At 64.1% G+C, this 226780-nt stretch carries 216 protein-coding genes, 1 tRNA gene and 1 riboswitch (1 of these 218 cut by a window edge); of the genes, 100 read left to right on the top strand and 117 right to left on the bottom strand.

The window, feature by feature from the left end:
• The first annotated feature begins 84 nt into the window (after window positions 1-84).
• Both EN852_RS05900 and EN852_RS05895 read left to right on the top strand, forming a co-directional pair.
• Complete coding sequence (locus EN852_RS05900) at window positions 85-1377, top strand: O-antigen ligase family protein (RefSeq protein WP_127875391.1); 1293 nt, start codon at window positions 85-87, stop codon at window positions 1375-1377.
• Window positions 1374-2303, top strand: a complete 930-nt coding sequence (locus EN852_RS05895) for an NAD-dependent epimerase/dehydratase family protein (protein ID WP_127875392.1) — start codon at window positions 1374-1376, stop codon at window positions 2301-2303. Before EN852_RS05900 ends, EN852_RS05895 begins: the two co-directional genes overlap by 4 nt.
• A 71-nt stretch (window positions 2304-2374) precedes the next feature.
• Here EN852_RS05895 and EN852_RS05890 read toward each other — a convergent pair whose 3' ends face one another.
• From EN852_RS05890 to EN852_RS05825, 14 genes are all read right to left on the bottom strand, one after another.
• Window positions 2375-2911, bottom strand: a complete 537-nt coding sequence (locus EN852_RS05890; protein ID WP_281407773.1) for a sugar transferase — start codon at window positions 2909-2911, stop codon at window positions 2375-2377.
• Between the two features lie 3 nt (window positions 2912-2914).
• Window positions 2915-3826: a glycosyltransferase family 2 protein gene (locus tag EN852_RS05885; RefSeq protein WP_281407776.1), complete on the bottom strand. Its 912-nt coding sequence runs from the start codon at window positions 3824-3826 to the stop codon at window positions 2915-2917.
• Window positions 3827-3913: 87 nt separating this feature from the next.
• The gene (locus EN852_RS05880; RefSeq protein ID WP_189401761.1) at window positions 3914-5941 is read right to left on the bottom strand and encodes a nucleoside-diphosphate sugar epimerase/dehydratase; all 2028 of its coding nucleotides are present in this window, start codon (window positions 5939-5941) and stop codon (window positions 3914-3916) included.
• A gap of 337 nt (window positions 5942-6278) precedes the next feature.
• Window positions 6279-7370 carry a class I SAM-dependent methyltransferase gene (locus EN852_RS05875; protein WP_127867125.1) on the bottom strand — a complete coding sequence of 364 codons (1092 nt, stop codon included), beginning with the start codon at window positions 7368-7370 and terminating at the stop codon, window positions 6279-6281.
• A 16-nt stretch (window positions 7371-7386) separates the two neighbouring features.
• Window positions 7387-8391, bottom strand: coding sequence for an acyltransferase (locus EN852_RS05870; RefSeq protein ID WP_127875394.1), 1005 nt, complete (start codon window positions 8389-8391; stop codon window positions 7387-7389).
• Window positions 8392-8585: 194 nt separating this feature from the next.
• Window positions 8586-9125, bottom strand: a complete 540-nt coding sequence (locus EN852_RS05865; RefSeq protein WP_127878550.1) for a hypothetical protein — start codon at window positions 9123-9125, stop codon at window positions 8586-8588.
• Window positions 9126-9338: 213 nt separating this feature from the next.
• Entirely contained in the window at window positions 9339-10793 is a 1455-nt protein-coding gene (locus EN852_RS05860; RefSeq protein WP_127875395.1) for a hypothetical protein, read from the bottom strand.
• Complete coding sequence (locus tag EN852_RS05855) at window positions 10793-11374, bottom strand: ABC transporter ATP-binding protein (RefSeq protein WP_210238222.1); 582 nt, start codon at window positions 11372-11374, stop codon at window positions 10793-10795. The genes EN852_RS05860 and EN852_RS05855 overlap by 1 nt, the downstream gene beginning before the upstream one ends.
• A 175-nt stretch (window positions 11375-11549) precedes the next feature.
• Complete coding sequence (locus tag EN852_RS05850; protein WP_210238221.1) at window positions 11550-12302, bottom strand: ABC transporter permease; 753 nt, start codon at window positions 12300-12302, stop codon at window positions 11550-11552.
• Window positions 12303-12312: 10 nt separating this feature from the next.
• Entirely contained in the window at window positions 12313-13236 is a 924-nt protein-coding gene (rfbD, locus tag EN852_RS05845) for a dTDP-4-dehydrorhamnose reductase (RefSeq protein WP_127875397.1), read from the bottom strand.
• Window positions 13233-14366 carry a dTDP-glucose 4,6-dehydratase gene (rfbB, locus tag EN852_RS05840; RefSeq protein WP_127875398.1) on the bottom strand — a complete coding sequence of 378 codons (1134 nt, stop codon included), beginning with the start codon at window positions 14364-14366 and terminating at the stop codon, window positions 13233-13235. Before rfbB ends, rfbD begins: the two co-directional genes overlap by 4 nt.
• Entirely contained in the window at window positions 14363-14935 is a 573-nt protein-coding gene (gene rfbC / locus EN852_RS05835) for a dTDP-4-dehydrorhamnose 3,5-epimerase (protein ID WP_127875399.1), read from the bottom strand. Before rfbC ends, rfbB begins: the two co-directional genes overlap by 4 nt.
• A complete protein-coding gene (gene rfbA, locus EN852_RS05830; RefSeq protein ID WP_127875400.1) occupies window positions 14928-15818 on the bottom strand; it encodes a glucose-1-phosphate thymidylyltransferase RfbA in 891 nt (296 codons plus the stop codon). The genes rfbC and rfbA overlap by 8 nt, the downstream gene beginning before the upstream one ends.
• 221 nt (window positions 15819-16039) lie before the next feature.
• The gene (locus tag EN852_RS05825) at window positions 16040-16630 is read right to left on the bottom strand and encodes a biotin transporter BioY (RefSeq protein ID WP_127875401.1); all 591 of its coding nucleotides are present in this window, start codon (window positions 16628-16630) and stop codon (window positions 16040-16042) included.
• A 217-nt stretch (window positions 16631-16847) separates the two neighbouring features.
• Between EN852_RS05825 and EN852_RS05820 the strand changes: the two genes are divergently transcribed.
• Window positions 16848-17756, top strand: coding sequence for an MBL fold metallo-hydrolase (locus tag EN852_RS05820; protein ID WP_127875402.1), 909 nt, complete (start codon window positions 16848-16850; stop codon window positions 17754-17756).
• Here the strand turns inward: EN852_RS05820 and EN852_RS05815 are convergent, their stop codons facing one another.
• Both EN852_RS05815 and EN852_RS05810 read right to left on the bottom strand, forming a co-directional pair.
• Window positions 17757-18542 carry a DUF1499 domain-containing protein gene (locus EN852_RS05815; RefSeq protein WP_127875403.1) on the bottom strand — a complete coding sequence of 262 codons (786 nt, stop codon included), beginning with the start codon at window positions 18540-18542 and terminating at the stop codon, window positions 17757-17759.
• Between the two features lie 81 nt (window positions 18543-18623).
• Window positions 18624-20252 (bottom strand): fatty-acid--CoA ligase, encoded by a 1629-nt coding sequence (locus EN852_RS05810; RefSeq protein ID WP_127875404.1) that lies wholly within the window; start codon window positions 20250-20252, stop codon window positions 18624-18626.
• A gap of 190 nt (window positions 20253-20442) precedes the next feature.
• On the opposite strand from EN852_RS05810, the gene EN852_RS05805 reads away from it, so the two are divergent.
• Together EN852_RS05805 and EN852_RS05800 are read left to right on the top strand one after the other, a co-directional pair.
• Window positions 20443-20799: a hypothetical protein gene (locus tag EN852_RS05805; protein ID WP_095816282.1), complete on the top strand. Its 357-nt coding sequence runs from the start codon at window positions 20443-20445 to the stop codon at window positions 20797-20799.
• Window positions 20800-20903: 104 nt separating this feature from the next.
• Window positions 20904-21293, top strand: a complete 390-nt coding sequence (locus tag EN852_RS05800; RefSeq protein ID WP_127875405.1) for a DUF427 domain-containing protein — start codon at window positions 20904-20906, stop codon at window positions 21291-21293.
• Between the two features lie 30 nt (window positions 21294-21323).
• Here the strand turns inward: EN852_RS05800 and EN852_RS05795 are convergent, their stop codons facing one another.
• The 4 genes from EN852_RS05795 to ppdK form a co-directional block, all read right to left on the bottom strand.
• The gene (locus tag EN852_RS05795; RefSeq protein WP_127875406.1) at window positions 21324-22067 is read right to left on the bottom strand and encodes a polysaccharide deacetylase family protein; all 744 of its coding nucleotides are present in this window, start codon (window positions 22065-22067) and stop codon (window positions 21324-21326) included.
• A 136-nt stretch (window positions 22068-22203) separates the two neighbouring features.
• Complete coding sequence (locus tag EN852_RS05790; protein ID WP_246694180.1) at window positions 22204-23022, bottom strand: glycosyltransferase family 9 protein; 819 nt, start codon at window positions 23020-23022, stop codon at window positions 22204-22206.
• Window positions 23023-23521: 499 nt separating this feature from the next.
• On the bottom strand, window positions 23522-24625 hold the full coding sequence (locus EN852_RS05785; RefSeq protein ID WP_127875408.1) for a glycosyltransferase family 9 protein: 1104 nt from the start codon (window positions 24623-24625) through the stop codon (window positions 23522-23524).
• Between the two features lie 139 nt (window positions 24626-24764).
• Entirely contained in the window at window positions 24765-27449 is a 2685-nt protein-coding gene (gene ppdK / locus EN852_RS05780) for a pyruvate, phosphate dikinase (protein ID WP_127875409.1), read from the bottom strand.
• Between the two features lie 216 nt (window positions 27450-27665).
• On the opposite strand from ppdK, the gene EN852_RS05775 reads away from it, so the two are divergent.
• From EN852_RS05775 to EN852_RS05755, 5 genes are all read left to right on the top strand, one after another.
• On the top strand, window positions 27666-28010 hold the full coding sequence (locus EN852_RS05775) for a VOC family protein (protein WP_112125853.1): 345 nt from the start codon (window positions 27666-27668) through the stop codon (window positions 28008-28010).
• 96 nt (window positions 28011-28106) lie between these two features.
• On the top strand, window positions 28107-29531 hold the full coding sequence (locus EN852_RS05770; RefSeq protein ID WP_127875410.1) for a phosphomannomutase: 1425 nt from the start codon (window positions 28107-28109) through the stop codon (window positions 29529-29531).
• A gap of 97 nt (window positions 29532-29628) precedes the next feature.
• Complete coding sequence (gmd, locus tag EN852_RS05765; RefSeq protein ID WP_127875411.1) at window positions 29629-30612, top strand: GDP-mannose 4,6-dehydratase; 984 nt, start codon at window positions 29629-29631, stop codon at window positions 30610-30612.
• Window positions 30613-30689: 77 nt separating this feature from the next.
• Window positions 30690-31664: a GDP-mannose 4,6-dehydratase gene (locus EN852_RS05760; protein WP_127875412.1), complete on the top strand. Its 975-nt coding sequence runs from the start codon at window positions 30690-30692 to the stop codon at window positions 31662-31664.
• A gap of 227 nt (window positions 31665-31891) precedes the next feature.
• Window positions 31892-31966, top strand: a tRNA-Gln gene (locus EN852_RS05755).
• Window positions 31967-32226: 260 nt separating this feature from the next.
• Here EN852_RS05755 and EN852_RS05750 read toward each other — a convergent pair.
• The gene (locus EN852_RS05750) at window positions 32227-32943 is read right to left on the bottom strand and encodes a pentapeptide repeat-containing protein (protein ID WP_127867106.1); all 717 of its coding nucleotides are present in this window, start codon (window positions 32941-32943) and stop codon (window positions 32227-32229) included.
• 252 nt (window positions 32944-33195) lie between these two features.
• Between EN852_RS05750 and EN852_RS05745 the strand changes: the two genes are divergently transcribed.
• Window positions 33196-34908 carry an HAD family hydrolase gene (locus EN852_RS05745; RefSeq protein WP_127875413.1) on the top strand — a complete coding sequence of 571 codons (1713 nt, stop codon included), beginning with the start codon at window positions 33196-33198 and terminating at the stop codon, window positions 34906-34908.
• Between the two features lie 30 nt (window positions 34909-34938).
• Here EN852_RS05745 and smc read toward each other — a convergent pair whose 3' ends face one another.
• The 3 genes from smc to EN852_RS05730 all read right to left on the bottom strand — a co-directional run bounded on the left by smc (window position 34939) and on the right by EN852_RS05730 (window position 39874).
• Window positions 34939-38400, bottom strand: coding sequence for a chromosome segregation protein SMC (gene smc, locus EN852_RS05740; RefSeq protein ID WP_127875414.1), 3462 nt, complete (start codon window positions 38398-38400; stop codon window positions 34939-34941).
• A gap of 63 nt (window positions 38401-38463) precedes the next feature.
• A complete protein-coding gene (locus tag EN852_RS05735) occupies window positions 38464-39210 on the bottom strand; it encodes a DsbA family protein (protein WP_127875415.1) in 747 nt (248 codons plus the stop codon).
• Between the two features lie 154 nt (window positions 39211-39364).
• Entirely contained in the window at window positions 39365-39874 is a 510-nt protein-coding gene (locus tag EN852_RS05730) for a DUF721 domain-containing protein (protein WP_127875416.1), read from the bottom strand.
• A 32-nt stretch (window positions 39875-39906) separates the two neighbouring features.
• Here EN852_RS05730 and mutY point away from each other — a divergent pair, with 32 nt between their 5' ends.
• The gene (mutY, locus tag EN852_RS05725) at window positions 39907-41097 is read left to right on the top strand and encodes an A/G-specific adenine glycosylase (RefSeq protein ID WP_127875417.1); all 1191 of its coding nucleotides are present in this window, start codon (window positions 39907-39909) and stop codon (window positions 41095-41097) included.
• The gene (locus EN852_RS05720; RefSeq protein WP_127867099.1) at window positions 41094-41705 is read left to right on the top strand and encodes an HAD family phosphatase; all 612 of its coding nucleotides are present in this window, start codon (window positions 41094-41096) and stop codon (window positions 41703-41705) included. Before mutY ends, EN852_RS05720 begins: the two co-directional genes overlap by 4 nt.
• Before the next feature lie 54 nt (window positions 41706-41759).
• Here EN852_RS05720 and EN852_RS05715 read toward each other — a convergent pair whose 3' ends face one another.
• Window positions 41760-42893, bottom strand: coding sequence for a site-specific DNA-methyltransferase (locus EN852_RS05715; RefSeq protein ID WP_127875418.1), 1134 nt, complete (start codon window positions 42891-42893; stop codon window positions 41760-41762).
• A gap of 171 nt (window positions 42894-43064) precedes the next feature.
• Here EN852_RS05715 and EN852_RS05710 point away from each other — a divergent pair, with 171 nt between their 5' ends.
• Window positions 43065-43754, top strand: a complete 690-nt coding sequence (locus EN852_RS05710; protein WP_127875419.1) for an HAD family phosphatase — start codon at window positions 43065-43067, stop codon at window positions 43752-43754.
• A 15-nt stretch (window positions 43755-43769) separates the two neighbouring features.
• Here EN852_RS05710 and EN852_RS05705 read toward each other — a convergent pair whose 3' ends face one another.
• Complete coding sequence (locus EN852_RS05705; RefSeq protein WP_127875647.1) at window positions 43770-44231, bottom strand: cupin domain-containing protein; 462 nt, start codon at window positions 44229-44231, stop codon at window positions 43770-43772.
• 109 nt (window positions 44232-44340) lie between these two features.
• On the opposite strand from EN852_RS05705, the gene EN852_RS05700 reads away from it, so the two are divergent.
• A complete protein-coding gene (locus tag EN852_RS05700; RefSeq protein WP_127875420.1) occupies window positions 44341-45900 on the top strand; it encodes a winged helix-turn-helix domain-containing tetratricopeptide repeat protein in 1560 nt (519 codons plus the stop codon).
• 33 nt (window positions 45901-45933) lie between these two features.
• On the opposite strand, the gene EN852_RS05695 is transcribed toward EN852_RS05700, so the two are convergent.
• On the bottom strand, window positions 45934-46680 hold the full coding sequence (locus tag EN852_RS05695; protein ID WP_127875421.1) for a hypothetical protein: 747 nt from the start codon (window positions 46678-46680) through the stop codon (window positions 45934-45936).
• A 128-nt stretch (window positions 46681-46808) separates the two neighbouring features.
• Between EN852_RS05695 and thrC the strand changes: the two genes are divergently transcribed.
• From thrC to EN852_RS05675, 4 genes are all read left to right on the top strand, one after another.
• A complete protein-coding gene (thrC, locus tag EN852_RS05690; RefSeq protein ID WP_127875422.1) occupies window positions 46809-48206 on the top strand; it encodes a threonine synthase in 1398 nt (465 codons plus the stop codon).
• Between the two features lie 14 nt (window positions 48207-48220).
• Window positions 48221-49513, top strand: coding sequence for a pitrilysin family protein (locus EN852_RS05685; RefSeq protein WP_127875423.1), 1293 nt, complete (start codon window positions 48221-48223; stop codon window positions 49511-49513).
• A gap of 13 nt (window positions 49514-49526) precedes the next feature.
• Window positions 49527-50123 (top strand): GNAT family protein, encoded by a 597-nt coding sequence (locus EN852_RS05680; protein WP_127875424.1) that lies wholly within the window; start codon window positions 49527-49529, stop codon window positions 50121-50123.
• A gap of 74 nt (window positions 50124-50197) precedes the next feature.
• Entirely contained in the window at window positions 50198-53014 is a 2817-nt protein-coding gene (locus EN852_RS05675; protein WP_246694192.1) for an EAL domain-containing protein, read from the top strand.
• Window positions 53015-53258: 244 nt separating this feature from the next.
• On the opposite strand, the gene EN852_RS05670 is transcribed toward EN852_RS05675, so the two are convergent.
• Window positions 53259-53867 carry a YqgE/AlgH family protein gene (locus tag EN852_RS05670; protein WP_042641785.1) on the bottom strand — a complete coding sequence of 203 codons (609 nt, stop codon included), beginning with the start codon at window positions 53865-53867 and terminating at the stop codon, window positions 53259-53261.
• 126 nt (window positions 53868-53993) lie between these two features.
• Here EN852_RS05670 and EN852_RS05665 point away from each other — a divergent pair, with 126 nt between their 5' ends.
• From EN852_RS05665 to EN852_RS05655, 3 genes are all read left to right on the top strand, one after another.
• Window positions 53994-54800, top strand: a complete 807-nt coding sequence (locus EN852_RS05665; RefSeq protein ID WP_127875426.1) for a protein-disulfide reductase DsbD domain-containing protein — start codon at window positions 53994-53996, stop codon at window positions 54798-54800.
• Window positions 54801-54885: 85 nt separating this feature from the next.
• Entirely contained in the window at window positions 54886-55368 is a 483-nt protein-coding gene (locus EN852_RS05660; protein WP_127875427.1) for a peroxiredoxin, read from the top strand.
• Complete coding sequence (locus EN852_RS05655; RefSeq protein WP_127875428.1) at window positions 55368-55844, top strand: DUF2938 domain-containing protein; 477 nt, start codon at window positions 55368-55370, stop codon at window positions 55842-55844. The genes EN852_RS05660 and EN852_RS05655 overlap by 1 nt, the downstream gene beginning before the upstream one ends.
• Window positions 55845-56048: 204 nt before the next feature.
• Here EN852_RS05655 and rnhA read toward each other — a convergent pair whose 3' ends face one another.
• The 11 genes from rnhA to coxB form a co-directional block, all read right to left on the bottom strand.
• Window positions 56049-56579 carry a ribonuclease HI gene (rnhA, locus tag EN852_RS05650; protein ID WP_127875429.1) on the bottom strand — a complete coding sequence of 177 codons (531 nt, stop codon included), beginning with the start codon at window positions 56577-56579 and terminating at the stop codon, window positions 56049-56051.
• A complete protein-coding gene (locus tag EN852_RS05645; protein WP_127875430.1) occupies window positions 56576-57538 on the bottom strand; it encodes a homoserine kinase in 963 nt (320 codons plus the stop codon). Before EN852_RS05645 ends, rnhA begins: the two co-directional genes overlap by 4 nt.
• A gap of 6 nt (window positions 57539-57544) precedes the next feature.
• On the bottom strand, window positions 57545-58549 hold the full coding sequence (ispH, locus tag EN852_RS05640; protein WP_042641772.1) for a 4-hydroxy-3-methylbut-2-enyl diphosphate reductase: 1005 nt from the start codon (window positions 58547-58549) through the stop codon (window positions 57545-57547).
• Between the two features lie 134 nt (window positions 58550-58683).
• Window positions 58684-59439: an SURF1 family protein gene (locus tag EN852_RS05635; RefSeq protein WP_189545734.1), complete on the bottom strand. Its 756-nt coding sequence runs from the start codon at window positions 59437-59439 to the stop codon at window positions 58684-58686.
• Window positions 59436-59822, bottom strand: coding sequence for a DUF983 domain-containing protein (locus EN852_RS05630; RefSeq protein ID WP_112125877.1), 387 nt, complete (start codon window positions 59820-59822; stop codon window positions 59436-59438). Before EN852_RS05630 ends, EN852_RS05635 begins: the two co-directional genes overlap by 4 nt.
• 117 nt (window positions 59823-59939) lie before the next feature.
• A complete protein-coding gene (locus EN852_RS05625) occupies window positions 59940-60821 on the bottom strand; it encodes a cytochrome c oxidase subunit 3 (protein ID WP_127867085.1) in 882 nt (293 codons plus the stop codon).
• A 1-nt stretch (window position 60822) separates the two neighbouring features.
• Entirely contained in the window at window positions 60823-61452 is a 630-nt protein-coding gene (locus EN852_RS05620; RefSeq protein ID WP_127875431.1) for a cytochrome c oxidase assembly protein, read from the bottom strand.
• Window positions 61452-61643, bottom strand: coding sequence for a hypothetical protein (locus tag EN852_RS05615; RefSeq protein ID WP_112125881.1), 192 nt, complete (start codon window positions 61641-61643; stop codon window positions 61452-61454). The genes EN852_RS05620 and EN852_RS05615 overlap by 1 nt, the downstream gene beginning before the upstream one ends.
• Window positions 61640-62584, bottom strand: a complete 945-nt coding sequence (locus tag EN852_RS05610) for a heme o synthase (protein ID WP_127875432.1) — start codon at window positions 62582-62584, stop codon at window positions 61640-61642. The genes EN852_RS05615 and EN852_RS05610 overlap by 4 nt, the downstream gene beginning before the upstream one ends.
• A gap of 78 nt (window positions 62585-62662) precedes the next feature.
• On the bottom strand, window positions 62663-64312 hold the full coding sequence (gene ctaD, locus EN852_RS05605) for a cytochrome c oxidase subunit I (RefSeq protein ID WP_127867082.1): 1650 nt from the start codon (window positions 64310-64312) through the stop codon (window positions 62663-62665).
• Window positions 64313-64350: 38 nt separating this feature from the next.
• Complete coding sequence (coxB, locus tag EN852_RS05600) at window positions 64351-65235, bottom strand: cytochrome c oxidase subunit II (RefSeq protein ID WP_127875433.1); 885 nt, start codon at window positions 65233-65235, stop codon at window positions 64351-64353.
• A gap of 327 nt (window positions 65236-65562) precedes the next feature.
• On the opposite strand from coxB, the gene EN852_RS05595 reads away from it, so the two are divergent.
• The 5 genes from EN852_RS05595 to EN852_RS05575 all read left to right on the top strand — a co-directional run bounded on the left by EN852_RS05595 (window position 65563) and on the right by EN852_RS05575 (window position 69738).
• The gene (locus EN852_RS05595; protein WP_095816318.1) at window positions 65563-66102 is read left to right on the top strand and encodes an invasion associated locus B family protein; all 540 of its coding nucleotides are present in this window, start codon (window positions 65563-65565) and stop codon (window positions 66100-66102) included.
• Window positions 66103-66173: 71 nt separating this feature from the next.
• Window positions 66174-66641, top strand: a complete 468-nt coding sequence (locus EN852_RS05590; protein ID WP_189545733.1) for a YbjN domain-containing protein — start codon at window positions 66174-66176, stop codon at window positions 66639-66641.
• A 100-nt stretch (window positions 66642-66741) separates the two neighbouring features.
• The gene (tldD, locus tag EN852_RS05585) at window positions 66742-68154 is read left to right on the top strand and encodes a metalloprotease TldD (protein WP_127875435.1); all 1413 of its coding nucleotides are present in this window, start codon (window positions 66742-66744) and stop codon (window positions 68152-68154) included.
• A gap of 66 nt (window positions 68155-68220) precedes the next feature.
• Complete coding sequence (locus EN852_RS05580; RefSeq protein WP_127875436.1) at window positions 68221-68922, top strand: NAD-dependent deacylase; 702 nt, start codon at window positions 68221-68223, stop codon at window positions 68920-68922.
• A 132-nt stretch (window positions 68923-69054) separates the two neighbouring features.
• On the top strand, window positions 69055-69738 hold the full coding sequence (locus tag EN852_RS05575; protein WP_348643422.1) for a transglutaminase-like cysteine peptidase: 684 nt from the start codon (window positions 69055-69057) through the stop codon (window positions 69736-69738).
• A gap of 231 nt (window positions 69739-69969) precedes the next feature.
• On the opposite strand, the gene EN852_RS05570 is transcribed toward EN852_RS05575, so the two are convergent.
• The 3 genes from EN852_RS05570 to EN852_RS05560 all read right to left on the bottom strand — a co-directional run bounded on the left by EN852_RS05570 (window position 69970) and on the right by EN852_RS05560 (window position 74457).
• The gene (locus EN852_RS05570; RefSeq protein ID WP_127875438.1) at window positions 69970-72291 is read right to left on the bottom strand and encodes a caspase domain-containing protein; all 2322 of its coding nucleotides are present in this window, start codon (window positions 72289-72291) and stop codon (window positions 69970-69972) included.
• Between the two features lie 160 nt (window positions 72292-72451).
• Window positions 72452-73693 carry a class I SAM-dependent RNA methyltransferase gene (locus tag EN852_RS05565; RefSeq protein ID WP_127875439.1) on the bottom strand — a complete coding sequence of 414 codons (1242 nt, stop codon included), beginning with the start codon at window positions 73691-73693 and terminating at the stop codon, window positions 72452-72454.
• Complete coding sequence (locus tag EN852_RS05560; protein WP_127875440.1) at window positions 73693-74457, bottom strand: TlyA family RNA methyltransferase; 765 nt, start codon at window positions 74455-74457, stop codon at window positions 73693-73695. Before EN852_RS05560 ends, EN852_RS05565 begins: the two co-directional genes overlap by 1 nt.
• Before the next feature lie 100 nt (window positions 74458-74557).
• Between EN852_RS05560 and EN852_RS05555 the strand changes: the two genes are divergently transcribed.
• Window positions 74558-74959 (top strand): GFA family protein, encoded by a 402-nt coding sequence (locus EN852_RS05555; protein ID WP_127875441.1) that lies wholly within the window; start codon window positions 74558-74560, stop codon window positions 74957-74959.
• Here the strand turns inward: EN852_RS05555 and EN852_RS05550 are convergent.
• From EN852_RS05550 to EN852_RS05525, 6 genes are all read right to left on the bottom strand, one after another.
• Window positions 74956-75246 carry a hypothetical protein gene (locus tag EN852_RS05550; RefSeq protein WP_127875442.1) on the bottom strand — a complete coding sequence of 97 codons (291 nt, stop codon included), beginning with the start codon at window positions 75244-75246 and terminating at the stop codon, window positions 74956-74958. The two genes, EN852_RS05555 and EN852_RS05550, sit on opposite strands and share 4 nt — an antisense overlap.
• A 150-nt stretch (window positions 75247-75396) precedes the next feature.
• Window positions 75397-77304 carry a 1-deoxy-D-xylulose-5-phosphate synthase gene (gene dxs, locus EN852_RS05545; protein WP_127875443.1) on the bottom strand — a complete coding sequence of 636 codons (1908 nt, stop codon included), beginning with the start codon at window positions 77302-77304 and terminating at the stop codon, window positions 75397-75399.
• Window positions 77305-77429: 125 nt separating this feature from the next.
• Window positions 77430-78350: a pirin family protein gene (locus tag EN852_RS05540; RefSeq protein WP_127875444.1), complete on the bottom strand. Its 921-nt coding sequence runs from the start codon at window positions 78348-78350 to the stop codon at window positions 77430-77432.
• Between the two features lie 9 nt (window positions 78351-78359).
• Window positions 78360-78626 (bottom strand): DUF2277 domain-containing protein, encoded by a 267-nt coding sequence (locus EN852_RS05535; protein ID WP_112125897.1) that lies wholly within the window; start codon window positions 78624-78626, stop codon window positions 78360-78362.
• Window positions 78627-78665: 39 nt separating this feature from the next.
• Window positions 78666-78917 carry an exodeoxyribonuclease VII small subunit gene (locus tag EN852_RS05530; protein WP_027164646.1) on the bottom strand — a complete coding sequence of 84 codons (252 nt, stop codon included), beginning with the start codon at window positions 78915-78917 and terminating at the stop codon, window positions 78666-78668.
• Window positions 78918-78920: 3 nt separating this feature from the next.
• Complete coding sequence (locus EN852_RS05525) at window positions 78921-79847, bottom strand: histone deacetylase family protein (protein ID WP_127875445.1); 927 nt, start codon at window positions 79845-79847, stop codon at window positions 78921-78923.
• Window positions 79848-79962: 115 nt separating this feature from the next.
• Window positions 79963-80140, top strand: a riboswitch (cobalamin riboswitch).
• Window positions 80141-80182: 42 nt separating this feature from the next.
• Here EN852_RS05525 and bluB point away from each other — a divergent pair.
• Window positions 80183-80914, top strand: coding sequence for a 5,6-dimethylbenzimidazole synthase (gene bluB, locus EN852_RS05520; RefSeq protein WP_127875446.1), 732 nt, complete (start codon window positions 80183-80185; stop codon window positions 80912-80914).
• Here the strand turns inward: bluB and EN852_RS05515 are convergent, their stop codons facing one another.
• Both EN852_RS05515 and EN852_RS05510 read right to left on the bottom strand, forming a co-directional pair.
• Window positions 80915-81898 carry a hypothetical protein gene (locus tag EN852_RS05515; protein WP_127875447.1) on the bottom strand — a complete coding sequence of 328 codons (984 nt, stop codon included), beginning with the start codon at window positions 81896-81898 and terminating at the stop codon, window positions 80915-80917.
• A gap of 130 nt (window positions 81899-82028) precedes the next feature.
• Window positions 82029-82622, bottom strand: a complete 594-nt coding sequence (locus EN852_RS05510) for a TetR/AcrR family transcriptional regulator (protein ID WP_127875448.1) — start codon at window positions 82620-82622, stop codon at window positions 82029-82031.
• Window positions 82623-82741: 119 nt separating this feature from the next.
• Here EN852_RS05510 and EN852_RS05505 point away from each other — a divergent pair, with 119 nt between their 5' ends.
• On the top strand, window positions 82742-83959 hold the full coding sequence (locus tag EN852_RS05505) for an MFS transporter (protein ID WP_127875449.1): 1218 nt from the start codon (window positions 82742-82744) through the stop codon (window positions 83957-83959).
• Between the two features lie 61 nt (window positions 83960-84020).
• Here the strand turns inward: EN852_RS05505 and ribB are convergent, their stop codons facing one another.
• Window positions 84021-85121, bottom strand: coding sequence for a 3,4-dihydroxy-2-butanone-4-phosphate synthase (ribB, locus tag EN852_RS05500; protein ID WP_127867065.1), 1101 nt, complete (start codon window positions 85119-85121; stop codon window positions 84021-84023).
• Window positions 85122-85227: 106 nt separating this feature from the next.
• On the bottom strand, window positions 85228-86337 hold the full coding sequence (aroC, locus tag EN852_RS05495; RefSeq protein WP_127875450.1) for a chorismate synthase: 1110 nt from the start codon (window positions 86335-86337) through the stop codon (window positions 85228-85230).
• A 204-nt stretch (window positions 86338-86541) separates the two neighbouring features.
• Here aroC and EN852_RS05490 point away from each other — a divergent pair, with 204 nt between their 5' ends.
• Window positions 86542-86805: a DUF1344 domain-containing protein gene (locus tag EN852_RS05490; protein WP_127875451.1), complete on the top strand. Its 264-nt coding sequence runs from the start codon at window positions 86542-86544 to the stop codon at window positions 86803-86805.
• A gap of 386 nt (window positions 86806-87191) precedes the next feature.
• Here the strand turns inward: EN852_RS05490 and EN852_RS05485 are convergent, their stop codons facing one another.
• The 4 genes from EN852_RS05485 to EN852_RS05470 form a co-directional block, all read right to left on the bottom strand.
• Window positions 87192-87779, bottom strand: coding sequence for a histidine phosphatase family protein (locus EN852_RS05485; protein WP_127875452.1), 588 nt, complete (start codon window positions 87777-87779; stop codon window positions 87192-87194).
• A 52-nt stretch (window positions 87780-87831) separates the two neighbouring features.
• Window positions 87832-88650, bottom strand: a complete 819-nt coding sequence (fabI, locus tag EN852_RS05480) for an enoyl-ACP reductase FabI (RefSeq protein ID WP_127875453.1) — start codon at window positions 88648-88650, stop codon at window positions 87832-87834.
• Between the two features lie 108 nt (window positions 88651-88758).
• Window positions 88759-89685, bottom strand: a complete 927-nt coding sequence (locus EN852_RS05475; protein ID WP_127875454.1) for a J domain-containing protein — start codon at window positions 89683-89685, stop codon at window positions 88759-88761.
• A 111-nt stretch (window positions 89686-89796) separates the two neighbouring features.
• On the bottom strand, window positions 89797-90261 hold the full coding sequence (locus EN852_RS05470; protein WP_127875455.1) for an RT0821/Lpp0805 family surface protein: 465 nt from the start codon (window positions 90259-90261) through the stop codon (window positions 89797-89799).
• Between the two features lie 40 nt (window positions 90262-90301).
• On the opposite strand from EN852_RS05470, the gene pdxH reads away from it, so the two are divergent.
• Window positions 90302-90919, top strand: a complete 618-nt coding sequence (gene pdxH, locus EN852_RS05465; RefSeq protein ID WP_127875456.1) for a pyridoxamine 5'-phosphate oxidase — start codon at window positions 90302-90304, stop codon at window positions 90917-90919.
• Window positions 90920-90940: 21 nt separating this feature from the next.
• On the opposite strand, the gene EN852_RS05460 is transcribed toward pdxH, so the two are convergent.
• The 8 genes from EN852_RS05460 to EN852_RS05425 all read right to left on the bottom strand — a co-directional run bounded on the left by EN852_RS05460 (window position 90941) and on the right by EN852_RS05425 (window position 100600).
• Window positions 90941-91693 (bottom strand): crotonase/enoyl-CoA hydratase family protein, encoded by a 753-nt coding sequence (locus tag EN852_RS05460; RefSeq protein ID WP_127875457.1) that lies wholly within the window; start codon window positions 91691-91693, stop codon window positions 90941-90943.
• 25 nt (window positions 91694-91718) lie between these two features.
• Entirely contained in the window at window positions 91719-93488 is a 1770-nt protein-coding gene (locus EN852_RS05455; RefSeq protein WP_127875458.1) for an acyl-CoA dehydrogenase family protein, read from the bottom strand.
• 206 nt (window positions 93489-93694) lie between these two features.
• Complete coding sequence (locus tag EN852_RS05450) at window positions 93695-95302, bottom strand: FGGY-family carbohydrate kinase (RefSeq protein ID WP_127875459.1); 1608 nt, start codon at window positions 95300-95302, stop codon at window positions 93695-93697.
• A gap of 145 nt (window positions 95303-95447) precedes the next feature.
• Complete coding sequence (locus EN852_RS05445; protein WP_127875460.1) at window positions 95448-96176, bottom strand: SDR family oxidoreductase; 729 nt, start codon at window positions 96174-96176, stop codon at window positions 95448-95450.
• A gap of 24 nt (window positions 96177-96200) precedes the next feature.
• Window positions 96201-97451: a sugar ABC transporter permease gene (locus EN852_RS05440; RefSeq protein ID WP_127875461.1), complete on the bottom strand. Its 1251-nt coding sequence runs from the start codon at window positions 97449-97451 to the stop codon at window positions 96201-96203.
• On the bottom strand, window positions 97448-98278 hold the full coding sequence (locus EN852_RS05435) for an ATP-binding cassette domain-containing protein (RefSeq protein ID WP_127867053.1): 831 nt from the start codon (window positions 98276-98278) through the stop codon (window positions 97448-97450). Before EN852_RS05435 ends, EN852_RS05440 begins: the two co-directional genes overlap by 4 nt.
• 67 nt (window positions 98279-98345) lie before the next feature.
• Entirely contained in the window at window positions 98346-99428 is a 1083-nt protein-coding gene (locus EN852_RS05430; protein WP_127875462.1) for a sugar ABC transporter substrate-binding protein, read from the bottom strand.
• 287 nt (window positions 99429-99715) lie between these two features.
• The gene (locus EN852_RS05425) at window positions 99716-100600 is read right to left on the bottom strand and encodes an AraC family transcriptional regulator (protein ID WP_127875649.1); all 885 of its coding nucleotides are present in this window, start codon (window positions 100598-100600) and stop codon (window positions 99716-99718) included.
• A gap of 251 nt (window positions 100601-100851) precedes the next feature.
• Here EN852_RS05425 and EN852_RS05420 point away from each other — a divergent pair, with 251 nt between their 5' ends.
• Window positions 100852-102012 carry a glycoside hydrolase family 25 protein gene (locus EN852_RS05420; protein WP_127875463.1) on the top strand — a complete coding sequence of 387 codons (1161 nt, stop codon included), beginning with the start codon at window positions 100852-100854 and terminating at the stop codon, window positions 102010-102012.
• A gap of 24 nt (window positions 102013-102036) precedes the next feature.
• Here the strand turns inward: EN852_RS05420 and EN852_RS05415 are convergent, their stop codons facing one another.
• A complete protein-coding gene (locus EN852_RS05415; protein ID WP_127875650.1) occupies window positions 102037-102879 on the bottom strand; it encodes an AraC family transcriptional regulator in 843 nt (280 codons plus the stop codon).
• Window positions 102880-103127: 248 nt separating this feature from the next.
• On the opposite strand from EN852_RS05415, the gene EN852_RS05410 reads away from it, so the two are divergent.
• From EN852_RS05410 to EN852_RS05380, 7 genes are all read left to right on the top strand, one after another.
• On the top strand, window positions 103128-104594 hold the full coding sequence (locus EN852_RS05410) for an alpha-glucosidase/alpha-galactosidase (RefSeq protein ID WP_127875464.1): 1467 nt from the start codon (window positions 103128-103130) through the stop codon (window positions 104592-104594).
• A gap of 95 nt (window positions 104595-104689) precedes the next feature.
• Window positions 104690-106774 (top strand): ABC transporter substrate-binding protein, encoded by a 2085-nt coding sequence (locus EN852_RS05405; protein ID WP_127875465.1) that lies wholly within the window; start codon window positions 104690-104692, stop codon window positions 106772-106774.
• Window positions 106775-106887: 113 nt separating this feature from the next.
• Window positions 106888-107895: an ABC transporter permease gene (locus EN852_RS05400; protein ID WP_127875466.1), complete on the top strand. Its 1008-nt coding sequence runs from the start codon at window positions 106888-106890 to the stop codon at window positions 107893-107895.
• Window positions 107896-109032, top strand: coding sequence for an ABC transporter permease (locus EN852_RS05395; protein WP_127875467.1), 1137 nt, complete (start codon window positions 107896-107898; stop codon window positions 109030-109032).
• A 10-nt stretch (window positions 109033-109042) separates the two neighbouring features.
• A complete protein-coding gene (locus tag EN852_RS05390) occupies window positions 109043-110713 on the top strand; it encodes an ABC transporter ATP-binding protein (RefSeq protein WP_127875468.1) in 1671 nt (556 codons plus the stop codon).
• 20 nt (window positions 110714-110733) lie between these two features.
• Window positions 110734-112104, top strand: coding sequence for an alpha-glucosidase/alpha-galactosidase (locus EN852_RS05385; RefSeq protein WP_127875469.1), 1371 nt, complete (start codon window positions 110734-110736; stop codon window positions 112102-112104).
• 65 nt (window positions 112105-112169) lie between these two features.
• Window positions 112170-112610, top strand: coding sequence for a hypothetical protein (locus tag EN852_RS05380; RefSeq protein ID WP_127867044.1), 441 nt, complete (start codon window positions 112170-112172; stop codon window positions 112608-112610).
• A gap of 64 nt (window positions 112611-112674) precedes the next feature.
• Here EN852_RS05380 and purD read toward each other — a convergent pair whose 3' ends face one another.
• Together purD and EN852_RS05370 are read right to left on the bottom strand one after the other, a co-directional pair.
• On the bottom strand, window positions 112675-113955 hold the full coding sequence (purD, locus tag EN852_RS05375; protein ID WP_127867043.1) for a phosphoribosylamine--glycine ligase: 1281 nt from the start codon (window positions 113953-113955) through the stop codon (window positions 112675-112677).
• Between the two features lie 417 nt (window positions 113956-114372).
• On the bottom strand, window positions 114373-115167 hold the full coding sequence (locus tag EN852_RS05370) for a phytanoyl-CoA dioxygenase family protein (RefSeq protein ID WP_127875470.1): 795 nt from the start codon (window positions 115165-115167) through the stop codon (window positions 114373-114375).
• A 91-nt stretch (window positions 115168-115258) separates the two neighbouring features.
• Between EN852_RS05370 and EN852_RS05365 the strand changes: the two genes are divergently transcribed.
• Together EN852_RS05365 and ubiA are read left to right on the top strand one after the other, a co-directional pair.
• The gene (locus tag EN852_RS05365; protein ID WP_127875471.1) at window positions 115259-116170 is read left to right on the top strand and encodes a LysR family transcriptional regulator; all 912 of its coding nucleotides are present in this window, start codon (window positions 115259-115261) and stop codon (window positions 116168-116170) included.
• Between the two features lie 51 nt (window positions 116171-116221).
• Window positions 116222-117205 carry a 4-hydroxybenzoate octaprenyltransferase gene (ubiA, locus tag EN852_RS05360; protein WP_127875651.1) on the top strand — a complete coding sequence of 328 codons (984 nt, stop codon included), beginning with the start codon at window positions 116222-116224 and terminating at the stop codon, window positions 117203-117205.
• Between the two features lie 219 nt (window positions 117206-117424).
• Here the strand turns inward: ubiA and EN852_RS05355 are convergent, their stop codons facing one another.
• The 3 genes from EN852_RS05355 to EN852_RS05345 all read right to left on the bottom strand — a co-directional run bounded on the left by EN852_RS05355 (window position 117425) and on the right by EN852_RS05345 (window position 120593).
• Window positions 117425-117991, bottom strand: coding sequence for a DUF6101 family protein (locus EN852_RS05355; protein ID WP_112125927.1), 567 nt, complete (start codon window positions 117989-117991; stop codon window positions 117425-117427).
• A gap of 186 nt (window positions 117992-118177) precedes the next feature.
• Complete coding sequence (locus tag EN852_RS05350; protein WP_127875472.1) at window positions 118178-119611, bottom strand: FAD-binding oxidoreductase; 1434 nt, start codon at window positions 119609-119611, stop codon at window positions 118178-118180.
• A gap of 19 nt (window positions 119612-119630) precedes the next feature.
• Entirely contained in the window at window positions 119631-120593 is a 963-nt protein-coding gene (locus tag EN852_RS05345) for an L-threonylcarbamoyladenylate synthase (protein WP_127875473.1), read from the bottom strand.
• A 173-nt stretch (window positions 120594-120766) separates the two neighbouring features.
• Here EN852_RS05345 and EN852_RS05340 point away from each other — a divergent pair, with 173 nt between their 5' ends.
• Window positions 120767-121297: a hypothetical protein gene (locus tag EN852_RS05340; protein ID WP_127875474.1), complete on the top strand. Its 531-nt coding sequence runs from the start codon at window positions 120767-120769 to the stop codon at window positions 121295-121297.
• Window positions 121298-121397: 100 nt separating this feature from the next.
• Entirely contained in the window at window positions 121398-121787 is a 390-nt protein-coding gene (locus EN852_RS05335) for a hypothetical protein (protein WP_127875475.1), read from the top strand.
• A gap of 97 nt (window positions 121788-121884) precedes the next feature.
• On the opposite strand, the gene EN852_RS40760 is transcribed toward EN852_RS05335, so the two are convergent.
• A complete protein-coding gene (locus tag EN852_RS40760; protein WP_189545728.1) occupies window positions 121885-122238 on the bottom strand; it encodes an ATPase in 354 nt (117 codons plus the stop codon).
• Window positions 122239-122402: 164 nt separating this feature from the next.
• Window positions 122403-124697 carry a glycine--tRNA ligase subunit beta gene (gene glyS, locus EN852_RS05325; protein ID WP_127875476.1) on the bottom strand — a complete coding sequence of 765 codons (2295 nt, stop codon included), beginning with the start codon at window positions 124695-124697 and terminating at the stop codon, window positions 122403-122405.
• 250 nt (window positions 124698-124947) lie between these two features.
• Here glyS and EN852_RS40755 point away from each other — a divergent pair, with 250 nt between their 5' ends.
• Complete coding sequence (locus EN852_RS40755) at window positions 124948-125124, top strand: hypothetical protein (RefSeq protein WP_189545726.1); 177 nt, start codon at window positions 124948-124950, stop codon at window positions 125122-125124.
• Here the strand turns inward: EN852_RS40755 and EN852_RS05320 are convergent.
• Window positions 125121-126044, bottom strand: coding sequence for a glycine--tRNA ligase subunit alpha (locus tag EN852_RS05320; protein ID WP_189545745.1), 924 nt, complete (start codon window positions 126042-126044; stop codon window positions 125121-125123). The genes EN852_RS40755 and EN852_RS05320 overlap by 4 nt on opposite strands.
• Window positions 126045-126236: 192 nt before the next feature.
• On the opposite strand from EN852_RS05320, the gene EN852_RS05315 reads away from it, so the two are divergent.
• Window positions 126237-126698, top strand: a complete 462-nt coding sequence (locus EN852_RS05315) for a GNAT family N-acetyltransferase (protein ID WP_127875478.1) — start codon at window positions 126237-126239, stop codon at window positions 126696-126698.
• 51 nt (window positions 126699-126749) lie between these two features.
• Here the strand turns inward: EN852_RS05315 and EN852_RS05310 are convergent, their stop codons facing one another.
• The 5 genes from EN852_RS05310 to EN852_RS05290 form a co-directional block, all read right to left on the bottom strand.
• Window positions 126750-128525: a tetratricopeptide repeat protein gene (locus EN852_RS05310; protein ID WP_127875479.1), complete on the bottom strand. Its 1776-nt coding sequence runs from the start codon at window positions 128523-128525 to the stop codon at window positions 126750-126752.
• Between the two features lie 194 nt (window positions 128526-128719).
• A complete protein-coding gene (locus tag EN852_RS05305) occupies window positions 128720-129136 on the bottom strand; it encodes a DUF1284 domain-containing protein (protein WP_127867033.1) in 417 nt (138 codons plus the stop codon).
• A gap of 26 nt (window positions 129137-129162) precedes the next feature.
• Complete coding sequence (locus tag EN852_RS05300; RefSeq protein WP_127875480.1) at window positions 129163-129753, bottom strand: biotin transporter BioY; 591 nt, start codon at window positions 129751-129753, stop codon at window positions 129163-129165.
• Between the two features lie 358 nt (window positions 129754-130111).
• Window positions 130112-130777 carry a GntR family transcriptional regulator gene (locus tag EN852_RS05295; protein ID WP_127229569.1) on the bottom strand — a complete coding sequence of 222 codons (666 nt, stop codon included), beginning with the start codon at window positions 130775-130777 and terminating at the stop codon, window positions 130112-130114.
• 106 nt (window positions 130778-130883) lie between these two features.
• A complete protein-coding gene (locus EN852_RS05290; protein ID WP_095816371.1) occupies window positions 130884-131897 on the bottom strand; it encodes a polyprenyl synthetase family protein in 1014 nt (337 codons plus the stop codon).
• Between the two features lie 178 nt (window positions 131898-132075).
• Here EN852_RS05290 and EN852_RS05285 point away from each other — a divergent pair, with 178 nt between their 5' ends.
• The 7 genes from EN852_RS05285 (at window position 132076) to EN852_RS05255 (ending at window position 136388) form a co-directional block, all read left to right on the top strand.
• The gene (locus EN852_RS05285) at window positions 132076-132300 is read left to right on the top strand and encodes a DUF2007 domain-containing protein (protein WP_127875481.1); all 225 of its coding nucleotides are present in this window, start codon (window positions 132076-132078) and stop codon (window positions 132298-132300) included.
• Window positions 132300-133091, top strand: coding sequence for a methyltransferase (locus EN852_RS05280; RefSeq protein WP_127875482.1), 792 nt, complete (start codon window positions 132300-132302; stop codon window positions 133089-133091). Before EN852_RS05285 ends, EN852_RS05280 begins: the two co-directional genes overlap by 1 nt.
• Before the next feature lie 138 nt (window positions 133092-133229).
• Window positions 133230-134087 carry a S49 family peptidase gene (locus EN852_RS05275; protein WP_127867029.1) on the top strand — a complete coding sequence of 286 codons (858 nt, stop codon included), beginning with the start codon at window positions 133230-133232 and terminating at the stop codon, window positions 134085-134087.
• Between the two features lie 84 nt (window positions 134088-134171).
• Window positions 134172-134357 (top strand): hypothetical protein, encoded by a 186-nt coding sequence (locus tag EN852_RS05270; RefSeq protein ID WP_095816374.1) that lies wholly within the window; start codon window positions 134172-134174, stop codon window positions 134355-134357.
• A 25-nt stretch (window positions 134358-134382) separates the two neighbouring features.
• Window positions 134383-135294: a 4-(cytidine 5'-diphospho)-2-C-methyl-D-erythritol kinase gene (locus EN852_RS05265; protein WP_127875483.1), complete on the top strand. Its 912-nt coding sequence runs from the start codon at window positions 134383-134385 to the stop codon at window positions 135292-135294.
• Window positions 135281-135838 carry a molybdenum cofactor biosynthesis protein B gene (gene moaB, locus EN852_RS05260; RefSeq protein WP_127875484.1) on the top strand — a complete coding sequence of 186 codons (558 nt, stop codon included), beginning with the start codon at window positions 135281-135283 and terminating at the stop codon, window positions 135836-135838. The genes EN852_RS05265 and moaB overlap by 14 nt, the downstream gene beginning before the upstream one ends.
• Window positions 135839-135962: 124 nt before the next feature.
• Window positions 135963-136388, top strand: coding sequence for an aldehyde-activating protein (locus EN852_RS05255; protein ID WP_127875485.1), 426 nt, complete (start codon window positions 135963-135965; stop codon window positions 136386-136388).
• A gap of 42 nt (window positions 136389-136430) precedes the next feature.
• Here EN852_RS05255 and EN852_RS05250 read toward each other — a convergent pair whose 3' ends face one another.
• Entirely contained in the window at window positions 136431-136934 is a 504-nt protein-coding gene (locus EN852_RS05250) for a glycosyltransferase (protein WP_127875486.1), read from the bottom strand.
• A gap of 149 nt (window positions 136935-137083) precedes the next feature.
• On the opposite strand from EN852_RS05250, the gene EN852_RS05245 reads away from it, so the two are divergent.
• Both EN852_RS05245 and EN852_RS05240 read left to right on the top strand, forming a co-directional pair.
• Window positions 137084-138238: a PA0069 family radical SAM protein gene (locus EN852_RS05245; RefSeq protein ID WP_127875487.1), complete on the top strand. Its 1155-nt coding sequence runs from the start codon at window positions 137084-137086 to the stop codon at window positions 138236-138238.
• A gap of 195 nt (window positions 138239-138433) precedes the next feature.
• Complete coding sequence (locus EN852_RS05240) at window positions 138434-139132, top strand: ribonuclease HII (protein ID WP_127875488.1); 699 nt, start codon at window positions 138434-138436, stop codon at window positions 139130-139132.
• A 40-nt stretch (window positions 139133-139172) separates the two neighbouring features.
• Here EN852_RS05240 and EN852_RS05235 read toward each other — a convergent pair whose 3' ends face one another.
• Both EN852_RS05235 and EN852_RS05230 read right to left on the bottom strand, forming a co-directional pair.
• Window positions 139173-140309 (bottom strand): alpha-hydroxy acid oxidase, encoded by a 1137-nt coding sequence (locus EN852_RS05235; RefSeq protein ID WP_127875489.1) that lies wholly within the window; start codon window positions 140307-140309, stop codon window positions 139173-139175.
• An 18-nt stretch (window positions 140310-140327) separates the two neighbouring features.
• Window positions 140328-141788, bottom strand: coding sequence for an amidase (locus EN852_RS05230; protein ID WP_127875490.1), 1461 nt, complete (start codon window positions 141786-141788; stop codon window positions 140328-140330).
• Window positions 141789-141928: 140 nt separating this feature from the next.
• Between EN852_RS05230 and EN852_RS05225 the strand changes: the two genes are divergently transcribed.
• On the top strand, window positions 141929-142627 hold the full coding sequence (locus tag EN852_RS05225) for a GntR family transcriptional regulator (protein ID WP_127875491.1): 699 nt from the start codon (window positions 141929-141931) through the stop codon (window positions 142625-142627).
• A gap of 248 nt (window positions 142628-142875) precedes the next feature.
• On the opposite strand, the gene EN852_RS05220 is transcribed toward EN852_RS05225, so the two are convergent.
• From EN852_RS05220 to EN852_RS05190, 7 genes are all read right to left on the bottom strand, one after another.
• Window positions 142876-143367, bottom strand: a complete 492-nt coding sequence (locus EN852_RS05220; protein WP_127875492.1) for a F0F1 ATP synthase subunit B — start codon at window positions 143365-143367, stop codon at window positions 142876-142878.
• A gap of 10 nt (window positions 143368-143377) precedes the next feature.
• Complete coding sequence (locus EN852_RS05215) at window positions 143378-143959, bottom strand: F0F1 ATP synthase subunit B (protein ID WP_127875493.1); 582 nt, start codon at window positions 143957-143959, stop codon at window positions 143378-143380.
• Window positions 143960-144016: 57 nt separating this feature from the next.
• Window positions 144017-144244 carry a F0F1 ATP synthase subunit C gene (locus tag EN852_RS05210; RefSeq protein ID WP_095816382.1) on the bottom strand — a complete coding sequence of 76 codons (228 nt, stop codon included), beginning with the start codon at window positions 144242-144244 and terminating at the stop codon, window positions 144017-144019.
• Window positions 144245-144323: 79 nt separating this feature from the next.
• Window positions 144324-145085 (bottom strand): F0F1 ATP synthase subunit A, encoded by a 762-nt coding sequence (locus tag EN852_RS05205; RefSeq protein ID WP_127875494.1) that lies wholly within the window; start codon window positions 145083-145085, stop codon window positions 144324-144326.
• 65 nt (window positions 145086-145150) lie between these two features.
• Window positions 145151-145543, bottom strand: a complete 393-nt coding sequence (locus tag EN852_RS05200) for an AtpZ/AtpI family protein (protein WP_042641414.1) — start codon at window positions 145541-145543, stop codon at window positions 145151-145153.
• Between the two features lie 289 nt (window positions 145544-145832).
• Entirely contained in the window at window positions 145833-147014 is a 1182-nt protein-coding gene (locus tag EN852_RS05195) for a cell wall hydrolase (protein ID WP_127875495.1), read from the bottom strand.
• Between the two features lie 152 nt (window positions 147015-147166).
• Window positions 147167-148444 carry an MFS transporter gene (locus EN852_RS05190; RefSeq protein ID WP_127875496.1) on the bottom strand — a complete coding sequence of 426 codons (1278 nt, stop codon included), beginning with the start codon at window positions 148442-148444 and terminating at the stop codon, window positions 147167-147169.
• Between the two features lie 115 nt (window positions 148445-148559).
• Here EN852_RS05190 and EN852_RS05185 point away from each other — a divergent pair, with 115 nt between their 5' ends.
• Window positions 148560-149480, top strand: coding sequence for a LysR substrate-binding domain-containing protein (locus EN852_RS05185; RefSeq protein WP_127875497.1), 921 nt, complete (start codon window positions 148560-148562; stop codon window positions 149478-149480).
• Between the two features lie 257 nt (window positions 149481-149737).
• Here the strand turns inward: EN852_RS05185 and der are convergent, their stop codons facing one another.
• Window positions 149738-151168, bottom strand: a complete 1431-nt coding sequence (gene der / locus EN852_RS05180) for a ribosome biogenesis GTPase Der (RefSeq protein ID WP_127875498.1) — start codon at window positions 151166-151168, stop codon at window positions 149738-149740.
• Between the two features lie 6 nt (window positions 151169-151174).
• Complete coding sequence (locus EN852_RS05175) at window positions 151175-151840, bottom strand: tetratricopeptide repeat protein (protein ID WP_127875499.1); 666 nt, start codon at window positions 151838-151840, stop codon at window positions 151175-151177.
• A 208-nt stretch (window positions 151841-152048) separates the two neighbouring features.
• On the opposite strand from EN852_RS05175, the gene EN852_RS05170 reads away from it, so the two are divergent.
• Window positions 152049-153062, top strand: a complete 1014-nt coding sequence (locus EN852_RS05170; RefSeq protein ID WP_127875500.1) for a polysaccharide deacetylase family protein — start codon at window positions 152049-152051, stop codon at window positions 153060-153062.
• Window positions 153063-153078: 16 nt separating this feature from the next.
• Here the strand turns inward: EN852_RS05170 and sbmA are convergent, their stop codons facing one another.
• The 3 genes from sbmA to EN852_RS05155 all read right to left on the bottom strand — a co-directional run bounded on the left by sbmA (window position 153079) and on the right by EN852_RS05155 (window position 156059).
• Window positions 153079-154356, bottom strand: coding sequence for a peptide antibiotic transporter SbmA (sbmA, locus tag EN852_RS05165; protein ID WP_127875501.1), 1278 nt, complete (start codon window positions 154354-154356; stop codon window positions 153079-153081).
• 122 nt (window positions 154357-154478) lie between these two features.
• Entirely contained in the window at window positions 154479-155636 is a 1158-nt protein-coding gene (locus EN852_RS05160; RefSeq protein WP_246694178.1) for a YbfB/YjiJ family MFS transporter, read from the bottom strand.
• Window positions 155637-155858: 222 nt separating this feature from the next.
• Window positions 155859-156059, bottom strand: a complete 201-nt coding sequence (locus tag EN852_RS05155) for a hypothetical protein (RefSeq protein WP_127875502.1) — start codon at window positions 156057-156059, stop codon at window positions 155859-155861.
• Between the two features lie 97 nt (window positions 156060-156156).
• Between EN852_RS05155 and EN852_RS05150 the strand changes: the two genes are divergently transcribed.
• The 3 genes from EN852_RS05150 to EN852_RS05140 all read left to right on the top strand — a co-directional run bounded on the left by EN852_RS05150 (window position 156157) and on the right by EN852_RS05140 (window position 158827).
• A complete protein-coding gene (locus EN852_RS05150; RefSeq protein WP_127875503.1) occupies window positions 156157-157071 on the top strand; it encodes a LysR substrate-binding domain-containing protein in 915 nt (304 codons plus the stop codon).
• A 126-nt stretch (window positions 157072-157197) separates the two neighbouring features.
• On the top strand, window positions 157198-158454 hold the full coding sequence (locus tag EN852_RS05145) for an aminopeptidase (RefSeq protein ID WP_127875504.1): 1257 nt from the start codon (window positions 157198-157200) through the stop codon (window positions 158452-158454).
• Between the two features lie 22 nt (window positions 158455-158476).
• Window positions 158477-158827 carry a DUF488 domain-containing protein gene (locus EN852_RS05140; protein ID WP_127875505.1) on the top strand — a complete coding sequence of 117 codons (351 nt, stop codon included), beginning with the start codon at window positions 158477-158479 and terminating at the stop codon, window positions 158825-158827.
• Between the two features lie 217 nt (window positions 158828-159044).
• On the opposite strand, the gene EN852_RS05130 is transcribed toward EN852_RS05140, so the two are convergent.
• Both EN852_RS05130 and EN852_RS05125 read right to left on the bottom strand, forming a co-directional pair.
• A complete protein-coding gene (locus EN852_RS05130) occupies window positions 159045-159392 on the bottom strand; it encodes an ArsC family reductase (RefSeq protein ID WP_127875506.1) in 348 nt (115 codons plus the stop codon).
• A 186-nt stretch (window positions 159393-159578) separates the two neighbouring features.
• Window positions 159579-159932: a SnoaL-like domain-containing protein gene (locus EN852_RS05125; RefSeq protein WP_127875507.1), complete on the bottom strand. Its 354-nt coding sequence runs from the start codon at window positions 159930-159932 to the stop codon at window positions 159579-159581.
• Window positions 159933-160130: 198 nt separating this feature from the next.
• Between EN852_RS05125 and EN852_RS05120 the strand changes: the two genes are divergently transcribed.
• Complete coding sequence (locus tag EN852_RS05120) at window positions 160131-160844, top strand: SOS response-associated peptidase (protein WP_127875508.1); 714 nt, start codon at window positions 160131-160133, stop codon at window positions 160842-160844.
• A gap of 471 nt (window positions 160845-161315) precedes the next feature.
• On the opposite strand, the gene EN852_RS05110 is transcribed toward EN852_RS05120, so the two are convergent.
• The 7 genes from EN852_RS05110 to EN852_RS05080 form a co-directional block, all read right to left on the bottom strand.
• Window positions 161316-162293, bottom strand: a complete 978-nt coding sequence (locus EN852_RS05110; protein WP_127875510.1) for a 2-dehydropantoate 2-reductase — start codon at window positions 162291-162293, stop codon at window positions 161316-161318.
• The gene (locus EN852_RS05105; RefSeq protein ID WP_127875511.1) at window positions 162293-163819 is read right to left on the bottom strand and encodes an acyl--CoA ligase; all 1527 of its coding nucleotides are present in this window, start codon (window positions 163817-163819) and stop codon (window positions 162293-162295) included. The genes EN852_RS05110 and EN852_RS05105 overlap by 1 nt, the downstream gene beginning before the upstream one ends.
• A gap of 43 nt (window positions 163820-163862) precedes the next feature.
• Window positions 163863-165449 carry a gamma-glutamyltransferase gene (gene ggt, locus EN852_RS05100; protein ID WP_127875512.1) on the bottom strand — a complete coding sequence of 529 codons (1587 nt, stop codon included), beginning with the start codon at window positions 165447-165449 and terminating at the stop codon, window positions 163863-163865.
• A 21-nt stretch (window positions 165450-165470) separates the two neighbouring features.
• Window positions 165471-166271 carry an ABC transporter permease gene (locus EN852_RS05095; RefSeq protein WP_127875513.1) on the bottom strand — a complete coding sequence of 267 codons (801 nt, stop codon included), beginning with the start codon at window positions 166269-166271 and terminating at the stop codon, window positions 165471-165473.
• Window positions 166268-167191, bottom strand: a complete 924-nt coding sequence (locus EN852_RS05090; RefSeq protein WP_127875514.1) for an ABC transporter permease — start codon at window positions 167189-167191, stop codon at window positions 166268-166270. The genes EN852_RS05095 and EN852_RS05090 overlap by 4 nt, the downstream gene beginning before the upstream one ends.
• A complete protein-coding gene (locus tag EN852_RS05085; protein WP_127875653.1) occupies window positions 167188-168270 on the bottom strand; it encodes an ABC transporter ATP-binding protein in 1083 nt (360 codons plus the stop codon). Before EN852_RS05085 ends, EN852_RS05090 begins: the two co-directional genes overlap by 4 nt.
• An 80-nt stretch (window positions 168271-168350) precedes the next feature.
• Window positions 168351-169391, bottom strand: a complete 1041-nt coding sequence (locus EN852_RS05080; protein WP_127866995.1) for an ABC transporter substrate-binding protein — start codon at window positions 169389-169391, stop codon at window positions 168351-168353.
• A gap of 230 nt (window positions 169392-169621) precedes the next feature.
• Between EN852_RS05080 and EN852_RS05075 the strand changes: the two genes are divergently transcribed.
• Window positions 169622-170323, top strand: coding sequence for a GntR family transcriptional regulator (locus EN852_RS05075; RefSeq protein ID WP_189401731.1), 702 nt, complete (start codon window positions 169622-169624; stop codon window positions 170321-170323).
• A gap of 12 nt (window positions 170324-170335) precedes the next feature.
• On the opposite strand, the gene EN852_RS05070 is transcribed toward EN852_RS05075, so the two are convergent.
• The 6 genes from EN852_RS05070 to EN852_RS05045 form a co-directional block, all read right to left on the bottom strand.
• Window positions 170336-171421, bottom strand: coding sequence for an ABC transporter ATP-binding protein (locus EN852_RS05070; protein ID WP_127875515.1), 1086 nt, complete (start codon window positions 171419-171421; stop codon window positions 170336-170338).
• The gene (locus EN852_RS05065; RefSeq protein WP_127875516.1) at window positions 171411-172019 is read right to left on the bottom strand and encodes a cupin domain-containing protein; all 609 of its coding nucleotides are present in this window, start codon (window positions 172017-172019) and stop codon (window positions 171411-171413) included. The genes EN852_RS05070 and EN852_RS05065 overlap by 11 nt, the downstream gene beginning before the upstream one ends.
• A 174-nt stretch (window positions 172020-172193) precedes the next feature.
• Window positions 172194-173264 carry an ABC transporter substrate-binding protein gene (locus tag EN852_RS05060; protein ID WP_127875517.1) on the bottom strand — a complete coding sequence of 357 codons (1071 nt, stop codon included), beginning with the start codon at window positions 173262-173264 and terminating at the stop codon, window positions 172194-172196.
• Between the two features lie 27 nt (window positions 173265-173291).
• Window positions 173292-174110 carry an ABC transporter permease gene (locus EN852_RS05055; protein ID WP_127875518.1) on the bottom strand — a complete coding sequence of 273 codons (819 nt, stop codon included), beginning with the start codon at window positions 174108-174110 and terminating at the stop codon, window positions 173292-173294.
• Window positions 174107-174997, bottom strand: a complete 891-nt coding sequence (locus EN852_RS05050; protein WP_127875519.1) for an ABC transporter permease — start codon at window positions 174995-174997, stop codon at window positions 174107-174109. Before EN852_RS05050 ends, EN852_RS05055 begins: the two co-directional genes overlap by 4 nt.
• Window positions 174998-175090: 93 nt before the next feature.
• A complete protein-coding gene (locus EN852_RS05045) occupies window positions 175091-176374 on the bottom strand; it encodes an FAD-dependent oxidoreductase (RefSeq protein WP_127875520.1) in 1284 nt (427 codons plus the stop codon).
• Between the two features lie 192 nt (window positions 176375-176566).
• Here EN852_RS05045 and EN852_RS05040 point away from each other — a divergent pair, with 192 nt between their 5' ends.
• The 5 genes from EN852_RS05040 (at window position 176567) to EN852_RS05020 (ending at window position 181925) form a co-directional block, all read left to right on the top strand.
• Complete coding sequence (locus EN852_RS05040; RefSeq protein ID WP_127875521.1) at window positions 176567-177724, top strand: fumarylacetoacetate hydrolase family protein; 1158 nt, start codon at window positions 176567-176569, stop codon at window positions 177722-177724.
• Between the two features lie 272 nt (window positions 177725-177996).
• On the top strand, window positions 177997-178929 hold the full coding sequence (locus EN852_RS05035) for a substrate-binding domain-containing protein (protein WP_127875654.1): 933 nt from the start codon (window positions 177997-177999) through the stop codon (window positions 178927-178929).
• A 128-nt stretch (window positions 178930-179057) separates the two neighbouring features.
• Window positions 179058-180044 carry an ABC transporter permease gene (locus tag EN852_RS05030; RefSeq protein ID WP_127875522.1) on the top strand — a complete coding sequence of 329 codons (987 nt, stop codon included), beginning with the start codon at window positions 179058-179060 and terminating at the stop codon, window positions 180042-180044.
• A 4-nt stretch (window positions 180045-180048) separates the two neighbouring features.
• Entirely contained in the window at window positions 180049-180843 is a 795-nt protein-coding gene (locus EN852_RS05025; RefSeq protein WP_127875523.1) for an ATP-binding cassette domain-containing protein, read from the top strand.
• Window positions 180844-180902: 59 nt separating this feature from the next.
• The gene (locus EN852_RS05020; protein WP_127875524.1) at window positions 180903-181925 is read left to right on the top strand and encodes a LacI family DNA-binding transcriptional regulator; all 1023 of its coding nucleotides are present in this window, start codon (window positions 180903-180905) and stop codon (window positions 181923-181925) included.
• Window positions 181926-182276: 351 nt separating this feature from the next.
• On the opposite strand, the gene EN852_RS05010 is transcribed toward EN852_RS05020, so the two are convergent.
• Both EN852_RS05010 and EN852_RS05005 read right to left on the bottom strand, forming a co-directional pair.
• On the bottom strand, window positions 182277-183041 hold the full coding sequence (locus EN852_RS05010; RefSeq protein WP_281407775.1) for a methyltransferase domain-containing protein: 765 nt from the start codon (window positions 183039-183041) through the stop codon (window positions 182277-182279).
• Between the two features lie 78 nt (window positions 183042-183119).
• A complete protein-coding gene (locus EN852_RS05005; RefSeq protein ID WP_127230506.1) occupies window positions 183120-183701 on the bottom strand; it encodes a TetR/AcrR family transcriptional regulator in 582 nt (193 codons plus the stop codon).
• A 248-nt stretch (window positions 183702-183949) separates the two neighbouring features.
• Here EN852_RS05005 and EN852_RS05000 point away from each other — a divergent pair, with 248 nt between their 5' ends.
• Genes EN852_RS05000 through EN852_RS04990 form a run of 3 tightly spaced genes read left to right on the top strand, consistent with a single transcriptional unit; the run spans window position 183950 to window position 188543 of the window.
• On the top strand, window positions 183950-184189 hold the full coding sequence (locus EN852_RS05000; RefSeq protein WP_127875526.1) for a hypothetical protein: 240 nt from the start codon (window positions 183950-183952) through the stop codon (window positions 184187-184189).
• A complete protein-coding gene (locus tag EN852_RS04995; RefSeq protein ID WP_127875527.1) occupies window positions 184183-187380 on the top strand; it encodes a multidrug efflux RND transporter permease subunit in 3198 nt (1065 codons plus the stop codon). Before EN852_RS05000 ends, EN852_RS04995 begins: the two co-directional genes overlap by 7 nt.
• A gap of 14 nt (window positions 187381-187394) precedes the next feature.
• Window positions 187395-188543 (top strand): efflux RND transporter periplasmic adaptor subunit, encoded by a 1149-nt coding sequence (locus tag EN852_RS04990; RefSeq protein WP_127875528.1) that lies wholly within the window; start codon window positions 187395-187397, stop codon window positions 188541-188543.
• 72 nt (window positions 188544-188615) lie between these two features.
• Here EN852_RS04990 and EN852_RS04985 read toward each other — a convergent pair whose 3' ends face one another.
• Complete coding sequence (locus tag EN852_RS04985) at window positions 188616-189551, bottom strand: LysR substrate-binding domain-containing protein (protein WP_127875529.1); 936 nt, start codon at window positions 189549-189551, stop codon at window positions 188616-188618.
• Between the two features lie 100 nt (window positions 189552-189651).
• Between EN852_RS04985 and EN852_RS04980 the strand changes: the two genes are divergently transcribed.
• From EN852_RS04980 to EN852_RS04935, 10 genes are all read left to right on the top strand, one after another.
• On the top strand, window positions 189652-190443 hold the full coding sequence (locus EN852_RS04980; protein WP_246694177.1) for a 2OG-Fe(II) oxygenase: 792 nt from the start codon (window positions 189652-189654) through the stop codon (window positions 190441-190443).
• Between the two features lie 231 nt (window positions 190444-190674).
• Window positions 190675-191364: a GntR family transcriptional regulator gene (locus EN852_RS04975; RefSeq protein ID WP_127875530.1), complete on the top strand. Its 690-nt coding sequence runs from the start codon at window positions 190675-190677 to the stop codon at window positions 191362-191364.
• Between the two features lie 15 nt (window positions 191365-191379).
• A complete protein-coding gene (locus EN852_RS04970; protein ID WP_127875531.1) occupies window positions 191380-192483 on the top strand; it encodes a mandelate racemase/muconate lactonizing enzyme family protein in 1104 nt (367 codons plus the stop codon).
• A gap of 1 nt (window position 192484) precedes the next feature.
• On the top strand, window positions 192485-193669 hold the full coding sequence (locus tag EN852_RS04965; protein WP_127875532.1) for a mandelate racemase/muconate lactonizing enzyme family protein: 1185 nt from the start codon (window positions 192485-192487) through the stop codon (window positions 193667-193669).
• Window positions 193670-193907: 238 nt separating this feature from the next.
• On the top strand, window positions 193908-195572 hold the full coding sequence (locus EN852_RS04960) for an ABC transporter substrate-binding protein (protein WP_127875533.1): 1665 nt from the start codon (window positions 193908-193910) through the stop codon (window positions 195570-195572).
• Between the two features lie 70 nt (window positions 195573-195642).
• Window positions 195643-196596 carry an ABC transporter permease gene (locus tag EN852_RS04955; protein ID WP_127875534.1) on the top strand — a complete coding sequence of 318 codons (954 nt, stop codon included), beginning with the start codon at window positions 195643-195645 and terminating at the stop codon, window positions 196594-196596.
• A complete protein-coding gene (locus tag EN852_RS04950) occupies window positions 196593-197474 on the top strand; it encodes an ABC transporter permease (RefSeq protein ID WP_127875535.1) in 882 nt (293 codons plus the stop codon). Before EN852_RS04955 ends, EN852_RS04950 begins: the two co-directional genes overlap by 4 nt.
• On the top strand, window positions 197467-199494 hold the full coding sequence (locus EN852_RS04945) for an ABC transporter ATP-binding protein (protein ID WP_246694175.1): 2028 nt from the start codon (window positions 197467-197469) through the stop codon (window positions 199492-199494). The genes EN852_RS04950 and EN852_RS04945 overlap by 8 nt, the downstream gene beginning before the upstream one ends.
• Window positions 199495-199646: 152 nt before the next feature.
• Window positions 199647-200786 carry a helix-turn-helix transcriptional regulator gene (locus EN852_RS04940; protein WP_127875537.1) on the top strand — a complete coding sequence of 380 codons (1140 nt, stop codon included), beginning with the start codon at window positions 199647-199649 and terminating at the stop codon, window positions 200784-200786.
• A 190-nt stretch (window positions 200787-200976) separates the two neighbouring features.
• Window positions 200977-201750: a DUF1194 domain-containing protein gene (locus EN852_RS04935; RefSeq protein WP_189545720.1), complete on the top strand. Its 774-nt coding sequence runs from the start codon at window positions 200977-200979 to the stop codon at window positions 201748-201750.
• Window positions 201751-201762: 12 nt separating this feature from the next.
• On the opposite strand, the gene EN852_RS04930 is transcribed toward EN852_RS04935, so the two are convergent.
• Window positions 201763-202659 (bottom strand): LysR family transcriptional regulator, encoded by an 897-nt coding sequence (locus EN852_RS04930; protein ID WP_127875539.1) that lies wholly within the window; start codon window positions 202657-202659, stop codon window positions 201763-201765.
• Window positions 202660-202786: 127 nt separating this feature from the next.
• Here EN852_RS04930 and EN852_RS04925 point away from each other — a divergent pair, with 127 nt between their 5' ends.
• The 3 genes from EN852_RS04925 to EN852_RS04915 all read left to right on the top strand — a co-directional run bounded on the left by EN852_RS04925 (window position 202787) and on the right by EN852_RS04915 (window position 206188).
• The gene (locus EN852_RS04925; protein ID WP_127875540.1) at window positions 202787-204445 is read left to right on the top strand and encodes an ABC transporter substrate-binding protein; all 1659 of its coding nucleotides are present in this window, start codon (window positions 202787-202789) and stop codon (window positions 204443-204445) included.
• Window positions 204446-204447: 2 nt separating this feature from the next.
• Complete coding sequence (locus EN852_RS04920) at window positions 204448-205338, top strand: DUF427 domain-containing protein (protein ID WP_127875656.1); 891 nt, start codon at window positions 204448-204450, stop codon at window positions 205336-205338.
• A gap of 85 nt (window positions 205339-205423) precedes the next feature.
• Window positions 205424-206188, top strand: coding sequence for an SDR family oxidoreductase (locus tag EN852_RS04915; RefSeq protein ID WP_127875541.1), 765 nt, complete (start codon window positions 205424-205426; stop codon window positions 206186-206188).
• Between the two features lie 67 nt (window positions 206189-206255).
• Here the strand turns inward: EN852_RS04915 and EN852_RS04910 are convergent, their stop codons facing one another.
• Window positions 206256-207614 carry an NAD(P)/FAD-dependent oxidoreductase gene (locus tag EN852_RS04910; protein ID WP_127875542.1) on the bottom strand — a complete coding sequence of 453 codons (1359 nt, stop codon included), beginning with the start codon at window positions 207612-207614 and terminating at the stop codon, window positions 206256-206258.
• Window positions 207615-207874: 260 nt separating this feature from the next.
• On the opposite strand from EN852_RS04910, the gene EN852_RS04905 reads away from it, so the two are divergent.
• On the top strand, window positions 207875-208603 hold the full coding sequence (locus EN852_RS04905; protein ID WP_127866968.1) for an XRE family transcriptional regulator: 729 nt from the start codon (window positions 207875-207877) through the stop codon (window positions 208601-208603).
• Window positions 208604-208801: 198 nt separating this feature from the next.
• Here the strand turns inward: EN852_RS04905 and EN852_RS04900 are convergent, their stop codons facing one another.
• Genes EN852_RS04900 through EN852_RS04885 form a run of 4 tightly spaced genes read right to left on the bottom strand, consistent with a single transcriptional unit; the run spans window position 208802 to window position 212585 of the window.
• Window positions 208802-209842: a DUF3445 domain-containing protein gene (locus EN852_RS04900; RefSeq protein WP_127875543.1), complete on the bottom strand. Its 1041-nt coding sequence runs from the start codon at window positions 209840-209842 to the stop codon at window positions 208802-208804.
• A gap of 9 nt (window positions 209843-209851) precedes the next feature.
• The gene (locus EN852_RS04895; protein WP_127875544.1) at window positions 209852-210817 is read right to left on the bottom strand and encodes a PDR/VanB family oxidoreductase; all 966 of its coding nucleotides are present in this window, start codon (window positions 210815-210817) and stop codon (window positions 209852-209854) included.
• Window positions 210814-211410: a dimethylamine monooxygenase subunit DmmA family protein gene (locus EN852_RS04890; protein ID WP_127875545.1), complete on the bottom strand. Its 597-nt coding sequence runs from the start codon at window positions 211408-211410 to the stop codon at window positions 210814-210816. The genes EN852_RS04895 and EN852_RS04890 overlap by 4 nt, the downstream gene beginning before the upstream one ends.
• A gap of 41 nt (window positions 211411-211451) precedes the next feature.
• Window positions 211452-212585, bottom strand: a complete 1134-nt coding sequence (locus EN852_RS04885; protein WP_127875546.1) for an aminomethyltransferase family protein — start codon at window positions 212583-212585, stop codon at window positions 211452-211454.
• Window positions 212586-212880: 295 nt separating this feature from the next.
• Here EN852_RS04885 and EN852_RS04880 point away from each other — a divergent pair, with 295 nt between their 5' ends.
• The 15 genes from EN852_RS04880 to EN852_RS04810 form a co-directional block, all read left to right on the top strand.
• Complete coding sequence (locus EN852_RS04880) at window positions 212881-213168, top strand: hypothetical protein (protein ID WP_127875547.1); 288 nt, start codon at window positions 212881-212883, stop codon at window positions 213166-213168.
• Window positions 213169-213180: 12 nt separating this feature from the next.
• Complete coding sequence (locus EN852_RS04875) at window positions 213181-213558, top strand: hypothetical protein (protein WP_127875548.1); 378 nt, start codon at window positions 213181-213183, stop codon at window positions 213556-213558.
• A gap of 36 nt (window positions 213559-213594) precedes the next feature.
• Window positions 213595-213756, top strand: a complete 162-nt coding sequence (locus EN852_RS04870; RefSeq protein ID WP_112126006.1) for a hypothetical protein — start codon at window positions 213595-213597, stop codon at window positions 213754-213756.
• 12 nt (window positions 213757-213768) lie between these two features.
• Window positions 213769-215175 (top strand): amino acid permease, encoded by a 1407-nt coding sequence (locus EN852_RS04865; protein WP_127875549.1) that lies wholly within the window; start codon window positions 213769-213771, stop codon window positions 215173-215175.
• Window positions 215176-215221: 46 nt separating this feature from the next.
• Complete coding sequence (locus EN852_RS04860; RefSeq protein ID WP_189545718.1) at window positions 215222-215911, top strand: hypothetical protein; 690 nt, start codon at window positions 215222-215224, stop codon at window positions 215909-215911.
• Window positions 215908-216237 (top strand): hypothetical protein, encoded by a 330-nt coding sequence (locus EN852_RS04855; RefSeq protein WP_127875550.1) that lies wholly within the window; start codon window positions 215908-215910, stop codon window positions 216235-216237. The genes EN852_RS04860 and EN852_RS04855 overlap by 4 nt, the downstream gene beginning before the upstream one ends.
• 85 nt (window positions 216238-216322) lie before the next feature.
• A complete protein-coding gene (locus EN852_RS04850; RefSeq protein ID WP_127875551.1) occupies window positions 216323-217219 on the top strand; it encodes a glutamine amidotransferase family protein in 897 nt (298 codons plus the stop codon).
• A 4-nt stretch (window positions 217220-217223) separates the two neighbouring features.
• Window positions 217224-217955, top strand: a complete 732-nt coding sequence (locus EN852_RS04845) for a GXGXG domain-containing protein (protein ID WP_189545716.1) — start codon at window positions 217224-217226, stop codon at window positions 217953-217955.
• Between the two features lie 6 nt (window positions 217956-217961).
• Window positions 217962-219290, top strand: coding sequence for an FMN-binding glutamate synthase family protein (locus tag EN852_RS04840; RefSeq protein WP_112126011.1), 1329 nt, complete (start codon window positions 217962-217964; stop codon window positions 219288-219290).
• Between the two features lie 35 nt (window positions 219291-219325).
• Entirely contained in the window at window positions 219326-220633 is a 1308-nt protein-coding gene (gene glnT, locus EN852_RS04835) for a type III glutamate--ammonia ligase (RefSeq protein ID WP_127875552.1), read from the top strand.
• Window positions 220634-220671: 38 nt separating this feature from the next.
• Window positions 220672-221925 carry a sarcosine oxidase subunit beta family protein gene (locus tag EN852_RS04830; RefSeq protein WP_127875553.1) on the top strand — a complete coding sequence of 418 codons (1254 nt, stop codon included), beginning with the start codon at window positions 220672-220674 and terminating at the stop codon, window positions 221923-221925.
• A gap of 15 nt (window positions 221926-221940) precedes the next feature.
• The gene (locus EN852_RS04825; protein WP_127875554.1) at window positions 221941-222216 is read left to right on the top strand and encodes a sarcosine oxidase subunit delta; all 276 of its coding nucleotides are present in this window, start codon (window positions 221941-221943) and stop codon (window positions 222214-222216) included.
• On the top strand, window positions 222216-225200 hold the full coding sequence (locus EN852_RS04820; RefSeq protein ID WP_127875659.1) for a sarcosine oxidase subunit alpha: 2985 nt from the start codon (window positions 222216-222218) through the stop codon (window positions 225198-225200). Before EN852_RS04825 ends, EN852_RS04820 begins: the two co-directional genes overlap by 1 nt.
• Window positions 225193-225813 carry a sarcosine oxidase subunit gamma family protein gene (locus tag EN852_RS04815; protein WP_127875555.1) on the top strand — a complete coding sequence of 207 codons (621 nt, stop codon included), beginning with the start codon at window positions 225193-225195 and terminating at the stop codon, window positions 225811-225813. Before EN852_RS04820 ends, EN852_RS04815 begins: the two co-directional genes overlap by 8 nt.
• Window positions 225814-226163: 350 nt before the next feature.
• Window positions 226164-226780, top strand: the 5' end (the start) of a protein-coding gene (locus tag EN852_RS04810) for an aminomethyltransferase family protein (protein ID WP_127875556.1). 1753 nt of this gene lie beyond the right edge of the window; 617 of the gene's 2370 nt are visible here — the first part of the coding sequence; its start codon is at window positions 226164-226166; its stop codon lies off the right edge, out of view.

Below are 226780 nucleotides of genomic sequence, written 5' to 3'. Positions count from 1 at the left end.
AGGCGCGGCAAACGGAGTCGGTCCAGCCGGCCATCGGCTGGTGTCACGGATCCGGGCGCAACCTGGAAATTGCGAAGCAAGCATTTGAACCCGTTTACAACGCTCCGGCGTCACCTCTCGCCCGCACAAATCAATTTCTATTTTTCGATCATCTGCTTTTTTTCGCCGCCGGTGCTCGGTTCGCTGGTCAGCATCGCCTTCAATGCCGGCGGTGTGTGGTCGGTAATGCTGCTGGCCGCGAAGCGGCGGCGCTTCAACATCGACCGGCCGATGCTCGCCTTGACGATGGCGATCTATGCCTATTGCGCGACCATGGTGCTTGCTTCGCTCGTCAACGGCACGCTGGCGGCAGATCTGCGGCTCTTCCTGCCGCTGATCACCTTCCTGCTCTTCCCCATCTCCTATTCGACCTGGAGCATCACCGAGAAGACCACGCTGGCGCGCATCGCCATTCTGGCAAGCGCCGCGGCCTGTTTCGGCGCATTGGCGATCGCCATCGTCCAGTATCACTGGCTGGGCATAAGGGCCGAGGGCGGCGCCGGAAACGCGATCGTCTTCGCAACCGTCACCTGCCTTGCCGTCATGCTATGCCTCGCCGGCGCCCTGTCGGGCATCGAGACGCGCTGGAAGCTGCTGGCCCTGGCGGCGACCGCCGGAAGCGTGGCAATCATCTATTCGGGCTCGCGCATGATCTGGGTGGCCGTGCCGATTGCCGGCATCGTCGTCCTTCTCATCAATCGCCGCCGGTTCGCCGGCGCCAGTGTGGCGCGGTTCCTGGCAATTGGCCTGGTGGCCGCCGTTGTGATCGCCGCCATCGGCTATCGCGTGATCCTGGATCGAACTGACTTCCTGGTCAGCGATTGGGATGCGCTGAACGCCAATGGCGACCATTCGACGGCGCTGGGTCTGCGCGTGGCGATGTGGGAAATCGGCGTCAACGCTTTTCGCGAGATGCCTATTTTCGGCCATGGTATCTCGACCAGCCGGACGCTGATGAATCAAGCGCTTCAGGACCGGTTCGGCTTGCAGGAGACCCTCAGTCATTTCCACAATGGCTTCCTGACGGCGCTGGTCCAGGCAGGACTGCTGGGAGCGCTGGCCCTGGCGTCGATCTTCATCGTTGCCGCCTGGAATGGGGCAAGGACGCTGCGTTTCAGCGCGGACCCGCTGGAGCGGTTCGGCGCGACGGTGATCCTTGTCGCGGTCATCACCTATCTCATCGCCGGAATGACCGGTATCCTTATCGGCCACGATATCCTCGACGCGACGCTGATGGTGTTCCTGGTTTCGGGAACCTACCTTGCGTCCGGGCGGACGGTGGCGCCGATCGGGAAAAGCGCGCCCACCATCTCGCCGGGCGCCGGCCCGCAACCATGAAGGTCCTGGTCACCGGCGCGACAGGCTTCGTTGGACAACGGATCGCCAGCCGGTTGCGCGAGGCCGGGTTTGACTTGCGGATCGCTTCCCGCCTGCCGCAACGCCTTGTGGGCGCGGATGATGCCGTCGCCTTGCCCGGCGCCGATGCGCCACAGGAAGCCTTTCTCGCGCTGATGCCGGATGTGACGCATGTCGTCCACTGCGCGGCGCTCAACAATGATCGCGGCGCCGGCGAGGCCGACCTGCGGGCCGTCAACGCGACACTGACAGGACGGCTCGCCCAGGCGGCCGCCAAGCGCGCCGAAGGGCGCTTCATCTACCTCTCCTCGATCCGTGCCGTCGTGGGAGCCGATTTCAGCGGCATGATCGACGAGGCCACGCCCCCTGCCCCGCAACGCGCCTACGGGCGCTCCAAACGCGAAGGCGAGAACGCAATGCTGGAGGCTTTTGCGACCGCCGGACACGTCGGCGCGACGGCGCTGCGGCTGCCGCCGGTCTATGGCGAAGGCATGAAGGGAAATCTGCGCGGGCTGATGCGTATCGCCGCCAGCGGCCTGCCGCTGCCCGCAGCCGCTTTGACCGCGGTTCGTTCGCTGGTCTCCCATGACGCGGTGGCTGGCGCCGTGACGCATCTCCTGGCCCGTCCGACGCCGCCACGCCCGACCTATGTCCTGGCCGATGCCTCGCCGGTTGCGCTGTCTGAAATCATCGCCGCGTTCCGGCGCGGATACGGCCGGCCAGCCCGACTGCTCCCCATGCCTGCCTGGCCGTTCCGGCTGCTGGCGACGCTCAGTGGCCGACAGGCGTCGTGGCAGGCTTTGGTGGCCACGCAAATCTGCGATCCGTCGCTGCTGGCCTCGGAAGGCTGGACGCCGGAGACCGACACGCTCGGCCGGCTCGAGGACCTGGCGCGGCAGGCCGGTTAGGGCAGTTCCAGCGCAGGCGGTTTCCGGAGTTGCGCCAAACCAGCAGCGTTTCACCGTTTCCGCGAAACGCCCTATGCGCGGTAGAACGTGCCCAGCAATATCCTGAGGTCCAGGCGAACAGTGGCGGCCTGGACGTAGGCCGCGTCGGTCTCGGCGCAGCGTCTCGGATCCGACATGTCGATCCCCTTGATCTGCGCCAAACCGGTTATGCCCGGAAGCGCTGTGAGCACGCCCAGTTGCTTGCGCCGCTCGATCAGTTCCGTCTGCGTCGGCAGGCACGGACGCGGTCCCACGAGACTCATCTCGCCCTTGAGCACGTTCCAGAGCTGCGGCAACTCGTCGATCTTGGTTGCGCGCAGCACCTTGCCTACCGCGGTGATCGAATTGGCCGGCGCCTGGTGGGTAGGCAAGGAGGGGGTGTCGCGACGCATCGTGCGCAGCTTGCGGCAGGAAAATAGCGCGCCCTCCCGCCCGACGCGGATTTGCGAGAAAATGGCGGGGCCCGGCGACGTCGCCCGGATCGCCAGCATCGCGACCAGCACGATCGGCGACGTCGCCGCCAGCATCACCGCCCCAACAGCCAGATCAAAAGCGCGCTTTGCCGTCACGTTTTAGATCCGGCGCGAAAGGAAAGCGAGGTAGAGCCCCAGCGTTCCCATGAGAGTCTGCCGGTAGACGCCGCTTTTGCCGAGCAGGCTGAAGCGCCTGAAGGTGCTGCCCCTGCGCGCCCTGATGAACAGGCGCAGGCAAAGCGCAGCATCGCGCGCGATGAGGTCGCGGTTGACGGCAAGGCCCCTGAGATTGCTGTCGGTCCAGGTGGCGAACTGGCCCTGAAACAGCCGTCCGAGCCGTGAAAGCCTTGCCTTCCACGAGACGTTGGCGCCGACCAGGTTTGCCGCGTGCTGGCGGTACCGGACCAGCGGCCGCGGCTCGTAACGGACCTTGCCGCCGGCGGCGGTGACGATGAGATAGGCCCACCAGTCATGGCTGACGAAGTCGGTCCTTGCCGATGCTTTCGCCAGGAGGTCGCGCGCCTTGCGGTTGAAAAGCATGGTGTTGCCGCCGGCGATGGATTGCACCAGCGCGTTGCGGAAAGACGGTGGGCGGCGAAACAGCGGCGAATAGCCGGCTGGGATGCCGGTCTGCGAAATGGTTGCCGTGCGCGAGCAGAACAGGAGCGGCATGTCGATATCCTCTCCCTCCATCCAGCGGATGGCGCTCTCCAGCCGATCCGGCTCCCAGACATCGTCCTGGTCGCAAAAGGCATAGTAATCGGCATCGATGCGCGGATCGATGATCATCGAGCGGAAATTGGCGGCGAAGCCCTTTCGCGGGCCATCCACCAGCGTAAGGGAGCCCTTGTTCCAGCGGGATCGCCAAGCCTCGACGATCGCGACCGTGGCGTCCGTCGAGCCATCGTCGGAAACCCACAGATCGACCGCAGGCCAGGACTGCGCGAAAAGGGATTCCAATTGCTCGCCGATGAATGCCGCGCCATCCCTGGTACCCATGAGAACGGCCACACGCTGATCTTTTGCGGTCACGGTCTCTGAACCCGCGGGGGCATTGGAACAGGCTTCAACTGCCGATTTCGGGCGGGCGGCACTGGTCTAACCGATCTGAACGGCCGTTTTCGGCACCGCCTGCCCGCGCGCGCCGACGTCTTCCTCGGCCTGGTTGAACCCGGCCAGGACGGCAAGCGCCGCGGCCTTGTCCCGATCGTGCATCGCGGCCACCAGCGCCGGCAGCGCGGCCTCGATCCTTTGCCATTGCACGACGTCGCTCCTGAGGCCGAAGATCTTGGCAGTGTCGAGCTTGACGACCTCTTCATTCTCGCCATGCAACGTCTCGTGCAGCTTCTCGCCGGGCCTGATGCCGGTGAAGCGGATCGGAATGTCTGTGTAGGGGCTTTTGCCGGCCATGCGGATCATGGTCTCGGCAACTTCGAGGATCGGCACGGGCTTGCCCATGTCGAGCATGTAGATGGCGTAGTCGTCCTTGCCCTGGCGCTGCTCGGCATCGGCGGCCGACATGATGACGAGATCGACCGCCTCGGCCACGGTCATGAAATAGCGGGTCATGCGCCGGTCGGTGATGGTGACCGGCCCGCCGGCCTCGATCTGCGCCTGGAAGATGGTCGCCACCGAGCCATTGGAGCCGAAGACATTGCCGAAGCGCACGGCAATGAACTTGGTGCCGGAACGATGCACGCTCGAGGCGTCGGCCCGATGACCGTTCGCGGCATGCAAGGGCGATGGCGCGGCATGAGTTTCATGCAACGAGGAGACGATCTGCTCGGCCGCGCGCTTGGTGACGCCGAGCACGGAAGTCGGGTCGACGGCCTTGTCGCTGGAAATCAGCAGGAACTGCGGCACCCCGCACTCGGCGGCGATCTCGGCGCAGGCGAGCGTGCCGAAGACATTCGTCTCGATCGCCGCTTCCCAGTTCTCTTCCAGCAGCGGCACGTGCTTCAGCGCCGCTGCATGAAAGAGGATCGAGGGTTTGAACTCGCTGACGAGACGCATCATGTGAGGCCGGTCGGTGACGTCCACGATGCGGCTGGTCAGCCGGTCGCGGTCCTTGTCGTCGATCAGCTGATCGAGCTGGAAAATGCCGAATTCGGAATTGTCGGCCACCAGCACCGCCTCGGCGCCAAGCTCCAGCGCGCGCTTGACAAGCACGCGGCCAATCGAGCCGGCGCCGCCGGTGACCATCACCCGTTTGCCGCCGACGAAGGCGCCGATGCGCGTGGTGTCGGTGGCGACCGCCGAACGGCGCATGATGGTTTCCATCTCCACGGCATCGAGAACCAGCCTGCCGCCCTGCCCCAGTTCCGACAGGCCGGAAAACTGGACCACGGCGATGCCGCTGTGGCGCGCGATACGCACCAGCTCGGCATAGTCCTCGATCTCGCGCTCGACCCCCTTGCCGAAGATCAGGAGGTCGAGGTTTTCCGTGCCCTTGACATAGTCCTCCAGCACCTCGACCAGGCGCGGCCTGAGCGCCACGACCGGAACGCCCTGGATCCGCGTGCCGAGCGGCGCGTCCATCTCGGTCGCCATGATGCCGGCGATGGCATACTCGGCCGGCTGGGCCGTGCGGGTGAAGCGGACGATCACGTCCGCCTCGCTCAGCCGGCCGATGAACAGCGCCTGCTTGACCGGTGCGTCGCCCGGAGCGCGGCGCAGGATGCGCCAGGACGCGCCGTCGCGGAGAAAGCGATAGTAAAGCCTAGGCGCCGAAATGATGGTGAAGGAGACCAGGAAGAAGACGATGAACTGGCGTTCGTTGAGGCCGGCGACCGGCTGGAAGAAGAAGCGGAAGGCAAGCGAGGCCAGGTAAAGGACCACCGTGAGGCTGCCGCAGCCCTTGAGGATGTTGAAGAAGTCGGGCGTGGAGGCAAAGCGCCAGACGGTGTTGTAGAGGCCGCAGGAGCGAAACAACAGATGGGCGGTAAGCACGATAAGCGCCCAACAGGCCAGCCCGCCGGCGGAGAAGGCGGCAAAGGAAAGCCGCGACTGCGATAGGATCAAGCTGAGAGCCACCGCCACCAGGACCATGACGAGGTCCTGGATCATGATGATGGCGCGCCGCATCCTTGGTCTGAGTTCCGATACGGCTTCTACGTATGCGGTCATTGGGTGGCACTGAACTCCAGGCGTGAGCACATGCTATCAGAACGGCGTAGGACAAAACATCGCCCGCCGCCACTCTGGATTGCAAATCCCCAACCACGTCACCCGGTTATCGCCTTAGCGCGGAGCGAGCGGGAGGGCTAGGGGTTTTTTGGAGAACTTCACCTTCATTAAACTTGGAAACTTGCATTGGCCCGGTTTGACTTCGGCTCCATTGAAACGTGGTACGTTGCCATATGTTCGTCGCGGGAGAGGGAACTATGTGAGTCATTGTTGTCCTGAGCGCTATGTAGCGCTCTACACAACGAGCACGGAAAGATGGCTTGCAGGCGATCTCTGTTTACGCCAGCCCCACAAGCGACAGCATCTTTCGGCGAATACGAAAAGCCAACCGCTTCGCTAGTTCGACAGTCGGCTCTGGAGGAGGGTCCACCGGCACAAACACCTCGACCGGCACTTCAACTCTTACTTCTACAGGAACTTCAACCCTTACTTCTACCGGAACTTCGACAATCACTCGTTCTGGCTCGGGCGCCGGAGTTATCTCCCGGTAGCTTGGCCCGACCTCGCTGTCGAACTCGGCATAGTGCTTGAGTGCCAGTCTTATCCTTTCTGCGTTGAATTTGTCTGGCGACATCGCATCAATGCGATCGGCGTGTCTCATTTGAACAATGAATTCAGAACCTTGGTTTTCTTCCAGCCAGGCGATCTTGAGAGGAAGAAGCCCCATCTGATTCAGTTCCATGATGGCAAGCTCAAACGACGCTGGCGTAAAAAACCACGTATGCGCATCAACATAGGGTCTAACTTTATGGATCTGCCTGGCGTCGGCTTTGTATTTTCGCAGGGCCTTGGAAAATGAATCAGCAAAATCAATCGGCAAGTGGTTTCCAGCAACCCATGCCCCTTTGGCGTCTCGGGTCGTTGCCCACGCACGGGCTTCAAACAGTGCTTCGGGGGTATGCCTGATACGGCGCTCTCGATGAGCGGTAAGGATCTCGCGAATGCTCGTCGGCGACTTCAGTAGGTCAAAGCACTTCCGCATATCAGGAACGGCGAGCGAGATGATCCCATCGGACTTTAGAAGGCGCGAGCACTGCTGCAGGAATCCCAGGATGTCTGGAGTGTGTTCGATAACGTGGCTGGCAATGACAAAGTCGTATCCTCCGGGATTCCTTTTCAGCGCCACCTTGTCGAGTGGCCGGCCATCCCAGACGATATCGACATCCTCGATTGCACCGACCTTGCTACGAATGGTCCGCTCGGGGTGGTTTCGTGCAGCCTTGCGAAGGGCGTCACCATCTTTGTAGTCTATGACGGTCGTTTTCCACCCCTCTGCCTTTGGCGCAACCGGGCTGAAAAAAGGACCGATCTCAACGCCGACCATCGCTTCTTTGTCGAGATTCCGTCTGAGTTGGTCCAGGCGATGCACTAAAGACTCCTGAGATTCACAAATCGGCAACAGCAGTTGCGGAGGCCAAATCGTTTCGAACCCATCCGTTCCTTCCGGTTATCCAGCGGCGGGCGGGCGCCTCTATGGAAAAGTAAGTTAGGCTGGAAATCAGCAAAGTCAGAACCACAACCGTGAAGACGTACAACGGCCCGTTGTCGTCGACATCGGTATGGGTGGTAATTGCGGCCATTATCGGCCAATGCAACAGATAGACCGAAAATGAAATCTGCCCGATGTAACGTGCAGGCAGGCTGCCGAACGTCAGTTTTGCCAGCGGGGCGTTTATCGAGGTGTATAATAGGGTACCGGTTGCCGCGACGTTCAGCGGCGATCGCCAGAACTCGAAAACGGTGATGCCCAACGTCTTCGAGACGGCTGGCATCGCGACAAAAATCGCGCAAACTGCTAGTGCGAAAGCGGTATTGGAACGAAAAGGCGGAACGAGCGAGGCCATGATCCCTATCAGGAAGAATGACAGTTGGGAGGGCCGAATCGCCAAAGGGTCAGGTATGAACAAAAGCACCGGGATCATCGCAGCCAACGATATGATTCCAATGGCCCTGTTCACCGAGAACACCAGCCAGATGAATATAAATATCAAATAAAAGTGAACTTCGACCGGGACGGTCCACAGGACACTGACGCCTTTGACGAACAGCAGATGTTCCACGAGGTTTGAGGAATTCACTGCGTAAAATATGGGGTGGCCGGCATAGGACAATGACAAGTATGACGCGAGCACCACAGCCACATACATCGGAAAGACGCGGGCCGTGCGCCGCCTGAGAAAATCGATCGCCGCCAATTTTCGAATGTGAAATCTAAGATATAGAAATCCCATAAGAAATCCGGATAGCGCAAAGAATATTTGAACGCCAACCTGCGCGCCACCATCTCCGAAAATACCCCCAAGTACGCCCAGTTGGTTGAAGAGATGGCCGAAAACTACAAGCATTGCCGAAAAGCCGCGCAACCCGTCGAGATTGTATAGCCGCACCACCCTCTGGACCTCCCCAATATCCAAGTTCCGGTCTTAAGCGCCATGCACTCAATGAAGCGCAATTACCAGAGTCGGCAATCAGGGCCTAGCAAACGGCTCTACCAAGTACAGATGGCCAACGACCAATGCTCACTGAGCGCCACAGCGTAGCAACGCTACCAAATGTAAGCCACGGATCACACTAAAGAACGTGTCTACGTGGAGCGCCGCTGCTGTTCAATTTGCCGATAACCTCGCTCTGTGCCAAATTTCCTGACCATATCACGTTGCTTTTTGGTCGGAGGCTCGAGCCCTATAAAGTCTGCGATCTCACACAGAAGCGCTTCGGGATCCAATGCCGCGCGTTCATAGCTGACGAGGAGCGTTGGCCATTGCATCCGCTGCAGCAACGCCCAATACCTGCCAAACCTAAGAAGGGCCATTTCATAGCCCTGTTCAATCGAACCCTGCATCTGGTTAAGTTCCGACTTCGCAATCGCCGCCATGTCACGGTTGACAAACAATACGAATGGGTTTCTCAAGACATGCGCTATAGTGTCGAGATACAGATCAGCGGAAGGATCCTTCCAACCCCAGAGATCATGCGTCTCATTTCTTGCCTGAACCAGCCTCGTCAGTCTTTCCGAAATTGCATCTGGCGGAAAATCGATCAGGTTGCCATCAAAATCCCGACCTTGGGCCAAGTTGACAATTTCCACATCCTCGTGATTTATGGAATCTTCCGGCGCCCCCATCGGCACACCTAGTATACTAGCCGCACCGGCAACCAGGCTGGTCCCACCTCGCCCGCAACCAACCACGATCAAGGTTCTTTGGGCGCCGGGCGTCTCGATCCTGATCGCCCTGTGTGATGTAGCCATTTTATCGTTTCTAACGTTTGCGCACTGCCTTAGCAGTGCAGCGCCTACCCGACAAAGATCGACGTTAAGCCGTTCCTCTTTCGCCGCCTAGGTTCTAGTTTGCCGAACGCTCACGCGACGTTTGAAAAAATCAAGGTGTCTGGCACCGAGTGACTGGTCCCAGCTGCGGGGATATTTCATGGCCTTTGCGAATCGATAACGCTCTTCCAGGTTCTCGCTTTTGAGCTTTGCCAGCTCCAATGCCGCAACGATCTCATCCAACCCCGGTGCCGCTGGGATTATATTTCGGCTCAGGCCTTGCAGATAGTCCTCGGTCTTTGTCTTGAACGTGTTCGTCACGACAACGCAGCCCGACGCGGCCAAATCCATTGGAATCATGCTCGGGTGTGGTGAAGCCATCAGGGTAAGGCAGATGTCAAAGCTAGCCACCTCCTCGATGTAGGTGCTTAAATCCATTCTGGGCAGCGAAACCGAACGAACGCCCGGAAGCAGTTCTACAACCCCCTCGCCAAGGCCCATGCCAACGCAATCCCACTCTTCGGGGTCGAATATTCCCGATCTGAATGCCGTCGACAGCGCCAACGCCGTCAGTTCAAACATATTCCGATCCACGACCGGTCGAGAATAGAAGACAATCTTCTTCTTTTCTTTCGAGCGATTACGCTGAATGAATATTTCCTTTGCTAATAGGTTAGCCGAACAGGCGTTGTTAAAGAATGTATAAGACATATTGCGGGACTTTATGCCACCGATATCGTTCTTAACAAAAAATGTCATCAGGCTTTCACTTGAGAAAATCGCGTGATAGTCCATCTCATAGGTTCTATCCGCAATCGCGTGCAAGCTGTTTGCAGGATAGAACAACGTTTCATAATCTTGTATCAAATATATAAATCTGTCGTTATCAGTAAGCGAGCGTATCTTATTTGCAAAATAGGCAGAATACCAAACGGTTGCGACAGCGTAGTCGTATCTTGAGATACGAAACGGCGCCCGCCTCTCGCCGATATATTCGACCTCCAAGTCATCAAAAATCTTTTCCATGCTGGGATACTTCAGAATTTTCTCCCTAAATTCTGAAATGTTGAAGTAGAAATTATCAAACAGTACAAGACGAACGTTCACGCCAGTCTTGCGCAGGAAAAGCGCCATCTGGAAGACGCCGAAAAAACCTGCGGAGAGCGATTTAAAATCGAAAGCTGGAACGAGAACGTTAATCGTCTGCGGCCGACGCTCATCAATTTCGACGTCCGGCAAATCGTAGACGCGGTTCAGTCGTAGATTGAGGAAATCGCGGTCATAAATGTGGTTCGGAGGCGCGATTGCAGGAACCAGCGGGAGACCCGCGAGATAGGAGGACTGCAGATCGGCAAGGAGTCCGAAGCGGTGAGCCGCAGAGAGGCAAAGGTAGGCAAGCCGACTCTTGTAGCTCTGGAGTTGGACATTCGGATCGAAGACCTTGTGATAGGACTGCTTCAACTCCTGGTGCCCGAACAACCGAGATCCGGTGCCGGCAAGCGCCGCTGTTAGCCGTCGACGCATTAGCTGAAAATCTCCTCTCTCATGATTCGACCTTTTTCGAGATACACCGCCGTGTGGCACATTGACCGAATCAAGGCGTCGGAATGAGATGCCAAAACAATGATTGCCGCATTGTTGAGCCAGTGGTCCATTCGCTCGCGTGCTTTTTTCTGAAAGGATTCGTCACCGGTCCCCAATCCTTCGTCCAAGAGCACGATATCCGTGGGGTAGGCGGTAACAGCTGAAAATGACAATCGCGTTTGCATGCCCGCTGAGTATGTCCGGACCGGGAGATCGATAAAGTCCCCGAGTTCCGAAAAATCGATGATCGAGTCGATCTGCCGCTCTACGTCCTTTGGCGATATTCCAGCCATGAGACTCTGAAGCCGAATAAACTCTCGCCCAGTAAGCTCAGGAGACAAACCCATCGACGGCTTAATCAAAACGGCCGTATCTCCTTTTATCGCGGCAGTCCCGCTCGTGGGCTTCAGAATACCGGCCAGAACTCGCAGCAACGTCGTCTTACCGGCACCATTGTGTCCACACAGGCCCAATCGCGTGCCGGGCTGAAGGTCAAGCGAAACACCGTCGAGTGCAGCCACCTCGAACCGACCGGAGTCACCCGCCAAGAGCCGACCGCCGGTCGTAAATCTGAGCGCTGCCTGCTTGAGCGAACGATTGGCCGGGACGGACCAGATCGGGATTCGAACGGAGACGTCAGTGAGTTGGATCGAAGGCTGTGACATTGGACTCCAATTTGACTGCTGGCTTCAAGGTTCAGAGCCAGTAGGGGATTCGATGCTGCGTCCTGCGGTAAAGCGCGTGTGCGGCGAGGCTTCCCAACAAAGCTATTGCGGCGGAAACCAGCACGCTCGTGTAGTCCGTGCCGCCATTCAGGACCGGCGTGCGCGCTGCATCGATCATGTAGGAGACCGGATTCAGGACCAAGAACAATGATCCGGAAGGCAGGACCTTTGAAGCCCAAAGGATCGGCGACAAGATGAACAGCAATTGCATAGCCGACGCCGTGATCAACGGCACATCCCTGAACCTAGCCGAAACAACCGCAACAATAAATGATATCCAAGTCGCGTGAATTATCAGAAATCCTACACCGATGAAAAACATTGGAAAATTCAACCCAACGTTCGGATAAGCTATAACCATGGTTACCGCTACAACAACCAGATTGTGAAGAAGTATTATGAAATTCTTCGTGACACACCTAAATACGCATGACGCGGGTGACATTTTTGTATTCAAAATAAGATCATTGGCGTTGATCACACTCTCAGCACCCTCAACTACAGTTGCCGACAGGAATTGCCAAAGAACTATGCTCGTCGCCAGATGATGTAGATATTCTTTTATCGGCTGGTTGAGCAGAACCGCGTACAGGAAGCCGACCGACGCCGCGAATATCGCCGTATTCAAGGTGATCCAAAGGGGGCCGAAGGTCGAGTTCCGATAGCGAAGTCTTATGTCGAACTGTGCGAGGCGAAACCACAGCATTGACGTGTCTGAGATCATCATAATTCCTTCAGAGAGCCCCCGAGGCCTCGGCAGCGTTCTTTGGGCTTGATGCCCCTCCTAGCCGGCGCACCACCCTCCCCACCGCATCCCGCCAATGCGGCGCCTGCCATCCGAACGCACTTGCAAACTTCGCGCTCGACAGCCGCGAGTTGGCCGGGCGCCTGGCCCTGGTCGGATAATCCGCCGTGGCGATGTCGCGCACGCTCGCGTGCGGCCCGCCCAAAGCCTTGCTTGTATCCAGGATGTGACGGGCAAAGCCGCTCCAGTTGGTGTCGCCTTCGCCCGCCAGATGGTAGATGCCGAAGGCAGCGAAATTCCTGTCGTCTCGCAGCCTAGCCGCCGCATGCAGGATCGCGTCGGCGATGTCGAGCGCCGAGGTCGGATTGCCCCATTGGTCGGCGACGACCGCGATCTCGTCGCGGTCGGCCGCCAGCCGCAGCATCGTCTTGACGAAGTTCCTGCCGAAGGGGCTGTAGACCCAGGCCGTGCGCAGGATGAGATGGCGCGGATTGGCGGCGGCCACCGCCTCTTCGCCGGCGAGCTTGGAGGCGCCATAGACGCCGAGCGGCGCGGTCGGGTCGGTCTCGACATAGGCGCCGTCCTTGGTGCCGTCGAAGACATAGTCGGTCGACAGATGGATGACCGGAACGCCGAGCCTTGCCGCCGCTTCCGCCACCTTGCCAGCACCGACGGCGTTCACCGCGAAGGCCAGGTCCTGCTTGTCCTCGGCCTGGTCGACAGCGGTGTAGGCGGCGGCGGAAACGACGATGTCCGGCCTTGCCGCTTCAAGCGCCGCGAACACCGTGTCGGGCCGCGCCAGGTCGAGCGCCGGGCGGCCGACGGTGACGACTTCCACGTCGTCGCGATCCCGCGCCGCCTCGACCAGGCTCGCGGCGACCTGGCCTTCGCGTCCGGTGACGGCAAGCCTCACGTCGGCACCTTCCGGCTTGCGGCCTCTGTTCCGGCTTGATTGCTTGCGATCGGACTGTTTTGGCTGTTTGCCGCCGCACCGTGGCCCAGCCGCTCGCCGGCGTAGCGCTGCTCGCGGATCGGCCCCCACCACCATTTGTTGTCGAGATACCAGTCGACGGTCCTTGCCAGGCCGCTGTCGAAATTCTCCCGTGGTGCCCAGCCGAGATGGCGCCCGATCTTGGAGGCGTCGATCGCATAGCGGCGGTCATGGCCGGGGCGGTCGGTGACGAAGGTGATCAGCTCGCGATAGCGCTTGCCTCCAGCGCGCGGGCGCCTGGCGTCGAGCAGATCGCAGATCGTCTCGACAACGGTGAGATTGGTGCGCTCGGAATTGCCGCCGACATTGTAGCTCTCGCCCGGTCGCCCCTTGGTGGCCACCAGCTCGAGGGCCCGCGCGTGATCCTCGACGAACAGCCAGTCGCGCACATTGGCGCCGGCGCCATAGACCGGCAGCGGCTTCTCGTCGAGCGCGTTGAGGATGACCAGCGGGATCAGCTTTTCAGGGAAATGGTAGGGGCCGTAATTGTTCGAGCAGTTGGAAAGCACCACCGGCAGGCCGTAGGTCTCGTGCCAGGCCCGCACCAGATGGTCGGATGCCGCCTTCGAGGCCGAATAGGGCGAGGACGGCGCATAAGGCGTCTCCTCGACGAACATGCCGCCGTCGAAAGGAAGATCGCCGAAGACCTCGTCGGTCGAGATATGGTGGAAGCGGAAGCGGTCCTGGCGAGCCTGCGGCAGCCCGCGCCAATATTCCAGCGCCGCATTGAGGATGCGGTAAGTGCCGACGATGTTGGTCTCGATGAAGGCGCCGGGGCCGTCGATCGAGCGGTCGACATGGCTTTCGGCGGCGAGGTTCATGACGATGTCGATGTCGTCGCGGCGCAATATGTCCAGCACCGTGCGCTCGTCGCAGATGTCGGCCTGCTCGAAACGGTAATTATGCGCGTTCTCGATCGGCCGCAGCGACGCGAGGTTGCCGGCATAGGTGAGCTTGTCGAGATTGGTGACGCGATAGGCCGGATTGGCGCACAGATGCCGGCATACGGCCGAGCCGATGAAACCGGCGCCGCCGGTGACCAGGAAATTCATGCCACCCCCTCCGCCGACTCAAACACCTCCGCCTTGGCGAGCATTGGCGCCTTTTGGTCCTTGTCCGAAAGCTGGAATCCGCCGGCAAGCACCGGCCACTCGATGCCGATCGCAGGGTCGTCGAAACGGATCGACCGGTCATGCCCGGGTGAATAGGTGTCGGTCACCTTGTAGAGCACCTCCGTATCCGGCACGAGCGTGACGAAGCCGTGCGCGAACCCTTTCGGAACGAGGATCTGGTTGCCCTTCTGCGCCGACACTTCCAGCCCCACCCATTTGCCGAAAGTCGGCGAGGCGCGGCGGATGTCGACCGCGACATCGAACACGCTGCCCCTGACGACGCGCAGCAGCTTGGCTTGCGCGCGCGGCGGCAGCTGGTAATGCAGCCCGCGCAACACGCCGGCCGCGGCGGAGTAGGAATGATTGTCCTGCACGAAATCGAGATCGATGCCGGCCTCGGCGAAGCGTTGGGCATTCCAGGTCTCGCTGAAGAAGCCGCGCGCGTCGCCATGCCGCTTCGGCACGATCTCCAGCACGCCGTCGAGCCCGAGCGGCCTGACCTCAAGCACCCCGCTCCTCCATCAGATCGGCCACCCGCCGGCGCAGATAGGCGGCATATTCGTTCTTGCCGAGCCGCGCGGCGCGATCCAGAACCTTGTCGGCGCTGATCCAGTGCTGCTCCAGCGCAATCTCCTCGGGGCATGAGATCTTGATGCCCTGGCGATGCTCGATGGTGCGCACGAAGGACGATGCCTCGAGCAGGCTGTCATGCGTGCCGGTGTCCAGCCAGGCATAGCCGCGGCCGAGGCGATGGACATGCAATTCGCCGCGCTCGAGATAGACATTGTTGACCGTGGTGATCTCGAGCTCGCCGCGCGCCGAAGGGCGGATGGTCGAGGCGATGTCGACCACGTTGTTGTCGTAGAAATAAAGACCGGTCACGGCCCAATTGGACTTCGGCTTCTGCGGCTTCTCCTCGATCGTCAGAGCCTTGCCGGTGGCCTTGTCGAAGGAGACCACGCCATAACGCTCGGGATCGTCGACATAGTAGGCGAAGACCGAGGCGCCCGCATCGCGCGTCGCCGCCTCGCGGCAGAGCTGCGACAGGCCGCCGCCGAAATAGATGTTGTCGCCGAGAATCATCGACACGCTGTCCTTGCCGATGAAGTCGCGGCCGATGATGAAGGCTTCGGCGAGACCATTGGGCTGCGGCTGCTCGGCATAGGAGAGCTCCAGGCCGAATTCGGAACCGTCGCCAAGCAAAGACTGGAAGACCGGCAAGTCGCGTGGAGTTGAAATGACAAGGATCTGGCGGATTCCGGCGAGCATCAGCACGCTCAACGGGTAATATATCATCGGCTTGTCGTAGATCGGCAGTATTTGCTTAGATACAGCTAATGTAAGCGGATAAAGACGTGTTCCGCTGCCGCCCGCAAGGATAATTCCTTTCAACAAGCTCTCCTTGAACTACCGCGGCCCCCGCCTCGATGCCAAGTTGCCCGTGCTTAGGTTTTGGGCACTGGCTTGTCAATCTCGGCTTTGACTGCTTGCCGACCTTACTTCACCGATTTCTATCATCGGACATGCGGTGGTTTCGAGCGAAATCCGACCGCGCCATGAAAAAGGGCCGGCGGGCGCCTGTCGCCCGCCGGCCCTTCTTTCGTCGATCGCGATCAGCCGCGCTTGAGCAATGTCCATACCGCCGGCACGAGGCTGGCCGCCAAAGCCACCTTGATCAGGTCGCCGGCAATGAACGGCAGGACGCCGAACTGCCAGGACTTTTCCGGCCCGATGAGCATCGCCAGCCAGGCAAAGCCCATGGCCATCATGACGACCTCGGCGGTCAGCATGGCGCCGAATAGCTTGAACGGACTGCGGTCCCAGCCGCGATCCGCGGCCCAGCCAGCGATCGCCGCCATGACCACGAAGCCGGCGAGATAACCTCCCGTCGAGCCCAGCATATAGGCGATGCCGATGCCCTTTTCCGGCGTGCCCTGGAAGACCGGCAAGCCAAACGCGCCTTCGGCGAGGTAGAGAAACAGCGTCGCGACGGCGAGGCGCAGGCCGAAGGCCGAGGCGATCAGCAGCACGGCGAGCGTCTGCAGCGAAATGTCGACCGGGCCGAGCACCACTTTGGTCTTGGCCGAAAGCGTCAGCAGCAGGGTTCCGGCAAGCGCCAGGAAGAGCTGGGTCGCGAGCCGCGCGGCGCCCCGCTCCGGCAGAGTGAGAGAAACGAGCGGACGCATCGTGGTTGCAATTGCCATGGTCTTCCTCATTCTGGCTGATTCATTGGGTGGCTGATTTGCTGGCTTTAAAGCGCGTCGCGCAGAACGGATTCAGGCGACGCGCTTTAAAAATTTGTCTTGATGCATGTCGTTCTCCCAAAACCGCTACGCACTTTTGGGCGACATGCATTGATTTTCCTATATTGGCTTCCGTATCGGGCGGCAATCATTTTGCCGCATTGCAAAGGAATCCGGCATGGCGCTTGAACTCGATACCAGCTTCGACCCGGCCTATGGCCGGGCGGTCACGGTTGCGCCGGACGTGCTGCGCATCACCGCCGGAAATCCGAGCCCGTTCACCTTCCACGGCACCAACAGCTATGTCGTCGGGCGCGACACGCTGGCGGTGATCGATCCGGGACCGGAAGACGACGCGCATCTCGAAACGCTGCTTGCGGCGATCGCTGGCCGGCCGGTCAGCCACATCTTCGTCAGCCATACCCATCGCGACCATTCGCCCCTCGCGGCACGGCTGAAGGAGCGCACCGGCGCGCCGACGCTTGCCGAAGGCCCGCACCGGCCGGCGCGGCCCTTGCGCATCGGCGAGGTCAATCCGCTCGACTCAAGCGCCGACCTGGCCTTCGTTCCCGATGTCGCGCTGGCCGACAATGCGCTGACCGAGGGCGACGGCTGGGCAATCCGCACCGTGCTGACGCCCGGCCACACCGCCAATCATGCCGTCTTTGCCCTCGAGGGAACCGGCACCCTGTTTTCGGCCGACCATGTCATGGCCTGGTCGACCTCGATCGTCGCGCCGCCGGACGGCGCCATGGCCGATTACATGGGCTCCCTCGACAAGCTTTTGGCGCGCGAGGATCGCTTGCTGCTGCCGGGCCATGGCGGACCCGTGACCGCGCCGCAAAGGTTCATGCGCGGCCTGAAGACGCATCGCAAGATGCGTGAAAGGGCGATCCTGGAACGCATCCGCGCCGGCGACCGGACGATCAGTGAGATGGTCGCGGCGATCTATCGCGACACCGACACCCGGCTGCACGGCGCCGCGGGCCTGTCGGTGCTTGCCCATCTCGAGGATCTGGTCGCGCGCGGCCTTATCGCCACCGAAGGCGACCCGGCGATCGACGGCATATTCAGGCCCGCCGGCTGATCACTCGGCCGGCGCCGCGCCGACCTGCCCAGCGACTTCCTGGTCGAGCTCGCCGAGGAAATCCGTGATGCGGGCGGCGTTGTCGCCGAGGTCGTAGCGGCCGTAGCGCGAGGCCGAGCGCATGTCGACGATGACCTGCTCGCCATCGTCGGTGACGCGGATGGCGACGTCGGCCGGCAGTCCCAGCGCGAAGCCCTTGGCCAGCGCATTGATCGTCGCCTCGCTCTGCCCGTTGATGTCGGGATAAGGCGCCGTCAGCTGCCAGTCGCGGCGGTCGAGCACGGTTTCGACAGCGTCGACGACGGTTTCGAAAGGCAAATTGTAGCTGTGGCCGCTGACCAGCGGATAGGCGTCGGTCTGCAGGCTCTGTTCGCCCGGGGTCGGCGGCGACAGCTCGTTCATGTCGCTCGTCCGGTCGCTTGTATCCAGAACCGGCGGGTCGTCGAGGTCGGTCGAGATGTCGCGCAGCGGCGGGTAGATCGTGGCCCAGTAGACGGCGACGCCGTAGGGCGCCAGAACCAGCAGCGCCAGCAGCGCGCCGACGCTGAGATCGCGTCCGCCGCGATCGCCGAAACTCCAGACCCTCGACAGGCCGAGACCCGCCAGCAACAGGGCCAGCGCCGCCAGCAGCGCGACGACCGCAAGCACCCACAGGAATGGTGGCGTCTCGACAAATCCGAGCCGGTAACCGGCGACGGCGGTAAGCAAAAGGACAAGGGAAAATGCCCCGATCCGTCGCGACCAGCCGGCCGCCCTCGACGTCTGCCGTTCAGGAAAAGATGCCATTCTTTGCCGTATCGTCCCAGCCCGGGCCGAGATTTAGCGGTTTTTGGCGCCGGCTTGAAGCCGAAAGATCGAACATTTTCGTCAATCCGTCGGCAGGCGGTAATCCTTGAACTGGTCGCGCAGGCTGGTCTTCTGGATCTTGCCGGTGGCGGTGTGCGGAATTTCGCCGACGAAGGCGACGTCGTCGGGCATCCACCACTTCGCCACCTTGCCGCTCATGAAGGTGAGGATATCGCCCTTGCTCGGCTCCCGGCCGGGCTTGCGCACGACGACCAGCAAGGGCCGCTCGCCCCATTTGGAATGCGGGATGCCGATCGCCGCCGCCTCCGCCACGTCCGGGTGGCTGACGGCGAGATTCTCCAAGTCGATGGTCGATATCCATTCGCCGCCGGACTTGATGACGTCCTTGGCTCGGTCGGTGATCTGCATATAGCCGCTGGCGTCGATATGGGCGACATCGCCGGTGTCGAACCAGCCATCGACATCAAACTGCTCGGCGCCGGCGCCGCCATAATAGGCGCGGGCCACCGCCGGGCCACGCACTTTGAGATGCCCGAAGGTCTTGCCGTCCCAAGGCAGCGCGTTGTCGTCGTCGTCGGTCACCTTCATCTCGACGCCGAAGGGCGGAAACCCCTGCTTGCCCTGGACATCGAGCCGCGCCTCGCCGGTCAGCGTCTCATATTGCGGCTTCAGCGTGCAGAGCGTGCCGAGCGGCGACATCTCCGTCATGCCCCAGGCATGCACCACCTGGACATCGTAATTGTCCTGGAACTTCGCGGTGATGGCGCGCGGGCAGGACGAACCGCCGATGACCACCTTCTTCAGATGAGGCAGCTTCTTGCCGGTCTCCTCCAGATGTTGCAGCAGCATCATCCAGACGGTCGGCACGGCGGCGCTGAACGTCACCTTTTCCGTGTCGAGCAGTTCGTAGATCGAAGCGCCGTCCATCTTGCAGCCGGGCATCACCAGCTTGGCGCCGATCATCGGTCCGCTCTGGCCGAGCCCCCAGGCATTGGCGTGGAACATCGGCACGACAGGCAGGATCACATCCCGGCTGGATAGGCCCATGGCGTCGGGCATGGCGGCGATCATGGCGTGAAGGACATTGGAGCGGTGGCTGTAAAGCACGCCCTTCGGGTCGCCCGTCGTGCCCGAAGTGTAGCACATGCCGGCGGCGGTATTCTCATCGAAGGTCTTCCAGGCGAAGTCGCCGTCGGCCTCGGCCAGCCATTCCTCGTAGGCGACGGCATTCGTCAGCGAGGTTTGCGGCATATGCGCCCGGTCGGTCAGCATGATCACCCGCCGCAGCGACCGGACTGCGCCGGCGATCTTTTCCAAGATCGGCACGAAGATGAGATCGACGAAGATCGCCCTATCCCCGGCATTGTTCATGATCCAGGCGATCTGCTCGGGAAAAAGCCGCGGGTTGAGCGTGTGGTAGATCGCGCCGATGCCCATGATGCCGTACCAGGCCTCGATATGGCGGGCCGTGTTCCAGGCAAGGGTCGCGATGCGATCGCCAAGCCTGAAGCCGTCACGCTCCAGCCGCTGCGCCACCTTGAGCGACCGGTGATGGATCTCGGCGAAGGTCGTGCGCACGATCGGACCTTCGATCGAACGCGACACGACCTCCCGGCTGCCGTGCTGGCGTTCGGCGTGGTCGATCAGCTTATGGCAAAGCAGCGGCCATTCCTGCATCAATCCGAGCATCTATTCCTCCCCTTTGCGCATTCGCGTCGTTTGTTCCGCGCATTGTGGAAGGAACCGGCGGATTGTCCAGCCGCCATAAGTCGAAGCCAGTGGACGGATCGAAGAACCGGGAAAACCGCCATAATCCGGCCATCCTCGCCGTTAAGTTTCGTTAACGGGCTGGGTGAGATTGGCGAATGGAGTGGTTCGCATGGACGCGCAGCTCGACGAAAAAACCCTCGAAAGCACGCTTGCCGAAAGTCTGGACGATCTGACGCCGGACATCAAAACCGTTTCCGAAGATGAGTTTGCCGAAGTCGTCGGCGGGGCACTGGAGGCCGTCGGCGGAACGCTGCTGTTCAAGATGCGCGTTGAAAACGGCGAGAACGGCGAGCATGTCGCCGCCGCCTGCATCGGCGATGCGGGAAACCGCCAGTTCCTGCTGCTGACGCTGCCGACCAGCGGGGGCGCGCTCAAGGTCGAAACCGCGGCAAGAAGCACCAATCCGGTGGCCGGCATTGCCGCTGCCTATGCCGGCCTCATGGACGCCTTCAAGACAGCCGCCTGACGGCTGGAAACAGACTTCAATGAATGGTGATGACGTTGCGCGTGGCGAGCGCTTGCGCGACGCGCTTGGCCGACACATCTAAGTCTTCCCCAAGGAGACCATTCATGGACAAGCTCGCCAATCCTGCCCCCGGCTTCCAGCGCAATCCGGACAAGGTGATCACCATCGAACCCTATAGCGGCACCGTCACCGTACGCGCGGGCGACACCGTCGTCGCCCGGTCGACCCGGGCAAAGGTGCTTTCGGAGCCGCCCTATCCGGCCGCCTTCTACATCCCGTTCGACGACATCGATTTCAGCAAGCTGGCCGGCACCGAGCACTCGACGCATTGTCCGTACAAGGGCGATGCCAGCTACTGGAGCGTCCAGGCGGCCGGCGAAGCCGGCACGAACGCCATGTGGGCTTACGAACAGCCGTTCGACGAGATGACCGAGATCCGCAATCACGGCGCGTTCTATGCGAGCAAGGTGACGATCGAAGCCAAGCCCGGCTGAGTTTTATTGGCCGCTGGAGGTGGCCACCGATCACTCAGTGGTGCCGTCGTTGCCTACCCCGTCGGCATCGTCCAGGCGCACGAAGGTCATGCCTTTCGCCCTCAAGGCCAACAGCCCCTGAACAACGCCCTCGCCGGCCGCATGCGTCGGCTGGTTGATGTGGGCGATGATGACGTCGCCGTCCTTGGCGGCGCCGATGCGCCGTGCCGTTTCCTTGGCGCCGAGCAGCGAGCCGCCGTCGCCATTGACCGAGAAGCCGGCGATCTTGAAGCCCAGCTTGCGGATCATGGCGATCGCCGATGGGCTGTATTCCGCCGTGGCGCCGCGAAACCATTTGGGCGCCGGCCCGCCCGCGCTGGCGAGTGCTGCGGCGCCGGATTCAACCTCGGCCTGCACAGCGTCGGGGCTGCCGGCGCTGCTTATGCCGTAAATCTTCCGCGGCATATCGACCGCCGGAATGTGGCGGCCGCCATGGTTTTCCAATTCGAACAGATCAGGATGGGCTCGCATGATCTCGACGGCCGCGGCATTGCGCTTGAGCCAGATGCCGGTAACGAAGATGGTCGCCGGTATGCGGTTGTCGACAAGTGCCGAAAGAATTCGGGTGTCGGTCTTTCCCCCGCAAGCATCGAGCGTCAGGGCGACTCGCCCGCCCCCTTCCACGGCTTGCGGCTTCAGATGCAGCGTCGGCTCGACCAGCGTGGCTGCATTGCCGGGCGGTGTCGCGAACAGCGACAACGCCATCGCACAAAGAGAGTTTCGAAGCAGACCCATCATCCATTCCAAACCGGCGCTTCCGGCCGTCGCCATGCCGCGCAAACAAGAACTCGCCTCAACAAGACCGGCATCTAGGCGAAAATCGGGACGGCAAACAGCGCAAACAGCGGCGGTCGCGAAAAATTACTTGGCCTTACATGGCAGCTTCGGGGGCCGTCTCCGTCCGCGCCAGAAGCTCGCGCACGGCATCGGCGACCGCATCCACTTCCAGGCGCCAGACGCAATATGCCTTGGCTGGATTGGTCCGGTGGCACAAGTCAGCGGCAACGCACTGGCAAGGCATGGATGGCCGCAATGCGATACTGGGTACACCGACCGGCCCCCATGCGATCGGGTTGGTCAGGCCATATAGGCCGACGACCGGCGTGCCGGCTGCGGCGGCCATATGCATCGGGCCGCTTTCGTTGCCGAGGAAGAGCCGCGCCTCCTTGAGCAGTGCTATCAGCGTTTCGAGCGATAGCGCTCCTACCAAGTTGACGACCGGCGTCTTGACTGTGGCCTTGATCTGGTCGTTCGCCTCGGTTTCGTCGGGACCGCCGACCAGGACGACGGAGAGACCGGTTTCGCTGGCAATCGTGTCGATGACCGCGGCGAAGCGTTCGGGCTGCCATCGGCGGCCTGGGAAGCTTGCTCCGGCATGCACAACCAGAAAGGCTTTGCGCCGAAGACCGAAGCTGTCCAGCAACGTCACCACCCCCGCGGTTTCCGACGGCAGCGGCTCGATCGATGGAAACCGCACGCGCAGATCCACCCCGAGCGCCTCGAGCGGAGAAAGATAACGATAAAGAAAATGCCTCTCGCCATAGCCGAAGGGCTTGGCCCGGACGTTGGCGGATTGGCGCTCGAATCGGCGCAATCGCCGCTCGGTCGGAAAATAGCCGACCCGGATCCTGGCGTTGAGAGCCATGGCGACGAAGTGCGTCGTCTTTGAATCGGTCAGGTCGATGGTCATATCGAAGGCAAGCCGGCGCAGCTTTCGCAACACCTGGTAGAGTTCCAGGCCGCGCTGCAATACCGTGCCACGCGCGCTCGAGCGCTTGAAAGCGACGGTCTCATCGGCGATCCCGTGCGCAGTCAGGAAGCCTGCGAAGCGAGCCTCGCACAGGAAGACAATTCTGGCCTCCGGATAGGCGATCCGCAGATTCTTCGCCAGCGTCGAGGCAAGAACCAGATCGCCGATATATTTCGTTTGCAGAATCAGGATCGAGCGGACGCCTGCGAAGGGGCCCTGCAACATCCGTGTCCGGGCACCAGAACTGGGTTGAGACGTCGACATCCGGGGCCGCCACGCGCATGTTTCACGTGGCCCTCATATACAAGACGACAAGGTCGTGGACCAGAGTTGACTCGCGCGTGCCAGCTGAGCGTTTCACCATTTCATGGAAGTGGTGAGCCTCTATTTCGTTGCTTTGCAATGTAGCCGACGGATGGCACGGAATCTCCCGCCGATATCATACCGCGGCTTCCAGGACCATCTCGGTGCGCGCCAGGAGCTCCAGCACCGCGTCGACCACCGGATCGACCTCAAGGCGCCAGACGCAGCAGGCCTTGCTCGGATCGGTCCGGCGGCACAGGTCGCCGCCGACGCAGTCGCAGGGCATGGATGGCCGTAACGACATGCTGGGGACGCCGACCGGCGCCCAGCGGAGCGGATTGGTCAGGCCGAACAGGCCGACAACCGGCGTACCGGCCGCGGCCGCCATATGCATCGGCCCGCTTTCGTTGCCAAGAAACAGCCGCGCTTCCTTGAGCAGCGCAAGCAGGGTTTCCAGCCGCAGCGCGCCCACCAGATTGACGACAGGCGTCTTCGCCGCGGCCAGGATCCTGTCGGTCGCCTCGCTTTCGTCCGGGCCGCCGACCAGGACCACACGCAAGCCTGTCTCGCCGGCAATCCTGTCGATTGCCTCGGCAAAGCGCTCAGGCTGCCAGCGGCGCCCGGCGAAACTTGCTCCGGCATGAACCGCGACAAAGGCGTTTGGGAGGATGCGATGCCGGGCCAGCAAAGCCAGGACGCGGGTCGTCTCGAAAGGCAGCGGTCGAATGGCCGGGGCCTTAACGCGCAGGTCGACGCCAAGCGCCTCCAGCGGTGACAGATAGCGATAGAGAAAGTGTTTTTTGCCAAATCCGAAGGGCTTCATCCTGATATTGGCGGGCTGGCGTTCGTGCCAGCGCAGAGGCCGCTGCGTCGGAGAATAGCCGACCCGGACCGGAGCATTGACCAGTCCGGAAATGAGGCGCGAGGTTTTCGAGTCGGTGATGTCGATGGTCATATCGAAGCGACGCCGCCGCAATTCCCGCACCACGCGGAAGAGCTCGCGTCCGCGCTCGAACGGCGTGCCACGCATCTTGGCACGGCTGAGAGGGATGGCCTCGGCGGCAATGCCGTGAGCCGTCAGGAAGCCGGCCAAATGCGTTTCACAAAGAAACGCGATGCTTACGCCTGGATATGCGAGCTGCAGGTTGTTCGCCAGCGCCGAGGCAAGCACGATGTCGCCGATGAATTTGGTCTGCAGGATAAGGATCGACCGGAAAGCAGTGGGGGCAATCTGCAACATGGTTTTCTGACACCAAAAAGTTCGGTGTCGGAAACTCCCTCGAAACGGTGTCGAGATTCAGGGCAGTCACACGCACGTTCGTGTGACATTCCATACAAAACCGTAAGGTCCCTTGGGCTGCCGCTCCCCGGACTGGCCCTCAGGCGCGCTTTGCAGCACCCTTCGCCGCCGCCACGGCCGCCTGCGCGGCCGCCAGCCTGGCGATCGGCACACGGTAGGGCGAGCACGACACATAATCGAGCCCGACCTCCTCGCAGAAGCGGATCGAAGCCGGATCGCCGCCGTGCTCGCCGCAGATACCGAGCTTGATGCCGGGCCGGGTCGCCTTGCCCTTTTCAGCCGCGATCCGCACCAGTTCCCCGACGCCATCGACATCGAGCGACACGAACGGATCCTGCTCGATGATGCCCTTTTGCCGGTAGGTTTCGAGGAAGGACGCCGCGTCGTCGCGCGAGATGCCGAAGGTCGTCTGGGTGAGGTCGTTGGTGCCGAAGGAGAAGAATTCGGCCGCTTCGGCAATGACATGGGCGCGGATCGCCGCGCGCGGCAATTCGATCATCGTGCCGGTGAGGTAATCGATCTTGGTGCCGGTCTCCTGCATGACGCTTTGCGCCACCGCGTCGATGCGCGCCTTGACGTATTCCAGCTCCTTCACCAGTCCCACCAGCGGCACCATGATTTCCGGCACCACCAGCGCGCCGGCCTTGCGTCCGGCCTCGACGGCTGCCTCGAAGATGGCGCGCGCCTGCATCTCGGCGATCTCCGGATAGGAGACAGCAAGCCGGCAGCCGCGATGGCCGAGCATCGGGTTGAACTCGTGCAGCGCCTCTGTGCGCTGCCTCAGCTTGTCGGCCGAGACGTTCATCGCCGAAGCGACCTCGGCGAGCTCGGCCTCGGTCTTGGGCAGGAATTCGTGCAGCGGCGGGTCGAGCAGGCGGATCGTCACCGGCAGGCCGGCCATGATCTCGAACAGCTCGAGGAAGTCCGAGCGCTGCATCGGCAGTAGCTTGTCGAGCGCCGCGCGCCTGTCCTTCTCGGTGTCGGCCAGAATCATCTCGCGCATGGCGACGATGCGGGCGCCGTCGAAGAACATGTGCTCGGTGCGGCAAAGCCCGATGCCCTCGGCGCCGAAGGAGCGCGCCATGCGCGCGTCGAGCGGCGTCTCGGCATTGGTGCGCACCTTCATGCGGCGCGCGGCATCCGCCCATTCCATAATGGCGGCGAAATCGCCGGAAAGCTCCGGCTGCAGCATGGCGACGGCGCCCTTCAGCACTTGGCCGTTGCCGCCATCGATGGTGATGATGTCGCCCTTGCGGAAGGTCTGGCCCATCGAGACCAGCGTGCCGGCCTTGTAGTCGACACGCAGCGAGCCGGCGCCCGACACGCAGGGCTTGCCCATGCCGCGCGCCACCACCGCGGCGTGGCTGGTCATGCCGCCACGCGTGGTGAGGATGCCTTCGGCGGCATGCATGCCGTGAATGTCCTCCGGGCTGGTCTCGATGCGCACCAGGATCACCTTGCGCCCTTGCGCCCTGGCGTCCTCCGCGTCGGCGGACGAGAAGACGATCTCGCCCGTGGCGGCGCCGGGCGAGGCCGGCAGGCCCATGCCGATGACATCACGCGCCGCCTTCGGATCGATGGTCGGGTGCAGGAGCTGGTCGAGCGAGGCCGGATCGATGCGGGCGACCGCCTCCTCCTTGGTGATCAGGCCGTCCCTCGCCATCTCGACGGCGATCTTCAGCGCCGCCTTGGCGGTGCGCTTGCCGGAGCGGGTCTGCAGCATCCACAATTTGCCGCGCTCGATGGTGAATTCGAGGTCCTGCATGTCGCGGTAGTGCTTTTCCAGCCGGTCGGAGATGTCGACGAAGGCCTGGAAGGCGTCAGGCATCAGCTTCTGCAGCGACGGCTTGTCGGAGCCGGCCGCGATGCGCGCCGCCTCGGTGATGTTCTGCGGCGTGCGGATGCCGGCCACCACGTCCTCGCCCTGAGCGTTGACCAGGAATTCGCCATAGAGCTGCCTGTCGCCGGTCGAGGGATTGCGGGTGAAGGCGACGCCGGTCGCGGAGGTGTCGCCCATATTGCCGAACACCATGGCCTGGACATTGACCGCCGTGCCCCAGCTTTCCGGGATGTCGTGCAGGCGGCGATAGGTGATGGCGCGGCTGTTCATCCAGCTCGAGAACACGGCGCCGATCGCCCCCCAGAGCTGCTCGTGGGGATCCTGCGGGAACGGCTTGCCGAGCTCTTCCTCGACCTTGGCCTTGTAGAGCGAAATGACGCCCTGCCATTCCGCGGCCGTCAGCTCGGTGTCGAGCTCGTGGCCGAGGCTCGCCTTCTGGTCCTCGAGGATTTCCTCGAACACTTCGTGATCGAGGCCCATGACCACGTCGGAATACATCTGGATGAAGCGGCGGTAGCTGTCATAGGCGAAGCGGGCATCACCGGAATCGGCGGCCAGGGCCTCGACCGTCTCGTCGTTGAGGCCGAGATTGAGCACCGTGTCCATCATGCCGGGCATCGACGCCCGGGCGCCGGAGCGCACGGAGACCAGAAGCAGCTTCGACGGATCGCCGAAACGGCGGCCGGTGAGCGCGCCGATGTGGTCGAGCGCCGACAGCACGCTCTCCTCGAGCGCGGCCGGATAGGTGCGGCCATTGGCATAATAGGCGTTGCAGACTTCCGTGGTGATGGTGAAGCCGGGCGGCACCGGCAGGCCGAGGCTGCACATCTCGGCCAGATTGGCACCCTTGCCACCGAGAAGATTGCGGTCGCCGGCACGGCCTTCGGCGGCGCCGTCGCCGAAGGTGTAAACCCACTTGGTCATGCTTGCCCTCCAGTTCGTGGAAGATAGAAACCTCCGGACCGTGGCCCGGTTCCCCGCCTTCCCCTGCCCGAGCGATAGGATGCTGCAGTGCGAAAGGCAAGGCACCGGCTGGCGCTCGCAGGCACTACAATCGATTAAGCAAAAGCTGCGTCAAAAAGACTTGCCGGAGGGTATGGCGCGTTATAGAACATAACAGGAACATAGTGGAGTAGCGTGATGAAACTCAACGGAAAACTCGACTATCTCGAGCTGCCGGCAACGGGCGGCACGCTGGACAGCGTCAAATCGTTCTACAGCGCCGCCTTTTCATGGTCGTTCACCGACTACGGCCCGACCTATTCCGCTTTCGCCGAAGGGCTCGACGGCGGTTTCCAGGCCGATGCCGGGGAAGCGCCGGCCAAGCCGCTGCCCGTGCTCTACTCCGAAAACCTCGAGGAAACGCTGGACGCGGTCGAGAGCGCCGGAGGGACCATCGTCAAGCCGATCTTTTCCTTCCCCGGCGGCAGGCGGTTTCATTTCACCGATCCGGCAGGCAACGAACTGGCGGTGTGGGGATATTAGAAAAGACGCGGATTTCGAGGTTTTTTTTGCTGTTGACAGCCAACCTCGGCTCACTCCAACAAACAGCGGCGATCTTCCAACAGCAAAAGCAGGCTGATGAAATTCGGGTCAAGCGGTGTCCGGGGTCTGGCTTCCGATTTGGCCGGAAGGGCAAGCGGACTCTATACGGAAGGTTTTGCCCGGCGCTTGCGGTCGACTGGATATCAGCAAGGCAAGGTCTTCGTTGGTCGGGACTTGCGCGACAGCAGCCCGGCAATCGCGCAGGACTGCATGGCGGCGCTGGCCGCATCCGGTTTCCAGCCGGTCGATTGCGGTCCGATCCCCACACCGGCGCTTGCCTTCTATGCCCGCCGGCACGACGCCGCGGCGCTGATGGTGACCGGCTCGCATATCCCCGCCGACCGCAACGGCATCAAGTTCTACGGACCGAAGGGCGAGATCGACAAGGCGGACGAGGCCGCGATCACCCTTTCTGTCGCTGAGCTGTCGGATCAATATCCATGGCCGCCGGCATATGGGGACCGGCAGGCCGGCCATGAACAGGCGCTCGCGGCCTTTCGAGACCGTGTCGAGGCAATCCTTCCCCCTGGCGCCCTTTCGGGAATGAGGCTCGGCGTCTACCAGCACAGCACGGTTGCGGCGGAGCTGCTGGTCGAGGTCCTGCGATCCTGCGGCGCCGATGTGATCCCCATCGGCAAATCAGACACTTTCGTGCCTGTCGATACCGAGGCAGTCGGCCAGGAAACGATGGCGAAGGTGCAGGACTGGGTGCGCGAGTTCAAATTCGACGCGGTGGTCTCGGCCGATGCCGATGCCGACCGCCCCCTTGTCATTGATGAGAATGGCGAGTTGTTCCGCGGTGACCTGATCGGGCTGGCCACGGCGCTCTTCCTAAAGGCCGATGTCGTGGTGACGCCGGTCACCTCCAACTCGGGCATATCCGAGGCTTTCGGGTTCAGCGTCAGGAGAACGAAGGTCGGATCCCCTTTCGTCATTGAGGGAATGAATGCCGCGCGGCAGGCAGGCGGCATCGTCGTCGGCTTCGAAGCCAATGGCGGGGTTCTGCTGGGATCCGACTGCCTGGTGAACGGCGAAGTATTGTCGGCGCTGCCGACGCGGGATTCATTCTTGCCGATCCTGGCCGTGCTGGGCACGATGGCATCGGCCGGCAAAACGCTCTCCAGCCTGCGCGAAACCTGGAATCTTCCGGTCTGCGCCAGCGAGCGGCTCGAGAACTTCCCGGTCGAGAGATCGCGCGGATTGATGCGCAAGCTCGCCGACCGCGACGCGTTGCAGCGGTTCCTGGCGCCCTTCGGCACCGTCGCGGATGTCGATGAGACCGACGGTCTCAGGGCGCGAATGACCAGCGGCGAGATCATCCACCTGCGGCCTTCCGGGAACGCTCCCGAATTTCGCTGCTACGCCGAGGCCGCCAGCCGTCACAGGGCAACCGAAATCGTGGCAATGACGCTGCAACGGGCGCGCGACGCCGCACTGGCGGATAAGGTCGAGGCCGTATAATGACAGCGGTGCCGGCGGTTGCCGCAGGCTTGGAGCGCTAAATCCAGCAACGATGGGGACTTGCGCCCCGCATCTCGCCCGATCACCGAGACCATTGATGACAAAGACAGCATTGATAACCGGCATTACCGGGCAGGACGGCGCCTATCTGGCCGAGCTCCTGCTTTCGAAGGGTTACGAGGTCCACGGCCTGGCGAGACGGTCGAGCACGGCCGACGTCAACACGATGCGGCTGAAATGGCTGGGCATCGAGAACGACGTGCGGATCGTGGATGGCGACATCACGGACCTGTCGGGCCTCATCCGAACCATGCGCGACGTAAGGCCGGACGAGGTCTACAACCTTGCCGCGCAGTCTTTCGTCAAATCGTCCTGGCAGCAGCCTATCCTGACGAGCAACGTCACCGGCATCGGCGTCACCAATGTGCTGGAGGCGCTGCGCCTTGAAGTGCCCGGGGCGCGTTTCTACCAGGCTTCGTCGTCGGAGATGTACGGCCTTATCCAGGAGCCGATGCAGTCGGAGACCACTCCTTTTCATCCCCGCTCGCCCTATGCGGTGGCCAAGGCCTACGGCCACTGGATCACCGTCAATTACCGCGAGAGCTTCGGCCTGCATGCCTCGAGCGGCATCCTGTTCAATCACGAATCGCCGCTTCGCGGCATCGAATTCGTGACACGCAAAGTCACCGACGCCGTCGCGCGCATCAAGATGGGGCTTGCGAGGAAATTGCGCCTGGGCAACATCGACGCCAGGCGCGACTGGGGCCACTCCAGGGATTATGTGCGCGCCATGTGGCTGATGCTGCAGCAGGACCAGCCCGACGATTATGTGGTCGCCACCGGCCGGACGACGACGGTGCGCGACATGTGCCGCATCGCCTTCGAGCATGTGGGACTTGAGATGGACGACCATCTTGTCATCGACCCCGACCTGTTCAGGCCGGCGGAAGTCGAAATCCTGCTCGGTAATCCGGCCAAGGCAAAGGCGAAGCTCGGATGGGAAGCGACGATCTCCCTGGAAGAGATGATCCGCGAAATGGTGGACGCCGATCTCGCGCGCCACGCGGCGGCAAGGCGTTGAAAGGAAACTCTTGCTTTTACGGGCCGATGACTTGATGCACCGCGTTCCGACACGCATCCGCATGCGGACGGTCCGTCATGGCTCGTGAAGCGCCCGTGCGCGTTTTCCTGACCGGTGCCAACGGTTTTGTCGGCCCTTATGTCTGCGATGCGCTGCGCAGCGTTTGCGGCGACGACATTGCCATTGCCGCGACCTCCAAATATGGCGGTCCGCATCCCGTTTTCGGCGAGGTCGACGAACTGGACGTGACGGACCCGGCCGCCGTCAAGGACGCCATTGCCCGCCACCGGCCAACGCATGTCGTCCACCTGGCGGCGCTCGCGGCCCTCGACGCCGCTCAGGCGGATCCCCAGAACACCTGGCGCATCCACGTGGACGGCGCGCTCAACGTGGCCAATGCCATCCTCGACAAGGCGCCGGAGGCCTGGCTGATCCATGTCGGATCGGGTCTGGTCTATGGCGAAAGCGCAAAGACCGGGCAACCGCTCGACGAAAGCACGCTGCTTGCCCCGATCGACGATTACGCCGCGACCAAGGCCGCGGCCGACCTCGCGCTCGGCGCGCTGTCATACCGGGGGTTGAAATGCGTTCGGATGCGTCCCTTCAACCATACGGGACCAGGCCAGACCGGGGCATTCGCGGTGCCGGCCTTCGCCATGCAGATTGCGCGCATCGAAGCAGGCCTGGCTGCGCCGGTCATCCGCGTCGGCAATCTCGACGGAAGGCGCGATTTCCTGGACGCGCGCGACATCGCCGATGCCTATGCGCGCGCGGTCCTGCGCAGCCGCAATCTTGCGCCGAACACAATCTTCAATGTTGCATCCGGCCTTTCCTGGCGGATGGGCGACATTCTCGACCTGCTGCTGGCCCGTAGCAGCGTCAAGATCGTCACCGAGCAGGATCCCTTGCGGATGCGGCCAAGTGACCTGCCCTGCATCGTCGGCGATGCGACCCGCGCCAGGACCCTGCTTGGCTGGGCCCCCCGATATTCTTTCGAAGAGACGCTCGCTGCCGTTCTGGACGATTGCCGCGCGCGCGTGGCCCAAGCGTAGGCAGGGATGCATCGCCTGCTTCCCGAGAGCCTGAGCTGAACCGCTGGCCTGCCGGCGCTACTGCGAAGCCGCCGCGCGGCGTGCGGCTTGCGCTCCCCTGCCGGCGATAGGGTGAACCGGCCGGAATCGCGGCCCGCGTCGCTGCCGATTTTAGTTGGTCTTCCGGCATTGAGCTTTGCTCCGACCCGTCCTATAAGGCCGCGCGCAAGCGGGCATGCCCCGCCTGCTGGGGCGTCGCCAAGTGGTAAGGCATCGGTTTTTGGTACCGACATTCCCAGGTTCGAATCCTGGCGCCCCAGCCACCGCCATTTTCGACCTTGACCATGTAGGCGGACGACATGGGCTACCTTGACCGCACTCGCCTGACGGGGCTTGCGCAACCCGTTCCGGCAAGGTTTCGACACAGGCCTGGGGATCACGCATGTCGTCATCATCTTGGTCTCTAGAGCGTTTCACCGGTTCACGGAAACGGAAAACCGCTCTTGGAATTGCTCTAGTTCCGCTAAGCAGATGTCCTGGGACCCTGTCGGGTGCAGCATTACCGCGGTTCGCTTGCCGACAACTATTCCTCCTGGAATTGACAGGGCCAACCTTCAGGCCTGGTCAAGCCAGAAGGCAACTCGGTCCGGGCGTCTCCGCAAGCCATGTTGAGCTGCCATTGGGACAGGCCCGCCGATTTGGAAAGATCTAGGCCCTCGATACGGGTCAGAAAGAGAAAGGCGCGGTCAAAGTCTATCGGCTTGGTGAACGTCGCTCCTCGGAAGTCCGCCCGCGCGAGATTGGCAAACGAAAAGCGGCTGCCACTGATGTCGGCGTCATGGAACTGCGCTCGCCCCAATTCCGCCTTTGTGAAATCAACATTCGTCAGATTGGCGTCCTCGAAATTCGAGCGCTGCACTTCGGCGCTCGTAAACACGGCGCCCTGCGCGTCCATATGGCTGAAGTCGGTCCTGTAGGCCTCGATTTTGTCGAACCGGGCGCCTTTGGCGGTCGAGTCAGCTAGGGAAGCACGCACAAGCGTTGCCTTCTCAAAATTTGCCGCAAGGAGATTGCTGTTCCTGAGGTCGGTCGAAGTGAAATCAACGCTGATCAGGTTCGCCCCGCTCAGGTCCTGTCCTTTAAGGATGAGAAGCTTTTTGTCACAGTCCTGCCAATTGACGCCGGGTGTCGCGGCTGAGTCGCAATTTTGAGCGGCAGTGGCGTTCTGCCAAGGAACTACAATGCACACCGCTAGAACCAAGCCGGATGTGACGTAAGCTCTGGTTCGTCTCACAGTCATTGTTTCTGTACCTCTCCTCCTCGCCGACAATCAACCTTACCACATCAGCTGACACTCGAGCCACGGTGACGACGCCGTCACATTTGGCGCATTTCTGCACAATTGCGGCTCGGAATTGCAGCCGACAGGATGGCGCCGCCGCTGTCCGCGCGGCGAGGCACTCCGCAGGGCGCCAACTAAAACCTTTTCCGCCGACAGGCGTTGTTCATTCCAGACGGACCGGGCACGACAGCCAGCGGAGAGGCTCAACCGATGTATTTCATGGCTCTGGCCACCGATTATGACGGCACGCTGGCGCATGACGGGCTGGTCACCGCGAGCACGATCTCGGCGCTGGAGAAGCTGAAGAAATCCGGACGCAAGCTGATCCTAGTCACCGGGCGCGAATTGCCCGATCTCAAGGAGGTGTTTCCCGAACTTTCCCTGTTCGACAAGGTCGTGGCCGAGAACGGCGCGCTGATCTACACGCCGGCCAGCGAGGAGGAGCGCACGATCTCGCCCTCGCCTTCCGCGGATCTCGTCGACAGGCTGAAGAAGCGCGGCGTCAAGCCGCTCTCGGTCGGGCGCTCGATCGTCGCCACCTGGGAACCGCACCAGGCCACCGTGCTCGACGTCATCAAGAAGCTTGGACTGGAGCTGGAGATCATCTTCAACAAGGGCGCGGTGATGATCCTACCTTCCGGCATCAACAAGGCGACCGGGCTGGCGGCGGCGCTCGAAGACCTGAAGCTGTCGCCGCACAATGTCGTGGGCGTAGGCGACGCCGAGAACGACCACGCCTTTCTCAGGGCCTCGGGCTGCAGCGTCGCGGTCGCCAATGCGCTGCCCGCCGTCAAGGAAACCGCCGACCTTGTCACCAAGGCGGCGCGCGGCAAGGGCGTCGAGGAACTGATCCGCAAGCTGATCAAGCACGACCACCTGATTGCCAAAAAACGCTCGCGCGGCGTGCTGCTTGGAACCTCGCGCGGCAAGGACATCTATCTGTCGCCGACGGAAACGGTGCTCATCGCCGGAAGCTCCGGCATCGGCAAATCGACCCTGGCCACGGCGCTCACCGAGCGTCTCGTCGAGAAGGGGCTGCAGTTCTGCATCTTCGATCCCGAAGGCGACTATGACGGGCTGAAGGGCGCGGTTCCGCTCGGCAATGGCTCGACCGCGCCGAACAAGGAGCAATTGCTGGAACTGCTCGAGAAGCCGCAAAACAATGTCGTGGTCAACGGGCTGGCGCTGAAGGTCGATGAGCGTCCCGGTTTCTTCGCCGAACTGCTGCCCGGCCTCGGCAATGTCCGCTACCGCACGGCAAGGCCGCACTGGCTGGTCATCGACGAGGCTCATCATTTGATGCCCAAGCGCCGCGGGGATACGCGATCCGTGCTTTCGATCGAGCTGCCCGGCACCGTGCTGATCACCGTGCATCCGGAAGCGATTTCCACCGATGCCTTGCACTTGGTGACGGCGGTGATCGCGCTAGGCCCCAAGGCAAAGGGCGTGATCACCACCTTCTGCAAGGAAACCGGGCTCAAGGAGCCGGAGGACATTCCGCTGCCCAAGGGCGACCGCGTGGTGTTCTGGCGGCCGCATGACGGCAAGAAGCCGTTCACGGTCAAGGCCATCGAGCCCAGCCAGTCGCTGAAGCGGCACAGCCGCAAATATGCCGAAGGCGAGCTCGACGAGGCGGGCAGCTTCTATTTCACCGGACCAAAGAAGACGATGAACCTCAGAGCCCACAATCTCATCATCTTCGCGCAGATGGCGGAAGGCATCGACGACAAGACCTGGGAATATCACCTGCGCGCTGGCGATTATTCCAAATGGTTCCGCCAGCAGATCCGGGATAAGGAGCTTGCCCGCGAGACGGCAGAGGCGGAGAAGGACAAGACATTGTCGGCCGAGGAGAGCCGCAAGCTGGTGATCGATGCCGTGCGGAGGCGCTACACGGCGCCGGCGACCGCGCCGGAGAAGTAGGGTTGGTCGTCGAACCCGAGAAAGGCGAGTTCAGCTCGCCTCGCGCATCGCTTCGGCGGCCTGCAGGTCGACCGACACAAGCTGGCTGACGCCCTGCTCGGCCATGGTGACGCCGAACAGGCGGTCCATGCGCGCCATGGTGATTGGGTTGTGGGTGATGATGACGAAGCGGGTCTCGGTGGTCTTCGACATCTCGTCCATCAGATTGCAGAAGCGCTCGACATTGTGGTCGTCGAGCGGCGCGTCGACCTCGTCCAGCACGCAGATCGGCGCCGGGTTGGTGAGGAAGACGGCAAAGATCAGCGACATCGCCGTCAGCGCCTGCTCGCCGCCGGATAGCAGCGTCATGGTCTGCGGCTTCTTGCCGGGCGGACGGGCGAGGATTTCCAGCCCCGCTTCCAGAGGGTCCTCCGACTCGATCAATTGCAGCTCGGCCGTGCCGCCGCCGAACAGATGCGAGAACAGCCGCTGGAAATGGCCGTTGACCACCTCGAAGGCCGAGAGCAACCGCTCGCGGCCCTCGCGGTTGAGGCTCTGGATCGCCTGGCGCAGTTTCCTGATCGCCTCAATGATGTCCTCGCGCTCGGAAACGATGGTCTCCAGCCGTTCGGACAATTCCCGCTGCTCTTCCTCGGCGCGCAAATTGACGGCGCCGAGCCGATCGCGCTCGATCTTCAGCCGGTCGAGCTGGCGCTCGATCTCGGCCATGTCGGGCATCGGATCGTCGGCTTTAAGCCCGGTATGCTGGATTACCAGATGCGGCGGCGTGTTCAGCGCCTCCTGGATGCGAGCCTCGACCTCGGCGCGGCGTTCATCCGCCGCCGTCAGCCGCTCCTCGGCGCGCACGCGGGTCTCGCGCGCCTCGGCGAGCGACTGGATGGCGGCGGTGGCCGCCTTGTCGAGCTCGGCCTGCTTGGTCTCAGCTTCCTGCAGGCGGTCGCTCGCCGCCTGACGCAGCGCCTCGGCCTCGGAAAGCTGCGACAGCAGCGCGCGGCGCTTGGCGTCGATCTCGTCCGGCGCGTCGGCCAGGCGCTCGCGCTCGGCTTCGGCCTCGGCCTTGCGCTCGCCAAGGGCGGCAATCTGCGTCGAGGCGTTTTCGGCACGCTCCAGCCAGTTCTTGCGCTCGGCACCGATGGCGTCGAGCCGGCGCATGCGCGCCTCGGCTTCGCGGCGCAATCCCTCATGCACGGCGCGCGCATCGGCGAGCGTGGCGCGGTCGCGCGAGACATTGGCGGAAGCCTGTTCGAGCTGCAGTTGGAGATCGCAGAGATCGGGTGCGTCCTTCAGCATCTCCTCGGCTTCGAGGAAGGCGGCCTGCGTCTCCTCATGACTGTCGACGATGCGGGCACGTGCGTCATCCAGCGCAGCGCGCCGGCTCACCAGCTCGCCTCCGGCCTTCTCGGCCTCGGCCAGGGCGTTGCGGGCGGCATCCAGCGCATGCTGGGCGTCGCGGCCGGCCTGGCGCGCAGTGCGTTCGGCCTCGCTCGCCTGGCGCATCGCCTGCTCGGCGCGCGCCAGCGCTTCCTCGGCCTCGCGCACGACGCGCGTTGCCTGCACGGCTTCGGCATCGAGCTCGGCCAGGCGATTCTTCTGCGCCAGCCGCTGCGCGGCGGCGGTCGGAGCGTCGGCGCTGGCGGTCAGGCCGTCCCAACGCCAGAGCGCGCCGGCGCGGCTGACCAACCTCTGGCCGGGCGCCAACAGCGCTTGAAGACGGCGGCCGTCGGTGGCTTCGACAATGCCGATCTGCGCCAGGCGGCGGGCCAGTTGCGCCGGCGCGCGGACGACGCTGGCAAGGCTCTTCACGCCGTCAGGCAATGCCGCATCGCCGGGCTGGACCGCGCTTTCGCCCCAATGCACCGGAGCGCTGCGGTCGAGCGGAACGTCTAGGTCTTCGCCAAGGGCCGCGCCAAGCGCGGTTTCGTAGCCGCGCTCGACGCTGATCTGCTCCAGCACCGACGGGAAAAGATCGCCGCCGCTGGTGGCGTTCAGGATCTTCGCCAGCGTGCGCGCTTCCGTCTCGATGCGCGCCAGTTCCGCCCTGGCATCCTGTAGCGGCGGACGCGCGGCACTCTCGGCGGCGCGCGCCTCGGCGACCGCCTGCTCAGCGGCGATCGCGCCGGCCTCGCTCTCTTCCAGCCGGGCCAGCGCGTCCTCGACCAGCAGCCGCTTCTCGGCCGGATCGGGCAGGCCGGAAATGCGCGCGACGATGTCGGAAAGCTCGCGGTCGACCTCGGCGAGCTGACAGGCGAAGCGGTCGCGGCGCTCGGCGGTCTCGCGCAGCGTGCGCTCGATCTGGTGGCGCGAGGCGGCCGCCTCGGCGCGTTCGGCGGTCAGCGCGGCAAGTTTCGTTTCGCTTTGCGACAGCGTAGCACCCGCCTGCTCGAAAGCGGCGCGTGTGGTCGCATCGCGTTCGGCGGCGCCTGCATTGTCCGAGTTGAGTTCGGCCTCCTCGGCGCGCAGGCGCTCCAGAATGTCGGCATTGTCGCGCACCATCCGCTCCTCGCGGGCGATGTCGGCGTCGAGCTGCTGCAAGCGGCGCTCAAGTTCGGTCTGGCGGGCGCGGATGCGGCCGGCCTCTTCCTCGATCTGCGTCTTGGCGATCGACAGGCGCTGGAAGGCGGCAGCAGCAGCGGCTTCGGCGTCGCGCAAATCGGGTAGCCGGTGCGCAGCGATGCCCTGCTCCCTGGCCGCGGCCATCTGAGTGGCGGCGCGGTCGCCGACCAGCGTGGTGGCGACGGCAAGCGCGGAGCGCGCCTCGCCTTCCTGGGTCTTTGCCAGTGTCCAGCGCAGATGCAGCAGCGTCGCTTCGGCCTTGCGGATATCGGCCGACAGGTTCTTGAAGCGCGAGGCCTGGCGCGCCTGGCGCTTCAGGCTTTCGATCTGGCCTTCCAGCTCGCCGACGACGTCGTCCAGACGCTCGAGGTTCTGCTCGGCCGCCTTCAGCCTCAGTTCGGCTTCATGACGGCGCGTATGCAGGCCGGAGATGCCGGCCGCCTCTTCGAGCAGCGCGCGGCGGGCCTGCGGCTTTGCCTGGATCAGCTCGCCGATGCGGCCCTGGCCGACCATGGAGGGCGAACGGGCGCCGGTCGACTGATCGGCGAACAGAAGCTGCACGTCCTTGGCGCGGGCTTCCTTGCCGTTGATGCGGTAGAGCGAGCCGGCCTCGCGCTCGATGCGGCGCGACACCTGCAACTCGTCAGCGTCGTTGAAGGCGGCGGGCGCGGTGCGGTCCGTATTGTCGAGGAAAAGCGTGACTTCGGCCGTGTTACGCGCTGGACGCGCGCCGGAACCGGAGAAGATCACGTCGTCCATGCCGGACGCGCGCATGTTCTTGTAGGAGCTTTCGCCCATCACCCAGCGCAAGGCTTCGACGAGGTTCGACTTGCCGCAGCCGTTCGGCCCGACAATGCCGGTCAGCCCGCGTTCGATGACGAACTCGCCGGGCTCGACGAAGGATTTGAAACCGAGGAGGCGAAGGCGCGAAAATTTCATTCGCGCCGCCCTACACTGCAGGCGTAGGCGCCGAAGCCGGACCGCTTCGGCGCGGCCTGGATGTCAGAGCAGAGGGTCGATGATGGCCGACATTTCCTCAATCGACATCGCCCCTTTGTAGGTCTTTCCATTGATGAAGAAGGTCGGCGTCGAGTCGACCTTGAACTCGTCCGCTCCGCGTTTCTGGACTGCTCTCACATCGTCCAGAAGTTTCTGGTCCGTCAAGCAGGACTCAAAGGACTCCTGTGTAAAACCGGCCAGCTTGGAAATCTGCAGCAGCGCTTCCTTGGTGTTGTTGACGCCGACCCAGCTCGGCTGCTGCTTGAACAGCACGTCGACCATGGCGAAGTAGTTGTCCTTGGAGCAACGCGCCAGCATGAAGCCGGCCTCGGCGCTCGGGTCGAACGGGAATTCGCGCAGGATGTAACGGACCTTGCCGGTGTCGATATACTTGGTCTTCAACTCCGGGAAGGTGGTCATGGCGAAATGCGCGCAGTGCGGGCAGGTCATCGACGCGTATTCGACGATGGTGACCTTGGCGTCGTCCTTGCCGAGCTGCTTTTCAGGCAGCGCGCCGGGCTTCAGCAGTTCCGCCATGTCGACCGTGCCCTGTGCCTCCGGCACCTGGACAGCCGCCGGCGTCGCAGCCGGCTTGGCAGGCGTCGACGGGTCGGCAGGCTTCACGTCGGCAGCCTTGGCGTCCTCGCCCGAGTCGCTGCACGCGGCGAGCAGCGCCACCGCGGGAACGGCGGCCAGCGCGGTCAGAAGGTTTCTGCGGGACAAGGTCTTGCCAAACGGGGCACGGTTCATGCGAATCACCTGATATCGGTTGGATTTTGCAATGCAAGGGCTAGAAAAGGCGAGAGTTGGCGCGAATTAAGGCATCGCGATCCCCAATCCAATCGTGAAACTTGATCCTGAGCATCACGAATGCGCGAGATTGGTGACGCATTCGTGACGCTTCTTACGACCCTTTGGGCTTCCTTTCACCCAAAATTGTGGCGCCAAGCCGCTCCAGCGAAGCGCGCAGGCCGTCATCCTCGATCTTGCCGACCAGATGCGAAAGTTTCGACTTCTCGGCCTCGGTCAAGGGGCGCGGCGCGGGCTTCGGCCGCGCTTTTTGCGAAAGCACCGGCTTCTGCAGGATCTTGATGCGGCCGATGGCGTTGAAGCCCAGGAAGGCGTTGACGCGGTTGATGACCTCGCCGGCCTCGTGCTGCAGATGCAGCGCCGCCATGCCTTCGCAGGCAATGATCAGTGTCGCCGGCTCGAACGGATCGTCCTCATGCAGGCGGCGCGGCCACTGGATTTTTTCCGGGCGGGAATGAGTGGCCAGGCGCGGCCCGGCGATTTCCTCCCAGGACTGCACCAGCCCGATCGAGATGCCGGCGCGCTTCTTCAGCACCGGATCGAGGATCTCGGTCGCGAGATCGCTCACCGGAACGGGATTGCCGAAGGCCCTTTTCCCTGCCATGTGCGTTCTCCAGTCCCCAATCCATCCGATCAATGGCACCGCTAGACCAGACCCGCAAGGCATCAAAACAGGCCGCACCCCGCGACATCGGATCCGCAGATACCAGCAAAGCTGGATCGGATACCAGCGGGGCTGGATCCTTGGATATCGCGTCCCGCCTGCTTGCCTGGTATGACGCGCATCACCGCGACCTGCCCTGGCGCGTGACCCCAGGCGCGTTTGCGCGCGGCGTGAGGGCCGATCCCTATCGCGTGTGGCTGTCCGAGGTGATGCTGCAGCAGACCACGGTCGAGGCGGTAAAAGCCTATTTCCGCAATTTCGTCGAGAAATGGCCGACGGTCGAGGCGCTGGCGGCGGCGCCAGCCGAAGACGTGATGAAGGCCTGGGCCGGGCTCGGCTATTATTCCAGGGCGCGCAACCTGAAAGCCTGCGCGGATCTCGTGGCATTGAAAGGTGGCCGCTTTCCCGACACCGAGGCGGGCCTGCGCGAATTGCCCGGCATCGGCGCCTACACCGCGGCGGCGATCGCGGCGATCGCCTTCGACCAGCCGGCGGCGGTCGTCGACGGCAATGTCGAACGGGTCATGACCCGGCTCTACTCGATCGAAACGCCGCTCAGCGAAGCCAAGCCCGAAATCCGCACGCTGGTCGAAAAGCTGGTGCCGCAGACGCGGCCCGGCGATTTCGCCCAGGCGATGATGGATCTCGGCGCGACGATCTGCACGCCGAAGCGGCCGCGCTGCATGCTGTGCCCGGTGCGCGCGGATTGCAGCGCCATCCTCAGCGGCGATCCGGAACGCTTCCCGGTCCGCCTGCCCAAGGACGACAAGCCGTTGCGCAAGGGTGCGGCCTTCGTCGCCGAGCGCGCCGACGGCGCCATCCTGCTGCGCAAGCGACCCGAGAAGGGCTTGCTCGGCGGCATGACCGAGGTGCCGACCACGGGCTGGACGGCGCGGGTCGACGGTGCCACGACGGCCGAGGCCGCGCCCTTTCCGGCCGACTGGCGGCACGCCGGGCAGATCGGCCATGTCTTCACCCATTTCGCGCTGGAGCTCGATGTCTTCCATGCCCGAGTCACAGGCGATGCACCGTCGGGGTATTTCTGGTCGCTGGCCCATGAAATTTCCGGGGAAGCGCTGCCGACTGTCATGAAAAAGGCAATCGAAGCAGCGATACCGGGCGCGACGAAGAAACCGTCGCACAGTGAAAAGAGGCCCGCATGACCGAAATCCGCCACATCGTGTTCGACATCGGCAAGGTGCTGGTCCACTACGATCCCGACATCCCGTTCAGCCGCCTGATCCCCGATGCCGGGGAGCGGAAATGGTTCTTCGACAATGTCTGCACCAGCGCCTGGAATCTCGAGCAGGACCGCGGCCGCACCTGGGAAGAGGCAGAGGCGCTTCTGATCGCCGAGCATCCCGGCCATGCCGAGAACATCCGTAACTTCCGCCGCCACTGGCACGAGATGGCGCCGCACGCCTATGAAGACAGCGTCGCTCTGCTGGAAGGCCTCATCGAGGACGGCCGCGACGTCACGCTGCTCACCAACTGGGCCTCGGACACGTTCCGCGAGGCCCGCGCCCGTTTCCCGTTCCTGGAAAAGCCGCGCGGCGTCACCGTCTCCGGCGACATCGGCCTGATCAAGCCGGACCGCGCCATCTACGACCACCACGTCGCTTCGTTCGGCCTCGAGCCAGCGGCATCGCTGTTCATCGACGACAGCCAGAAGAATGTCGACGGCGCCAGGGCCGCCGGCTGGCAGGCGGTGCTGTTCACCGACGCCGGCACGCTTAAAGCAGACCTTGAGCAGTTCGGAATTAGGGCCTGAACTGAATCGCTTGCGGCGATCCGTTGAAGTGTTGATTCAAGGGCAGTTTACGGCTCAGGCCCCCGCCCGCTCCATGCCAAGGCGGGCGATGCGGCGCAATTCGTCGATCGGGGTGAGGCCGCCTGAGCGCTCATAGTGCCAGAAGGTCCAGCCATTGCAGGCGTCCAGCCCCTGCACCTCGGCGCCGATCTTGTGGATGGAGCCGGCGCTGTCGCCGATCGCCAGCGTGCCGTCGGCGCGCACCTTCGCCGCCCAGCGCTTCTTGGCGTCGTAGAGCGTGGCGCCGGGCGTTACCAGGCCGTTGTCGATCAGGCTGATGAAGGCGACGCGCGGTTCGGCGCGCTTGCCGGAAAGCACGGTGAGGTCGGCGCTTTCCAGCGGCCGCACCGCGGCGATGCGCTCATTGGCGGCGTCGATATAGGCCTGCTCGCGCTCGATGCCGACGAAGTGGCGGCCGAGGCGCTTGGCGACGGCACCGGTGGTGCCGGAGCCGAAGAAGGGATCGAGCACGACGTCGCCCGGCTTGGTCGAGGCCATCATGATGCGGGCCAGCAGCGCTTCCGGCTTCTGCGTCGGATGCAGCTTGTTGCCGTTCTCGTCCTTCAGCCGCTCACCGCCGGTGCAGATCGGGAACAGCCAGTCGGAGCGCATCTGCAGATCGTCGTTCGAGGCCTTCAGCGCTTCATAGTTGAAGGTGTAGCCCTTGGCCTTCTGGTCGCGCGAGGCCCAGATCATCGTCTCATGTGCGTTCTGGAAACGGCGGCCGCGGAAGTTTGGCATCGGGTTGGTCTTGCGCCAGACGATGTCGTTGAGGATCCAGAAGCCGAGATCCTGCATGCGGGCGCCGACGCGAAAAATGTTGTGGTAGGAGCCTATGACCCAGATGGTGCCGCTGGGCTTCAGCACGCGTCGCGCCGCAAGCAGCCAGGCGCGGGTGAAGGCATCATAAGCCTCGAAACTCTCGAACTGGTCCCAGTCATCGTCGACGGCGTCGACTTTGGACTGGTCGGGCCGGTGCAGGTCACCATCGAGCTGCAGATTGTAGGGCGGGTCGGCGAAGATGATATCGACCGACTTTTCCGGCAGCCGGTCCAGCGCGGCGACGCAATCGCCTTTCAGGATCGTGTCCAGCCATTCGGACTTAAGAGGGGCGTGGGAAAGCTCGTCGAGAAGACGCACGGCAGACATCAAAACACCCAAACAAACGCGTTACGGTTTACTGGCTGTTATGGTTACCGATCAGCGTAAACATTCGGTGAAGGCGCGGGCGCATGCCTCGGACGTTTGCGCAGGCCGGCCCGTTGGTGTATGCCGCGCCACTTGAGCCGACAGGCCTTTCCCCCAACGACCCGGACTGCCATGCCCCAGCCAGATCTTGTCATCTTCGATTGCGACGGCGTGCTCGTCGATTCCGAAATCGTCGCCGCACGCGTCGAGGCCGAGCTTCTGACATCGGCCGGATTCGAGATCTCGGCGGAGGAGATTTTCGAGACCTATGCGGGACTGACCTTCAAGGACATCATGCTGCGGCTCGAGGAGAAGTCGCACATTCCGTTCGAGGCCTCGCTGATCGACCGCGCCGAGGAACTGGTCGACCGCAAGCTGCGCAGCGACGTGCGCATCATCGACGGCGCCCGCGAGGCGGTTGCGGCCGTCACCGTGCCACGCGCCGTCTGCTCCAATTCAAGCACCGAGCGGGTCCAATCCATGCTGGAGAAGGTGCGGCTGCTGCCGTTCTTCGCCGGCCGTATCTTTTCGGGGCTGGATATCCCCAGCAAGAAGACCAAGCCGGCGCCGGACGTCTTCCTCTACGCCGCAGAGAAGCTCGGCGCGAACCCGAAGAACACCTTCGTCATCGAGGATTCCGTGCACGGCATCGCCGGCGCCAGGGCGGCCGGCATGCGCGTCATCGGCTTCACCGGCGCCGGACACAGCTATCCCGGCCATGCCGACGCGCTGACCGAGGCCGGCGCCGAAACGGTCATCCGGCGCTGGGCGGAGCTGAACGGCACGCTCGCGGCGCTCTCGGAGTGGTCGGAAGACGCCTGAAACCTGAGAGACTGCTTACGCGCGCGTCGTCAGCGTCGACAGTTGGTCGGTGTCGTAGCGGTTTCGCAGATCGGCGAGCGCTTTTGGATCGGGCGCCCCGCGCGCCGCCAGCACGGCCAGCTCTTCAAAATAATGCTCGTGGCCAGGCGGAGAGACTGTCATCAGCACGCGCGCAGGCTTCTCGCTGACATTGGTGATGTTGTGCGGCACTCCCGGCGGGATGAACAGAAAGGTTCCCGGCGTTGCACGGATCGTCCTGTCGCCGACATGCCATTCACACTCGCCCTCGAGCAGATAGAAGGTCTCCTCCTGCACCCGGTGAACATGCCGCCCTGTGGCGAATTCCGGCGGGATCGTCCAATCGAACATGCTCGTGTGCTTGGTATTTTCATCGGTGACGAGGAACGCCATCGGATAGCCCCGCAACATGACGCCCTTCTTCTCGTCAGGCATGCGGATGACGGCAGCAGCGCTCATATGATCCTCCTCTGACAGGGCGCTTGTTTCTCGCAAGCGTTCGCGCAACATCGGCCGGTCGCGGCGGAAAGTCGTGAATCCGTTGCCAAAAATTTGCTAAAAGGTTCCAATGACAGCCAGGGGCGACGTCTACCGCTTTGGCCCTTTTCGCCTCGATCCGGAGGTGGGCATTCTCTTTTACGGAGATGAGCCGACTATGCTCGGGCAGCGCGCCGTCGCGCTGCTGCGACTGCTGATCCAGAACGCCGGCCAACCCGTGTCCAAAGACGCGCTGATCGATGCCGGCTGGGGCGGATCGGCGGTTGCCGACAACAATCTGACGGTTCAGATCGCGGCCTTGCGCCGGACATTGGCCGACGCGGCGAATGTCGCGAACTGGATCGAAACATTGCCGCGCCGTGGCTACCGCTATGTCGGACCTGCCGTCGCCACCAATGTTCCCGATACCTTGGCCGCCCGCGCCACGTCGGGACCGAGCTTGCCTGAGAAGCCGTCCGTCGCCGTCCTGCCATTCTCGAATTTGAGCGGCGATCCCCAGCAAGAATATTTTGCCGATGGGATGGTGGACGATATCATCACAGGCCTGGCACGCATCAAATGGCTGTTCGTCATCGCGCGAAACTCGACCTTCTCCTACAAGGGTCGCGCCGTCGACGTGAAGCAGGTCGGCCGCGAGCTTGGCGTTCGCTATGTGCTCGAAGGCAGTGTGCGCAAGGCCGGCCGCAGCGTGCGGGTTACCGCGCAGATGATCGATGCTTCGACCGGCGCCCATGTCTGGGCCGAGCGTTATGACCGCAGTTCCGACGACATCTTCGCGCTTCAAGACGAGATCGCGCTGGCGGCAGTGGGCGCGATTGCACCAAGCGTGCGGAAGGCCGAAATCGAACGTGTCAGGCGCAAACGCCCCGATAGCCTCGATGCCTACGATCTCGTGCTTCAGGCCCAGCCTGATGTCGATTCAGGCATGCCGGCGCAAGTGACCAGAGCGCTGGTCCTTCTCGATCGTGCGATCGCGCTCGAACCTACCTATGCGCTGGCGCATGGCAACGCGGCGATGTGCCATCACTGCCTGTTCCTTCGCGCCGGCCTGCAGGAGATCAACCGTGCGTCTTCGATCCGCCACGCGCGGTCGGCCATCGTCCACGGACAGGATGATGCTCTCGCCCTGACATGGGCGGGCTTTTCCATCGGCATGGATGCGCATGATCGTGCCGCTGCGTTCGCGGCATTGGAAGCCGCCCTCGCCATCAGCCCATCATCGGCTCTGACCTACATCCTTGGCAGTGTCATTCTCGGATGGAGCGGTGAAGCGGAGCGAGCGATAGAGTGGAGCAAGCAGGGTTTGCGGCTGAGTCCCTTTGATTCATGGGCCTGGGCCGCATTTGACGCGCAGGCGATGAGCCATTTGGTGCGCGGCCGCTACGAAGAGGCTTGTGGTGCTGCCTACAAGTCCGTCCAAGCCAATCCGGCACATAGCATCACCTATGTGCAATTGGCGGCCGCGCTGGCCAAGCTTGGCCGGTTGGACGAAGCGAAGGCAGCCGCCGCTCGCGTGACCGAGCTTCAGCCGGCCTTTCGCTACAGCCGCCAGTTTGCCGGGGTTAATTGCGCGCCCGCGCTCGCGGAGGCTCTTGGCAGCGCGCTACGGGCAGCCGGATTGCCGGAGTAGCCCAACCACCCGGGCGTTCGATGAGTGCAGACATCAGTTCGTCGTGGCAGCGCGCTTCTTCCTCTTGCCTTTCGACTTGTCCGCCGGGGCGGCCGGCGTGTTCTCATCATAGCCGGCATAGGCCTGGTAGTCGGTCGCGCTCGGCTCCGGCACCACGACATTGGCGTCGGTGAAGACGAATTGGGTTGCCGCCGACGGGTCAGTGACCTGCACCTGGTATTGATGAAGCTGCGAATAGAGCACGTCGTTGCCGTGTTGAACCGCGATGCGGATCGGCATGGTGACGGTGCCGGGCGCGAACAGCGGACCCGGCACGACCTTGCCGGCAACGGCTATCTTCATCGAGAGCTGACCGTTGGCGTGTGTGCAGTCGCGCGTGACATCGGAGATCGAGGCCTGGTAGATGATCTTGGCCGGATCGTGATCGGGATCGACCGGCTGACCGCCGGGTCCGGTCTGCGCGGCCGCGGCGGCTGCCGCGGCTTCGGCATCGGCCGCAGCATCGCCCTTCTTTTTCTTGGGCTTCGCCGTCGAACCCTTGGCGTAGGTGTTGAAGAAGGCAGTGCCGTCGCGCAGCGTCACCTTGGGGCAGTAGGCGCGCAGCTGGCTGGCGAGTATCTTGGGGTCCGGCGGCGGTATCGGAGCTGTCGGATCGGGTTTCTTGCCGATGCCGAGGTTCAATATGCCATTGTCGCTCGATTGGCAGCCGGCGGCGGCGAGCATAAAGCCGGTGAGCGCCAGACCCGCGACAAAGCGGCGGTTGACCGAATAAAACGCCATGAAACTGCACTTCCCTCTCACAAAGCCGGTGACGTATAGCAACGGCGCGGCAAAAATGCGACTGAGCCGGCTCGGAAAATTAACCAATTGCCGTGGATGACGCGACCGGCAGCAATGGGCCATTGACGATGCAATATGTGAGTACCCGCGGCGATGCGCCCGCGCTTGGATTTTCAGACGCTGTGCTGGCCGGCTTGGCGCGCGACGGCGGGCTTTACGTGCCCAGCGAATGGCCGCGGTTTTCGGTCGCCGATATCCGCGCCATGCGCGGGCTTGCCTATCCGGACCTTGCCATCCGCGTGCTGACGCCCTTCCTCGGCGGCGAGATCGCGGCACCTGTCTTCGAGCGGCTGGTGCGCGAGGCCTACGCGACTTTCCGGCATGAGGCCGTCTGCCCGCTGGTGCAGACCGGCAAGAACACCTTCATCCTCGAGCTGTTCCACGGCCCGACGCTCGCCTTCAAGGACGTGGCGATGCAGTTGCTGGCGCGGCTGATGGATCACGTGCTCGCCGAGCGCGGCCAGCGCGCGACGATCGTCGGCGCGACCTCGGGCGACACCGGGGGCGCTGCGATCGACGCCTTCGCCGGCCGCGACCGCACCGACATCTTCATCCTTTTCCCGCATGGCAAGGTCTCGCCGGTGCAGCAGCGCCAGATGACGACGTCGAGCGCGGCAAACGTCCACGCGCTGTCGGTCGAAGGCAATTTCGACGACTGCCAGGGCCTGGTGAAGGACATGTTCAACGACCACGCCTTCCGCGACAGGGTGTCGCTGTCGGGCGTCAATTCGATCAACTGGGCGCGCATCATGGCCCAGATCGTCTATTATTTCTCTTCCGCCGTGTCGCTCGGCGCGCCCGATCGGCCGGTCTCCTTCACCGTGCCGACCGGCAATTTCGGCGACATCTTTGCCGGTTATGCCGCCAAGCGCATGGGCCTGCCGATCGAGCGGCTGATCATCGCCACCAACGATAACGACATCCTGGCGCGCACATTATCGAGCGGCGAATACCGTACCAAGGGCGTGTTCGCCACGACCTCGCCGTCGATGGACATCCAGGTGTCGTCGAACTTCGAGCGCCTGCTGTTCGAGGCGGCCGGCCGCGATGCCGAAACAGTGCGGCGCTACATGAACGGGCTGAAGCAGTCCGGCGCGTTCACCATCGAGGAAGACGAGCTCCAGCGCATCCGCGCGGAGTTCGACGCCGGCCGCGCCACGGTGGACGAGGTCGCCGCCACCATCCGCGCGACGCTCGAGAAAAGCAACTACCTGCTTGACCCGCACACGGCCGCCGCCGTTCACGTCGCGGCCGCCCATGCCTCCGGTGCGGTGCCCATGGTGGTGCTCGGCACCGCGCATCCGGCGAAATTCCCGGCCGCGGTCGAAGCCGCGAGCGGCGTCACCGCTGCCCTGCCCGCATGGCTAGGCGGCTTGATGACAGCCGACGAAAAATACACGATACTTCCCTCCGACTTGAAAATGGTGGAAGATTACGTGAACCGCCACTCGCGGGCGGCGCGTTAGGGAGTACTTGCCATATGGGTGTTGAGGTAAGCCGTCTGTCGAACGGCCTGACAGTCGCCACCGAAACCCTTCCAAGCATCGAATCGGTTGCCCTAGGGGCCTGGGTGAAGTCGGGCGCCCGCAACGAGCGTGACGAAGAGCACGGCATGGCCCATCTGCTCGAGCACATGGCGTTCAAGGGCACGAAGCGCCGTAGCGCCTTTGAGATCGCCTCGGAAATCGAGAATGTCGGCGGCGAGATCAACGCCGCCACCAGCGTCGAGACGACCTCCTACTATGCCAGGGTGCTTTCCGACGACGTGCCGCTGGCGGTCGATATCCTGGCCGACATCCTGCAGGAATCCGAATTCGATCCCGACGAGCTGGAGCGCGAGCAGCATGTGATCCTGCAGGAGATCGGGGCCGCGCACGACACGCCCGACGACATCGTCTTCGACCGCTTTACCGAAACCGCCTTCCGCCATCAGACCATCGGCCGCTCGATCCTGGGCACGCCGGAGACGGTCAAATCCTTTACCTCCAGCCAGTTGCACGACTTCATCGAGCGGCAATACGACGCCGAGCGCATGGTCCTCGTGGCGGCCGGCGACATCAAGCACGACAATTTCGTGCGCGAGGTCGAAAAGCGGCTCGGCGGCTTCCGCGCCAAGGCGACGGGCAATATCCCGCAATACGCGCAATATGTCGGCGGCGACTTCCGTGAGGACCGCGACCTGATGGATGCGCAGATCGTGCTCGGCTTCGAGGGCCGCGCCTACCATGTGCGCGATTTCTACGCCTCGCAGGTGCTGTCGATGATCCTGGGCGGCGGCATGTCGTCCAGGCTGTTCCAGGAAGTGCGCGAGAAGCGCGGCCTCTGCTACTCGGTCTATGCCTTCCACTGGGGTTTTTCCGACACCGGCATCTTCGGCGTGCATGCCGCCACCGGGCAGAGCGACATCGCCAAGCTGGTGCCGGTGATCATCGACGAATTGCAGAAGGCCGGCGAAAGCATCCAGCAGGAAGAGCTCGACCGGGCGCGCGCGCAATATCGCGCCGGCCTCATCATGTCAGCCGAGAGCCCGGCCAGCCGGGCGTCCCAGATCGCCAGGCAGCTGCTCCTGTTTGGGCGGCCGATCGCCAAGGAGGAATTGATGGAGCGGCTGTCGGCTCTGACCGTCGAGCGGCTGACCGACCTCTCCTCGCGGCTGTTCTCGACCAAGCCGACGCTCACCGCGGTCGGCCCCGTGGGCACGCTTGCGCCCTACGAGGCGATCCTCGAATCGCTTGCGGGTCCGCAGACGACGGCCCGCCGGCTCGCCGTCTGACCTTACAAGAGCCGTGTTCGCGCTCCCTTTCTTTCGCCGCGACCTGCCGGCACTGAAGGGCGAAAAGGTGACGCTGCGCGTGCCTCTGACCAACGACTACCGCGAATGGTCGACCTTGCGCGGCGAAAGCCGCGCCTTCCTGGAACCCTGGGAACCGCGCTGGCAACCGGACGAGCTCGACCGCACCGCCTGGCGGCTGCGCATCAGCCGCTACCGCGAAGATTACGCGCAAGGCACGGCCATCGCCTTCTTCATCTTCGAGAAATCGAGCGGCAAGCTTGCCGGCGGCATCACGCTCGGCAACATCCGCCACGGCGTAGCGCAGAGCGGCCATATCGGCTACTGGATCGGCGAACGCTTCGGCAATCGCGGCCTGATGACCGAAGCGGTCAAGCTGGTCTCGCGCTTCTCCTTCGATACGCTGAGGTTGCACCGGATCGAGGCTGCCTGTATTCCCGAAAACGCCCGGTCGATCCGCGTGCTTGAAAAAGCCGGATTCCGGCGCGAAGGACTTCTCCGGTCCTATCTCAGGATCAATGGCATCTGGCAGGATCACTACCTCTACGCCCGGATCGCGGACGATCCGCCGGGCGATGGAACGAAGGGCTGAATGTGACGAATTTTTCGCGATTAGCGTCGCTGTTCGCCCTCATCGTGACGGTCGTGGTCACGCTTTTCTCGGCCATGCCGGCTTTCGCCGTCGAGCCCATCAAGATCGCGCGCGACGACAAGGCGTTGGACCTTTCCGGCGCCGTGGAAATCTACCGGAATCAGGGCGAGAACTTCCAGGTCTCGACCGCGCCGGGCCCCGACGGCATCGTGCGGCGCATCGAGGTGGAAGCTAATGACGCGCGCTCCAGCGGCGACTGGGCCGTCTTCGCGCTGGCCAACACCACCGACCAGCAGCTCGACCGGCTGATCGTCGCGCCGCATTTCCGCCTGGTGAATTCCGGCATCTTCTGGCCCGACCTCGGCTCGACGCGCATCGCGGCGATCACGCCTAGCGAGGGCTTCGCGCTCGACCGCCAGACAAGCCCCGACGCCGACGTGTTCCGCGTGACGCTGAACCCAGGAACGGTGGTGACCTTCATCGCCGAGCTCGCCTCGCCGAAGCTGCCGCAGGTCTACCTGTGGGACCCGGATTCCTACAAGGACTCGGTCAATTCCTACACGCTGTTCCGCGGCATCGTCATCGGCATCTCGGGCCTTCTGGCGCTGTTCCTGACGATCCTGTTCGTGGTCAAGGGGACCTCGATGTTTCCGGCGACGGCGGCGCTCGCCTGGGCGGTGCTGGCCTACATTTGCGTCGATTTCGGCTTCCTCAACAAGATCATAGAAATATCGCCCGGCAACGAGCAGATCTGGCGGGCGGGCACCGAGGTGGCGCTTGCCGGAACCTTCGTGGTGTTCCTGTTCGCCTATCTCAACCTCAACCGGTGGCATGGCCATTTCAGCTATGGCGCGCTGGTCTGGATCCTCGGACTGCTGCTGATCGCGGGCGTCGCCATCGTCGATCCCGCGGTCGCCGCCGGCATTGCCCGCATCTCCTTCGCCGCCACCGCGCTGACCGGGCTCGGCCTGATCATCTTCCTCGGTATCCGCGGCTATGACCGCGCGATCATGCTGGTGCCGAGCTGGGTGATGGTGCTGCTCTGGCTATGCGGGTCGTGGATGGCGATCACCGGCATGCTGGACAACGATATCGCGCAGCCGGCTCTGGGCGGCGGGCTGATCCTGATCATCCTGCTCATCGGCTTCACCGTGATGCAGCATGCCTTCGCCGGCGGCGGGGCGCATCAGGGCCTGTTCTCCGACCTCGAGCGCCAGGCGCTGGCGGTGGCCGGCTCGGGCGACATCGTCTGGGACTGGGACGTGCTGCGCGACCGCGTGGTGACCAAGCCGGACATCAGCCTGCAGCTCGGCCTGGCGCCCAACAGCCTTGGCGGCGCCGCCCGCAACTGGCTGCCGGTGCTGCATGCCGACGATCGCGACACGTTCCGCACCACGCTCGACGTGGTGCTGGAGCACCGCCGCGGCAAGGTGGCGCAGAATTTCCGCCTGCGCGGCGCCGACGGCCACTATCACTGGTTCTCGCTGCGCGCCCGGCCGGTGATCGGCTCCGACGGCGAGGTGATCCGCTGCGTCGGCACCATGGTCGATGTGACCGAGCAGAAGAAATCCGAGGAAAGGCTGCTGCACGACGCCGTGCATGACAACCTCACCGGCCTGCCCAACCGCGAATTGTTCATGAACCGCCTGGAAGCGATCATCTCGATCGCCCGCACCGAGGACAAGGTGCGCCCGACGGTCTTCATCATCGACATCGACCGCTTCAAGCAGGTCAATGACGGCCTCGGCATTTCCGCCGGCGACACCATCCTGCTCACCGTCGCGCGCCGGCTGCACAGGCTGTTGAAGCCGAAGGATTCGCTGTCGCGCTTTGCCGGCGATCAGTTCGCCCTGATGCTGCTTTCGGAGCAGGACCCTGCCCGCATCGCGGCAATGGCCGATGCCATCAAGCACGCGATCAACAATCCGATCACCTTCGCCAAGCGCGAGATCGTCCTCACCGCCTCGATCGGCCTGATCACCTGGACGACGGCGCAGACTTCGGCCGAGGACATGGTCAAGGACGCCGAGCTTGCCATGCACCAGGCCAAGCGCTTCGGCGGCGATCGCATCGAGCCGTTCCGGCCCGCCTTCCGCACTGTCGGCACTGACCGGCTGCAATTCGAATCCGACCTTCGCCGGGCCATCGAGCGGCGTGAGTTCACCCTTGCCTACCAGCCGATCGTGCGGCTGGAGGACGGCAGCGTTGCCGGCTTCGAGGCGCTGCTGCGGTGGGACCATCCGCGCCGCGGCATGATCCCGCCGGGAGACTTCATTCCGGTGGCCGAGAATTGCGGACTGATCGTGCAGCTTGGCCTGTTCGCCATGCAGCAGGCGGCCGAGGACCTTGCCTCCTGGCAGAAGCAGATCGGCGACGCGCCGCTGTCGGTGTCGGTCAACCTGTCCAGCCGCCAGCTGATCCGCCGCGACCTGGTGAGCGACGTCCGCTCGGTCATCGCGCGCGCCAATCTGAAGCCGCGCTGCTTCCGGCTCGAGCTCACCGAATCCCTTGTGATGGACAATCCCGAGCAGACCGCGCATGTGCTGACCAAGCTGAAGCAGCTCGGCATCGGGCTGTCGCTCGACGATTTCGGCACCGGCTATTCCTCGCTCTCCTATCTGACGCGCTTCCCCTTCGACACGATCAAGATCGACAAGAGTTTTGTTGACGACGCGACGCCGAAGCGGGCCGTGCTGCTCAAATCCATGGTCAACATGGCGCATGAGCTCGGACTTTCGGTCGTGGCGGAAGGCATTTCGGACGAGAGCGACGCGCTGGAGCTGCGCCAGATGGGCTGCGAATATGTCCAGAGCTTCATGTTCGGCGCGCCGATGCCCGGCGACCAGGTGCTGAAGACGCTAAGGGAGCAGTATCCGCTGACCCAGGCTTAGAGGCCGCTTCGGCGACTGGCGCCCTCTCAGTTCGTCATCCTAGGGCGGAGCAAGGAGCGAAGCGACGCGCGCAGACCCTAGGATCCATGCCGTGACGCTAAGGCGTTGAAAACGGTGCGGAATTCTGCGCCGCTGCACCTACGGTCGATGTAACGGAATGGATCCTAGGGTCTTCGCGACGGAGCTACGCTCCTGCTTCGCCCTAGGATGACGAAGTCGCGGGCGTTCGCGCTAGTCGCGAGCGTCAAGCGTGGCCGGCGGCGGCGCTCAGATGGGCAAGGTCAATGCCGATCGAGGCCAGGATGCGGTCGTATTTGCGCTCGATGTCGGCGTCGAACAGAAGTTCCTGCGTCGCCGGACAGGTGAGCCAGCCGTTCTCGGCGATCTCCGTTTCGAGCTGGCCGGCGCCCCAGCCGGAATAGCCGAGCGCCATCAGCGCATGGCGCGGGCCGCGCCCCGTGGAGATGGCGCGCAGGATGTCGACGGTTGCCGTCAGGCAGATGTCGTCGGAAACGTTGAGCGAGGATTCCACGCGATAGTCGCCGGAATGCAGCACGAAGCCGCGGCTGCGGTCGACCGGCCCGCCATTGCGCACGACGAAATCGCGCGTATGCGCCGGCAGCCGGATCGCCTCCTGCTCGTTCATGATGCCGAGCTGCACGAGCAGGTCCGGAAACAGCATCTGCTGCGTCTGGTTGATGATCAGCCCCATCGCACCCTCGTCGCTATGGGCGCAGATGTAGATCACGGAGCGCGCGAAGCGGTCGTCCTTCATGCCAGGCATGGCAATCAGGAACTGGTCGTCGAGGAAACCGCGTCCGGCGGCCGCCTTCTTGTGGCGCAGCAAGTCCATGGCTTGAGCGTAACGCGTTTCGGCAGCGCCGAAAAGATGGTGACGGTCCCCGATGTCACGCAAATATGATACCGGGAGAGCGACGAGGCCATTGCGCGGCCAAGAACGGACGGTCAAATCACCGCCATGCGATACATGAAGATACTGGCTCTCGGCGTCGTTTTCGGGTGGGCTGCAAGCCTCCCGGCCGAGGCCTCTTCCTCGATCTGGTACAACTCGGAGGGCGGCAAGGTCCGGCTGGTGACCACCGGCAAGCCCGACGAGGCCGGCAAGATCCACGGCGTGCTCGACATAGCGCTGAAGCCCGGCTGGAAGACCTATTGGCGCGATCCGGGCGATGCCGGCGTGCCGCCGCAGCTCGACATATCCGGCAGCACCAACATCGCCGACGCGCAATTGTCTTTCCCGCCGCCGCAACGTCATGACGACGGCTACGGCAAATGGTCCGGCTATGATCGTCCGGTGTCGCTGCCGGTGACCTTTACGGTGTCTTCGCCCGGCCAACCGGCGACCATCGACGCCCATGTCTTCCTCGGCATCTGCGAGACGATCTGCATTCCGGTGCAGACCCGGCTCAGCGTCGATCCCGCGTCAGATCCCGACAACGCGACCGACGCGGCATTGGTCAAAACCGCGCTTGCGACGCTGCCCTCCCCGGCGCGGCCCGATTTCGGCATCAACGTGCTGCCCGGCGACCACGAAACCCTTGTCGTCCAGGCGCAGTCGCCCGGCGATCCGGAATCCGTCGACTTCTTCATCGCCGGCGAGCGCGACTACATGTTCGGCGCGCCGGTGCGCAGCGAGAAGGACGGCAAGCTCGTCTTCACCGTGCCGATCCTCGACCGGCCATCGGCGACGCCGACCGATGGCGGGCTCTATTACACGCTGACCAGCGCCGAGGGCTCGGTGGACGGGTTGCTGCCTTTCCCTTGATCCAGCATCAGCGCAACGGTTGCGGGAAGCCGTCCGGTCCGATATCGAAGGCGTCGATCTTCCCCATCTCGCAAGCGAGGAACCCATGACCATTTCGGTTGGCGAAAAACTGCCCGCATCGAGCTTCAAGGTGATGACCGCCGACGGCGCCAAGCCGATCACCGGCGATGAGATCTTCGCCGGCAAGAAGGTGGTGCTGTTCGGCGTCCCCGGCGCCTTCACACCGACCTGCAGCAACAACCATCTGCCTGGTTATCTGGAGAACCATGACGCCATCCTGGCGCGCGGCGTCGACACGATCGCGGTGGTTTCGGTCAACGACGTCCATGTCATGGGCGCCTGGGCGCACTTCACCGGCGGCGAAGGCAAGATCCTCTACCTCGCCGACGGCAGCGGCGATTTCGCCAAGTCGGTCGGGCTCGACAACGATCTTTCCGCGGCCGGAATGGGCCTGCGCTCGAAGCGCTTTTCGATGATCGTCGACGACGGCAAGGTCACCGCGCTCAACCTCGAAACCAAGCCGGGCGTCGACGAGAGCGGCGCGGCGAAAATCCTCGAGCAGCTCTGATGCTCGACATCGCCTGGCGCGCGGCGGCGATTGGCATCGGCGCCACGGTGTTCATGGATATCTGGGCGATCATCCTCAACAAGGCGATCGGCCAGCCCTTGCCGAACTGGGGGATGGTCGGGCGCTGGGTCCGGCATCTGCCGGAAAAGGTCTTTCACGATGATATCGGCAAGGCGGCGCCCTATGCGCATGAAAAAGCGCTCGGCTGGGCGTTCCACTACCTCGTCGGCATCGTCTACGGCGTGATCCTGGTGGTGCTCGTCGGCGCGGGCTGGCTGGCGGCGCCGACCTTCCTGCCGGCCTTCATCCTCGGCATCGTCACCGTCGGAGCTGGCTGGTTCCTGCTGGCGCCGGGCATGGGTGCCGGCTGGGCGGCATCCAAGCTCCCCAATCCGACGAAGGTGCGCGCGCTCAACCTCGTGGCGCACACCGTGTTCGCGCTCGGCATGTTCTCGACGGCGCTGCTGATTCGGTGAGGCGGCAAAACGGGCGGCTCCCGCTCACGAGCTAACAGGCGTTCCGCGCCGCTACCGCCAACTTCCTCCGAGCCTCCTTTCGGAGGACGTGAAAATCCAAAGGCTCTGGTTTCCCGCTCGCCTTGCCCTCGTCCCAGAGCCGCTGCAGCCGGCGCAAATCTTTTTGATTCAGTTCGCCTCTACCTGGCAACGGTGCGCGCATCCTCAGTAGCTCTGTGTAGAGCGCCGGGGCGCGCGTTTGCCGGTTGGAGCGGCTTTCTGTGGCGCGGCCACGACCGGCGCAGGCCTTGCAAGCTTCGGCTTGAATGGCGCCATGCCTTGCCTGGCCAGTTCGTCGGCGCGTTCGTTTTCCGGATGGCCGGCATGGCCCTTCACCCAGTACCAGGTGACCTTGTGGCGCCGGTTGGCCTCGTCGAGCGCCTGCCAGAGCTCGCCATTCTTGACCGGCTTCCTGTCGCCGGTCTTCCAGCCATTCTTCTTCCAGCCATGGATCCATTTGGAGATGCCGTCCATGACGTATTTGCTGTCGGTGTAGAGGTCGACCGTGCAAGGTTCCTTCAGCGCGTTGAGCGCGGTGATGGCGGCCAGCAGCTCCATGCGATTGTTGGTGGTCTCGGCCTCGCCGCCGTACAGTTCCTTGGTGACGCCGTTGTAGCGCAGCACGGCGCCCCAGCCGCCAGGTCCGGGATTGCCCGAGCAGGCGCCGTCGGTGAAGATCTCGATCTTTTTGTTCATGTCAGCCCGTATTCGGATGGCGACCTGATCGCGCGGTGGAAGCGCATGCGGCGGATATATTCGGTCGGGTCGCGCTTCATCACCAGTCCGCCATCGGGAATGGTCAGCCAGTCATAGAGGCGGGTCAGCATGAAGCGCAGCGCCGAGCCGCGCGCCAGCATCGGCATGGCCGCCTTCTCGTCGCTTCCAAGCGGTCGCACCGACTGATAGCCGGCGAGCAGCGCCGTCCCCTTGGTCAGGTTGAAGGAAAAATCCTTCTCGAAGCACCAGGCATTGAGGCAAGTGGCGACGTCGTAGGCGTAGAGATCGTCGCAGGCGAAATAGAAGTCGATTAGCCCGGACAGCTTCTCGCCGAGGAAGAACACATTGTCCGGGAACAGGTCGGCGTGGATGATGCCCTGCGGCAGGCCGGTCGGCCAGTGGCGCTCGAAATCGCGAAAGTCGGCATCGACCTCCGCCGCAAGGCCCGGCTCGACCTCATCGGCGCGGCCGCGCGAGGCCGCCCATAGCTTGCGCCAGCCATCGATCGCCAGCGCGTTCGGCCTTCTCATCTGAAAATCCTGGCCGGCGATATGGAGGCTGGCGAGCGCCTTGCCCACTTCCGCGCAATGCGCGGCGGCCGGCCGCCTGAGCGACAGGCCTTCGAGGAAGGTGATGATGACGGCCGGACGGCCGGCGAGCGTGCCGATGACGGTGCCGTCATGCGCGGTGACCGGCAGCGGGCAGGAAATGCCTTTTCGCGCCAGATGACCCATCAGGCCAAGGAAGAACGGCAGGTCGGCCTTGTCGACCCGCTTCTCGTAAAGCGTCAGGATGTAGGAGCCGGTCGAGGCGTGAACCAGGAAATTGGAATTCTCGGTCCCTTCGGCGATGCCCTTGTAGGACAGGAGTTCGCCGACGGGATAGGCTTTGAGGAATGCGGTCAACTCGCCTTCGTTGACGTCGGTGTAGACGGCCATCCGCTTTCACGCCGCTCCATTGACGAAGGCCATGTCGGCCGCCGTCAGTTCGACATCGCGCAGTACCCGCATCACCGGAAAATCCTCCGTTTCGGTGGCCGTTATCGCCAGATCGATGGTGACGTCGAAGCGCTGCCGGAACGCGTCGATGATCTCGTCGACGATGATCTCCGGCGCCGAGGCGCCGGCCGACAGGCCGAGCGTCCTGATCCCGGCGATCTCATCCCACGGAATCTCGGCGGCGCGCTGCACGAGAAGCGACATGGTGGCGCCCGCGCGCTCCGCCACTTCGACAAGGCGGCGCGAATTGGACGAATTGGGCGCGCCGACGATGAGGAAGAGATCGGCGCCGGCGGCCGTCTCCTTGACCGCTTCCTGGCGGTTGGTGGTGGCGTAGCAGATCGATTCGGCCGCAGCCGCGTGCAGTTCGGGAAATCGCTCCTGGAGCGCCCGGATGATGCCGGCGGTGTCCTCGACCGACAAGGTCGTCTGGGTGACGAAGCCCAGCGCCGACGCATCGACCGGCACGAAGCGCGCCGCGTCGGCCTCGGTCTCGATCAGCGTCACGGCGCCTTCCGGCAATTGGCCCATGGTGCCGATCACCTCCGGGTGCCCGGCGTGGCCGATCAGAAGCACATGGCGGCCGAGCCGCTGGTGGCGCATCGCCTGCTTGTGCACCTTGGAGACGAGCGGGCAGGTGGCGTCGAGGTAGAAGAGATTGCGCGCCTCGGCATCGGCCGGCACCGATTTCGGCACGCCATGCGCCGAAAAGACCACCGGCGACTGGCGATGCTCCGGCGGGATCTCGGAGAGTTCCTCGATGAACACGGCACCGAGGCTCTGCAGCCCTTCAACGACGTAGCGGTTGTGCACGATCTCATGGCGGACATAGACCGGCGCGCCGTATTTCTTCAGCGCCAGCACGACGATCTGGATGGCGCGGTCGACGCCGGCGCAGAAGCCGCGCGGCTGGCAGAGCCTGATCGTCAGCGGTGGCTTTTTCTCAATCATGAATTCTGGCCGGTTAAGTCGGAAACTATCTCTTTGTTTTGACGCAATTCCGGACGGAAAACCGCTCACACTTTTCCTGGAATTGCTTCAGGCGAAATGAGGCGTGCACCCCTGCCCTGTCAAGAGCGCGGGCTTCACGCTTCCTTTGCCGGGCGGCGCAGCCTCAGGATCAGCACGGCGGCGAGAGCCGCAGCCAAGCCATACCAGGTGACCGCATACTGGAGGTGATTGTTGGGCAGGTCGATGATGGTGACGCCTCCGACCGGCAGGCCGCCGGGGTTCGGCGTCTTGTCGGCATCGATGAAGAACGGCACCAGCACGAAACCGGCGGGCAAGCCGGCGGTCGCGGCCATCACGTCGCGGTCCTTCCAGTAGAAGATGTTCTTGGCAACATCATTGTCGGGAAGCATCATCGACGGTTTGCCCGGCAGCGGATTGCGGGCAAGCCCGGTCACCGTCACCTTGCCGGTAATCTCGCCCTGTTGGCGCCTGGCCGGATCCTTGAGATCGTACGGGACGAAGCCGCGATTGACGAGCACGAAGCGGCCGTCCTCAAGCAGCAGGGGCGTGTAGACATTGAAGCCGCTGTCGCCTTCCCAGGTCGAAAAGAAATGCCGTTCGCCCTGGTGCAGGAAGGTGCCTGTCACCGTCACCGGGGTGTAATCGACATCGTGGGAAGCCGCGAATAGCTTCTCGACGTCGGCCAGCGGCAACGGCGCGGAATGAGTCCGCTTGTCGATGGTCGCGAGCAGGTATTCCTTCCAGTGCAGGCGCTGGATCTGCCAGGTGCCGAGCCCGATCAGGATGGCGAACAGGACAAGGCCGAGGCCGATGAGCAACGCCGAGGGCGGCCGCGAACGGCCGGCCGCCGAACCGGTCGCCTCGGTCATTCGTGGGATTCCAGCCTGCCCTCGGAGGCTTTCTTCGAGTACTGCAAGGTGATCAGCACGCCCTTGATCAGGCGCAGCGCCGTCAGGCAGAGCACCAGCGCCAGCGGTATCCATAAGATGAAGTGCAGCCAGAGCGGCGGGCTGAACGTCACCTCCATCCAGAGCGCGAGGCCGACGACGAGGAAGCCGATGATCAGAATGACGAACACCGCCGGCCCGTCGCCGGCATCGGCGAAGGAATAGTCGAGCCCGCAATTGTAGCAGCGCTTGCCGACAGTGAGGAAACCCGAGAACAGCTTGCCTTCGCCGCAACGCGGGCAGCGGCCATGCAGGCCCGCCGAGATCGGGTCGATGGGCGGCCAGATCGCCTTGTCTTCGCTCATACCGGCACCGTAGACCCTTTCGCTTGAAAAGATAAGGCGGCCACGTCGCCGCGGCCGCCCGTTGCTCCAAGCAAATTCCGCAAAAGCCGCTACGCTTTTCCCGGAATTGCCTTTTTATCAGTGGCCTTCGATCAGCGCGCCGTTCGAAGCCCAGACATAGACCGCGCTGAACAGGAACAGCCAGACCACGTCGACGAAGTGCCAGTACCAGGCGGCCGCCTCGAAGCCGAAATGCTGCTTGGGCGTGAAGTCGCCCCTTATCGCGCGCACCAGGCAGACAGCCAAGAAGATGGTGCCGATGATGACGTGGAAGCCGTGGAAGCCGGTCGCCATGAAGAAGGTGGCGCCGTAGATCGATTCCTTGAACGCGAAGGGCGCGTGCATGTACTCGTAGGCCTGCACCATGGTGAACAGCATGCCGAGGCCGACGGTCAGCACAAGGCCGTTGATCAGGCCCTTGCGATCGCCATGCAGCAGCGCGTGATGCGCCCAGGTCACGGTCGTGCCCGACAGCAGCAGGATGATGGTGTTGTAGAGCGGCAGGTGGAAGGGGTCGAGGACCTCCATGCCCTTCGGCGGCCAAACGCCGCCGGTGAAGGCGGTGCGGGCATACTGGTTTGCCTCGCCGGGGAACAGGCTGGCGTCGAAGAAGGCCCAGAACCAGGCGACGAAGAACATCACCTCGGAGGCGATGAACATGATCATGCCGTAACGCAGATGCAGCGACACGACGCGCGTGTGGTAGCCCTCATGCGCTTCCTTGATGGTGTCCGACCACCAGGCGAACATCGTGTAGAGCACGATGATCATGCCGATGAAGAACAGCCACGGATTGGCGATGTTGTGACCGAAGACCGGGAAGTTGCCGCCCTTCAGATACTGCATCAGGCAGACGCCGCCGATGGCGGTGACCAGTGCGCCGACCGAACCCAGGAATGGCCAGGGGCTCGGGTTGACGAGATGGTAGTCGTGGTGTGGTTTTGCGTGCGCGTCTGCCATATCAACCCCCGAGGCTTGCTTCGGTATCGGAAACTTTGTTGGTGCTGCTGCCAGCGGCCGGAGCCGACGAGGCGACCGGCTGTTTCTCTTCGACCGGGAACATCGTGTAGGACAGGGTGATGGTCTTCAAGTCCTTGAGTTCCGGCACATTGACGATGTCTGGATCAACATAGAACACGACCGGCATGTCCAGCGTCTCGCCAGCCTTCAGCGTCGTGTCGGTGAAGCAGAAGCATTCCACCTTGTTGAAGTAGGCGCCGGCCATTTCCGGCTGCACGTTGAACGAAGCGCGGCCGGTGATGGGGCGGTCGAACTTGTTGGTGGCGCTGTAATGCGCCTGCGTCGTCTCGCCGATCTTGATCGTCACCGAGCGGGCGACCGGCTCGAACTGCCACGGAATGCCGTTGGTGTTGGCATCGAAACGGATGGTGATGTCGCGGTCGAGCACGCGGCCGGCATATTGCTTCTCGGCACGCTGCGTGGTGCCGCCATAGCCGGTGACCTGGCAGAACATCTTGTAGAGCGGCACGGCAGCGTAAGCCATGCCGACCATGCCGGTGAAAAAGGCAAGGCACACGGCGGCGACGATGCCGTTGTTCAGCTTGCGGGACTTGCTCAGCTCGCCCCCCATCAGCCGCCTCCCAACAGGCCCGAGCCGGTGAGGCTGGCGCCCTGGTGGCCGAAGCGCACGATGGTGGCGGCGTAGAAGATGACGACCAATGCCGCCAGCGCGACAGCGATGGCGATGGACCGGTTGCGGCGCGCCTTCTGCTGGCGTTCGGTCAACGTGACCAGTTCGAGCTTCTTGTCGGCCACGGTCATGCTCCCCCCATCATGAGGGCGCGCCCGACCACACAGTCGACGAGATAGGCGGCGAAGATGGCGAAGAGATAAAGCAGCGAGTAGCCGAAGAGCGCCTTGGCCGGCTTCATCGCGCGATCGCCGTCGGCCATGCCAAGTACTTTCCAGGCATACCAGACGAAGCCCGCGCCGAGGACGGCCGAGATGACGCCATAGGCGGCCGTGGTGTAGCCGAGCGCCCAGGGCAGAACGCCGACCGGCGCCAGAATCAGCGCATAGGCAAAGATCTGCCGGCGGGTCGAGGCATGGCCGGCGACGTTCGGCATCATCGGGATGCCGGCGCGGGCGTAGTCGTCGGACTTGAACAGCGCCAGCGCCCAGAAATGCGGCGGCGTCCACAGGAAGATGATCAGGAACAGGATCACGCTTTCCAGGCTGACCGAGCCCGTCACGGCGGCCCAGCCGATCACCGGCGGAATCGCGCCGGCAGCGCCGCCGATGACGATGTTCTGCGGCGTCCAGCGCTTCAGCCACATGGTGTAGACGACGGCGTAGAAGAAGATGGTGAAGGCAAGAAGCGATGCCGACAGCCAGTTGACCAGCACGCCGAGCGTCATCACCGACAGCACCGACAGCACCAGGCCGAAGGTCAACGCCTCACCCGGCGTGACGCGGCCGGCCGGCACCGGGCGGCCGGCGGTCCTGGTCATCACGGCGTCGATGTCGGCGTCGTACCACATGTTGAGCGCTCCGGAAGCGCCTGCGCCGATGGCGATAGCCAGGATGGCGATCATCGCGAGCAGCGGATTGATGGCGACCGGGGCCGCGACAAGGCCGACAAAGGCCGTGAAGACCACCAGCGACATGACGCGCGGCTTCAACAGGGCGAAGAAATCGCCCGCGGTCGCTTCCGACATGCGAAAGCCCGCTTCCTCCGTCAATCTGTTTCCGGCAAGGGCCATGCGTACTTAAAGTCCATCATTCCGTTGGCCAAGACCGCCGGACACGCCGGCGGCCTCGTATGCGTCGGCAGGCGCCGCCTACTTGATCTTCGGCAGCTGTTCCCACTGGTGGAACGGCGGCGGCGAAGGCAGCTGCCATTCGAGCGTGGTGGCACCCTCGCCCCACGGATTGGCGCCCGCGACGCGCTTCTTCTGGAAGGCCTCGAACACGCCATAGAGGAAGATCGCGACACCGACGGCCGCGATGTAGGAGCCATAGGACGACACCATGTTCCAGCCCGCAAACGCGTCCGGATAGTCGACGGTGCGGCGCGGCATGCCGGCGAGGCCGAGGAAGTGCTGCGGGAAGAAGATCAGGTTGACGCCGACGAAGGTGACCCAGAAGTGGGTGTTGGCGATCACCGGCGAGTACATGTAGCCGGTCATCTTCGGGAACCAGTAGTACCAGCCGGCGAAGATGGCGAACACCGCGCCCAGCGACAGCACGTAGTGGAAGTGGGCGATCACGAAATAGGTGTCGTGCAGCGAGCGGTCGAGGCCGGCATTGGCCAGCTGAACGCCGGTGACGCCACCGATGGTGAACAGGAAGATGAAGCCCAGCGCCCACAGCATCGGCGGCTTGAACGAGATCGAGCCGCCCCACATGGTGGCGATCCAGGAGAAGATCTTCACGCCGGTCGGCACCGCGATGACCATGGTGGCGAACACGAAGTAACGCTGCGTGTCGAGCGAGAGGCCGGTCGTGTACATGTGGTGCGCCCAGACGATGAAGCCGACGGCGCCGATCGCGACCATGGCGTAGGCCATGCCGAGATAACCGAAAACAGGCTTCTTCGAGAAGGTCGAAACGATGTGGCTGATGATGCCGAAGCCCGGCAGGATCAGGATGTACACTTCGGGATGGCCGAAGAACCAGAACAGGTGCTGGAAGAGCAGCGGGTCACCGCCCTGATCCGGCACGAAGAAGGCGGTGCCGAAGTTGCGGTCCGTGAGCAGCATGGTGATGCCACCCGCCAGGACGGGCAGCGAGAGCAGGAGCAGGAAGGCGGTGATCAGCACGGCCCAGGCAAACAGCGGCATCTTGTGCAGCGTCATGCCGGGAGCGCGCATGTTGAAGATGGTGGTGATGAAGTTGATGGCGCCGAGGATCGAGGACGCGCCGGCGATGTGGATCGACAGGATCGCCAGATCCATCGCGGGCCCGGGCTGACCGGACGTCGAGAGCGGCGGGTAGATCGTCCAGCCGCCGCCAACACCGAAGGCACCCGGGGCGCTCGGCACGAACATCGAGGAGAGCAGCAGGATGAAGGCCGGAGGCAGCAGCCAGAAGGAGATGTTGTTCATGCGCGGGAAAGCCATGTCCGGCGCACCGATCATGATCGGCACCATCCAGTTGGCAAAGCCGCCGATCAGGGCCGGCATGACCATGAAGAAGATCATGATCAGGCCGTGCGCGGCGCCAAAGGCATTGTACATGCTCTTGCCGCCGTCGATGGCGGCGTCGCCCTGCATGCCGTAGACCATCTGCGCCAGACCGCTGAAGATCTGGATGCCCGGCTCCTGCAGCTCCATGCGGATGGCGACCGAGAGCGCGCCGCCGATAATGCCGGCCATGATCGCGAAGATCAGGTAGAGCGTGCCGATGTCCTTATGATTGGTCGAGTAGACCCAGCGGACCCAGCCATGCGGCCTGTGGTCGTCGTGATCGTGAGCTGCAGCCTCTGCCATGTTCCGCTCCGTTCCCTAAATCTTGCTAACTCGCGGCATCAGTTGCCGGCGGCCGCTACCTTGTTGGTACCATCGATCTCGGCCATCAGCGCCTTGTTGGCGGCAGGCACGTCGGTCTTGGCTGTCTCGAGCCAGGTCTTGAACTGCGCATCGGAAACGACGCGGACCGCGATCGGCATGAAAGCGTGGTCCTTGCCGCAGAGCTGCGAGCACTGGCCGTAGTAGAGGCCTTCCTTCTCCGCCTTGAACCAGGTCTCGTTGGTGCGGCCGGGAACGGCGTCCATCTTGATGCCGAAGGACGGCACGGCGAAGGAATGGATGACGTCGGTCGCGGTGATCAGCACCCGGGTCGTGGTGTTGACCGGGACAACCAGCTCGTTGTCGACCGCGAGCAGGCGCGGATAGAGGTTGCGATCCTCCTTGCCGGCCTTGGCACGGTCGCCATCCTGCAGAACCGCCGAGTTGAACGAGAAGGTCTTGTCGACCTGATACTCGTAATCCCAGTTCCACTGGTTGCCGGTCGCCTTGACGGTGAGCTTGGCTTCTTCCGGCGGCGTGTACTGCGCGGTGAGCAGCTGGAAGGAAGGAATGGCGATGAGCAGGAGCACGATCACCGGCCCGACCGTCCAGATCACCTCGATCAGCGTGTTGTGGCTGGTCTTGGACGGCACCGGATTGGCGCTGGCGCGGAACTTGACGATGCAGACCAGCAAAAGCACCAGCACGAGGACGGTGATCGGGACGATGAACCACATGGTGTAGTTCCCGAACCGCTCGATCTGCCGCATCATGTCGGTCGCCGGAGCCTGGAAGGTCACCTCCCATTCCCGCGGCTGGTCGGCACGGGCCGCGGCACCGGAGAAGAGCACGGCCGAAGCTGCCGTACCTGCCAAGAATTTAGCGCTTGCCAGGAATTTCCTCATCGCCCTCTCGTCTCCCGCTTCCCGCGATCTTGTCGCACCAATAACGGACGATGCCGGGATTGGGAATCCCGGTCTGTCCCTGGGTGGTTCAAACCATACTCTTTTTCCCTCCGCAAGAAAGGAGCGGAGGAAACCGTGCGGCATTTTTGCGCGCAACACGAAGGCCGTGTTCGGCGCCCGCCACGCTATATGCGCGGCGGCCCCAATTCGGGCGAATTTGCTTTGGAAAAGCACGCAATTGCCGGTATCGGGGCGCACCGGCGACGGTCTCGTCCTTTACTTGGCCCGGGCGCAGCTTAAAGTGCCGTGATTCGCAATGGAGCCGTCATGACTTCCTGGCTTTCGAGAACCTTGGCGAAGGTCGTTCTTGCCGTCGCCTTGCTCGGCGTCGGCATAGCCGTTGGCGCCGCCGCCGCGCCGAACAACGCCACGCCGCCCAGCGGCACGGTGAAGTCGACGCATGGCGCATGGTCGATCATCTGCGATACGCCGGCGGGAGCGACCTCCGAGCAATGCGTGATGATGCAGAACGTCGTCGCCGAGGATCGTCCTGAAATGGGGCTTTCGGTCGTGGTGCTGCGCACCGCCGACAACAAGGCCGAGATCCTGCGCGTGCTGGCGCCGCTCGGCGTTCTGCTGCCCAACGGCCTCGGTCTCAATGTCGACGGCAAGGATATCGGCCGCGCCTATTTCGTGCGCTGCTTCCAGGACGGCTGCTATGCCGAGGTGATCCTCGAAAAGCCACTGCTCGACACGTTGAAGAGCGGCACCTCGGCCACCTTCATCGTCTTCCAGACCCCGGAAGAAGGCATCGGCATTCCCGTCGACCTGAAGGGCTTTGCGGAAGGCTTCGCCGCCCTACCTTGATCTTCTTGCCCATGCGCCGCTTCCGACGCCGAGGTCGGTGGCGAATGCGCGTTTGGCGGCCAGGAGGTTCTATGCGCGCGTCGCTGTCCATTTCCATTGCCGGTCTGGTGTTGGCCGGCGCGGTTTCGGCAGCACGGGCGCAGGATGCCGACGTTCTCCAGCAGCCCGACCCAGCGACGATCCTTGAAATCGCCAAGGGCTTCGGTTCGGCCAGGATAGAGAAGGACGACAATGGCGATCCGATGATTGCCGGACGGATCGAGGGCGTCAAATACGTGATCTATTTCTACGGCTGCGAAGACCACGAGAACTGCAGGTCGCTCCAATTCTCGACCGGCTACACCGACCCGCTGACCGCCGACCAGGCCAATGCCTGGAACGCAAGATACCGCTGGGTGAAGGCCTATTCGGGCGGCGGCTCGAATTTCAAGATGGATGTCAGCTTCGCCGGCGGCATCACCAAGGCCAATCTGGAGGAGCAGTTCTCCAACTGGAACGCGATGGCCGGCAACATCAAGGACTTCGTCAACGGCAAGTGACGGCGTCGCAATCGCCGGCTTCATTCTCGTTGGCGATTGTGCGACGGCAGCTTCGCGCCTACATCCGTTGCACGATTTTGTTCCCACGAATGGATTTGCCATGAACAGCCTGATCGGCCAATTCGATATTTCCGACGATCGCGTCAAGGAGATCGTCACCGAGACCATCAAGGGCGCCGACGATGGCGAGCTGTTCCTCGAATACAGCGAGAGCGAGGCGCTGATGTTCGACAATGGCCGGCTGAAGACGGCCAATTTCAACACCGACCAGGGGTTCGGCCTGCGCGCCGTAGCCGGCGAGGCCACCGGCTATGCGCATTCCAGCGATCTTTCCGAAGCCTCGCTGCTGCGCGCGGCCGATGCCGTCTCGGCGGTCAAGGGCGGCTATTCCGGCACGCTTGCCGGCGCGCCGGCCCGCACCAACCGCCACCTCTATGGCGACGAAAACCCCATCCCCTCGCCGTCTTTCGAAGCCAAGGCCAAGCTGTTGCAGGAGATCGACAGCTGGCTGCGCGCGAAGGATCCGCGCGTGCGTCAGGTGACGGCCTCGCTTGCCGCATCCTGGCAGCATGTCGAGATCGTGCGCGGCGATGGCCAGATCGTGCGCGACATCCGCCCGCTAGTCCGGATCAACGTGTCGGTCGTGGTCGGCAGCGGCGACCGGCAGGAGAGCGGCTCCTACGGGATGGGCGGCCGCAAGAGCTTCGGCGAGTTCGTCAGCGAGGAAAGCTGGAAGCATGCGGCAAGCGAGGCTCTGCGGCAGGCGCTGGTCAATCTCGAGGCGGTTCCAGCGCCCGCCGGAACGTTCGACATCGTGCTGTCCAGCGGCTGGCCGGGCGTGATGCTGCACGAGGCGGTCGGCCACGGGCTCGAGGGCGACTTCAACCGCAAGAAGACATCGGCCTTCGCCGGCCTGATGGGCCAACAAGTGGCGGCGAAGGGCGTCACGGTGGTCGACGACGGCACCATCCCCGAGCGGCGCGGCTCCCTCACCGTCGATGACGAAGGAACGCCTTCGGCGTGCAACGTCCTGATCGAGGACGGCAAGCTGGTCGGCTATATGCAGGACCGCCAGAACGCCCGGCTGATGGGCATGAACGCGACCGGCAACGGAAGGCGCGAGGGCTATGCCCATCAGCCGATGCCGCGCATGACCAACACCTACATGACCGCCGGCGACATGGAGCCGGAAGAGATCATCGCCTCGGTCAAGAACGGCATCTACGCCGTCTCCTTCGGCGGCGGCCAGGTCGACATCACATCGGGCAAATTCGTGTTCGGCTGCACCGAGGCCTACATGATCGAGAACGGCAAGGTGACGCAGCCGATCAAGGGCGCGATGCTGATCGGCAACGGTCCGGACGCTATGCACCGCGTCAGCATGATCGGCAACGACATGAAGCTCGACAACGGCATCGGCATGTGCGGCAAGGCCGGACAGGGCGTGCCGGTGGGCGTCGGCCAGCCGCATCTCAGGATGAACCAGATGACGGTGGGCGGCACCAGGGTTTGAGGCACCGGAGCATTCCGATATCATGGCCCGCGAAAACAGCGGGTTCGCAATTCCGGTACCTCGGCCATGTCCAAGATCGTCATCCTGACGGGCGCCGGCATTTCGGCGGAATCGGGTGTCGCGACATTCCGCGATCCCGACGGCGTCTGGGCTAAATTCAACCTCGAGGATGTCGCGACGCCGCAGGGCTTTGCCCGCGACCCCGCGAAGGTCCAGGATTTTTACAACATGCGGCGGCGCCAGATGGGCGCGGTCGAGCCCAATGCCGCGCATGCGGCGCTGGCCGTGCTCGAACAGGCGCTGCCGGGCAAGGTGCTGGTCGTCACGCAGAACATCGACGACCTGCATGAGCGCGCCGGCTCACGCAGTCTGATCCACATGCATGGGGAACTCGGGCGCGCGCTTTGCCTTGGCTGTGGCGAAAGCAGCGCATGGGTCGACGACATAACTGTCCAGTCGCAGTGCCCGGCCTGTGGTGCTGGAGGCAGGTTGCGGCCGGACGTCGTCTGGTTCGGCGAGATGCCCTACCGCATGGAAGAGATCGGTGATGCGTTGACCGGCTGCGACCTCTTCGCGGCGATCGGCACCAGCGGCAATGTCTATCCCGCGGCGGGTTTCGTGGAGGAGGCGCGCGCCGCCGGCGCCTTGACGGTCGAGCTCAACCTGAAATGCGCCGGCTGGGCCTCGCGTTTCGACGAGCAGATCGAGGGACCGGCCACAGAGGTCGTGCCGGCCTTCGTCGAGCGCATTCTGTCCGGCAAGGGCTGACCATTGCGTTTTCCGGCCGTAGGCCGCCTGCTCGCTCCTTGAAGTGAACACAATCGTGTTAGGACATTATTAATTGTTTAATTGGCCGGGCTGGCGTTTGCGCATTAGCCTGTCGCCAGTCTCCTCGTTGCGGTGGTGTTGGCAGTGAAGCGATCCCCTTGCGTCCCGACCTCTTCCTTCCTGTTTGGCCTTGTTTCGTTGATTGGTGTTTCATCGTTCTGTGTCAGCCCAGCAGCGGCGCAGTCGTCGCTGTTCAAGCTAACGTCGACACGACCTGCCGCCAGTTCCGCCACGGTCGGCGCAAGCACCAGCGTTCCTTATGGCTGGCTCGATTTCTGTCATCGCCGGCCGAAGGAGTGCAAGGTGCCCGCCTTGCCTGCCGCGAGCGTCAAGCTGACCGCGCAGAACATGAGCATCCTCAAGCGGATCAACCAGAAGGCCAACCGCTCCATCAAGCCCGTCAGCAACTACGACCACTGGGGCACGATGATGGACCACTGGGACTATCCGACTGACGGCAAGGGCGACTGCAAGATCTACGCGCTCTACAAGCGCAAGCTTCTCCAGGAGGCAGGCTTCCCCCGGCAGGCGCTGCTGATGACGGTGGTGCGCGACCTGAGCGGCGAGGGCCATACCATCCTGACTGTGAAGACCGACAAGGGCGATCTCGTGCTGGACAATCTGGTCGACGAGATCCGGCCCTGGAACGCGACCGGCTATTATTTCGTGAAGCGGCAGTCGCAGCAGAACCCGAACATCTGGGTTTCGCTCAACCAGCGCGGCGGCACGGCGAAACGACTGTCGCCGAGTTCATAGCCGACATTTGCCTGCTTCGGCCATCTCCGGCGGATTGACACGCTGCGGACCCACGACCGGCCGATCCGCGGATTGATGAGCCGGGAAGCCCCGCCCATCGATCGAAAAGCTGCCGTCCCGCCTGCGCCTAAAGCGCGTCGCGATCCTTCGGATTCGTTCCATGCGCTTTAGGTCTTCGATTTTACGCATGTCTTTATCCCGAAACCGGTTCCCACTTTCGGGAGACATGCTTTATTGCTTGCAGGGCGGCTCGCCCGGAAGACCGCAGCTCGCCTTCTTGTTTCCCTGCTGCGGCTGCGGCTTGGGCTGCTGCTCCAGCCGCTTCTCCTGCGGCTGGACCTGGAACTTCGGCTGCGCATGGAATTCGGGCTTTTCCTGTGTGGACAGCACCTGCGCGTTCGGTTTGTTGACCTTGAAATTGCGCTGGACATCGACCTCGCCGCCGGCCGGTTCACCGCCCAGCTTGCGGAGCTTCTTGCCCTTGTCGTTGCCGAAGACTGCGCCCTGCCCGTTTGGAACCAGGGTCTCGCCGGCAAGGTCCTTGCGCGTGAGCCGCTTCGGTTTGCCGCCATTCTGGTCGGACAGGCTCGTCGGGTTGTTGTTCCCAAGCTTGTCCTGCACCGTCGGCTTATTTGTGGCAGGCACGCCGTTGACGGCAGGCAGCTTGCGGAATTTGCCCTTGCCGGTCTGCACCTCAGTGCCCTGACCGGTGACGACTTCGCCCTGCTTGCCGAGCGTCTTCAGGCGGCTGTCCGCCGCCGCCGGCTTGCCGTTGACGAGCGGGAGCGTCTTGCCGTTCACGAGCGGAACCGTCTTGCCATTCGCGAGCGGAACCGTCTTGCCCTTGGCGAGGGGCAGCGGCTTGCCGTTCACCAGCGGCAGCGTCTTGCCGTTGGCTCCCGGCAAGGCATGCTCGGTCGCAAGCTTCTTCGACAAGGGCGTTTCCAGGGGCGTCACCAGGCCGGGCTGCTTGCCTTGCTGAAGCACGGCCTTCTTCTGCAGCAGCGGCGGCAGCGCCACCTTGGTGGCCAAGGCGGCGGCGCCCAGCCCGGCCGCGCCGGCGGTCAGCTTCTGGCCGGTGGTCAAGCCACCGCCCTGCCCCGCCTGGTTGTTCTCGTTGATCACCGTGTTGTTGATGATCGTGGTGTTGTGGATGTTGTTGAAGATGATGTTGTCCGGCGGCGGCACGATGTCATGCGGCGGGTTGATCCACCTCGGGAACGGCACGAAAACCGGCACTGGCAGAACAAAAACCTCGACCGGCGGCGGCGGCGGCGCCAGGACGATGAATTCCGGCGGCGGCGGCGGCAGGAAGATCACCGCGACCGGCGGCGGCGGATCGAAATCGAAATCGGGATCGTCGAAATAGAGCACCGGACGGTCCACATAGATGATTTCCTCCGGCGGTGGCGGCGGCACGTCATAGACGATGATGGAGAAGCTCGGCGGCGGCTCAAGCTCGGCGTCGAAATGCTCGAGCCGGCGGCGCGCGTCCCAGGCGTGCGGGCCGTGCGGATAGCGCTTGAGGTAAGACCAGTAGGCCTCGGGCGTGTCGCGCATCCAGGTCTGACGCCAGGTGATCGCCTCGCGCCGCGCCGCGATGATGGCGCGCACGCGCTTGGCCATCGGATCGTGCGGATAGGCGACGAGGAAATCCTCGTAGCCGCGCATCGTGTCGCGGTCGAGGGCCGCGACATAGGCGTCATGGGCGTCGAAATCGCGGATCTCCCTGGTGCGGTCGGCCTGGGATTCCGCTTCGGAAACCTGCGGTGGCGGCGCATCCGGCGCGCGGTCGAAGAAAACGAAGGGCGCGTCGATTTTCGAGGCGTCCCACGGCACCTGCGCGCCTTGCGTGACCTCGTTGACGCGCAGGCGGGTGCGGTCGAACACATCCTCGAGCGACAGGCCGCCATCGCGCATCATCTCGGCGAGCGCCTGGGCGTAGGCCCCGTACGGCCCTTTGCCTTCCGGAGCCGCCGTGCCCGGCGCGGCGTTAAAGGCGATCAGCATGTTCGGGTCGGGATCGACCAGCGCGAGACCGCCGGCCAGCGGCTGGTCCGACTCGGGAGAATCATTCGGCCGCGCCGCGTCGAGCACGACGATGTTGACCTTGTTCGGCAAGGCGGCGAGCGGCCTGGTGAGGTCGGAAACCCGCACCGCCTGGATCGGCACGTCGGCCGGATTGGCGATCTTGGCGTCGACCGGCAGGAAATAGTTCTCGCCCTCGAACTGCGCGCCATGGCCGGCCAGATAGACGAAGACGACCGCGTCGGGACCGGCGTCCGAAACCTTGGCCAGGAAATCGCGATAGGCGCCGCGCAACGATTCCTGGTCGACATCGCGGGCGCCGACCACGTCGAAGCCGGCCGCCTGCAAGGTCTGCGCGATCAGTCCGGCATCATTGGCCGGCGTTGCCAGTTCGCCCGATGGATAGGCGGCATTGCCGATGACGAAGGCGAGGCGTTTTTCCCCCTGGGCCAACGCGCCGGTCGCCGAACCGGCCGCGAGGATGATGAGGACAAGCGAAGCGAGGAGTTTCTGGAGCGTGCGCATTTCAGGCCCCCCTGGATAAAAGCAACCAACGCTGACAGGGCCCTTCCTCTTCCCCCAGCGATTGCGAATAGATCGGCGCAAAGAGGCGGCTTTGCGGCGCGACTCCGGCGGCCCGCGCGCAAGCGGCGACTTCAACAAAATGTGATCGAAGTTGCTTCGGCTATCGGCGCCGCTTCGGCTTCTCCAAAAGCGCCACGGCCTCGACATGCGACGACCACAGGAACTGATCGATCGGCGTGACACTCTTCAGCGCATAGCCGCCGTCGATAAGGATGCGCAGATCGCGCGCGAGCGTCACCGGATTGCAGGACACGGCTGCGACCAGCGGCACGTCGGAACGGGCGATCTGCTTCGACTGATCCTCGGCGCCGGCGCGCGGCGGGTCGAAGACCAGGCCGTCAAAGGCGTTCAACTCCTTGAAGGTCAGCGGCCTGCGGAACAGGTCGCGGCGTTCGCTGGTCACCCGCTTCAGGCCGGTGGCGAAGCGGTAGGCACGGTCGAGCGCGGCAAGTGGCGCGGCTTCGCCTTCGACGGCATGAACCTCGGATTTCGCCGCCAGCCTGAGCGCGAAGCTGCCGCAGCCGGCAAACAGATCCGCGACCTTCTTCGCGCGCGACAGATGCTGGCCGACGAGGCCGGCCATCGCCTGCTCGGCGGCTTCCGTGGCCTGCAAGAAGGCGCCGGGCGGCACGGCGACGGCGACCGGTCCGAACTGCACCACCGGCTTCTTCGGCTCGACGACGATCTCGCCATCGACGGACAGCCTGGCCAGGCCTTCGGCCATGACGAAGTTGGAGGCGATGCGGCGCTGGTGGTCGCCAAGCTTGCCGGCATCATGGACGGCAATGTCGAGGCCGGAAGCAGTGACGGTCACCGTCATATGAAACGCTTTCGGCGTGGCGCAGACCAATCCGGCCAAGGCGCGCAATTTATCGAGCGCCGCGACGATCGCCGGAAGCGAGATCGGGCATTCCTCGATCGGGATGATCTCCGACGACAGCGCGCGCACGAAGCCAAGCAGCATGCCGGCCTCGGTGCGCCTGGCGCTGAAGGTGACACGGCGGCGGCTGTGCGGCGCGCAAGGCACCAGCGCCTCGATCTCGCAAGCGATGCCCTTGGCCTTCAGCGCCTGCACGACCTTCTCGCGCTTCCATTGCCGGTAGGCTTCGGCCTCGTAGTGCTGGAGCGCGCAACCGCCGCATTCGGTGAAATGGCGGCAGGCCGGGTCGATCCTGAGCGGCGAGGCTCCCAGCACCGACATCAGCGTGGCGCGGTCCTTCTGGCGCGCGGCGGTGACCGTTTCGCCGGGCAGCGTGAACGGGACGAACACCTCCCCGCCCTCGGCATTGGCGATGCCGTCGCCCTGCGAGCCCAGCCTGGCGATGGTGAAGCGTGTGCTCATCAAGCGTCCTTCATGGCAGCCAGCAGGAACTCGCGGTTGCCGTCGCCGCCTTCGATCGGCGAAGGGTGCAGCCCGAGAACCCGCCAGCCGGGAATGCCGGCGAGCCAATCGCGCAGATTCCCGGCAATGCGCACGCCATCGTCCGGATCCTTGAGCAGCCCGCCCTTGCCGATCGCCTCGCGTCCGGCCTCGAATTGCGGCTTAACCAGAAGAACTGCCCTGGCTCCCTCGCCCGCCAGTTCCAGCGCCGGCGGCAGCGCCAGCTTCAGCGAGATGAAACTGACGTCGCAAACCAGGAAATCGGGAACGCGGCCGCCGAGATCGGCTGCCGTCAGGTCGCGGGCGTTCAGCCCTTCGATCACCGTCACGCGCCGGTCGCCGGCAATGTCGGGGTGTATCTGGCCGTGGCCGACATCGATCGCCGTGACATGCGCCGCGCCGCGTTTCAACAGCACTTGGGTGAAGCCGCCGGTCGAGGCGCCGATATCGAGCGCCTCGCTGCCGGCAGGATAGAGGCCGAAACGGTCGAGGCCGGCGATCAGCTTCAATGCCGCGCGCGACACATAGGCCTGGGCAGGATCGTCGATGGCGACGACACAATCCGCCGCGACGGGTTGGCCGGGCTTGCGCGCAATTGTGCCGTCAACCGTCACCGTGCCGCGCTCGATCGCGTCGCGGGCGCGCGAGCGGCTGGCGAACAGGCCGCGCCCGACGAGCAATTCGTCGAGCCGCTGGCGCTGGCTTGATGGCAAAGGGGAATTCATCGGCCTTCATTGGCGAAAGCCGGGCGCGAACGCAATGGGTTGAATACCGCGCACGAGGCTGCAACATGCCGACACGGCGGGCTGTCGATCGGAGGTGTCGATGCTGAAGGGGACCTGTCATTGCGGCGCGGCCCATTGGACGCTGGAGGGTGATCCCGGTGGAATCACCGCTTGCAATTGCACGCTTTGCCGCCGCTACGGCGCGCTTTGGGCCTATGATTATGGCGATGAACGCATTCGGCTCGCCGGGCCGCTGAAGTCCTACACGCGCGCCGAGGTGGCCGAACCCGCGCTGGAAATCCTGTTCTGCCCGACCTGCGCCTGCGTGCTCGCCTGGCGCGGCATGCTCTCCGACGAAAGCAGTCGCACGCGCATCGCCGTCAATGTCAGGCTGGCGCCGCCGGAGGAAGTCGCCGACCTGCCGATCGACCATTTCGACGGCCTCGATACGTTTGACGACCTGCCGCGCGACGGGCGCTGCGTGCGCGATATGTGGTTTTAGAAAACGGTTCGCGAGACCCGACGTTCGACGGCTGGCGTCAAGCTATCGTTGCCGGAGGCTTCCTTGCGCGGCGCCTCTACTGGCGCCGGCTCCGCCGGCATCGTCACTTCCGGCAGCACAACGAACTGCGGCCTCTGCTTGTAGGAGAAGCCGCCGCGGATGTTGCCCATCTTGCCGGCGACGATGTCCATCGCCGCCTTTTCGATATTGCGGTCGTAACGCGTTTCGGCTGCCACCGGCGCCGCCAAAGCCGCCAGCAAGGCCATGCCGCAAAGGAACGACTTCATTGTTCTTACCCCCTGCCTAGGACCAAGGTCTTAGCAGGGCGCCGTTGAAAATCGGCCAACAGACAGGGTAAGCGAACCGCCAAACGGAAGCGCTAACAAACGGTTAGCATAGAAAGCCGGCAAACTGATTCAAAAAGCTAACGTCTTGATTCAGGCGCGCTGCGCCTGAACACCATGGCCGAGCGTCGCGAAGACCGTGCGCACGATGCCGGCCGAATCCAGGCCAGCATCGGCATACATTTTTTCGGGCTTGGCGTGGTCGGTGAACACGTCCGGCAAGACCAGCGGACGCACCTTCAGGCCGCTTTCCAAGAGGCCCTCATGGGCAAGGAAATGCAGCACCTGGCTAGCGAAGCCGCCGATGGCGCCCTCCTCCACGGTCACCAGCACTTCGTGCGAACGGCCGAGGCGCCGGATCAGATCCTCGTCCAGCGGCTTGGCGAAGCGGGCGTCGGCGACGGTGGTGGAAAGGCCTGCAGCGCCGAGCTCCTCGGCGGCCAGCAGGCAATCCTGCAGCCGCGTGCCGAAGGAAAGCAGCGCGACCTTGGTACCCTCTTTCACGATGCGGCCCTTGCCGATCTCGAGCACCGAGCCGCGCTCCGGCATATCGACACCGACGCCGTTGCCGCGCGGATAGCGGAAGGCAATCGGACCGTCATCGTAGGACGCCGCCGTGCGCACCATATGGCGGAGCTCCGCCTCGTCGGCGGCGGCCATCACGACGAAGCCTGGCAGCGTAGCGAGGAAGGTGGTGTCGAAAGCGCCGCAATGGGTGGCGCCGTCGGCGCCGACGAAACCGGCGCGGTCGATGGGAAAGCGCACCGGCAGTTTCTGGATCGCCACGTCGTGGACGACCTGATCGTAGGCGCGCTGCAGGAAGGTCGAGTAGATGGCGGCGAAAGGCTTGTAGCCTTCGGTGGCCAGCCCCGCGGCGAAGGTCACCGCATGCTGCTCGGCAATGCCGACATCGAAGGTCCGCTTCGGAAACACCTCGCCGAACAGGTCGAGGCCGGTTCCGCTCGGCATGGCGGCGGTGATGGCAACGATGCGCTCGTCCTCGCGCGCTTCCTGGATCAGGCTCTCGGCGAAGACCTTGGTGTAGGCGGGCGCGTTGGCCGGCGCCTTGGCCTGCGCGCCGGTGATGACGTCGAACTTGTTGACGCCGTGATATTTGTCGGCGGCGGCCTCCGCCGGCGCGTAGCCCTTGCCTTTCTGGGTCACGACATGGATCAGCACCGGGCCTTTGCCGTTGTCGCGTACATTCCTCAGCACCGGGATGAGGTGCTCCAGATTGTGCCCGTCGATCGGGCCGATGTGGTAGAAGCCGAGCTCCTCGAACAAGGTGCCGCCGGTGACGTAGCCGCGCGCATGCTCGACCGCGCGGGTGATGGCGCGGTCGGCGCGCTTGCCGAGATAGGAGGTCAGCTTCTTGCCGAAATCGCGCAGGCCGAGATAGGCCTTGCCGGAAGCGAGCCTGGCAAGATAGGCGCTCATCGCGCCGGTCGGCGGCGCGATCGACATGTCATTGTCGTTGAGGATGACGATGAGGCGGGCATCCAGCGCGCCGGCATTGTTCAGCGCCTCGAAGGCCATGCCTGCCGACATCGAGCCGTCGCCGATGACGGAAATGACATTGTTGCGCCCGCCTGACAGATCGCGCGCCATGGCCATGCCAAGGCCGGCGGAAATCGAGGTCGAGGAGTGCGCGGCGCCGAACGGATCGTATTCGCTCTCGGCCCGCCGGGTGAAGCCGGAGAGGCCGCCTTCCTGGCGCAGCGTGCGGATGCGGTCGCGGCGGCCGGTCAGGATCTTGTGCGGGTAGGCCTGGTGGCCGACGTCCCAGATCACCCGGTCCTGAGGCGTGTTGAAGACATAATGCAGCGCGATGGTCAGCTCGACGACGCCGAGGCCGGCGCCGAGGTGGCCGCCGGTCTGCGAGACGGCGTCGATGAGCTCGGCGCGCAGTTCGGCGGCAAGCTGCGGCAGTGCCCCCTCATCGAGCTTCCGCAGGTCCGCGGGAATGCGGACCTTGTCGAGCAGCGGCGTGTCTGGCTTCACTCGGGCGCGTCCTGCCTCAATTGATCGAACAAGGCGCTACCAACAAATTGCGCCATAATCATGCGCGGAATAGGCCGCCGCCAAGCGAATGTAAATGCGCGTCAGTGACGCGCGGCTACAGGATCCTAGCTCTCGGGCAGCGGAATGAACTCTTCCTCATCGCCGGGAACGATATCGAAGCGGCCAGTCTTCCATTCCTGCTTGGCCTGCTCGATGCGTTCCTTCGAGGACGAGACGAAATTCCACCAGATGTAGCGCTGGGAACCCAGCGAAGCGCCGCCGAACAGCATGAAATGCGCGCCGCGCTCGGAAGAGACGACGATCTCCTCGCCGGGCTTGAACACCAGGAGCCGCTCGGCGGGGAAAACATCGCCGGCGATCGAGACATCGCCTTCCAGCGTGTAGATGGCGCGTTCCTCGGCATCGGCCGGGATCTTCACGCTGGCGTCCGCCGCCAGGCGCAGATCGGCGTAAAGCGTGTCCGATGCGGTCGCGACCGGCGAGCGCAGACCCGAGAACTCACCGATGACGACGCGGCCGCTGACGCCTTCGGCATCGATCTCAGGCAAGCGGGCCACCGACGTGTTCGCGAAAACCGGGGCAATCTCCTCCTTGCCGTCCGGCAGCGCCAGCCAGGTCTGCAGGCCGGAGACCGACATCGGCGCGCCGCGCAGTTCCTCCGGCGTGCGCTCGGAATGAACGATGCCGCGCCCGGCGGTCATAAGGTTCACGTCGCCGGGCGCGATCACCATCTCGGTGCCGAGCGAGTCGCGATGCCTGATCTTGCCGTCGAACAGATAGGTGACGGTGGAGAGCCCGATATGCGGATGCGGACGCACGTCGAGCGCATGGCCGGCGCGCAGGATCGCCGGGCCCATGCGGTCGAAGAAGATGAACGGCCCGACCAGACGGCGTTTCGCCGTCGGCAAGGCGCGGCGCACCTCGAAGCCGCCGATGTCCTTGGCGTTGGGGATGACCATCAGCTCGATCTGGTCGCAGGCGAAGGCATCGCCCGGTTCAGGATCATTTCCCGGAAAGAAGCTCATGTCGGTTCCTCAGGCGAAACGCAGCGCCGACCTGGCCTTCGCCTTGGCCGCCTCTTCCTCGCGGTTGCGCGGTTCCTGGTTGGTTTCGAGCGAATCGATCAATTCGCGCGCGGCGGCCGCGATCGCCTCCACGGCGTGATAGAAAGCATGCTCGTTGCGCTTCGACGGCTTGGTCGAGCCGCTCAGCTTGCGCACGAATTGCAGCGCCGCGTCATGCACCTCGTCATTGGTCGCCGGCGGCTCGAAATTGGCCAGGGTCTTGATGTTGCGGCACATGGCTTGAACTCCTTACCTTGCTTGCTCTGCCCGCCCAAACTATTCCGCGTCGAGCGGCTCCGTTCCGACCGGCTTGCCGTCGCGCGACAGCCTGATCTTCTCGACCTTGTCCTCGGCCGCCTTCAAGAGCCGGTCGCAATGTGCCTTCAGCGCCTCGCCGCGCTCATAGATCTTGATCGACTGGTCGAGCGGGACGTCGCCGCGCTCCAGATCGTCGACGATCTTCTCCAGCGCGTCGAGCGCCTGCTCGAAGCTCATCGCCTTGACGTCCTCATTGCCTTCCACTGCCATACCCTATCCCTTCATCAGCCGCCCGACATGGGCGGCGACTGAAAATGCCAGTCCCTGCAGATCGTAGCCGCCTTCCAGCAGGCTGACGAGCCTGTTGCCGCTGTGGCGGCCGGCGCGCTCCATCAATTGGCCGGTCGCCCAGTCGAAATCATCCTCGGTCAGGTTGATCTCGGCCAGCGGATCGCGGTGGTGCGCATCGAAGCCGGCGGAAATGATGATCAAATCCGGCGCGAAGGCATCAATGGACGGCAGCACGCGCGACAGGAAAGCGTCACGGAACAGGTCGCTGCCGGTCCGAGGCGCGAGCGGCGCGTTGACGATGTTGCCGGCGCCGGTCTCGCTCTTCGCCCCGGTGCCTGGGTAGAGCGGCATCTGATGCGTCGAGCAATAGAGCACCGACGGGTCGTCCCAAAAGATGTCCTGCGTCCCGTTGCCGTGATGGACGTCCCAATCGACGATGGCGACGCGCTCGGCCTGGTGCTTCTTCTGCGCGTGGCGGGCGGCGATGGCTGCCGTATTGAACAGGCAGAACCCCATCGCGGTGGTCTTTTCGGCGTGATGTCCCGGCGGACGCGCGGCGACGAAGACATTAGAGGCGCGGCCCTCGAAGACGTCGTCGACGGCGGCATTGGCCGCGCCGATCGCTGTCACCGCCGCCTGCCAGCTTTTCGGGCTGGCGCTGGTGTCGGCATCGATCGAGACGATGCCCCTCTGAGGGATCACCGCGCGCACGCGCTCGACGAAGTTCTCGGGATGCGCATAGAGGATGGTTTTCTCATCGCCTTCTGGCGCCTTGACGCGGTCGAGCGCCGAGAACGCCTCGTCGTCCAGCACGCGTTCGATGGCGCGCAGGCGGTCGGGCCGCTCGGGGTGGCCGGGCGGCGTGAGGTGTTCGAGGAAGATCGGGTGCGTGTAGAGACGGGTGGCCATGGCGCCTAATCTAGGCACCTGCGGCCGTAATGACCATGTTTGAAAAGCCGAATGGCTGGGGAAATTGCGCCAGCCCATGTCGTGCGCGCCATTGGCGGGTGCCGAACTTCGCGATAAGGTCATTCCGCTGCCTGGTGCCCGCGACGCGGGAGAATCGGGAACACGGTTGAACTCCGTGGCGTGCCCAACGCTGTGAGGGGGACCGCGCCGGCAAACGCCACTGTCCATGACGGGAAGGCGCCGGAGCGGGACGATCCCGAGCCAGAAGACCGGCCCGGCAGACATGGTCTTCCGCTTGGTCAGGCGGGGGACTGCTTGTCGCAAGGGGAAAAGCGATGACGGCAGCAGCGATCGCCGCGAGCGGCGACGACTTCGACCAATTGGCGCGCGACGCGGTCTATCGGGCAATGTTCACCAGGCGTGACGTGCGCAGCCATTTCACGGCCGACGATCTCGATGACTGTGTGCTGGCGCGGCTTCTCACCGCCGCGCATCATGCGCCGTCGGTCGGCTATATGCAGCCGTGGAACTTCATCGTCATCCGCGATGCCGAGCGGCGCAGACAAGTGCGCGACCTGTTCCTCGCCGCGCGCGAGCAGGAGTTGCCGGCGATCGAGGCGGAGCGGCAGGCGCTCTACCGCAAGCTGAAGCTCGAAGGGATTTGCGAAAGCGCGCTCAACCTCTGCATCACCTGCGACCGGCAGCGCTCGAAGCACTCGCCGCTCGGGCGCTGGCACAATCCGGAGATGGATCTCTACAGCACAGTCTGCGCGGTGCAGAATTTCTGGCTGGCGGCGCGAGCCGAGGGCGTCGGCGTCGGTTGGGTGAGTATCATCGAGACCGAGGCATTGAAGCGGCTTCTCGCGATCCCCGAACATGTCACGCCGATCGCCTATCTGTGCGTCGGCCGCGTCTCGGAATTCGCGCCGAAGCCGGACCTCGAAGCGCATGGCTGGGGCAAGCGCCTGCCGCTGCCGGAACTGGTGATGAGCGAGACGTTCCGCGGCGCCGGCGAGGCGCCGCTCAAATCGGCGATTGAAAGGCTAGGTCGCCAGCCAAGGCCGTGATCAAGCCGCCCGGGGCGTATCCCAGCGCGAGCCGCCGCCGAAGGAGCCCAGCGCCTTGTCGCGCAGTTCCCTGAATTTGGACGAGGCCTCAGCCAGCCGGCGATCCCATTCGGGATTGGGCGTCTGGCCTTCAATGGTTTCGAAATAGACCTGCATCAGCGATGCGATGGCGAAAGGCTCGATGAAGGCGGCCTTGAAGGCCCAGGCAAAGACGATGGCGAGCACGAAGGCCCAGCCGGCAAGCTGTCCCGGCATGACCCACAGGATCGCGGCCGCGGGCGCCAGCATCAACAGGAAGATAACGAAGGATACGCCCCACATGATCACCGCCAGCCAGATGGCGTTCTTGACCATGTGCTTGCCATTCTGCGCGTAGAGCACGACGCCTTGCCGCGCCGTCTCGAAGGGCGAGTTCGAATTGATGCGGATGTTGTAGCCGAGGATGATCTCGTCGACATAGGTCAGAGACAGGCGGATCACCGTGTTGATGAAGCTGACGATACCGCTCAGGCCGGGAATGGGCAGGAAGGCGGCGATGCCGCCGATCAGGCCTGTGATGGCGCGGATGGCGCCCTTGACCAGCTGGTCGACGACGAAAAGGACGTTGGCCTCGGCAAAGCGCTGGGTGACCACTTCCTTGGCATAGGCGATCTGGCCCTGGCCGTCAGGAACGTCATGGCCGTCGATCAGATGCACCATGACGGCGATATGACCCGCTTTCAACACATAAAGGATGTATTCGCGGATCCAGTAGACGGCGATCGACACGACGCCGAAGCCGACCACGCCGCCCCACAGCGCGAAGGACATCGGGCCGTCCGGATCGGTCGAGATATGGCCGACGCCGTAGCCGACACTGGCACCCGTGCCGGTCGCCATGATGTAGGCGACCGTGATGCCGAAATAGACGATCATGCGAAAGACGATAAACGGCCATGTCCGCATCATGATGGACACCGACCTGGCGATGCTGAAGTCCCACATGCCCCGACTCTCCACGCCCTAAGAGTTGGCGCAGGAGGATGCGCTCGCCCCGGCTATTGTCAACCGCGGCAGGGTTGCACCGGCCCGAAACCGGTGCACAACGTGGTGGCTTGGTTACCCAAGCGTGCCCTCAAGGCTTCTTGCGCAGGCCTTCGAGCAGTTGCTTGAAGGCCGCAATCACCTTCTTCGAGGTGGCTTCGGGATCCTTGGAATTGGCGATGCGCTGCGCTGCCTGGCTGCTGGCGCCGTTGATTAGCCGCGCAACTGTCTCGGGATCGACATCGGCGACGACAACCCCTTCCCCCTGCAACGCGGTCAGATGCCCGGTCATCGAGGCGATGCAGGCGTTGGCGTTCGGCCACTGTGCCGGATCGCCGAGCACAGCCGGGCCGTCGCGGAACATGATACGCTGGATTTCCGGCTCCAGCGCCATCTCGATATAGGTGGTGCATTCGTCGACGAAATGCTGCCAGCGGGTCGGCGCCTTCGACGCCACCTCGTTCACCCGCAAGGCCATCTCGCCGTCGATCTCGGCGATCACCGCCTGCAGCAGCCCCTTCTTGTCGCCGAAATGATGGTAGAGCGCGCCGCGCGTCAGGCCGGCCGAGGCAGTGAAATCGTCCATCGAGGCCTCGGCATAGCCGATCGTGCCGAAGGCATGGCGGGCGGCCGCGATCAGCTTGGCGCGCGTCTCGGCGATCATCTCCCTGCGCGGTCTGTGCATGCCCTGGCCCTATTCACATACGCGTCGTATGCCAATTGACATACGCGACGTATGAACTATCTCACATTTATACGCAGCGTATGTAATTATGTTATGTACTCTTGTCGAGGAGCAGGATCATGCGAAACCCCTATGCGGACATCTTTCGGGCTCCCGGCACGAAAGGCTTCGCCGCCGCCGCCTTCATCGCGCGCCTGCCGATCGCCATGGCGCCGATCGGTATCGTCGCGATGCTGTCGCAGACGCATGGCGAATACTGGCTGGCCGGCGCGGTCTCGGCCACCTACGCGCTGGTCAATGCTTTCCTTTCGCCGCAGGTGTCGCGGCTGGTGGACCGGCGCGGCCAGACGGCGATCGCGGCACCCATGACGCTTGTCTCGGTGCTTGCCTTCGCGACCTTGATCGTGGCGGCCAATCAGCACTGGCCGGCCTGGACCTTGTTCGGGTCGGCGCTGCTTGCCGCCACCGTGCCCAGCGTTCCTGCCCTGGTCAGGGCGCGCTGGACCGAGATTTTTCGCGACCGGCCGGAGTTGAACACCGCCTTCGCCTTCGAATCGGCGGCCGACGAACTGGTTTATGTCGCCGGCGCCTCGCTGTCGGTGGGCTTGAGCGCCGCGCTGTTCCCCGAAGCCGGCATGGTAGTCAGCACGGTCCTTTTAGCGCTCGGCTCAGCTGCATTCCTGCTGCAGCGCTCGACGGAGCCGCCTGTCCGCCCGGTCGAGCATGGCGCGACCGGTTCGGCGATCCGCCTGCGGCCGGTGCAGATCATCACCTTCGCGCTGATCTTCGTCGGCGCGACCTTCGCCACCACGGAAGTGACAACGGTCGCCATCACCAAGGCGCTTGGCCAGCCCGAGGCGGCGAGCCTGGTCATCGGCGTCTATGCGCTGGGATCCTTCGTGCTCGGCATCATCGTCGGCGCGCTCAGCCTGAAGGCACCGCTGCAGCGGCAATTGGCGGTGGCGGTCACCGTGATCGCGCTCACCACGCTGCCGCTGCTTTTCGTCGACAAGGTGCCGACGCTGGCGGTAGCGGTCTTCGTCAGCGGCGTCGCGATCTCGCCGACCTTCATCACCGCTTTCGGCCTGATCGAACGCCACGTGCCGCCGGCCATGCTGACCGAAGGCGTCACGTGGGTGACGACCGGCATCGGCATCGGCATGGCGCTGGGCTCCTTCGCCGCCGGCTGGATGGTCGAGACTTTCGGTCCGCAGAACGGGTTCTGGGTTTCCGTGGCGGCGGGTGCTATCGCGCTGGCGACCGTGCTAGCCGGGCAATGCCGGCTGGCGACGGATTGCGATGTGGACAGAGGCCGAGCGGTGGCGCCGGCGGAGTGACGGTATTCGGCCATCGCGTCGGTCCGCCCATGGTTGACGACGTCGCGGAGGCGTCAGCCAGCTACATAATCTCGGTCTTGGCGATGTGGATGCCGAAGCCCTCGAGGCCGACATAATGGCGCTCGCGTGAAGCGATCAGGTTGATCGACGAGATACCGAGATCCTTCAGGATCTGCGCGCCGAGGCCGATCTCGCGCCATTCGTTCTCGCGGCGGCGGGCCTCTTCGTGATCCTCGCGGTCGCCGCTTAGCGGCCGCTTGCGCTCCTGGTGGGCGACGCCGACCGAGCCTTCGCGCAGATAGACGATAACACCGCGCCTGCGCTCGCCCATCGCCTTCATGATGCCGTCGAGCCGGTGGCTGGTGCCGAACACGTCGGTCACGACATCCTCCGGATGCAGGCGCACCGGCACCTCCTCGCCGTCGCGGATGTCGCCGAAGACCACCGCCAGGTGGTGCATGGAATCCCATGGCAGCGTGTAGGTGAAGGCTTGCGCCTTGCCGCCGGGCGTTTCGATGTCGGAACAGGCGACGCGCTGGACCAGCGTTTCCTTGCGCTGGCGGTAGGCGATGAGGTCGGCCACCGAAACCTGCTTCAGGCCATGCTCCTCGGCGAAAGCCTGCACTTGCGGCCCGCGCTTGACGGTGCCGTCGTCATTGACCAGCTCGGAGATGACGCCGACCGGCGGCAGGCCGGCAAGCTTGCAAAGATCGACCGCGGCCTCGGTATGACCGGAGCGCATCAAGACACCGCCTTCGCGCGCGATCAGCGGGAAAATGTGGCCGGGGCGCACGAAATCCGACGGGCCGACATTGCCATTGGCGAGATTGCGCACGGTGAGCGTGCGGTCGTCGGCGGAAATGCCTGTCGTGGTGCCATGCTTGAAATCGACGCTGACGGTGAAGGCGGTGGTGTGGGCGGAGTCATTGTCCGCCACCATCGGCGCGAGGTTCAGCCGTCTCGCATCCTCGCGCAGCATCGGCGTGCAGACGATGCCGGAGGTGTTGCGCACGATGAAGGCCATTTTTTCCGGCGTGCAATGCACGGCGGCGACGATCAGGTCGCCCTCGTTCTCGCGCCCATCATCGTCCATGACGACAACGATCTCGCCGCGCTCGAAGGCGCGGATCGCTTCGACGATCTTCTTCTGGTCGTATGGCATAAGTGCTCGCTTCGCTCGCAAGGGAGTAGGGGAATAGGGCAGTAAGGGAGTAGGGGAAAGGAAAAAGTTGGCCACTGGGCAAGCGTTAACATACTCCCCTACTGCCTTACTCCCCTACTCCCCTCCCCGTTTGTCCTCTGTGCCGCAGATAATGATCGGCAATCGCGCAGGCAACCATGGCCTCGCCGATCGGTACGGCGCGGATGCCGACGCAGGGGTCGTGGCGGCCCTTGGTCATCACCTCGACATCCTTGCCGTCCTTGTCGATGGATTTGCGCGGGGTCAGGATCGACGAGGTCGGCTTGACGGCGAAGCGGGCGACGATCGGCTGTCCGGTCGAGATGCCGCCCAATATGCCGCCGGCATTGTTGGACAAAAACACCGGCTTGCCGTCATTGCCCATGCGCATCTCGTCGGCGTTCTGTTCGCCGGTGATGCGGGCGGCCTCGAAGCCGTTGCCGATCTCGACGCCCTTGACGGCGTTGATCGACATCAGGCCGGACGCAATATCCTGATCGAGCTTGGCGTAGATCGGCGCGCCGAGACCCGGCGGCACGCCGTCGGCGACGATCTCGATCACCGCGCCGACCGAGGAGCCGGCCTTGCGGATGCCGTCGAGATATTGGGTGAACACCGGAACCGAGGCCGGATCCGGGGTGAAGAACGGGTTTTCGGCGTCGCCGACGAAATTCCAGTTCCAGTTGGCGCGATCGATGGACTTTTCGCCCATCGAGACCAGCGCGCCGCGTACCGTCATGCCGGGCACAACCCTGCGCGCCAGGGCGCCGGCAGCGACCCGCGCCGCCGTCTCGCGCGCCGAGGAACGGCCGCCGCCGCGATGATCGCGCAGGCCGTATTTGACGTCGTAGGTGTAGTCGGCATGGCCCGGCCGGTACTGGCGGGCGATCTCGCCATAATCCTTGGAGCGCTGGTCGACATTCTCGATCAGCATCGACACCGGCGTGCCGGTGGTGATCATCGTCTCGCCGTCCTCGTCGAGGATGAAGCCGGACAGGATCTTGACCTCGTCCGGCTCGCGGCGCTGCGTGACGAAGCGCGACTGTCCGGGGCGGCGGCGGTCGAGCTCGGCCTGGATGTCCTCGCGCTTGAAGCGGATGCCGGGCGGGCAGCCGTCGACAACGCAGCCGAGCGCGGCGCCATGGCTTTCGCCCCAGGTGGTGACGCGGAAAAGGTGGCCGAATGTGTTGTGAGACATGAACAACGCCCTGCCCGGGTGACGAAACCGGCTACGGCTGCCTTCTATTGGCGTTTTCCACAGTGGTCAAACGGTGATCGGATGCATCAAACTGTGATGTCGCGGATTTAGTTTTGACACATTCGGTTGGTTTCTGCTCTCTTCCCATCCGCCGTTGAGGACCCGCCGCTGACGAGCCGGCGCAATGACCTAAAGAGGACGACGATGCGTACCCTGATTGGCGCCGCCTGCGCCATGCTGCTGATTTCCACCGCCGCCGCGTTCGCCGGCCAGACCGAAGGCCTGATCAAGAAGGTCGACAAGGACACGCTGACGCTGACGCTGGACGACGGCAAGGCCTATAAGCTCAACGCCGAAACCGATGTCGACTCGCTGAAGCCGGGCATGGACATCGTCATCGCCTATGACGTGAGCAATGGCGAGAATGTCGTCACCGACATGCAGTTGCCCGACAGCGACCAAAATTAATTCAGGTGAGGCCGGCCTTGCAAATGGCGGCTTCCTGCGCTTCCGGTGTTCACGTACGAAGAGTGCGCTCCGCTCCGGTTCTCGGAACCCACCATTTTCGGCTCGGCCTGACCTGAATTCGCCGCGCCGCGAGGTTCTGGCCACCGCGCACCGTCGGTGTTTGGAAACTGGCCGGGACGCCAAAGCTTCGTCATTCCAGGGCGACGCAAGGAGCGCAGCGACGCGCGCAGACCCCGGAATCCATGCCGTTACGTCAGAGCTTTGCAGCGGTGCAGAACGACCTTTGTTCTGCGCCGTTTTTACTATTCGGCTGAGGGCGCGGCATGGATCTTTGGGTCTTCGCTCCGCTTCGCCCGGGGATGACGACCTTCAGGGCCGCACCTGGACTACAGCCACTCCAGGCTGCGGCCCTCCAGCCGGAGCAGGCGGTCCTGCGGGATCTCCAGGGCGGCCGCATCGTTCTTGGATATGCCTTCGACGAAGCGGAAAAGGCAGCGCATCACGCCGCCATGGGTGACGCACACCGTCTGCCGGTCAAGCGCTTCGAACCAAGGCTTCACCCGTTCAAGCAGCATCTCGTAGCTTTCCGCGCCCTCGCCGGGCGGCTGGAAATCCCATTTGGCGGCGCGGCGGCCATGCGTGGATCCAGGATGCCGGGCCTCGAGCTCCCGAAACGTAAAACCCTGCCATTCGCCGAAACTCAATTCCACCAGACGCGGCTCCGTCCGGTAGGCGAGCGGGTCGAGCTCCATTGCCGCGCGCATCAGTTCCATGGTTTCGCATGTGCGCCGCATCGGACTTGCGACAAAGTCGAAATCCTCACCTTTGCCGATCATCGCGGCCAGGCGCCGTCCGTTGGCAGTCGCCTGCTGGCGTCCAAGCTCATTGATGTCGGTGTCGGCCTGACCCTGCAGACGACGCTGGGTATTCCACTCGGTCTGGCCGTGGCGCGCGATGTAGACGAGCGGGTACATCAAGTCTTCCGAGGTCGGGCCAGGGCCTGGGACGAAGGGTAAGCGGAGCGGATCAGTCCTTGACGGTCGAGATATCCGGCGCGTCGACCGCCTTCATGCCGACGACGTGGTAGCCGGAATCGACGTGATGGACCTCGCCGGTCACGCCGCGCGACAGGTCCGACAGGAAATAGACGCCGGAATCGCCGACCTCTTCCTGGGTGACCGTCTGCTTCAGCGGCGAATTATACTCGTTCCACTTCAGGATGTAGCGGAAATCGCCGATGCCTGAGGCAGCGAGCGTCTTGATCGGCCCGGCCGAGATCGCGTTGACGCGGATCTTCTTGGCGCCGAGGTCAACGGCGAGATAGCGCACGCTTGCTTCCAGCGCCGCCTTGGCGACGCCCATGACATTGTAATGCGGCATCACCTTCTCGGCGCCGTAATAGGTCAGCGTCAAAAGCGAGCCGCCGTCGGTCATCAGCGGCTCGGCGCGCTTGGCGATCGTGGTGAAGGAAAACACCGAAATGTCCATGGTGCGCAGGAAATTGTCGCGCGTCGTCTCGACATAGCGGCCGGTGAGCTCGTCCTTGTCGGAGAAGGCGATGGCATGGACGAGGAAGTCGAGCTTGCCCCAATGCTCGGCGATGTCGGAGAAGACCGCGTCGAGGCTTTCCGGGTCGGTCACGTCGCAATGTCCAGCGACATGCGCGTTGAGCTCTGCCGCGAGCGGCTCGACGCGCTTCTTGAAGGCCTCGCCCTGATAGGTCAGCGCGATTTCGGCGCCGTGATCGACGCAAGCCTTGGCGATGCCGAAAGCGATCGACCGATTGTTGGCGACGCCCAGGATCAGGCCTCGCTTACCGGCCATCAGGCCCTGTCCACCTGCCATGTGCAAGCTCTCCGCAAGAATATCTGCTTTGTGGAGAGCCCTATCGCACAGGCACAGAGCCCCTTCAAGCGCTCAAAAGACACTGTGACGGGAACAAAATTCCCTCGATCAGCCTTTTCGGCGGCGCATCAGGGCCTCGAGCTCGGCATCGCCGCCCTCCGGCAGCATCAGCCGCACATGGGCATAGAGATCGCCATGGCCGCCTGCCTTTTCCGGCAGGCCCCTGCCCTTCAGGCGCAGCACCTTGTCCGAGCTCGACCATGCCGGAACGTTGACCGCGAGCTTGCCGGTCGGCGTCTCGACCGCCACCTTGGCGCCGAGCACGGCGTCGGCCAGATCGACGGGCAGGTCGACATGCAGGTCGCGCCCCTCGATGCGGTAGCGCGGGTGCCGGCGGATGTGGATCTTGACCAGCGCGTCGCCGGGCTGGCCCGGACCCTGCTCGCCCTGGCCCTTCAGGCGAATCGTCTGGCCGTCCTCGACATAGGCCGGCAGCTTGACCGCCACCTTGCGGCCGTCGGGGAACATCGCCGTCACCTTATCGGCGGTGGCCGCCTCCTCGACGCTGATGTCCATGGTGACGTTGAGGTCGGCCGCCTGCACCGGCTGGCGGCGATCGCCCCGGCCGGCGCCGCGCGCGCCGGAAAAGGCATCGCCGAAGATCTGGCTGAAGATGTCACTGTTGCCGTCGAACGGATCGCCGCCCGGGCGCCCAGTGCGGAATTCGAAATGCGCGCCGCCCGGGCCCTGCTGACGGCGGAACCCCGCGAACGGGTCGCCGCCGGCCGCACCCTCGAAACCCTGGAATTTCGGCTTGCCGTCAGCGTCGATCTCGCCGCGATCATAGGCGGCGCGCGTCTTCTCGTCGCCAACGATCTCGTAAGCCTGGTTGGCGGCGGCAAAACGGTCCTTCGCCTTGGGATCATTCGGATTCTGGTCCGGATGATGCTTCTTGGCGAGCTTGCGGTAAGCCGATTTTATGTCCTTCGCCGATGCGTTCTTGGCAACGCCCAGCACCTCATAGGGGTCGCGCATACTTCCTGCCTGCTAGAGATTGGATTTGTGGTCGCCCCCTATATGCGCTCGCATAGGAAGAAATTCCAGTGGCGCAAGGGCAATTAGCGCGTGAAACTCAAAGCGCCCAAATCAAAGCGCCTTGAACTCCTGCATGCGCCAGCCGCCGGCGCCGGCGAGGCACAGCTCGCCCTTGTAAAGGGCGACGCCGTCGAAGCTCTCGCGCGTGGCGCTGAAGCGGCGGCAGGTCAGGCCGCCGTCCTTCAGCTCGACCAGTTCTGTGATCGCGCCGCGCGAGCCGGTGCCGGCATTAGCCCATGGCACCGTCTGGCCGCCAAGCTCTTTGATGTCGGCGGAAGAAACCGCGTTGCCGATGGTGGTCTGGTCTGAGTCCTGGTCGGAGACTGCCGGGGCGGCAGGCGAGGACGGCGCGCTGGCGGTGATGATCGAGCGGTCGACCTCGGCCTTTTGCAGGCTGAAGCCGCCGGCGCCGCAGGCGGCAAGGGGAAGCGCCAACGTCAGCAGCGCAGCCTTGGCGCTGGCCGAAGCGATAACGCTCCATTGCCCGCTGTCAAAAGCTTGCGCGATACGCGACAATCGGCGAACTCCTCCCGCAATGTTAAAAATTTGGAAAACTATGAACGAAACCGAGTTAACAAGCAGTGACTTCACCGAAGCGGCGGAGCCGTTCCGGCTTTTTGCCGCGTGGCTGGAGGACGCGACCAAAAGCGAGCCCAACGATCCCAACGGCGTCGCTCTGGCGACCGTCGACGCCGACGGCATGCCGGATGTGCGGATGGTGCTGCTCAAGGGGTTCGACGAAAAGGGGTTTGTCTTCTACACGAATTTCGACAGCGCCAAGGGCCGCGAGATTCTTGGCAGCATGAAGGCGGCGATGTGCTTCCACTGGAAATCGCTGCGCCGCCAGGTGCGCGTGCGCGGGCCGGTGGAGATCGTCAGCGACGCCGAGGCCGACGCCTATTACGCCACGCGCCCGCGCGGCAGCCGCATCGGCGCCTGGGCCTCGAAACAGTCGCGGCCGCTGGAGAGCCGCTTCGCGCTGGAGAAGGCGGTGGCCGAATACACGGCGCGCTACGCCATCGGCGAGATCCCGCGGCCAAAACACTGGTCGGGTTTCCGTATCGTGCCGCAGACGATCGAGTTCTGGCACGACCGGCCGTTCCGCCTGCATGACCGTGTCGTGTTTACACGCAATGCCGCCGGCGGCTGGGACAAGACCAGGCTTTATCCCTGAGGGCGCGCGCGGGCGACGCCTTCAGCTCTTCTTGCGCGTCATGAAAGCGGTCAGCGCGGCGCGCGCCTCTTCGGATGTCAGCCGCTCGCGGAAATGTTCACTTTCCACCTTGATGCGGGCGATCAGCGCTTCGCGCGGCTCCCGCATCAGGTCGCGCGCAATCTTCAGCGCCTGCGGCGGCTTGGCGGCGATGCCCTCGGCCGCGGTCAGCACCGTGCTTTCCAGCGCGTCTTCCGCGACGACGTCGTAGATCATGCCGGCGGCCTTGGCGCGCTCGGCCGAAAAGCCCTCGCCGAGGCCGAGCAGCGCGAAGGCGCCCTGCCGCCCCAGCAGTTGCGGCGCGATCAGGCTGGAGCCGGCCTCCGGCACCAGGCCGAGATCGACGAAAGGTGTGCGGAACAGCGTGCGCGGCGTGGCGAAGGTCAGGTCGCAATGCAGATTGAGCGTGGTGCCGATGCCGACGGCGATGCCGTCGACGCCCGACACCATCGGCTTTTCGGCGTTGGCCAGCGCCATCAGGAAATCCCACACCTCATTGCCGCCCTCGCCGCCGGTGGCGATGACCAGGAAATCGGCGAGGTCGTTGCCGGCGGAAAAGGCGCCCGGAACGCCGAGGAAGACATGCACGCGGACGGCCGGATCGGCATCACCCTCGGCAAGGGCGGCCGACATTTTGGCGTACATGGCGCGCGTCAGCGCGTTCTTCTTGTCCGGCCTGTTCATCCGGATGATCTGCACGGCGCCCCGGCGCTCTATGAGGATATGGTCTGTCACAATCGGTTCCTTTGACGATCAGGGATCAAGCGGAGATCAACGCCTTGCCGGCGACGGCGAGGCTTTCGGCGCCGTCGATGACGCGCTCCTTCAAGGCGCGCGTCTCGCCGAGCAGGTTTTCGGCAAAGAAGCGGCAAAGCGTGATGCGGCTGCGGTCTGCCAGGCCACCCTGCGCCAGATAGGCGCCGCCGGCGGCAAACGAGATCAGGCGCAGATAAGGCGTGGCGCCGGCCATCGCGGCGTCAGCCTCGCCGTCGGCAAGCAGTTTTTGCAGGAAGCGCGTCGCCTCGTCGAGATCGGCCAGCGCACGGTCGAGATTGCCGGCGGTGCGGCCGAAGCCTTCGATGTTGGAGGTGCGCACGGCATCAGCGACCGCTTTCAATTCGCCGATGTAGCGATGCACGTGTTCGCCGCCGCCGAGCGGCAGCTTTCTCGAGACGAGGTCGATCGCCTGGATGCCGTTGGTGCCTTCATAGATCGGCGCGATGCGGGCGTCGCGATAAAGGGCGGCGGCGCCCGTCTCCTCGATGAAGCCCATACCGCCATGCACCTGAACGCCCAGCGAGGCGACCTCGACGCCGATATCGGTGGAGAAGGCTTTCGCGAGCGGCGTCAGCAGGCTGGCGCGGTCGTGCCATTTGGCCGCGGCCTCGCCCTCGACGACGCGCGCGCGGTCGATCGCATGGGCGCAGGAATAGCTGATCGAGCGGGCGATCTGGGTCAGCGCGCGCATGGTGAGAAGATTGCGCTGCACGTCCGGATGATGGACGATCGGCGCCATACCGGAGCCAGCATAGGCTGAAGCCTTGCCCTGGCGGCGCTCATTGGCATAGGCGATCGCCTTCTGCGTCGCGGTCTCGGCCACCGCCACGCCCTGCATGCCGACGGCCAGGCGGGCGTTGTTCATCATGGTGAACATGCAGGCCAGTCCCTTGTTCTCCTCGCCGATCAGCCAGCCGATGGCGCCGGGCGCAGCACCCTGAAAACCGTCGCCATAGATCATGGTGCAGGTCGGCGAGGCATGGATGCCGAGCTTGTGCTCCAGGCCGGAACAGAAGACGTCGTTGCGGGCGCCGAGCGACCCATCGTCATTGACGAAGAACTTCGGCACCAGAAACAGCGAGATGCCGCGCGTGCCGGCGGGCGCGTCGGGCAACCGCGCCAGCACCAGATGCACAATGTTGTCCGTGAAATCATGCTCGCCATAGGTGATGAAAATCTTCTGGCCGAAGATGCGGTAGGTGCCGTCGCCGACGGGCTCGGCGCGGCTGCGCAGAGCCGCGAGGTCCGAGCCCGCCTGCGGCTCGGTCAGGTTCATCGTGCCCATCCATTCGCCGGATACGAGCTTCGCGAGATATTTGGCCTTGAGTTCCTCCGAGGCGTGCTTGTCGAGCGCCTCGACCGCGCCCATGGTCAGCGTCGGGCCGATGCCGAAGGCCATGGCGGCGGAGTTCCACATTTCAAGCGCGGCGACGCCGATCATGGTCGGAAGGCCCTGCCCTCCGAACTCTTCCGGGCCGGACAGCGCATTCCAGCCGCCTTCGATCCAGCGGCGGTAAAGCTCTTTCCAACCTGGCGGCGTGATGACGGCAGCGTCCTTCAGCACCGCGCCATGCTGATCGCCGATCTTGTAAAGCGGCGCGACCTCCTCGCTGGCGAAGCGTCCCACTTCGGCGAGGATCGCATCGACGAGGTCCTCGCCAAGATCGCCGAAAATGCCGGCATCCAGCGCCGGCTTCAGCCCCGCCACCTGCTTGAGCGTAAAGGCGATGTCCTCGACCGGCGCGCGATACATGTCTCATCCTCCTCCGTCCCAGCCAACCGTAATCGCATGGCCGGAGCGAAACCATCAACCTTTGGATTGGCCTCGCACCTTCTTTTTACGTAAACGTCAAACTTTGTCACGCGGAATTTGCATGGCCGTCGACATCCACGGGCGCAGCGGGAGCCGGCGCCCGGTCCATTCGAGGTTTCGTCGCCGTTTAGGCGCTGATCGATTCCTCAGCGTATGCTGCGGCCTACCGCCTGCAGCGCCAGGAAGGCTTCGTAACGCTTGTCGTGCCAAGCGCGGATGTCGCCCGACGCAGGTGTAAAAACGTCGCCAAGCCGTGACATTGCAGGCATCGCTGTCGACAAATCGGGATAGCGGCCAGATGCCACCGCTCCGAGCATCGCGGCGCCAAGCAGCACCGGTTCCGGCGATTGCGAGGCAGCGACCGGCAGTCCGGCGGCGTCGGCGAGGAGCTGGCGCACCAGCGGCGACTGCCCGGCGCCGCCGCTGATGACGATGGTGTCGACGCCAAGGCCCGACGACGCCATCGCCGCCACGATCTGACGGACGCCGTAGCCGAGGCCGCAAAGCCCGGCCACGTAGAGGCCGACGAGGCTGTCGATGGAGCGGTCGGTGCCGAGCCCGGCGATCAGTCCGCGCGCATCCGGGTCGGCCAAGGGCGAACGGTTGCCGAGGAATTCGGGCACGACGTGGATGCTTCCGGCAAGCGAAGCGGCGGCCGAAAGGTCGGGCGAATTTGCCGTGGCGGCCGCAGCCAGCCAATCGACCAGCGATCTGCCTTCCGCCGCGGCGCGCGTGGCAGCCTCGGCTGCGGCGGGGTGGAAATGCACCAGCAGATCGATGGCCGCGCCGGCCGCCGACTGACCGCCCTCGCTCAGCCATAAGCCAGGCACCATGGCGGAGTAATAGGGCCCCCATACGCCCGGAACGAAGGCCGGGCCTTGGCTGCTCGCCATGGTGCAGGCCGAGGTGCCCAGCACATAGGCCATGCGCGAGGTGATGGTGCCGGCATCGCCGGCAGCACCCACGGTGCCGACACCGCCGGCATGAGCGTCGATCAGCCCGGCGGCGACGACCGTGCCCGCGACCAGCCCCAGTTCGGCCGCGACCGCTTCTGTCAGGCCGCCACCCACCGTGGTGCCAGGGTCGACCACTTCGGTTCCGATACGGGCAAATCCCTCATCCGCAAGCTCGCCGAGCCCGACGGAATAAAAATAGCTGTCGTCCCAGCGCCGCTCATGGCCGAGATAGGTCCATTTGCAGGCGAGCGTGCAGACCGAACGGGCAAGGCTGCCGGTGGCGCGCCAGGTCAGGTAATCGGCAAGGTCCAAGAAATGCTTCGCACTGGCGAAGGTCGCGGGCAGGTTCTCCTTCAGCCACAAAAGCTTTGGCGTTTCCATCTCAGGCGAAATGACGCCCCCGACATAGTCTAAGACGGGATGGTGGCCGGCATTGATGCGCCTGGTCTGGTCGAGGGCGCGATGGTCCATCCAGACGATGATGTTTCGATCGCTGTCTCCGGAACGGCCCACGGGCAGCGGCTCGCCATCGTCGCCGACCACCACCAGGGAACAGGTCGCGTCGAAGCCAATACCGCCGATCTCCCGGGGATCGACGCCCGCCTTCGCGACCGCCTCGCGCACGCTGGCGCATACCGCCTGCCAGATGTCGCGGCTGGACTGCTCGGCAATCTCGCCGGGCTCGACGAAGAGCGCTATGTCGCGCTTGGCCGAAGCGAGCAACTCGCCGCGCTCGTCAAAGACGCCGGCGCGCGCGCTGCCGGTGCCTACATCGATGCCGAGGAAGTGGGAAGGCATGGGGACCTCAAGGTAGGGCAGTAAGGCAGTAGGGCAGTAGGGCGGTAGGGCGATTGTCCGTCTTGAGCGGTCGGTCGCAAGGGCGAAGGTGCTTCACTTACTGCCCTACTGCCCTACTGCCTTACTGCCCTACTCCCTTCCTTCATCACAAATCATTGCTCTGCGGCAGGATCACCAGATCCCGGATGGTGATGTTTCTCGGCCGCGTCACCATGAACAGGACGGCTTCCGCGACCTCGACAGGCTGCATCAACCCGCCGGCCGCCAGCTCGTCCTCGAGCTTCTGCTTCGGCCAATCGCTGATCAGCGCCGTCACCACCGGGCCGGGCGCCACAGCGCCGACGCGCAGGCCGTGCTTGGCGACCTGCCGGCGCAGCGTGTGGACGAAGGCCTGGATGGCGTGCTTGGAGGCCGTGTAGACCGGCTCCCAGACGACGGGCACCAGCCCGGCGATCGAGCTGGTGACGATGATGTCGCCAGTCTTGCGTCCGACCATGTGCGGCAGCACCGCATGCACCGAACGGAATACCGAGTTGATGTTGAGATTCAGCATGCGGTCCCAGGCATCCGGATCACCGTTGAGGATCTCGCCGCCGACATAGGAGCCGGCATTTGCGTGGAAAATGTCGAGCTGGCCAGCCTTGTCGAGGATGCCGGGCAGCATGGTCGCCACGCTGGCGGGGGTGGTGAGGTCGATCACCAGCGGGATCGCGCCGTCGCCGAGCTCGGCGACGACCTCCTTCAGCCGGTCCTCGGCCCGGTCGATCAGCACGACGCGGGCGCCGGCGGCAAGCATCGCCCTGGCGCATTCGAGGCCGATGCCCGATGCCGCGCCGGTGACCGCGGCGACTTTTCCCGAAAGATCTTGAGCCATGTGTACCCTTCTCGTTTGAACGGATCAGGCGCGGCCGTGCGAGGCACGGGAACGGCGCGCGAGGGAGTCGACGATCACGGCGATTGCCAGAACGGCACCGGTGATCATGTATCGAAGCGATGAGGACAGATCGAGCAGCGTCAGCCCGCTGGCGATCGCCTGGATGACGATGATGCCGAGCAGCGCGGAATAGGCGCTGCCGCGGCCGCCGAACAGGCTGGTGCCGCCGATGACCGCGGCCGCGATGGCGTTCAAATTGACGTCGCCGGTGCCGGCCTGCTGGCTGGCGGAAGCGAGCCTGGCGGCTGCAAGCACGCCGCCCAGCGCGGCGAACAGCGAGCACAGCGCGAAGGCGCTGAGATAGATGGCGCGCACCTTGATGCCGGCGCGCCGCGCCGCCTCGCGGTTGCCGCCGACGGCGGTCATCGAGCGCCCCCATTTGGTCCGGGTCAGCGCATAGTTCATCGCTACGACTAGGCCAACGAAGAGGCCGAACATCCACGGGATGCCGCGCGACTGGTTGAGGTAGGCGACGATCAGCTCGAGGCCGATCGTTATGGCGGCGACGCGCAGGACGAGCCCGGCCACGGACGGCGTCGACAGATTGGCCGCGCGTCGGCGCGCGAAGGTGCGAAGCCCGCTGACCAGCATCGCCAAACCCGGGATCGCGGCAAGCGTGTGCGAGACCCATTTCGGCATCACCATCAGCTGGCCGAAATCCACCAAAGCGGAGCCGTAGGGCAGGTTGATCGAGCCGGTGGAGCCGAGGATGTAGAGCTGCATGCCCAGCACAGCGAGCAGGCCGGCCAGCGTTGAAACGAAGCTCGGCATGCCGAGGCGGTTGAACAGCAAGGCATAGAGCGCGCCGATCAGGGCGCCGAAGGCCAGCGCGGCCAGGATCGCCAGCGCGACCGGCCAGCCCTGGTTGACCCACAGCGTGCCGACCATTGCCGAGGCGAAGCCGCTGATCGAGCCGACGGACAGGTCGATCTCGCCGACCATCAGCACGCAGACGATGCCGAGCGCAATGACGCCGACGGTCGAGCAATCGAACAGGAGATTGACCAGATTGCTGCTCGAAACGAACACCGGGTTGAGGCTGGTGAAGACCGTCCAGATCACCACGAGGCCGACGATGACCGGCAGCGAGCCGAGATCGCCGCTGCGCACCCGATCGAGGAAGGCGCGGACCGCTCCGCCGATGCCGGCTTCATGCTTGACGCGCGCGTCGGCTCGGTCAAGCGCCAGTGGGGCCAAATTGCCTTGCTCCGTCATGGGCGCTGCTCCCCCGCCTGTGCGCTGTGATCGCGTTCCGCCCGCAGGCGCTCGGCGCGGCGCGAGACCGCGTTGTTGGACGCGCCGGTGATGGCGCTCACCAAATCCTGGTTCGAGGCATCCGGCTCGAAGACGCCGTTGTTGCGCCCGAGCCTCAGCACGACGATGCGGTCGGCGACGGCGCGGACATCCTCCATGTTGTGGCTGATCATGACGACGCCGAGACCGCGCGCGCGGACGCGGTCGATAAGGTTGAGCACTTCCGCCGTCTGGGCGACGCCGAGCGCGGCGGTCGGCTCGTCGAGCAGGATGAGTTTCGGCTCGAGCAGCAGCGAGCGCGCGATCGCCACCGTCTGGCGCTGGCCGCCGGACAGCGAGGCGACCGCCTCGCGCACGCTCGGAATGCGCGCCGACAATTCGTTGAGCAGCGTCCAGGCGCGCATCTCCATCGCCACCTCGTCCAGTCGCAGCGGGCTGATCTCGTTGCCGAGGAAGATGTTGGCGACGACATCGAGGTTTTCGCAAAGCGCGAGGTCCTGGAACACCGTGGCGATGCCGAGCGTCAGCGCTGCGCGCGGGTCGGGCAGCGTCACCGGCCGGCCGCGGAAATTGATCGTTCCCGAGCTCGGCTGATGCACGCCGGCCAGGATCTTGACCAAGGTCGACTTGCCGGCGCCGTTGTCGCCGACCAAGGCTACGACCTCGCCGGCATGGACGTCGAAATCGATATCGGTCAGCGCCGAGACGGCGCCGAAATTCTTCGATATGCCGCGCAGGCTGAGCACCAGCTCGCCGACGGATGCCGACCTTTCAGGACTTTCGCTCATGCGCCGCCTTTCTTGACAGTTGTTGCCTGGACATCCGGCCGCCGCGGGGCGGCCGGATGCCACTTGATCAGTTGGTGATGCCGAGCTTCTTGCAGCCTTCGGCATAGCGGTCGACGCAGAGCTCGGCGGCCGTATTGATCTTCTTATCGATGATCTCGGCCTTGAGGTTCTCCTGCGTCACCACCGCCGGCGTGAAGAGCTGCGAGGGCGTGTCATAGAGCGTCATCTCGGCCTTCGGCGTCTCGCCCGACAAGAGCTTGACGGCGACGTTGGCCGCGGCCGCCGCGACGATCTCGCTCGGCTTGGAGATGGTGTTGTACTGGTCGCCGGCGATGATCAGTTGCAGCGCCGCGATGGTCGCGTCGTTGCCGGTCACTGGCGGAACCGGATCGACGCCGGCCGCCTTGAAGGCAGCGATCGCGCCGCCGCCGGTGCCGTCATTGGCTGCGACGACGCCGAGGATCTTGGCGCCGAAGCGGGTGATCTGGCCGCTCGCCCATTGCTGGGCCTTCGGCGGCGCCCATTCCGGCGTGTCGAACTCGGCCAGAATCGGATAGCCGCTGTTGTCGAGGCCTTCGTGGATGCCCTTCTTGATGAGACCGGCGGCCGCGTCGGTCGGCGAGCCGTTGATCTGCAGCAGGCCGCCATTGGCAGGGTCGACCTTGAGCGCCTTGAGATGCTCGACCAGCGAATCCGCGATGGCCTTGCCGATGCCTTCATTGTTGAAGGACACGTAGAAATCGGCGGGCGCCGTCGGAATGGGCCGGTCGTAAGCGATCACCTTGACGCCCTGGCTCTGGGCCAGCTTGACCAGCGAGGCGGCGGCAGTGGAATCGACCGGATCGAGCACGATCGCTTTGGCGCCTTGCGAGATTACCGAATTGAACTGCTGCTGCTGGCGCGCGGCATCGGCATCGGCGTTCTGGTAGATCACCTTGCAGCCCGGGCACAGTTTCTTCATCTCGGCGACGAAGCCCGGATAGTCATGCTGTTCGTAGCGGGTCGATGCCTGGTCGGGCATCAGGAACGCGACCGTGGCATCGGTGACGGTGTCAGCGAACGCCGCCGTGCTGCTGAGCAGCGAGACGGCGAAAACGGCCGCGATGGTCGATTTCAAGGCAAACGGCGATTTCCAAGCATGTCTGGTCATTCGAATGTCTCCCTTCCGAGAAATGGTTTCACGAGGACCCGCGCGGTGAACGGCGCGCCAGGCCTTGACTGCATGTCGAACTGTTGAAAGGAGTATGATCAGTCGGCTGAGGATCGATCCGATCCCGGTAAGCCGTGCAAACATCCTCCTGAAGTGCTGGATTTCAGAATAAATGATCTCCATCACCGGGTGCCCTGCACCCCGCGTTCTTCCTTCCCTGAATGTCTCTTTGGTCTTGACGCAATTCCTCTCGGAATTGCTTTGAGCTCCTCCCGGTTTCCTCCCTGTTAGGCGGCAATCTCCGCGTTGATGTTCTCAGCCAGCAAGGCCCGGAAGCGCGAAGGCGACATGCCTTTCTGCGCCAGGAACTGGCGGTTGAAATTCGAGATGTTGTTGTAGCCGGCGGCGTAGCAGATCTCGGTGATCGACATCTGCGCCTCGCTCATCAACAGCTGGCAGGCAAGGTTGATGCGCAGCCGGTTGACATATTGCACCAGCGCCATGCCGGTGTGGCGGCGGAAGCTGCGCGAGAAGGCGCTCGGGCTGCGCCCGGCGATCTCGGCCAGCGTCCCTTCGCTGAACGGCTCGGTCAGGTGGCAATTGATGTAGGCGAGCGCCTGGTTGATGCCTGCTGACATGAAGCCGGAGGGGTCGGGCAGATAGCCGGCGCTGGCCAGCGTGCGGACGTCACTGGCGCGGTTCAATATATCGAGCACGGCCATGAACAGCGACAGGCGACGCACGCCCTGCGCCTCGGTCAGTTCCGCCAGCTGAGGCGCCACAAGCTCGGCCGTCGCCGGCGAGAACAGCGCGCCGCGGCGGCTGGTCTCGAGGATGCCGGCGCAGGCGGCAAGTTCGGGCAAGGCGGCTGAAGCGCTGGCGATGAATTCTTCGGAGAACTGCACGACGCGGCCGCGCAGCGGCACGGTCTCGCCCGGCGGCACGTCGCTGACCCAATTGTGCGGCAGGTTCGGCCCGGTGAGCACCAGATTGCCCGGCTCGAACTCGCCGATGAAGTCGCCAACGAAATAGCGGCCGGTGGTGGCGACGACCAGATGCAGCTCGTATTCGGGATGAAAGTGCCAGCGCACGGTCCGGAAAGGATAGCCGTGGGCCCAGGCCTTGAACGACTCTCCCTGTCTGATCTGGACGACTTCCAGGTCCGGATTCATGTTCATTTTCCTCCCCGCGCGGGTCCGGTCTTGTGACCGGTTGCTGCGCTTCGTCAGGCGGGCCCGTCTCTTCCAACTGGCCGCCTTGATTGAAAGCTTAGGCGGCAATTGAAGCCCCTGCCACCACGGCTTGTCCACCCGAGCGATACTTTTTTGACGTTCCGGAACGGACCGAAGCAAGCCGATGTTGTGAAGCACTTCCTTAACCATAGCGGTTCAGGATTGTTCCCTGGTCAGTGGGGACACCCTGATTGAAAAAGCCGGCGCGCCCTCTTCGCCGCCTGGCGCTGATCGCTGCGGCGATAGTGCTGGGCACGGCGGCAAAGGCCTCGGATTTCTCCGAGCCGTGGAAGAATGCCGACCGCCCGCTGGTGATCGACGCCTATGAGTACAATTCGATCGACTGGCAGCAGCTTGTCACCGACAAGCGCGTCGCCGGCTTCATCAACAAGGCGTCCGACGGGCTGCCGCCGCCCTATTTCTGCTTCGGCGCCGAGGCCGACGTCAAACTCTGCAAGGCGCAGTGGAAGCGCTACGCGGTGACGCGCGAATTGTTCCAGACGCGCAAGGTGGTGGCCAAGGCGCTCGGCCTCAAATGGGGCGCCTATCACCTGGCCCGCCCCGGCAACCCGGTCGAGCAGGCCAACAATTTCATCGATTTCGCCGAACCGGCGCCGGATGAGCTGATGGCCCTCGACATCGAAGGCATCGATGCGACGCAATGGATGTCGCTGGAGGACGCCGAGGAATTCGTGCGCCAGGTGCATCGCCGCGTCGGCCGGTTCCCGGTGCTCTATGTCAACGGCAAGACCGCCCAGTACATCGCCGACAACCGTTACACCTATCGGCTGCTGTCCAGGCTGCCGCTCTGGTACGCGCGCTACAAGCCGGACATCGATGTGCATTTCCCGATGGGCAACTGGCAGGGCTATGCGCTGTGGCAATTCTCGGCGCAGGCCAATTGCGGCCATTTCCGCTGCCCCTACCGCGTGCCCGGCACGCCCAACGACATCGATGTCAGCGTGGCGCCGATGAGCGCCGATGATCTGCGCCGGCAATGGGCCTCTGGCGGACTGCTTGACGTGCCGGCCGACTATCTCGCTTCGATCCCGGTGCCGGTCCCGCGCGAAAGAGCCCTCGCCGGCAAGGTGACGATCACCTATGCCGATGTGGCGACGCCGCCGACCGTCGAGGAAATGGTCGCCGTGCTCGGCGCGCGCTGGGAGAAATTCCGCGACGGGTTCCGCATGCCGGTGGTGAAGACGGTGCCCCAGCGCCCGAGCTTCGGCATCGTGCAATATGTCGCCTGGAAGCGGACCGAGCAGCGCACACCAGAACAGATCGACGCGGCCTTTGCCGCCGCCGATCCGGTCAGCACCGCCTCGACGGCGCTAGACAGCGCCAAACACTGACCTCTTCCAAAAGCATTGAAGCCATCAGCGATGGTTGCCGAGGCTCGCATACATGCCGGTGGTGCGGAACTGCGTCGGGTTGATGCCGTAGCAACGGCGAAAGACCTTGGAGAAGTAGTTCGCGTCCTCGAACCCGCACAGCACCGCGACCTCCTTGACCGGCAGGAAGTCTGCATTGGTGAGCAGCTTCGCCGCCCGCTGCAGCCGCTGCTGCAGCACGAATTCCGCCGGGGGCAGCCCTTCGCTCTCGGCGAAGCAGCGCGAGAAGTGGGCGCGGCTGAGGCCGCTGATCTCCACCAGTTCCGCCACCGGCAGCGGCTTGTCGAGATTGGCGTTGATGTGGTCGATGACCGGCTGCATGGCGCTCTGCTTCTCCGTGAAGGCCGGCGAGCCGAAGACGTCGTCGTAAAGCGCCATCGCCGCCTCATAGGCGATCGCCGACGCCGCGCCGGGCGAAGCCGCTCCCTTGATGAGCCGCAGGCTGCAATCGGCAAGGTGATCGATGGTCGCCGGCTGCAGCCGGAACACCGGGCCGGAGACGCTGAGGATCGACTTGTGGATGCGCAGCGCCTCCTCGCCATTCATTGAGATCCAGAAATATTCCCAGCGGTCGCCCTTAGCCAGCCAGTAGCGATGGTTGTGCGGCACCAGGACCAGCAGCGTGTCGTTCGCCTGCAGGCGGTAGTTGCGGTTCTCGTAGCGCAGCTGCCCAGTGCCGCTGATTGTATGCTGGAGCACCGTGAACGGGGTCTGGCCACGCTTTCTTCCATCCCAGTCGTAGGTTTCTTCCTCGCGCACCTCGTAGCCGGTGCTTGTCGGCATGGCGTGCAGCCGCTGGCGCCCGCGCGGCAGCGAAATCGTCCGCATCAGCTCCCCATTGGCGATCAGGTCACGCAGCACAAAATTACCCTCGAAAGCATAATCCTTCTCTGGCGGTGCCCGCCAATAAGGGCATAATCCAACTTCTCAGAACGCGAAAGACCCGCGGTCGAGGAGCGGGCGGGAGGAGAAAGAGCCGGGTTTTCCGGCTTTGAGTGGCTGATGCGCGATGGCGCGTGGCCCAAATCCTCCTTTGTTGCTCCTTGCCTGGCATTCAGTTGGATCGAGGTGAGGTGATGAGCTTCAAAATCGCTATTATAGGCGCGGGCAGCGTCGGATTCACCAAGAAGCTGTTCACCGACATTCTGTGCGTGCCTGAATTCCAGGACATCGAATTCGCGCTGACCGACCTCAGCGAGCACAATCTCGGGATGATCAAGGCGATCCTCGACCGGATCGTCGAGGCGAACAAGTTGCCGACCAAAGTTACGGCGACCACGAACCGCCGCGAGGCGCTGGAGGGCGCGCGTTACATCATCAGCTGCGTGCGCGTCGGCGGGCTGGAGGCCTATGCCGACGACATTCGCATTCCGCTGAAATACGGCATCGACCAATGCGTCGGCGATACGATCTGCGCCGGCGGCATCCTCTACGGCCAGCGCAACATTCCGGTGATCCTGGACTTCTGCAAAGACATTCGCGAGGTCGCCGCAACCGGCGCGAAATTCCTCAACTATGCCAACCCGATGGCGATGAACACCTGGGCGGCGATCGAGTACGGCAAGGTGGACACGGTTGGCCTCTGCCACGGCGTGCAGCACGGCGCCGAACAGATCGCCCAGGTGCTCGGCGCGAAGTCGCCCAAGGAGCTCGACTATGTCTGCTCCGGCATCAACCACCAGACCTGGTTCATCGAGCTCAAGCTGAACGGCCGGCCGATCGGCAAGGACGAACTGGTCGCCGCCTTCGAGGCGCACCCGGTCTATTCGAAGCAGGAAAAGCTCAGGATCGACGTGTTGAAGCGCTTCGGCGTCTACTCCACCGAAAGCAACGGCCACCTGTCCGAATACCTCCCCTGGTACCGCAAGCGCCCCGACGAGATCACGCGCTGGATCGACATGTCCGACTGGATTCATGGCGAGACCGGCGGCTACCTGCGCTACTCGACCGAGACCCGCAACTGGTTCGAGACCGAATATCCGCAATTCCTCGAAGCGGCGTCGAAGCCGATCGACCCGGCAAAACGCTCCAACGAGCATGCCAGCCATATCCTCGAGGCGCTGGAAACGAACCGCGTCTATCGCGGTCACTTCAACGTCAAGAATAACGGCGTGATCACCAACCTGCCGCAGGACGCGATTATCGAATCGCCCGGCTTCGTCGACCGTTTCGGCATCAACATGGCGGCTGGCATCACGCTGCCGGAGGCCTGCGCGGCCACCTGCATGGCCTCGATCAACGTGCAGCGCATGTCGGTGCATGCGGCGATCGCCGGCGACATCGACCTGTTGAAACTCGCCGTGCTGCACGATCCGCTGGTCGGCGCCGTGTCGACGCCGGAAGAGGTCTGGCAAATGGTGGACGAGATGGTGGTCGCTGAAGCCGCATGGCTGCCGCAATATGCGCACGCCGTTCCGGCAGCAAAGGAGCGGCTTTCGAAATCGAAGGTCAAGACCCGCGAATGGGCGGGCGCCGCACGCCGCAGCGTGCGCTCGATCGAGGAATTGCGCGCCGAAAAGGCGGCGCTGAAACAGGCCGGCTGAGATCGTCGGCAAGCAGGCGGGTCGGCAGGAGGAAGGTCCGCAAGAAATTCACAAGAGGCGGGCAGCAGACGTCCACAAACATCTGGGAGGAGACTATGAGGACTTTTCGTAGAACTGGCATTGCCGCCGGGCTGATGCTCGGCGTTTCAGTCCATGCACTCAACGCCTTCGCTTCCGAGCCGACCATCCCGCCGCAGCCTGCGACATTCCCGGCCGAAGGCAAGATCCATTATGTGGCGCGCGACTCCATCCTGGAGTTCAAGGCGCTGCCCGAATATCACGAGCCGGACTGGGTGACGGAGAAATACGTCAAGACCGGCAAGCTGCCGCCGGTGAAGGACAGGCTGCCGAAGGAGCCGCTGGTCTTCAAGACCGGGAACATGCCGGACGGCATCGGCGTCTATGGCGACACGATGCGCCATGTCATCGGCGGCCGGCCGGAAGGCTGGAACTACGGCGCCGGCCAGACGCAAGGCTGGGGCGGCATCGACATCGGGCTTTCCGAATGCCTGACGCGCACGGCGCCGCTGTTCCAGGTCGAGGCCAAGGATACCGAGCCGCTGCCCAACCTCGCCAAGAGCTGGGACTGGTCGAGCGACGGCCACAAGCTGACCATGCATCTGATCGAAGGCGCCAAATGGTCCGACGGCGCGCCCTTCAACGCCGACGACGTGATGTTCTACTGGGACGACGAGGTGGTCGATCCGAACGTCTCGCCGCTCAACGGCGCCACCCCGGAAACTTTCGGCGTCGGCACGACGCTGAAGAAGATCGACGACTACACGGTCGAGTGGACGTTCAAGGAGGCATTCCCGCGGCAATATCTCTATGCCATGGCCTATGGCACTTTCTGCCCCGGCCCGTCGCACATCCTCAAGCCGCAGCATCCGAAATATTCGAAGAACACCTACGACCAGTTCAAGAACGCCTTCCCGCCGGAATATATGAACATGCCGGTGATGGGCGCCTGGGTGCCGGTCGAATACCGGCCGGACGACATTATCGTCATGCGCCGCAATCCCTACTATTGGAAGGTCGACGAGAAGGGCAACCAGTTGCCCTATCTCAACGAGTTGCAATACAAGCTCTCGACCTGGGCCGACCGCGACGTGCAGGCTGTTGCCGGCTCCGGCGATTTCTCCAACCTCGAACAGCCAGAGAACTTCGTCGCCTCGCTGAAACGCGCGGCTGACAAGAACGCACCCGCACGCCTCGCCTTCGGCCCGCGCCTGATCGGCTACAATCTGCGCATGAACTTCTCCGCCAATGGCTGGGGCAACCCGGACGAACGCGGCCAGGCGATCCGCGAGCTGAACCGCAACGAGGACTTCCGCAAGGCTGTCACCATGGCGCTCGACCGCAAGGCGCTGGGCGACTCGCTGGTCAAGGGCCCGTTCACCGCCATCTATCCGGGCGGCTTCTCATCCGGCACCAGCTTCTATGACCGCAAGTCGACGGTCTATTATCCGTTCGATCTCGAAGGCGCGAAAGCATCGCTCGCCAAGGCCGGTCTCAAGGATACGGACGGCGACGGCATCGTGAACTTCCCGGCCGGCACCGCCGGCGGCAACGACGTCGAGATCGTGATGCTGGTCAACAACGACTACACCACCGACAAGAGCCTTGCCGAAGGCGTGGTCGCGCAGATGGAGAAGCTCGGCCTCAGGGTCGTGCTCAATGGGCTTAACGGCACGCAGCGCGATGCCACACAATATTCCGGCCGCTTCGACTGGCTGATCCGGCGAAACGAAACCGAGCTCACCTCCGTCGTTCAAAACACCGAGCAGTTGGCGCCGGTCGGGCCGAAGACCAGTTGGAACCATCGCGCGCCGGAAAGCGGCCAGGTCGACCTGATGTCCTTCGAGAAGGACCTCGTCGACATCGTCAACAAGTTCGTGTCGACGCAGGACAACGACCAGCGTGCCGAGCTGATGCGAAAGTTCCAGAAGATCTCGACCGAGAACGTCTACAATGTCGGCCTGACGGAGTATCCGGGCGCGCTGATCGTCAACAAGCGCTTCTCCAACATTCCGCAAGGCACGCCGATCTTCATGTTCAACTGGGCCGAGGATTCGATCATCCGCGAGCGCGTGTTCGTCAAGGCGGACAAGCAGGCAAAGTATGAGTTGTTCCCCAAGGAATTGCCCGGCAAGCCTGGCGATAAGGGACCGATGGATTAAGCTTACCTCCCCTGACCGAGAGACGTCCGGCCGCGCCGCGGTGCGGCCGGACAAGCGAAATCTCCGAACGCACCCGAGGGGAGCGGCGGGCAGACAAGAAGGCGGACGATCCGATGCTGCGATTCCTGCTTATGCGCATCGCTTCGGCGATTCCGGTTTTCGCCATTTTGAGCCTCGTCACCTTCGCCATCATCCAGGCGCCGCCGGGCGACTATGCCGACTACATCAAATCGCAGCTCATCAACCAGGGCGGCGCATCCTACGCCGAAGCAGATGCGCAGGCCCAGGCTTACCGGGTCGAGCATGGCCTCGATAAGCCGCTGCCCGTCCAGTATCTCAACTGGATCGGCGGCATCATCACGCGCGGCGATTTCGGCTACAGCCTCTATTACAACAAGCCGGTGGCCGACGTGGTGGGTGAACGCCTGCCGCGCACGCTGCTGCTCGCGCTGGTGTGCCACCTGCTCGCCTCGGTGCTCGGCATCAGCTTCGGCATATGGGCGGCGACAAGGCAGTATAGCTGGATCGACTCGACACTCTCGGCGATCTCGTTCCTCGGCATGACGGTGCCGCGCTTCCTGATGGCGCTGATCATCGTCTATCTGCTGGTCTTCCAGTTCAACGTGTCGGAGATCGGCTCGTTCTTCTCGCCGCAATATGGCGGCGCTCCGTGGTCGTGGGCGAAGTTCGTCGACCTGGTCAAGCATGTCTGGCCGGTCGTGGCGATCGCGACCTTCGGCGGCCTCGCCTACAACATGCGCGTGATGCGCGGCAATCTGCTGGACACGCTGAACATGCAATATGTCGAGACGGCCAAGGCCAAGGGGCTGACCGGCGGTGCCGTCGTCATGCGGCACGCCGTGCCCAACGCGCTGCATCCGCTGGTGATGTATCAGGGCGTGGTGCTGCCCTATATGCTCACCGGCGAGATCGAGACGGCGATCATCTTCGCGCTGCCGACCGTCGGCCCGGCCATCGTCGGCTCGATGGCGGTGGGCGACGTCTATGTGACGGCCACTTTCATGATGGTGCTGTCGGCGACGCTCATCGTCGGCAACATCATCGCCGACCTGCTGCTGGTGCTGCTCGATCCCCGCATCCGACAGTTCGGAGAGCGCTAGATGCTGGCGCGCGACCCCTCCCCGCCGCCACCGGCCGAAGGCGTGGCCATCGCCGAACCGGTACATGGCAATGAGAGCTACATCGCGCTGGTCTGGCGCCGGCTGAAGCGCTCCTGGACCGGCATGACCGGGCTGGTCCTGGTGGTGCTGCTTTTGATCATGGCTGTCTTCGCGGATTTCCTGGCGCCGATGGACCCCAAGGCGACAGATGTCGCCTTCGCCCCGCCGCAGGTGATGAGTTTCCATGACAAGGACGGCAATTTCGTCTGGCCGCCGCGGGTCTATGCACTGGCCGATTCGGCCGATCTCGATCCGGTCACCTTCCAGCCGATCGTCGGTCCCGACTATGATCATCCGCGCCTGCTTGGCTTCTTCGTCGAGGGCGCGCCCTACAGGCTGTTCGGGCTGATCCCGGCCGACCGGCATTTCTTCGCCTCGATGGACGGCCAGCCGGTGCATTTCCTCGGCACCGACAAGTTCGGCCGCGACGTGCTCTCACGCGCCATCCACGGCTCGCGGGTTTCGCTGATGATCGCGCTGACGGTGGTCTTCATCATCACGCTGATCGGCACCACCGTCGGCATGGTTTCCGGCTATTTCGGCGGCAAGTTCGATATCTGGATGCAGCGCTTCGTCGAGCTGGTGCTCGCCTTTCCGCAGCTGCCGCTCTATCTCGCGCTGACGACGCTGATCCCGGTCACCGCGCCGACCAATGTCTTTCTCGGCTTCGTCATCATCGTGATGTCGGCGCTGGGCTGGGCGCAGATGTCGCGGGAGGTGCGCGGCAAGACGCTGGCGCTGGCGCGCATCGACTATGTGCGCGCTGCCATGGCGGTCGGCGCCACCGACCGGCGCATCATCATGCAGCACATTTTTCCCAATGTGATGAGCCATGTGATCGTCGCGGTGACGATCGCGATCCCGACGGTGGTGCTGCTCGAGGCCTTTCTCGGCTTCCTCGGCTTCGCGGTGAAGCCGCCGCTGATCTCCTGGGGGTTGATGCTGCAGGACACGGCGACCTATTCGGTGATCGGCACCTACCCCTGGATCCTGTCGCCGGTCGGCTTCGTGCTGGTCACCGTGTTTGCCTTCAACGCGCTGGGCGACGGCCTGCGCGATGCCGTCGATCCGTATTGAGGTGGCCGGGATGACGACAATCGCGCTCGCAGAGAATTTCGCCCCGGCCGTCCGGCTCGACCATGACGGGCGCCATGAACAGCCCATCATCGACGCCCGCAGCATCGAGGTCGCCTTCAAGGTGGAGCACGGCACCGTCGAGGCGGTGAAGGACGTCTCGTTCCAGCTCTATCGCGGCGAAACCATCGCCATCGTCGGCGAATCCGGTTCCGGCAAATCGGTGACGGCGCGCACCGTCATGGGGCTGTTGTCGCGACGGGCGACAGTATCGCCGCGCTCCAGCGTCGACTATCTCGGGCAGAATATCCTGAAATTCCCCGAGGCCGCCCGGCGCAAGCTGCGCGGCAACCGCATCTCGATGATCTTCCAGGAGCCGATGAGCTCGCTCAACCCGATCTACACGATCGGCGGCCAGATCGTCGAAGCGATCAGGGTGCATCGCAAGGTGAGCCGCAGGGAGGCTTGGGCGCGCGCGCTGGAACTCCTCAAGCATGTCCAGATCCCCGAGCCGGAGGCAAGGCTCAAGCAATATCCACACCAGCTTTCGGGCGGCCAGCGGCAGCGCGTGATGATCGCCATGGCCTTGGCCAACGATCCCGACGTGCTGATCGCCGACGAGCCCACGACCGCGCTCGACGTCACGGTGCAGGCGCAGATCCTCAACCTGATCCGCAATCTTCAGAAGGAGCTGAAGATGGCGGTGATCCTGATCACTCATGATCTCACGGTGGTGCGCAAGTTCTCAGACTATGTCTATGTCATGCAGCATGGCGAGATGCGCGAGCACAACGTCACCGAGCGGCTCTTCGCCAATCCGCAGCATCCCTATACGCAGCGGCTGCTGGCTTCCGAACCGCATGGGCGGCCGCAGCCGCTGCCGGAAGGTTCCGGCACCATCCTCGAGGCGAACAGCGTGCGCGTCTGCTTCATGCTGCGCCACGGCAGTTTTCTGAAGCCGGACTGGCGCGAGCTGGTCGCGGTCGACGATCTCGGCCTTAAACTCTGCCGCCATGAGACGCTGGGGCTGGTCGGCGAATCCGGCTCCGGCAAGACCACGTTCGGCCAGGCGCTGCTTAGATTACAGGATGTCAAGCGCGGCGAAATCCGTTTCGACGGCCAGCCGATCCAGGGCCTGTCGCGCGCCGGGATGCGGCCGTTGCGTTCGCGCATGCAGATCGTCTTCCAGGACCCGTTCTCCTCGCTCAATCCGCGCATGACGATCGGCCAGATCATCGAGGAAGGGCTGGTCGTCAACAAACTGGGCGCGACGCGGCGCGAGCGGGTCGAGCGGGTGCGCGAGGCGCTCACCAGCGCCGGCATGCCGGGCAACATCCTGTCGCGCTTCCCGCATGAATTCTCCGGCGGGCAGCGGCAGCGCATCGCGATCGCGCGGGCGATTGCGCTGGAACCTGAATTCATCCTGCTCGACGAGCCGACTTCGGCGCTGGACCTTTCCGTCCAGGCGCAGATCATCGACCTGCTGCGCAAGCTGCAGGACGAGCGCGGCTTGAGCTATCTCTTCATCTCGCACGACCTCAAGGTGGTGCGGGCGCTGTGCCACCGCGTCATCGTCATGCAGCACGGCAGGATCGTCGAACAGGGACCCGTCGACGAGGTCCTTTCCAATCCCAAGACCGCCTACACCGAACGGCTCGTCAGGGCCGCTTTCGAGGTGGCGTAGAAAACTGCCGGAGGCTTACAGTGGCTAGAAATCCCAGGATCGCGTTCATCGGCGCCGGCTCGACGGTGTTCATGAAGAACATCGTCGGCGACGTGCTGCAGCGGCCCGCGCTGTCGGGCGCGACGATCGCGTTGATGGACATCAATCCGCAGCGGCTGGAAGAGAGCGCCGTCGTCGTCAACAAGCTGATCGCGACGCTCGGCGTCAAGGCGAAGGCCGAGACCTATTCGGACCAGCGCAAGGCATTGAAAGGCGCCGACTTCGTCGTCGTCGCCTTCCAGATCGGCGGCTACGAGCCCTGCACCGTCACCGATTTCGAGGTGCCGAAGAAATACGGCCTGCGCCAGACGATCGCCGACACGCTCGGCGTCGGCGGCATCATGCGGGGCTTACGAACCGTGCCGCATCTGTGGAAGATCTGCGAGGACATGCTCGCCGTCTGCCCGGAGGCGATCATGCTGCAATATGTCAACCCGATGGCGATCAACACCTGGGCGATCGCCGAAAAATATCCCACGATCAAGCAGGTCGGGCTCTGCCATTCGGTGCAGGGCACGGCGATGGAGCTGGCGCACGACCTCGACCTTCCCTATGACGAGATCCGCTACCGCTCGGCCGGCATCAACCACATGGCGTTCTATCTCAAGTTCGAGCATCGCCAGGCGGACGGCTCCTATCGCGACCTCTATCCGGACCTTGTCCGCGCCTATCGCGAAGGCCGCGCGCCGAAACCTGGCTGGAACCCCCGCTGCCCGAATAAGGTGCGCTACGAGATGCTCACCCGGCTCGGCTATTTCGTCACCGAAAGCTCGGAGCATTTCGCCGAGTACACGCCCTATTTCATCAAGGACGGGCGGCCCGACCTGATCGAGAAATACGGGATTCCGCTCGACGAATATCCAAAACGCTGCATCGAGCAGATCGAGCGCTGGAAGGGACAGGCGGAGGCCTATCGCTCGGCCGACCGCATCGAGGTGGCGCAGTCGAGGGAATATGCCTCAGAGATCATGAACTCGGTGTGGACCGGCGAGCCGTCGGTGATCTACGGCAATGTCCGCAACAATGGCTGCATCACCTCGCTTCCCGTCGACTGCGCGGCGGAAGTGCCGTGCCTTGTCGATGCTTCCGGAATCCAGCCGACCTATATTGGCGACCTGCCGCCGCAGCTGACGGCGCTGATCCGCACCAATATCAACGTGCAGGAACTGACGGTGCGAGCACTGATGAGCGAGAACCGCGAGCACATCTACCACGCAGCGATGATGGATCCGCACACCGCGGCCGAACTCGACCTCGACCAGATCTGGTCACTGGTCGACGACCTGCTCGCCGCGCATGGCGACTGGCTGCCGGCCTGGGCCCGGAAGGGCGGGAGAAGCAAGGCTGCCTGACTATCCACTGCGAGATTTTCGAGCTCTTAATCTCAGGCTAACCGGCAAACCGATAGAACACCCGGATGAATTGGTGGATCGGATCCTTCTGGGTGCTTGTCAGCCTAGTTTTCGGGGCGCTCGACTATCGTGTCCAAAAACTGAACGGAAAGCGATGGCTTGCAGACTGGCCCTGGCGCTTGGCGATGTACTTTGCGCTTGGCGGCGTAATCACCGGCGTACCGGTCTTTCTATTCCAGTTCGGAGAAGCAATCATTGGCGTATACAATCATCCGCCAACAGCGAAGATGCTCGTGGCGCTCCTTCCTTTGGCGGTCGCGGCTATCGTTGCAGTAGGAATTCTCAAGCTGGCCGGCCGAACAATCCGCAGAGCAGGCGGATCGCTTCAGGAGCGCCGTTTAGCAGTAGCTATCTATTGGATTGCCGGTGCGCTTTTGTTCACGGTAGCCGCAGGCACTGTCGGCGCAGGTTACCTTGGCAACTTGTATCTTTTGAGGGATCGCTAGCAAAATGCCCGCGCCAAACCGCTAAGGACCTGCAGCGACGAGTACCCCTTTCTTCCCCGGGGGGTCAGCCGCCGGCCTTCTCGCGCGCCACGGCCTGCCAGCCGATGTCGCGTCGGCAGAAGCCCTGCGGCCAGTCGATACGGTCGACCGCCGCATAGGCCTTTGCCTGCGCCTCGCCGACGGTCTTGCCAGTTGCCGTGACGTTGAGCACGCGACCGCCATTGGCGACCAGCGCGCCGCCATTGATGGCGGTGCCGGCATGGAAGACCTGGACGCCCTCGCCTTCCGCCTGGTCGAGACCGCGGATGACGGAGCCCTTTTCCGGCGTGCCGGGATAGCCGCGCGCCGCCATCACCACGGTCAATGCCGCGGCGTCGCTCCAGCGGATAGACATATGCGCGAGCTGGCCGTCGACGGCGGAGTTGAGCAGCACGAGCAGGTCGTCCTTGAGCCGCATCATCAGCACCTGGCATTCGGGATCGCCGAAGCGGGTATTGTACTCGATCAGCTTCGGGCCCTGGTCGGTGATCATCAGGCCGGCGAAGAGGATGCCGGCGAAGGGCGCGCCGAGTTCGGCCATGCCGCGCATGGTCGGCTCGATGATCTCGCTCATGGTGCGCTCGGTCATTTCCGGCGTCATCACCGGGGCCGGCGAATAGGCGCCCATGCCGCCGGTGTTCGGCCCGGTGTCGCCGTCGCCGACGCGCTTGTGGTCCTGCGCGGTGCCGAAGGGCAGCGCGGTGGCGCCGTCGCACAGGCAAAAGAAGCTCGCCTCCTCGCCGGTCAGATATTCCTCGACCACAACCTCGGCGCCGGCCGCGCCGAAGGCGCCGTCGAAACAAGCCTCCAGCGCGGCGTTCGCCTCGTCCAGCGTCATGGCGATGGTGACGCCCTTGCCGGCGGCGAGCCCGTCGGCCTTGATGACGATCGGCGCGCCGACTTTCTCGACATAGGCCTTGGCCGAAGCGAGATCGCCGAAGCGGCCATAGGCGGCGGTGGGGATGTTGAACTTGGCGCAGAGATCCTTGGTGAAGCCCTTCGAGCCCTCGAGCCGGGCCGCCGCCTTGGAGGGGCCGAAGACGCGGACGCCCCAGGCGCGCAGATCATCGGATATGCCGGCGACCAGCGGCCCTTCCGGGCCGACGACGACGAGGTCGATCTTCTTTTCCTGGCAGAAGGCGGCGACCGCGGAATGGTCGGCGACATCGAGCTTCACCAGTTCGGCGACACGGCCGATGCCCGGATTGCCGGGCGCGGCATAAAGCTTGGTCAGCAGCGGCGAGGCGGAGAGCTTCCAGGCCAGCGCATGTTCGCGGCCACCCGAGCCGAGAAGAAGAACATTCATGGCCACCTCTTGCTGATCGTCTCTGCTTGGAACCCGCTATTGGTCCGCGGGCGACGGGTCAAGGCGTCTTGGCATTTTGGCGGCAATTGCGCACGGGAAAGCAGCGCAAACGCCGGGGACTGTCGAAGCCGCCCCAACCTCGTCATTCTATGGCGGAGCAAGGAGCGAAGCGACGCGGCGCAGACCATAGAATCCATGCCATGACTTCGAAGCGTCGCTGCGGTGCAGAATTTTGCTCCGTTGCACGCCTTGGCGAAGGTAACGGCATGGATCCTCGGGTCTGCGCTCGTCGCTTCGCTCCCGCTCCGCCCGTGGATGACGAGACCGGATCGGTTCGGCCAATCTCCAAGGCCTGCGGCGCAAACAGAGCCGACCGATCAAAATCCTCGTGCAGTGCCACTAGCCTGAAAAAACGGCTCAGCTCTGGTAGATAACCGGGAACCAGTCCTCGCGCAGTTTCTGGCCGGGCTTCATGTCGTGGCCCGGATAGGGCGGCGAGGTGCGGCCGGGGCGCTCGACATAATGCGCGTCGTCGCCGACCCAGCGCAGCGACAGCGCCCGGCGTCTTGCCGCAGTCAGGTTGCCGCGCGCGCCATGCGCGGTGCGGAAATCGAACAGGATGGCGTCGCCCGGCTCCATCTCCCATTCGAGCACCTTCATCGACGGGTCGCTGTCGGGATCGGGCACCGGCCGGTAGTCGCCCTCGCCGGCATAGAAATTGGCGTCGTTCAGCCAGCGCACCGGCAGCACCATCTTTTCCCATTTGTGCGAGCCGGCGATCAGCCGAAGCGTCGCCTCCTTCACCGGATCGATCGGGATCCAGAAGCTCACCGTCTGTTTGCCGTCGACGAAGTAATAGGGAATGTCCTGGTGCCAGGGTGTCGGCTTCTGCGTGCCGGGTTCCTTGACCAGGACGTGGTCGTGGAAGAACTGGGCGCTGCGCGACTGCATCACGGCGGCCGCAAGCTCGGCGGCCGGAGATTCCCTGACGACCCTGACGAATTCCGGGATGCGCTCCCAGTTACAGTAGTCGTCGAAGAAGCTGCCCTTGCCGCCGGCGATGTCGGAGGCCGTGGCGCTGCGATTCCGGATGTTGCGCTCGATGCCGTCGGCGATGACATCGACCCAGTCCTTGAAGGCGCCGCGGATGCAGACGGCGCCATCGCGCTGGTAATCGGCAATCGTCGAAGCGTCGACTTTCGGGCTGGCCATCGTGCTCTCCTGCTTGTTCGATGACCGACTATCGCAAGAGCCTCACATCACGTAAAATAATAACTTGTCATCTCACTTATAGCTTTCACCTATGAAGTTCTCGCTGACCCAATTGCGCTATGTCGTTGCCGTGGCCCGCTATGGCAGCGTGACCATGGCGGCCCAGGCGCTGAACGTTTCGCAGCCGTCGATCTCGGTGGCGATCGACCATGTCGAGGACGCGCTTGGCCAGAAGCTCTTCGTGCGCCAGCGCGGCAGCGGCGTCGCGCTGACCTCCTTCGGTCGCAGGGCCGTCGCCAAGGCGAGGCAGGTGCTGGGCGAGGCGGACGAGCTGGCGGCGCTCGGTTCGCGCGACGCCGATATCGGCGGCGAGCTGGCGCTCGGCTGCTTCGAGGACCTGGCGCCCTATTTCGCGCCGGCGTTGATGCGCGCCTTCGCCGAGCGCTGCCCGGCCGTCACCGTCGTCATCGGCGACGAGACCTTCGAGACGCTGGGGCGGCGCCTGGCTGACAGCGCCATCGACCTCGGCCTTACCTACGACCTTGGCCTGCCAGGGCATTTCAAGCGCATCCTGCTGCATGAATTGCGGCCGCACGCGCTCCTGCCCGCCGGCCACGCGCTGGCGGACAAGCATGCTGTCAGCCTGGCCGAGCTCGCGCTCTATCCGCTGATCACCACCGACCAGCCGCATAGCTGGCAGCACATGCTGGACCTTTTCCTCAGCCGCGGCCTGTCGCCGATTGCCCGGGCGACGACGAGCTCGTTCGAGCTGCAGCGGTCGATGGTGGCCAACCGCTTCGGCATCGCGGTCAGCTACACCAGGCCGCGTGGTGATAGGAGCTATGACGGACTGCCGCTGGTCTGCAAGCCACTCTCCGACGCGCTGCCGATGCAGCGCATCATCCTGACCCATGACACGCGCCAGCGCCTGTCGAAGGCGGCCGCGGCCTTCATCGACGTCGCCAAGGCATGGTTTGCCAGTCACGATGTTTTCACCGGCTGAGCGACAACGCGGCAGCTTGACGACGCCTCTTGCTGCTGCCACTCCAGCGTGATGGAAACCGTCCAGTCGAAAGCGATCCAGGGCCGCGTCGCCGACGCGCCGAGCGGCCATTGGGTCTACCGCGTGCTGCCGCGCTGGCTCTGGCCCTATGCGCAGCTTGCGCGGTGGGACCGGCCGATCGGCTGGCAGCTGCTTTTGTGGCCCTGCTGGTGGTCGGCGGCGCTTGCCGCCGGCGCCTATCCGCGCCCGACCGATCCGCTGCTGACGCTGCTTCCGGCGCCCTGGTATCTGCTTTTGTTCTTCATCGGCGCCGTCGCCATGCGAGGCGCCGGCTGCACCTATAACGACCTCGCCGACGAGGACATCGACAACCAGGTCGAGCGCACCCGCTCGCGGCCGCTGCCGGCCGGCAAGGTGACGCGCCGCCAGGCCTGGATATTCGTCATCATCCAGGCGCTGGTGGGCCTGGCCGTGCTGCTGCAGTTCAACAGCTTCGCCATTCCGCTCGGCGTCGCATCGCTCGCGATCGTCGCGGTCTATCCCTTCATGAAGCGCATCACCAACTGGCCGCAATTCGTGCTTGGACTGGCCTTCTCCTGGGGGGCGCTGATGGGCTGGGCGGTCGAGTTCGGCGACATCGATGATCCGGCGATCATGCTCTATATCGGCTCGATCCTGTGGGTGATCGGCTACGACACGATCTACGCGCATCAGGACAAGGAAGACGACGCCATCGTCGGCGTGCGGTCCACCGCGCGGCTGTTCGGCGACAACACCAAGATGTGGCTCACCGGACTCTATGGCGGCGCGCTGATCTGCTTCGCCATCGCCTTCGCCTCCGCACAGGTGCCGATCGTGGCGCTGGCCGGTCTGATCGCCGCCGGCGCGCATATGGCGCGCCAGATCATCCGGCTCGACATCAACAATCCGGACCAGTGCCTGAAGCTGTTCAAGTCGAACAACCAGGTCGGCTGGCTGATCTTTTTGGGGCTGATCGGCGGTTCGGTTTGGATATGGCTGAAGCCGCTGGTGTAGTTCTCCCTTCTCCCCGTTCTACGGGGAGAAGGTGGCGGCAGCCGGATGAGGGGCGGCGCCAGCGTTGGAAGCAAGGTGAACCGCACGCCGGCGATCGTGCGCGTGTATCCTATCAAAGTTAAGATGGCCAAAAACAGCAGGCGTCGGCGCTGCCCCTCATCGCGCTGCCGGGCACTTCTCCCCGTATAGTGACGGGGAGAAGAAGGCTGTCATCGACGCCTACTCCCTAGCAATAATCTCCTGGCCGTCGATGACGAGCCTCAGGCCCAGGTTGCCGGCCTTGCGGCGGGCGAGGAAGCGCGGGCGGCGCGTGGTGGAGACGCGGCCCTTGCGGCGCTCCTGCGGCGTCCGCGCCTTGATGGCGGCGCCGAGCGATTCTTCCAGCGTGCGGGCAATGCCGTCGGCCTCGATCAGCAGCATCGGCAGGCGATAGGCGTCAGCCCAGGCGCGCCAGTCGGCGGCGACATCCTCGAGGTCGTCGGCGACCAGCAGCGGCACCGACAGCATCGGGTCGTTGTGCAGGAGCTCGAGCGTCACCGTGACGTTGCCGTCCGGATCTTCCATGGCGCGGGCGGCGACGCCGCGGAACGCCTTGGCGGGCAGCGCGATGATCGCCGGCACGCCGCTCATCTCCAGCATGCGGCGGATGACGGCGCCACGCTGGTCGATGGTGAAGGTGACATCGCCATAGTCGTCGCGGGTGGCATAGCTCACCATCTGCGGCAGGCGAAACGGGTCGAGGCGCATGTTGCGCCCGGCCCAGACTGGCTTCAATCCAGTGTTCATCGAATGTCTTCCCTGTTACTCCTGAGGGCCGTTTTCCGGTTCTCTCAGGGCCGGTTTTTCCGGCCTCGTTATGGGAAGAAACATTAGCGCTGGCTTCTTACCGGTGCGCTTAAGAAGTTCGGTTAAATTTTGCTGATCGGAGCCGATGGTTATCGGAATACGACCGCCCACCAGATATGGGAAGGATCAGATAACCTTACCGGGGTTCATGATGCCGGCCGGATCGAAGGCGGCCTTCACGCGGCGCATCAGGTCGATGGCCATCGGCGGCGCCGTGGCGATGAGCTCGTCGCGCTTCAACTGACCGATGCCGTGCTCGGCCGAGATCGAGCCATGGAAGGAGCGCACGACATCGTGCACGGCCTTGTTCATCGGATGGTAGAGCTCGAGGAACGGCTCGTCCTGCCAGTCCACGGGGCGCGAGATGTTGTAGTGCAGATTGCCGTCGCCCATGTGGCCGAAGCAGACCACGCGCGCGCCGGGGCAGACGGTCTCCACCACGCCGGCCGCCTTTTCGATGAAGTCGGGGATCGAGGCGATCGGCACGGAGATATCGTGCTTGATCGAGGCGCCCTCCGGCTTCTGGCATTCAGGGAGCGTCTCGCGGAAATTCCAGAAGGCGTCGCCCTGGGCCAGGCTTGCCGACACCACCGCGTCGCCGACGATGCCTTGCTCGAGGCCGGATGACAGGATCTCCTCGATCAGCGCCTTGCCGTCCTCTTCGGAGCGTCCGGACGAAACCTGCATCAGCACATACCACGGCCAGTCGTCGGCCAGCGGCCGGGTGATGCCTTGCCCGTGCTTCAACGTAAAATCATAAGGCCTTCTGGCGATCAATTCGAAAGCGGTGAGCGAGGCGCCGGCCCTATCCATCGCCAAGGTGAACAGCGAAAGCGCGTCCTTAGGGGACGATGGCAGGCCGGCAAAGGCGACCTCCCTGCCCTTCGGTTTCGGGAACAGTTTCATGACCGCGGCGGTGATGACGCCGAGCGTGCCCTCGGCGCCGACGAAGAGGTTCTTCAGATCGTAGCCGGTGTTGTCCTTCTTCAATTTGCGCAAATCGTCGAAGACCTCGCCGGTCGGCAGCACCACTTCGACGCCGAGGCAAAGCTCGCGCGCATTGCCATAGACGAGCACGCCGGTGCCGCCGGCATTCGAGGAAAGGTTGCCGCCGATCTGGCAGGAGCCTTGCGCGGCGAGCGACAGCGGAAACAGCCGGTCGGCGGCGTCGGCGGCTTCCTGCAGCGTCTGCAGGATGACGCCGGCCTCGACGGTCACGGTATTCGACAGGACATCGATCTCGCGGATGCGGTTCAACCGCGACAGCGACAGCACGATGTCGTGGCCGGATTTGTCCGGCACCTGGGCGCCGACCAAGCCGGTGTTGCCGCTCTGCGGCACGATCGGCGTGCCGGTCTCGGTGGCAAGCCGCATGATGCGGCTCACTTCCTCGACGCTACCCGGCCTCAGCACCAGCGATGTGCGGCCATGCCAAAGGCCGCGCCGCTCGGTGATGTAAGGCGCGATGTCGGCCTGATCGCGCAGCGCATATTTGTCGCCGACGATCGCCGCGAAGCGGTCGATGACGGCGGGGTCGAGATCGAAGGGCTGATCATTCATGAATTGAAACCTATGGCGATCAGCCGGTCTTGTCACGCGGTGCGGCGGCCCGCGCGAGCCGATCGTTGATCGCCTCGCCCAGGCCCTCGAAAGGGATAGGCTCGACAGCGATGGTCCTGGCGCCGCTGCGGTCGAGCGCCTGCATGAAGGCGAAGAGGTTGCTGGCCGCCTCGCGCAGATCGCCTCTCTCGGAAAGATTGCGCAGCGCCATGGCCTGTTCCCAGCCTGCGGCGCGTTTGCCGCCGAAAGCGAGCAGCGCCTCGCCTTCGGCGACCTTGTCGACATTGAGCCGCATCGCCGCGCCCGGCGCATAATGCGAGGCAAGCATGCCGGGCGCTTCGATGCCGGCAGCGCCGCGCGACAGTTTCGCGCCGGCCACCGCCTCGATCTCCTCGGCGCCGATGCCGCCTGGCCTTAGCAGCCGCAATTTGCCGTGCTCGACCTTGAGAATGGTCGATTCCAGGCCGACGGGCGTCGCGCCGCCATCGACGACCAGTTTGATCCTGTCGCCGAGATCGGCGGCCACCGCTTGCGCCGTCGTGCCGGAAATCCTGCCGGAGGGATTGGCGCTCGGAGCCGCGAGCGGCCGGCCAAGCCGCGCGATCAGCTCGCCGCCGAACCCGCGCGGCATGCGCAGCGCGATCGTGTCCAGCCCGGCGGTGACCAGCGGATGGATGCCGTTGACCGCACGCTGCGGCAGCACCAGCGTCAGCGGACCGGGCCAGAAGGCTTCGGCCAGTCTTGCCGAGAGGGGATCGAAGCCGGCGATGCGGTCGGCCATGGCGCGATCGGCGACATGGGCGATCAGCGGGTTGAAGCGCGGCCGGCCCTTGGCCTCGAAAATACGCGCCACGGCAACACCGTTGGTGGCATCGCCTGCCAGGCCGTAAACCGTCTCGGTCGGAATGGCGACGACATCGCCGCCTTCGAGCAGCGCCAATGCCTGCTCCATAGCCTCACCGACCGTCAGTATCTCAGCCAAATTTGCCACCAGTCTCAAACATGCCGGTCCCGTAATACGGCGGCTTCTATCGGGCAAGGGCGGACATTGGCGATTTATCAATCCCTAAAATGTTAAGTTTCCGCGCAAGCCGGCTTCAATTTGCCGGCCTTAAGGTGCGGGCCGGTGTGGTTGCGGGCTGGGGAGTTTTTGTGATGCGTTTGCTCGGAGCGTTCGGCATCGGCCTTTTGGCAATGAACGGCGTGGCGCATGCTTCGTCAATCCTCGTCCTTGGCGTCTCGACCTCGACGCCTTCGGTGGTCAAGTTGGACGCGATCGATCCGGCCAAGCTGTCGGCGCTCTCCGCGCCATCGGTGATTGCGTTCGGCGACCCAATGCCCGCCGTCACCGACGAAAAGGTTGCGGCCATTCCCGAAAAGTCCGGGCATGAGTCGGCGCCGATGATCATCCGCGGCGGCATTGTCGGCGGCGCCTTCGCAACGCCCGCGGCGACCGCGTCGGCCAAGCCCGCAACACCGGCAACCGCAGCCACCACGCCTGCGGCCACCCCGCCGGCAAACGGCACTTCGACGGCAACGCCGCCGAACGGCACGGCCTCCGCTTCGAAGGGCAACGACAAGGCCGGCAGCCAGCCGACCGCGACGGCCAATGCGTCGGGCGGAGCGCAGCCACAGGCGCAGCCGCAGGATGCCCAGCCGCTGCCGCGCGTCGGCAAGGCGATGTAGATCACACTGGACACCACCTCGATGTGCTAGGCGCTTGGCATTGTCCGATTCCCGTCATCGGGATCGGGCACGATGGCACTGGCATTTCAAAGGGGGTTCCATGACTGTTTCGAAAGCGATGGCCGTTGCCGGGTTGGTAGCGGCGACGATACTCGGCGCGGGTTCGGCGCGGGCCGACGACATGCTCGGCTCTTATGTCGCGCGGATTTCCGACCGTGATCATCGCGCCAGCGACGGCTATCCGCTGAGCAGCGCGGCGCAGATGGTCAGACAGGACCGCGCCAACTGGCACAAATTCCACCGGCGCGACAGCGACGACCAGGGCGATCCCTGGTTCCGCAGCGACGGCTCGCGCGTCGACCTGCAGCGCATGCTGGAACGCGGCGGCGCCATGAGCAGCGCCACAAGGCGCGCCATCGTCAACGGCGAACCGCTGATCGAGGTGGATGTCTATTCCGACAGCGTGCGGGTCAGCATCGTGGAAGATTGAGGCGTAAATCTTCCTGGAAGACTGACGAGGCAAGCCTGACGAAAAAGGGGCGGCGCGCGACGCGCCGCCCCTTCGTTCTTCACAGACAGGGGACGGCTCAGGCCGCTTCTTCCTTGTCGTCATCGTCCGACTCGTCGGCGTCGTCTTCGTCCTCGTCGCCATCTTCATCCTCGTCGGACTTATCGTCGCCCGAGGCCTTGGCTTCTTCGTCTTCGTCTTCGTCTTCTTCGTCGTCATCTTCATCCTCGTCATCCGACTCGTCGTCAGCCGAGGCAGTGGTTTCCTCATCAGCGTCTTCGTCGCTGTCTTCGTCCTCGTCGTCTTCGGACAGGTCAGCGGCTTCGACCGATGCGGCGGCAGCGTGGTCGAGTATGTCGTCGGAAGCGGATCCGATGGCCTCGGCGGCGGCCGGGATCTCTTCAATCAGGTCGATATCGTCAACGGAATTCATGGCATGCCTCGGTGGTTTGGGAACGTATCTTTGTCCCACGCGGAGGTCATCGCCATATGACTGTAAGCCGGCTCCGGCGGATTAAATTTCGGACGCCGAATTGTTCTGATCTACCCGCATCCTAGCAGACGCGGGTAGATCTCGACGGTTCGATTCCTGCGCCGTCAGCCGACGATCTTTGAAAAATCCGCGACCTGATCGGTGGCGGCGCGGATGCGGGCGAGCAGGGCCAGGCGGTTGGCGCGCACGGCCTGGTCCTCATCATTCACGAGAACGCCCTCAAAGAATGAATCAACCGGTTCGCGCAACACGCTAAGCGCCAGCATGGCGGCGGAAAAATCTTCGTTTTGAATTGCTTGGCCGGCTTCCTTCTCGGCCTGATTCACCGCGGCATAGAGCTTCTTTTCCGCGCCGTCGCGGAACAATGCCGGCTCAACGGTCTCGGCGACCAGCGTTTTCTTCTTCTCTTCCGCCGCCAGGATGTTGGCCGCACGCTTGGTGCCGGCGAGCAGGTTCTTGCCCTCCTCGGTATCGAGCAAGGAGCCGAGCGCCTCGACGCGGCGCACGATCTGCAGCAGGTCGTCGTTCGGCGATTGGCTGATCTCCCCCCTTGTGAGGGAGATGCCCGGCAGGGAGGGGGGCGCGACAGAATGAGAGGCCGGCGGGACAGCGCCCCCCTCTGTCGGCTTCGCCGACATCTCCCCCACGAGGGGGGAGATTGGGCGCGAGCCCGCTGACAGCACGGCATCGATCAAGTCATGCCGTGCACCGCTTTCACGCAGATAGACTTTCAGGCGATCGTGGAAGAAGGCGAGGAGGTCGGACGACTGATCCGCGCCGCCTTTGAAGTTTGCAAAGGCCTTGGCGAAAACAGACGTTAGCGCCAGACGAATCCGGTTCTCGATGAGGATCCTAACCACCCCAAGCGCTGCTCGGCGGAGAGCGAACGGGTCCTTGCTGCCGGTGGGCTTTTCATCGATCGCCCAGAAGCCGGTCAACGTATCGAGCTTGTCGGCAAGCGCAACAGCTACCGATACCGGATCGGTCGGCACGCGGTCGGACGGGCCTTGCGGCTTGTAGTGTTCCTCCGCGGCTGCGGCCACGGATGCATGCTCGCCCTGCAGGATGGCGTATTTGCGGCCCATGGCGCCCTGCAATTCAGGGAACTCGCCGACCACCTCGGTCTGCAGATCGGCCTTGGCGAGCACGGTCGCGCGAGCGACCAGCGCGGCATCGGCGCCGACGGCCGGCGCCAGTTCCTCGGCCAGCCGCTTGATACGCTCCACCCGCTGCCCCTGCGTGCCGAGCTTGGCGTGGAAGGTCACGTTGAGGTGGTCGAGGCGCGCCATGCGCTGGTCGAGCGGCTTCTTCAGATCCAGGTCGAACTTCGCCGCCGAATCCACGAGCTGGTCGAGGTCGGGCAGATCGCCCTGGTCGGTCTTCCAGAAATAGAGCGCGTCGGACAAGCGCGCCCTGACCACCTTGCCGTTGCCGTAGGCGATCTCCTTGCCGCCGTCGGTCGCCTCGATGTTGGCGACCAGGATGAAGCGATTGGACAGATCGTCGGACGCGCCCTGCGGCCGGGTAACGAAGCATTTCTGGTTGGCGCGGATGGTGAGGCGGATGACCTCGCCCGGAATGGTGAGGAAATCCTGCTCGAACTCGCCCATCAGCACCACCGGCCATTCGACCAGGCCGGAGACTTCTTCCAGCAGGCCCTCGTCCTCGACCAAGTCGAGCCCGTTGGCGAAGGCGATGTTGCGGGCGTCGTGAAGGATGATCTCCTTGCGCCGGTCGGCATCGAGCACGACCTTGGCCGCTTCGAGCTTCGCCACATAGTCGTCGAAGCGGCGCACCGTGATCGGGCCCGGCGCGTGGAAGCGGTGGCCATAGGTAACGTTGCCGGCGCGGATGCCGTCGATCTCGAAATCGACCACCACCGGCTCCTCGGTCTCGGGGCCGAAGGTGCAGATGATAGACTGCAGCGGCCGCACCCAGCGCAGCGAGCCGGGTTTCGCCGAGGCCGGCCCCCAGCGCATCGACTTCGGCCAGGGGAAGCTCTTTATGATGGCCGGCACCAGCTCGGCGATGATCTCTTCGGCGGCCCTGCCCGGCTTCGCGATATGGGCGACATAGAAGTCGCCCTTCTTCGGGTCGGAATGGACATGCGCCTCGGCGATCGATGACAGCCCGGCCTTGCGTAGGAAACCCTGCACCGCCTGCTCGGGCGCCGTGGTCGAGGGTCCCTTGATCTCCTCACGAATGTCCTTCGAGCGCGCCGTCAGGCCGCGGATGTCGAGCGCAAGGCGCCGCGGCGTCCAATAATCGCGCGCCGCCTCATAGGTGAGACCCGCCTCGACCAGACCGTCTGTCAGCATCTTCCTGAGGTCGCCGGCAGCCTTGCGCTGCATGCGGGCGGGAATCTCTTCCGAGCGAAGTTCTAGAAGCAGGTCAGGCATGATTAAGCTCCCACCCTCCCCTTGATGGGGAGGGCCGGCGCGTCAGCGCCGTAATGAATGGGCGGGAAATAGCAACTCGGCCGCCCGCTGTCACCCGCTAGCAGATCGCCTCTTTCATCGATTTCGCGGAATTTTCAGCCCGCTGTCGGGACGGCGCGGGGTCGCCCGTCCTTGGAGCAGACCTTCCCATGAACCGAATGCAGCGCTGAAGCGACACACGCTCAGGCAGAGACCTATTGGCTGAACGACGATGAAAACGGCATCGAGAACCCTCCAGATCCTGGCGCTCAGCGCCTGCTTCGCCGCCCAGATGCATGGCGTGATCACGATGCCGGGTGTGAGGCAGGCCATGCGTACGATGGACGGCGCAACGGTGCAGACCGTGTTGCCGGTCGCTGCCGAGACCGTGAAAACCGCAGCGGCTTAAGCCGCCGCCAGCCCGCCCACCCGCGTCTTGAGGAACGCCTCGCCGCAGGCCTTGGCCAGGTTGCGCACGCGCAGGATATAGCTTTGCCGCTCGGTGACCGAGATCACGCCGCGCGCGTCGAGCAGGTTGAAGACGTGGCTTGCCTTGATGCACTGGTCGTAGGCCGGAAAGACCATGCGGTGCATGGCCAGATTGTCGCTCGGCTTCGGCGTGCCGGCGTCGAGCAGCGCCTTGCACTCTGCCTCGGCGTCCTCGAAGTGCCTCAGCAGCATCGCGGTGTTGGCGAATTCGAAATTGTGGCGCGAATATTCCTGCTCGGCCTGCAGGAAGACATCGCCGTAGGTGACCTTTTCGGCCCCCTCGCGGCCGTTGAAGTTCAGGTCGTAGACATTGTCGACGCCCTGCACATACATGGCGAGCCGCTCCAGCCCGTAGGTCAGTTCACCCGCCACCGGCGCGCATTCGATGCCGCAGACCTGCTGGAAATAGGTGAACTGCGAGACTTCCATGCCGTCGCACCAGCACTCCCAGCCGAGCCCCCAGGCGCCAAGCGTGGGGCTTTCCCAGTCGTCCTCGACGAAGCGGATGTCATGCAGCAGCGGATCGACGCCGATCGCTTCCAGCGAGCCGAGATAGAGCTCCTGCAGGTTCGGCGGATTGGGCTTCAGGATCACCTGGTACTGGTAATAATGCTGCAGGCGGTTGGGGTTCTCGCCATAGCGGCCGTCCTTGGGCCGGCGCGAGGGCTGCACGTAGGCGGCGTTCCAGCGCAGCGGACCCAGCGCGCGCAAGGTGGTTGCCGGATGGAATGTGCCGGCGCCGACTTCCATGTCGTAAGGCTGCAGGATGAGGCAACCATAGTCGGCCCAGTAATTGTGCAAGGTCAGGATCAGCCCCTGGAAGGAGCGGCTGGGATGCATATGAGCGGGGATTTCGATGGTCACGGCGGCCTCGGCAAGCGCAGGATGACGCTTCCCTAGTTGCCGGGCCGGCAAGCGTCAAGGCAGTGGCTCACATCCGGCAAGGCGGAAAGCTTTGCGGCAGGCTGGCCCATTGCCGTCGAGCGTGGGTCGCCGTTTGCTCCGTTCCACGTCAACGACAGAGGTTTCGCCATGTCCGGTCAACTTACCGTCCGCCCCGTCACAAGGCAGGACTACGAGCAGTGGCTGCCGCTATGGGACGGCTACAACGCGTTTTACGGTCGCTCCGGCCCGACGGCGCTTGCCGGCGAGATCACGCAGATGACCTGGTCGCGTTTCTTCGACGCCTATGAGCCGATGCATGCGCTGGTGGCCGAGCGCGAGGGCAACCTGCTCGGCCTCGTCCACTATCTCTACCATCGCTCGACGACATCGATCGCGCCGAGCTGCTATCTGCAGGATCTCTTCACGACGCAGGCCGCGCGCGGCCAGGGCGTCGGCCGGGCGCTGATCGAAGGCGTCTATGACCGTGCCGGCCGAGCGGGCGCGAACCGTGTCTACTGGCTGACGCATGAGACGAACCACACGGCGATGCAGCTCTACGACAAGGTCGGCGAGAAGTCCGGGTTCGTCGTCTACAGAAAGATGTTCTGAAAATGCCGCGAGGCCCCGAAAGGCCCCGCCAGAAGATCAATAGCGCAACACTCAGCCCTTCGGCGCGGGCGTCGGGTCCGGCTTCACCTTCGGGGTTTCCTGCGCGGTGTTGGATTCGATCGGCGGCAGCCCCTTGAGCAGCTTCTGCTGCAGGGTAGCGAGCACATCCGGATCCGGCTTCAGGTCGCGCGCCTGGGTCCACTGATAGGTGGCCTCGAGCTTGCGGCCGACGCGCCAGTAGGCGTCGCCCAGATGGTCGTTGAGGACCGGATCCTCCGGCTTCAGCGACACGGCGCGCTCCATCTCGCGCACGGCGTCGTCGAAGCGGCCCAGACGGAAATAGGCCCAGCCCAGCGAATCGACGATGTAGCCGTCGTTAGGCCTGAGATCCACGGCCTTCTGGATCATCGCCAGGCCTTCCTTGAGGTTCATGTTCATGTCGACCCAGGAATAGCCGAGATAGTTCATGACCTGCGGCTGGTCGGGCTGCAGCTCCAGCGCCTTGCGGAAATTGGGCTCGGCCTTCGGCCATTCCTTCAGCCGCTCATAGGCGATGCCGCGCTGGTAAAAGATGTTCCAGTTGGCGGCGGTCGGCGTCTTCAGCTGCTCGACGGCCTTGTCGTAGAGATTGGCGGCCGAGCGGAAATCTTCCTTCGAGCCATAGACGCCGCCGAGCGCCAGATAGGCGCGCATGTCGTCCGGGTGCTTGTCGAGATAGGCCTTGAGGTGGGAAATCGCCTCGTCATGCTTGTCGAGATCGGCAAGGTTGAGGCCGATCTGCAGGTCGGAGAGCTCTTTCAGCGGCGAGGATTCCGGAATGCGACGGTAGAGCGCGACCGCGCCCTCGCCGTCCTTCAGCTGCTCGGCAACGGCGGCAAGCTGCACCAGCGCGGCGTCGCTGTCCGGCTTCAGCGCCAGCGCGTATTGCAGGTAAAGTCGCACGAAAGGCTCGCCGCCACCGCGGTTGAGCGCAGTGGCGAGGTCGAGCAGGATTTCGGACGCGCCGTCGGCCGGGCTGGCGACCAGCGGCTCGATCTTGTCGCCCTTGGCGATGCGGTCGCGCAGCGTGGTGATCTCGAGCTTGCCCGGGGCGAAGGCCTCGGCCTGGTTCAACACCGCCTCAGCCTTCGACTTGTCGCCCTTGCGGGCGAGAAAGGAGGCATAGGCCTGGGCATTGCGCATCCAGGTTTCGGGCGCGGAGCCGCCGGCCGCGGTGTCGGCCAAGGTAGCGGCGTAGATCGCATCGGCCTTGTCGTTCAGGCCGGCGGCATCGGCGATCAGCGCGCGGTGGAACGACTTGAACAGGCCGAACCAATCGGGGCCTTGCAGCTTGTCGATGGCATCCATGGCCTCGGACGCATTGCCGGCACCCTGCTTGGCCCAGCCATCCATGACGCCGGAGAGCAACCGGTCGAGGTCGGATTCGAGCGACAGCTTCAGCCAGTACTGCGCCTTGGCGTAGTCCTTCTTGTGGAAGGAATCGACCGCCAGCGCCAGGCGCGAGAAGCGCTCGACATCGGGCACTTCCTTCAGCTTGTCGGCATAGACCAGCGATTCCTCGAAACGGCCCTGGGAGACCAGCGCCAGCATCAGGCTCTGCTGCAGGTCCTTGTCGTCGGGGGCAAAGGCCAGCGCCTGCTTGTAATAGGCGATCGCGTCGTCGAGGTCGTTGTCGCTTTCGGCGATATGGGCCGCAAGATAGGCGCCCGAGAAAGACGTGATCTGCAGCGGTTTGGCTTCTTCCTTGGCCTGGACCGGCAGCACCCAAAGCGCCACTCCGGTCAAAAATGCCAGCCTCGTCAGCCAGCGCGCACGTCCTTGCCGCATCGTATCCCTTTCAGCCAGATGCGATCCCGCCCTTGGAGGACCGCCCCACAGACTCGAACTTTTCCGGTCAAAGCATGGCCTTTTTGCGGTCAGGCTTCAATCGGCAAGCGAATCACAATCCAATCATCCCGCTTAACAAACGATGCCAGTCAGCGAAAATATGGGGATCGGCGGCTGAATTTCGACATATCCGCTTAAATGCGTGTTCCGCGAAAGCCGCCCGCCGCGACCGTGCCGCACAGCTCGAACCACTCGCAGCCCGGGCACGCCTTGCGCGTCAGGCCGGATGAAAAGGCCTCGCGCATCCGCGCCAGCGTCGAGGTATTGAGCTCGAGCCTGGCGCCGGCCGGGAGCGGCCGGCCAAGGAGATCGGCGACGTCCTGCGCCGCGACGGCGTCCCGCCCGGCGGCGCTTTCACCCAGGCAGTGCGGCTCCGACTCATTCAGCAGCGGGACGCAGATGTCGTCCGGGCCGGAAACGATCAAAATATCCTCGCCGCCGGCCAGGCGCTTCACCACCACGTTGTAGTTGGCGGTGAAGGCCGGCGAGTAGCCCTTGCCGACATAGGTCAGCAGGCAAAGCAGATGATGGGCGCGGAGCCTGACGGTCATCTGGGTTCGATCATCCGCCCGGCTGCTTACCGGGAATCGGCCGGCCTATTGCCCGAAACCAGCTTCAGCGTCGCCGCGCCCAGCGCCGACTTGAGCAGACCGCCGACGATGAAGGGCAGGAAGCCGAAGGTGATGGCTTTCTCGGCGCCGATCATGACGGCAAGCCATGCTGTGCCCAGAACCAGGCAGAGCAGGTTGCCGATGAGCATGGCGGCGAAGGCAAGCATGACGCGGTTGCCGTTCCAGCCGCGCTCGGCCAGCCAGCCGACGACGGCGCCGACGACCGGGAAAGCGAAGAGGTAGCCGCCGGTCGGACCGACAAAATGCTGCACACCGGCGGCACCGCCCGCCAGCACCGGAAAGCCAGCCGCGCCTTCAACCAGCCAGGTGGCGATGGTGAGCGCGCCGAAGCGCCAGCCGTAAAGTGCGCCGACCAGCGTGACGGCGAAGGTCTGCATGGTCACCGGAACCGGCACCATCGGCACCTCGATGTAGGAGGACAGCGCCAGGAATAGCGAGCCAAGAACGACGGCGCCGATCCGCCAGGCGAGCGAACGGCTGTGCAGTCGCAGCGGGCTGAAGGAGGGCTTGTAGGTCGAAACGGTTGCGTTGGTCACGGTGTCTTCCCTGGCTTGTGTGAAATTATAGATAATTTCTTTGTTCGATCTATTATCGAATCCATATTTTCATGACAATGGCAAGCCCGCAGGTTCGTCATCCACGGGCGGAGCGGAAGCGAAGCGGACGCGGAGACCCGAGGATCCATTCCGTGACCTTGGCCGAATGGCAAAAGCGGCGCAGAACAGGGGTCGTTCTGCACCGCTGCAAAGCTTCGACGTAACGGCATGGATTCCAGGGTCTGCGCGCGTCGCTTCGCTCCTTGCTGCGCCCTGGAATGACGAAGCTGAGAGGCCTCGGCCAGTCGCTATCCGATGGTGGCGAGGCTGAGAGGCCCAGGCCAATCGCTGCAGTCCACTACCCGACGATAGCGAAGGCGTCGCGGGTTCTGCCGGAGGCGGTCTTGACCGGTTTCTGGCCGATCCATTGGACGTGGCGGCCGAGCGTCGCGGCGGCCGATTCGGTGTTGCCTTGCCTCAGCGCGCTCAGGATCGCGCGGTGGTCCTGGTCGGTGCGGATTTCCCACTCGGAACGCCAGGCCGCGAACAGGAAGCGCGCGCTCGCCGCATGCAGGTCGTCGATGGTGGAGAGCAGGCGCGGCATGTTGCAGGGCGCCAGGATCAGCCGGTGGAAGGTGCGGTTGGCCTCCTCCCAGGAGCGGACGTCGCGGGATTTGTCGCCGGCCTTGGTCGCCTCCTCGGCCTGGTCGAGGATCGACGCCGTCAGATGCGGCGCGGCATGGCGCAACGCCAGCACTTCGAGCGCGGCGCGCATCTCGGCCACTTCCCTGACCTCGCCGAGATCGAAGGAGGCGACGCGCACGCCGCGCCTAGGCTCGCTGATCGCCAACCCTTGCGCCTCAAGGCGGCGAAAAGCCTCGCGCACCGGGACGTGACTGGTGTTGAACTCCTCGGCGACATGGTCCTGGCGCAGCCGCGATCCGGGCTCGATCGCGCCCGAAATGATGCGGTCCGCCAGTTCCTTGCTGATGCGGACGGCGATCGTGTCTTCTGTGCTGGCCATGTTTTATAGATAATTTGCCGCGCCGCCCTTTGTCGAGACGGCCGGACCGGGATTCACAGGCGCCCTGCCCGGTGGATGCCAGGCAGGCGCAGGGAGCCAAGCAGGTTCAGTTGACGCGGCTGATGCAGAAATCGATGACGTCGATCAGCGCCGACTTCTGCGGCGTCGCTTCCAGCGGCGCCAGCGCATCGCGGGCGATCTCGCCGAAATGGCGCGCGCGGCCGATCGTGTCGGCGATGGCGCCATGGCGGGCCATCAGGCCGATCGCCTTTTCGAGCCCGGCATCGTCGGTGACGTTTTCCTCGATGGCGCGCTTCCAGAAGCTGCGCTCGGCCTTGGTGCCGCGCCGGTAGGCGAGGATCACCGGCAGCGTCACCTTGCCCTCGCGGAAATCGTCGCCGACATTCTTGCCGAGATCCTTGCTCGACCCGCCATAATCCAGCGCGTCGTCGATGAGCTGGAAGGCGAGGCCGAGATTCATGCCGTAGGAGCGCAATGCGGCGCGATCGGTGCGCGAGGCCTGGGCGATCACCGGCCCGACCTCGGCTGCGGCCGAAAACAGCGCCGCGGTCTTGGCCTTGATGACGGCGAAATGCTCGTCCTCGGTGGTGTCGAGGTTCTTGGCGGCGGCAAGCTGCATCACCTCCCCTTCGGCGATGATGGACGCGGCGGCCGACAGGATGTCCAACGCCTCCAGCGAACCGACCTCGACCATCATGCGGAACGCCTGGCCGAGCAGGAAATCGCCGACCAGAACGCTCGCCTGGTTGCCCCAGATCATACGCGCCGTCTTCTTGCCGCGGCGCAGCGCGCTCTCGTCGACCACGTCGTCATGCAGAAGCGTCGCCGTGTGCATGAACTCGACGGCGGTCGCGAGCTTGACATGGCCTTCGCCCGAATAGCCGAACATCTGCGCGGCGGCGAGCGTCAACATGGGGCGCAGGCGCTTGCCGCCGGAAGAGATCAGGTGGTTGGCGATCTCCGGGATCATCTCGACGTCGGAGCCGGCCTTGGACAGGATCAGTTCGTTGACGCGTCCCATGTCGGCGGCCGTCAGATCGATCAGATCCTTGATGGAAGCGGGTTCCCGCTTGCCTTCGATGTTGAGAACGACACCCACCACGACAACTCCCGTCTACATTGACGCGCACGAGCAGCGCGCACCCACGGCACCCTTGATCCCGCGCCGACTCTAGGGCGGCACAACCGGGCACGGCAAGAGGCGAATTGGCGCGCTCTGCCGACGCTGTGTTTACCCGCACGTTTACACGAACGCCGCAACCTGCGATTTTCGTTCGATGATCGAGCTTGTCCGCACCAATGACGCCGTCGTGATCTCCTTTGTCGAATCGCTGATGCGCGACGCCGGCATCGCCTGTTTCGTCGCCGACCAGAATATGAGCGTGCTCGAAGGGTCGATCGGCCTTTTGCAGAAGCGCGTCATGGTCGACGCCGAGAAGGCCGATGCGGCGCGCCGCATCCTCAAGGATGCCGGCATCGAAAACGAGATCCGCCAGAAATAATGGCTGCGACAACCGCCCCAGATACGCCGGCGCACACGGTCGATGCCTTCCATCGCGGACGTTTCTGGCTGGTGCAGCCGAGCCGGGGCGGTCATCGCGCCGGCATGGACGCCATGATGCTGGCGGCCGCCGTGCCGGCCGATTTTTCCGGGCGGCTCGCCGATTTCGGCGCCGGGGCTGGTGCTGCCGCCCTTGCCGTGCTCTCGCGCTGCCCGTCGGCCCAGGCCGTGCTCGTCGAGCGCTCCGCCGAAATGGCAGGGTTCGCCGCCGCCACGCTCTCGCATCCCGGCAATGCGCATCTCGGCGACCGCGCCTCGCTGCTGACGGCCGACGTGACGCTGACCGGCCGGGCACGAGTCGAAGCCGGACTGGCCGACAATTCCTTCGACTTCGTCATCATGAACCCGCCTTTCAACGCGGCGCAGGACCGCTCGACGCCCGACGCGCTGCGCCGGCAGGCGCATGTTGGCGAGGACGGGCTGTTCGAGCGCTGGATCAGGAGCGCCGCCGCCGTCGCCAGGCCGCGCGGCGGGCTGGCCGTCATCGCCCGGCCCGAACAGCTCGTCGCCATCCTCGATGCGATCGAGGGGCGCTTCGGCGATGCCGAATTGCTGTGCGTGCATCCGCGCCCGGACGCGGCGGCGATCCGCATCGTCGTCAGGGCGGTGCTCGGCGCGCGCGGGAAACTGTCGATCCGCCCGCCGCTCGCCCTGCACGGGCCATCCGGCAACGCGCCGAGCGAGCGGACGGAAATGATCAACAACGGCCTGGCATCGCTGTTCGGCGATTGAACCGTAGCCGGCGATGCAGCATTGCCGTTGGCCGGCGAATGCCTACATGGCAGGCAAGGTGACATCGCGCCCGAAAGACATTACCGACTTGCCTGATCTTACCCTGCTCCTTTGCATCTTGTCCGGAGATACCCGTTCGTGAAACGCCTTTTCAACCGCCTGCTGCCGAAATCCTGGCGCTCGACAGTCGTCACCATTCCGGTCATCCGGCTGCAGGGCGCCATCATGGCCGGCGGCGGCCAGTTCCGGCCGAGCCTGTCGCTCGCCTCGACGGCCGGCCTCATCGAAAAGGCGTTCGGCTTCGACGCGCCGGCGGTCGCCATCTCGATCAACTCGCCGGGCGGCTCGCCGGTGCAGTCGCGGCTGATCTTCAAGCGCATTCGCGACCTGGCGGCGGAGAAGAACAAGAAGGTGCTGGTCTTCGTCGAGGATGTGGCGGCTTCCGGCGGCTACATGATCGCGGTCGCCGGCGACGAGATCTTCGCCGACCCGTCCTCGATCGTCGGCTCGATCGGCGTGGTCTCGGCCTCCTTCGGCTTCCCCGAATTGATGAAGAAGATCGGCGTCGAGCGGCGCGTCCACACCGCCGGGCAGAACAAGGCGGTGCTCGATCCGTTCAAGCCCGAGAAGAAGGAGGACGTCGAGCGGCTGAAGGCGCTGCAGCTTGAAGTGCACGAGACTTTCATCGATCTCGTCAAGGAGCGGCGCGGCAGCAAGCTAAAAGACGACCCGGACCTGTTCACCGGCCTGTTCTGGACCGCCAAGCGAGGCCTCGAGCTCGGCCTTGTCGATGCGCTGGGCGACATGCGCAGCGTGCTCAAGACCCGTTTCGGCGACAAGACGCAGCTCAAGCTGATCACCGCGCCGCGCGGCCTGTTTGGCCGTTTCGGCCTGTTCGGCTCGCGCTTCTCGGCGCCCGATATCGCGCAGGCCGCGGCCGGCGGCATCCTCGATGCGGCGGAAGAGCGCGCGCTGTGGGCGCGCTTCGGGCTTTGAAAAAGCCATGATTGCGGATAGCATGATCGCTTGACCGAGCCCATCCGGCCGGCCTTGCCGCGAGGACGCGGGAGGAGTTTGGACATGCCGCAGATCGTTTTCTTCGCTGTTGTCGGTGCCGCCGCCTATTTCGGCTACCGCGCTTTCGTGCGCGAGGCCGAGCGCGTGACGGCCAAGATCCGGCGCACCGAGAAACAGGCGGCGAACGGCACGATGGGCACGCTGGTCAAGGATCCCAAGACCGGCGAATATCGTCTCGCCAAGGACTGATCCCATCTCGTCAGCAGCCGACATCCTGGAGCCCGGCACAGAGGTCCGGACGTGGCTCGCGCCGGCCAAGATCAACCTGGCGCTGCATGTCACCGGCCGGCGCGACGACGGCTATCATCTCATCGACAGCCTTGCCGTCTTCACACGCTTTGGCGACCGGCTCGAGATCGAGCCGGCGGAGCACGACGAGTTCTCCGTATCCGGCCGATATGCCGCCGGCCTGCCGCTCGGCGACGGCAATCTGGTGGTGAAGGCGCGCGATGCCCTGCGCCGGGAAGCCGGCGCGCAGCGCACGCCGCCCGTCGCCATCAGGCTGGAAAAGAACCTGCCGGTCGCCTCGGGCGTCGGCGGCGGGTCGAGCGACGCCGCGGCCGCGCTCAACGGCCTCGCGCGGATCTGGAAGCTCGATATCGACGACACTTCGCTGGCCCGGATCGGGCTTTCGCTCGGCGCCGACCTGCCGATGTGCCTGAAGTCGAAGCCGCTTGTCGCGCGCGGCATCGGCGACGAGGTGTCGCCGCTCTCCGCGTTCCCGGCGCTCGGCCTCGTCCTGGTCAATCCGGGCGTTGCCGTCTCGACGCCGGACGTGTTCAAGGCGCTCTCCAGCCGCGACAACGCGGCGCTGCCGCCGCTGCCGCCGCTGCCGCTGCTGCCGAAGCGCCTCGAATTCCACGCCATCCGCAACTGGCTGGAGACGACCCGCAACGATCTCGAGCCCCCTGCCCGATCGATCCAACCAGCGATCGGCGAAGCGCTCAACGCACTCAAACGTGCTGACGCCGCCTTCGCGCGCATGTCGGGCTCCGGCGCCACGTGCTTCGGCCTGTTCGAGACCGGCAATGTCGCCAAGCGCGGGGCGATCGCGATCCGCGCGCGCCACCCCGACTGGTTCGTGGCCGCCACCCGCAGCATGGAGGGGAGCGATGGCGAAGCTTGACGAGAGCCGGCCTTTCATCCCGGTGCGCATCGCGGTGCTGACCGTCTCCGACACCCGCAGCCTTGCCGACGACAAATCCGGCCAGACGCTGGCCGACCGCATCACGCAAGCCGGCCATGTGCTTGCCGCGCGCGACATCGTGACCGACGACCGCGAGAAGATCCGCGACAAGGTGCTCGGCTGGTCGAAGGACGAAACCATTGATGTCGTCATCACCACCGGCGGCACCGGCTTCACCGGCCGCGACGTGACACCGGAAGCGCTGGAGCCGATCTTCGAAAAGCGCATGGACGGCTTTTCGGAAGTCTTCCACCGCATCTCCTACGACAAGATCGGCACCTCGACGATCCAGAGCCGGGCGACCGGCGGGGTCGTCAACGCCACCTTCGTCTTCGTGCTGCCGGGCTCACCCGGCGCCTGCAAGGACGCCTGGGACGGCATCATCAAGGCTCAGCTCGACTACCGCCACATGCCCTGCAACTTCGTCGAGATCATGCCGCGGCTGGACGAGCATCTCAGGCGCGGCGGCAAGCCTGCCTCATAAGCATAGGCAAAGCACCCGGTCGGCCTCTACTTTACAGGCCGAAAGGCACTGACGGCTTTGTGGCGCCATTTCGAAGCCGGCGCCGGCAAAGTACCTTGTGTGCGCGAACAAGGGACAATCCATCATGGGCGTTCACAGCGGCGGCTGCCATTGCGGTAATATCCGCCTGAATTTCTCCACCACTCTCGACCCGGCCGAACTGGAAGTCCGCGCCTGCCAGTGCTCGTTCTGCACCCGGCACGGCTCGCGCGCGGCCGCCGATCCGAACGGCAGGCTGGCTATCTCGGTCACCGACAGGGAACGCCTGCAGACCTATCGCTTCGGCCTGCGCACAGCCGACTATCTCGTCTGCCGCGAGTGCGGCGTCTATGTCGCGGCAGTCGCCGGAGAAGGCGAAGACGCCAGGGCGATCGTTATCGTCAACGCGCTCGACGATCGCGAGCAGTTCTCCCGCAAGCCTATCCCGGTCCGCTACGATGCCGAGAACCGGGAGCAACGCCTGGCCAGGCGCCGCAGCGCCTGGATGCCGGTGGAAATTCGGGGGCTGTGAACCCGCCTCACCGCTCCACCGATCCAAGCCGATATGCCGGCGTCACTTCGGCGGCGCCACCCAGATTTCGGCGTTCAGCCGCCTGGTCGCGAGCCCCCTGGCCAAGGCTTCGGCGCTGCGCGCGCTCTTTGCCAGAGCGGAGGCTTGGCGCTTGCTGATGACAAGACCCTCGGCCAGCGCACGGTTGCCCGAAAAGACGCGGGCCAGGAAAGGCGCGCGATCGGCGCGGGCACGCGAAAAGCGTGCCGGCATGGTTTGCTTCGCCGTGTGGGCGACGACTTCGTCAATCCAGCCTTCGGCGAGCCGGGCGCCGGGTTCCAGAAGCAGCAGCCAGTCGCCCTTGGCCTGGCCGATGCCGGCGCCGATGCCGCTGGTCACATAGTGACAGCCGGCATGCTCGGCAACGCGGTGCGTCTGGTCGGTGGAGCCCTGATCGCAGACGATGACGTCGCGCACGACGCCCTCGACCGCGCCGCCGACCAGCGAGGCGAGCGTGCGGGCAAGTCCCTCTTCGTCGTTCCGGGTCTCAATGAGAACGCTGAGCATGCCTAGCCGAATAGCGGAAAGCGGAGGCTTGCGCCAGTTCACGCTTCCAGCCGAAAAAGTTCTTGCTTTGTTCTCGTCAAGAAAATAGGAATAGTTTCATGAACAGAGCGATTCGACAGCCTGCCGACAGTCCCTGGGAGAGGGCGAAAATGGAACAGATCGTGCGCGCCGACATTGCCGCTTTCGGAGCAGGCAGAGCCGAGATGGCAAACGCGATGATCGAGCAGAGCGGCATGCGCGTGCGGCCCGACCGCAATCGCGGCCGCTCGGCCGGCATCAACCCGTCCGGCCGGTTCGAGCCGGTCAGCCGGCATGTCTTCGACGACGGGTGGAACTCGCTGGAAGAGTTGCCGCCCTTCAAGACCGAGGTGCAGGTCGAGAAGCCGCGCACCATCATCACCCGCAACGAATCGCCGGACATTTCCTTCGACCGTTCGATCAATCCCTATCGCGGCTGCGAGCATGGCTGTGTCTACTGCTTCGCCCGGCCGACGCATGCCTTCATGGGTCTGTCGCCGGGGCTGGATTTCGAATCGAAGCTGTTCGCCAAGCCGGATGCGGCGCGCATGCTGGACCGGGAATTGTCGAAGCCGGGTTACCAGCCGCGCACGATCGCCATCGGCACCAACACCGATCCCTATCAGCCGATCGAGAAGCAGTACCGGATCATGCGCGAGATCCTCGAGGTGCTGGAGGCGCGTGGCCACCCGGTCGGCATCGTGACGAAGTCGGCGCTGGTGACGCGCGACATCGACATCCTGTCGCGCATGGCCGAGCGCGGTCTTGCCAAGGTGGCGCTGTCGGTGACGACGATGGACCGCATGCTGGCCAGAACCATGGAGCCGCGCGCGTCGACGCCGACGAAACGGCTGGAGGCGATCAGGCAGTTGTCGGACGCCGGCATCCCGGCCTCGGTGATGGTGGCGCCGATCATTCCCGGCCTCAACGATCCGGAGATGGAGCGCATCCTCGATTCGGCCCGTGCCGCCGGCGCCCGGGAGGCAGGCTACGTCATCCTGCGCCTGCCGCTCGAAGTGGCGCCGATCTTCAAGGACTGGCTGTTGCGGCACTATCCGGACCGCTACCGGCATGTGATGTCGCTGATCCGTTCGATGCGCGACGGCAAGGACTACGATTCCGAATGGGGCAAGCGCATGAAGGGCGCCGGCCCCTATGCCTGGCAGATTGGCCGCCGCTTCGAGATCGCCGCCAAGCGCCTCGGCCTCAATGCCGAACGACGGCAGCTTCGCATCGATCAATTCGTCGCAGGCTCCGGCGCCAGCGAGCAGTTGATGCTGCTTTGAAGATGGCGCCGGCCGTGACGGCCGGCCCTAAGCAGTTCCAGGCAAAGCGGTTTTCCGTCTGGGATTGCTACCTGTTTCAAGAATCCCGTCCGGCCCCTGTCCCCCGGCTGTGAGACGGTGCCCTCCCGGTCCGGCGCCCCACCCGACCCGGAGGGACTTGCGGAGAATCGGAGCCGATGCGAACCTCGCCGCACCATGGCTCGCGCGCGTTCCGATTCTCCGCTTCTCTTTGAAATGGTCGAGAAGCCCGACTTCTCGATCGAGACGAAGGCGATGGCCGATGGGCTGTGGCCGGTCGCCGGCATGGACGAGGCAGGCCGCGGTCCGCTCGCCGGGCCGGTGGTGGCGGCGGCGGTGGTGCTCAACCCCGCCAATATTCCTGAGGGCCTCGACGATTCCAAGCGCCTGACCCATTTGCAGCGAGAGGCGCTGTTTCTCAAGATTCTCGGCTCGGCGCTCAGCGTCTCGATGGCCTCGATCAGCGCCGAGGGCATCGACAACAGCAACATCCTGAAAGCGAGTCTCGAAGCGATGCGCCGCGCCGCCGCGGGTCTCTCGCTGCAGCCGAAACTCGCCCTGGCCGACGGCCGCGACGTTCCACCCGGCCTCGCCTGCGAAGGCCGGGCGCTGATCAAGGGCGACCAGCGCTCGCAGTCGATCGCCGCGGCCTCGATCGTCGCCAAGGTGATGCGCGACCGCATGATGTGCGGCTGCGGCGGACACCATGCGCATTACGGCTTCGAGGTGCATATGGGCTATGCCACGGTCCGGCACCGCACCGCCATCGAGGCGCATGGCCCGGTGGCAAGGCTGCACCGGACCTCGTTCGCGCCGTTCAGGCTGGGCGGGGCGGAAGCGGTTGAGGAAGAAGAGAGCTTGGCCGGGTTGGAGTGACGGCGACTGCTGATCTCCCCTCGTTGTCCGACGCAGACAGCTAGGCGAGTATTCGGCGATCTATTTCATCAACCCGGACGGTTCCGGTCAGGCCCATTGTGACGTCGAATTCCTTGCGAATGAGATCGATGGCCTTGGCAACTCCTTGTTCGCCCGCGGCACCCAGGCCGTGAACATAAGCCCTGCCGATCATGCACGCCTTTGCCCCGAGAGCCAACGCGCGCATCACATCCTGGCCGGAGCGAACCCCTCCATCTACCAGAACTTCCAGATCGGCGCCCACCGCATCCGCAATTTCGGGCAGCACCGAGATCGTGGATCTGCCACCGTCAAGTTGACGTCCGCCATGGTTTGAAACCACCAGGCCTTGCACCCCAATTTTCGCGAGGTCACGCGCATCATTGGCGTCGCCGATGCCCTTAACGATCAACTTTCCAGGCCATATGCTTCGAACCCACTCCACGTCTTTCAACGTCGGGCTCGTGCCGAATTGCTCATTCATCCATGCGGCAAGCGATTCTATCTTTTGGTTGCCGGATTGTCCGACGAGATTCCCGAACGTCTTCCTCTTGCCGCGCATCACGCTGGCGACCCATGCCGGCCTGCTCGCAAAGTCGACAAACTTGCCGAAAGTCCACTTCGGCGGCACCGTCATGCCGTTCTTGATGTCGGCATGTCGTTGCGCCAACACCGGCAGGTCCACCGTCAGGACAATCGCGTCGCATTTCACGGCGATCGCGCGTTCCACGAGCGATCTGACGAAGCCGCGGTCCTTTAGCAAACTCAGTTGAAACCAGAAGGGTTTTTTGACAGCGGCTGCGACATCCTCCATCGAGCAGATCGACATAATCGATAACGTGTATGGAATGCCCGCCGTCTGCGCAGCGCGACAAGCGTGAATTTCCCCGTCGGCATATTGAAGCCCTCCCAAGCCGACTGGTGCCAGAACGAGCGGCACTGAAATTGCCTCGCCCAGCAGTACGGTAGACGTGTTCCTCCTGGATACATCGACCAGAACACGCTGCCGGAATTTGATCTTTTCGAAGTCCGCTCGATTCTCGCGCAAGGTCTGCTCGCTATACGAACCGCGATCGGCGTAGTCGAAGAATGCTCTGGGAACTCTCCTCCTGTGAAGCTGCCGGAGATCTTCGATACATGTGATCGTATTCGAATTCATATCTTTCTCCTCCCGCATTTATGACGAAAAGCCGTCTATCTTCCCCACAAATTCCATCACTTGCATGGCTGCGCCTAATACGTCCGCGTCCGCTCCTCTCGCGCCGACAATCTGAAATCCGATTGGAAGCCCGCCAGTGGTTAGGCCAATGGGCACAGAACATGCGGGCTGCTGGCTGAGGTTTATGGGAAAATTGAAACATGCCCACTCGGTCCATTCCTGGTAAGTAGATCCAGGCGGGACATCGTGCATAAGCGGAAAGGCTGTGACCGGCACGGTCGGCGAGATCACGAAATCATAGGTCTTGAGAAGCCGATCCATTTCGCCGCCGAAGACCGAACGGTGCAATAGCGCTTGCGCATACTCAGACGCCGCGAAGCATCCGCCGATTTCCGCTGCACGAAGCAAACCCGGATCGAGTTGCAGTCGGTCTTTGTCGGCGATCTTGGACACCCTGTTTGCCGCACCGGCAAACCAGAGGATGTTGAAGGTCGCCAATACGTCTCCACCCGGCAGGCTGATCGGTTCGACCGCCGCACCCGCCTCCTCCAGCAGGTGGGCGACCCGAACCACCGCGGCGAGGATTTCCGGATCGACTTCGCCAACGATCGGCTTTGACCATAGGCCGATCCGCGAACCCCGCCATTCCCTCCGCCGGTCGAGCACCGGGGATGCGAATTCCGTTGCAGGCTGGTTCCAGTCCCGTGGGTCGCGGACCGTCATGCTGCCGAGCATCAGCGCAGCATCCTCGACCGTACGAGCAATTGGCCCGATGTGACCGAGAGTGCCGAACGCGCTTGGCGGATAGTACGGCACCCGGCCAAAGCTAGGCTTGTGGCCGACCACCCCGGTGAAAGCGGCAGGTATTCGCACCGACCCGCCCCCGTCTGTGCCAAGATGCAGATTTCCGCAACCGGTGAGCGCGGCAACAGATGCGCCTCCCGACGATCCTCCGCATGTCAACTTCGGATCCCACGGGTTCGACGTCGCTCCAGACAATGGGCTGTCGGTAACAGCTTTCCAACCGAACTCTGGCGTTGTGGTTGCTCCAATCAACACGGCGCCGACCGCTCGTAATGCTTCAACAGAAGGAGCATCGACTTGAGAACACTCGCCAGCTGTAACCGTGCTGCCGAAGCGCGTGGGCCAGTCTTTGACCGTCATCAAATCCTTGATCGTAGCTGGAATTCCGTCGAGAGGACCGAGCGCCGCGCCGTTCAGCCATCTCCGTTCGGATTCTTTGGCGGCGGCCATGGCTCCCTCATCGTCCAGGAAGACAAAGGCGTTGAACTGCTCATTGATGCTCGCCGCCCTGGCGAGTACGGATCGGACGACCTCAACCGGTGAGGCCTTTCGCTTCAGATAGAGGCTCGTGAGCTCAGTCGCGGTGAGCCGGCACAGGATATCGGCGTCGGATATCGGCGCGACACTGCCATCATTCGTGCCGTTTTTCGAACCGGCAAGCGGGACGTCTTCCATCGCTCCGACCATATCGAGCAGCTAGGGTCAACACTGAAATTTTTGTAACATTTCACGGATATTTCTTGTAGCGCGAAACGACCAAATATGTCAAGTGTGTTCGATCGGTACGCTCTGCTACGACTGGCCACGGTTGGACGATGAACGAAGAAGGTAATTTCGCATTGCCGCCGCGGCGACGTCTGACTGATGAGGCCTACGACCTCATCAAGAACGACGTGATCCTGTGCAGATTGAAGCCCGGAGCTGAAGTCACCGAAGCGGGATTGGCCAACCACTACAGACTCGGCCTTGCACCTATACGCTCAGCTTTGTCGAGACTTAGCCAGGAAGGGCTGGTCAACACCATCCCCCGACGCGGCTACATCGTTGCCCCGGTCAGCGGCAGGACTGCGAACGACGTTTTCGACCTTAGAATGCTGCTGGAACCTGCCGCGGCATACGCTGCCGCGGGGCGTGTCGATGAGAAGGCGCTTCGTACACTGGGCGCCGGCCCATTCCTTCGGGACGATACGCCTGACGATCTGCAATTCCTGAAGAACAACAGAGACTTTCATGTCGAGATCGCTCGGGCGTCCGGAAACGAGCGGATGGCTCGGGTTATCGAGTCCTTGCTCGATGAAATGCAGAGATTGCTTCACATCGGATTGTTCTCCAGCCAAGATCGGCAGCGCTTGCTGCTGGACCACGAGCTCCAACGGCAACAGCATGAGGAATTGATCGACGCGCTCGTGGCAGGGGATGCCAAGGCATCAGAGAATGCGGCCTTGCGGCACGTGCGGCATAGCCGTGAACTCGTCATGAACGCTCTCGGCAGCATACTCTCCGTCACGCTGTAGCCCGCCATGCGGCTCTGGCTATTCATGACGGAATGGCGGCACGCGTTAGAGCAATTCCAGGAAAAGTGTGAGCGGTTTTCCGTCCGGTATTGCGTAAAAACAAAGGGATAGAGCGGTTCACCGTTTCCGTGAAACGGTGAAACGCTCCAGGTTAGCCGCTTGGCTTGCGACGCACTGCTGTGATCCTTCAACAACAAAAAAGCCGCCGGGTTGCCCAGGCGGCTTTCTGATTGGTGACAGCGATAAGCTCAGTTCAACTTGGCCTTCACGTCATCCAGCGCCGACTTGAATAGATCCGCCCCGGCCTTCACGTCGACCTTGGCGGCGAGCAGCGCGCGGGCGGCCTCGACGGCGATGTCGACGGCGCTGGCGCGCACTTCGCTGACGGCCTCGCGCTCGGCCTGGCTGATCTTCTGCTCGGCAAGCGCGGTGCGCCGGGCTACATAGTCCTCGGTCTTCTTGGCCGCCTCGGAAGCAAGCAACTCAGCCTCGCGCTTGGCGGCGGCGACGATGTCGGCGGCCTCCTTCTCGGCTTCCTTGCGCTTCTGCTGATACTGGCCGAGCAGCTGCTGGGCCTCCTCGCGAAGCTTGCGTGCCTCCTCGAGCTCACCGCTGATCTTGGCCGCGCGGGCGTCCAGCGACTTGGTGAGCATGCCCGGCACCTTCAGATAGATGATGGCGCCGATGAAGATGATCAGGGCAATCGTTGCCCAAAGTGTAGCAAGAGACGTAGCGGTCATGATGCGCTCCTCACCGGCTCGCGGATTTGACCGCGGCCGCGATCTCGGATTTGTCGGCCTTGCCGCCGACAAGCGCCTCGACGATGGCCGACGTGGTGTCCTCGGCGATCGTGCCGACTTCCTTCATCGCCTTGGCCTTGATCGAGGCGATGCTCGCCTCGGCCTCGCCAAGCTTCTTCTCGAGCTCGGCTTCGAGCTTCTTGCGCGTGCCTTCGGCTTCAGCCTTGGCGGCGTCGCTTGCCTGCTGGCCGATCTTGTTGGCGTTGGCCTTGGCCTCCGCCAGTTCCTGCTCATAGGCGGCAACGGCGGCATCCGCCTCGCCCTTCAGCCTTGCGGCATGGTCGAGGTCCTGGGTGATGCGGTCGTTGCGGACATCTATGATGCCGCCAAGACGCGGCATCACAACGCGCTTCAGGAACAGGTAGAAGAGCCCGAAGGTGATGACCAGCCACAGGATCTGCGAGGGGAAGGTCTTGGCGTCGAACGGCGGGAACGCTTCATGTTCCGCCGTAGGCACCGCGGTGCCCGCATGCGTATCGCCTTCGGCCGCGGCCGGCGCGGTTTCTTGCGCAAAGGCAGATGTCACGAACATGTCATTCCCCTGTCCATACGGGGCCGCACCATGCGGCCCCTTTTGTCAGCGCGCTTCTTACTTGGTGAACACCAGCAGCAGCGCGATGAGGAGCGAGAAGATGCCCAGAGCCTCGGTCACGGCAAAGCCGAAGATCAGGCGGCCGAACTGGCCGTCAGCAGCCGACGGGTTGCGGAGCGCGCCCGAGAGGTAGCTGCCGAAGATGTTGCCGAGGCCGATGCCCGCGCCGCCCATGCCGATGCAGGCGATACCAGCGCCGATAGCAGCTGCTGCAGTTGCGTCCATTTCAAAACTCCTGTGGTTTGCTTGTTCGTTGCAGTTGGTACGTTGGGTATGCTGGCGCCGAGACGCCGGTGAAAATCGATCAGTGGCTCGGGTGCAGGGCGTCGTTCAGATACATGCAGGTCAGCACCGCGAAGACATAGGCCTGCAGGAAGGCGACCAGCAGCTCAAGGGCGGTCAGCGCGACGGCCATGGCTAAAGGCAGGACAGAACCGGCAATGCCGACGGCGCCCAGCGCGCTGAGGCTGACAACGAAGCCAGAGAACACTTTCAGCGTGATGTGCCCGGCCAGCATGTTGGCGAAAAGACGAACCGAGAGGCTGATAGGACGCGAGACGAAGGAAATGACTTCGATCGCTACCACCAGCGGCAGCAGATAGCCCGGCACGCCATGCGGCACGAACAGCTTGAGGAAGCCGAAGCCGTGCTTGGCGAAGCCGTAGACGACGACGGTGCCGATGACCAGGATTGCCAGCGTGAAGGTGACGATGAGGTGGCTGGTGACGGTAAAGAAATAGGGGAACAGGCCGATCAGGTTGGCGACCAGCACGAACATGAAGAGCGAGAACACCAGCGGAAAGAACTGCATGCCCTGCTTGCCGGCAGCATCGCGCAGCATGTTGCCGACGAATTCATAGGCCATTTCGGAGACCGACTGCAGGCGCCCCGGGATCAAGGCGCGGCTGGCCGTGCTCCAATAGAGGAAGGCCGACGCCAGCACGATCGTGATGACCATGAACAGAGAGGAGTTGGTGAACGAAACGTCGTAGCCGCCGATATGCAGCGGGATGATCGGATGGATCTGGAACTGGTGGATCGGATCGACCTTGTCAGCAGCAGCCACTTTAAATCCCCGTCAAAGCCACAACCGGCTTCTTAAGTTCACCTCAGCGCGCGGAGGCGCCCACTTCATTCTTTCGGCTCGCGCGGCTTGCCGCCTTGACCGAATTCCGGTGCAAGCCCCGCCGAACGCAGGACATTGAGTATACCGGCGCCAAAGCCAAGCAACAGGCCCACGATCAGACCCCAAGGCGCGGTTCCCGCCAGGCGATCGATGATCCAGCCCAAGCCGACACCAACCACCACTCCGGCGATGAACTCGCTGGACAGTTTCAGCGCCTGACCGTAACCGGCCGCAGCTTTCGCTTCGTCTTTCCCCTCGAGCCGGTCCGTGCGTCTCGTCGCGAGCGATGCTTCGAGATCGCGCCGGCGGCGCTCAAGTTCGTCGTCGCGGATGGTGGCTTCTGGCTGCCTGCCGCGGCCGGTTTCTCCGGTTCCGTCTGGCCCGGTTTTGTTGGCCATCGCAACCCCCCTGCCCGGGCAGACGATTGCCGTCCGTCCGCTTCTAAAGTCGCCGGCAACATAGTTAGAGGGTCCGCGCCCGTCAAGCCACGGGCCGAACTTCCATGCGATGTATTTTTCGCTGTTAAAACAATGATTTATCGAGGTGCGACATCGTGCCCTTCACGCCCGCGTGAGGTGACGGCGCGAATCCTGGCGACAAGCCGCACCGATCGGCACGCGCGGCGGGCCGCCGGGAGCATAGCCGGAGGCGTCGTTTAGGCGGGTCCAGTTCAAGCCGCGCGACGGCTCAGCTCCAGCCGCCGCCATAGGTACGGTAGAAGATGTGGAGGCCGATCCTGGTCATGCGCTGCATGGCGCGCGCCCAGCCGGGATGGACGTAGTTGGCGTAGTAATGCGTCGAGGAGCCGACCTCAGGAATGAAGATCTTGCCGGCGGTCACCGCCATGGCGACCTCCTGGGCGGTCTTATAGGAAGCCTGGTCGGTGATGGTCTTCTTCCGGCCGTCGCAGGCGAAGGAGAACTGGCAGCGGTTGAACCAGTCGTCGTTCTGGTAGACGACGCCGCAGATGGTCTTCGGATAGGCCGGATTGCGGACGCGGTTCAGGATCACCTGGGCGACCGCCGCCTGGCCACGGACCGGCTCGCTGCGCGCCTCGAAATAGATGCCCTTGGCCAGGCACGCCTGCTCGGGCTTGGAAAAGACGCTGGCCGGCAGAGGGTTCTGCAGCCAGGCATGGTCGCCCTTGCCCATCGGCGGGATGAAGCGGCCGTCGTTCGGATCGTCCTGCAGCAGCGCCTCGAAAGGCGAAGCCTTGGCGTAGTCGGGCGCCGACTGGGCATAGGCCGTGGCGAGGATGTCCGGCTTGTCGTTGTTGACGAGAGCGACAAGGGCGGCCGGCAGATCCGGATCCGGCCTCTTGTCCTCGCGCAGATGGAAGGCCTGGGCGATCTGGACTTCCTTGCCCTTGATGCCGGGCTTGGCGAAGGTGAGCTTCAGGCCGCTGTCCATGCTCGGACGCAGCAGCGAGGAGGTGCGCTCGAAAATCGAGCCGGCGCTGAAATTCTTGGGCGGCGCGACCGGCGAAACCTGAACGAGGCGGCCTTTCTTGTCGGCGCGCACCACACGATCCTCATCGGGCGTGGCGCCCGTGGCGTTGCCCTTGCCACGGAAGGCGACGGTGCCCACGCCTGGCAGATTGACGCCGGAGCCGGAGATCGAGCCGGTGGCGGTGGAATCGATGAACGGCATTTCGGCGGCATGCACCGAGCCGGCGGCGGATTTTTCGATATAGGCGTTCCAGCGGGCGTTGGGCGTTTCCAGGCCGGTGATCAGGCTGGTCATATCCTGATAGGCGACGATCGACGGAAAGCCGATCCACATGCCGAGCCCGAGCACCAAAGGAGAAAGGAAGGAACGTCTTTTCGCAACGGCGGCGGCGGCAAGCCGCATGGAAACGCGTCGATGCACGGAACTCTCCAGAACGCTACTGACCCCGGAGAGCCAAAATGAAGCATTAACCTTGATGCGGGGTTAACGACATCGATCGTGTTCTTTTCATGTTTGAGGAAAGCCGGCCTGCAGTTTCCACGGCGGTCGATGAAGAATCGGGCATGGGTGAATCAGGCCTGGCGCAGGAAGATCGGCCAGGCGAGCGCCGCGCAGATCGCGGCCGCGAGCCACACGCCCGGCCATGCAAAACCCACCAGCAGCCACGGAATGGCGATCGGCACCAGGCAGAAGCCGACGAACACAAAACTGTTGGCCAGGCTGAGCGCGGTGCCGACATGGCCGGCGCCGGCAAGCGTGGCAAGCTCGGTATAGGCGACGCCGTGCCAGGCGGAGACGAATATGCCGGCAACGACGACCACCAAAGGAAGCAGCGGCAGCAGCGCGGGGATTGCGGCGGCGCCGGTCACCAGCAGCCACAGCACCAGGAAGGCCAGCGCGCTCAACGCGCTGCAGACTTTCAGAAACGGACGGCGGTTGCCGTGGCGGTCGGTGAAGCGGCCGCTCCAGACGCGCATCACCATGGCTCCGGTCTGCACGGCGGCGAGGGTTGCGCTGGTCACAAAGGTGCCCGTGCCGGCAAAGTCGTGCAGGAAGACCGAGGCGAAAGTCAGCACCGCGACCTGCGGGAAGCAGAGCAGACCGATGGCGGTCGAGATGCGCCAGACCTCGATGTTGCGCAAGGGCGCCGGGCCGCTTGTGGCGGTGGCGGCATGACCGCCGCTTCCTACCGGTGGCTCATGCAGCCAGCGCCAGGCAAAACAGGCCGAGAGCGCGGAGACGGCCGCAAGCAGGCCGAAGACCGCCGTGAAGCCGGAAGCCAGCGCCAGCGAAGGCAGGACGAGCGCGCCAAGCCCGCCGCCCAACGGCACCGCCGTCTGCCTGATGCTCATGGCGAAGCCGCGCTCGCCCTCGCCGAACCAGCCCATGATGGCACGGCCGCTGGATCCGTTGACGCTGCCGCCGAGCAGGCCGGCGACAAGCAGGCTCACCGAGAGCAGCGTGACGCCGGGAATGGTTGTACTCGACGGTACGACGAGCAGCGCCATGATGAGAAGCCATGCAGCCGTCGCGCCGAGCCCGGTCAACAGCACGCGGCGGTCGCCCCAGCGGTCGGTGAGCACGCCCCAGGGCAGTTCGCTGAGCGCCACGCCGAGGCCGAGCAGTCCGAGCGCCAGGCCGAGCGAGGCGTTGTCGAGATGATAGCCCTGGCGCATCACCACCGCGGTCGCCGGAATGCCGGAGAAGGTAGCGGAAAAGCCGGCATTGGCGGCAACGCCGATGCCCAGCACTTTCCAGCGATGGTTGGGGCCGAAGGCGCGGCGCGCGGAGGTAGTGGCAAGGTCCGCCGTTGGCGGCTGGCAGTCGTTGCGCGTGACGATGGCGGACATGAGTTCATTCCCGTGGCGCCGGTTACCCGGCTTGACGCATGGGATGAAGCGCCATAGCTTCATCCGTAAAATCAGGAAGTTTTTGATCAATACTCCTGAGAATCAGGACAATCTCATGCGACGCGTCACATTCGACCTCGATGTCCTCAGAACATTCGTCACCGGCATGGAACTGGGCAGCTTCGCCAAGGCGGCCGAGCGGCTGGGACGCTCGACGTCTGCCGTCAGCGCGCAATTGAAGAAGCTGGAAGATCAGGCGGATACGCCGATCTTCCGCAAGGCGGGGCGCGGCCTGGCGCTGACCGAGGCCGGCGAGACGATGCTTAGCTATGCGCGGCGGCTGATCGAGCTCAATGACGAGGCGGCTGCGGCCATCCGCGACGTCGAGCTGGAAGGCTGGGTGCGGCTCGGCCTGCAGGAGGATTTCGGCGAGGCCGTGCTGCCCGAGGTGCTCGGCCGCTTCGCCCGCGCCCATCCCAAGGTGCGGATCGAAGCGCGGATCGGGCGCAGTCACGATCTGGCCGACCGTGTCCTGTCAGGCAATCTCGACATCGCGCTCGCCTGGCATGACGGCACCACCCTGCCCTACAGCCGGCATGTCGCCGACGTGCAGGCGCGCTGGATCGGTCCGGCGAAGCCTATCGAGGCCGGTCCGCGCAATGGCGAGCCGCTGCCGCTGGTGGTGTTCGAGGCGCCATGCCTGTTGCGCACGGTCGCGACCGAAACGCTCGATCGCGCCGGCATGGCCTGGCGCATGGCCTTCTCGAGCCCCAGTCTCGGCGGCATCTGGGCGGCGGTGGCGGCCGGCCTCGGCCTGACGATCCGCACCGATATCGGCCTGCCAGCCAATGTCAGGGCGATCGCGCCGGGGGTTCTAGGGCTTCCGGCCTTGCCGATGATGGCGCTGCATCTGCACCAGAAGGACGCCGAGCTCGACCCGGTGGCGGCGCGGCTGGCGGAGATTCTTTTGCAGGCGGCGCTGGAGACGCTGCCGGAGGGAGCGCGAGCCGGAGAAGGGTTGCGAGAGGTGGCCTGACTTTTTCGGACAAGTGGAGCGGGATCAGGGTAGCCAGCGTCGCGCTCCGTCACACCCCCTCTGTCCTGCCGGACATCTCCCCCGCAAGGGGGGAGATTAGATGTCGCGCAGGCTTTCGCTAATCGCCGACGTTGCAGGACGAGCGCCGTCAGCGGAGCTGCTGATCTCCCCCTTGCGGGGGAGATGCCCGGCAGGGCAGAGGGGGGTGCTGTCCCGCCAACGCTGCGAGATTTTACCCCCGCAACGGAGGATAAACCTCACCGCTTCTTCGCCCTGCCCGCAAACGGATTGTCCGAGGTGCGCAGCGCCATACGGATCGGCACGCCGGGCATGTCGAAAGCCTCGCGCAGGCTGTTGGTCAGGTAGCGGACATAGGATTGCGACATCGCGTCCGGCCGCGAGCAGGAGACGACGAAACCCGGCGGCCGGGTTTTTGCCTGGGTGACGTATTTGATCTTCAGCCGCCGGCCGGCGACGGCGGGCGGCGGGTGGTGCGCAAGGATGCCTTCCAGCCAGCGGTTGAGCTTGCCGGTGGAGACGCGGCTGTTCCACACCTTGTGCGTCTTGATGACGCTTTCCATCAGCTTGTCGAGGCCGCGGCCGGTCTCGGCCGAGACCGGCACCGCCTGGATGCCGCGCACTTGCGGCAACAGCCGCTCGGTCTTCTCGCGCAGCTCGGACAAAAGCTCCTGCGGATTGTCGATCAGGTCCCATTTGTTGAAGGCGATGACCGGCGCCCTGCCCTCGCGGATGATCAGGTCGGCGATCTGGAGGTCCTGCTTCTCGAAGGGGATGGTGGCGTCGAGCACGATGATAACAATCTCGGCGAAGCGGATGGCGCGCAGGCCGTCCTGCACAGAGAGCTTTTCCAGCTTCTCCTGCACCTTCGACTTGCGCCGCATGCCGGCGGTGTCGAAGAGCTTGATGCGGCGGCCGCGCCAGTCCCAGTCGACCGAGATCGAATCGCGGGTGATGCCGGCTTCCGGTCCAGTAAGCAGCCGCTCTTCGCCGATCAGCGCGTTGATCAGCGTCGACTTGCCGGCATTGGGACGGCCGACCACCGCGATGCGCAGCGGCTTGGTGTCGTCATAGGGTGCTTCAGCGTCCGGGTCGGCGATGTCCTCGCCGATCAGCACCTCGCTGGCGGCGATCTCGCCGCTGTCTTCCTCGTCGTCCTCGCCGAAGACACGCTCTTTGCCAAGTGCTTCGACCACCGCGTCGCGCAGGTCGGGCATGCCCTGGCCGTGCTCGGCCGAGACCGGAATCGGTTCGCCAAGGCCGAGCTCCCAGGCCTCAAGCATCCCCCCTTGCGCGCCGCGCGCCTCGGCCTTGTTGGCGACGAGCACCACCGGCTTGCCGGATTTGCGCACGACGTCGGCGAAGGTGCGGTCGTCCGGCATCAGGCCGGACTTGGCATCGACGGTGAAGAAGATGAGGTCGGCCTCGCGGATGGCGATCTCCGTCTGCTGGCGCATGCGGCCGGGCAGCGTGGAAGCCGCCGCATCCTCGAAGCCGGCAGTGTCGATGACATCGAAATGCAGATCGTAGAGTTTTGCCGCATGGACGCGGCGGTCGCGCGTGACGCCCGGCGTGTCGTCGACAAGCGCCAGCTTCTTTCCGACCAGCCGATTGAAAAGAGTCGATTTGCCGACGTTAGGCCGGCCGATGATGGCGACTTTGAAGCCCATCCGAGGTCACGACGCGTTGCCCGACCCGCGGATCAGCTCGGACATCAGTTGCGCCCGCTGGCGCACATTGCGCGGGGCACCGTCATCCGAAGAGATCTGGTCGAACAGTTTGAGCGCATCGGCCGACTTGCCGTCCTTCCAGGCGGCGAGGCCAAGCGCCTCGCGCGCCGAATGGCGCAGCGGGTTGGTGTCGGCGGTGAGCGCCTCGACGCGGCTGGAGACATCGGCGTAAGAGCCGTGGTCGACGAGCAGCAGGGCTGCCCTCAGCCTCGCCATGTCGCGAATGCCGGCGGGAATGGCGCTGTCGGCCGCGACGTCGTCGAAATCCTTGACCGCGCCGTCGACGTCGCCCTTGTCGGCCTTGACGGTCGCGGCGCGCATGCGGGCGAGCAGCGGATAGGCGCCGTAGCCGTCCTTCTCCAGCTGATCGAGAGCGGCGATCGCCTCGTCGTTCTTGCCGTCATTGGCGAGCTTGAGGGCCGCCGAGAAAGCGTCGCCCGAACGGTTGGCGCGGGTCTCGTCCCAGTAGCGGTAGCCGACGACGGCGGCCGTCGCCAGCACGATCAGGATGGCGATGCCCAGAATGGCCGGGCCAAAACGGTCCCACAGCGCCTGCGCCTGCTCGCGACGAATCTCTTCGTTCACTTCGCGGATAAAACTGTCGTCCGACATCAATCAATAACCATTGCGGCCACAAACCTTCGCGGCGCTTCTTGTTGAGCCCGCGTTTTAGCGAAATTTTGTCGGCATGGAAGGGGGCGGGCCGGAAAATCGGCTGGGAATGCCGGGCACCCACAGGACTTGCCGAACGCATCCGCGCCACATTTGCGCGATAGCCGGCTTCCGAACAGCCGGAGGGGGGCCCGCCAGAAAGTTGCCAATGCTTCGTTCGTACCGCGTCCTTGCATACAGTCTTGCTTCGCTGGCCTCAGCCAATGCGGCCTTCGCCGATCCGCCGAAACCGCCAGCCGTTCCGCCGGCCAGCCCCAAGCAGGTCGTGCTGATCTCGTTCGACGCCGCCCGCGAGATCTCGCAATGGCAGCGAAGCCGGGCGCTGGCAAAGCGCACCGGCGCGCATTTCACTTATTTCCTGTCCTGCGTCTTCCTGCTCTCGCCGGAAACGCGGCAGGAGTATGCCGGCCCCGGCAAGGCCGCCGGCAAATCCAATGTCGGCTTCGGCGCCTCGAAACAGGACGTCGCGGACCGGCTCGAGCAGGTCCGGCTGGCCGCGGCCGAGGGCCACGACATCGGCAGCCACGCCTGCGGCCATTTCGACGGCAAGGATTGGAGCAAGGCCGACTGGCTGGCCGAATTCGCCTCGGTCCGGCGCATCTTTGAAAACGCCTATGCGATCAACGGCATTTCCCCCGAGCCGCCTGGCTGGCGCGATTTCGCCCGTCACGCCGTGACCGGTTTCCGCGCGCCATATCTTTCGACCGACAAGGCGCTTTACGATGCACTGCCCGAGGCGGACTTCCAATATGACGCGAGCGGCGTCTCGAACGGCCCCGAACTGCCGCCGACCAGGAACGGCATCACCCGCTTCGCCCTGCCGCTCATTCCAGAGGGGCCGAAGGCGAAGCCGGTGGTTGCCATGGACTACAATCTCTATGTCCGCCATTCAGACGCCGCCGAGAAACCGGCGATGGCGGGCGAGTTCACCGAGCGCGCCTATCAGTCATTCCGGGCCGCCTTCGAGGCGCAGTACAACGGCAAGCGCCTGCCGCTGGAACTCGGCTTCCACTTCACGCTGATGAACGGTGGCGCCTACTGGAACGCGCTGGAGCGATTCGCCGGCGAGGTCTGCGTGATGTCGCAAGTCGAGTGCATCAGTTTCCGCGATTATGTCGCACGCCAGCGCGCCGGCCAGGCGCAAGCGAGCGTGGGCGGCTGAATGGACTGGCCGCGCCTTAGCTTACCGGCTGATCTTCGGGACGCATGCCAGCTTGCTCGCGTTCCAGATAGTGCTGATCGATAATCGGTAATTCCTCGCCCTGCAGCGTCGCTTCGAAGGCTCGCAAGCGTTTGTGCACCGACTGCAGTTCGACAATCGTCGACCAGGAATTCAGCAGGAATTGCAGCGAATTCGTCACCTTCCCGAACGCGTTCGATATCTGATTCAGGGCGCCGAACGTGATCTTATGCGCAACCAGCGAGGGCCCAAGGATGAGCAACGAGAAGATGTTGTCGGCCTGCAGGTAGGTGTAACGAACGACGTTGAAATAGATGTAGTGGAAATAGAGCTTGAAATAATTGCGGCGAACATTGGCGAATAATTGGCTCGTCGTCGCCGGCTGAGCCCGGTCGGCGTGATCTTCGCCGTAGACGAGTTCCTTGCGATAGGCTGCCTCGACCCGCTGGTTGCGGAACTGCAGGCCGGGCAGCTTGAGACCCGCCACCATGACGGAGATCGTCCCGAACAGACACCAGCCCAAGGCGGCAACGACCAGCGGCTGCGGGATCGCGCCGACGATCGGCAATTCGGTGATGTGGGCCTGCAGTTGAATCAAGACCGGCAGAAAGGCGATCAGAGTCATGATCGACTGGACGAAGGTCGAGCCGAGATCTTCCATGATCTGCGAGAAGCGCATCGTGTCTTCCTGGATACGCTGCGAGGCGCCCTCGATGTGGCGCAGCCGTCCCCAGTTGGCCATGAAGTAATCGTTCATCGCAGTGCGCCAGCGGAAGATCCAGTGGCTGACGATGAAGGCATTGACCACCTGCACGTTCATACCGACCAGCGCCAGCCAGGAAAAATCGGCCAATCCTATGTAAAATTCCGAGTCAGTCGATTTGCCTGTGCCCGACATCAAGCCCTGAACGTAGTCGAAGAACGGGCCATACCAATTGTTGACCGCGACCGAGACCTGAACGTTGAAATAGATGAAGAACAGGATGACGGCGGTCATCAGGATCGACCAGTTCTGCCAGGGGTGCGGGGCGTACCAGCTCCAGAAGGCGTAGAAGATCGCCACGCAGGCGACGAAGTAGATGTAGAACCACAGGAACGGCTTCGACCACAGCACCGCGATGCCGATGATGGGCGGCGTGCCCGCCGCCGCCGGCGGCAGGCCGAAGACGGCGCCCAGTTGCTCGCCGCCGAAAAACCAGAACAGGATCGCCGCAAGGCTCCAGAGGGCGGCCGAGGTGAAGAAAAGCTTCGGCTGCGGGAAGAAAGATACGAACACTGTGGCGGGTTTCCTCGGTCTGACCGCAAATCAGCGGCGTTGCTGTTCGGCGGGCATAAGGTCACACATTAGCGGGAAAGAAAATGCCCTGCCCGATGCCCGGCATCGAACAAGGCCGCAAATCATGGCGATTTTGGCGCGGCCGCCCAGGCAATCACGCCGGAGGCGAGCAGCGCCGCCGCCGCCATGATCGAGGCCAGGGTATAATTGCCAGACGCCTGGGCAAGCAGGCCGGCGGCGATCGGGCCGACGATCTGGCCAAGACCGAAGGCCGCCGTCATCAATGCGAAGATGCGGCGCGGCGATTGCTGCGCGAGCTGCCTGCCAATCTGTATCCCCAGCGCGGTGATGGCGATGAAGGTGCCGCCGAGCAGGACGCCGGCGATCAGCGGTCCGGCAGCGCCCTTGACGACGACGCTGGCGGTGACGCCGACCACCTCGATCAGGCAGGTGACCGCATAGGCGGCATAGCGCCCGATCCGCCCGGCCAGCTTCTGCCAGAACCAGGTCGAAGGAAAGCCGGCGAGGCCGGCGACCATCCAGACGCTTGCCTCGAAGACGCGGCTGCCGCCACCCTGGCGGACAATGGCGATCAGAAACGTCGCCGTCACCACATAGCCGAAGCCGAACAGCCCGTAGGCGACGATCATTTTGGTCAACGACCTGTCGCTGGGCAGCGCCGGCTCGCGGCCGGCAACGCCATTGGCTGGCCTGGCGGAGCCGGCAAGCAGCGCGACCAGAAGCAGGCCGGCCAGCGAGATCGCTCCCGACCAGAGCCAGCCCGCGCTCCAGTCGGCATGCTTGGTTACCAGGATCGCCAACAGCGCCGAGGATGCCGCGATGCCGAGGCCGACGCCGCCGAAATGCAGCGCCTGCAGATCGCCGCGGCCGGCTTCGGCGAGATGGCTGAAGACGATCGAGGACATGAACACCATGACGAAGGCGCTGGCGAGGCCGGCGAGGAAACGGATGACGAGAAAGGCGGCCATCGTCTCGCTCACACCCATCAGACCGGCAAGCAAGGCGCTGGCAGCGAGGCCGGCGAACATCAGCATGCGCTCGCGGCCATGCGCCCAGCCGCCCGCGGCAGCCAGCGCACCGACGAGATAGCCAAGGTAATTGGCGGAGGCGATCCAGCCGGCATCGGCCGGCGTCAGATGCAACGCCTCCATCATGCCGGGCAGGATCGGCGTATAGACGAAGCGGCCGATGCCCATGGCGACGGCGAGCGCGACCATGCCGGCAAAGGCGAGACGCAAGGGAGATGGAGAGGCGTTCATTGCGGCGCACAATAAGTGCGTGCGCCCGCGAAACAATGCGCTTGCGTTGGGCCAGCCAGGACGTAGACGCCCCCTCACCCAGCCTCCGCTTCGCTCGGCTGACCTCTCCCCGGCGGGGAGAGGAGCCTGTCAGCGCCGGCGCCACCTCTTCTCCCCCGTGGGGAGAAGGTGGCCGCGAAGCGGCCGGATGAGGGGGAGCGCCGCCGAATAGGCGAACAACCTTCAGCGGCCAGCCGCACCCACCGTCTCGTATGCGGTGCGGCCGGCGGTCAGCCGGAACGGCATGTCGCCGAGCTCGCGCTCCGACATGGTGTCGAGCACGGGATGCGACAGCGGATCGGTGACCCAGCGGGCGATTTCTTCCTCATCGCGCGCCCTCGCCTCGGTGCCGGAAAACCCTTTCAGCAAAGATAAAATCTTCATGGGACAATCTCCTGCCTTGAGGCTGGTCGAGCTAAATTCTGGCTTTTACCATCGGGTTTCAATTGAGATTTCGGCCCGTACGCTTTAGAAAAACTGAATGGCTATGTTGAACCGCGTCCACCTCAACGGCCTGCGCGCCGTGGAAACCGTCGCCCGGCTGGGATCGCTGGCGGGAGCGGCCGCCGAGCTGAACGTCTCGGTCAGCGCCGTAAGCCAGCAGGTCAAGCGCACGGAAAAGCAGCTGGGACAGGCGCTGTTCGAACGCACGCCGGGCGGGCTGGTGCCGACCGAGTTCGGCGCCGCCTTCACAGCACGGCTGAGCGCCGGCTTCCGCGAACTTGCGCAAGCCGTGGCGCTGGCCGACGAGGCCAACGAGTGCACGCTGGTCGTCTCGGTGGCGCCGGCCTTCGCCTCGAAATGGCTGCTGCCCCGGCTATCGCGACACTTCACGCGGCATCCGAATGTGCTTTTGCGCATCGACGCCTCGGCCAGGATCGCCGATCTCGACCGCTCCGACATCGATATCGCCATCCGGCTTGGCGACGGCAAATGGCCGGGCGGGCGCGCCGAGCTTCTGCTTGCCCAGGAAGTGTTTCCGGTCTGCGCGCCGTCGATCGCGGCCAGGCTGCACTCGATCGAGGATCTGGCGCAGACCTGCGCCATCACCGACGAGCGGGCGATGTTCAGCTGGGACAGCTGGTTCGAGGCGGCCGGCGTCGAGCCGGTCACCTTCCAGAAGGGCGCGCGCTTCACCGATCCGATGCTTTGCCTGGAATCGGCGATCGCCGGCCACGGCGTGATGCTTGCCTGGCAGTTGCTGACCGCCGACGCGCTGGCCGACGGCCGACTGGTCGCGCCCTTCGGGATCAGGGCCGCGAGCGGGCTCGGCTACTGGCTGGTGACCTCGGCCACCAAGAGCGAAAGCCGCAAGGTGCGCGACTTCAAGGCCTGGATCCGCGAGGAGATCGAGGCGACCATGGCGCAGTTCCGGGCGCTCGACAGCGCCGCATGAAAGCTGCGCACTTTTCGATAACGCGGTCCGTCATGCTTGAGAGCAGGCCCAGTCGATCGCGGTGGAAAGGCCAACCGCAGCGGTCTATGTAAGGATGAGAACCCCAACATAACGGTAGGCAGGATCATGACCACACATTCGCGCGGCGTCTCGGCAAGCATCGACCCGGTGAAACTCGACAGGCTGGCCGAAGTCGCCATCAAGGTCGGGCTGCAGCTGCAGCCCGGTCAGGATCTGGTGCTGACCTCCTCGATCGCGGCGTTGCCGCTGACGCGGCGCATCGTCGAGCACGCCTACCAGGCGGGCGCCGGGCTGGTTACGCCGATCTTCAACGACGACGAGATCACGCTGGCGCGCTTCCGCTACGGCGCCGATGCCGGTTTCGACCGCGCCGCCGGCTGGCTCTATGAAGGCATGGCGAAGGCGTTCTCCGATAATGCGGCGCGGCTTGCGGTGCGCGGCGATGATCCGTCGCTGCTTTCCACGCAGGATCCAGCCAAGGTGGCGCGCGCCAACAAGGCGAACTCGATGGCCTACCGGCCGGCGCTGGAGAAGATCACCGGCTTCGACATCAACTGGAACATCGTGGCCTACCCCGAGCTTGCCTGGGCAAAGCAGGTGTTTCCCGGCGAGACCGACGATGTCGCGGTGGCCAAGCTCGCGGACGCGATCTTCTCGGCCTCCCGGGTGGACGTCGAGGATCCGATCGGCAACTGGAAGGCGCACAACGCCGCCTTGGCCGAACGCACGAAATGGCTGAACGAGCACAATTTCCACGCCCTGCATTTCACCGGCCCGGGCACCGACCTGACGGTCGGACTGGCGGAGGGCCATGAATGGATGGGCGGCGCCTCGACGGCGAAGAACGGCGTCACCTGCAATCCGAACATCCCGACCGAGGAGGTCTTCACCACGCCGCATGCAAGGCGCGTCGAGGGCCACGTCTCCTCGACCAAGCCGCTCTCCTACCAAGGCACGCTGATCGACGAGATATCGGTGCGCTTCGAGCGCGGCCGGATCGTCGAGGCCAAGGCCTCGAAGGGCGAGGACGTGCTGAAAAAGGTGCTTGACACCGACGAGGGCGCGCGGCGTCTGGGCGAGGTGGCGCTGGTGCCGCATTCCTCCCCGATCTCGAAGAGCGGGCTTCTGTTCTTCAACACGCTGTTCGACGAGAACGCCGCCTGCCACATCGCGCTCGGGCAGTGCTATTCGAAGTGCTTCGTCAATGGCGCTTCGCTCAGCCAGGACGAGATCGCGGAGCGCGGCGGCAACAAGAGCTTCATCCACATCGACTGGATGATCGGCTCGGACAAGATCGACATCGACGGCGTCGCCAAGGACGGCAGCCGCGTGCCGGTGATGCGCAAGGGCGAGTGGGCATAAGCTCCTCGCCAGCGGAGGTGTGATGGCCTTCGACATTGCGGTGAAGCGTGTTTACGAACCGCCGGCGAAAGCCGACGGCCAGCGGGTGCTGGTCGACCGCATCTGGCCCCGCGGCGTCGCCAAGAAGGACGCCGCGCTGACGCTCTGGCTGAAGGAGATCGCGCCGAGCGACGATCTGCGCAAATGGTTCGGGCACGAGCCGCTGCGCTGGGCCGAGTTTCGGAAGCGGTATCGGGCGGAGCTTGACGCGAATGGCGAAGCGGTGGCGCAGCTGCGTGGCTTGTTGCGCGAAGGCAAGGTGACGCTGCTCTACGGCGCGCATGACGAAGCGCACAACAATGCGGTGGCACTGGCGGGGTACCTACAGGCGTAAAAGTTGAGATGCTGGCGGGACAGCGCCCCCCTCTGTCCTGCCGGACATCTCCCCCACTTGGGGGGAGATTGGCAGTTTCGGCGCCGGCGCCAATCCTGCAACGTCGGAGATTGGCGAAAGTCGGCGCGAGGGCTGATCTCCCCCCTTGTGGGGGAGATGTCCGGCAGGACAGAGGGGGGCGCGAAGGAACGCGGCCTAGGAAACTTACCCCTATTTCCTATTTCACCGCCTCCTCATAAACCTCCGGCTTGAACCCCACCAAAACCCGCTCCCCCACCTCCAGAACCGGCCGCTTGATCATGGTCGGCTTGGCGAGCATGAGCTTCTTCGCCTTCTTCTCGTCGAGCCCTTCCCTGTCCTTCTCGGGCAGCTCGCGAAAAGTCGTGCTGCCCTTGTTGAGCAGCTTTTCCCAACCAACCTTGCCGACCCAGCCATTCAGCCTGTCAGCCTCGATGCCCTCGGCGCGGTAATCGTGGAAACGATACGGCACGCCGTGGCTTTCCAGCCAGACGCGCGCCTTCTTGATCGTGTCGCAGGTGGTGATGCCATACATGGTGATGGACAATTCAAGCCTCGGTCGGATGGGGTTGCGAATCCGACAAAACCCTAGGCCTGCACTACGCGCTTTGCCAGCGGAACCGAGCGAAGACTATTTGAGATGCCGACATGGCGGTCGGATGTCATCCGGGCGCCATGCCCGATTTTCAAATCCTGCGGCGAAAGAAGCGGGATACCACGAGGCCGATGGGCTTCAATAATAGAAGCGCTCTTCGCTGATCTTGCCGTTCTTGACGGTGTAGAGGCCAACCTCGTCCATCTTGACGCGTTCGCCTGTGGATTTGGGCGTCACGTCGAAGCTGAAGCGCAAGGCGAACTGATCGCCATTGACATAGGGACCCTCGACCGAACCACCATGAACCTCATGGTTCGCTTCCCACCACTCGCTCTTCTGCTTGACGGCCTCCTTGCCGTTGCAGACGGCCATCGGACCTTCCATCGCCTCGTAGCTGACGATGTTGTCGGCATTGTATTTCGCGGCGGCAGTGTGGCTGTCGCCCTGTTTGAGCAGTTCGGTGAAATCCTTGGCAATGTCGGCAGTGGTCATGATTTCCTCCCAGGGGTTGGACCAGACATCAAGTAGGAACCGATCGTTCGCCTGCCACTGCGGGGCCGTTTCGCAGGTGACAATTCGTGTCAGGATGGCGATGCCGCGCCATGAGAGATCAACGATTCAGTTCCCGCCAGCGTCCGTCGGTCATATTTTGTTTCTGGATTGCGAGCGATCGCTGGGGCATCCTATGGCATGTGCAACCTCTACAACATCACCACCAGCCAGGACGCAATCCGCGAGTGGACGCGCGCCATGCGGGACATCATGGGCAACCTTGAGCCCTCGCTGGACGTCTATCCCAACATGCCCGGCGCAGTGGTCCGCAATGCCCCCGATGGCCAGCGCGAGCTTGCCAAGCTGCTGTGGGGCATGCCTACGCCGGCAGAGCGGGTAAAAGGCAAGGCGGACTACGGCACCACCAACATCCGCAATCCGCAGTATGGCCATTGGCAGCAATATGTTGGCGTGGAGAACCGCTGTGTGGTGCCCGTCACAAGCTTCGCTGAGCCGAGCCCCACGCCCAACGACAAGGACCCAGAGACAGGCATACAGCGGAACTACTGGTTTGCCCGGAGTGAGGACCGTCCGCTGTTTTTCTTCGCTGGCATGTGGACACGCTGGCAGGGGATCCGCAGGGTCAAGGACGGGCCGGGAGACTTCGAGCTTTACGGCTTCCTGACGACCAAGCCGAACGCCCTCATAGCGCCCATCCACGACAAGGCCATGCCGGTGATCCTCACCACCCGGGAGGAAGTTGAAACCTGGCTCACGGCCCCGTGGTCCGAAGCGCGGCACATGCAGCGGACAGCCCCCGACGACGCCTTGGTGATTGTCGAGAAGCCGGCCACGCAGATCAAGTTTCCGCATGCCGGGGATGCGGCGGGTGGCCAAATGTCATTACTTTGACCCGGCTCTGACCCGGCGAGGAGATGATCTATCAATCTTTTTCATCTCGCCAGATCACGCGCCGAACCATACGCACCCCCACAAGGCGCCTCACGCATATCTTCACGCCCTGCACCGCGCAGGGCAGCAGGATATCCACATCGAACTCCCGCCGCTTGCAGCGCTCGCACCGCATGTGCCGCTCGACGTCCCAGAACGGAATGTCCCCCATGAGCTTGAGGAGATCTCCGGGGAGGTAGTGGTGGGTGATGTTGCAGTTGATGCAGCGGACGCGGATTAACTGCCCGATTTCATGGGCTCGACTCAGTGTCTGAACGACGCGTCGGGTTCTGCTGCTGGGCTCCGGCATGGCCTACGAAATAGGAAAATGTTCCTCGCGGAGTCAATTCAAGCTAGACCCTTTTGTTCCGTTTTTGTTCATTGTGGCAGTTAGAGCTATCGGAGTGAGGGAGCTTCAGGACCGGCGTTCCTCTAATAACACCCGCGCTCGATCGCCAGCCGCCGAACCAGCGCCAGCACGCTGTCGATGGTCGGCGTCGGCTGGCCGGTCAGGCGGCCGAGCTCCTGCACGGCCGTGACCAGCGCGTCGATCTCCATCGGGCGGCCGCGCTCGAGATCCTGCAGCATCGAGGTCTTGTGCTCGCCGACATCGCCGGCGCCCTTGATGCGGCGATCGACGGGGATGAGGAAGCGCACGCCGAGACGCTCGCCGATCGCCTGCGCTTCCAGCATCATGGCGCGGGCGACGGCGCGCGTGGCTTCGTCAGCGACGATTGCCGCCAGCGTGCTGCCGGTCAGCGCCGAGATCGGGTTGAAGGAAAGATTGCCCCACAGCTTCACCCAGATCTCCGAGCGGATGTCCTCGCGCACCGGCGCCTGCAGCCCGGCCTTGACCATTTCGCGCGCCAAGGCGGTGGCTCGCTCGCTCTTTTCACCGGAAGGCTCGCCCAACGAAAAGCGCGTGCCTTCGACCTGGCGGATCAGGCCGGGCGCATCGACCTCTACGGCCGGATACACGACGGAACCGATGACGCGCTCGGGCCCGATGCGCTCCCAGATCGCCCCGCCTGGATCGACCGCATCGAGCCGGGTGCCTTCGAGGGCGCCGCCCGCCTTGTGGAAATACCACCAGGGCACGCCGTTCTGCATGGTGACGACAGCTGTCCCCTCGCCCAGCAGCGGTGATATCTCGTCAAGGGCCGGCGCCAGCGAATGCGCCTTCAGCGCCAGCACGACATAGTCCTGCGCGCCGAGGTCCTCGGCGCGCGCAGCCGCCCTCACCCGCGCGACTGTCTCGTTGCCGCCCTCGATCAGGCGAAGCCCATCGGCCTTGATCGCCTCCAGATGCGCGCCCCGCGCCACGATCGACAAATCGACCGAGCCGGCGATCGCCAGCTTGGCGGCGAGATAGCCGCCAATGGCGCCGGCGCCAAAGACCGTAATGCGCATCAGCCCAGCCCGAGCTTTGCCGCGAGCCCGATGCGCTGCAGCTTGCCGGTGGCGCCCTTCGGAATCTCTTCGAGGATCACCACCTTGCGCGGCACTTTGAAATCCGCGAGCCGCATCGCGGCAAAACCACGGATATCGGCCTCGCTGGCGCTCTGGCCTTCGCGCAGCACGACGGCGGACGCCACCTCTTCGCCGAGCTTGTCATGCGGCATGGCGAAGGTGACGACCTGCGCCACCGCCGGATGATCCATCAGCACCTCGTCGACCTCGAGCGGCGAGATCTTTTCGCCGCCGCGGTTGATGATCTCCTTCAGCCGGCCGGTGACGCGCAGGTAATTGTCCTCGTCGAGCACGCCCTGGTCGCCGGTGTGGAACCAGCCATGGGCAAAGGCGCTGGCATTGGCATCCGGGTTCTTCTCATAGCCTGCGGTGACGTTCGGACCGCGAATGACGATCTCGCCGGTTTCGCCGGCCTTGAGCAACCGCCCGTCCGGCGCCATGACGGCGACTTCCGGTCCGGCCGACGCACCGACGCTGCCGGGCTTGCGCTGGCCAGGCGGCAGGCGATTCGACGCCATCTGATGCGCGGCCTCGGTCATGCCGTAGGATTCGATCACAGGGCAGCCGAAGGTCGCCTCCAGCTCGGCCATCACCTGCGCCGGAAGCGAAGCCGAGGACGAGCGGATGAAACGCAGCTTCGCTTCGGCGAGTTGCTCGGGATTGCGGGCGGCGCGCGGCAGGATCGCCTGGTGCATGGTGGGTACGGCCGTATACCAGCTAGGCCTGGCTTCGGAGAGCCACTGGAAGAAACGCAGCGCGTTGAAGCCCGGTGTGCAGAAGACGCTGCCGCCGGCGGCGAGCGAGGAAAGCACCGCCGCGATCAGGCCATGGATGTGGAACAGCGGCATGATGTTGAGGCAACGGTCGACCGGCGTCAGGCCGAGCGTGGCGCCGATATGCACAGCCGAGGCGGCGAGATTGGCGTGGCTGAGCGGCACCAGTTTCGGGCGCGACGTGGTGCCGGAGGTGTGCAGGAGTAGCGCAACGTCGCCATCCTCGGCCAAGCCGGACGCGACCGGCGGAGCGACCGGCTCGCCCTCGATCGTGAAAACACCGGCCAGAGCGCCTAGGGGCACGACCAGACGAAGCACCGGGATGCCAAGGCGTTCGGCAACCTCGACCGAGGGACCCGCCTCATCCTTGCCGACGAGGATCGCCTTGACGCCGATATCGCTGAGATAGAAATCGAGCTCATCGGCGCGGTAGGCCGGATTGAGCGGAGCGGTGGAGGCGGCCGCCGCCACGGCGATGAAGACCGTCGCCATTTCCGGGCCATTCGGCAGCACGATTGCGACGCGGTCGCCGCGGCCGATGCCGAGCGCGTTGAGCCGCGCCACGGTATTGCGGATCAGGCGGCGCAGCCCGCCATGGGAAAGAGCTGCGCGGTCGGGCGCCAGGATCGCCGGCGCATCTTCGGCGCCGGCGGCAAGGCGATAAGCGAGATCGATTTTTTCTGTTCCGGTCATGGTTCTCGACTATGTTTCGAACGATCGGCCGATGTCCAGTTGCTCAATATCCGAGCGCGAGCCCGTCCTTGCGCGGATCGGACGCGCCGGTCAGCGTGCCCTTTTCCCAATCGATGAGCACCGCCTGTCCGCCGCCCAACGGGTGATTGGGCTCCACAACACGATGACCACGCCGGCGCAGGCCTTCGACGGCATCGGGATGCACGCTTCGTTCGGCTTCGACGACGTCGTGGTTGTAGAAGACGCGCGCCGCGTCAATCGCCTGCTGCGGGTCCATGCCGAAGTCGATCATGTTGGTCACGACATGCACGTGGCCGAAGGGCTGGTAGCCGCCGCCCATGACGCCGAAGGGCATCGCCGCGCGGCCGTTCCTGGTCATCATGCCCGGCATGATCGTGTGCATTGGCCGCTTGCCCGGCGCGATCGCGTTCGGGTGCTTAGGATCGAGGCGGAAGCTGGAGCCACGGTTCTGCAGCACGACGCCTGTCTTCGGGCCGACCACGCCGCTGCCGAAGGAATAATAGGTCGAGTTGATGAAGCTCACCGCGTTGCGGTCGCGATCGACGACAGAGATATAGACGGTGTCGCTGCCCGGCAGGTCGAGGCGTGGCAGATGCGTCATGGCGCGCTCGGGATCGATCGCGGCGCGCAAGCTTTCGGCATAGGCGCTGGAAAGCAGCGCCTGGACCGGCACGTCGACGTGATCCTGGTCGGCGAAGAACGCATCGCGATCCTGGTAAGCGAGGCGCCCCGCCTCGACCTCCAGATGCAGGCGCTCGGCGCCCTCGGGATCGAGCTTGCCGAGGTCGAAGCCCGAAAGCACGTTGAGCATCAGAAGCGCTGTCAGGCCCTGGTTGTTGGGCGGCATCTGGTGGATGTCGTGACCGCGATAGGAGGTTCTGACCGGGGTCCGGTAATCGCCCTTGGTCGCGGCGAAGTCTTCCAGCGTATGCAGGCCGCCGAGCGCGCGAAGTCGTCCGACCAGATCGTCCGCGACCGCGCCTTCGTAGAAGCCGGCGCGGCCTTTCCTGGCGATGATGCGCAAGGTCTCCGCCAGTTCCGGCTGGCGATGGATGTCACCCGCCTTGGGGGGCTTGCCGGCAGGCAGGAAGATGCGCGTCGCAACCTTGTCCGCTGACAGGTCGGTCTCGGGGTCGTGCCAGTCGAAGGCGACGCGGTCGTGCACGACATAGCCTTCTTCGGCGTAACGGATGGCCGGGGCGAGCGCGTCGGCCAAGCCCTTGCGGCCGTGGTCTTCCAGCAGCCGGCACCACGCGTCTACGGCGCCTGGAACGGTGACCGCGTGCGGGCCATGCAGCGGCAGCTCGCTGAATCCCTTGTCCCGGTACCAGTCGACGGTCGCGGCGGCGGGCGCACGACCCGAGCCGTTGAAGGCGATCACCTCGCCCTGCCCCTTAGGGCAATAGAGCACAAAGCAGTCGCCGCCGATGCCGGTCGATTGCGGCTCGACCACCGCCTGCACCGCGGCCGCGCAGACCGCGGCGTCCATGGCGTTGCCGCCGGAGCGCAGCATGTCGATGGCGGCAAGGGTGGAAAGCGGATGCGAGGTCGCGGCCATCGCCTCGGTGGCGCGGACCGGCGAGCGGCCGGGAAACTGGAAGTCACGCATGCTGTTTAAGGTATCCTTGAATCAACGTCCGCGGCCGAAAAGCTGGGCAGCGGACAACAAGACGATTGATAGCACGATCAGGCAAGTCGAAATGGCGGCGATCGTCGGATCGATCTGGTCGCGCAGCGCATTGAACATGCGCCGCGTCAGCGTCGTGGTCTCGCCGCCCGAGATGAACAGCGACACCACCACCTCGTCGAAGGAGGTGATGAAGGCAAACAGCGCGCCCGAGACGATCGAGAATCTTATTTGCGGCATCGTCACCTGGAAGAAGGCCGAGAAGCGGCCGGCGCCGAGGCTGCGCGCCACCATCTCCTGGTTCATGTCATAGGAACGCAGCCCCGACAGCACGGTCAGAACGACCAGCGGCAGCGCCTGCACCGTATGGGCGATGACGAGGCCGGTCAGCGTGTTGTTGAAGCCGATGCGGGCATAGAGGAAGAAAGTGCCGATGCCGATCAGGATGACCGGGATGATCAACGACGCCGTGAGCAGCGCGTTGATCAAGCCGGTCAGCCGCAGCGTGCGGGCATTGATGGCGTAGGCGGCCGCGGTGCCGAGCAGCGTCGCGACGATCGCCGTCATCACTGCTACCTTGACCGAGACGACGGTGGCGTCGCGCCATTCGAGGGAACCGAAATAGCTTTCGTACCAGCGCAGCGACCATTCCTGCGGCGGGAACTCCAAGAGCGAAGAGCCGGAGAAGGACATGATGACGATGATCACCGACGGGGCGATCAGGAACAGCATGACGAGGCCGCCGAGCGCGTAGAGCCAGAGGCGTTGCCGATGCGAGATCGGCAGGGCGTTTTCCATGCTCATCGCCGGCTCCAGACTCCGGTGGTGCGGGTGCCGAGCAGCCAGTGGAAGAGGCCGAGCAGCGCCAGCGTGACGGCGAGCAGCACGACGCCAAGCGCCGCGCCCGCGCCCCAGTTGGAATAAAGGCTGGTGGTCTGCTCCATGCGCATGGCCCACATGATCACCTTGCCGCCGCCCATCAGCGCCGGCGTGACGAAGAAGCCGAGGCAAAGCACGAAGACGATGACCAAGCCTGAAGCCAGGCCTGGCAGCGACAGCGGGAAGAAGATCTGCCGGAAGGTGGCGGGAGGGCTCGCGCCGAGATTCATGCCGGCGCGCAGGCAGTCGGTGTCGATGCTCTTCATCGAGGCGTAGAGCGGCAGCACCAGGAAGGGCAGCATGATGTGGGTCATGCCGATGACGACGCCGGCGAAATTGTTGGCGAGCGGCAGCGGCTGGCCGATGACGCCGAGATCCATCAGCCATGTGTTCACCAGCCCCTTGCGCTGCAGGATGACCAGCCAGGCATAGGTGCGCACCAGCACCGAGGTCCAGAACGGCAGGATGACGAAGGTCAGGCAGATGGAGGCAGCGCGGCGCGGCAGCTGCGACAGCATATAGGCCAAGGGATAGCCGAGCAGCACGCAGGCGCCGGTGACGGTGAAGGCCACCTTGAAGGTGGTGACGAAGGTCTTGATGTAGGACGCCTGCTCGAAGAAGCGCGCGTAGTTGGCGGCGCTGAGCTGACCGCTCTCATCGAACAGCGAGAGCCAGAACAGCCAACCGATCGGCACGATGATGACGGCGAAGACCAGGAAGAGCCCGGGCGACAGAAGCGCGAGCAGGCCGCGCGCTTCCCGCCGCGCGTCGGCGTCGAGCGCGTCGGCATTGAGCCCGCGATCGGGCCTGCCGACACGATCAAGACTGGCGGATACGAGGCTCATTGGTCGGCCACCAGCACTACGTCCTGCGCGTCGATGCCGAGCGTGATCGGCTCGCCCGGGGACGGCAGTTTCGCCAGCACGTCGGAGCGGCAATAGTCGCGCAACGTCACCTGCCGGCCATCCTTCAGCGTCGCGTAGCAGACGAAGCTGTCGCCCTGATAGATGACGTCGCCGACGGTCGCCGGCAGCAGGTTGACGCTGCCGGCCTCGTCGGCGTCGGCGACCAGACGCAGCTTCTCCGGCCGCACCACCATCAGATGCCGGCCAGTGGATGGCGCCGCATCGTTCATCCGCAACTTCCTGTCCTCGTACCAGACACTGCCATTGCGGCTCTCGACGGGAACGAAGCTGGACTCACCGATGAAGCCGGCAACGAACTTGGTGCGCGGCCTGGCGTAAAGAACTTCCGGCTGGTCGATCTGTTCGATGCGCCCGGCATTCATGACGGCGATGCGGTCCGACATAGTGATCGCCTCGCGCTGGTCGTGCGTGACGTAGACGGTCGTCATGCCGAGCCTTCGGTGCAGGTTGCGTAATTCGATCTGCATGTGCTCGCGCAGGCTCTTGTCGAGGGCCGACAGCGGCTCGTCCATCAAGACGATGCGCGGCTCGAAGACGATGGCGCGGGCCAAGGCCACGCGCTGGCGCTGGCCGCCGGAGAGTTGGTCAACGCGGCGCTCGCCGAGGCCTTTCAACTGCACAAGATCCAGCGCCCGCTCGACGCGTTCAGCCGTTTCAGCGGCCGGTACGCGGCGCTGCTTGAGCGGAAAGGCGATGTTGTGGAAGACGTTCATATGCGGGAACAGCGCATAGTTCTGGAACACCATGCCGATGTTGCGCTTGTGCGGCGGCATGGTGATGATCTCCTCACCGCCGACCTTGATCGATCCCGCATTGGCCCGCACAAAACCGGCCAGGATCATCAAGAGCGTTGTCTTTCCCGAGCCGGACGGCCCGAGCAGCGTCAGGAATTCGCCCGCCGCGACATCGAGGCTGAGATCGCTGAGGATGGAGACAGCACCGAAGCGCTTCTCGATACCGCTTATGCCGATGGGAAGCGCGGACTGCGCAAGAGACAAGAGCATCTCCTTCAACTCCGGATCATTTTTCGCGAAACGATGCGGAGCGGCGCCGCGAGGACGCCGCTCCAGTACGATCGTCATTGCTGGATCAGGTTGTTGAATTTCTCCGTCGCCTCGACGAGGGTGTCGCGCCAGAAGGCGGGATCCTGCAGCACCTGCTTCTTAACGTTCTCGGGCGAGGAGTTGATGTCCTTGATGCGCTCGGGCGGGATCTTGCCGGTCTCGAACGCCTTCTCGTTGGCCGGGCCGTTGTCGACATAGAGCGGCAGGTTGGCCTGAAGGTCAGGACTGACGAATTTGGCCAGCGCCTTCATGGCGAGGTCCTTGTTCTTCGAGCCCTTCGGGATGACCATGCAGTCGGCGGTGAGCACGCCCTGGTCGAAGGAGAAGCTGACCGGGGCGCCGCTCTTCTTCAGGGTGCCGGCGCGGCCGTTCCAGATGCTCGCCATGTCGACCTCGCCGTCCTTGACGAGCTGCATAGCCTGCGCGCCCGATGTCCACCAGGCATCGATATGGCCCTTGACCTTGTCGACGGATTGCAGCGCGCCGTCGATATCGACCGGATAGACCTTGTCGATCGGAATGCCTTTGGCGAGAGCGGCGACGCTCAGCGTTTCCGTCGCCTGGCTGCCGGAGAGAGCGCGGCGTCCAGGGAATTTTTGCACGTCCCAGAAATCGGCCCAGGTCTTCGGGCCTTTGTCGCCGAAGACGTCGGTGCGGTAGATCAGCACGACGGAGGTGTAGGAAATGCCGACCCAGTCGTCATGCACGAGCTTGGGGTTGATGCCGGTCTTGTCGATGACGTTGTAGTCGAGCTTCTCGAACAGGCCTTCCTTGGAACCGCGGGCGCATTCGTCGGCGCCAAGCTCGGTGATGTCCCATTTGACGGCATTGCCGGTGACCTGCAGGCGCACGTCATCGAGGCCGTTGGTGGTGTCCTGCTTGATGGTGATGCCGAGTTCCTTGGCCGTTGGATCGAAGAAGGCCTTGGTCTGCGCTTCCTGATATGTGCCGCCCCATGAGGCCACGGTGATGGTGTCGGCGGCCGACGCCGGAACGGTGGCCGATGCCAGCAGCCCGGCGATGGCCAGGCCATGAATGCAAAGTCTCTTCGTCATTTTCGCTTCTCCAACCGGTGTTCCCGTTATCGTTGATTTGGTATGCGAATTTGTATACAATTTTGAGTGTAATTCTCCGAGGGCTGATGTCAACATGGAGCTTCGGGATTTTTGGCGGCGGAGAAGCAGCGCGGTTCGGAGCGGCCGCGTGCGGCGACAAGGGTCTGTTCAAGCAGGCGCTAAAAGGCACTAGACTGCGATTCCATGACTGACCGTTGGAGGCGGGACGCTTGAGCAAGGAGAAAAAGAACACGCTGCGCGACTCGGTGTTCGAGAAGCTGAAGGCGTTGATCATCACCGGCCAGATCCCGCCGGGCGGTCGCGTTACGGAAAACGAGATCGCCGAACGCCTGAAGGTCAGCCGCACGCCGGTGCGCGAGGCCTTCAATCGGCTCGAACGGGACGGCCTGGTGATCGGGCGGCCGCGCCAAGGCTATGTCGTGGCCGAATTCAACATCACCATGTTCCGCGAGGCCTTCGAAATCCGCGAAATGCTTGACGGGCGCGCGACCGAGCTGGCGGCAGCCAACGCGACCGCGGCCGACAAGGCGAAACTGCGCGAGATGCTTGCCGAATGCGAGCGGCTGGCGGCGATCCCGGACCGCAGCACGCGGGAGAAATTCGAGGAGCTGCAGGTCGGCATCGACCTGCACCGAGTGATCGCCGAAATCGGCGGCAACGAGATGCTTTACGGCATGCTCTGCGGCATCCTCGACAAATGCCAGCAATATGTCTGGGCGGAGCTTCTGTGGCTGGGCGAATGGAAGCTCACCCGCGAGGAGCATGCCGGCATCGTCGACGCGATCTGCGCCGGCGACGTCGCTCTGGCCGGCGAGCTCGCTCGCGCGCATGTGCGCGCCTCACGCGAGAACATCCTGCGGCTGCTGCAGGCCAAGTCCGACTATCAGGGATTCTTCGCCAAGGCTTCGTGAGGCCCGATCGCATTAGCTTGAAAGGATCGGGCAGTTGGCGCCACGGCGCAGGCTGACATGCGCCACGTCGCCGACGCCGAACTGCGAGCCGTCGGCGCGGCGCGGCGCGTCTATGACGATCGCGGTCCCCTGCCCGAGCTCGGCATGCAGGCGCAGCGTGCGGCCGTGGAAGACGACGCCGCTGACCCGGGCCGGCGCGGTGCCTTCCGCAGCCTCGCTGGCAACCAGAATATCTTCGGGGCGCACGCCGATGGTGCGTGTGTCGCCGGCGGTCGGCGTCTCGCCACTGTCTGAGGTTGCCTCCAGCGGCAGCTCGCCGACGGCGAAGCGCAACCGCTCGCCATCGTGGCCCAGGAAGCGCGACTGCAACAGGTTCATCGTGCCGATGAAGGAGGCCACGAAGCGCGTCGCGGGGCGATCGTAGAGCGTTGCCGGCGCGGCGATCTGCTCGATGCGGCCCTTGTTCATGACGACGATGCGGTCGGAGATCGACAGCGCCTCGGTCTGGTCATGCGTGACCATCACGAAAGTGGTGCCGAGTCGCGATTGCAGCCGCTTCAATTCGACCTGCATCTGCTCGCGCAGATGCGCGTCGAGCGCCGACAGCGGCTCGTCGAGCAACAGCACGCGCGGCTCGCAGACGATGGCGCGGGCCAAAGCGACGCGCTGGCGCTGGCCGCCGGAGAGTTCCGAGACGCGGGCGCGCAGCTTGTCGGCGAGGCCGACCATGTCGAGCGCGTCGCGGACCCGTTTGGCCTGCTCGGCACTGGACATTTTCCGCAGCGACAGGCCGAAGCCGACATTGGCCGCGACATCCATATGCGGGAACAGCGCGTAGTCCTGGAAGACGGTGTTGACCGGACGGTCGAAGGGCCTCAAGCCCGTGATGTCGCGACCTTCGAGAAGGACATTGCCGCTGGTCGGGCTCTCGAAGCCGGCGATGACGCGCAAGCTCGTCGTCTTGCCGCAGCCGGACGGTCCGAGCAGCGTCAGGAACTCGCCCGGAGCGATGTCGAGATCGACGGCATCGAGGCCAACCACGCCCCCTGGAAAAACCTTCGATACTTTTTCGAGACGAACGAGCGCATCAGGCGCCATCGCGCACCTCGGACGGCTTTGTCGTGTTGACCCACAGGATCTGGCAGCGCTCGGCGCCGGGGTTGCGGAAGGCATGCAGGAGCGTGCTCTTGAAGGCGAAGCTGTCGCCAGCCTTCAGCACATAGGTCGTGGCGTCGACCACCAGCTCGACCTCGCCCGCCATGACGAAGCCGAATTCGTGGCCGGCATGCGCGTAGGCTTCCGCCGTGCCGCCACCGGCCTCGACCGTGACCAGCATGCCTGTGAGCGTCGCCGCCGGCGGGGAAAGCAGCGCCTTGGCGATGCCCTCCGATTTCACCGGGATCGAGCGGCGCTTGTCGGCGCGCACGCAATAGAGGTCGTTCACCGCTTCATTGCCGTCGGTAATCAGCGCCGACGGTTCGATGTCGAGCGCGGCTGCCAGCGGCCAGATCACCTTGACACGCAGCGAGGACATGCCGCGCTCGATCTGGCTGAGCGCGCCGATGGAGATGCCGGCCTTGGCGGCAAGGTCGGCCAGCGAGAGGTTGCGCTCCAGGCGCAACGCCCGCACGCGCCGGCCGACGCGGATGTCGGCATCGTCCTTCGGCTTTGTCGCCGCTTCGTCAAGAACATCCATGCAATGGTCCTCGTTTTCCTTTCCTTCTCCCCCTGTGGGAGAAGGTGGATCGGCGCGAAGCGCCGAGACGGATGAGGGGTGTTCCAGCGGAGTGAGACGTTGGCTTTCCGTGGAGCACCCTCATCCGGCCGCTGCGCGGCCACCTTCTCCCACAAGGGGAGAAGGTAAGAGCGCTCAGCCGCCAGCCTTCACTTTCTCGAACATCTTGGCCACATCGTCATTCTGCTTCATCGGGCCGGTGAAGATGGTGCTCTTCAGCATCACCTCCGGATCAGCCGGCAGCTGCAATTTCTCCAGCTCGTCCTTCGACACGCCGGCGAAAGCGGTCGAGAGCGAGCTGCCATAGCCGTAAGACTGGATCAGGAACTTGCCCGAGTCGGCATCGAGCCGGCTGTTGATGAAGTCATAGGCGAGATCGACGTTCTTGGCGTCCTTGAGCATGACGAAACCGCAGGCCCAGGTGAGCATGCCTTCCTTCGGCTTCATGAACTCGACCGGCACGCCCTGTTTCTTGAGCGAAGTGGCGGATGCGTTCCAGGTCATGGCGGCGACCAACTGGCCGCTCGCCAGCGCCTGCTCCACTGAGGTCATGTCGGTGGTGTAGCTCGATAATAGCGGCCGCTGCTCGCGCAGTTTTGCCGCCACCTTGTCCATCTGCTCCGTCGTCATGTCGAAGGGGTTCACGCCCGCCAGAAGCGCTGCGACGATGGGCGTGTCGTGCACGGCGTCGATGGTCGCCATGCGGCCGGCATATTGTTTGTCCCACAGGAGATTCCAGCTCGCCTCCGGGTTCTTCACCAGATCTGTGCGGTAGAGGATCGAGGTGTTGCCCCAGTCCCACGGCACCATCCATACCTTGCCGTCGCCGGCCTGCAGGTCGGGCAGGTTCTTGAACACCGGGAAGATCGAATCCCAGTTCTTGATGCGCTTGGTGTCGATCGGCTGCAGCAGGCCTTCCTTGTTCCAGCGCGCCACCTTGTCGTAGCAGGGATGCGCGATGTCCGGACGGAAGCCGGCCTTGACCTTGGTGAAGGCATCGTCGTCATCGCCGAAGATCGTCGCCTCGACGCCGTCCGGATGCGCGGCAAGGAAGCTCTTGTTGAAGTCGGGCAATTCATAGCCCGACCAGGTGAAATATTGCAGCTTGTCGGCGGCAAAAGCGACCGTCGACGACAGCGCCATGGCCAGGACCGCGAGACCCGCCAGGGCCTTGCGACCGGTTATCGATTTCAGGTGTACAGTCATTTTCGTTCTCCTCTTCTTTGTTATGCTTCAGGCTGGATTGCGGCGCGCGGCGCCGAGGCCGCGATGGCGCAGGATTTCGGCGGTGCCGGCGATGATAAAGGATAGGGTGAGGATCACCGTTCCGAGCGCCATCACGGTCGGCAGCGAGCGCGGGAAGCGCAGCTGGCTCCAGATGTAGAGCGGCAGCGTCGGCTCGGTGCCGGCGAGGAAGAAGACGACGATGAACTCGTCGAATGAAATCAGGAATGAAAGCATGAAGGCCGACAGCACGGCCGGCGCACTCAGCGGCAGCATGACACGCCGGAACGTCGTCCAGTCGGAAGCGCCGAGGTCGAGCGCCGCCTCGCGGATCGTCTTCGGAATGGCGGCGAAGCGGCTGCGCATCACCACCACGGTCGTCGGCAGCGCGACGAGGATATGGCCGAGCACGATTGAGATGCGCGACGGCCCGAGGCCGATAAGGTTGACCAGGATCAGCAGCGATATGCCGACGATGACGCCGGGGATCAGGATCGGCAGGCGGGCGATGGCGCTGATGGTCGCGGCGAGCGGCGAGCGTCCGTAAAGGTCCATATAGGAGACGGTGATGCCGCAGAGCGTCGCCCCGAAGGCCGCGATGACGCCGATGACCAGGCTGTTGGCCAAGGCGCCGGAAAGCGCCGGATTGCCGTAGAGCGTCCGGTACCAGTCAAGCGTAAAACCCTGCAGCGGAAACGCCGCCTGGATGGAGTTGTTGAAGGAAAACAGCGGGATCAAAAGCACCGGCAAATAAAGGAAGACGAGATAGGCAAGCACGTAAAGGCCGAGCCAGCCGCCGCCTGTGTTGGTGTTGGCCCGCGCGCTCATGTGCGGCTGCCGAATCTGCGGTCGGCGCCGCGCGCGACCAGCACCACGCACAGAATGACCAGCATGACGCAGACCGAGAGCGCTGCCCCGAATGGCCAGTCATTGGCCTTGCCGAATTGCGACTGGATCAGCGTGCCGATCATTGTGCTGGCCGGACCGCCGACCATGGCCGGCGTGACATAATCGCCGACCGTCGGCACGAAGACGACGAGGGCGGCGGCCAGCACGCCCGGCATGGAATTGGGCAGCACGACGCGGCGGAAGCTGGTGAAGGGCCGCGCGCCGAGATCGGAGGCGGCTTCGAGCAGCGATTTCGGGATCGTGTCCAGCGCCACATAGATCGGCAGGATGGCGAAGGGCGCGTAGGCGTGGGCGAGCGTCACCACCACGGCGGCCGGTGTGTTGAGGAAGGCGAGCGTCGGTTCCTTCCAAAGGCCGCTTTCGATGAAGGCTGAGTTCAGCACGCCATTATAGGCGAGCACGATCTTCCAGGCGAAGACGCGCAATAGGTAGCTGGTCCAGAAGGGCAGCGTGACCAGGAAGAGCAAAAGGTTGCGGCGGCGGCCGGCATGGAAGGCGAGGTAATAGGCGACGGGATAGGCGGTAACGACGGTGGCGAGCGTCACCAGGCCGGCAATGACCAGCGAGCGCAGCGTCACCGTCCAGTAGAGCGGGTCGGTGGCGACGGTAATGAAATTTTGCGCCGTCAGGCCGACGCCGAGCAGCGAGCCGTCATTGCCCCTGAAGGCGAGGAACACCACAAGCCCAAGCGCGAAGAGGATCAGGAAGAATGTGACCAGCCCGCCCGGCAGCAGCATGGCGAAGCGGAACACCGGCGAGATGCGGTTTTCCGGTAAGGGCCGTGCTGCAACGATGGTCGACGACATCGAACTGCCCATCGGAATTCTGAAATCACCTAATGATTTTTCATATCCATGAAACTGTCAAGCTGAATCGCTTGTGCGCTGCACGCGTTCAGCTCAACGTTCGAACGTGTCGAGCATCCGGTACCAGGTGATTGCCGTGGCAACACCGACCTGCCGAAAGGCGTGGAACGGGATCGGCCGGATCGGCGACAGCGGGAACGGCAATTGCCTGACATCGCCGCTCGCGAGATAGCTCGCCATGCGCTTGCCGAGCGCACTCATCAGCCCGACGCCCCTGCCCTGGCAGCCGACAACCGCAAGCAGGCCCTTTTCCGGTTCGTGCAGATGCGGCAGGTGATCCGGCGTCAGCGCCACACGGCCGAACCAGCGCTTTTCGATGGCGGTGCCGGCAAGCGCCGGATAGAGGCGGATGAGGGCGCGTTCGAGATGCGCCCAGTCGGCTGCGCTCGAAGGCAGCGCCATGCGGCCGCGGCCGCCCAGCACCATGCGGCCATCGGGGCTTTTGCGATAGTAGACGAGGATGCGACGCGAATCGGAAACGGCTTGGCCGCCCGGCAGGATGCTTGCGGCAAGCTCCGCCGGCAGCGGCGCGGTGGCGATCTGGAAGGAATGGAGCGGCACGATTGTCTGCGCGAGGCCGGGCAACAGGCCGTCCGTATAGGCATTGGTGGCGAGCACCACCGACTTCGCTTGCAATTCGATGCCGCTCTCTGTCGAAACCCTCCAGAAGCCGGGCTCCTTGGCGAGCTTTACCACCCGCTGTTGCTCGGCGATGCCGGCGCCGGCCGCCGAGGCGATGCGGGCCAGTTCGAGCGTGTAGGACAGCGGATCGATGACGCCGGCGCGGCGATCGAGCCAGCCGCCGAGATAACCCCTGGCGCCGGTCATCGCCGCGATCTCGGCCTGGTCGAGCAGCTTGACGTCGGCGCCGCGCGAGCGCCATTGGCGATCGCGGTTGGCGGCGGCCTTCAGCGCTGTCTCGGTGTGCGCGGCCTGGATCCAACCGTTGCGCGTGAATGGCACGGCCAACTTCTCGTCGCGGATCACATCGAACACGGCGTCGGCAGTCGAAGCGGCGAACGCGACCAGGGCTTCGCCGCGCTCCTTGCCGAAATGCCTGAGCAGCCATTCCGGATCGTATTTGAGGCCCGGAATGACCTGGCCGCCATTGAGGCCGGACGCCCCCTGCCCGATCGCGCCAGCGTCCAGCACCTGAACCGACAGACCGGCGCGCGCCGCATGCAAGGCCGTCGACAGGCCCATGATGCCGCCGCCGACGATGATCGCGTCCAATGTGCCGCCGGATGACAGTTCGGACCGGAACGCCGGCGCCGTCTGGGGTTTCCGCCAGACCGGATCGGAGAAGGCTGCGGGCAAAGATCACCTCGGCGCTGGAACTCGTGAAAATCCTATTGGCGGTTTCATGAATTTGAAAGAGCGCTCGATAGGCCAGACAAGTCCTGGCTATGTGACAGCACAGCCATGGCCCATAAACCTTGGCATCGACGGGATAGACGTTTGCGCTAAATCCGGGGAAAGTGCCGCGCGACAATCGAGAGGAATGATGCCATGACCGATCCGACCCGCCTGCCTGCCGAAGGACTTTTCGTCGGCCGCGCCAGGACCAGCGCCGCTTCTCATCCGCTTGTGGTCACGGTGCGGAACGGCGAGGTCATCGACATCACCTCGAGCGCGGCGCCGACGGTGCGCGACCTTTGCGAGCTGAAGGATCCGGCCGACTATCTGCGTTCTGCCAAGGGCAAGGCCATCGGCGCGCTCGCCGACATCGCGGCGAACAGCTTCGAGGCCAAGCGTGACGCCGGGAAGCCCATCCTGCTGTCGCCCGTCGACCTGCAGGCGGTGAAGGCCTCGGGCGTCACCTTCGTCGTCAGCCTGCTCGAGCGCGTTATCGAAGAGCAAGCGCGCGGCTCGGCGGAAAAGGCCGACGCCATCCGCGCCGACATCGCCGGGCTGATCGGCCATGACCTCTCCAAGCTCAAGCCAGGCTCGCCGGAGGCGATGGAGATCAAAGCCAAGCTGATCTCGCGCGGCGCCTGGTCGCAATATCTGGAAGTGGGCATCGGCCCGGACGCCGAGATCTTCACCAAATGCCAGCCGATGGCATCGGTCGGCTTCGGCGCCGATGTCGGGCTGCATCCCGTCTCCACCTGGAACAACCCGGAGCCGGAGATCGCCATGATCGCCGACAGCTCGGGCCGCATCGTCGGCGCCACGCTCGGCAACGACGTCAATCTGCGCGATGTCGAGGGACGCTCGGCGCTGCTTCTGGGCAAGGCCAAGGACAACAACGCTTCCGCCTCGCTCGGGCCGTTCATCCGGCTGTTCGACGAGACGTTTTCCATCGCCGACGTGAAGCGCGCCACGGTGCGGCTCAGCGTCGAGGGCGAGGACGGCTTCGCGCTGGAAGGCGCGAGCTCGATGGCGGAAATCAGCCGCTCGCCGGAAGAACTGGTCAAGGCGGCGATGGGGCCGCATCACCAGTATCCCGACGGGCTGGCGCTCTATCTCGGCACCATGTTCGTGCCCTCCAAGGACCGCGGCGAGAAGGGCAAGGGTTTTACGCACAAGGTCGGCGACATCGTCACCATCTTGTCGGAAAAGCTCGGCGCGCTCACCAACCGCGTGCGCCTGTCGCCGGATTGTCCGCATTGGACCTACGGCGCCAGCCACCTCATGCGCGACCTGGCCAAGGCCGATCTTATCTAGCGCTGCACCACAAGTGATGCCGTCGAAAGCCCGTCAACGCTACATGATGGGCGACGGTACCGTTCGCCCCTGAAAATATCATCGCAGCTGATGCAATCTGATGGGATTGCTGATGGCGCGCGAAGCTGTGCCAACATCCATTGGCGATGGAGGCTTGCCATTGCCCGAAAAAGGGAATGCTCTACACGTCCCGCTCGGCGCTGGCAGGAGGTGCGGTCCAAGGCCGCATCGCGCTTGATGTGGAGGAGAGTTTCAACATGGGAGGAAATCGAATGCTTTCGCGGCTAAGACTGCTCGTGCTTGGCTTGATCGCGCTCATCGCCATTCCGGCGATGGCTGAGGCCAAGACGTTCTATTGGATTTCGCATGGCGGCCCGGCCGACCCGGTCTGGACCTATTTCCTGGCCGGCGCCAAGCAATGGGCAAGCGACACCGGCAACAAGGTCAACACGTCGTTCCACAATGGCGACGTTGCCTCGCAGCAGGAGGCGATCCGCGCCGCCATCTCGGCCAAGGCCGACGGCGTTGTCACCACCAGCCCCGATCCGGGCAGCCTGATCGAGCTGGCCAAGGAAGCACGCGCAGCCAACATCCCGATCATCAACTTCAACACGCCCGATCCGAAGGCGAACTTCAACGCCTATGTCGGCGGCGACAACGTCACCTTCGGCAAGCACTGGGCGCAATACCTGGTCGACAAGGGGCTGGTGAAGAAAGGCGATTTCGTCTGGATGCCGGTCGAGGTTCCCGGGGCGACTTATGGCGTGCAGGAAGAGGAAGGCATCAAGAGCGTCTTCGAGCCGCTCGGCATCACCTATGAGATCACCGAGGCCACGCTCGACCAGGCCGAAGTGATCAGCCGCATGGCCGACTACCTCACCGCGCATAAGGGCAAGGTGAAGGCGATCATCGGCCTCGGCGACCTCGTCACCGGCTCGATCAAGCGCGTGTTCGACCAGGTCGGCGTCAAGGCGGGCGAGATCCCGGTCGTCGGCTGGGGCAACTCGCTCGACACCACGCAGGAAGTGCTGAACGGCTATGTCAACGCCGCGCAGTGGCAGGACCCGCAGGCGACCAGCTATGTGGCGCTGTCGCTGGCCAACATGGCGGCCAGCGGCATTCCTCCGGGCTTCAACGTCATCACCGGCGCGCTCTATGAGAAGGACACCGCCGGCGTCTACGACAAGATCCTGTCCGGTAAATAAGTCCCCGCGCGATTGACCAGCGCCGCGCTTTCCACCTGAGGCGCGGCGCTGGATGCTACCGCCGCCGGAGCCCGCCGCGATACGCGGCACGTAATCCGGCCAGTTTTCAATCATGTCGCGGGTATCTCGTGGAAAATCGTTCCGTCATCCAGCGCCTGATCGGCAGGTCGGAATTCGGCCCCCTAGTCCTGCTCGTCGTCGAGCTGGTCGTGTTCTGGGCCATCAATCCCGACTTCCTGTCGCCGCAGAACATCTCCAACATCCTGGCCTTCACCGTCGAGCTCGGCCTGATCGCGCTGGCGATGACGCTGCTGATGACATCAGGCGAATTCGATCTTTCCGTCGGCTCGCTGTTCGGCTTCTCGCCGGTCTTGATGTGGACGCTCTACAACAGCGGCGCCACCTCGCTGGAGGTCGGCCTGCTGATCGCGCTGGTGGTCGCGGCCCTGATCGGGCTGGTCAATGGCTGGTTCGTCACCCAGCTCAAGATCCCGTCCTTCCTGGTGACGCTCGGCATGCTGCTGGTCGTGCGCGGCACGGCATTGTTCGTCACCGACGGTTTTCCGCAGCGGACCTGGAGCGCTGAAGGCAGCTGGCTGGCGAACATCCTGGTCGGCGACTTCTATGTCGGGCCGTTCCGCATCTATGCCTCGCTGTTCTGGTTCATTGGTGCTGCGATCATCCTCGGCTATGTGCTGACGCAGAGCCGGACCGGCAACTGGATCCAGGCCGCCGGCGGCAATCCCAATGCGGCACGCGCACGCGGCGTCAACGTCAACCGCGTCAAGGTCGGCCTGTTCATCCTGTCGGCGGTGATGGCCTCGCTGGCCGGCGTGATCTCGTCACTGCGCACCTCCGCGGCCAATCCGAACAGCGGCACGGGCTACGAGCTCGAAGTCATCGCCATGGTGGTGATCGGCGGTACGGCGCTGACCGGCGGGCGCGGCACCATCATCGGCACGGTGCTCGGCATCCTGATCCTGCGCGTCATGCGCAACGGCATCGTGCTGATCGGCGTGCCGGGGCTCGCCTACAACATCTTCATCGGCGCGATCATCCTCGGCATGATGGCGCTGCATTCCTGGCTCGAACGCCGGCACCAGGCAGGGACTTAAGACGATGGCCGAGCCTCTGATCCGCATGACAAACATCCGCAAGTCCTACGGGCGCGTGCAGGCGCTGGTGGACGCCAATTTCCACGTCAATGAAAAGGAGATCGTCGGCCTGCTTGGCGACAACGGTGCCGGCAAGTCGACGCTGATCAAGGTGCTGTCGGGCGCCGTGCCCCTGACCAGCGGCGACATCTTCGTGCGCGGCAAGAAGGTCAATTTCCGCAGCACCAGCGATGCAATCGCTGAGGGCATCGAGACGATCTACCAGGACTCGGCGCTCGTCACGCAGCTGTCGATCGCGCGCAACCTGTTCCTCGGGCGCGAGCCGATTAAGCCGCCGCGCTTCTTGAACCGCATGGACCAGGAGGCGATGAACGCGGTGGCGCGCGACCTTCTGCGGCAGGTTGGCATCACCAAGAACATCCCGCCGACGACGCCGATCGGCTCGCTGTCGGGCGGCGAGCGGCAGGCGGTCGCGATCGCGCGCGCCATGCATTTCGACAGCGATCTCATCATCCTCGACGAGCCGACCAACAATCTCGGCGTCGCCGAGACGCAAGGGGTGCTGAGCTTCGTGCGCAGCGCCCGCGATTCCGGCCATTCCTGCATCTTCATCGCGCATAACATCCACCACGTCTTCCAGGTGGTCGACCGCATCGTGGTGATGCGCCGGGGCAAGGTGGTGGCCGACGACATCGATCCGAAGAAGACCACGGTCGCCGAGGTCGAGCGCGTTATCACCGGCATGTCGGACAAGGAAATCCGCGACGCGATTTCAGACGGCCGGGAATCGCATAGCTGATTTCGGCTGACTTTGATCTGGCCTAACAGGGGCTCGTATCAGATCCTATGACTGGACCCATGAAAGCCACCGTAGCCGACATCGCCAGGAGCTGCGGCCTGTCGACCGCGACCGTCGACCGGGTGCTGAACAACCGTCCCGGCGCAAGCGCCGCCAACCGGCAGCGCGTGATGGAAGCGGCCAAGCAGCTCGGCTATCTGCCGACGCTCGACCAGGTCGTGCTGCCGTCGAAGCCGGCGCATCTCGAATTCTTCCTGCCGATCGGGTCCAACGCCTTCATGGCCGATCTTGCCCACCACATCGAAGACTATGCGGCGCGCCTGCCCCTGGTCGCCTCCTGCCGCATCCACAACCTTGCCGGCATTTCGCCGGGCGCGCTGCAGGGCGCGGTGGAGAATCTGTCGCTCAAGGCCAATGGCGTCGGCGTCATCGCCGTCGACCATCCGCGCACACGCAACATCCTGCGCGAGCTGGTCGAGGCCGGGATCAGGCTGGTCACGCTGGTCTCGGATGTGCCGGCCGCGCCCCGCTCGGCTTATGTCGGCATCGACAACCGCGTGGCGGGCCGCACGGCGGCGCTGCTGATGGGCCGCTTCCTCGGCGGCCGTACAGGACATCTGGCGATGGTGGTCGGCTCACGCTCCTATCGCGGCCATGAGGAGCGCGAGATGGGTTTTCGCTCGGTGCTGAGCGAAGAGTTCCCCAACCTCACCGTGTCCAGCGCCGTCGAGATCAACGACGAGCCGGACGCCAGCTACCGCGCGACCATCAAGGCGCTGCACGACGAACCGGAGCTGCTCGGCATCTATTGCGTCGGGGCGGGACGGTCGGGCGTCGCCAGGGCGCTGCTGGAAGCCAAGCCGCGCCGGAAGCCGGTGTTCATCTGCCATGACCTGACAAAGGAGACGCGCCGCTATCTCGTCGATGATCTCGCCGACGTCGTCATCGACCAGAATGCGCGGCTGATCGCCGAGCAGTCGGTGATCCGCCTGCTCGGCTCGATCGCTTCATCGGCGCCCTATTTGACGAAGAAATTCATCGAACCGCGACTCATCTTCAAGGAAAATGTGCCGGTGCAGTAGCTCTGCAACCAGTCCCGAACGGCAGTCGCGGATTTGTCTGATAATTGATCCCGCAATTCTGCACAGCAGCTATGCACGTTTCGCAATTGCCGAATCGTTAGGCACCTCGTACCTATCTCGGTGTCGGCCGTCTCCTCCTCCCAGATGTGATGCCGACGCTGAGTGCGGTACACCTCCTCCCGTGCCGTATTCGAAATCAAGCCCGCTGCCACCTCCTCCCGGCAGCGGGCTTTTTCTTTGCGCGCCAAAGGCGGGAGAACCATCCCATCCGATGCTGCCCAAGTACGGGCTATCTCTTTGATTTAGCGCAATTCCGGACGGAAAACCGCTCACACTTTTCCTAGAATTGCTCTAGCCATTCGCCGTCACCAGATTGGAGCTGAGTTCGAAAGCGACTCCCGATCCATCGGTGTAGGATTGCAGCACGGGCGCAATCCCGCTCACTATATCCTCCACGACGCGCTTGCGTTCGTGATCGGCCATTGCCTTGCCGGCAGCACTCATGCCGACCAGCGCCATCGTGTTCAATCGCAGGAGGGGCGCCCCGTCCTCAAAGCGTATCCTGCGCGATATTGTCCTTGATCGAACGTCGTGGAAGCCGGCGTCCCGGAGCAGCGCCTCGATCAGTGCCGCATTCCCAAAGCTGTGGCGCAGGTCCACGATTGGGCCGAGGAGTCGTTCGGCGACGCGGCGAAGATCGCGAAAGAAGGCGATTTCCTCATCGGAGCGCCACGTGCCAACTGCCAACCGGCCGCCCTGCGCCAAAGCTCGCCGCATCTGCGCCGTCACGGCGGCCTTGTCGGGAAAGAACTGCAGCCCCTGCTGACAGACGACCGCGTCGAACTGCTCTCCGTCGCGGAGCGGCAGTGCACCTGCATTGCCTACGCGCCAATCGATGTCTGGCGCCACGGTGCGCGCGACGGCAAGCATTTCCGCGTTGATGTCGATGCCGACGACATATCCGGCGGCGCCGAGCTGTTCCCTGGCAACGCGGGCAACTATTCCCGTGCCGCAGGCGATGTCCAGCACACGATGGCCTGGAGAGAGCTTCACCTCTTCGAAGGTGACTTCGGCCCAGGGGCGAAACAGAGGCCCCACGAGCCAGCGCTCATACATCTCCGGAAAACTTGCCTGACCCATCGTCTAGCGCCCGTTTTCGGGACAGCATAACAGAATCAGGACGATCCGAAGAGATCAGCGCGCCCGGAACGACGCGATCAGGCTCTCGGCCATGCGTACGAATTGCGCGCTCGGGCCTTCGGCGCCGACGCTCTGCATCGAGACGCGGGCGCCTTCGAGAAGCAGCGACAGCGTGTCGGCGAGAAGCTCGGCTTGGCCGATGCCGGCATCGCGGCAAAGCGCAACCAGCTTTTCGCGCTGGGCTTCCTTCAGCTCCTTGATGACGCGCCTGGCCGGGTGATCGGCCTCGGTGAGCTCGACGGCGGCATTGGCCATGTCGCAGCCACGACTGTCGACGCTGAGCAATTCCGAAGCCTTCTGGACCCAGGCATGCAACTGGGCGAGCTTGTCGCCGGGATGCCTGGCCTCGAACTCGTCCCATATCCTCGAAGCCTTCGCCGCCGTGGCGCGCAGGCATTCGATCACCAGCTCGTCCTTAGATTCGAAGTGACGGTAAAGCGTCATCTTGTTGGTGCCGGCAGCCTCGGTGATGGCGTCGACGCCAACTCCCTTGATGCCGTGCTTGTGGAACATGTCCTGCGCCGTCTCCAAGATCCGATCCCGGGGGCGGGAACGCTCCGCAACGCCGTCAGTCATCATGCTCTCCTTTCGTCGTTTCCAAAAAAACCGTCGCCACCTCTTGACTAGGGTGTTACCGGTCTGTAACTTTTAGATGTTACTTACTGGTAACACCTATATCACTCCCCGTCAAACGACAAGGCCCACCGATAGCCTGCCAGAGTGAGATAGGACGAAAAAACAGCCTGTCATGCAGCTTCGGCCGGTGAAAAAGAGAAAAAGCGGCCCGTGATCAACCGATACGGACCGGGCAAGGAGCCACTCCTATGCAAAAGCGCAAAGACCTGACGATCGACGAAGCCGTCCGGGATCCGATGATCCGGCTGGTGATGAAGGCGGACGGGGTCGACCCCAAAGCCTTCGAGCGGATGCTGCGCCAGCGCGCGGCGGAACAGGCGCCGGATGATGAAGGCCTGCCATCCTTCCTGGCGGATTCCGGCTCCGGCCGCGCCCGGCGCCTCCGCCATTTCGCAAAACCCTTCGGCGAGGCGTCCGCATCATGGTAAATTTCTTCGTTCATCGTCCGATCTTTGCGTCTGCGATCGCCATCATCATGGTGCTCGCCGGCGCGATCGCTTATTTCCTTCTGCCGGTCTCGCAATTCCCCGACATCACGCCGCCGCAGGTCGTGGTCAGCGCCCATTATCCGGGCGCCAGCGCGCAGGTCGTGGCCGACACGGTCACCACGCCGCTGGAGCAGCAGATCAACGGCGTGCAAGGCATGACCTACATGTCGTCGACGAGCTCGAATGACGGCTCGTCCACCATCACCATCACCTTCGACGTCGGCTATCCGCTGAGCACTGCGGCCGTCGACGTGCAGAATCGCGTCAGCCAAGCGGCATCGTCCCTGCCGGCAATCGTCAATCAGGGCGGCGTGACGATCAAGAAGCAGAACCCCAATTTCGTGCTGATCGTCGACCTGACCTCGCCGGACGGCTCGGTCGATCCGGTGGCGTTGAGCAACCTTGCCTATCTGCAGGTGGTCGATCCGCTGAAGCGCCTGCCAGGCGTCGGCGACGTGCAGATCTTCGGCGAGCGCCGTTATTCGATGCGCGTCTGGCTCGACCCGGACAAGCTGGCCAATCTCGGCATCACCGCCGTCGACGTCCAGAACGCCATCGCCGAGCAGAACGTGCAGGTGGCGGCCGGCAAGATCGGGCAGTCGCCGGCGCCCGCCGGCACCGCCTTCGAGATGCAGGTCAACGCGGTCGGCCGCCTGAGCGACCCCAAGGAATTCGGCGACATCGTCGTGCGCGCCAATTCGCAGAACGGCTCGCTCGTGCGGCTGCGCGACGTCGCGCGAATCGAGCTCGGCGCGCTGCAATATTCGTCATCCGCCTTCTTCGGCAAGGACCCGACCGTGGTGCTCGCCGTCTACCAGATGCCCGGCTCCAACGCTCTCGACCTGCAGCAGCGGGTCAAGGACAAGATGCAGGAGCTGTCGCAGCGTTTCCCGAAGGGCGTGCACTACGCCATGCATTATGACACGACACGCTTCGTGTCGGCCTCGATGCATGACGTGCTGATCACGCTCGGCGAAGCGCTGGTGCTGGTCGTGGCGGTGGTGTTCATCTTCCTGCAGAGCTGGCGCACGACCATCATCCCGACCATCGCCATCCCCGTGTCGCTGATCGCGACGCTGGCGATCATGTATATGCTGGGTTTCTCGCTCAACATGCTCTCCCTGCTCGGCATGGTGCTGGCGATCGGCCTCGTCGTCGACGACGCCATCGTGGTGGTGGAGAATGTCGAGCGACAGCTGGAGGCCGGGCTCAAGCCGCTTGCCGCAACGCGCGCGGCGATGGCCGAAGTGACGGGACCGATCATCGCCACCACCGCGGTGCTGATGGCGGTGTTCGTCCCGGTCGCCTTCATCCCCGGCGTTTCCGGCCGGCTCTACAACCAGTTCGCGCTGACAGTGGCGATCTCGGTCGGCATCTCGGCCTTCAACTCGCTGACGCTGTCGCCTGCGCTGAGCGCCGCGTTCCTGCGCCATCGCGGCGAAACGCAATTCGTGCTGTTCCGCTGGTTCAACGCCGGCTTCGACTGGCTGTCGCATGCCTATGCGCATGGCGTGCGCATCCTGATCAAGCTGCGCTGGATCATGCTTGGGCTGTTCGCGGCCGGCCTCGTCGCCACCTATTTCGTCTGGCAGAAATTGCCTTCGACCTTCCTCCCCGTCGAGGACCAGGGCTATTTCTTCGTCGTCATCCAGCTGCCGGACGGCGCCTCGCTTGAGCGCACCGACGCGGTGGCGCAGAAGGCGCGCGACATCCTGCAGAACACGCCCGGCGTCGACATCGTCGGCTCGATCAGCGGCCTGAACTTCCTGACCAGCGCCGCGCAGTCCAATTCGGCGGTGGAGTTCGCCATCCTGAAGCCATGGGACCAGCGCGGTCCCGACCAGAATGCGTCGAAACTGGTCGAGCAGGTGCGTGGCAAGCTGCTGCAGATGCCGGACGCGTTCGCGCTGTCCTTCGACCCGCCCTCGATCCCGGGCCTCGGCACCACCGGTGGCTTCGAGTTCCAGGTGGAGGACCTCTCCGGTCGCGGCAGCGCCGCGCTCAACGAGGTCACGCAGGCGTTGATCGCCGAGGCGCGCAAGCAGCCGGAGCTCAACCCGCAGCAGCTGTTCTCGTCCTTCTCGACCTCGACGCCGCAGTTCAACTACGACCTCGACCGCAACAAGGCCAAGCTTCTCGGCCTCAACCTGCCGGATGTCTTCAACACCTTGCAGATCTATCTCGGCTCGCTCTACGTCAACGACTTCAACCTGTTCGGCCGCACCTTCCGCGTGACCATCCAGGCGGACAAGGACGCGCGCGCCGACGCGACCGACATCTCCAGGCTTTATGTGCGCAACGCGTCGGGCGGCATGGTGCCGCTGAACACGTTGGGCAAGCTTGTGCCGATCGTCGGACCGGAGACCGTGCCGCATTACAACAACAATGCGTCGGCCCTGATCAATGGCGGTGCTGCCCCCGGCTTCTCGTCCGGACAGGCGGTGGCGGCGATGGAGCGGGCGGCGGCGAACGTGCTGCCGCGCGACTTCGGCTACGAATGGACCGGCATCACCTTCCAGGAGCTCAAGGCCGGATCGATCGCCTCGGTCGTCTTCGGGCTGGCGATCGTGTTCGTCTTCCTGATCCTGGCGGCGCAGTATGAAAGCTGGGCGATGCCCTTCATGGTGTTGCTCGCCGTGCCGCTCGCTCTGTTCGGCGCCTTCGCGGTGCTGTTGCTACGCGGCATGCAGATCGACGTCTACTCGCAGATCGGCTTTGTCATGCTGATCGGCCTGGCGGCCAAGAACGCGATCCTGATCGTCGAGTTCGCAAGGCGACGGCGCGAGGAAGGCCTGACCATCGTCGATGCGGCGATGGAAGCGGCGAGGCTGAGGCTGCGGCCGATCCTGATGACCGCCTTCGCCTTCATCCTCGGCGTGCTGCCGCTGATGTTCGCGACGGGCGCGGGCGCGGCCAGCCGGCAGTCGATCGGCACCACCGTCTTCGGCGGCATGGTGGCGGCGACCATCCTCTCGCTGGTCTTCGTGCCGGTCTTCTACGCGGTGATCGAACAGTTGCGCGAGCGCGGCGAAAAAGAACCAGCCAAGGGACACCACGACGCCCCTCAGCAGCAAGAAATCGAACCGACCGCCGAGCCGGCGCTTCAGCCGCTCGCTCAGGCGGCCGAATAGGATTGGAGTCCAAAATGCGTAAATGGAAAATCGCTTTAGGAACGGCCGTTGTGCTTGGCGCGATCTCGGTGGCAAGCGTCCACCTGCTGAATCCGGGCTATCTCGGCGGCGGCACGGCGGGCGCAGCGCCCGCGCCGGCGGCCTTCGTCATGCCGGTGCCGGTGGTGAACGTCGTGAAGAAGACGCTGCCGATCTATCTGGACTACGCCGCGCGGGTGGAGTCGATCCGCAGCATCACGCTGCAGGCCCGCGTGCCGGGTTATCTGCAGGAGCAGACCGCGGCCGACGGCAGCGACGTGAAGCAGGGCGACATGCTCTACCGCATCGCGCCCGATGACTATCAGGCCGCGCTCGACCAGGCGAAGGCGCAGGTGCAGCGCGATACCGCGACGCTCGAATATGCAAAGTCCAATCTCGGCCGCGGCACCGACCTCGCCAAGGCCGGCTATCTCGACAAGGACAGCTTCGACCAGCGCACCAGTAATCTGCGCTCGGCGCAGGCTGCCCTTGCCGTCGACCAGGCGGCGGTGCGGACGGCCGAGCTCAACCTCGGCTATGCCGAGATCAAGGCGCCCTTCCCGGGCCGCATCGGCCGCAACCAGGCCTCGGTCGGCACGCTGGTCAGCGTCGCCGGCACGGTGCTCAACACGCTGGTGCAGCTCGACCCGATCTATGTGACCTTCAATCCGAGCGAGACCGACCTCGTCCAGATCGAGCAGGCGAAGGCCGCCGGCCCGATCGCCGTCGATGTGCTGTTGCCCGGCGATACGGTGCCGAGCCAGAAGGGGGAGCTGACCTTCATCGACAACACGATCGACCACTCGACCGGCACGATCACGGCGCGCGCCACGATCGGCAACGCCAAGTTCACGCTGCTGCCCGGGCAATATGTCCGGGTGCGGCTGCATGTGAAGGAACAGCCCAACACCCTGATGGTGCCGCAGGTGGCGCTGGGCTCCAGCCAGCTCGGCAAGTACCTCTATGTCATCGGCAAGGGCAACACCGTCGACCAGAAGCTGGTGTCGCTCGGGCCGACCGATGGCGACCTGATTTCCGTGACCTCCGGCATCTCAGAGACCGACCAGGTGATCACGGGCAATCTGCAGAAGATCGGACCCGGAATGCCGGTTTCTCCCTTGCCGCAACCGAAACCGGCCAGCTGATAACCCCCATCAGTTTCCGGTCCGACGGCGCCCTCGACTCCCACGTCGAGGGCGCCGTTTTTTTATGAGTTGTCAGACGGCTCCCGATGCCGGTTCCGTGCGGGGCCTGCCGGGATTGCTCGCCAGCAACTCGACGAGGCCGGCAATGTCGGCGCGTTCCGCCTTGGCCGGCAGCATGAAGGCGCAATAGGGCTGACCCAGGCGGACGGAGACGGAAGACAGCGCGATCAACCGGCCGGCCTCGAGATCCGCATTCGCCATCGCCTTCTGTCCCAAAGCTACCCCCAGCCCCAGCCTTGCCGCGCCGATCGCCAGGCTGGAGAGGCCGACGCGGCGGCCATGCGATGGGTCGGGCGCGCGGCCGCCCCCAGCGGCCGCGAACCAGTCCGCCCAGCTCGGATGCGAGGCGTAGTTGGGACCCCAGTTGGTGTGGATGAAATGGCTTTCATGCATATCGGCGAGGCCGGACGACCCGTTCCCGTGGCGCTGCCAGAAGCCGGGCGACGCAACCGGCAGCACCTCGTCGTGAACGAGCCGCACCATCTTCAGCGCCGGATAGTGATAATCGCCATAGGAGATGCGCAGATCGATGTTCTGGCGCACGACGTCGACGGGATCGTCCTCGACGCGGACATCGATCGCCATTTGCGGAAAGCCGTCGAGCAGAACGGCAAGCTTGGGCGCCAGCCACAACTCGGCCAGCGAGAACGGCACGCTGACCACAAGGCGCCTGCGCAGGCCACCTTCCAGCATGCGCCTGCCGACAGCCGCGATCTCGCCCAGTGCATGCGCCGTCTGCGGATAGATGGCATGGCCGGCATCGGTAAGCGCGATGCGGTTGCCGTTGCGCATAAAGAGCTGCTTGCCGAACCAGTCTTCCAGATTGCGTATCTGCTGGCTGACCGCGGCCGATGACACGCCGAGTTCGGTGGCGGCAAGCGTGAAGGAACCGGCACGGGCCGCGACCTCGAAAGCCCTCATCGCGTTCAATGGCGGAAGCTTTTCCACGCTCTATCCTCGAAAGTTTTTCTTGGCCGAGCCTAACAATTTTCCGCGTTGCGGCAAAGTTTTCCTTGGCGTGTAGTGGCCTCAGATTTTGGAGGACGCAATGATCGAAACCATTCTCGACCTGGACCGCTATCCGCTGAATCGCGAGGGCAGCCTTGAGTGGCAGCGCCTGGTGGACGAGTCCAAGGCGGCGCTCGCGGCAAACGGCATGTTCAACCTGGAAGGGTTCCTGCGCCCCGGCATTGCCGAAAAGGCGGTCGCGGAAATCCGGCCGGTGATGGACACGCGCTCGCATGTGCACAAGCGCATGCACAACATCTATTTCAAGCCGTCGATCCCGGAACTCGCACCGGACCATCCGGCGCTGCGCAAGGTGGAGACGATCAGCCATACGGTCTGCGCAGACCAGATCCCGGGCAGCACCGTTCTTTCGATCTACGAATACGAGCCGCTGGTGCGGTTCCTGGCGGCGACGATGGACAAGCCGCAATTGCATGTCATGCAGGACCCGCTCGCCCGCACCAACGTCATGGGTTACCGCGCCGGCGAAGCACTCAACTGGCATTTCGACCGCTCGGAATTCACCACGACGCTGTTGCTGCAAGCGCCCCAGATCGGCGGCGATTTCGAATACCGCACCGACCTGCGCTCGGACGACGACCCGAACTATGACGGTGTCGCCAAGCTGCTCGAGGGGCGCGACCCCGAAGCAAAAATCCTGCGCATCAAGGCCGGCACGCTGAACGTCTTCCGCGGCAAGAACACCGCGCATCGCGTCACCACGGTCGAGGGCAATCGCGAGCGCATGATCGCGGTGTTCTCCTACTATGAACGTCCGGGCGTGATGTTCACCGACGAGGAGCGGATCGGCTTCTACGGTCGTGCCGCCTGAGACTGTTTGGAAATTCTACTCCGGCGGCCATCTGGCGGCGCTTTCTGCGCTTCCGGTGCTCACGGACCCAAATGTCCGCTCCGCTCCGGTTCTCGAAATCACCACCATATGACTCGCCAGAGCGAATTTCGAAACGGTCTCCGCAATCTGCCGATCTCGGTCAAAAATAAGCTCTTGTTAGATTGTCGACAATCTGCTTGTCTTGCAGAAATTCCTCCCGGGGGTCGACCTATGGCAAAGCTGGATTTCAGTCCGATCGCGGATACGACGCGCAGGGCGGAGATCGTCGCCCTGCTCAGGCGCGCCATCCTGACCGGACAGCTGGAACCGGGGCAGAAGCTCAACGAGCTCAGGATTTCGGAACAGATGCGGGTGAGCCGCGCGCCGCTGCGCGAGGCGATGCGCGAGCTGGTGCAGGAAGGCATCCTGACCAGCATTCCCTATGCCGGGACTTTCGTCATCGACGTCACCGCCAAGGACATCATCGATGCCTATTCGCTCAACAAGGTGCTCGATGAATTCGCCATCGAGCTTGCCTGGCCGCAGCGCGACCCACGCTTCTTCGACGAGTTGGACCGCCGCCACGAGGCGGTGAAACGGGCGACGCGGGCGCTCGACACCACGCGCCAGATCGAGACCGCGCTGCAGTTGCATGGGCTGATCTACGAGTGGGCCGACAATTCGGTGCTGCTGGAGACCTGGCAGCGGCTGACCAGCCGGCTGCAGATGTATTTCGCCCTGCATCAGCGCGCACGCAACGAACCGGTGCCGGCCGAGGACGTGCACGAAACCTATGTGGCGCTGCTCAAAGGTGCCGACATGCGCGCCGCCCAGCGCCATGCGCGCGAGCATATCGACCTCGATTTCGAGGAGCTTCTTGCCTATGCGCGCGGCCTCGAAAAGCGCGCATCGAAGAACTGACAGACGGACAGCAAAGTGAAGATCAAGAGCATCAAGGCCTACCATGTCGTCCAGCCCTTCGTGGACGGGCCTTACCGCATGTCCAAGGGGCGCGTCGCCGACTCTTTCGACGCGGTGATCGTCGCCATCACCTCGGACAGCGGCTTGACCGGCTGGGGCGAGATGGCGCCGCTTGGCAATTTCTACTCGGCCGCGTTTCCGGCGGGAACACGCGCGGGCGTGCCGGAAATCGCGCCGCATCTGATCGGCCAGGATCCGCGCGGTCTGGCCCACATCGGCCGGCTGATGGACACGGTGTTCAAGGGCCATCCCTACATCAAGTCCGCGCTCGACATGGCGTGCTGGGATCTCGCCGCCCGCGCGGCCGATGTGCCATTGGTGACCATGCTCGGCGGCCGCGAAAGCGATATGGCGGAGACCTACCGGGTCGTCACCCACGGCACGCTCGACCAGATGGCGGCTTTGGCCAAGCGGATCATCGCCGAAGGCTGCCGCCGCCTGCAGGTCAAGGTCGGTGGCAATGTGCATGACGACATCGAGCGGGTGACGACGGTTGCCTCCGCGGTGCCGAAAGGCACGGTGATCTTCTGCGACGCCAATGCTGGCTGGACGCCCTACCAGGCGCGCCAATTCGCCGACGCCACGCGCGGCATCGACTACACGTTCGAGCAGCCCTGCACGACGCTCGATGAGAACATGTCGGTGCGCCGCATGCTCGACAAGCCGATGGTGCTGGATGAATCCGTCACCTCGCTGGGCGAGATGCTGGAAATCCACCGCCGAGGTGCTGCCGACGGCCTGACACTGAAGATCTCGCGGCTCGGCGGTGTGACGCAGACGCGGCTGATCCGCGACGTCGCCGTCGATCTCGGCTTCATGATCACGGTCGAGGATACGGGCGGCGCAGAGATCGACACCGCCGCCATGGCGCATCTGTCGCTGTCGACGCCGGCGGACCGCCGGCTGCATGCCATCGCCTTCCACGAATGGGTGACGGTGCGCACGGCCACCAACGCACCTCCGGTAAGCGGCAGCCATATGGGCATTCCCGACGGCCCCGGCCTCGGCATCGACGTGGACCCCGGCCTGCTCGGCGAACCCTTCTTCGAGATCGGCTGATATGAAGATCAGGCGCGTCAAGGCAACCCCGATCAACTACCGGCTGGAAGCGCCTTACGTCTGGGTCTTCGGCGAGCTCGACGGCTTCTCGCCGACCATCGTCGAGGTCGAGACCGAGGACGGGCTCGTCGGCATCGGCGAGGCGCCGACGCCGGGTGCCGCCCCTGTCATCAACGATGTGCTAGCGCCGAGGCTCTTGGGCCGCGACGCCTTCGACATCACCGGCGCGGAGGAAGTCTGCCTGCCCTTCTGGAGCGGCGTGCAGTCGATCAACGACCGCACCCGCATCATGGCTTTCGGCGCCATCGAGATGGCGCTGTGGGACCTGCGCGGCAAGGCGTGGAAGCAGCCGCTTTATCAGTTGCTCGGCGGCGCGGTGCGCAAGGAAATCCCCTTCACCGATTATTTCTCGCTGCGCGGCGACGGCGCCAAGGTGAAGGGCGAGAAGACGCCGGAGGAAGTCGCCGACTATTGCGTCGAGCTCAACGAGCGCCACGGCACGACCTTCTTCGAGGGCAAGTTCTCGACCCAGGATCCGAAGGTCTCGCTGAAGATAGTCGAGCTGATCCGCAAGAAGCTGGGCGACGGCGCGATGATCCGCGTCGATTCCAACCAGGCCTATTCGCTGGCGACCGCCAGGCAGTTGGCGCGACCGCTGGAAGAGCTCGGCGTGCGCAACTGGGAAGACCCGGTGGCGACGATCGAGGAGATGCGCGAATTGCGCCGTCACACCTCGATCCCGTTCTCGACCCACAACATCGACATCGCGCGCGCCATGGAGCTGAAGGTGCCGGACGCCTTCGTCGGCAACCCGACGGCGCATGGCGGCATCAACCGCATGCTGCGTTTCGTCGGCGCCTGCGAGCATGCCGGCATCGACTACTGGTGCTACAGCGGCGATACCGGCATCGGCAGTGCCTGTTACCTGCATCTGTGCGCCGCGCTCGGCTGGATCAGGGAGCCCAACCAGTCGCTGTTTCGCATGCAGCCGATGGACATCGTCGAGGAAGGGCCGTTCGCGCCGAAGAACAACACCGTGCGGGTGCCCGAAGGCCACGGCCTCGGGGTCAGCCTGTCGCAGGAACGGCTTGCCGACTGCCATCGCGATTTCGTCGAAAATGGCCCCTGCAACAAATATCACGACCCGGAAAAGCCTGGGACCTACCGCCGACTGCCGCTGAATTAGGAGGATGTCGAAAAGCTAGCAGGACTTATCGAGAAAAGGGCGGCCTCAAGTCGCCTGGCCGACAGACAATTCATCAAGAAAATCTGACTTTTCCGTCCCAACCAGCGGATGGACCGGTCGGAACCGCATGCTACTGTATGTCGACCGATACTGACGAGAGCCGGGAACAGGAGAACTCCACGGCACTCGCAAATCGAATTCACTCGCCAACCACAACAACTGGGGAAAGGCTCAGACCATGAGCAAGAACTATCGCATTCTCGATCTGCTGCGGCGCGGCCGCACGCCCCTTGAAAACCATCTCATCGACGGCCTTGTCGACGGCCGCATCAGCCGCCGCGAATTCGTGCGCCATGGCAGCCTGCTCGGCCTGTCGCTGCCGCTGCTCGGCCGCATCGGCATGGCCGCCGGCTTCGGCGCGGCGCCCTCGCTCGCGCGCGCCGCAGGTGCTGCCGGCGGCACCATCCGCGTCGGCAGCAGCGTGCCGGCCGCGGCGATCGATCCCGTCACCATCGCCGATGCCGGCGGCCTTGTCGTCATGCAGCAAGTGGCCGAGTTCCTTTGCGTCGACGGTCCGGACCTGGTGCTGAAGCCGGCGCTGGCAGAAAGCTGGAAGCCGAATACCGACGGCACGGTGTGGACCTTCACGCTGCGCAAGGGCGTCAAGTTCCATTCGGGCGGCGAGATGAAGGCCGATGACGTGGTGGCCAGCATCGACCGGCTCGCCGACCCGGCCAACTCGTCCAATGCGCTGTCGGTGTTCACCGGCATCCTGCAGAAGGGCAACACCAAGAAGGTCGACGACTACACGGTCGAATTCCATCTCGACGCGGCGAACGGCAACTTCCCCTACATGGTGTCGTCGGACAACTACAACGCCGTCATCATCCCGGCGAGCTACAAGGGCGACTACGAGAAGAGCTTCGACGGCACCGGTCCGTTCAAGCTGGAAAAATACACGCCCAAGGTCGGCGCCTCCTTCGTGCGCAACGACGACTATTGGGGCGACAAGGCCCTGCCGGATCGCACCGAGTTCACCTTCTTCACCGACATCCAGCCGCAGATCCTGGCGCTGCAGGGCGGCCAGATCGACATCATCAACCAGATGCCGGTGCTGGCGGGCGTTGCGCTCCTCAACGATCCGAATTTCGAGATCATCAGCCTGAAATCATCCGCGCATCAGCAGCTGCACATGCACTGCGACGAGGGCCCGACGAAGGACGCGCGCGTGCGCCGCGCCATCGCGCTCTGCCTGGACCGCGAGAAACTCGTCGCCGGCCTGATGAAGGGACGCTCGGCGCTCGGCAACGACAGCCCGTTTGCCGCCGTCTACCCCTCGACCGACACCAGCGTGCCGCAGCGCAAGCAGGATATCGCCCAGGCCAAGCAGCTGATGGAAGCAGCCGGCCTCGCCCAGGGCTTCAAGATGACGCTGACCACGGAGCGCTATCTGGAAATCCCGGAATACGCCCAGCTCATCCAAAACTGGGTCAAGGAAATCGGCATCGAGCTCGAGCTCAACATCCTCGACCAGGGCGCCTATTACGGCGACGCGGTGTTCGGCAAGTCGAACTGGCTGGATTCGGCGATGGGCATCACCGACTACGGCCACCGCGGCGTGCCCAATGTCTATCTGGCGGCTCCTTTGAAGAGCGACGGCACCTGGAACGCCGCCCACTTCAAGAACAAGGACTACGACCAGATGGCAGCGAGCTATATCGCGGCCCTCGATCTCGAGGCGCAGAAGGCCACCGCCGGCAAGATCCAGAAGCTGCTGCTCGAGGAAACGCCGGTGGTCTTCGGCTATTTCTACGACTACCTGACGGCGACGGCGAAAGGCGTGACGGGCGTGCAGCCCACCGCCATGTCGCAGCTGTTCCTGGAAAAGGCATCGAAGGCCTGACGACAGCGAACAAGCTTATCCCTGACAGCCGGCTCTCCACGGAGAGCCGACTCCAATAGGAGTATTCGCCATCCTCGTCTTCCTCGTCCGGCGCCTGGCACTGTCGCTCGTCACGCTGTTCCTGCTCAGCGTCATGGTCTTCCTTGGCGGCCAGGTGCTGCCGGGCAATGTCGGGCGCGCCATATTGGGGCCGTTCGCCGACCAGCGCGCGGTCGACGCGCTCAACCACTCGCTCGGCGTCGACCGCCCGCTGCTCGTCCAGTACGGCAGCTGGATCTGGAATTTCCTGCATGGCGACATGGGCACGTCCTACATCTTCCGCGCGCCGGTCGCGCCCTTCGTCATCGATGCGTTGGGCAATTCGCTGAAGCTGGCATTGATCGCCTTCGTGCTGGTGGTGCCGATCGGCATCCTGGGCGGCGTCATCGCCGCGCTCAACCTCAACCGGCCGCTCGACCGTATCATCAGCCTCGGCGGCCTGTCGGTGACGGTGCTGCCGGAATTCGTCACCGGCATCATCCTGATCCTGATCTTCGGCGTGTGGCTGCGCTGGCTGCCGATCGCCGCCGCCTGGCCGAAAGGCGCCGGCTTCTTCACCCAGATCTATTACCTGATCTTGCCCTCGCTGCCGCTGTTTTTGGTGCTGTTCGGCTATATTGCCCGCATGGCGCGGTCCGGCATGATCGAGGCACTCGATTCCGACTATACGCGCACCGCCGTGCTGAAAGGGCTGCCCTGGCGAACGGTGATCTGGCGGCATGTGCTGCGCAACGCGCTGCTGCCGACCATCACCGTGATCGCCACCCAGACCGGCTACCTGATCGGCGGCCTGGTCGTGATCGAGACGCTGTTCCGCTACCAGGGCATCGGCTCACTGATCTTCACCGCCGCCCGCGGCAAGGATTTCCCGATGCTGGAAGCCGGCATTCTTACCATCGGCATCGTCTATGCGGTGGCGACCTTGGCCGCCGACTTCCTCTATTCCGTGCTCAATCCGCGCATCCGGCTGGGAGCAGAGCAATGAGCGCGACCGACATCCCCGTCAGCCTGCCGGCGCCCGACACCGCACAGCGCAGCCCCTGGGGCGAGGTGCTGCATTCGTTCCTGAGATCCCCGACGTTCCTGACCGGCCTGGGCATATTGCTGTTCTGGGTCATCTGCGCGCTATTCGGTGAACATTTCGTGCCCTACGATCCTCTCGACGCCGACATCATCAACACGCTTGCGCCACCATCGGCCGAGCACTGGTTCGGCACCGACCAGCTCGGCCGCGATGTCTTTTCACGCGTCATCGTCGGTTCGCGCGACATCCTGACCGTGGCGCCGCTGGCGACGATCCTCGCAACCATCGCCGGCACCGCGCTCGGCCTGGTCATCGGCTACTTCCGCGGCATCGTCGACGACATCGTCAGCCGCGTGCTCGAAGCCTTCATGGCGATCCCGGTGGTGATCATCGCGCTGCTTGCCATCGTCGCGCTCGGCACGTCGAAGATCACCGTCATCGTCGTCATCGGCCTGAGCTTCGCGCCGATCATCGCCCGCACCGTGCGCTCGGCGGTGCTCGCCGAACGCGAGCTCGACTATGTCGCCGCGGCAAAGCTGCGCCACGAGGGCGCGCTGCACACGATGTTCGTCGAGATCCTGCCCAACGTCATCCCGCCGATCCTGGTCGAGACGACGGTGCGACTTGGCTACGCCATCTTCGCCGTGGCCACGCTCTCCTTCATGGGCTTCGGCATCCAGCCGCCCTCACCGGACTGGGGCCTGTCGATCTCCTCCAATTACGGCATGATCGGCGGCGGCTTCTGGTGGACCGTGCTGTTCGATGCGCTGGCCATCGCCTCGCTGGTGATCGGCGTCAATTTGGTGGCAGACGGCGTGCATGGAGCGTTCAATGACTGACACGAACGCCCTTGAACTGAAGGACCTTTCGGTCGCCTATCGCGTCGGCCGCCGCGACCGCGCGGTGCTGCGTAACGTCAATTTGACCATCAAGGCCGGCGAAGCCTACGGGCTGGTCGGCGAATCCGGCTGCGGCAAGTCGACCGTCGCGCTGTCGGTGGTGCGCTATCTGCCGCGCAACGGCTCGATCACCGGCGGCTCGATCGCGCTCGACGGCAAGGATGTCATGAAGCTCGATAGCGAGGCGCTGCGGCGTGCCCGCGCGGACAGCGTGTCGATGGTCTACCAGGACCCCGGCAAGGCGCTGAACCCGTCGCTGCGCATCGGCCGCCAGCTGACCGAGATCTTCGAGCTTGCGGGCATCACCGGGCAAGCAGCCGAAGACAAGGCGCTCGCCATGCTGAACCGCGTGCGCATCTCGGATCCGGCGAGCGTCATGCAGCGCTATCCGCATCAGCTCTCCGGCGGCATGCAGCAGCGCGTGGCGATCGCCATGGCGCTGGCCAACGATCCCTCGATGCTGATCCTCGACGAGCCGACGACCGGCCTCGACGCCACGGTGGAAGCCGAAGTGCTCGACCTGATCGGACAGTTGCGGCGCGAGCTGTCGGCCTCGATCCTGTTCATCAGCCACAACCTCGCCGTCGTCTCAAACATGTGCGACCGCGTCGGCGTGCTCTATGCCGGCATGCTGGTCGAGGAAGGCTCGACCAGGCAAGTCTTCAACGATCCGCGCCATCCCTACACCGTGGCGCTGCTGCGCTGCCTGCCTCGCGGCGGCCAGCGCAAGGACCAGGGCCGGCTCGACACCATTCCCGGCTTCCTGCCCGGCATCGGCGCCAATATCGTCGGCTGCGCCTTCGCCGACCGCTGCGCGCTGGCCACCGAACGCTGCCGCGCCGAGCCGCCGCCGCTCTACGATCTCGGCGACGGCCGGCTGTCGCGCTGTCACTACCACGACAAGGCGCAGTCGCTGCCGCGCGCCACGCCCGCCGAGATCGCTGCCGTCGCACCGAGGCAAGCGCCGCCGGTGCTGCAGGTCGAAGGGCTGAACAAGACCTATGCCAGCCACGGCCGACCGCTGCGGGCCGTCAAGGACGTCTCGGTCAGCCTGAGGCCCGGCGAGACGCTCGGGCTGGTCGGCGAATCCGGCAGCGGCAAGACGACCTTCGCCAGACTGCTGCTTGGCCTCGTCGCGCCGGACGACGGCGGCTCGATCGAGCTCGAAGGCAAGAAGCTGGCGCCACGGCTCGTCAGCCGCTCGGAGGACCAGGTCAAGGCGGTGCAGATCGTCTTCCAGAATCCGGACTCCGCGCTCAACCGCTCGCATTCGATCCGGCACATCCTCAGCCGCGCCTTGAAGCGGCTGGGCGGGCTCAGCGGCAAGACGCTGGATACGCGCCTGGAAGAATTAGTCCGCTCGGTGCGGCTCACAGACCGGCATCTGGCGGTCAAGCCGCGCCAGCTCTCGGGCGGGCTGAAGCAGCGCGTGGCGATCGCGCGCGCCTTTGCCGGCGATCCGCGCATCGTGGTGTGCGACGAGCCGACCTCGGCGCTCGACGTTTCGGTGCAGGCGGCGATCCTCAACCTCTTGGCCGACCTGCAGTCGAGACAGGATGTCTCCTACATCTTCATCTCGCACGACCTCGGCGTGGTGCGCTATCTCTCCGACAGGATCGCGGTACTCTATCTCGGCCGCATCATGGAGTTCGGGCCGTCGGAGGCGGTGTTCTCCGGCCCGCACCATCCCTACACCGAAGCGCTGCTATCGGCGGTTCCAAAGCTCGATCGCACCGAGAGCTCGCGCATCCGCCTCGACGGCGAAATCCCAAGCGCAGCCAACCCGCCGACGGGCTGCGTCTTCCACACCAGATGCCCGCGCAAGATCGGCGCCATCTGCGAGACGCAGGAGCCGGAACTCGCCGAGGCCCAGCCGGGCCACACGATCCGCTGCCACATTCCCTACGCGGAACTGGCAAGGCTGCAGGGACCCAAGATCACCGCAGCGGAACCGGCATAGCGGCCGGTGGGCGAATAGATTCCCTTTCGGGTCAGGGTGGCTTGCATCTGCGACGCTCGTCGCGTCACGCCTGCTGACCGGCCATTCTTGATTTCACCGATCTGTGGTAATCTGGAGGGTGTGGTGATCTATCCAGACGAAGGTCGGATTGAATGGCTGCCGGGGGAGCAATCGCGTCTGCGATAGAAGCTTGCTACGACGCCGCTTTCGAATTTGACCGGTGGCCGGGAGCGCTTCAAAAGCTCGCGGATTCGCTGGGCGCGACGAGTTGCTGTCTACGCACCCGCGACCAAGCGCACCCGTTTGGGTGCGATCAACGTCACAAGACCGCGCGGGCACCGGACTCTACGGAACACGCCGAGTTTACGGCTCTCTGGCACGAGAGGATCGGAAGCGGACCCAATCCCCTTCTCGACAGGCCGCAGTTGCTCGCGAAGCCACCGGTCAGTTTCACTGTCGAGGACGAAATCACAACCGCGGAAGAACGAAGGGTCCTGCCCTATTACAATGAGATCGCTCGCCCCGGAAACCGCGAATGGTGGGCCTCCATCCGTGTCGTGGTGAAGAACCGCAGCTGGTGCGTGCCGCTCTATCGCGATGCCCGGAGGGGGCGCTTTTACCCCAGCGAAGCCGATCATTTCCTGAGTGTGGCGCCCGACCTGAGCCGGATCATAAGCGCGGCGGAGAAGGTTTGGGATGTTTCGCTCGGATCGAGCCTTGCCGCGCTCGATCAACTCAATTGTGCTGCCGCGATGCTGGATTGCCGTGGCTATGTCACGCGCGTCAACGAGCATGCGAATGCTCTATTCGGCTGCGGCCTCGTAATCCGTCACGGCCGCATCCACGCGGTCGATCGGGCGAGCGATGCCCGTCTGCACGGGCTGACGCGGGCCGCCGTCTCGAGTTGGTCGGATGGATCGCTCCGGACCGAGCCAGTCGTGATCACCCGCAACGGATTACCCTGGCTTCTCGCGGAGATCATGCCAATGACTTCATTCGCGCATGACCTGTTCAATGGCGGCGATGCGCTGCTCTATTTCACCGACCTCGCGGCCGAACTGGCGCCAACCGAACAACTGCTCAGCCAGACTTTCCAACTGACAGCCGCCGAAGCGCGGCTCGCCTCTCGCCTGGCGACCGGCAAGGGGATCGGCGCGGCAAGCGCTGCATTGGCCATCGGCCGCGAAACCGCTCGCACGCAGCTCAGGGCCATCTTTGCGAAAACGGGAACACGCCGCCAGGCGGAACTTACGGCACTCTTGTTGCGCTTGCGCATGCCTTCTTCGCATTGAGGCGGCGCCATCCCCCAATCGGGTGAAGCGAGACACCGCGTGTAGTCCCAGCATCGCTCCATAGGAATCCAGCCAATGAGCGCGGAATGCGCCGAGGCGGTGCCAGATGGGGGCGCGGTGCCTTTCGAATGTTTGGCATAATCCGGAGGCGATACGGCCGTCGCCGAGATTATGCCTAAAGATACTGGCCTTGCTCCTCGGCGTCTTCCGCCCAACCTCGGTGGGTGTTGGGCATGAAAGGCTCGCCGTCGATCTCGAACTCATCCTGGCTGTCGACGTCTCGCCATCGATGAGCCAGGCCGAGCAACGGATTCAACGCGACGGCTATGTCAGCGCATTCCGGCACGCCGATGTCGCGCGAGCCATAACATCGGGAGCACGCGGCAGGATTGCCGTCGCATATGTTGAATGGGCCGGGCCGAAGTACCAACGCGTGGTCCTGCCGTGGACGATCATCGGCAGCCATGACGATGCGAAACGGTTCGCCGACGCCCTTGCAGCCCAGCCGATGGTCAGGGAAGCAGGAACATCGATTTCGCGAGGCCTCCAGGCGGCGGAGGGTTTATTTGCCGACAGCCGGGTTGTGGGCGATCGGCGAGTGATCGATGTATCCGGTGACGGGCCCAACAACGCCGGGCCGCCGGTCGCCCCGGTGAGAGACGAGGTGATAGCCTCCGGCATCACAATCAACGGCCTGCCGGTGTCGCTACCGCATGGGGCCTCCAACGGCTTCGAGACGTTTAGCGAGGGCTATCTCAATTCCTACTATGAGCACTGCGTCATCGGCGGACCCGATGCGTTCGTGATCGGGGTTGACGATCTCACTCTTTTTGCGGTCGCGATCCGCAGGAAGTTGGTTCGAGAGATCGCGAGCATCCCCCCACGACCAAAGCTCGCATCCTATGCGCCGACTCACCTTTCGGACTTCGATTGTTCGACCAATGGAGAGGGTCCGTCCCGGTAAGGCATCCACGGCCTATACTCCCATACTGAAGGCGCGGTCGCTCTCCGCGAAAGCCTGATCGTTGGACAGGTTCCTGGCCAGCGTGCGCAGGCCCGTCAAGGCAACGTTGAGAGCATCGGAAGAGGCAGGGTTCTCCGGATAGGCAAGGTAGATCGGCCGCTGGAACACCGGCGTATCTTCGACGCGCTTCAGCTCGCCGCGCTCGATATGCGCGCTCACCGCGCTGAGCGGCAAATAAGCGGCCGCCTTTCGCGAGAGGACGTGTTGCAGGCCGATGAACACAAGCCCAGCCGAGATGGCGGGCTTCACGACGCCTGCAAAGGCGCGGTCGTGCTCGATGCGGAACTCCAGTCCCCAATCCATCAGGATGTAGTTGTCCGTCCACGGCCCGTCCTGCGCCGTGTGCTGGACGAGCACGACCTGGTCGACGGCTAACGTCTCATAGACGATGCCCGGATGCGGCCTGGGCAGATAGAGGATGCAGATGTCGAGCAGGCCTTCGGCCATCTGGTCGATCGCCAGATCCGGGAAACTGCCTTCCAGACGCAGCGCCACGTTCGGCCGCTTCGCGCGCATCCAGTCGATCCAGGGCGAGGTGATGCTGTCCCAGAGATAGGCGGGCGCGGTGAGCCTGAGCAGCGTCTCGTAGCCATCGGGAACGGCGATGTCCTGGCGTGACTGCTCCCAGGTGCGGGTGATCGTCGAGGCATGCGGCAGGAACTGCCGGCCGGCCGGCGTCAGCGTGACGCCATCGCTGTCGCGCACGAACAGTTTTCGCCCCAATTGCTCCTCCAGGCCGCGAATGCGCGCGCTGACGGTCGACTGGGCGAGGTTCAGCCGATGGGCGGCGACGGTAAAGCTGCCATGCGCCGCGACCTCCAGGAAACTGCGCAGATTTTCGGTATCCATGGTTCCCTGCCCCTGAGCTACCGCCATCGAAAATTCCGATGGCTTCGATCAAAAAATATCGCTTTCCGGTCGCGGTCAACAATGGCCTAAATGCCAAAGCCCCCGCGACAAAACAAGGAATGCCGCCATGCCCAAGCATTTCAGGACAATCGACGCCGCTCGCAAGCAACTCAGCGCAATCGAAAATTCCGCTGTCGACGAATTGCTCGCCGGCAGGATCGGCCGGCGCGAATTCCTGCGCCATGGCAGCTTGCTCGGCCTGTCGCTGCCCTTCCTAGGCGGCATCGCTTCGGCGATTGGCCTGGGCGCTCCGCAAGCGCGCGCCGAGGGCAAGCCCGGCGGCACGGTGCGCGCCGGCATTGCCGTGCCCGGCGGCGCCATCGACCCGGTCACTTACTATGACAGCGGCAGCTATCAGCTCGTCTTCCAGGTGGCCGAGTTCCTGTGCGTGACGCAGCCCGACCTGACGCTGAAGCCGGTGCTGGCCGAAAGCTGGTCGCCCAATGCCGATGGCAGCGTCTGGACCTTCAAGCTGCGCAAGAGCGTGAAATTCCACAATGGCGAGGACTTCAAGGCCGACGATGTCGTGGCGACCTTCGACCGCCTTGCGGATCCGAGCGGCCCGTCCAACGCGCTGTCGGTGTTCAAGGGCCTCTTGTCGAAGGGCGGCACGCGCAAGGTCGACGACCACACGGTCGAGTTCCATCTCGACGCGCCGAACGGCAGCTTCCCCTATTCGGTGTCGATCGACAATTACAACGCCGTCATCCTGCCGGCGAGCTACAAGGGCGATTACGAAAAGACCTTCGAAGGCACTGGTCCGTTCCGGCTCGAAAGCTATACGCCGAAGGTCGGCGCCAGCTTCGTGCGCAATCCCGACTATTGGGGCGAGAAGGCGCTGCCCGACCGGCTCGAGTTCAAGTTCTATGGCGATGTGCAGCCGCGCATTCTCGCGCTGCAGGCGGGCGAGGTCGACGTGCTCGACGCTATCCCGCTCGACGTCAGCCAGGTGGTGCTGGGCAATCCCGACATCCAGGTGCTGCGCGTGGCGTCCACCGCGCATCGCCAGCTTCACATGCGCTGCGACATGGTGCCCTTCACCGACAAGCGCGTGCGCCAGGCGCTGGCTCTGTGCATCGACCGTTCCAAACTGGTCGATGGGCTCTGCCGCGGCATGGCGGCCACCGGCAATGACAGCCCGTTCGCGCCGGCCTTCCCGGTCACCGACAAATCGGTGGCGCAGCGCACGCAAGACATCGCCAAGGCCAAGCAGCTGATGGAAGCGGCCGGCCTTGGCGGCGGCTTCGACATGACGCTGACGACGCTGCGCTATTCCGACATCCCCGGCTATGCGCAGCTCTTCCAGAACTTCGCCAAGGAGATCGGCGCGCGCATTGCGCTCAACATCGAGGACCAGGACAAGTATTACGGCAAGGCGGTGTTCGGCCAGTCGGACTGGCTGGACAGCCCGCTCGGCATCACCGATTACGCGCATCGCAGCGTGCCGAACGTGTTCCTGAAGAGCCCGCTGGTCAGCGACGGCCCGTGGAACGCGGCGCACTTCAAGAATGCCGCCTATGACGGGCTGGTCACCAGCTATCTCAAGGCGCTCGACCTCGATGCGCAGCGCAAGGCCGCCTCCGACATCCAGAAGCTGCTGCTTGACGAGACGCCGGTGATCTTCAGCTATTTCCCGGACCTTCTGGTGCCCGTGCGCAAGACTGTCAGCGGCGTGCCGCCGATCGCCGCCGGCCTGCTGCTCGATCGTGTATCGGTGGCATCATGACCATGACCGCGCGCAAGACCCCGGCCGCAAACGACGAGAAGAGGACGACGACCATTCGCAAGCCCCATCTGCGCGGCCGCGGGCCGCATTTCCCGATCCTCGACAGCATCGTGCAGTATGAGTTCGAACCGGGCTATGTCGCCTTCACCATGCCCTCGCCCAAGCGGATCAGGGTGCAGGTCGGACCGATGATCGTCGCCGACACCACCAAGGCGCTGGTGTTCCAGGAGAGCGACCACCTGCCCGTCTACTACTTCCCGATGAGCGACGTGCGCGAGGAGTTCCTGCTGCCGAGCCACACGACGACGGAAGACCCGTTCAAGGGCGTCGCGACGCATTATTCGCTCAACACCGGCATCACCCTGGTCGAGGACGGCGCCTGGCGCTACCTCGATCCCGTCAAGGGCTGCCCGCCGATCCAGGACTACATCTCCTTCTACTGGCCGAAGATGACGCACTGGTATGAAGAGGACGAAGAGATCTTCGTTCACGCCCGCGACCCGTTCCGCCGTGTCGACTGCCTGCCCTCATCGCGGCGCGTGCAGGTGATCCTCGACGGCGAACAGGTGGCCGATTCACGGCGCGGGGTGTTCCTGTTCGAGACCGGCCATCCGGTGCGCCATTATCTGCCGATCGCGGACACGCGGCTCGATATGTTTTCGCCCAGCCGCTACATCTCGCGCTGCCCCTATAAGGGCATCTCCAACTATTACCACGTGACGACGCCGAAGAAGCGGCACGAGAACCTGGTCTGGTACTATCCCGAGCCGGTGCACGAGGCCGAACGCATCAGGGGATTGGTCTGCTTCCACCACGAGCTGGTCGACAAGATCCTGGTCGACGGCGTGGAAATCCCGAAGGAAGCGACGGCGGCGTCGGACGGGTATTTCTGAACCTCGACGCCTCCGACCGGCCAGATCATGCCGCTTGATCGAGGCGCCATTCAGCGCATACCTTCCGGCAATCAGGGAGGGTGCGATGGATCTTTTCAAACTGGACGGCGGCGTGGCGCTGGTGACGGGCGCCGGTAGCGGTATTGGTCAGGCAATCGCGATTGGGCTTGCCGAGGCCGGCGCCGACGTCGCCTGTTTCGGCCATGCGTCCAAAGGCGGACTTGAAGAGACCGCCCACAGGATCACGGCACTTGGCCGCAAAGCGTTGGCGCTGACCGGCAGCGTGACGTCCGAGACTGACCTGGCCACGGCGATCGATCGTGCCGAAGCCGAGCTCGGCGCGCTGACCGTCGCCGTCAACAATGCCGGCATAGCCGGTTCGGAAGCGGCCGAGACCATGGCACTGGAAAAATGGCGCAAGGTGCACGAGGTCAACGTCGCCGGCGTGTTCCTGTCCTGTCAGGCTGAGGCGCGCGTCATGCTTCCTCGACGCGCGGGCTCCATCATCAACATCGCCTCCATGTCCGGCACCATCGTCAACCGCGGGCTGACGCAGGCGCATTACAATTCCTCGAAAGCCGCTGTCATCCACATGTCGAAGAGTCTCGCCATGGAGTGGGCGGACCGCGGCCTGCGCGTCAACGTCGTCAGCCCGGGCTACACGCTGACGCCGATGAACAAGCGGCCCGAAGTTGCGGAGGAGATAAAGATCTTCAAGCGCGACACGCCGATGGGCCGCATGGCGGCGCCGGAGGAAATGGTCGGGCCGACCGTGTTCCTGGCCAGCCGCGCGTCAAGCTTCGTGACCGGCCTCGACCTGATCGTCGATGGCGGCTACGTGTGCTGGTAGACTGGCGGGGTGTCCCGCGGGACACCCACCTTGCTGATTTCACGGATGTGGGGGGAGGCGCGCCGCGCTACTCCGCCGCGACGCCCTTCACCTCAAGATAGCTCTCCATCGAATCGTCCAGCGCCTGCAGCCACGGCGTGTGATGGACCGGCGCCATGGTGCCGGTCATCAGCGAGCGGTACGCGTTGTCGCGGAAGGTCATGATGTTTTCCATCTTGTGGTGCTCCCACTCCATGAAGGTGTGGTTGACCGCCTCGACGTCGAAGCCCGGATAATCGGTCTGGTCCATCAGCTCCTTGGTGTAGTCGCCCTGGAACCAGATCATCTGCTCGGCGTCCTCCAGCGTCTCCTCACGTGCCCGCCACTTGGCGCTGTGCTCGGCCATCGCCTCGGCCGAGGGCAGCTTGATGCGGCCCATGATGACGTCGCGCGCGTACCAGGCCTGCGCGTCGAACATGTTGAAGGTGTAGAACTGGTCTTGCATGCCGATATAGAACAGTTTCGGGTTCTTCTCCCAGACGACGCCCTCATAGAGATCGAGCGGCCACATGCGGTTGGCGGTCTTGAGCTTGAGGTCGTCGGTGAGGAAGGGGAAGGAGTGCAGATAGCCTGTGCACAGGATGATGGCGTCGACATCCTTGGTGGTGCCGTCCTTGAAATGCGCCGTCTTGCCGACGACCTTCTGCAGCAGCGGCACTTCTTTCCAGTTCTCCGGCCATTTGAAGCCCATCGGCTTGGAGCGGTAGCTGGAGGTGATCGATTTCGCGCCGTATTTGTAGCACTGCGAACCGATGTCCTCGGCCGAATAGGAGCGGCCGATGATCAATATGTCCTTGCCCTTGAATTCCATGGCATCGCGGAAGTCGTGGCTGTGCAGGATGCGGCCGTTGAAGGTGGAAAAGCCCTCGAAGTACGGCACGTTCGGCACGGAGAAATGGCCGGAGGCGACGACGACATTGTCGAACTCTTCCGAGTAGGTGACATCGTTGGTGCGGTCATGCGCGGTGACGGTGAATTTCTTGGTCTCGTCGGAGTAGGTGACCATGCGCACCGGCGTGTTGAAGCGCACCCATTTGCGCACTCCGGATTTCTCGACCCGGCCCTTGATGTAGTCCCACAGCACGGCGCGCGGCGGATAGGAGGCGATCGGCCGGCCGAAATGCTCCTCGAAGGTGTAGTCGGCGAATTCGAGGCATTCCTTGGGGCCGTTCGACCATAGATAGCGGTACATGGACCCATGCACCGGGTCGCCATGCTCGTCGAGGCCGGTGCGCCAGGTGTAGTTCCACAGCCCGCCCCAGTCGCTCTGCTTTTCGAAGCAGACGATTTCCGGGATCTCGGCGCCCTTGTCGGCGGCCGACTTGAAGGCCCTCAACTGGGCCAGCCCCGATGGTCCGGCTCCGATGACGGCGACACGAGATTTCATTGCGGGCCTCCTTTTTTGATTTCCCCAGCGAAACAAATTTCACTGAGAGTAACAGTAATTGGCCCTTCGGTCCTGTCAACTGGCCTTGCGCCGAAACTGCGTGAGGCCGAGGTAACTTTCTGCGAAGCGCGGGGGGACAGTTGCCGCAGAAAGCGGACCTAATCCGCCACAAGGGCTTGGCGCACCCGTTGCGCTCCTGTATCGGCAACGAATATGTTCACCTAGAGTGAAATAATCAGCAGATTCTCACGGGAGACGACATGACGAAAAAGACTTCCGATCCCAAACTTGGTCGGAGCCCCGTGGCGGTCAAGATCAAGCCATCGTCGAAGGGCATTGGCCCGAACGGGCGCACGATCCGCACCCCGCTGACGCAGGACCCGCATGCCATCCGCGACACACGCGAAAAAGTACTGGAAGTGGCGATCGGCCATGAGGTGCGGGCGTTCCGCAAGAAGCTCGGCATCACCGTCGCCGATCTCGCCGCGGCAACCGACATCTCGCTCGGCATGCTGTCCAAGATCGAGAACGGCATCACCTCGCCGTCGCTGACGACGCTGCAGGCGCTGTCACGGGCTCTGGGCGTTCCGGTGACCGCCTTCTTCCGCCGCTTCGAGGAAGAACACAGCGCCGTCTTCGTCAAGGCCGGCGAAGGCGTCGATGTTGAGCGGCGCGGCACGCGCGCCGGCCACCAGTACAATCTGCTTGGACATATCGGCGCCAACACCAGCGGCGTCGTCGTCGAGCCCTATCTCATCACGCTGACCGAGAATTCGGACGTGTTCCCGACCTTCCAGCATGCGGGCATGGAGTTCCTCTACATGCTCGAAGGCGAGGTCGTGTACCGGCACGGCAACAATCTCTACCCGATGAAGCCGGGCGACAGCCTGTTCTTCGACGCCGACGCGCCGCACGGCCCGGAAGAACTGACGCAACTGCCGATGCGGTATTTGTCGATCATCTGCTATCCGCAGAACAGCGCTGGGTGATTAGCTGATCTCCCCCCTTGTGGGGGAGATGGCCGGCAGGCCAGAGGGGGGCGCTGTCCCGCCGGCGTATCAATCCCTAAGGCCACGGCCTCATTGGTGTTGGGCCGAGCCAGGCAAGGTTTGCATTCCTTCGCGCCCCCCTCTGCCCTGCCGGGCATCTCCCCCACAAGGGCCCACAAGGGGGGAGATTGGCAGCTTCTAATCCGGCCCGAACCCTGGGCTGGTCGCACTGCCGTCATCCAGCTTCGACAGCCATTCCACCAGTGTCGGCCGATACCGCGTCAGGCCTTTGTAAGTCGCAAGTTCCTCCGGCAGGTCGCGGATGACGCGGTGCAGGCGGCGGGCCCATTTCGGCTGCGTGACCAGCTCGTCCATCTTGATCAGGTAGCACCGGATCGGGAAGACGATGGCGTTGGAGCGCGGCAGCCGCCAGAAGCTTTGCAGCTCGACGCGCAGATGCACCTTGTCGCCGACATTTTCGGGCGTGACCGTGGCGCGGTCCGGACCCCATTTGTGATAATTCTCGGGGCTGGTGTCGAGGCGCGGATTGATGGTCATCGTCCAGTTGAGGCGCCTTGCCGGCTTGCCCTGCTGAATGTTCGTCAGGAATTTCAGCGCGCGGGTGAAGATGCCCTTCTCATGCGCCAGCGGCACCGGCGCATGCCACTCGAAGAAGTTCATGCCGATGTCGAAATCGAGCGACCAGTCGGCCTGGGTGGTGACCATGCCGGCATCCATCCACAGATTGCCGTCGCGCTGGTCGAGGATGCAGAAATCGCCCTGGCTCTGGCGGGTGATGTATTCCATCGGGCCGTAGGGCAGCGTCGAGGTGTCGCCAAAGGTAAAGGTGTCGTCGATGCCGAGCGGCCGGTTGATCCAGCGCCAGCGGTCGCCATTTCGCTCCAGCGTGAAATGCTCGGGATAGCCGAGCGCCTGCTGCTCCATCAGAAGCTCGAGCAGGTCCCAACCGGCCAGCGTCATGTGCGGCAGGGATTGGCAGCGCAGCGGATCCTCGGCCAGCACCAAGGCGCGGTCCTGCATCTCGGCGACATAGTGCTCGTCGACATCGATCAGGTTTTCCAGCACCGAGCCCTTCGGCCCGACGACATGCGGCTCGATGTTGACCGCATACATGTAGGCGTCTTCGTTGAACGGGAACGGAAAGCGCCTGATGTGCTCCGGGCTGTTCTTGAAGGTGTAGTCGTCGCGAAACGTTTCCTTGCGAAAGGTAATGCCCATTGACGCCTCCTATCTTTCCAGGACCAGCGACTTGCCCTCGAAGCGCGAGACGCAAGGCATGATCTTGCAGCCGGAGCGGTGGTCTTCCTCGCTCAGCCAATGATCGTTGTGGATGAACTTGCCGTCGGAGGAAATCACATTGGTCTCGCATTGGCCGCAGACGCCGCCACGGCAAAGATAGGGCGGGTCGACGCCAGCCGCTTCCATGGCTTCCAGCAGGCTCTGCTGCTCGCCGACGCGGATCGTCTTGCTGCTGACGGCCAAGGTCACGTCGAAGGGCGCGCCAGGCTGGGGTGCCGCGAAATGCTCGAAATGCACGGTCTCCGAGGGCCAGCCGAGCGCAGCGGCGCGGTCGCGCACCCAGTTGATCATGCCGCCCGGGCCGCAGACATAGAGATGCGTGCCGAGCGGCTGCGAAGACAGGAGCCGGTCGAGATCGATGCTCTCCTCGCGGTCGTCGTGATAGAGCCTGACCCGGTTGCCGTAACGCTGCTGCAAGACGTCGGCATAGGTGCCCAGCGAAGCGGTGCGGCAGGTGTAGTGCAATTCGAAATTGCCGCCGGCGCCCGCCAACTGCGAGGTCTGCGCCATGAACGGCGTGATGCCGATGCCGCCGGCCAGCATCAGGTGCTTCTTCGCCCTGAGGTCGAGCGAGAACAAATTGACGGGATAGCTGATCACCATCTCCAGGCCGGGCTTGACCTGCCGGTGCATGAACAGCGAGCCGCCGCGGCCGACATCGTCGCGGCGCACCGAGATCGTGTATTCGCGCGTGTCGAGCGGCGAGCCCATCAGCGAATAGGGATTGAGCCTGGTGCGATCGCCGTCGCGCATCTCGACCACGACGTGAGCGCCGCCGGAAAAGGTCGGCAGCAGCTCGCCGTCGCGGCGGCGGAAATGGAAGCGCGTGACCAGCTCGTTGACCGGAACGACGTCACTGACAACGACATCGAGCTTGGTGGTGCCGGTACTCATGGGAAAGCCTCCTCCATCGGAGGAATCTCCGAGCGATCCTCGGCATTGATGCACACGCCCTGGAAGGCGGCGAGGCGCCGCGAATAGTGATCGCGCACCAGAAGCAGCAGGCCGCAATGCGAGCAGAGCGCCGGCTGCGTCGTCACGTTCTCGGTGATGCCCTTGCAGTGCACGCATTGCATCCGGCGCGCCAGCGAGCCGCGATGCTCGGTCTGCATCGAGGTGTGGTCCATGCCGGCTTCGAGCGCTACCTGCATGGCCTGGCCGATCAGCCCTTCGGTACCGGCAAGATAGATCCGCAGGCCCATATGAGCGTTGGTCAGCGTCTGCCTAAGCCGCGGCAAGAGGCTGGCGAAGGACGGCGCGATGTGGAGTTGCGCCGGCTTCAGCGCCTCAAGCGCGGCGATATGCTTGCCCTCGGGACCCGGAATGAAGACGATCTCGGCCCCGTCGAAAAAGCCGGGCGGCGCCTTGCCGGCCATGTCGATGATCGCCAGTGCGCCTTCGGCGTCGGCGATGAAGAGATGATGCTTGCCCGGCTGCGGAGAGAGCGTTCCGTAAATGGGCCGGCTGATGATCGTCTTGGCTGCCATTCGTCCTTCGTACCCTAGATCCCCTCCCCGTTGATGCTGCCTCAACCCTTGGCGGTGCGCTTGGTCTTCTTCGGGTCGTCGAACGGCAAGGGCTGCGCCGTGGCCTTGATCGAACCGCTTTTGTTACGGATCTCGAGCTTGGTGTCCTTGACCGCGCAGTCGACGTCGAGGCGGGCGATGCCCATGGATTTCTCGACCAGCGGCGAATACATGGCGCAGGTCACTACGCCCACCTTCTTGCCGTCGCGATAGACCGGCGCGCCTTCGTCCGCCGGCTGCTTGCCGTCGAGAAGCACGCCATAGATCTTGAAGCGCTCCTTGCCCTTCAGCCGGTAATGCTCCTCGGCGCCGCGGAAGCCGGTCTTGCCGGGGCTGACGGTGAAGTCGAGGCCGAGCTCCCAAAGCGTGTCGCCGGGGCCCTCGTTCTCGAAGGGATATTTCTGGGAATTGTCGTAGGGATAGAACAGCAGGTAGCTCTCGACGCGCAGCATGTCGAGCGTGGTGAAGCGGCACGGGATGATGCCGGCGCTCTTGCCCTCCTCCAGAATCCGATCCCAGATCGCACCGGCATCCTGGCCGCGGCAGAAGATCTCGTAGCCGCGCTCGCCGGTGTAGCCGGTGCGCGAGATCATCACCGGGAAGCCGAAGAGCTGCGTCTGCATATGGTGGAAATAGGGAAGATCGCGGATGCCCGGCACATGCTTGGCGAGATAGTCGACGGCGGTCGGCCCCTGCAACGAAAGGTCGTGCAGATTGTCGTCGAAGCGCAGCGACACGTCACGCCCCATGGCAGCGCGCTGCAGCTCCTCATGGCCGGTGCCGGAGCCATGCACCACCATCCACGAGTTCGGGCTGATGCGGTAGAGGATGCAGTCGTCGGTGAATTTTCCCGCCTCGTTCAGCATGCAGGCATAGGCCGACTTGCCGGGATAGATCTTCTCCACGTCGCGCGTGGTAGCGAGGTCGATCAGATGCGAGGCGTGCGGGCCGGTGATGTGAACCTTCTTCAGGCCGGAGACATCCATCAGCCCGGCCTTGGTGCGGATGGCGATATATTCCTCGTCGGCATCCTTGTCGTAGGTCCAGGCGGTGCCCATGCCGCTCCAGTCCTCGAGCTTCGAGCCGAGCGCGCGATGGCGATCCGCCAGGGTCGAGAATCTCCAGGATGCCGTCATCCGATCGTCCTCCGTGCAATTTAGATCGCTTTAAGCGGTTGCTGTTCCCTGCTCCTGCTTGCTGGCGGAGCTTGCGCGAATATTGACCGCAAACGGCGAGACCCTGCAATCCCCTTGAAGCAAATAATTTCATTGTCAGGCAAATTTCTTGCCCGTGGACAAACACTTTACGGAGCGTAAATCCGGCTTGACAATTTCGAAGATCGGTCGGAATTTATGAAAAAAATTTCACTCTCTAGAAAGAGAGGACGCCCGGTCGATTTCGGGGCCGGACGTCGCCAGAAGGGGAAAACCGATGTCCGACCTGCAGCAGCGCGTCGAAGCGCTGTACCGCTCCGACGTGCGTGGATCCGTGCTCCTGATCGTATGCCTGTGGGTAACGATCCTCTTCGTCCTCCTGATGACATGGCCGTATATCCCGGACAGCGGGATCAAGCTCGTGGTGGCGGTCGCGGCCGCGGCGGTGCTGATCTTCAACACCGCCGCGATCCTTGCCATGCTCAACCATTACAAGGAGGACAAGGACTTCATCTACGGGCTCGACATCAAGAACGCCGACGCGGCCCGCAACCGTCAATCCTGAGGGGGAGAAACCATGGCCCGCTATACCCCGCCGCAGCAAAGCAAGGCTGGACAGATCTTCGACATCGCGGTCGTGGTGGTCGCTATCTTCGTGGCGCTCTGGCTGCCGCTGAAGCTCGGTCTTGCCGGGGCGGCGAAGTCGATCGACCCGCTCGACGCCAAGACCTGGGACGCGCTCGGCCAGAACGCGACGATGGCCTCGATCTGGGAGAAGCTCGGCTACACGCCGGAGACGGCGCACGACGTGATCCAGAACCACTTCCACTACATCATCGACTGGCCGACGCTGATCATCATGGCGATCGTGCTGGTCGCCTATTTCGTCTTCCTGTTCAGGGCCTCCGACAAGGAATATCGCGAGGTCATCAACGAGAAGTTCGACGACAAATAGATCTTCGACGACGACAAAGAGGCCGGGGAAAACATCATGTGGATGGGACTGTCTTATGTTTGCTGGGGCATCTCGGCCGTGCTGGCGCTGTGGATGCTCTACGACTGGTTCAAGGTCGACACGACCTATTCCGAGGACATGCTGACCTCCTCGCGCGAAGGCGAGCTTGAGGCCGTTTCCGAAAAGCACCGGATCTGAGTGGGGATTGACATGACGGCTGCGGTTGAAACGGGACTATCGACGACGATCCATGGCGACAGGGTCTCGCTGCTTCGGGTGCTCGGCCCGGCGCATGTCTGGGCGCTCGGCGTCGGCATCGTGCTGGTCGGCGAGTTCACCGGCTGGAACTTCTCTGCCGACAAGGGCGGCGCGCTCGCCGCGCTGATCGTCTGCTGGATCGTCGGACTGCTCTACACCTCTGTCGCCATGATCGACTCGGAGGTGACGTCCACCGTCGCCGCAGCAGGCGGCCAGTACGCGCAGGCCAAGCACATCGTCGGGCCGCTGATGGCCTTCAACGTCGCGCTGTTCCTGGTCTTCGCCTACACCATGCTCGAAGTGTCGGACGCGATCCTGCTCGGCGACACGATCGTCGCCAAGGCCGGCGTCGAAGGATTGACGCACAATTCCTTCATCGCCGCCACCATCGTGGTGCTGGCATGGCTCAACTATCGCGGCGTGCTGATGACGCTGAACGTCAACTTCGTCATCACTGCCATCGCCTATGTCTCGATCGTCATCCTGTTCTTCTCGGTCAGCCCATGGACGCAAGGCGCGGTGCTGAAACTCAACGAGCTGGTCACGCCCGGCAACGCGCTGCCTTACGGCTGGATCGGCGTCATCGCCGCCTTCCAGTTCGGCATCTGGTATTATCTCGGCATCGAGGGCACCACGCAGGCGGCCGAGGAGGTGCGCTCGCCGGCGCGCTCCCTGCCCTACGGCACGATGGCCGGCATGATCACGCTTCTGATCGCCGCCGCGATGACCTGGTATGTCTGCGCCTCGATGATGCCGTGGGAGTATCTCGGCATCACCTATTATCCGCTGTGGGACGCCGGCAAGCTGAGCGGCAGCCCGCTCTTGGAAAACTTGCTGTTCATCGCGACGCTGCTGTCGGCGCTCGCCTCGGCCAATGGCTGCATCAACGACGCGGCGCGCGCCTGGTTCTCGCTCGGCCGCGACCGCTATTTGCCGAGCTGGTTCTCGGCGGTGCATCCGAAATACCGCACGCCCTACCGCTCGATCCTGTTCCTGCTGCCGATCGCGCTGGCCTTCGCCTTCATCGCCGACCTCAACCAGGCGATCACCTTCTCGATCCTGTCGGGTGTGCTGCAATACACCTTCATGAGCATCAACATCATGATGTTCCGCAAGAAGTGGCCGCTGGGCTCGATCCGCCGCGGCTACACGCATCCCTTCCATCCGCTGCCGGCGATCGTGCTGTTCTGCCTGTGCATGGTGACGTTCTTCGCCATCTTCCTCGGCTTCGGCTCGCAGCTGATCGCGATGACGGTGTTCTATTTCCTGATCTCGCTCTGGTTCCACTTCTACCGCTACAAGTTCGTGCGGCGCGGCGATCAGTTCTCGATGCCGTGGCCGAAGCCGCAGGGTTATTGAGTGGAGTGAAGGCCCGCCTATCGACGGCGGGCCGTGGCGTGTCGAAATGTCTGAACTAACGTCAGTACTTGTTACCGGGGCGATGGCATTGGCCGTCGTCGCCCATATTGCTTGGCTCGCGCGCGCCAGCCGCAACAGGGCGAAGGCGGCCTTGGCCGCCGATTTGGCAAATGTTCGCAGCGTCGTTGCGGATGCCGCCGATGTCTCCGACGGCACGGCCGGCGTCGTCACCTGGGCCGGTTCCTGGAATGGCCAGCGAGTCCAAGTGCGCACCATCGTCGACACGCTGGCAACGCGAAAGCTGCCGACGCGCTGGCTCAGCGTTTCGATCACCGAGCCGGTCGCGGTGCCGGGCATTTTCGACATGATGATGCGGCCGAATTCGGCGACGACATTTTCCAATTTCGACCATCTGCCGCATATGCTGCCGAAGGTGCTCGGCTTTCCCGCCGAAGCGGTGCTGCGCACGGATCGAAAGGGCGTCGCCTTCCCGCAGGATCTGATTGCCGCGCATACCGACATTTTTGCCGATGGCCGCGCCAAGGAATTGCTGATCACGCCGAAGGGCGTGCGCATCATCTGGCTGCTGGCCGAGGCCGAGCGTGCCCGCTACGGCGTGTTCCGGCAGGCCGCATTCAGCGACGCCGGGATCGAACCGGCCTTGATCGAACGGTTGCTCGAGGCGGCGTCGGGCCTTCGCGAAGCCATCAACCGGCGCGAAAGGCAGGCGGCATGAGCGACGGAACCGCCACCCCCGCTCCTGTGAATCCCTATCTCGTGCTCGGCACCGCGATCGTCTTGCCGGCAAGCGGCCACGTCATGCTCGGCGTGCCGGCGCGCGGCCTGCAGTTCCTGTTCTTCATGGTGATCCTTGGCTGGATAACGACCAAGCTGGCGCCGGGCGATGCCGGCTTCATCGGCCGCCATGCCGGCGGCTTCCTGATCTACGCCTTCTCGATCCTCGACGCCTACAGGATCGCGCGCATCCGCCATGCGATCTGGGTTCACAAGACGCGTCCGGACGGCGATAGTGCCGAGGGCGACGCGCCATCGAACATATAACCTCAGGAAAATTTCTTTCATACCATTGAATTCGATAAGCTCATTCGGTACATCATTTTGAAAGCCAGAAACGTTGGAGGCTGACATGTGCGGAATCGTTGGACTTTTCCTGAAGGACAAGACGCTGGAGCCAAAGCTCGGCGCCATGCTGTCCGAGATGCTGGTGTCGCTCAGCGACCGCGGCCCGGACAGCGCCGGCATCGCCATCTATGGCGCCACGACCGGCAATGAAGCGAAGATCACCGTGCAGTCGCCGAAGGCGGATCGCGATTTCCGCGGCCTCGACGTCGAGCTTGCCAAGGCGATCGGCGCGCCGGTGAGCGTGGCGGTGAATTCAACGCACGCCGTCATCAGGACCACGCCAGACAAGGTCGATGCCGCGCGCGAAGCGCTGCAGACGCTCAGACCCGACATCCGCATTATGGGCGCCGGCGAGGCAGTTGAAATCTACAAGGAGGTTGGCCTCCCGGAAACCGTCGTCGATCGCTTCCACGTGCGCTCCATGACCGGCACGCATGGCATCGGCCACACCCGCATGGCGACCGAATCGGCGGTCACCACGATGGGCGCGCATCCCTTCTCGACCGGCGCCGACCAGTGCCTGGTGCACAATGGCTCGCTCTCCAACCACAACAATGTGCGGCGCGAGTTGATCCGCGACGGCATGAAGTTCGAGACCGAGAACGACACCGAAGTGGCGGCCGCCTATCTCTCCAACCGGATGGCGCATGGCAAGAATCTGGGCGAGGCGCTGGAGGGCACGCTCTCCGACCTCGACGGCTTCTTCACCTTCGTCGTCGGCACCAAGAACGGCTTCGGCGTCGTGCGCGACCCGATCGCCTGCAAGCCGGCTGTGATGGCCGAGACCGACCAGTATGTCGCCTTCGGCTCGGAATATCGCGCGCTCACCAAGCTGCCCGGCATCGACAATGCGCGGGTCTGGGAGCCGGAGCCCGCAACAGTTTACTTCTGGGAGCACTGAGCCGATGCCGGCAAACACAATGTCGAAAGTCGAGCGCGATCAGAGCCATGCGAGGGTCTTCGACCTCTCGCAGCATTCGCTGCGCGAGTTGAACCAGGCGTTGCACAAGCTCACGCCCGGCTCGAACGAGACCGCCTGGGAAGTGCTCAATCCGAAGGGCAGCCATTCGGTCGCCGTCGGCGTCGACCAGCCGGTCTCGATCGATGTGCGCGGCAGCGTCGGCTATTACTGCGCCGGCATGAATGACGGCGCCGCGATCACCGTGCATGGCTCGGCCGGCCCGGGCGTCGGCGAGAACATGATGTCGGGCTCGATCGTCATCAAGGGCGACGCCAGCCAGTATGCCGGCGCCACCGGCCGCGGCGGCTTGCTGGTCATCGAGGGCAACGCCTCGTCGCGTTGCGGCATCTCGATGAAAGGCATCGACATCGTCGTGCACGGCAATATCGGCCACATGTCGGCCTTCATGGCGCAGTCCGGCAACCTCGTGGTGCTGGGCGATGCCGGCGACGCGCTGGGCGATTCCATCTACGAGGCGCGGCTCTTCGTGCGCGGCAAGGTCGAAAGCCTCGGCGCCGACTGCATCGCCAAGGAGATGCGGCCGGAGCATTTGGAGTTGGTGCAGGGCCTGCTCGACAAGGCCGGCGTCACCGGCGTCAAGGCGTCGGAGTTCAAGCGCTACGGCTCGGCCCGCAAACTCTACAATTTCAACATCGATAACGCCGACGCGTATTGAGGCAAGATGACCTACCGCAACCCGCCGACGACGCCGCGCAAATCAGCGACCTTCGACGACTACACGCTTTCCGAAATCCGCCGCGCGGCCGCGACCGGCATTTATGACATCCGCGGCGCCGGCGCCAAGCGCAAGCTGCCGCATTTCGACGACCTGCTTTTCCTCGGCGCCTCGATCTCGCGCTATCCGCTCGAGGGCTATCGCGAGCGCTGCGACACCAGTGTCGTGCTGGGCTCGCGGCACGCCAGGAAGCCGATCGAGCTGAAGATCCCAATCACCATCGCCGGCATGAGCTTTGGCTCGCTGTCCGGTCCGGCCAAGGAAGCCCTGGGGCGCGGCGCCACGCTTTCCGGCACCTCAACCACCACCGGCGACGGCGGCATGACCGAGGAAGAGCGTGGCCATTCGAAGACGCTGGTCTACCAGTATCTGCCGTCGCGCTACGGCATGAACCCGCGCGACCTGCGCCGCGCCGACGCCATCGAAGTGGTGGTCGGCCAGGGCGCCAAGCCCGGCGGCGGCGGCATGCTGCTCGGACAGAAGATCTCCGACCGCGTCGCCGAGATGCGCACGCTGCCCAAGGGCATCGACCAGCGCTCGGCCTCGCGCCATCCCGACTGGACAGGACCCGACGATCTCGAAATCAAGATCCTCGAGCTGCGCGAGATCACCGACTGGGAAAAGCCGATCTACGTCAAGGTCGGCGGCGCCCGCCCCTATTATGACACCGCGCTCGCGGTGAAGGCCGGCGCCGACGTCGTTGTGGTCGACGGCATGCAGGGCGGCACGGCCGCTACCCAGGAGGTGTTCATCGAGAATGTCGGCCAGCCGACGCTTGCCTGCATCAGGCCGGCGGTGCAGGCGCTGCAGGACCTCGGCATGCACCGCAAGGTGCAGCTCATCGTCTCCGGCGGCATCCGCAACGGCGCCGATGTCGCCAAGGCGCTGGCGCTCGGCGTCGACGCGGTGTCGATCGGCACGGCGGCGCTGGTCGCGCTCGGTGACAATGATCCGCGCTGGGAGGCGGAGTACAATGCGCTGGGCACCACGGCCGGCGCCTATGACGACTGGCACGAGGGCCGCGACCCTGCCGGCATCACCACGCAGGACCCCGAATTGATGAAGCGGGTCGACCCGATCGCGGCAGGACGGCGGCTGGCGAATTATCTCAAGGTGATGACGCTGGAGGCGCAGACGATTGCCCGCGCCTGCGGCAAGAACAGCCTGCACAATCTCGAGCCCGAGGATCTCGTCGCGCTCTCGATCGAAGCCGCCGCCATGGCCGGCGTGCCTTTGGCCGGCACCAACTGGATACCCGGGAAGAACGGCTTCTAGGACAACTTCCAAGACCACGTAAGCGAGGAACTATAATGGGGAACGATCTCGCCGCATTCGCCAAGGAGAACGGCGTCAAATATTTCATGATCTCCTACACCGACCTGTTCAGCGGGCAGCGTGCCAAGCTGGTGCCGGCGCAGGCGATCGCCGACATGCAGAAGGACGGGGCGGGCTTTGCCGGCTTCGCGACATGGCTCGATCTGACGCCGGCGCATCCGGACATGCTGGCGGTGCCGGACCCGGATTCGGTCATCCAATTGCCCTGGAAGCCCGAGGTCGCCTGGGTGGCGGCCACCTGCGTGATGGACGACAAGCTCGTCGACCAGGCGCCGCGCAACACGCTGAAACGGGTGATCGATGAAGCCGCCCGCGACGGCATGCATGTCAAGACCGGCGTCGAGGCCGAGTTCTTCCTGATCTCGCCCGACGGCAAGGCGATCTCCGACGAATACGATACCGCCTCGAAGCCTTGCTACGACCAGCAGGCGGTGATGCGCCGCTACGACGTGATCGCCGAGATCTGCGACCACATGCTGGCGCTGGGCTGGGGCCCGTACCAGAACGACCACGAGGACGCCAACGGCCAGTTCGAGATGAACTGGTCCTTCGATCACGCGCTGGCGACCGCCGACAAGCACTCCTTCTTCAAGTTCATGGTCAAGTCGATCGCGGAGAAGCACGGCCTGCGCGCGACGTTCATGCCCAAGCCCTTCCAGGGCCTGACCGGCAATGGCTGCCATGCGCATATCTCGGTGTGGGATGAGGCCGGCAAGACCAATGTCTTTGCCGACAATTCGGAAGAGCTTGGCCTGTCCGCCAAGGGCAGGAACTTCCTTGGCGGCATCATGAAGCATGCCTCGGCGCTTGCCGCGATCACCAATCCGACGGTCAATTCCTACAAGCGCATCAACGCGCCGCGCACTATATCCGGCGCGACCTGGGCGCCGAACACCGTGACCTGGACCGGCAACAACCGCACCCACATGGTGCGCGTGCCGGGGCCTGGGCGCTTCGAGTTGCGCCTGCCCGACGGCGCCGCAAACCCTTATCTTCTGCAGGCCGTCATCATCGCCGCCGGCCTCGACGGCATCCGCTCCAAGGCCGACCCCGGCAAGCGCTATGACATCGACATGTATCAGTTCGGCCATACCGTCACGGATGCGCCGAAACTGCCGCTCAACCTGCTCGACGCGCTGCGCGAATTCGACAACGACAAATCGCTCAAGGCGGCGCTGGGTGAGGAATTTTCGTCGGCCTATCTAAAGCTGAAGCAGCAGGAATGGAATTCCTATGCTTCGCACTTCACGCAGTGGGAGCGCGACCACACGCTGGACATCTGACGTCCAGCGTTACGGGTGAGCGGCCTCGGAATGACGCAATGAGATATTCGATTTTCTCGCTCGCCCGCGCCGCTCTCTCCGGCCACAAGACCTGGCAGCCGACCTGGCGCGACGCCGCGCCCAAGGATCGCTATGACGTGGTGATTATCGGCGGCGGCGGCCACGGGCTCGCCACCGCCTGGTTCCTCGCCAGCGAGTTCGGCATCCGCAACGTCGCGGTGCTGGAGAAGGGCTGGATCGGCTCCGGCAATGCCGGCCGCAACACCACCATCATCCGCTCCAATTACGGCCTGCCCGGCAACACCGGCTTCTACGAATTGTCGATGAAGCTGTGGGAGAAGATGGAGCAGGACCTCAACTACAACGCGATGGTCAGCCAGCGCGGCGTGCTCAACCTCTATCATTCCGACGCACAGCGCGACGCTTTTGCCCGGCGCGGCAACACGATGCGCATCAACGGCATCGACGCCGAGCTGCTCGACCAGGCGGCGCTGCGAAAAATGCTGCCCTTCCTCAACTTCGACAATGCGCGCTTCCCGGTGCAGGGCGGACTGCTGCAGCGACGTGGCGGCACCGCTCGGCATGACGCGGTGGTCTGGGGCTACGCTCATGCGGCGAGCGCGCTCGGCGTCGACATCATCCAGAACTGCGAGGTCACCGGCTTCACGCGCGACGCCAACGGCAGGGTGACCGGCGTCGAGACGTCTCGCGGCAAGACCGGCGCCGGCAAGGTCGGCATGGCGGTTGCGGGTTCTTCCTCGCGCGTCGCGGCGATGGCTGGGCTTCGCCTGCCGATCGAAAGCCATGTGCTGCAGGCCTTCGTCTCCGAAGCGATCAAGCCGCTCATCCCCGGCGTCATGACCTTCGGCGCCGGACATTTCTATGTCAGCCAGTCGGACAAGGGCGGGCTGGTCTTCGGCGGCGACATCGACGGCTACAATTCCTATGCCCAGCGCGGCAATCTGCCGGTGATGGAAGATGTCTGCGAAGGCGGCATGGCGCTGATCCCGATGATCGGCCGCGTGCGGCTGCTGCGCCAATGGGGCGGCATCATGGACATGTCGATGGACGGCACGCCGATCATCGACAAGAGCCCGGTCGACGGCCTCTATATCAATGCCGGCTGGTGCTATGGCGGCTTCAAGGCGACCCCCGGCTCGGGTTTCGTCTTTGCCCATCTCATCGCCCGCGATCAGTCGCACAAGGAAGCCGCACTCTTCCGCCTCGACCGATTCCAGCGCGGCGCCATGATCGACGAGAAGGGCCAGGGCGCCCAACCGAACCTGCACTGAGGACAGCCCGAAACCATGCGTATTGTCTGTCCCTTCTGCGGCGAACGCGAGCTCGGCGAGTTCACCTATCTCGGCGACGCCAAGCCGCAGCGCCCCGCGGCCGATGCCGGCGAGGACGCCGTCTACGACTACGTCTATCTGCGCGACAACATCGCCGGCGTGATGCGCGAGCACTGGTACCATGGCGGCGGCTGCCGGGCCTGGCTGAAGGTCACGCGCAACACGCTGACGCATGAGATTTCGGCCGTCGAGCCGACGGCGGGCGCCGGCGCCGCCAAGGTTGGTGCGTGATGGTCGCCGGCGCGCAAACACACCGGCTGGCGAACGGCGGTGTCATCGATCGCTCAACGTCGCTGAGCTTCCGCTTCGACGGCAAGACCCTGCTCGGCTTCCAGGGCGACACGCTGGCTTCGGCGCTGGTCGCCAATGGCGTCAAGCTGGTCGGCCGCTCGTTCAAATACCATCGGCCGCGCGGCATCCTGACCGCCGGGTCGGAAGAGCCCAACGCGCTGGTCGAATTGCGCAGCGGCGCCAGGCGCGAGCCGAACACCAAGGCGACAACGGCCGAGCTCTATGAGGGCCTCGAAGCCGCCAGCCAGAATCGCTGGCCGTCGCTCAATTTCGACGTCATGTCGGTCAACCAGTTGTTCGCGCCGATCTTCGTCGCCGGCTTCTACTACAAGACCTTCATGTGGCCGGCGAAATTCTGGGAAGCGATCTACGAGCCGGCGATTCGGCGCGCCGCCGGCCTCGGCCGCGCGGCAGGCGTTTCCGATCCCGATCACTATGACAAGGCCTGGGCGCATTGCGACGTGGTGATCGCCGGCTCCGGTCCGGCTGGTCTGGCGGCTGCCCTTGCCGCCGGCCGCAGCGGCGCGCGCGTCATCCTGTGCGAGGAGGATTTTGTCCTCGGCGGGCGGCTGCTTGCCGATGGCGGGACGATCGACGGATTGCCCGCCGCCGAATGGATCGCGCGCGCGGTTGCCGAACTGACTGCGATGCCGGATGTGCGCATCATGACGCGCACGACTTTGTTCGGCGTCTATGACGGCGGCACCTATGGCGCGATCGAGCGCGTCAACGACCATGTGCCGGTGCCGCCGGAGCATCAGGTGCGGCAGCGGCTGTGGCGCATCGTCGCCAAGCGCTGCGTCGTCGCCGCCGGCGCGATCGAGCGTCCCATCCTCTTTGCCGGCAACGACACGCCGGGCGTGATGATGGCATCGGCCATGCGCTGCTATATCAACCGCTACGCCGCTGCGCCGGCCAGACGCATCGCGCTCTTCACCAACAACGAGGATGGCTGGCGAACGGCCGAAACGGCGATCGCGGCAGGGCTGCAGGTGGCGGCCGTGATCGATGCCCGGCCGGACGTTTCGCCGGCGCATCGCTCGCTGGCCAGCAAGGGCGGCTTCCCGGTGCTGCACGGCTCGGTCTCCGCTGTCGATGGCGGCAAGACCGGCGTGCGCAAGATTTCCGTCGCGCTGACCGATGGCGCGCGCGCCGAGGTCGAGGCGGACGGGCTTGCCGTCTCCGGCGGCTGGAATCCGGCGGTCGGGCTCACCTCCTACCATCGCGGCCGGCCGAAATGGCGCGACGACATCGCGGCCTTCGTGCCGGACGGCGCGCCGCCCGGCATGGTCGCCGCGGGCGCCGCCAACGGCGCTTTCGGTCTCGGCGCCTGCCTGCGCGAAGGGTTCGAAGCCGGCGCTGCCGCGGCACGCGATGCCGGGCGCGGCGGCAATATCGGCTCCATGCCTGTCGCCGACGACGAGGCGTTTTCGCTGACGCCGCTCTGGCATGTCGCCGGCAAGGGCAAGGCCTTCGTCGATCAGCAGCATGACGTCACCGCTTCCGATGTCGAATTGGCGCAGCGCGAGGGTTTTCAATCGGTCGAGCATCTGAAGCGCTACACGACGCTCGGCATGGCGACCGACCAGGGCAAGACCTCGAATGTCGCCGGCCTCGCCATCATGGCGGCGGTCACCGGCAAATCGATCCCGGAGACGGGCACGACGATTTACCGGCCGCCCTATGTGCCGGTCGCCATCGGCGCCTTTGCCGGCCATCACCGCGACGAAAATTTCCATGCGACGCGGCTGACGCCCTCGCATCACTGGGCGGCCGAACAAGGCGCGGTGTTTGTCGACACCGGCCTGTGGAAGCGGGCGCAGTGGTATCCTCGCGCGGGCGAGAAGGACTGGCTGGAATCGGTGACCCGCGAGGTCAAGGCAGTGCGCAGCGGCGTCGGCTTCTGCGATGTCTCGACGCTCGGCAAGATCGACGTGCATGGTCCGGATGCCGGCGCCTTCCTCGACCGCGTCTACATCAACGCCTTCTCCAGCCTCGCCGTCGGCAAGGCGCGCTACGGGCTGATGCTGCGCGAGGACGGCATCGTCTATGACGACGGCACGACCTCGCGCCTGGCCGAGGACCATTATTTCCTCACCACCACCACGGCCAAGGCCGGACTGGTGATGCAGCATCTGGAATTCTGCCGGCAGGTGCTGTTCCCCGAGCTCGATGTGCAGCTGACTTCCGTTTCGGATCAATGGGCGCAGTTCTCGATCGCCGGGCCGAGTGCGCGGAAACTGCTGCAACAAATCGTTGATGAGTCCGAAGACCTGTCGAACGAAGGCTTCCCGTTCATGGGCGCGCGCGAGGTCAAGCTGCGCGGCGGCTTGAAAGCGCGGCTGTTCCGCATCTCCTTCTCCGGCGAGATGGCGTTCGAGATTTCGGTGCCGACACGTTATGGCGAAGCGATGGCGCGCAACCTGATGATCGCGGGCAAGCCATTCGGCGTGACGCCTTACGGCACGGAAGCGCTCGGCGTGATGCGCATCGAGAAGGGCCATGTCGCCGGACCGGAGCTCAATGGCACCACCACGGCGGCCGATCTCGGCCTCGGCAAGATGATGTCGACCAAGAAGGATTTCATCGGCCGCGTCATGGCGGGCCGCGAGGCGCTCACCGCGCCGAACCGGCAGGTGGTCGTCGGCATCAAGCCGACCGACAAGGCACGGCGCCTGCGCTCCGGCGCGCATATCATCCCGAAGGGCGAGACCCCTGGCCCTGACAACGACCAAGGCTATGTCACCTCGGTTTGCTTCTCGCCGGTGCTCGACCAGTGGATCGGACTCGGCCTCGTCGAGCGCGGCCGCGAGCGCATCGGCGAGATCGTGCGCGCGCATGATCCGCTGCGCTCAGAGGACTACGATGTCGAGCTCTGCAATTCCGTCTTCTACGATCCGGATGGAGGGCGCCAGCGTGGCTGATCTTTCCTGGGATGTCCGGAGCCCGCTCGACCGCGCGCTGGTCGCCGGCCCCTATGGCGCGCAGGACGAAGCCGGTGTGGCGCTGACCGAGATCCGCAATTTCGACCTCATGCAAGTAATGGCGCGGCGCGGCAAGGCCGGCGAAATGATCGCGGCTGCGAAGGCGCGCTTCGGTGTTGCCGCGCCGGAAACGCCGAAGGCTGTCGGCGCTTCGGATGCGACGCTGATTTGGTCCGGACCTGATCAATTCCTCGTGCTGTCGAAAGATGGCAAGCACACGATGGAAGCACTTGCCCCCGGCTTTGCCGGTTCGGCCTCGCTATCCGATCAGTCACATGCGCGGGCTCTGATCAGCATATCCAGGGCGAAGGCACGCGCGATGCTTGCCAAGCTGTCGTCGATCGACCTGCATCCCGATGTTTTCGGGGTCGGCGCGGCGGCAGCCACGTCGATGGATCATACGAGCGTTACGCTGTGGCGAGGTGGTGATCGTGACGGACAGGCTGTGTTCAACCTGCTGGTGTTCGCGACCTTTGCCGAGAGCCTTTGGCACACCGTTCTCGATTCCGCTGCGGAGTATGGCGTGACGATCGGCCACTCCGAAAAATGGTAGATCGATAATTTTCGATCTCGGCGCTGCCCCTCATTGCCCTGCCGGGCATTTCTCCCCGTGAACGGGGAGAAAGAAGCTGGGCGCGGCGCCACGCCATCTCTGCGACGTTGGCGATTGGCGAAATCGAAGGCGGCAGTGTCCTTCGCCCCGTTTACGGGGAGAAGGTGCCCGAAGGGCGGATGAGGGGCAGCGCCGACGTTCGGGATTAGGTTGATCGGCAAGAACCTGCCTGAGCGACGGCACCAATGACGGCACCGCAGCCTTGCCAAACGCATTCCCCCTGCTATTCTCTCAGCGAAAATAATTTTACCCCTAGGCAAACTTGTTTCTCGCTCGGAGGAGGGTTTGAGATGAGCCAGTCGCCCTACCCAGCCGTCCTGTCCGGGCCGCCCAAGCCCAGCACGATCCTGAGGCCCGGCGAGATCCGCCTGCCGCCGGGCCTGGAACGCTATACCGTGCAGGGCAATGGCGCGGTGCTCATCGACGTCGAGGCCGGCGACAGCGTCAGCGTGACCAATGTCGAGGGCGGCCAGCCTTGCGAATTGCTGGCCTGGGATACATCCGGCGTCACCGATCCCGGCATTTTCGGCGAGCGTTCCAACAGCAATGCGGCCGGCATCAAGGCGCTGCTCGCCGAGGGCGACGACAATCTGTCGGCGCTGCGCCTCAATCTCGAGCGCCGCAAGGTAGAGATCGACCAGCCGAAGGCCGTGCGCGTATTCGGCGGCGCCACGCCTGCCGGCGCCGAGCAGAGTTTTGCTGTCCAGCGCGACGGCGCGCTGCTGATCGCGGCCCCCGGCGGACCGATGCTGGTCGACGGCCACAATACGGCGACGCCGCTGACCGTCATGGTCCGCCGCGCCACGGTCCGGCTGAAGACGAGAGGGCAGCTTGCCGATCCGCTCGCCGACCCGGTGCTCGATCTGCGCGTGAAATCGGCGACTGCCGAATCATATTTCGTCAAGGC

The organism is Mesorhizobium sp. M2E.F.Ca.ET.209.01.1.1, assembly GCF_004010375.2.
Taxonomy (GTDB): domain Bacteria; phylum Pseudomonadota; class Alphaproteobacteria; order Rhizobiales; family Rhizobiaceae; genus Mesorhizobium.
This window is presented reverse-complemented; position numbering and strand designations above follow the sequence as displayed.

Bases quoted from the DNA above. Each gene is read 5' to 3' on its own strand.
- EN852_RS05505 (WP_127875449.1), top strand. From the start codon at position 82,742: ATGCGAAACCCCTATGCGGACATCTTTCGGGCTCCCGGCACGAAAGGC.
- EN852_RS04880 (WP_127875547.1), top strand. From the start codon at position 212,881: ATGTCCGACCTGCAGCAGCGCGTCGAAGCGCTGTACCGCTCCGACGTG.
- EN852_RS05595 (WP_095816318.1), top strand. From the start codon at position 65,563: ATGACTTCCTGGCTTTCGAGAACCTTGGCGAAGGTCGTTCTTGCCGTC.
- EN852_RS05570 (WP_127875438.1), bottom strand. From the start codon at position 72,291: ATGCGCACGCTCCAGAAACTCCTCGCTTCGCTTGTCCTCATCATCCTC.
- thrC (WP_127875422.1), top strand. From the start codon at position 46,809: ATGCAATATGTGAGTACCCGCGGCGATGCGCCCGCGCTTGGATTTTCA.
- EN852_RS05145 (WP_127875504.1), top strand. From the start codon at position 157,198: ATGACCACACATTCGCGCGGCGTCTCGGCAAGCATCGACCCGGTGAAA.
- EN852_RS05700 (WP_127875420.1), top strand. From the start codon at position 44,341: ATGACAGCCAGGGGCGACGTCTACCGCTTTGGCCCTTTTCGCCTCGAT.
- EN852_RS05110 (WP_127875510.1), bottom strand. From the start codon at position 162,293: ATGCGCATTACGGTCTTTGGCGCCGGCGCCATTGGCGGCTATCTCGCC.
- EN852_RS05090 (WP_127875514.1), bottom strand. From the start codon at position 167,191: ATGAGCCTCGTATCCGCCAGTCTTGATCGTGTCGGCAGGCCCGATCGC.
- EN852_RS05630 (WP_112125877.1), bottom strand. From the start codon at position 59,822: ATGAGCGAAGACAAGGCGATCTGGCCGCCCATCGACCCGATCTCGGCG.
- ggt (WP_127875512.1), bottom strand. From the start codon at position 165,449: ATGCGTGACTTCCAGTTTCCCGGCCGCTCGCCGGTCCGCGCCACCGAG.
- ctaD (WP_127867082.1), bottom strand. From the start codon at position 64,312: ATGGCAGAGGCTGCAGCTCACGATCACGACGACCACAGGCCGCATGGC.
- EN852_RS05670 (WP_042641785.1), bottom strand. From the start codon at position 53,867: ATGGACTTGCTGCGCCACAAGAAGGCGGCCGCCGGACGCGGTTTCCTC.
- EN852_RS05415 (WP_127875650.1), bottom strand. From the start codon at position 102,879: ATGCGGACGATTTCGCTGCCGCGCGGGCGCCAGCGGCTGCACGCCATG.
- EN852_RS04850 (WP_127875551.1), top strand. From the start codon at position 216,323: ATGTGCGGAATCGTTGGACTTTTCCTGAAGGACAAGACGCTGGAGCCA.
- EN852_RS05450 (WP_127875459.1), bottom strand. From the start codon at position 95,302: ATGCCTTCCCACTTCCTCGGCATCGATGTAGGCACCGGCAGCGCGCGC.
- EN852_RS04845 (WP_189545716.1), top strand. From the start codon at position 217,224: ATGCCGGCAAACACAATGTCGAAAGTCGAGCGCGATCAGAGCCATGCG.
- EN852_RS05715 (WP_127875418.1), bottom strand. From the start codon at position 42,893: ATGTCTGCCGTGCGTCTTCTCGACGAGCTTTCCCACGCCCCTCTTAAG.
- EN852_RS05610 (WP_127875432.1), bottom strand. From the start codon at position 62,584: ATGGCCCTTGCCGGAAACAGATTGACGGAGGAAGCGGGCTTTCGCATG.
- EN852_RS05695 (WP_127875421.1), bottom strand. From the start codon at position 46,680: ATGGCGTTTTATTCGGTCAACCGCCGCTTTGTCGCGGGTCTGGCGCTC.
- EN852_RS05675 (WP_246694192.1), top strand. From the start codon at position 50,198: ATGCCGGCTTTCGCCGTCGAGCCCATCAAGATCGCGCGCGACGACAAG.
- EN852_RS05435 (WP_127867053.1), bottom strand. From the start codon at position 98,278: ATGAGCGAAAGTCCTGAAAGGTCGGCATCCGTCGGCGAGCTGGTGCTC.
- EN852_RS05005 (WP_127230506.1), bottom strand. From the start codon at position 183,701: ATGACTGACGGCGTTGCGGAGCGTTCCCGCCCCCGGGATCGGATCTTG.
- EN852_RS05215 (WP_127875493.1), bottom strand. From the start codon at position 143,959: ATGTTCGTGACATCTGCCTTTGCGCAAGAAACCGCGCCGGCCGCGGCC.
- EN852_RS05380 (WP_127867044.1), top strand. From the start codon at position 112,170: ATGAATTGGTGGATCGGATCCTTCTGGGTGCTTGTCAGCCTAGTTTTC.
- EN852_RS05150 (WP_127875503.1), top strand. From the start codon at position 156,157: ATGGCTATGTTGAACCGCGTCCACCTCAACGGCCTGCGCGCCGTGGAA.
- EN852_RS05775 (WP_112125853.1), top strand. From the start codon at position 27,666: ATGAAACTCAACGGAAAACTCGACTATCTCGAGCTGCCGGCAACGGGC.
- EN852_RS04840 (WP_112126011.1), top strand. From the start codon at position 217,962: ATGACCTACCGCAACCCGCCGACGACGCCGCGCAAATCAGCGACCTTC.
- EN852_RS05535 (WP_112125897.1), bottom strand. From the start codon at position 78,626: ATGTGCCGCAACATCAAGACCCTGGCCAATTTCGAGCCGCCGGCGACC.
- EN852_RS04830 (WP_127875553.1), top strand. From the start codon at position 220,672: ATGAGATATTCGATTTTCTCGCTCGCCCGCGCCGCTCTCTCCGGCCAC.
- EN852_RS05515 (WP_127875447.1), bottom strand. From the start codon at position 81,898: ATGTGGGACTTCAGCATCGCCAGGTCGGTGTCCATCATGATGCGGACA.
- EN852_RS05635 (WP_189545734.1), bottom strand. From the start codon at position 59,439: ATGACCGAGGCGACCGGTTCGGCGGCCGGCCGTTCGCGGCCGCCCTCG.
- EN852_RS05370 (WP_127875470.1), bottom strand. From the start codon at position 115,167: ATGGCCAGCCCGAAAGTCGACGCTTCGACGATTGCCGATTACCAGCGC.
- EN852_RS04915 (WP_127875541.1), top strand. From the start codon at position 205,424: ATGGATCTTTTCAAACTGGACGGCGGCGTGGCGCTGGTGACGGGCGCC.
- EN852_RS05170 (WP_127875500.1), top strand. From the start codon at position 152,049: ATGCTTCGTTCGTACCGCGTCCTTGCATACAGTCTTGCTTCGCTGGCC.
- EN852_RS05200 (WP_042641414.1), bottom strand. From the start codon at position 145,543: ATGGCCAACAAAACCGGGCCAGACGGAACCGGAGAAACCGGCCGCGGC.
- glnT (WP_127875552.1), top strand. From the start codon at position 219,326: ATGGGGAACGATCTCGCCGCATTCGCCAAGGAGAACGGCGTCAAATAT.
- EN852_RS04905 (WP_127866968.1), top strand. From the start codon at position 207,875: ATGACGAAAAAGACTTCCGATCCCAAACTTGGTCGGAGCCCCGTGGCG.
- EN852_RS05160 (WP_246694178.1), bottom strand. From the start codon at position 155,636: ATGAACGCCTCTCCATCTCCCTTGCGTCTCGCCTTTGCCGGCATGGTC.
- EN852_RS05790 (WP_246694180.1), bottom strand. From the start codon at position 23,022: ATGACCATCGACCTGACCGATTCAAAGACGACGCACTTCGTCGCCATG.
- ppdK (WP_127875409.1), bottom strand. From the start codon at position 27,449: ATGACCAAGTGGGTTTACACCTTCGGCGACGGCGCCGCCGAAGGCCGT.
- EN852_RS40755 (WP_189545726.1), top strand. From the start codon at position 124,948: ATGAAAACGGCATCGAGAACCCTCCAGATCCTGGCGCTCAGCGCCTGC.
- EN852_RS04920 (WP_127875656.1), top strand. From the start codon at position 204,448: ATGACCGCGCGCAAGACCCCGGCCGCAAACGACGAGAAGAGGACGACG.
- EN852_RS04925 (WP_127875540.1), top strand. From the start codon at position 202,787: ATGCCCAAGCATTTCAGGACAATCGACGCCGCTCGCAAGCAACTCAGC.
- EN852_RS05365 (WP_127875471.1), top strand. From the start codon at position 115,259: ATGAAGTTCTCGCTGACCCAATTGCGCTATGTCGTTGCCGTGGCCCGC.
- EN852_RS05880 (WP_189401761.1), bottom strand. From the start codon at position 5,941: ATGACCGCATACGTAGAAGCCGTATCGGAACTCAGACCAAGGATGCGG.
- EN852_RS05310 (WP_127875479.1), bottom strand. From the start codon at position 128,525: ATGCGGCAAGGACGTGCGCGCTGGCTGACGAGGCTGGCATTTTTGACC.
- ubiA (WP_127875651.1), top strand. From the start codon at position 116,222: ATGGAAACCGTCCAGTCGAAAGCGATCCAGGGCCGCGTCGCCGACGCG.
- EN852_RS05620 (WP_127875431.1), bottom strand. From the start codon at position 61,452: ATGGGGGGCGAGCTGAGCAAGTCCCGCAAGCTGAACAACGGCATCGTC.
- EN852_RS05685 (WP_127875423.1), top strand. From the start codon at position 48,221: ATGGGTGTTGAGGTAAGCCGTCTGTCGAACGGCCTGACAGTCGCCACC.
- EN852_RS05530 (WP_027164646.1), bottom strand. From the start codon at position 78,917: ATGGCAGTGGAAGGCAATGAGGACGTCAAGGCGATGAGCTTCGAGCAG.
- EN852_RS05255 (WP_127875485.1), top strand. From the start codon at position 135,963: ATGGGCGTTCACAGCGGCGGCTGCCATTGCGGTAATATCCGCCTGAAT.
- EN852_RS04875 (WP_127875548.1), top strand. From the start codon at position 213,181: ATGGCCCGCTATACCCCGCCGCAGCAAAGCAAGGCTGGACAGATCTTC.
- ribB (WP_127867065.1), bottom strand. From the start codon at position 85,121: ATGCCATACGACCAGAAGAAGATCGTCGAAGCGATCCGCGCCTTCGAG.
- EN852_RS04825 (WP_127875554.1), top strand. From the start codon at position 221,941: ATGCGTATTGTCTGTCCCTTCTGCGGCGAACGCGAGCTCGGCGAGTTC.
- pdxH (WP_127875456.1), top strand. From the start codon at position 90,302: ATGAACGAAACCGAGTTAACAAGCAGTGACTTCACCGAAGCGGCGGAG.
- EN852_RS05240 (WP_127875488.1), top strand. From the start codon at position 138,434: ATGGCTCGCGCGCGTTCCGATTCTCCGCTTCTCTTTGAAATGGTCGAG.
- EN852_RS04895 (WP_127875544.1), bottom strand. From the start codon at position 210,817: ATGAGTACCGGCACCACCAAGCTCGATGTCGTTGTCAGTGACGTCGTT.
- EN852_RS05105 (WP_127875511.1), bottom strand. From the start codon at position 163,819: ATGACCGGAACAGAAAAAATCGATCTCGCTTATCGCCTTGCCGCCGGC.
- EN852_RS05055 (WP_127875518.1), bottom strand. From the start codon at position 174,110: ATGAGCGCGCGGGCCAACACCAACACAGGCGGCGGCTGGCTCGGCCTT.
- EN852_RS05010 (WP_281407775.1), bottom strand. From the start codon at position 183,041: ATGTATGAGCGCTGGCTCGTGGGGCCTCTGTTTCGCCCCTGGGCCGAA.
- EN852_RS05720 (WP_127867099.1), top strand. From the start codon at position 41,094: ATGACCGAAATCCGCCACATCGTGTTCGACATCGGCAAGGTGCTGGTC.
- EN852_RS05395 (WP_127875467.1), top strand. From the start codon at position 107,896: ATGCTGGCGCGCGACCCCTCCCCGCCGCCACCGGCCGAAGGCGTGGCC.
- EN852_RS04910 (WP_127875542.1), bottom strand. From the start codon at position 207,614: ATGAAATCTCGTGTCGCCGTCATCGGAGCCGGACCATCGGGGCTGGCC.
- smc (WP_127875414.1), bottom strand. From the start codon at position 38,400: ATGAAATTTTCGCGCCTTCGCCTCCTCGGTTTCAAATCCTTCGTCGAG.
- EN852_RS05390 (WP_127875468.1), top strand. From the start codon at position 109,043: ATGACGACAATCGCGCTCGCAGAGAATTTCGCCCCGGCCGTCCGGCTC.
- EN852_RS04960 (WP_127875533.1), top strand. From the start codon at position 193,908: ATGAGCAAGAACTATCGCATTCTCGATCTGCTGCGGCGCGGCCGCACG.
- EN852_RS04860 (WP_189545718.1), top strand. From the start codon at position 215,222: ATGTCTGAACTAACGTCAGTACTTGTTACCGGGGCGATGGCATTGGCC.
- EN852_RS05730 (WP_127875416.1), bottom strand. From the start codon at position 39,874: ATGGCAGGGAAAAGGGCCTTCGGCAATCCCGTTCCGGTGAGCGATCTC.
- EN852_RS05250 (WP_127875486.1), bottom strand. From the start codon at position 136,934: ATGCTCAGCGTTCTCATTGAGACCCGGAACGACGAAGAGGGACTTGCC.
- EN852_RS05815 (WP_127875403.1), bottom strand. From the start codon at position 18,542: ATGGCATCTTTTCCTGAACGGCAGACGTCGAGGGCGGCCGGCTGGTCG.
- EN852_RS05185 (WP_127875497.1), top strand. From the start codon at position 148,560: ATGCGACGCGTCACATTCGACCTCGATGTCCTCAGAACATTCGTCACC.
- EN852_RS04995 (WP_127875527.1), top strand. From the start codon at position 184,183: ATGGTAAATTTCTTCGTTCATCGTCCGATCTTTGCGTCTGCGATCGCC.
- EN852_RS05270 (WP_095816374.1), top strand. From the start codon at position 134,172: ATGCCGCAGATCGTTTTCTTCGCTGTTGTCGGTGCCGCCGCCTATTTC.
- EN852_RS05770 (WP_127875410.1), top strand. From the start codon at position 28,107: ATGAAATTCGGGTCAAGCGGTGTCCGGGGTCTGGCTTCCGATTTGGCC.
- tldD (WP_127875435.1), top strand. From the start codon at position 66,742: ATGAACAGCCTGATCGGCCAATTCGATATTTCCGACGATCGCGTCAAG.
- EN852_RS05050 (WP_127875519.1), bottom strand. From the start codon at position 174,997: ATGTCGTCGACCATCGTTGCAGCACGGCCCTTACCGGAAAACCGCATC.
- bluB (WP_127875446.1), top strand. From the start codon at position 80,183: ATGACGGCAGCAGCGATCGCCGCGAGCGGCGACGACTTCGACCAATTG.
- EN852_RS05025 (WP_127875523.1), top strand. From the start codon at position 180,049: ATGGCCGAGCCTCTGATCCGCATGACAAACATCCGCAAGTCCTACGGG.
- EN852_RS05070 (WP_127875515.1), bottom strand. From the start codon at position 171,421: ATGGCGCCTGATGCGCTCGTTCGTCTCGAAAAAGTATCGAAGGTTTTT.
- rfbB (WP_127875398.1), bottom strand. From the start codon at position 14,366: ATGAATTTCCTGGTCACCGGCGGCGCCGGTTTCATCGGCTCGGCCGTA.
- EN852_RS05000 (WP_127875526.1), top strand. From the start codon at position 183,950: ATGCAAAAGCGCAAAGACCTGACGATCGACGAAGCCGTCCGGGATCCG.
- aroC (WP_127875450.1), bottom strand. From the start codon at position 86,337: ATGTCTCACAACACATTCGGCCACCTTTTCCGCGTCACCACCTGGGGC.
- EN852_RS04865 (WP_127875549.1), top strand. From the start codon at position 213,769: ATGACGGCTGCGGTTGAAACGGGACTATCGACGACGATCCATGGCGAC.
- EN852_RS05410 (WP_127875464.1), top strand. From the start codon at position 103,128: ATGAGCTTCAAAATCGCTATTATAGGCGCGGGCAGCGTCGGATTCACC.
- EN852_RS05280 (WP_127875482.1), top strand. From the start codon at position 132,300: ATGGCTGCGACAACCGCCCCAGATACGCCGGCGCACACGGTCGATGCC.
- EN852_RS04870 (WP_112126006.1), top strand. From the start codon at position 213,595: ATGTGGATGGGACTGTCTTATGTTTGCTGGGGCATCTCGGCCGTGCTG.
- EN852_RS04900 (WP_127875543.1), bottom strand. From the start codon at position 209,842: ATGGGCATTACCTTTCGCAAGGAAACGTTTCGCGACGACTACACCTTC.
- EN852_RS05220 (WP_127875492.1), bottom strand. From the start codon at position 143,367: ATGACCGCTACGTCTCTTGCTACACTTTGGGCAACGATTGCCCTGATC.
- EN852_RS05425 (WP_127875649.1), bottom strand. From the start codon at position 100,600: ATGAATCCGGACCTGGAAGTCGTCCAGATCAGACAGGGAGAGTCGTTC.
- EN852_RS05485 (WP_127875452.1), bottom strand. From the start codon at position 87,779: ATGTACCCGCTCGTCTACATCGCGCGCCACGGCCAGACCGAGTGGAAT.
- EN852_RS05895 (WP_127875392.1), top strand. From the start codon at position 1,374: ATGAAGGTCCTGGTCACCGGCGCGACAGGCTTCGTTGGACAACGGATC.
- glyS (WP_127875476.1), bottom strand. From the start codon at position 124,697: ATGCCTGACCTGCTTCTAGAACTTCGCTCGGAAGAGATTCCCGCCCGC.
- EN852_RS05190 (WP_127875496.1), bottom strand. From the start codon at position 148,444: ATGTCCGCCATCGTCACGCGCAACGACTGCCAGCCGCCAACGGCGGAC.
- EN852_RS05315 (WP_127875478.1), top strand. From the start codon at position 126,237: ATGTCCGGTCAACTTACCGTCCGCCCCGTCACAAGGCAGGACTACGAG.
- EN852_RS05285 (WP_127875481.1), top strand. From the start codon at position 132,076: ATGATCGAGCTTGTCCGCACCAATGACGCCGTCGTGATCTCCTTTGTC.
- mutY (WP_127875417.1), top strand. From the start codon at position 39,907: ATGGCACCGCTAGACCAGACCCGCAAGGCATCAAAACAGGCCGCACCC.
- EN852_RS05035 (WP_127875654.1), top strand. From the start codon at position 177,997: ATGCTTTCGCGGCTAAGACTGCTCGTGCTTGGCTTGATCGCGCTCATC.
- EN852_RS05560 (WP_127875440.1), bottom strand. From the start codon at position 74,457: ATGAATTCCCCTTTGCCATCAAGCCAGCGCCAGCGGCTCGACGAATTG.
- EN852_RS05800 (WP_127875405.1), top strand. From the start codon at position 20,904: ATGGACAAGCTCGCCAATCCTGCCCCCGGCTTCCAGCGCAATCCGGAC.
- EN852_RS05655 (WP_127875428.1), top strand. From the start codon at position 55,368: ATGCTCGACATCGCCTGGCGCGCGGCGGCGATTGGCATCGGCGCCACG.
- EN852_RS05660 (WP_127875427.1), top strand. From the start codon at position 54,886: ATGACCATTTCGGTTGGCGAAAAACTGCCCGCATCGAGCTTCAAGGTG.
- fabI (WP_127875453.1), bottom strand. From the start codon at position 88,650: ATGGCAGGTGGACAGGGCCTGATGGCCGGTAAGCGAGGCCTGATCCTG.
- coxB (WP_127875433.1), bottom strand. From the start codon at position 65,235: ATGAGGAAATTCCTGGCAAGCGCTAAATTCTTGGCAGGTACGGCAGCT.
- EN852_RS05320 (WP_189545745.1), bottom strand. From the start codon at position 126,044: ATGCATCCCAGCCGCTCCTTCCAGGGGCTGATCCTGACCTTGCACAAT.
- EN852_RS05440 (WP_127875461.1), bottom strand. From the start codon at position 97,451: ATGACGGAGCAAGGCAATTTGGCCCCACTGGCGCTTGACCGAGCCGAC.
- EN852_RS05540 (WP_127875444.1), bottom strand. From the start codon at position 78,350: ATGAGCTTCTTTCCGGGAAATGATCCTGAACCGGGCGATGCCTTCGCC.
- EN852_RS04820 (WP_127875659.1), top strand. From the start codon at position 222,216: ATGGTCGCCGGCGCGCAAACACACCGGCTGGCGAACGGCGGTGTCATC.
- EN852_RS05355 (WP_112125927.1), bottom strand. From the start codon at position 117,991: ATGAACACTGGATTGAAGCCAGTCTGGGCCGGGCGCAACATGCGCCTC.
- EN852_RS05760 (WP_127875412.1), top strand. From the start codon at position 30,690: ATGGCTCGTGAAGCGCCCGTGCGCGTTTTCCTGACCGGTGCCAACGGT.
- EN852_RS05340 (WP_127875474.1), top strand. From the start codon at position 120,767: ATGCGTTTGCTCGGAGCGTTCGGCATCGGCCTTTTGGCAATGAACGGC.
- EN852_RS05565 (WP_127875439.1), bottom strand. From the start codon at position 73,693: ATGAGCACACGCTTCACCATCGCCAGGCTGGGCTCGCAGGGCGACGGC.
- EN852_RS04950 (WP_127875535.1), top strand. From the start codon at position 196,593: ATGAGCGCGACCGACATCCCCGTCAGCCTGCCGGCGCCCGACACCGCA.
- EN852_RS05475 (WP_127875454.1), bottom strand. From the start codon at position 89,685: ATGCGCGACCCCTATGAGGTGCTGGGCGTTGCCAAGAACGCATCGGCG.
- EN852_RS05400 (WP_127875466.1), top strand. From the start codon at position 106,888: ATGCTGCGATTCCTGCTTATGCGCATCGCTTCGGCGATTCCGGTTTTC.
- EN852_RS05065 (WP_127875516.1), bottom strand. From the start codon at position 172,019: ATGGATGTTCTTGACGAAGCGGCGACAAAGCCGAAGGACGATGCCGAC.
- EN852_RS05405 (WP_127875465.1), top strand. From the start codon at position 104,690: ATGAGGACTTTTCGTAGAACTGGCATTGCCGCCGGGCTGATGCTCGGC.
- EN852_RS05825 (WP_127875401.1), bottom strand. From the start codon at position 16,630: ATGGCAATTGCAACCACGATGCGTCCGCTCGTTTCTCTCACTCTGCCG.
- EN852_RS04890 (WP_127875545.1), bottom strand. From the start codon at position 211,410: ATGGCAGCCAAGACGATCATCAGCCGGCCCATTTACGGAACGCTCTCT.
- EN852_RS04930 (WP_127875539.1), bottom strand. From the start codon at position 202,659: ATGGATACCGAAAATCTGCGCAGTTTCCTGGAGGTCGCGGCGCATGGC.
- EN852_RS05095 (WP_127875513.1), bottom strand. From the start codon at position 166,271: ATGAGCATGGAAAACGCCCTGCCGATCTCGCATCGGCAACGCCTCTGG.
- EN852_RS05615 (WP_112125881.1), bottom strand. From the start codon at position 61,643: ATGACCGTGGCCGACAAGAAGCTCGAACTGGTCACGTTGACCGAACGC.
- EN852_RS05140 (WP_127875505.1), top strand. From the start codon at position 158,477: ATGGCCTTCGACATTGCGGTGAAGCGTGTTTACGAACCGCCGGCGAAA.
- EN852_RS05125 (WP_127875507.1), bottom strand. From the start codon at position 159,932: ATGACCACTGCCGACATTGCCAAGGATTTCACCGAACTGCTCAAACAG.
- EN852_RS05295 (WP_127229569.1), bottom strand. From the start codon at position 130,777: ATGGCCAGCACAGAAGACACGATCGCCGTCCGCATCAGCAAGGAACTG.
- EN852_RS05235 (WP_127875489.1), bottom strand. From the start codon at position 140,309: ATGAATTCGAATACGATCACATGTATCGAAGATCTCCGGCAGCTTCAC.
- EN852_RS04885 (WP_127875546.1), bottom strand. From the start codon at position 212,585: ATGACGGCATCCTGGAGATTCTCGACCCTGGCGGATCGCCATCGCGCG.
- EN852_RS05335 (WP_127875475.1), top strand. From the start codon at position 121,398: ATGACTGTTTCGAAAGCGATGGCCGTTGCCGGGTTGGTAGCGGCGACG.
- EN852_RS05710 (WP_127875419.1), top strand. From the start codon at position 43,065: ATGCCCCAGCCAGATCTTGTCATCTTCGATTGCGACGGCGTGCTCGTC.
- EN852_RS04965 (WP_127875532.1), top strand. From the start codon at position 192,485: ATGAAGATCAGGCGCGTCAAGGCAACCCCGATCAACTACCGGCTGGAA.
- EN852_RS05850 (WP_210238221.1), bottom strand. From the start codon at position 12,302: ATGATCTCAGACACGTCAATGCTGTGGTTTCGCCTCGCACAGTTCGAC.
- EN852_RS05060 (WP_127875517.1), bottom strand. From the start codon at position 173,264: ATGACTGTACACCTGAAATCGATAACCGGTCGCAAGGCCCTGGCGGGT.
- EN852_RS05735 (WP_127875415.1), bottom strand. From the start codon at position 39,210: ATGAACCGTGCCCCGTTTGGCAAGACCTTGTCCCGCAGAAACCTTCTG.
- EN852_RS05810 (WP_127875404.1), bottom strand. From the start codon at position 20,252: ATGCTCGGATTGATGCAGGAATGGCCGCTGCTTTGCCATAAGCTGATC.
- EN852_RS05795 (WP_127875406.1), bottom strand. From the start codon at position 22,067: ATGGGTCTGCTTCGAAACTCTCTTTGTGCGATGGCGTTGTCGCTGTTC.
- EN852_RS05750 (WP_127867106.1), bottom strand. From the start codon at position 32,943: ATGACTGTGAGACGAACCAGAGCTTACGTCACATCCGGCTTGGTTCTA.
- EN852_RS04980 (WP_246694177.1), top strand. From the start codon at position 189,652: ATGATCGAAACCATTCTCGACCTGGACCGCTATCCGCTGAATCGCGAG.
- EN852_RS05155 (WP_127875502.1), bottom strand. From the start codon at position 156,059: ATGAAGATTTTATCTTTGCTGAAAGGGTTTTCCGGCACCGAGGCGAGG.
- EN852_RS05175 (WP_127875499.1), bottom strand. From the start codon at position 151,840: ATGTCGGACGACAGTTTTATCCGCGAAGTGAACGAAGAGATTCGTCGC.
- EN852_RS05860 (WP_127875395.1), bottom strand. From the start codon at position 10,793: ATGCGTCGACGGCTAACAGCGGCGCTTGCCGGCACCGGATCTCGGTTG.
- EN852_RS05455 (WP_127875458.1), bottom strand. From the start codon at position 93,488: ATGTATCGCGCGCCGGTCGAGGACATCGCCTTTACGCTCAAGCAGGTG.
- EN852_RS05445 (WP_127875460.1), bottom strand. From the start codon at position 96,176: ATGGCTCAAGATCTTTCGGGAAAAGTCGCCGCGGTCACCGGCGCGGCA.
- EN852_RS05225 (WP_127875491.1), top strand. From the start codon at position 141,929: ATGAACGAAGAAGGTAATTTCGCATTGCCGCCGCGGCGACGTCTGACT.
- EN852_RS05305 (WP_127867033.1), bottom strand. From the start codon at position 129,136: ATGACCGTCAGGCTCCGCGCCCATCATCTGCTTTGCCTGCTGACCTAT.
- EN852_RS05430 (WP_127875462.1), bottom strand. From the start codon at position 99,428: ATGACCAGACATGCTTGGAAATCGCCGTTTGCCTTGAAATCGACCATC.
- EN852_RS04940 (WP_127875537.1), top strand. From the start codon at position 199,647: ATGGCTGCCGGGGGAGCAATCGCGTCTGCGATAGAAGCTTGCTACGAC.
- EN852_RS05550 (WP_127875442.1), bottom strand. From the start codon at position 75,246: ATGAAGTCGTTCCTTTGCGGCATGGCCTTGCTGGCGGCTTTGGCGGCG.
- EN852_RS04975 (WP_127875530.1), top strand. From the start codon at position 190,675: ATGGCAAAGCTGGATTTCAGTCCGATCGCGGATACGACGCGCAGGGCG.
- EN852_RS04945 (WP_246694175.1), top strand. From the start codon at position 197,467: ATGACTGACACGAACGCCCTTGAACTGAAGGACCTTTCGGTCGCCTAT.
- EN852_RS05230 (WP_127875490.1), bottom strand. From the start codon at position 141,788: ATGGAAGACGTCCCGCTTGCCGGTTCGAAAAACGGCACGAATGATGGC.
- EN852_RS04855 (WP_127875550.1), top strand. From the start codon at position 215,908: ATGAGCGACGGAACCGCCACCCCCGCTCCTGTGAATCCCTATCTCGTG.
- EN852_RS04990 (WP_127875528.1), top strand. From the start codon at position 187,395: ATGCGTAAATGGAAAATCGCTTTAGGAACGGCCGTTGTGCTTGGCGCG.
- EN852_RS05020 (WP_127875524.1), top strand. From the start codon at position 180,903: ATGAAAGCCACCGTAGCCGACATCGCCAGGAGCTGCGGCCTGTCGACC.
- EN852_RS05040 (WP_127875521.1), top strand. From the start codon at position 176,567: ATGACCGATCCGACCCGCCTGCCTGCCGAAGGACTTTTCGTCGGCCGC.
- gmd (WP_127875411.1), top strand. From the start codon at position 29,629: ATGACAAAGACAGCATTGATAACCGGCATTACCGGGCAGGACGGCGCC.
- EN852_RS05350 (WP_127875472.1), bottom strand. From the start codon at position 119,611: ATGAATGATCAGCCCTTCGATCTCGACCCCGCCGTCATCGACCGCTTC.
- EN852_RS40760 (WP_189545728.1), bottom strand. From the start codon at position 122,238: ATGAATTCCGTTGACGATATCGACCTGATTGAAGAGATCCCGGCCGCC.
- der (WP_127875498.1), bottom strand. From the start codon at position 151,168: ATGGGCTTCAAAGTCGCCATCATCGGCCGGCCTAACGTCGGCAAATCG.
- EN852_RS05590 (WP_189545733.1), top strand. From the start codon at position 66,174: ATGCGCGCGTCGCTGTCCATTTCCATTGCCGGTCTGGTGTTGGCCGGC.
- purD (WP_127867043.1), bottom strand. From the start codon at position 113,955: ATGAATGTTCTTCTTCTCGGCTCGGGTGGCCGCGAACATGCGCTGGCC.
- EN852_RS05120 (WP_127875508.1), top strand. From the start codon at position 160,131: ATGTGCAACCTCTACAACATCACCACCAGCCAGGACGCAATCCGCGAG.
- EN852_RS05555 (WP_127875441.1), top strand. From the start codon at position 74,558: ATGCTGAAGGGGACCTGTCATTGCGGCGCGGCCCATTGGACGCTGGAG.
- EN852_RS05510 (WP_127875448.1), bottom strand. From the start codon at position 82,622: ATGCACAGACCGCGCAGGGAGATGATCGCCGAGACGCGCGCCAAGCTG.
- EN852_RS05705 (WP_127875647.1), bottom strand. From the start codon at position 44,231: ATGAGCGCTGCTGCCGTCATCCGCATGCCTGACGAGAAGAAGGGCGTC.
- EN852_RS05865 (WP_127878550.1), bottom strand. From the start codon at position 9,125: ATGGGGGCGCCGGAAGATTCCATAAATCACGAGGATGTGGAAATTGTC.
- EN852_RS05580 (WP_127875436.1), top strand. From the start codon at position 68,221: ATGTCCAAGATCGTCATCCTGACGGGCGCCGGCATTTCGGCGGAATCG.
- EN852_RS05805 (WP_095816282.1), top strand. From the start codon at position 20,443: ATGGACGCGCAGCTCGACGAAAAAACCCTCGAAAGCACGCTTGCCGAA.
- EN852_RS05745 (WP_127875413.1), top strand. From the start codon at position 33,196: ATGTATTTCATGGCTCTGGCCACCGATTATGACGGCACGCTGGCGCAT.
- EN852_RS05665 (WP_127875426.1), top strand. From the start codon at position 53,994: ATGCGATACATGAAGATACTGGCTCTCGGCGTCGTTTTCGGGTGGGCT.
- EN852_RS05245 (WP_127875487.1), top strand. From the start codon at position 137,084: ATGGAACAGATCGTGCGCGCCGACATTGCCGCTTTCGGAGCAGGCAGA.
- EN852_RS05210 (WP_095816382.1), bottom strand. From the start codon at position 144,244: ATGGACGCAACTGCAGCAGCTGCTATCGGCGCTGGTATCGCCTGCATC.
- EN852_RS05525 (WP_127875445.1), bottom strand. From the start codon at position 79,847: ATGGCCACCCGTCTCTACACGCACCCGATCTTCCTCGAACACCTCACG.
- EN852_RS05080 (WP_127866995.1), bottom strand. From the start codon at position 169,391: ATGACGAAGAGACTTTGCATTCATGGCCTGGCCATCGCCGGGCTGCTG.
- EN852_RS05625 (WP_127867085.1), bottom strand. From the start codon at position 60,821: ATGGCAGACGCGCACGCAAAACCACACCACGACTACCATCTCGTCAAC.
- rnhA (WP_127875429.1), bottom strand. From the start codon at position 56,579: ATGAACAAAAAGATCGAGATCTTCACCGACGGCGCCTGCTCGGGCAAT.
- ispH (WP_042641772.1), bottom strand. From the start codon at position 58,549: ATGATTGAGAAAAAGCCACCGCTGACGATCAGGCTCTGCCAGCCGCGC.
- moaB (WP_127875484.1), top strand. From the start codon at position 135,281: ATGGCGAAGCTTGACGAGAGCCGGCCTTTCATCCCGGTGCGCATCGCG.
- EN852_RS05820 (WP_127875402.1), top strand. From the start codon at position 16,848: ATGGCGCTTGAACTCGATACCAGCTTCGACCCGGCCTATGGCCGGGCG.
- EN852_RS05785 (WP_127875408.1), bottom strand. From the start codon at position 24,625: ATGTTGCAGATTGCCCCCACTGCTTTCCGGTCGATCCTTATCCTGCAG.
- EN852_RS05490 (WP_127875451.1), top strand. From the start codon at position 86,542: ATGCGTACCCTGATTGGCGCCGCCTGCGCCATGCTGCTGATTTCCACC.
- EN852_RS05645 (WP_127875430.1), bottom strand. From the start codon at position 57,538: ATGGCCGTCTACACCGACGTCAACGAAGGCGAGTTGACCGCATTCCTC.